Genomic DNA, 222338 nt, shown 5'->3' on the forward strand with positions numbered 1-222338 from the left:
ATAGACCGCATCGGTCACCACCGCATCGTCGCGCATGCGCTCGAACGGCATGGCCGGGATCGCTTCGCCATGCATGCCAAGCGAGGTCGTGTTGACGAACAGGCCTGCCCCTGTCGCCACCTCGTCCAAGGCGTCCAGACCATGGGCGTGGATATTCGCACCGAAGCGGTCGGCGAGTTCGCGGGCACGCGCTTGCGTCCGGTTGACGACGTGGATCTCGCCGATCCCCCGCGACTTCAGCGCCTGCAGGATGGAGCGGCAGGCGCCACCGGCACCGAGCACGACCGCGGTCGAGATCCGATCCCAGCCGGGCGCCCCTTCATCGAGACTGCCGAGAAAGCCGATGCCGTCGCTGTTTGTCGCGCACAGTCTGCCCTCCTCCATCCAGAGCGTGTTCGCCGCCCCGATTTCGCCGACCAGGTCATCGACCTGATCGGCCAGTCGGGCGGCCGCTTCCTTGTGCGGAATGGTGATATTGCCGCCGACATAACCGGCCGAGCCGTCGCGGACGCTTGCCAGAAAGGCTGGAAATTCCGCTGGCGACACCTCGGCAATGTCATAGCGGGCGGGTAATCCGTATTGGGCGATCCAGTGATTGTGGATCAGTGGCGAGCGGGAATGCCGCGCCGGAAAGCCGCAGACGAAAGCTTTCATTAACCCTGTTTCACGTGAATCACCCATCGATCTCTCCCATCTCCCGGAGCTTGGCCAGAAGCTGGATCAGCGGCAGGCCGATCACGGTGAAATAGTCGCCGGTCACCCGTTCGAACAATTGCACGCCGAGACCGTCGAGCTGGTAGCTGCCGACGCTCTTCAGCACCCCCTTGCCCGCCCGGGCAATATAGCCGTCGAGAAAGCCGTCGGAAAAATCCCGGACGCTCATCTCCGCCGGCTCGACATGGCCCCAGCATTCCACACCGTCTGCCACCAGAGACATCGCACTGTTCAGCCTGTGGGTCTTGCCACGCAGAACGGACAGATTGGCGCGCGCCTCATCGAGCGAGGCCGCCTTGTGGAAAACGGTCATGCCCAGCGCCATGGTCTGGTCGCATCCAAGCACCAGGGCTTGCGGGTTCCGCCGGCTGACGGCCATGGCCTTGGCACGGGCAAGATGAAGTGCAAGCGTCGCCGGATCCATGTCCGCGTCGAGATCGGATTCGATCGCCCGCTCGTCGACGCCGGCATCCTCCCAATCGAAGGCGAGGCCCGCCTGTTCCATCAGCCCGCGTCGAAACGGGCTGGACGATGCAAGTATCAAACGCCGTGCCACACTGCCATCCTTAACCTTTGTTTGCTGTCGCTCCCGCTTAGCGCAGCTTGGTTTTCAGGGCAACGATGGCGGCCGCCGTCTCCTCGATCGACCGACGGCTCACGTCGATGATCGGCCAGTTGTTGCGCGCGCACAGCGAGCGGGCATATTTCAGCTCCTCGGCAATCGAGGCCCGGTCGGTATAGTCCTGCCCGCGATAGCCGCCCGCCGATCCGAGCTCGCGATTTTCCCGCACCTGGCTGATGCGATCGCTGGTGGCGATCAGTCCGACGATCAGCGGCGCCGTCGCCTTGAACAGCGCCGGCGGCATCGGCACATCCGGCACGATCGGGATATTCGCCGTCTTGATCCCGCGATTGGCAAGATAGATCGAGGTCGGCGTCTTCGAGGTCCGGCTGATGCCGATCAGCACGACATCGGCATCCTCATAGTCTTCGGACATCTGCCCGTCGTCGTGATCCATGGTGTAGTTGAGCGCCTCGATGCGGGCGAAATATTCCGCCGTCAGCGCGTGTTGGGCCCCGACCCGCCGCCCCGAGGATGCACCGAGATATGCCTGGAATGTCTGCATTACCGGCTCGAGCACATTGACCGCAGGCACGCCGAGTGCCCGACACCGCGTATCCAGATGGTCGGAGAGCTCGCTGTCAACAAGCGTATAAAGCACGATGCCCGGCTCGCGGTCGATCGACACCAGAACGGCGTCCAGTTGCTGGCGTGTCCGCACCAGGGGATAGACATGCTCGATCGGCGCATAGCTGCGAAACTGCACCGATGCCGCACGCCCGGCCGAGATCAGAGTCTCTCCCGTCGAGTCCGAAATCAGATGCAAATGGAAGAAGAGTTTTCTGTTCTCCACGTTTTCCAGACCTGGCTGTTGATAATTCGGGAGAGAGATCCCTCCATCCGGGCTCGATGGCCGGGCCGTGTATAAAGGGGCCACTTATCCACAACACCCGGTCGCGCAGCATGCCGATCTCGGGCCTTGTGGATAACGCGGACAAGATTGCACTGCCCACGACCATCCACAAGCTATCCACAGGCAAGCTTTCACAGATGCCTTTCTATCGATCTGATAAACCGATGGAATTTCGTCTTTCCCCTAAATTCCCTCAAATTGGTCCGATGGGGAATTGGTCGGCTGTGGAAGGATCTGCAGCCGGGGACAGACGGTGCGACATTGATAATCATTGATATCTACAGACTCTAAGAAATAGAAACAGATTCGAATCTTCTTTGTTTTATTGAAAGCGAGCCGCCGTGCCCAATCCGAGACGCAAGCTGATAGACGTCCTCGAGGGAAAGACGATCTCTCCGCCTCCCATCTGGCTGATGCGCCAGGCCGGACGCTACCTGCCCGAATATCGCGAGACGCGCGCCAAAGCCGGAGGCTTTCTCGATCTCTGCTACACACCGGACTTCGCAGTCGAGGTGACGCTGCAACCCATTCGCCGTTACGGCTTTGATGCAGCCATCCTGTTTTCCGATATCCTGGTCATCCCTGATGCTCTGGATCGCAATGTGCGCTTCGTCGAAGGCGAAGGACCAAAGCTCGATCCGATCTCGGCCGAGCAGATCGCCGGGCTGGATGCGTCGAAGGCATCATCGCATCTCAGCCCGGTGCTGGAGACGGTCAGGCGGCTTCGCAAGGACCTGCCACCGGAAACCACGCTGCTCGGCTTCTGCGGCGCTCCCTGGACCGTTGCGACCTATATGATCGCCGGTCACGGAACGACGGATCAGGCACCGGCCCGACTTTTCGCCTATCAGCACCCCCAGGCCTTTGAACGGCTTTTGACGCTGTTGGCAGACGCATCGGTCGAATATCTGATCGGACAGATCGATGCCGGCGCCGATGCGGTGCAGATCTTCGATTCGTGGGCCGGCGTTCTGGCACCGGCCGAGTTCGAACGGTTCTGCGTCAAGCCAGTGGCGCGGATCATCGAGAAGCTGAAGGCCGCTAGGCCTGACGCCAAGGTGATCGCCTTTGCCAAGGGTGCCGGCATGTTGCTGAAGACCTACCGGCAGAAAACCGGCGCCGATGCCATCGGCCTGGACTGGACGGTGCCGCTGGAGTTTGCGGCCGAGCTGCAGAAGGACGGTCCGATCCAGGGCAATCTCGATCCGATGCGGGTTGTCGCCGGCGGCGCAGCGCTGGATGAGGGGATCGATGCGATCCTGCAGTCTTTGGGTAACGGTCCGCTGATCTTCAATCTCGGGCACGGCATTACCCCGCAGGCCAATCCCGATCACGTGACGCGTCTGGTGGAGCGGGTCAGGGGCATCCCGCATGGCTGAGGGCAAGGCACCGGGCAGCAAGGCGGGCTTGCGGGCCGCCATCGCCCTCGCAGTCTTTCTGCTGATCGTGGCGGGCCTTGTTTTCGCCGACGAGTCCAGCCGCTATCTCTGGGTCAAGTCGCTGCACCTGATTGCGGTGATCTCCTGGATGGCAGGCATGTTCTACCTGCCGCGGCTGTTCCTCTATCATCTCGACAGCAAGCCGGATTCGGATCAGGCGCGGACCTTCGCGATCATGGAGCGGCGCCTCTACCGGATCATCATGAATCCGGCGATGACGGTCGCCTGGATCTGCGGCCTCTATCTGGCCTGGGAAGGCTTCGGCTTTTCCGGCGGCTGGCTGCATCTGAAGATCTTGCTGGCGCTCGGCATGACCGCGACCCATATTTATTTCGGTCGGGCTGTTGGCGCCTTTGAAAAAGGTCTCTATATAGGGACTGGGAGATTCTGGAGGATTGCCAACGAAGTGCCGACGATCTTGATGATCGTTATCGTGGTGCTCGTTGTTGTGAAACCCTTTTAGTTTGTGTGGGTTGCCAGAGCGTTCCCCGGTTATCTTTTGTCTTGCGGGCATGGCGGCAAATCGCTATTTTCCCGCAACCTCATCTTCGCGACCTGCGTAGTCTACTTTCGGTTGTGTCTTTTCGGATCGAAACACTTCTGCGCACTGCCCGCAAATCCCTTCCTCGAAAATGAACGTGGTCTCTCTTCATGTCTGAAATGAAGCTCCAGGAACTCAAAAGCAAATCTCCGACCGAACTTCTGACCTTTGCCGAGTCACTGGAAGTCGAAAATGCCAGCACCATGCGCAAGCAGGAGCTGATGTTTGCGATCCTGAAAATGCTGGCATCGCAGGATGTCGAGATCATCGGCGAGGGCGTTGTCGAAGTGCTGCAGGACGGCTTCGGCTTCCTGCGTTCGGCCAATGCGAACTATCTTCCGGGCCCGGATGACATCTACATTTCCCCGTCGCAGTTGCGCCGCTTCTCGCTGAAGACAGGCGACACCGTCGAGGGCCCGATCCGTGGACCGAAGGAAGGCGAGCGCTATTTCGCGCTGCTGAAGGTCAACACCATCAATTTCGAGGATCCGGAAAAGATCCGCCACAAGGTCCATTTCGACAACCTGACGCCGCTTTATCCGGACGAACGGTTCAAGATGGAACTGGACGTCCCGACCTCGAAGGACAATTCGGCTCGCGTGATCGATCTCGTCGCCCCGCTCGGCAAGGGCCAGCGCGGCCTGATCGTTGCGCCGCCGAGAACCGGTAAGACGGTCCTGCTGCAGAACATCGCCCATTCGATCACGGCAAACCATCCGGAATGCTATCTGATCGTTCTCCTGATCGACGAGCGGCCGGAAGAAGTGACGGACATGCAGCGCTCGGTGCGCGGTGAAGTGATCTCGTCGACCTTCGACGAACCGGCCGTGCGCCACGTCCAGGTGGCCGAAATGGTCATCGAGAAGGCCAAGCGCCTCGTGGAACATGGTCGCGACGTCGTCATCCTGCTCGATTCGATCACCCGTCTCGGCCGCGCCTACAACACCGTCGTGCCGTCCTCCGGCAAGGTGCTGACCGGTGGTGTCGATGCCAACGCCCTGCAGCGTCCGAAGCGCTTCTTCGGTGCGGCGCGTAACATCGAGGAAGGCGGTTCGCTGACGATCATCGCGACAGCCCTGATCGATACCGGCAGCCGCATGGACGAAGTCATCTTCGAAGAGTTCAAGGGCACCGGCAACTCGGAAATCGTGCTCGATCGCAAGGTGGCCGACAAGCGCATCTTCCCGGCCATGGACATCCTGAAGTCCGGTACCCGCAAGGAGGACCTGCTGGTGCCGCGTCAGGATCTGCAAAAGATCTTCGTCCTGCGCCGCATCCTGGCGCCGATGGGTACCACCGATGCCATCGAGTTCCTGATCGACAAGCTGAAGCAGACCAAGAACAACGGCGATTTCTTCGAGTCGATGAACACTTGATCCCCCGATCCGTTCGGGATTACAAGGCGCCCTGCCCCATAAGGCCGGGCGCCTTTTTTGTTCCGGCCGGTGCTTGACGAAGGGTTTGGCTTATGCCGGCAGGCGACACGATCTATGCTTTGTCCTCCGGCGGATTGCCGTCCGGCGTGGCCGTCATCCGCGTCAGTGGGCCGGCCGCCTTCGAGGTCTGCCGCAGGCTGGCCGGCGACGTGCCGGCCCCACGCCAGGCCGCCTTGCGTTCGATTCGCGACCGAAACGGCGAATTGCTCGATCACGGGCTGGTCCTGTCCTTTGTCGGGCCGCATTCGTTTACCGGTGAGGATTGCATCGAATTGCAGATCCATGGCGGGCGCGCCGTTGTCACCGCGCTGCTGAAGACGCTTGGTGCTTTTTCTGGCTGTCGCCTCGCCGAAGCCGGCGAATTTTCCCGGCGTGCCTTCGAGAACGGCAAGCTCGACCTGGTGGAAATCGAGGGACTGGCGGACCTGCTGGCGGCCGAGACGGAGATGCAGCGCCGTCTTGCCACCGAGCAGAGCCGGGGCGCGCTGTCGGCGCTCTATATGGGATGGCGCGACCGTCTGCTGCACGCGCGCGCCATGATCGAAGCGGAATTCGATTTCTCCGAAGAGGAGGATATCCCAGACTCGGTGGCCGCCACGATCTGGACGGACATGGGCGCGCTATCGCACGAGATTAAGCGCCATCTGCAGGGTTACGCCCGCGGTGAGATCATCCGCGACGGGTTCAAGGTTGTCATCACGGGGCCGCCGAATGCCGGCAAATCGAGCCTGATGAACGCACTGGCGGGCCGCGATGTGGCGATCGTCACGGAATATGCCGGCACGACGCGCGACGTGCTCAGCGTCGATCTCGATCTTGACGGCTTTCTGGTTAAGCTCTACGACACGGCCGGAATTCGCGAGGCGTCGGATGTCGTCGAGCAGGAGGGTGTCAGACGCGCCGCCCAACAGATAGCGGACGCGGATCTGGTGTTGCATCTGAGCGCTGTCGGCGATGCGGATATCCAGCTGCCATCCGTATCGGTTCCGGTACGGAAAATCGGCACCAAGGCGGATCTCGCCCCCGGCATCGTGAAGGACTATGATGCCGTCATATCGACGCAGGCCGATCTCGGTCTGGGCGATATCAAGACATTGATATCGAATGAGATTAAGGACCGCGTCGGGGACGGCGCCGTCAGTATTCCAAGTCGGTTGCGCCAGCAGGAACATCTGAGTGCCTGTGTCGAGGCTCTGGATGAGGCCTTGCGGTCGGCGACTGCGCCGCTCGAAGTCAGGGCGGAGGCTTTGCGGCGCAGCGCAGACTGGCTGGGCCGGCTGACAGGTCGAATCGATACCGAAATGCTTCTGGGCGCGATCTTCTCGGAATTCTGCGTCGGGAAATGACTCACGTGAAACAAGGCCCGTTACGGGGGTGCCGCACGGCGCGGTGAGGATGTGAAAATGGAATTTGATGTCATTGTGATTGGCGGTGGACATGCCGGTGCCGAAGCCGCGGCGGCGTCCGCGCGGCTTGGCGCCAGGACCGCGCTGCTGACTCATAAGCGCGCCACGATCGGCACCATGTCTTGCAATCCCGCCATTGGTGGCCTTGGCAAGGGTCATCTTGTGCGCGAGATCGATGCCCTGGACGGCATCATGGGACGCTGCGCGGATGCGGGCGGCATCCAGTTTCGTCTGCTCAACCGGAAAAAGGGCCCGGCCGTGCGCGGTCCCCGCACCCAGGCCGATCGCGCGCTCTACCTGAAAGCGGTTCAGGATGCCTTGGCGGAATTCGAATCGCTGTCGATCGTCGAGGGTGAGGCATTCGATCTGACCATTACGGAGGGAGTGGTTCGCGGCGTCGTCTTGAAGGATGGCCGGGCGCTGCAGGCACGGGCCGTGGTGCTGACCACCGGCACCTTTCTCAATGGACTCATTCATATCGGGGACAAAACGATTCCGGCAGGGCGTGTCGGCGAGGATCCGTCGCTTGGTTTGAGTGGAACGCTGGAGCGGCTTGGATTGCGGCTCGGCCGTCTGAAGACCGGCACGCCGGCCCGGCTGGACGGCACGACGATCGACTGGGCCGGTCTTGACCGCCAGAGCGCGGATGAGCTGCCCGTGCCCTTCTCGTTCATGACGGATCGCATCACCAATCGACAGATCGACTGCGGCATCACCCGGACAACCCCTGAAAGCCACCGGATCATTCGTGACAATATCCTGCGGTCTGCGATGTATAGCGGCCAGATCAAGGGCGTGGGCCCGCGCTATTGCCCGTCGATCGAAGACAAGATCCAGCGGTTCGGCGACCGGGACGGTCACCAGATTTTCCTGGAGCCGGAAGGACTTGAGGACAGCACGGTCTATCCCAACGGCATTTCCACCTCGCTGCCGGAAGACGTCCAGACCCGGTTCATCCACTCTATTCCTGGGCTGGAACGGGTCGACATCAAGCAGTTCGGCTATGCTATAGAATACGACTATGTTGATCCTATGCAGCTTCACCCGACGCTGGAATGCAAGGTGCAGACGGGCCTGTTTCTGGCCGGCCAGATCAATGGGACGACCGGCTATGAAGAGGCTGCAGCGCAGGGACTGGTCGCCGGTTTCAATGCGGCCCTCTTGGTGCAGGGGCGCGAACCACAGGTCTTCAGCCGGACCGAATCCTATATCGGCGTCATGCTGGACGATCTCACGTCCCGTGGAGTGACGGAACCCTACCGGATGTTCACGTCGCGCGCGGAATATCGCCTGACATTGCGGGCGGACAATGCCGACCTACGCCTCACGCCCTTGGCGATCGCGCTTGGGGCCGCCTCCCCGGCGCGTACCGCTCGCTTCAAGGCCTATCAGCGCAGTTTTGACGACGGACGCGCGCTGTTGCAGGCGCTGGAGATCACGCCGGCACAAGCCAGACAGGTGGGCCTGACGGTCAACCAGGATGGTCGACGCCGGAGCGCATCGGAACTGCTGTCCTATCCCGATATCGATTTGAAGCGCCTGCAGGCGATATGGCCGGAACTTACAGCGATCGCGCCGGGTGTGTCGGAAGCGCTTGAGAATGATGCCAGCTATGCCGTCTATGTCGACAGGCAACGCGACGACATCGAGTCGGTACAGCGGGAAGAACAACGCACAATTCCGCCAGGCTTCGATTATCGTGCTCTGCCCGGTCTGTCGATCGAGCTCCAGCAGAAGCTTGAGCGGGCACAACCGGCGAATATGGCGCAGCTATCGCGCGTCGACGGTGTGACGCCTGCGGCGGTTTCTCTGGTGCTGGGGTTGATCAAGCGTCAGCACGCGCTTGCGAAGGCGGGATAAGCGGCATGCAGCGACTGGATGACTCTTTGGACCTTCATGTTTCACGTGAAACAAGAGGAAAACTCGAGCATTTCATTGACATCTTCCAGAAATGGTCGCGGCGGATCAATCTGATTGCGCCGTCCACCCGGGAGGATCTGTGGTCTCGCCACATCTTGGACAGCGCCCAACTGTTCAAGATGGGCAAAGGTGCGAAAAACTGGTTGGACCTGGGTAGCGGTGGCGGATTTCCCGGGGTCGTGCTAGCGATCCTGCTCTGCGATCAGGAGCAGGGCTTCATCAATCTCGTCGAAAGCAACCACAAGAAGGCGGCCTTTCTCCGCACCGCCCTGATGGAAACCGGCGCGCGCGGGAGCGTCAACGCCTGTCGCATCGAAGATGCTGCCGACAGGAACCTTCCGGCGGACATTGTCTCGGCGCGGGCGCTCGCCGCCCTGGATTCACTGTTGCAATTGAGTGCCCCTTGGCTCGAAAACAGGCCGAAGGCCCGCGCACTCTTCCATAAAGGGCGGGATTACGCCGCTGAACTGGATAAAGCGCGTGACCACTGGCAGTTTGATCTGGTAATACATAAGAGCGTCATCGAGCTCGATTCCGTCGTTCTGGAAATTGGTGGCCTGACGCGTAAGATCTGACCATCTTGGGTGCGGCATGGCTTACAATAATCGTATCATCACCATTGCAAACCAGAAGGGCGGCGTCGGCAAGACGACCACCGCAATCAATCTGGCGACCGCTCTGGCTGCCATCGGCGAAAGCGTGCTGATCATCGATCTCGATCCGCAGGGCAATGCCAGCACCGGTCTCGGGATCGGTCGCCAGGATCGCAAGCTGTCCTCCTATGACGTCCTGGTGGGTGAGAGCACGATCGGCGAGGCCGCCGTGCCGACCGCCGTGCCGAATCTCTCCATCGTACCGTCTACGCTGGATCTGCTTGGTCTCGAAATGGAGATCGCAAGTCAGGCCGATCGGGTATTTCGCCTGAAAAAGGCCCTGACGGACGCCAGCGCCGCGCCATATGCCTATGTGCTACTGGATTGCCCCCCGTCCTTCAATCTGCTGACGATGAACGCCATGGCGGCCGCGCACTCGGTGCTTGTGCCGCTCCAGTGCGAGTTTTTCGCACTCGAAGGCTTGAGTCAGCTGTTGGAGACGATCAATCAGGTTCGCCAGACCGTCAATCCGACGCTGGATATCCAGGGCATCGTCCTGACCATGTTCGACAGCCGCAACAATTTGGCCCAGCAGGTGGTCAATGACGTGCGCACCCATCTCGGCGACAAGGTTTATCACACCCTGATACCGCGCAATGTCCGCGTTTCCGAGGCGCCGTCCTATGGCAAGCCGGCCATTCTTTACGATCTGAAATGTGCGGGCAGCCAAGCCTATCTGCAGCTGGCGTCCGAAGTGATTCAGCGTGAGCGGCAGCGTCGCGTCGCTGCCTGACGTCTTTCCGACTAGAAGCGTGAGTTCTGAAAATGAGTGACGATCAATCCCGACGTAGACTTGGCCGTGGTTTGGCGGCTCTGATCGGCGAAATGGATCAGCCAGTTGCAGGCGGGGCCGCACCGGCCGCCCCTGTTACCGCCGACCGTCAGATCCCGATCGAATTCGTGTCGCGCAACCCGCGTAACCCGCGGCGCTATTTCAATGAAGACGAATTGCAGGAATTGGCCACGTCGCTGCGCCAGCACGGTATCGTGCAGCCTGTCGTCGTGCGAACAGTTGCGAACGATCGTTTCGAGATTATTGCCGGTGAACGTCGTTGGCGCGCGGCACAGCTCGCCGGTCTGACGGAAATTCCGGTGATCGTTCGTGATGTCGATGATCGCACCGCGCTTGAGCTGGCGATTGTCGAGAATGTCCAGCGTGCCGATCTCAATCCTCTGGAAGAGGCGCTGGGCTATGACCAGCTGATCGCCGAATACAGCTATACCCAGAACGATCTCGGCGAGGTCATCGGCAAGAGCCGCAGCCACGTGGCCAACAGCCTGCGGCTGTTGAAGCTGCCCGATGACGTCAAGACCATGCTTGCGGAAGGCAGCCTGTCTGCCGGCCATGCCCGCAGCCTTGTGTCGACCAGCGATCCGATCGGCCTGGCGAAAACGATTGTCTCCAAGGGCCTGTCCGTGCGCGATGCGGAGCGGCTGGCGCAAAATGATATCCGCGGCGTCAACCTGCCGACCAATGCCAGCCGGGCGGAAAAGGATTCCGATACGCTGGCGCTGGAGCGCAGCCTGTCGGATCATCTCGGCCTCGCAGTCACCGTCAACCACAAGGGCGATGGCGGCCAGCTGCGGATTACCTACAAGTCCTTGGAACAGCTGGAGGAAATTTGCCGGCTGCTCGAGGGTCGCGCCTGATTTAGCCGGCTAAAGAGCATGCAGGTTCGTCTCGCGGAACAGGTTACTGGGCGAGGCGCCGCGCCGATTGCAGGGTGGTCGCAAGCAATGTCTGCAGGGCGATATTTTCTTCCATCACCGGTCGCTGGCGGGTCTGAAAGATGGCATTGCCAATCCTTGTCGTTTCGCGGGCGAGATCCTCGGCGTTCCACGCACGCAGCGCCCTTTCGATCAGCGGCTTGCGCTTGAAGTGAATGCCGCGCCCTAGCGTCTGCATCACCTGGCCGACCTGTTGCTTCTCCGTCTCCATATGCGCCCGCATGGCATCCATCTGCTGAAACTGCCGCAGGCAGGCCTGCAGCAGCAGGAAAACCGACGTCTTCGAGGCCAGGATCTTTTGCGCCGCGTGCAGGAATTCGTCCCTGCGGCCCGACAGCACGGCATCAACAGCCTCGTCGACCGATATCGCGCTCGCATCGCCGATGATCGCCATCACATGCTCCAGGTCGATCTGCTGCTCGTTCAGGCAATAGAGCGAGAGCTTGCGCAATTCGTTGCGCGAGGCAATCCGGTCGCCGCCGAGCGACGCAAGCAGGAATTCGCGCGCATCCGGCGTCAATCGCTGGCCGGCGGCGGCAAACTCCGCATCGATCAGCCCATTCATCGCCCGCGTGTCGTCGGCATAGCAGACCACCAGCGCTATATTGCGGGAGGTTTCGGCCGGCTTTCGCGCACCGGCCGCCTTGCGCAATTCGCCGGCCTCGATGATCACATAGCAATTGTCCGAGGGATTGGCGGCAATCAGGTTGAGGCCGTCGACCAGCGCCTTTTCGCTGCCGGACCCGCGCAGCCAGACGAGCCTGTCGCCGCCGAATAGGCCCATGGACTGGGTCTCGTCCAGCAACCGGCCGGGATCGCCCTGCAGGTCGCCGGCATCGAGCCTGACGACGGCAAACGGATCATCCAGCGCTATGCCGGTGTGCTTGGCCACTTCCCCGGCCCGCTCGGAGACGAGCCCGCGGTCGGGCCCGCAAAACAGGAAGATCCTGTGGCTCTTGGCGAATTTCGCCGGCGATGCGTCGAATTCATAGCCTTTAACTTCAGTCATGCAGCGGCACTCCTGCCGTCGCGATCAGCGGCCAAGAAAGGTCGCCAGATCGGCGCGTATGAGCTCGGCCACCTGCCGGGCGGCGCGATCCTCGCCATCGCGCACCGCGCGCAGCTTGGCGAATTCCTGCTTGGAAAAGTCGGCCAGCGCCACCGACTGGCGATGTCCGACCCGCAGCACCATGCCGTCGCTCGCCCGCTTCAGGCTGTAATCGGCGTTCACCACAATGCGACCGGCCGAGGGATCGTCCGACGACTGGTCGAGCAGCACGCCGATCGACTGGGATTTCACCGACAGGTCCACGATATATTCGGGATTTGCCGGTTCGCCCTCGCCGCCGGCCGTCAGGAAGATCAGGCGGTTGCGCACTTCCTGCGACACGCGATCCTTTGCCGGCGAATAGGCGATCGCTGCCAGCTTCTGGGCGGTCCCGGACGACTGGTCGAGCAGCGGACGCACCTGGCAGCTGCCCATCAGGGCGGCCGAGGCGAAGATCAGCCCGAGAAAGGCGCGACGGGCAGGACGGTCAAGCGAACTAGATGACAATGTTGACGATCCTTTGCGGTACGACGATGATTTTCTTCGGCGATTGACCGTTGAGCGCGGTCTGGACGGCATCCAGTGCCAGCACCGCCGCTTCGACCTCATTCTTCGTGGCCTCGCGGGCGATTGTCAATTCGGCACGCTTCTTTCCGTTGATCTGGATGGGCAGTAGCATGTCGTTTTCGACCACCAGTGCCGCATCGAAGACAGGCCATTTCGCTTGCGCAATGAGTCCATCCTGCCCGATCAGCTGCCAGCACTCTTCCGCCAGATGCGGCGCCATTGGGGCGATCAGATGCAGCAGGATCTCGACCGCATCGCGTGCGGCGGGCAACAGCGTTGCATCGCCCGTGCCGGCCGCAACCTTGCCCAGCGGCTGGGCGATCAGGTTGACGAGCTCATAGAGCCGGGCGACGGCCTTGTTGTAGGCAAACTTCTCATAGTCCTCGCCGATCGCCTTCAGCGCCTTGTGGGCGGCCTGCGAGATGGCAAGGCCCTCGCCGTCCTGCGCAGGCACGGCCTTGGCGTCGCGCAGTTTCGGCGCCGCTTCCGTCACCAGCCGCCAGATGCGCTGGACGAAGCGATGCGCACCCTCGGCGCCGGCCTCCGACCAGATCACGTCGCGTTCCGGCGGCGAATCCGACAGCACGAAGAACCGGGCCGTGTCGGCACCGTAGGAGGCAATGATGTCATCGGGATCGACGACGTTCTTCTTCGATTTCGACATCTTCTCGATCGAGCCGATGCTCACCGGCTCGCCGGTCGAAATCATCCGGGCGCTGCGCACGCCGTCGACGTCCTCGATGGCAATGTCGGCCGGCGCCACCCACTGGCCATTGGCGCCGCTGCCGAGCTTGTAGGTCTCGTGCACCACCATGCCCTGGGTAAACAGGCCCTTGAACGGCTCGCTCGCGTCCAGATGGCCGGTCTCGCGCATGGCGCGGGTGAAGAAGCGCGAATAGAGCAAATGCAGGATCGCGTGCTCGATGCCGCCGATATACTGGTCCACCGGCAGCCAGCGATTGGCGACCGCCGGGTCGGTCGGACGGTTCTCGTGCGGTGTGGTGAAGCGGGTATAGTACCAGCTGGAATCGACGAAGGTGTCCATCGTATCGGTTTCACGCCGCGCATCCTTGCCGCAATGCGGGCAGGCGACATGGCGCCAGGTCGCATGCCGGTCGAGCGGATTGCCGGGCACGTCGAAGGTCACGTCTTCGGGCAGCTGCACCGGCAGGTCGGCCTTGGGCACCGGCACCACGCCGCAGTCGTCGCAATGGATCACCGGGATCGGGCAACCCCAGTAGCGCTGGCGTGAAACACCCCAGTCGCGCAGGCGGAAATTGACCTTGCGCTCGGCCTGCGGCGCATTGCCGAGCGTTGCTGCCGACAGCTTGTCGATCACCGCGTCGAAGGCCTCGGTGTTGGTCATGCCGTCGAGGAAGCGCGAATTGATCATCACGCCGTCGCCGTCAAAGGCCGTGTCGCCGATGCTGAAGGTCTCGGCATTGCCGTCGGCGGGCATCACCACCGGGACCACCGGCAGGCCATATTTGCGGGCGAAGTCGAGGTCGCGCTGGTCGCCGGCCGGGCAGCCGAAGATCGCCCCGGTACCATAGTCCATCAGCACGAAATTGGCGATATAGACAGGCAGTTCCCAGCTGGGATCGAAGGGATGTTTCACGCGCACGCCCGTGTCCATGCCCTTCTTTTCGGCCGTCTCCAGCGCTGCAAGCGAGGTGCCCGCGCGGCGGCATTCGTCGGCAAAGGCTGCGATGTCGGCGTTCGTTTCAGCCACCGCCTTGGCCAGCGGATGGTCGGCCGCGATCGCCATGAACGACGCGCCGAACAAGGTGTCGGGCCGCGTGGTGTAGACGGTGAGGTCATCGAAGCCCTCGGGCGCGCCCTGCCCGACGAGTTCGAAGCGCAGCGCCAGGCCTTCCGAGCGGCCGATCCAGTTCTTCTGCATCAGCCGGACCTTTTCCGGCCACTGGTCGAGCGTGTCCAGCGCGTCGAGCAGTTCCTGGCTGAAGGCGGTGATCTTGAAGAACCACTGGGTCAGCTCGCGCTGCTCCACCAGCGCGCCGGAGCGCCAACCGCGGCCGTCGATCACCTGCTCGTTGGCCAGCACCGTATGGTCGACCGGGTCCCAGTTCACCTTCGACTGCTTGCGGTAGACAAGCCCCTTTTCCATCATGTCGAGGAACAGCGACTGCTGCTGATGGTAGTATTCGACATCGCAGGTGGCGAATTCGCGCGACCAGTCGAGCGACAGGCCCATCGATTTCAGCTGGGTCCGCATGGTGGCGATGTTCTGGTAGGTCCATTCCTTCGGATGCACCTTGTTCTGCATCGCGGCGTTTTCCGCCGGCATGCCGAAGGCGTCCCAGCCCATCGGATGCAGCACGTTGAAGCCGCGGGCGCGCTTGTAGCGGGCGAGCACATCGCCGAGAGCATAGTTGCGAACATGGCCCATATGGATGCGTCCCGACGGATAGGGAAACATCTCAAGCACGTAGTATTTCTCGCGCGGATCGGCATTGTCGGTGGTGAAGACATTCGCCTCGGCCCATTTCGCCTGCCAGCGGGGCTCGACTTCGCGCGGATTGTAGCGTTCGCTGCTCATATCGGTACTGTTCCGGAAATCAGTGGAAATTTGGTGGTGACCTTCACCATGAAACCGCCTGAGCGTCAAGTTTTGGCGGCTTGCGGGCCGTCTGCACCAGGCTTTTGACAAGCCGCCCGCAACCGGATTTTATGCGCGCGACAGACAAGCCGGATCCTTGCCCCTTCAACCGGGCAGCTTTGCGGCGAGACAGAATGGTACAGGTGACATGACAGTCGAAGAACGGTTGGCAGACATCAGGCAGCGAATCAGCAAGGCGGAGCAGGACGCCGGCCGCGCGGCCGGGGCGGTGACGCTGGTTGCGGTGTCCAAGACCTTCGACGCGGATGCGATCCGGCCGGTGATCGCCATGGGACAGCGCATTTTTGGCGAAAACCGTGTCCAGGAAGCGCAGGGCAAATGGCCGGATCTGCGCGCCGAGACCCCCGACCTCGAATTGCATCTGATCGGCCCCCTGCAATCCAACAAGGCGTCGGACGCCGTGGCGCTGTTCGACGTCATCGAGACCGTGGACCGAGAGAAGATCGCCCGCGCCCTTGCCGCCGAAGCCGAGCGCCAGGCCCGCCGCCTGCGCTTCTATGTCCAGGTCAATATCGGGCTCGAGCCGCAAAAGGCCGGCATTTCGCCCAGCGATACCAGGGATTTCGTCGCCTTCTGCCGCCAGGACCTGAAACTCGACGTCGAGGGACTGATGTGCATTCCGCCGGCCGACGAGAACCCCGGTCCCTATTTCGCCCTGCTGGCCAAGCTTGCGGCGGCATCCGGTGTCGAGCGGCTGTCGATGGGCATGTCCGGCGATTTCGACACGGCCATTGCCTTCGGTGCGACCAGCGTGCGCGTCGGCTCGGCGATTTTCGGCGCCCGCTGACGGCAGCATCGCTGCCCACCGCTCTCTAGGTCCGGCTCGGCAGGGTTGCGCTTTCGTAGCCCTTCCCCTTCCCGGTCTTCGCCCCTATCATGGTCCCCGAAGCAGCGCTGCGTGTACTTGGGAGGGTGACATGTCGGGTGGCTATGAAAAATGCTATCGCCGGTGGGAGGACGATCCGGAGGCTTTCTGGGAGGAGGCCGCGCAACACCTGCACTGGTATCGGAAGCCGACGCGGATTTTCGATGCCGACGCCGCGGTCTATGGCCGCTGGTTTGCCGGAGGCGAAACCAATACCTGCTACAACTGCATCGACCGCCACGTGGAAGCGGGGCGCGGCGACGAACTGGCGATCGTCCATGACAGCCCTCTCGGCCATGGGAAACAGCGTTTCACCTATCGGGAGACGCTGACCGAGGTCATGGCCATGGCCGCGGTCCTGATTGACCATGGCATCGAAAAGGGCGACCGGGTGATCATCTACATGCCGATGATCCCGCAAGCGGTGTTTGCCATGCTCGCCTGTGCCCGCATCGGGGCCGTTCATTCCGTCGTCTTCGGCGGATTTGCAGCCCACGAGCTGGCGACCCGTATCGACGATTGCCAGGCCCGGGCCATCATCGGCGCCAGTTGCGGCCTGGAGCCCGGCCGGATCGTGCCCTACAAGCCGTTGATCGATCACGCAATCGATCTGGCGGATACCAAGCCGGCTTACAGCTTCATCCTGCAGCGCGAACAGATGCCGGCGACCCTCAACGCGACGTTCGGCGATGTCGATCTGGGTGCCGCCCTCGATCAGCAGCGTGCGCAGGCCACGATCGTCGACTGCGTGCCGGTTGCCGCCACCGATCCGCTCTATATCCTCTATACCTCCGGCACGACCGGGCAGCCGAAGGGCGTCGTCCGGGACAATGGCGGCCATATGGTGGCGCTGACCTGGTCAATGCAGGCGATCTACGGCATCCGGCCCGGCGAGCTCTTCTGGGCCGCCTCCGATATCGGCTGGGTGGTCGGCCATTCCTATATCGTCTATGCGCCGCTGCTGGCCGGCAGCGCGACCCTGATCTTCGAAGGCAAGCCGGTCGGCACGCCGAATGCCGGCACCTTCTGGCGGGTGATTGCCGAACACGGTGTCAAAGCCCTGTTCACCGCGCCGACCGCCTTTCGGGCGATCCGCAAGGAAGACCCGAATGGCGATCATGTCGGCGAACACGACATTTCCTCGCTGCAGGCGCTGTTTCTTGCCGGCGAGCGCGCCGATCCGGAAACGATCCGATGGGCCGAAACCCACCTGAATGTTCCGGTCATCGATCACTGGTGGCAGACCGAAACCGGCTGGGCGATCGCCGCCAATCCCCTGGGGCTCGGCCTGCTGCCGCAGAAATACGGCTCCCCGACCGTGCCGATGCCGGGCTACCGGCTGGCGATCCTGGACGATGCGGGCCATCCCGTCGCGCCCGGCACGCTCGGCAATATCGTCATCAGACTGCCCCTGCCGCCGGGTTGCCTGACCACCTTCTGGAATGCCGACCAACGGTTCCGGCAGGCCTGTCTCGACGAATTTCCCGGCTACTACAAGACCGCCGATGCGGGCATTATCGATGAGGACGGTTATGTCCACGTCATGGCGAGAACCGACGACATCATCAATTGCGCCGGCCACAGGCTGTCGACCGGGGCGATGGAGGAGGTCTGCGCCATGCATCCGGATGTGGCCGAATGCGCCGTCATCGGCATCGCCGATCCGATCAAGGGCCAGATCCCCTGCAGCTTCCTCGTGCTGAAGAACCGGGTCGATCGGGATTTCGGCGATATCCGCCGGGAGATCATGCAGCTGGTGCGCGACGAGATCGGCGCCGTTGCCGCGCTGAAGACGGTGGTCGAGGTGCAGAGACTGCCCAAGACCCGCTCGGGCAAGATCCTGCGCGGCACCATGCAGAAAATCGCCGACGGCCTGCCCTGGACCATGCCGGCGACGATCGACGACCCGGCCATCCTCACCGAGATCACCGATCTCTTGGCCGCGCACGGCATATCGCCATCGGGGAAATCGGTAGCCGGATTCTGAGACGGGGAAGCAGAGCGGATGCGAAAAAACCCGGCCTTGCGACCGGGTTTGATGCATTCGACAGAGACATGCGATGCGCTTAGAAGCGGTCGTCGTCCTCGTCGTCAGGCGTATCCGACTTCAGCGACTGGAGCTTGGCGAAAACGGCGTTGGCGTCGATTTCCTTTTCCTCCTCCTCGGCGTCCTGGCGCAGGAATTCGGTCTCGCTGGCGGCCTGCAGGGTCGCGCCGAGTTCGGCGGCGGTCGGCAGCGGACGACCCTTGGATGCCTTTTCGACTTCCATGTCGAGATCGATCTGGCTGCAGAGGCCCAGAGTCACCGGGTCCATCGGCGCCAGATTGGCCGAGTTCCAGTGGCTGCGGTCGCGGATCTGCTCGATCGTGCTCTTGGTCGTGCCGACCAGGCGGGAAATCTGCGCGTCCTTCAGTTCCGGATGATTGCGCACCAGCCAGAGAATGGCGTTGGGGCGATCCTGACGCTTCGACACCGGGGTATAGCGCGGGCCGCGGCGCTTTGATTCGGGAACGCGGACCTTCGGTTCGGACAGCTTCAGCTTGTAGTTGACATCGCCCTCGCCGCGCTTGATCTCGTCGCGCGAAATCTGCCCCGTCGAGATCGGGTCGAGACCCTTGATCCCCTGGGCCGCCTCGCCATCGGCGATCGCTTTCACTTCGAGCGGATGCAGTTTGCAGAACTGGGCAATCTGGTCGAAGGACAGCGCGGTATTGTCAACCAGCCACACGGCAGTCGCCTTGGGCATGAGCAATGTCTGAGCCATCAAAATAGTCCTTTTGTCCGTCCGCGCCGGTGGTCGCGGGCCGTGGGTTGTATCCACAATTTCCGGAAATTCGGCCCTGTATAATCGCAATGAAGCAAAATTGCAATTCTTTCACGCCTCGATAACCATCGTCTAATTGCCGAGCGCCAGCATTTTGATATGTATAGGATATCGGTGGAGATGGAGGGATCTCCGACTTAACCCGGGGGACACGCGTTTCAGGAGGAGGAGCCTATGTCAGCCAAGACCTATCCGGTTCTCAAAGCTGCAAAAACACGGGCGCTGGTCGATCACGACCGCTATCAGAAATGGTATGACGAAAGCATCGAGGATCCCGACAAGTTCTGGGACAAGCATGGCCGGCGCATCGACTGGTTCAAGCCCTATACCAAGGTCAAGAACACGTCGTTCAAGGGCAAGGTGTCGATCAAGTGGTTCGAGGATGGCCTGACCAACGTCTCCTACAACTGCATAGACCGGCACCTGAAAACCCATGGCGAGCGCACCGCGATCATCTGGGAGGGGGACAACCCCTATATCGACAAGAAGATCACCTATAACCAGCTCTATGATCAGGTCTGCCGCCTGGCCAATGTGCTGAAAAAGCAGGGCGTCAAGAAGGGCGACCGGGTCACCATCTACATGCCGATGATCCCGGAAGCGAGCTATGCCATGCTCGCCTGCGCGCGCATCGGCGCGGTGCATTCGGTGGTCTTCGGCGGGTTCTCGCCCGAGGCGCTGGCCGGTCGCATCGTCGATTGCCAGTCCACCTTCGTCATCACCTGCGACGAGGGCGTGCGCGGCGGCAAGCCGATCCCGCTGAAGGAAAACACCGACAAGGCGATCCACATCGCCGCGCGCCAGTTCGTCCATGTCGACAAGGTTCTGGTCGTGCGCCGCACCGGCGGCAAGACCAATTGGGCGCCGGGCCGCGACCTCTGGTATCACCAGGAGATCGCAACCGTTAAGCCGCATTGCGAGCCGGTGAAGATGAAGGCGGAGGATCCGCTGTTCATCCTCTATACCTCCGGTTCGACCGGCAAGCCCAAGGGCGTGCTGCACACCACCGGCGGCTATCTCGTCTATGCCTCGATGACCCATGAATATGTCTTCGACTACAAGCCGGGCGAGATCTACTGGTGCACGGCCGATGTCGGCTGGGTTACCGGCCATTCCTATATCGTCTACGGGCCGCTCGCCAATTGCGCGACGACGCTGATGTTCGAGGGCGTGCCGAATTTCCCCGACCAGGGGCGGTTCTGGGAAATCGTCGACAAGCATCAGGTCGAGATCTTCTACACGGCGCCGACGGCGCTTCGCGCCCTGATGGGCGCCGGCGACGAGTTCGTCACCCGCTCCTCGCGCTCCAGCCTGCGCCTGCTGGGTTCGGTCGGCGAGCCGATCAACCCGGAGGCCTGGGAATGGTATTACAACGTCGTCGGCGACAAGCGTTGCCCGATCGTCGATACCTGGTGGCAGACCGAAACCGGCGGCATCCTGATTTCGCCGCTGCCCGGCGCCACCGACCTGAAGCCGGGATCGGCGACCCGTCCCTTCTTCGGCGTCAAGCCGGAACTGGTCGACAGCGAGGGCCATGTGCTGGAAGGGGCGGCCGACGGCAATCTGTGCATCGCCGACAGCTGGCCGGGCCAGATGCGCACCGTCTACGGCGATCACGAGCGTTTCATCCAGACCTATTTCTCCACCTATAAGGGGAAATATTTCACCGGGGACGGCTGCCGCCGCGACGAGGACGGCTATTACTGGATCACCGGCCGCGTCGACGACGTGCTCAACGTCTCCGGCCACCGGCTCGGTACCGCCGAGGTCGAATCGGCGCTGGTGTCGCACGATCTTGTCTCGGAAGCCGCCGTCGTCGGCTATCCGCATCCGATCAAGGGGCAGGGCATCTATTGCTATGTCACGCTGATGGCCGGCAAGGAGGGCACCGAGGAGCTGCGCAAGGCGCTGGTCAGCCATGTGCGCAACGAGATCGGCCCGATCGCCTCGCCGGACAAGATCCAGTTCGCGCCGGGCCTGCCGAAGACCCGGTCCGGCAAGATCATGCGCCGCATCCTGCGCAAGATCGCCGAGGACGATTTCGGCGCACTCGGCGATACGTCGACGCTTGCCGATCCGGCCGTCGTCGACGATCTGATCGCCAACCGGCAGAACAAGGCGGAAGCCGCCTGAGCGGATCTGCCGTCGAGACGCACCTGCCATCAGCCCGGCGCTCGCGTGCCGGGCTTTTCCATGGCCCCATCCGTGTCGGTATCGGCAAATCCGTCAGAGCGTGCAGGCCAGTTTCAGCTTGCGCCCGCCGTCATAGGGCCTGACAAGACCTGCCTGCAGCAGCTTGTCCGACAGCCCCTGCCCGTCGTTCAGCACGACGTCGGCGACGATGCGGCCAAAATACTTGTCGCCGGAAATGTCGATCAACGTGATGGTCGGGGATGCGGCGGTCATCTCTGCCAGCGCGGTCTGCGCCCTCGCCCCGGCGGCGCGCATCGCCGAGCATTTCGACCGTTTTTCCGGCGCATCGATGCCGCGCAACCGCACATAGACGCGCATGATCTGCTGCGGCCAGGGCTCGGCATCCACCAGCATCGTGTCGCCGTCGACAATGCGGATGATCGTCGCCGTCACCGGTCCGGAAATATGCTGCGCCGCCACCGCCTGCCCGGCAAGGCCGGAGGCGGTGAACAGGCAGGCAAGCAGGGCGATTCGGGACAGGTTGCGCATGAACAGGAATATATTCCGAAATCCTGGCGCAATCAATGGGTTTATTTTCTGGGGCCGCAATCGCCTAGAAGTCGATGGCGCGGCCCTTGATCTCCCAATCGCCGTAGCGGGCGGGATCGGCCCCTCCCCGGCCGCCGATTTCGGTCGGCGGTTCGACCTGCGCCTGTTGCTGGCGACGCTGCTCTGCCTCGGCCAGCGCGCGCTTTGCCGCGGCCGGCAGCGGCCTTGCGGGCCGCTCGACGCCGGCTTGCGGTGCTGCATTGTCATTCTGGGCGTTGCTGCTCATGACCTTCCGATCCCGAAATATTGAATCTTGTCTTCTGATCTTTACATCTAGGGGAGAATTCGGCGCCGACCAAGCCTTCAAAACCGATCGGCCAACAGGAGACCGCAATGAACCTGATGCGTACTGCGATGCTGCTCGCCTTCATGACGGCCCTGTTCATGGGGGTCGGCTACATGATCGGCGGACAGGCCGGCATGCTGATCGCGCTGGTGGTGGCCGCCGGAATGAACTTCTTTTCCTACTGGAACTCCGACAAGATGGTGCTGTCCGCCTACCATGCGCAGGAGGTCGACGAGCGCAATGCGCCGGAATTCTTCCGCATCGTGCGCGATCTCACGCGCAATGCCGGTCTGCCGATGCCGAAGGTCTATGTCTTCCAGAGCGACCAGCCCAACGCCTTTGCCACCGGCCGCAATCCGCAAAACGCCGCCGTTGCCGCCTCAACCGGCCTGTTGCAGCGGCTGACCGCGGACGAGGTCGCCGGCGTCATGGCGCATGAACTCGCCCATGTCGAGAACCACGACACGCTGACGATGACCATCACCGCGACGCTTGCCGGCGCGATCTCGATGCTGGCCAATTTCGGCTTCCTCTTCGGCGGCAATCGCGACCGGGACAATCCGTTCGGCTTCATCGGGGTGATCGTGGCGATGATCGTCGCGCCGCTTGCGGCCATGCTGGTGCAGATGGCGATCAGCCGCACCCGCGAATATGCTGCCGACCGCCGCGGTGCCGAGATCTGCGGCAAGCCGCTGTCGCTCGCCTCGGCGCTGGCCAAGATCGCCGGCGAGGCAGCCCACCGGCCCAACGAGGACGCCGAACGTCATCCGGCCACGGCCCATATGTTCATCATCAATCCCTTGAGCGGGCAGCGGATGGACAACCTGTTCTCGACGCACCCGGATACCGGCAATCGCATCGCCGCCCTGCAGCAGATGGCGCAAAGCGGCGAATTCGGGTCGACCTACCGGCAGCCAGCTGCTAATCGGGCCGCAACCGCGCGCAGCGTCCCGATCACCAAATGGGGGCGCAGCGATCCGCCGCCACCCAAAGGTCCCTGGTCTTGAACGACGCCAAACACCAAAAATCCAAATCCGGCCGCTCGAAGCATCCCGCGGCCGGTGACATCTCGACCGCTTCGAACAGATCGCTGGCCGACAAGCCGGGCCTGGAGACGCGCGCCGCGGCCGTCAAGCTGCTTGGCGCGGTCGTCGATCGCAAGACCTCGCTCGACGGCCTGCTCGATCCCGAGGGCGGCAATCCGGCCTTCACCGCCCTTCCCGTCGCCGACCGTGCGCTTGTCCGGGCCATCCTGCAGACGGCGCTGCGTTATCTGCCGCGCATCGAGGCGATCCTCGGCTCGCTGCTGCAATCGCCGCTGCCGGAGGGTGCCCGCTCGCTGCATCATCTGCTGGTCGTCGGCGCCTGCCAGATCCTCTATCTCGACATTCCCGACCGTTCCGCCGTCGATCTCGGCGTCGAGCTTGCCAATCGCGATCCGCGCAACCGGCGCTTTTCCAAGCTTGTCAATGCCCTGCTGCGTCGGATTTCGCGCGAGAAGCCGGCGCTGCTCGAGACGGTCAACGACATCGCTTGCGTGCCCGACTGGTTCCTGCAGCGTCTGGTCGAGATCTATGGCGCCGAGCGCGCCCGCAAGATCGCCGAGGCGCAGCTTGTGCCGGCGGCGATCGATCTGACGGTGACATCCGACGCCGAAGGCTGGGCCGCCCGGCTGAACGGCCGGGTCCTGCCGACCGGCAGTGTCCGCCTGGCCGCCTTTTCCGGCGCAATCCCGGAACTCGAGGGCTTCGAGGATGGTGCCTGGTGGGTCCAGGATGCGGCGGCTTCGCTGCCGGCGCGGCTGTTCGGGGTGATCGACGGCCTGCGCGTTGCCGATCTCTGTGCCGCACCGGGCGGCAAGACCGCGCAACTGGTGCTTGCCGGTGCCGAAGTCACGGCCGTCGAACAGTCGGTCAACCGGCTGAAGCGGCTAAGCGCCAATCTGGCGCGCCTCGGCCTTGACGGCGACCGGCTGGAACTGCGCAATGCCGACCTGCTGACGCTCGACCCGTCCGAGGCCTTCGATGCCGTGCTGCTCGATGCGCCCTGCTCGTCGACCGGCACGATCAGGCGCCATCCGGACGTGCTGTGGACCAAGGGACCGGCCGATATCGCCAAGCTCGCTGGCGTGCAGGCCCGGCTGCTGCGCCATGCCGCGGCGCTGGTCAGGCCGGGTGGTCTGATCGTCTTTTCCAACTGCTCGCTGGATCCGCTGGAAGGCGAGCAACTGGTGGAAACCCTTCTGGGCGAACGGCCCGATCTGCAGCGGCGCGCCATCGACAGGGCCGCATGGCCGGGGCTCGAAGCGGCCATCACCGACAAGGGCGAGTTCCGCACCACGCCCGACATGATCGCTCCCGAGGGCGAAAGTGTCGGCGGCATGGACGGATTTTACGCCTGCGTCCTTCAAAGAAGTTTGTAAAATTTTAATCTAATTCACTAATGAATGGTGAATTGGGGGTTGTCGCGCGGGCTTTTTCCAAGACCGCCGGCGTGTAAGCGATATGCGGCATTCGCCTTCGGTTCGGGCAGACTGGACGTTCAGCCGCCATCCCGCCGCCGTCGTGACGATCGCCGTTTGAGGAGCATGGGCAGTTGATTGGGCTCTACCTGCGGGAGATCTGGCGAAGATCTTATCGTCGGCTTGCGATGAGGCCTGTGGTGGCCCGCAGGAGCAGTGCACGTCTGCTCGTCGCGCCGACCGATCTTCGGGCCATCGACGGCTTCGTCGCCGACGAAATGCTGTTCGGCCGCTATCTGCTGGCCGGGCGCGTCGTCGAGGCCGGCGATTTCTCGCCCTTCGCGCTCCCCCTGCCCTCCGAACTTTTCGCCGTCCGGCTGCATTCGTTCTCCTGGCTGCGCCATCTGCGCGGCAACAAGTCCGAGGAAAACTGCGCCAAGGCGCGCACGGTCATCGACGACTGGATCACCCGCCACGGCCGGCGCAGGAGCGGCGTCTCCTGGGATCTCGACGTCGCCGCCCAGCGGCTGATCGCCTGGCTCTGTCATTCGCCGATCGTGCTGCATTCGGCATCGGCCGGTTTCTACCGCCGCTATCTGACCAGTCTCAACCAGCAGGTGCGGTTTCTGCGCCAGGCCGCGCAGACGGCCCCTGATGGCCTGCCGCGGCTGCGGGCCCGCATCGCGATTGCCATGGCCTCCGTCTCGATGGAATGCAGCGCCGGCACCATGCGCGCCGCGGGCCGCGCGCTCGACCGGGAACTCGACCGCCAGATCCTGCCCGATGGCGGGCATGTGTCGCGCAATCCGCAGGTGCTGCTCGAACTGCTGTTCGACCTCCTGCCGCTGCGCCAGACCTATATCAATCTCGGCCATGACGTGCCGCCGAAGCTCATTCCGGCGATCGACCGCATCTATCCGGCTCTGCGCTTCTTCCGCCATGCCGATGGCGATCTGGCGCTGTTCAACGGCGCCACCTCGGTGCTTGCCAACGACCTGATGGCGGTGCTGCGCTACGACGAGACCGCCGGCCAGCCGTTCAAGGCGCTGCCGCACAGCCAGTTCCAGCGGCTCTCGGCCGGCGAGACGACCGTCATCGTCGACACCGGCTTTTTCGACAGTGCCGACCTGTCGCGCAATGGTCATGCCGGCTGTCTGTCCTTCGAGCTGTCCTCCGGGCGAAACCGTTTCATCGTCAATTCGGGCGCGCCGCGCTTTGCCGGCAATCGCTTTCGCCAGCTGGCGCGCGAGACGGCGGCGCATTCCACCGTCGGCATGGCCGACCGCGCCTCGTGCCGCATCTCGCGCTCCCCGTTTCTGGGGCCGATCTTCACCGACGGCGTGACGAAGGTGGATCTGACCCGGGACGTCGGCCCGGAGACCAGCGATCGGTTGACGGCCAGCCATAACGGCTATCTCGGCCGCTTCGGCGTGCTGCACGAGCGGCAGATCCGCCTGAGCGCCGATGGCTCCAGGCTGCTCGGCCGCGACCGTATCGTGCTGCCGGACGGCGAGCTTGCCAACGGCATCTATCCGGACCCGGCGATTGCCAGGTTCCACGTGCACCCGGCGATCACCCTCACCCAGATCGACGAGAACACGCTGAGGCTCGAGGCCGCGAACGGCGAATGCTGGATCTTCAACACCATTGCCGGCAAGGCCGGTGTCGGCGAGGACATCTTCTTTGCCGATCCCGCCGGTGTGCGCCATTCCGAGCAGATCGAACTGCATTTCGACGGCCCCGAAGTCGTCTGGTCGCTGACCCACCACCACGCCTAAGCCCTCTCATCCGGTCTTTCCGGCGAAAACAGATCGTCCTTGCCGTTTCCTCTTCTTTCCAGCTGTGCTACGCGCTCAGCCGACTGATGCATGTCCCTGGTCTGCCGAGCCGCAAACCGGTTCCGGGCGAGGGACATGCGCAAAGTGGCATTGCCCGCGCCCAGCCGAATTCAGAGCGGAGAAGCTTCCATGGCCGTCGTTTCCAAGAAAACCCCCATCCCCGATCAGGTCGCCCTCAAGACCGCGCTGCTGTCGGTGTCCGACAAGGCCGGCGTCGTCGACCTCGCCCGCGCGCTGAACGACAGGGGTGTCAGGCTGCTGTCCACCGGCGGCACCCACAAGGCGATTGCGGCCGCCGGCTTGCCGGTCACCGATGTGTCCGAGATCACCGGCTTTCCGGAGATCATGGATGGCCGGGTCAAGACGCTGCATCCCAATGTCCATGGCGGCCTGCTGTCGATCCGCGACGATGCCGAGCACCAGGCGGCGATGGCCGAACACGGCATCGAGGCGATCGATCTGGCCGTCATCAACCTCTATCCCTTCGAGGAAGTCCGCGCCGCCGGCGGCGACTATCCGACCACCGTCGAAAATATCGACATCGGCGGCCCGGCGATGATCCGCGCTTCTGCCAAGAACCACGCCTATGTCACCGTCCTCACCGATCCGTCCGACTATGACGGCCTGCTTGCGGTGCTCGGCGAAAACGACGGCGCCACGCCCTATGCCTATCGCCAGCGCATGGCGGCCAAGGCCTTTGCCCGCACCGCCGCCTATGATTCGATCATTTCCAACTGGATGGCCGAGGCCCTGTCGATCGACACGCCGGACTACCGCGCCCTCGGCGGCAAGCTGCGGGAGAAGATGCGCTATGGCGAAAACCCGCACCAGAGCGCCGGCTTCTACGTGAACGGCGATCCGCGTCCGGGTGTCGCCAATGCCGAACTGCTGCAGGGCAAGCAGCTCTCCTACAACAACATCAACGACACCGACGCCGCCTATGAGCTGGTCGCCGAGTTCCTGCCCGAAAACGGCCCGGCCTGCGCGATCATCAAGCATGCCAATCCCTGCGGCGTTGCCACCGGCGCGACGCTGGTCGAGGCCTATGGTAGGGCGCTGGCCTGCGACAGCGTCTCGGCCTTCGGCGGCATCATCGCGCTCAACCAGACGCTGGATGCGGCAACGGCCGAAGAGATCGTCAAGCTGTTTACCGAGGTGATCATCGCCCCCGACGTCACGCCGGAAGCCGCCGCGATCATCGCCACCAAGAAGAACCTGCGCCTGCTGAAGGCGCCCGGCCTGCCGGATGCGCGCGCCGCCGGGCTGACCGCCAAGACCGTGTCGGGCGGTCTGCTGGTCCAGTCGCGCGACAATGTCGTCGTCGAGGATCTCGAGCTGAAGGTCGTCACCAAGCGGGCGCCGACGGCGTCCGAGCTCGAGGACATGAAGTTCGCCTTCAAGATCGCCAAGCACGTCAAGTCGAACGCGGTGATCTACGCCAAGGACGGCCAGACCGCCGGCATCGGTGCGGGCCAGATGAGCCGTGTCGATTCGGCCCGTATCGCCGCGATGAAGGCGGAGGATGCGGCCAAGTCCATGGGGCTGAAGGATCCGCTGACGCGCGGTTCGGCGGTGGCGTCGGAAGCCTTCTATCCGTTTGCCGACGGGCTGCTGGCGGCGATCGCCGCCGGTGCCACGGCGGTCATCCAGCCGGGCGGCTCGATGCGCGACCAGGACGTGATCGACGCTGCCGACGAACATGGCGTCGCCATGGTGTTCACCGGCATTCGCCACTTCCGCCATTGATGCTCAGCAAATATCGCCTGCCCGTGGCTCAGCCATGGGCAGGCTTTTTCGGATCCGCTGCCGGATAGGGCGTCGTCACCAGGATCGCCAGACCGACGCCCAGAAACAGCAGCATGCTCGCCATGCCGAGTCGCGCCGAACCGCTCAGATAGGTGAGCGTGGAGAAGGAGAGGGTGGCCATGAAGCTCGTCGCCCGTCCCGAGAGCGCGTAGATGCCGAAATAGCGCCCTGCCTCGTCCTTGTGGATGCTGCGCGCCAGGTAGGAGCGCGACGAGGCCTGCACCGGGCCGAAGGCGAGACCGACCAGGATGCCGAAGAGGATATAGGCCTTCTCCGCCGGGGTGGAGAACAGCCCGCCGCCGGCCGTCACCATATCGAAGCTTAAGAGACCGAACAGGGTAAAGCCCGGACCGGTCGAGATGATGCCGAGCGTTGCGACAAGCAGCATGCTCAGGCTGACGAGGATCGTCCCCTTCGAGCCGATCCGCGTATCCACCCGGCCGGCGATGATGCAGCCGAGGATCGCGACGACGTTCAGGATGATGCCGTAGATCCCGATCTCCATCGTCGACCAGCCGAACATCGCAGCCGCAAAGACGCCGCCGAGGATCAGCAGGCCGTTGACCCCGTCCTGGTAGATCATCCGGCCGACCAGGAAGCGGGTAAGCCCCGGCTTGTGCTTCAACTCGCCGAGGGTGAACCGCAACTCGCGAAGCCCGCCGGAGATGGCCGCCTTCAGCGGCATGCCGCGCGGCGCATCGGGGGTGAAGACGAACATCGGCAGGATGAAGATCAGGTACCAGACGGCCGAAATCGGCCCGGTGATGCGCGCATCCTCGCCCGTCGCCGGATCGAGCCCCAACAGCGGCGTGCCGCCGAGCAGCGTCTTGCCGGTCTGCGGACTTCCGGCGATGAACAGCACGACCGCGATCAGCACGATCATGCCGCCGAGATAGCCGAGCCCCCAGGCGGTGTTGGAGACCTGCCCGACATTTTGCGGACTGACCAGCCGCGGCATCATCGAATCATTGAAGACGATGGAAAATTCGGCGGCGATCGAGGCGAGGATGAAGAAGATCACCGGATAGAGCACCGGCGAGCCCGGTGCCGCGGTCCACAGCGCACACAGGCTGACGATCTTGATCACCGCGAAGAAACCGATCCACGGCTTGCGATTGCCCGACTGGTCGGCAATCGAGCCGAGCACCGGCGAGAGGATCGCGATGATGATGCCGGCAATCGTGGCCGCATTGCTCCAGGTCGCCTGCGCCGACACCGGGTCGTCCGTCATCCGCGAAACGAAATAGGGACCGAAGATGAAGGTGGTGACCACCGTGAAAAACGGCTGGGCTGCCCAGTCGAAGAACATCCAGCCGACAATGCCACGCCGCGTCGCCGGGTCGGCAACGGGTTCTGAAATTAATGCATGGGTCATAGGTGGTCGGCCCCGAATTTCACCGGGGCCGACACTGTCAGGTCGCGCGCTCGTGCGCAAGATCGCCGAGCAGGGCCGCGGCGACCGCAATGCGCGCCAGGCTCGCTTCGCCGCCTTCGGCAATGGTGCGCAATTCGCTGGCCGCATGCGTTGTCGCGGTCCGGTCGGATTGCTGCCAGGCGGCGATCGGCTCGCGTTCGCGCTTGAAGTCCTGCAGGGCGACGATGACGATCCGCCGCCTTGCGCCGCCGATCCGGTCGATCGCCCGCATCAGCGCCTGGCTGTCATAGTGATCGGCGGTCGGGGTGCGGGCGGCAAGGTCGAGCAGCCGGTCGATCTGGAAGGCGCCGGTGACGGCGAAATAACCCTCGACCACCTTCGGCATCGTGGTCTTCGTGACCTCGGAGATCTCCATCGCCTCGGGCGCGATCACCAGCGTTTCAAGCGCGGTGATGCGTCCGGCAAGGTCCGCCGGCACGCCGGAGGCGACCAGCGCTTCGGTCTCGCCGGCAATCGCGTCGCGCACATGGTCGGGCAGCACCTTTTCCATGCCCGAGCGCAGGCCCTCGACGGTCGTCTTCAGCTTCGTCAGGACGTCCGACATGTCGCCGGCAGCGATCTTGGTCTCCAGCATCAGCCGCGTCATCGTCTCGTAGGCGCGGCCGACGGCGGCATAGAGCGTGTTCTGCACATGGCCGGGGATCTTCGCGTCCAGCGCGTCGATCTGTTCCCAGATCGCCGGCAGGTCGAGGCCGTCGCGCACCAGAAGCGCCGCCTTGACGACGGCGGCGGGCAGGGCACCCGTCGCGTCCGTCATGCCGACGACGAAGCCGGGACCGCCCCGGTTGATCACGTGGTTGGCAAGCACGGTTGCGATGATCTCGCGGTGCAGCCGGTGATGCAAGATGTCGTCGCGGTAGGCCTTGCGCATCTTGTTCGGGAAATAGTTCATCAGCGCGTTGAGGCAGTAGGGATCATCCGGCAGATCGCTGGCGACCAGCTGGTCGAACAGCGTGATCTTGGCATAGGAGAGCAGGACACCGATCTCCGGCCGCGTCAGGCTCTTGCCGGAGGCATAGCGCTCACCGAATGTTGCGTCGTCCGGCAGCATCTCGATCTTGCGGTCCAGATGGCCGGCCGCCTCCAGCGTCGTCATCAGCCTTGCCAGCGGCTCGCGATTGGCGCGGCCCTGGCCTTCCGTCAGCGAAATCGCCAGCGTCTGCAGATAGTTGTTGCGCAGCACCAGATGGCCGACTTCCTCGGTCATCTCCGCCAGCAGCTTGTCGCGCTTGGGCCGGCTGAGGCGTCCATCGGCCAAGGCAGGGGCCAACGCGATCTTGATGTTGACCTCGACGTCGGACGAATTCACCCCGGCCGAGTTGTCGATCGCGTCGGAATTGACCCGCCCGCCGGCGAGCGCATAGGCGATGCGGCCCTTCTGGGTGACGCCCAGATTGGCGCCTTCGCCGATCACCTTGGCGCCGACTTCGGCCGCGGTGATGCGGATCGGGTCATTGGTGCGGTCGCCGACCTCGGCATCGCTCTCGCCGGCCGCCTTGATATAGGTGCCGATCCCGCCGAACCACAGAAGGTCGATCTTCGCCTTCAGGATCGCGGTCATGATGTCGAACGGCGTCGCCTTGGCCTGGGGAAGACCGATCGCCGCCTGCGCCTGCGGCGTCAGGGTGACCGATTTTTCCGCGCGCGAAATAATCATCGCGCCCTCCGACAGCGCTGCCCTGTCATAGTCCTGCCAGCTGGAGCGCGGCAGGTCGAACATCCGCTTGCGCTCGGCAAAGGATTTCGCCGTATCCGGGTCCGGATCGATGAAGATGTCGCGGTGGTCGAAGGCGGCGATCAGCCGGATCTGCTGCGACAGCAGCATGCCGTTGCCGAACACATCGCCCGACATGTCACCGACGCCGGCCACGGTAAACGGCGTGGTCTGGATATCGACGTCCATCTCGCGGAAATGCCGCTTGGCCGCTTCCCAGGCGCCGCGGGCGGTGATGCCCATCTTCTTGTGGTCGTAGCCGGCCGATCCGCCCGAGGCGAAGGCGTCGTCCAGCCAGAAGCCTGCCGCCTGCGCCAGGCCGTTCGCGGTATCGGAAAAGGTTGCCGTGCCCTTGTCGGCGGCGACGACGAAATAGGGATCGTCCTCGTCCAGCCGCAGCGTGTCGGCAGGCGGCACGACCTTGCCGTCGACGATATTGTCGGTAATCGACAGCATGGTCGAGATGAAGGTCTTGTAGGCGTCCTTGCCGGCCGTCAGCCAGTCTTCGCGCGGCCCCGTCGTCGGCAGCTGCTTCGGGTAGAAGCCGCCCTTGGCACCGACCGGCACGATCACCGCATTCTTCACCTGCTGCGCCTTGACCAGGCCCAGCACCTCGGTGCGGTAGTCCTGGGCGCGGTCCGACCAGCGCAGGCCGCCACGCGCCACCTTGCCGAAGCGCAGATGCACGCCCTCGACCTCGACGCCGAAGACGAAGATCTCGCGGAACGGCCGGGGCTGCGGCAGGCCTTCCACCTGCTTCGGATCGAACTTGAAGGCGAGCATCGGCTTCGGCTGGCCGTTGGCATCGCGCTGGAAGTAGTTGGTCCTGAGCGTTGCCTCGATGGCGTTCAGGTAGCGGCGCAGGATCCGGTCCTCGTCGAGGATCGGCACATCGGCCAGCGCCGTCTCGATCGCCTCGCGCGTGTCCTTCAGCTGCTTCTTGCGCGTCCGCTCGGAGGTCTCGGGATCGAAGGCGTCGCGGAACAGCGAAAACAGCAGCGTGGCGATGCCGGGATATTTGTTCAGCGTGTCGGCGATATAGCTCTGGGTATAGACCACACCTGCCTGGCGCAGATAGGCGCCATAGGCGCGCAGCACCGTCACCTCCCGTGCCGTCAGCCCGGCCGACAGCACCAGGCGGTTGAACCGGTCATTGTCGACCGTGCCGGTAAAGGCGTCGACGATTGCAGCTTCCGCCAGCGCCGCATCCTTGTCGAAGTCGAAGCGGCGGCCGTTCTGTCCCTGCAGTTCCATGTCGTGCAGGACGACCAGCCGCGAGGTGCCGTCGGCGTCGACGACGTAAATGTCGAAGGTCCGCTCGCTGATCACCGAGAAGCCGAGATTTTCCAGCAGCGGCACGCGCCGTGACAGGGGCAGATGCGAGCCGGAATGGAAGATCTTCAGATAGACGATCGGCCCGGTGTCGCCGAGCTGTTCGTGGAAGGCGATCGAGATCGGGGTGCCGTGCAGGCAGCCTTCGATATGTTTCAGGTCCGCCACCGCTTCCTCGGCCGAGAAGGCTTCCTGATAGGCGGTTCCGGCATTGAGGCTGAGGGCATCATGGCCGGCCAGCGCTTCGAAGCGGTCGCGCCAGGGGGTGGTGATCGCCCGCACCGCCTCTTCGAGCTTGGCCTGCGAAATCACCGGCGTCTTGCGGTCCGAGCGGCCGATGATGAAATGCACGCGCGCCACACCGCCTTCCGGGAAAGCCGGATAATAGGCCGAGACGCGGCCGTCATAGACATTCTTGAAATAGGTGCCGATCTTCTCGCGGACGGCGGAATTGTATTCCTCCTTCGGCACATAGACGAGCAGCGAGACGAAGCGGTCGAACTGGTCGATGCGCGGCAGGACGCGCACGCGCGGCCGTTCGGCAAGATCCATGATCTGTTCGGAAAACCGGATCAGCATGTCGGCGTCGATCTGGAACAGGTCGTCGCGCGGATAGGATTCCAGCGTGTTCTGCAGCATGCGGCCGGAATGGCTCTGCGGATCGAAGCCGAAATGGGCGATGACGGTGTCGATCTTGGCGCGCAGCAGCGGGATCCGGTTGACCGAGCGGGTATAGGCGGTGGCGGTGAACAGGCCGACGATCCTGAGCTCGCCGGTCACGTGGCCATCGGCGTCGAAGCGCTTGATGCCGATATAATCCATATAGGCGCGACGGTGGACGACCGATTTCACATTCGCCTTGGTGACGATCAGGAATTCGGGGCCCTGCAAAAACTTGAGGATTTCCGGCGTGGTGGTGACCGCATCATGCCCCTGGCGCAGGACCAGCACCTTCGGGTCGGACAGGATGCCGAGCCCGGTGCCCTCGTCGCGCTTGACCTCTGCCGTGTCGCCGGTGCCGGAATAGAGATAGTCGCGCATGCCGAGAAAGGTGAAGTTGTCGTCGCGCAGCCATTCGAGAAAGGCGATGGCCTCGTCCCGGTCGACCTTGCCGCGGCTGGCTGCCTGGGTCTTCAGCTGCTCGACGGCACCCTCCAGGGTTCCCAGCATCTGTTCCCAGTCGTTGGCCGCAAGCGTCACCTGGTCGAGCACGGCCTTCAACCGCTCGGCCAGCGCTTCGGCCTGCGCCGGCGGCAGTTCCGCAAGATGCAGCTGGATATAGCTGATGGCGACGCCGTCGGCGCCGGCCTGCGATTTCAGCACGGTGGCGCCGGTCTTGTCGGTCGACAGGATCGGGTGGACGGCCAGGTGAATGTCGCGGTGAGTGCTGGTCACCTCGCCCATTACCGAATCGTAGAGGAAGGGCCGATTGACGGTGGTGACCGAAAGCACGGTGACCGGCTCTTCGTTGGGCGCGATGCCGTCGACCGGCGCGATCTTCACGCGGGCCGTCTTGCGATCCCAGGCCGCCAGGTCTTCCGCAGCTCTTGCGGCCGCCGCCGCCAGCATCTCCGGCGTATACTGCGCCAGGTCGTCATTGCTGGCGCGGCCGAACAGCATGGCGGGATCGAGAAAGGCCGATCGCCCCGCGGCGGCGGCGCTGCGCGCCTTGTCAAATTGCTGATCGCGCTTGGTCTTGCGAGCACTCGCCATGGGTTTTCCTCCATATTCGCCGTCTTTGGGTGCAGCCTCTTATAATTCGCATGGAATAACAACGGATATGAGGAGACTGGCCGTGTTTCAGGTCTGTAGCGGGTAAAGGATAAGTCCTAAGAGAGGGTGACGTGGCGGGCCACTGCGACCGGCGGGCGGTTGCGCCCGCAGACAAGGTGCCTGCAAGGATGGAGCCACGCTGCCTGCCGGCGCATGCGGCGCACACCGGTGCGCATACGCCATGGCATCGGCCCGCATGGCCTGATAGCCTGCAGGTGCAGACCTTTGGGCAGACATCAAATGAGCAGTTGTCCTGTCGCTTTTTAGGGAGTAATCGACCGTCATGCAGCGTTTTCCTCAACCTCTCCTCACCGGTTACCGCAACTTCATGACGGGGCGCTATACGGTCGAACGGGACCGGTATCGCCAGCTGGCCGATGCCGGCCAGACGCCCCATACCCTGATCATCGCCTGTTGTGATTCGCGTGCCGCACCGGAAACCATCTTCGATGCGGGACCGGGCGAACTCTTCGTCGTGCGCAATGTCGCCAATATGGTGCCGCCCTACGAGCCGGACGGGCAGTATCACTCGACCTCGGCAGCCCTCGAATTCGCCGTCCAGTCGCTGAAGGTCAAGGACATCATCGTCATGGGCCATGGCCGCTGCGGCGGCATCAAGGCCGTGCTCGACCCGAATGCCGCGCCGCTGTCTCCCGGCGATTTCATCGGCAAGTGGATGAACCTGGTCAAACCGGCGGCCGAGCAGATCCAGAGCAATTCGATCATGACGACCGCCGAGCGGCAGACGGCGATGGAGCGGGTGTCGATCCGCAACTCGATCACCAATCTGCGCACCTTCCCCGAAGTCAAGGCGCTCGAGGACGGCGGCAAGCTGCAGGTCCATGGCGCCTGGTTCGACATTTCCAATGGCGAACTCTGGGTGATGGACAAGGAAAGCCAGGATTTCGTCCGCCTGGACGGCTGATCCCGCCTGAAAATCCCCCTTGCCGGCCGGCGATGGCCGTAACGCAAAAGGCGTGGCCGAAGCCACGCCTTGCATCGCACCTGTGCGTGTACCGGTGACGCCCGGCGTCTGCCGGTCCTACTGACCGTCGATCTGGGCGCCGATATAGGCGATCGCCTTCTGGTAGACGGTGGCGGCATTCCAGCCGGCAATGGCGGCGAAGTTCGGCTGGCCGGGCTGATAGCCGGCGCCGGGCTGCCAGCCGTGGCCGCGCAGGAAGTTGGCGGTCGAGGCCAGCGCATCGGCGCGCGAGCCGACCAGGTCGACCCGGCCATTGCGGTCGCCATCGACGCCGAAGCGCACGACATTGCGCGGTAGGAACTGCGTCTGGCCGACTTCGCCATGGGCGGCGCCCCGGGCATTGATGCTCAGCGATCCGCTGGAGACGAGCTGCAGCGCGGCATAGAACTGGTCGGTGAAATAGTCGCTGCGGCGGCAGTCATAGGCAAGCGTCGCCACCGCCGACAGCGTCGGCTGGTTGCCCATGTAGCTGCCGAAGCCGGTTTCCATGCCCCAGATTGCGATCAGCGGGCCGGCCGGCACGCCGTAGCGGGCCTCGATGCTCTTGAACAGCGCGGCATTGCCGCGCTTCATCGACTTGCCGCGCGAAATGATCGTCGTGCCGCCGCGCTTGGCCATGAACTGATCGAAGGAGAGCTTGAAGCTGTGCTGGCCGCGGTCGGCGCTGATCGTCGGGCGATTGTAGCGCACCGAAGACATCACCTTGTTGACGACGGACTGGCTGACGCCATTGGCCACGGCCTCCTGGCTGAACTGGCCGACCCAGCGGTCGAAGCCCGATGAGTTGTTCCCGCAGGTGGCGGCATTCGCCGCGCCGATCCCGGCAAACATGGACAGGGATGCCAGGACGGTTGCCTTGAGCAGGGAAGAACGCATCGAATACCTCTTCAAAGAAGTGAATTGTTGTCAGTTGCAAGACAGCCTTTTTGCAAAAAGGCTGGAATTTCACACTACTATCTAACCGCCTCGGCGGAGAATTCAATTCCACCTGTTTTAGCGTATGTGAAACAACGGCGTGGAAAGCCTTTACAGGCGTCCGGCCGGCCTCTGGCGGCCGGACGCAGGTCTTGCGCCGTCAGGCGGCGGCCTTCTGCTTGATCAGCCCGCGGTTGATCAGCAGTTCGGCGATCTGGATGGCGTTGAGGGCGGCACCCTTGCGCAGGTTGTCGGACACGACCCAGATATTGAGGCCGTTCTCGACGGTGGCGTCCTCGCGGATGCGCGAAATATAGGTCGCATCCTCGCCGGCGCATTCGTAAGGGGTGATGTAGCCGCCGTCCTCGTGCTTGTCGATGACGAGGCAACCGGGCGCCTCGCGCAGGATGTCGCGCGCCTGGTCGGCGGTGATCTCGTCCTCGAACTCGATGTTGACCGATTCCGAATGGCCGATGAAGACGGGCACGCGCACGGCCGTGCAGGTCACCTTGATCTTCGGGTCGAGCATCTTCTTGGTCTCGGCCAGCACCTTCCACTCTTCCTTCGTATAGCCGTCTTCCATGAAGCTATCGATATGCGGAATGACGTTGAAGGCGATGCGCTTGGTGAACTTCTTGTTCTCGATCGGATCGGCGACGAAGACGGCGCGGGTCTGGGTGAACAGCTCGTCCATGCCGTCCTTGCCGGCGCCGGAGACCGACTGGTAGGTCGATACGACAATGCGCTTGATCCTGGCAAAATCGTGCAGCGGCTTCAGCGCGACGACCAGCTGGGCGGTCGAGCAATTCGGATTGGCGATGATGTTCTTCTTGGTGAAGCCCTCGATCGCGTCCGGGTTCACTTCCGGCACGATCAGCGGCACCTCGGAATCGTAGCGCCAGGCCGACGAGTTGTCGATCACGACGCAGCCCTTGGCGCCGATCTTCGGCGACCACTTCTGCGACACGCTGCCGCCGGCCGACATCAGGCAGATATCGGTGTCGGAGAAATCGTAGTTTTCGAGGTTCTGGACCTTCAGCACCTTGTCGCCGAACGACACTTCGGTGCCGTGCGAACGGGCGGAGGCGAGCGCCACCACCTCGTCGGCGGGAAAGCCGCGCTCGGCGAGAATGTTCAGCATTTCGCGACCGACATTGCCGGTGGCGCCTGCGACTGCAACTTTGAAACCCATATTCCTGCTCTCTTTCTTCTCTCCTCGGCTTTCTGAGGGGGGATGCCGCATCAGGGATCGCAGCACTCCTTGTCCCCGACCGTGCCGGGGAGAGAGCGGTGGCCAGAGACGTCAGACGGTTTTCGTCGTCGTTTTGGCCGTGGTTTTGAATGAACCGGACAAATGCGAAACGCGCCCGGCAGAGCCTGCCAGGGGAAGACCGTCAGCGATGTCGATCATCGGCACGTTCATTCGCTTCATCCTTTTCGAGCCTGCTTCTAGATCATCTGTGCTTGAAGTCAAGGTCACTCGCAGCCCGTCCGGGGGCGCAGGACCATCCGTCATGCAAGCCCATCCGTCCTGCAGGCCTGTCCGTCATATTGCCAAGCTGCCCGGCCTGTGGAACTGTGGAGGCCATTCCGCACCGACGTCCCGAGCTTCTCCTCCCATGTCCTTTGTCCTGCGTCCCGCCACCCATGCCGATATCGCGTCGATCCGCGAGATCTATGCCGATGCGGTGCTGACCGGCACGGCGAGCTATGAGATCGATCCACCGGATGCCGCCGAGATGACCGCCCGCTTCGAGGCAATCGCCGCCAGGGGCTATCCCTATCTGGCAGCCGAAGCAGCCGACGGCAGCCTTGCCGGCTATGCCTATGCCGCGGCCTTCCGCCCGAGGCCCGCCTATCGCTGGCTGGTGGAGGATTCCATCTATCTGTCGCAGAAAGCCCGCGGCCAGGGGCTTGGGCGTCAATTGCTGCAGGCGCTGATCGAACGATCGACGGCCCTCGGCTTTCGCCAGATGGCGGCGGTGATCGGAGGGGCGAGCGCCGCCTCGGTGGCGTTGCACCGCGGTTGCGGTTTCGAGATGGTCGGAACGATGACCGGCACCGGCTTCAAGCACGGTGGCTGGCTGGATACGGTCTTCATGCAGCGGAGGCTGGGCGAGGGGACGTCGACCAGTCCCGACGCCGACACCTATCCGGGCACGCTGTTCGGCGGGTGAGCGGTCAGCGCGGGCAGGGTCCCCGGCCGGTCCCGGCCGCCTATTCGACCAGCTTGATCTTGCGGTCGAACACTTTCAGCACCTGTTTCAGGTCGTGGCCGCGCTTCAGGATCTGGCCATTGGTCGCCACCACCGAAAAGGCGCCCTGCTTGTCGGCGAGCTTGGGATTTTTCTCGATCCGGTAGAGCGGCAGTTCGCCAGCGCGCTTGAACACCGAGAACACCGCCTTTTCCTTCAGGTGGTCGATCGCATAGTCCTTCCATTCTCCTTCGCCGACCATCAGGCCATAGATCCAGAGGATGGCGTCCAGTTCACGTCGGTGGAAGGTTATCGGCAGGGGATCGCGGCTTTGCCGGTATTCACGCAGGTCGACGACGCTGGCGCGGTCGTGTTCCGATCCATGTGCCGCGCGGCGCGGCACGTCGGGCAGATCAGTCATTGCTCGTCCTTCTGTCGGGTGACATGACAGTCGGGTGACAGTTTGCCCGAGCGACGGCAAAATGCAAGCCGCGTCGTTTTCCCCCTAAGTCCGGGTAGGCGAGTCGCAAAAGCGTTCTGCCCTTGCCGTAATTTGGTCAAAACTGCGCCTGATTTTGCAGGGATTGTGAGGGTCTCTGCAGTTGGCGCGGTGCGCCATCGGTCCGATCCGGCGCATTGACCCTTGCCCCCAGCCCCCCAATGGCTGGATCGGACCACAGAGGCTTCCCTTTCAGAGACCGGAAAACGGCCGCCACATCAGCTCAGCTGCTGTGCTGCGTATCGACCATGGCGGCGCCGAGAATGGCCGACGGCTGGCCGTTCGGATCGGTGGTCTGCACCAGGATCGCGCAACCGTCCTCGCCCTTGCGGTTCATGATCTTCGACGGCAGCACCACCTTCATCGGCTTGCCGTCCCACATGCCGACCGTCTGCACGTCGGTGACGCTGTTCCAGTTGGCGACCTTCAGGCCCCGATTATGGCCTTTCTGGATTTCCTCGTCCTTGCGGTGGCGGAAATAGACGACGAGCACGTCCGCCTTGCCGCTGCCGGCGCCGATGTCGACGACCAGTTCGTCGCCCTTGGTCCGGGCGGCAACCGGCACCGACAGGCCCTGGCCCGCCGTGTTCAGCCGGTCGAGCCGGTTGTTGAGCAGCACCACATCGGTGCCTTTCAGCTGGTCGCGGCCGTTCAGCACCGCCTGCGGCGTGTAGACGCCGCTGCGGCGGAAGGTCTGCGCATAGCTGTACTGGCGCGCGGTGTTTTCCCGCGAACCCATGCTGTCGGTCCAGCCGCGATAATTCCAGTAGTCGACATGATAGGCGAGCGCGATCACGTCCTTCTGGGCCGCGAGATAGCCCATGGCGCGATCGGCAGCCGGACAGGAGGCGCAGCCTTGCGAGGTGAACAGTTCGATCACGCCCTTCGGTTTCTCCACCGCGGCATCTTCGGCATAGGCGAAAGGCAAGCCCGCAATCGCGAAGGCGATCGCCCATCCAACCATTCTTGCCAACATCTCGCATGTTCCTTTTGAGGGTCCGGTCGGTCACAGCGCCTGCCGGCCGCCGACAATGACCGAAAATACTTAAACGTTCAAACCATCAGCCGAAAGTCACGATGGCTTGAAGGCGGATCACGATCACAGCCCGGCATCCGGGCCGATCACGGTGGCACCGAGGATTGCGCCCGGCGCTTGCCTTGATCTGCTGCCCGCTTTGGTCTCCTGCAGCAGCACCGCATAGGCCGTACCGTCGCCCCCGGCGGCTGCAAGATGCGCGGTCAGGGTCACCGGCTTGCCGGACCAGTGCCCGGCGCCGACCATATGCGTGACGCTGTTGACATAGGAAAGCGTGCGGCCGCGGTTTTCGCCGCGTTGCACGTCGACGGTAACCTGCGGCCTGAAAGCCACGATCATCACGTCGGCTTCCCCCTTGCCCTTCGGGATGTCGATCGTCATGTCGCCGCCCGCAAGTCTCGCGGTGATCGCAACGGGCAGACGGTCGCTGTCGCCCGAAAGACGCTGCACGGCGCCTTGCAGCGTGTCGCGGTCCTGGCCCGGCATGCCCTCCCGGCCGTTGACGACGGCCTGCGGCGTGTAGACATTGCGCGCGGCAAATGCCTCCGCATAGGCATATTGGCGCGCGGTATTTTCCTTCGACGACAGGGTGTCGGCCCAGCCGAGATAGTTCCAGTAGTCGACGTGGTAGGCGAGCGTGATGACCCCCGGCTCCGCGGAGAGGGCCGCCAGCGTCTCATCGGCCGGCGGGCAGGAAGAGCAGCCCTGCGAGGTGAAGAGCTCGATCACGGCCTTCGTCGGCGTCGCCTGATCGGCCAGCGCCATGCTGGACAGGCCGAGCGGCCACAGGGCCGCGACCGCAAGAGTTGCAAGCATTGGCCGGTAGTGCATGACCTGTCCTCCTTGATGGCGGCCGGGTCGGTGTCCGCCACCCAGCCTGCCGGTTGACGACCAATCTACCGCCGGGAGGGCATCAAGCGGAAATCAACAAGGGGTGACGCCGGCGTGAGGGGCGCGAGCATCTGCCATGAAAAAAGCCGCCGGGCGAACCCGACGGCTTCAGACTGTTTTTCAGAAACCGTTGGCCGGTCAGGCCGCCAGATCGCGCAGAACCGTCTGCAGGATGCCGCCATTGTTGACATAGGTCACTTCGTCGAGCGTATCGATGCGGCAGATCAGCGGGACGTCCTTCACGGTGCCGTCGCCATAGGTGATCTTGGCGATCTTCTGCGCACGCGGCTTGATCTCGCCGTCGAGGCCCTCGATCGTCACGGTCTCGTCGCCCTTCAGGTCGAGCGAGGCCCAGGTGGTGCCTTCCTCGAAGCAGAACGGGATGATGCCCATGCCCACCAGGTTGGACCGGTGGATACGCTCGAAGGACTGCGCCACCACGGCGCGGACGCCGAGCAGGTTGGTGCCCTTGGCCGCCCAGTCGCGCGACGAACCGTTGCCGTATTCGACACCGGCGAAGATGACCAGCGGAACGCCCTCGGCCTTGTACTGCATGGCCGCGTCGTAGATCGACATCTCTTCCTTCGACGGATAGTGGATGGTGTAGCCACCTTCCTTGCCGTTCGGGCCGAGCATGTGATTGCGGATGCGGATATTGGCGAACGTGCCGCGCATCATCACTTCATGGTTGCCGCGACGCGTACCGTACTGGTTGAAGTCGGCAATGCCGACGCCGTGGTCCAGCAGGTATTCGCCGGCCGGAGACTGCGCCTTGATCGAACCGGCCGGAGAGATGTGGTCGGTGGTGATCTTGTCGCCGAACAGGCCGAGAACGCGGGCATTCTCGATGTTGGAGACGCCGGCGCCGGTCTTGCCCATGCCGACGAAGTAGGGCGGATTCTGCACATAGGTCGAATTGTCGTCCCAGGTGTAGGTCTGGCCCGGCGGAATCTGCACGGCCTGCCAGTTTTTATCGCCCTTGAACACGTCGGCATAGCGGCTCTCGTAGAGTTCGCGGGTGACGTATTTCTGGATGAATTCCTGGATCTCGTGCGAGGTCGGCCAGATATCCTTCAGGAAGACCGGGTTGCCGTCGGTGTCTTCGCCGAGCGGCTCGTTGGTCAGGTCCTTCTGGACCGAACCGGCCAGCGCATAGGCAACAACCAGCGGCGGCGAGGCCAGGTAGTTGGCCTGGACGTCCGGCGAGATGCGGCCTTCGAAATTGCGGTTGCCCGACAGCACGCCTGCGGTGATCAGGCCCTTGTCGTTGATCGTCTTCGAGATCGGTGCCGGCAGCGGGCCGGAATTGCCGATGCAGGTGGTGCAGCCGAAGCCGACCAGGTTGAAGCCGAGCGCGTCGAGGTCCTTCTGCAGGCCGGACTTGTCGAGATATTCACCGACGACCTGGCTTCCCGGTGCCAGCGAGGTCTTGACCCAGGGCTTGCTCTTCAGGCCCTTGGCGACCGCGTTGCGGGCCAGAAGGCCGGCTGCGATCAGGACGCTCGGGTTGGAGGTGTTGGTGCAGGACGTGATCGCGGCAATCGCCACGTCGCCATGGCCGAGGTCGAAATCGGTGCCTTCGACCGCGTAGCGGTTGGTCAGCTGGCCCGGCTTCTTGTATTCGGTGTCGAGCGAGGTTGCGAAACCGGAAGCAATGTTTTCCAGCGCAATGCGGCCTTCCGGACGCTTCGGGCCGGCCATCGACGGCACGACGTCGCCAAGGTCCAGTTCCAGCGTGTCGGTGAAGACCAGGTCGGAACCGTCGCCTTCGCGCCACATGCCCTGCGCCTTGGAATAGGCTTCGACGAGCGCGATCCGCTCATGCGTGCGGCCGGACATGGTGAGGTAGTTGACGGTTTCGCCGTCGACCGGGAAGAAGCCGCAGGTCGCGCCGTATTCCGGACCCATATTGCCGATCGTCGCGCGGTCGGCGAGCGGCATGTTGTCCATGCCCGGGCCGAAGAATTCGACGAACTTGGAGACAACGCCCTTCTTGCGCAGCATCTGCACGACGGTGAGCACGAGGTCGGTCGCGGTCACGCCTTCCTTCAGCTTGCCGGTCAGCTTGAAGCCGATGACCTCGGGCAGAAGCATGGAGACCGGCTGGCCGAGCATGGCGGCTTCCGCTTCGATGCCGCCGACGCCCCAGCCGAGAACGCCCAGGCCGTTGATCATCGTGGTGTGGCTGTCGGTGCCGACGCAGGTGTCGGGATAGGCGATCGTCTCGCCGTCCTCGTCCTTGGTCCAGACGGTCTGGCCGAGATATTCGAGGTTGACCTGGTGACAGATACCGGTGCCGGGCGGAACGACGCGGAAGTTCTTGAACGCCTGCTGGCCCCATTTCAGGAAGCGGTAGCGCTCGCCGTTACGTTCGTATTCGAGCTCCACGTTCTTGGCAAAGGCCTGCGGCGTGCCGAATTCGTCGACGATGACGGAGTGGTCGATGACGAGGTCGACGGGCACCAGCGGGTTGATCTTTTCCGGATCGCCGCCGAGATTGACGATGCCGTCGCGCATGGCGGCCAGATCGACCACGGCCGGAACGCCGGTGAAGTCCTGCATCAGCACGCGGGCCGGACGATAGGCGATTTCGGCGCCGGCCATGCCCTTGTCGTTGAGCCAGGCGGCCACGGCTTCGATGTCGGCCTTGGTGACCGAACGGCCGTCCTCGTTGCGCAGCAGGTTCTCCAGCAGAACCTTCATCGAATACGGAAGCTTCGACACGCCGGCGAGGCCGTTTGCCTCAGCCTTGGGCAGGCTGTAGTAGACATAATCTTTGCCGTCCACGGTCAGCGTGGAACGACAATTAAAGCTGTCGAGCGATTTTGACACGGATAGAACCCCGCTTATTTCTGAGAGCCAACACAATCGTGCGGACGCCTATGCACTAAAATGCACATCAGGATGCGGGTGCGACCATTTCCGCTGTCCGCCCGTGAAAATTGTAGAGTACAATCATCAAGTTCGGCAGAAGGATGAACCTTCACGCCGGCCGCTGGCGTGGTTGCGGGTCTTATAGATAATTTCTATGAAGGGCACCAGACCACCTGATGGCGAAAAGAGACAATTTTTTATTGTGGCGGCTTTAATGGTTGCCAGAAAGCGAACGGAATGCGGCTTCTCGCCGACGATCTCTCCGCACGGCGCGGCGAAGAGCTGATTTTCAGGGGCATCTCCTTTGGGCTCTCTTCCGGCGACGCCATGGTGCTGACGGGGCCGAACGGATCGGGCAAGTCGACGCTGTTGCGCGTCCTTGCCGGCCTTTTGCGCGCCGAGACGGGCACGGCGCAGGTGATCGAAGCCGAAGGCGCAGAGCCGCGCCCGGTGCGCGAGGCGAGCCACTATCTCGGCCATCGCAACGCCATGAAGCTCGAGCTGACGGTCACCGAGAACCTCGCCTTCTGGCGCGATTACATCGGAAATTTCGCGGGCGGTGAGGGCATCGATATCGAACACGCCGCCGATCTCGTCGGCCTGACCGGCATTACCCATCTGCCCTACGGCTATCTCTCGGCCGGCCAGCAGCGGCGATTCGCCATGGCCAAGCTGCTGGTCGCCCACCGCCCCGTCTGGATCCTCGACGAGCCGACCGCCGCGCTCGATGCCGATGCCGACGCGATTTTCGCCCGCCTGATCGAGACCCACCGGGCGCAAGGCGGCCTCGTCATCGCCGCCACCCACCAGCCGCTCGGACTGAGGGACGCCCGGTCGCTGGTGATGACCGGTTTCGAATATGACGAGCTGGAGGCGCGGCTTTGATGCAGGTGCACCCCCCTCTGCCCTGCCGGGCATCTCCCCCTCAAGGGGGGAGATCGCTGGCGTCGGATGCAGTGCGTTTCTCATGGGCACTCAGCCTGGGACCCGGGGCCTTGGCGGCCGTAGTCCAGGCTTTGCCAACCGTAAGCTTTAGGCTCACATCTCATGCGCATAGTGCCAAGGCAGCCGCCTCGATCTCTGCCGTTGAGGCAGTGCAATCGTATATGAGAAATAACCCCCTCCGCCCTGCCGGGCATCTCCTCCTCACGCGGGGAGATCGCCATGCCGCGCGGTTCTCTCAGGCGCGGCAAACAGTTACGCTCGATCGGCGACCAGTGAGGTGGGCCAAGCGAAAGTCTCTCAGACCATCGGCCGGGTCAAGTGACGCGGCCGGGGCGTTGCTCCAACCGATCTCCCCCCTTGAGGGGGAGATGCCCGGCAGGGCAGAGGGGGGTAAGGCCCTGCGTCCGACCTCAGCTGGAGCATGCCGATGATCGCCCTTTATCTGCGCGACCTCAAGCTTGCGGTGCGCTCCGGCGGCGGGGCGCTGATCGGGGTGCTGTTCTTCATGACGGTGGTGGCCGTCATTCCCTTCGGCGTCGGGCCGGATCTCAACCTGTTGTCGCGCATCGGCCCGGCGATCGTCTGGATCGGGGCGCTGCTGGCGACCCTGCTCGGCCTCGACCGGCTGTTCCAGGCCGACCGCGACGACGGGTCGCTCGACATCCTGCTGATGCAGGAGACGCCGCTGGTGCTCACCGTTTTCGTCAAGTGCCTGGCGCACTGGACGGCGAGCGGGCTGCCGCTGGTGATCGCCTCGCCGCTGCTCGGTCTGTTCATGAACATGGAGCCGCTGGCGATCGGCGCGGTGATGCTGACGCTGCTGGTCGGCTCGCCGGCGATCACCTTCATCGGCGCGGCCGGCGCGGCCGTGGCCGTCGTCCTGCCGCGCGGCGGGTTGCTGGTCTCGATCCTCGTGCTCCCGCTCGTCGTGCCGGTGCTGATCTTCGGCGTCAGCGCCTCCTATGCCGCGGTCGAGGATCCCGCGCCCTTCCTGCCGCCCTTCCTGTTCCTCGTGGCGATCACGTTATTTTTTGCCGTTATCGGACCGCTTGCCGCCGCATTGGCATTGCGCAATTCCTCGGATTGACCAAGATCATTTGCCAAGAATGGCGACCAGGACTAGAAGCACGGCCATGAGCGATACCAGCATCCAGACCACCCGATTGAGCGCGCTGGCGAACCCGACCCGGTTTCTGGCGCTGGCGGCAAGCGTTCTGCCCTGGATGGCGGGCATCACCGCGATCCTGTTTGCGGTCGGCCTCTACTTCAGCTTCACCACCGAAGGCGACTACCAGCAGGGCATGACGGTGATGATCATGTACATCCATGTGCCGGCCGCCTGGCTGTCGATGATGTGCTATACCGTGATGGCCGTGTCGGCGATCGGCTCGCTCGTCTGGCGCCATCCGCTGGCCGATGTCAGCCACAAGGCCGCAGCCCCGATCGGCGCCGTGTTCACCCTGATCGCACTGATCACCGGTTCGCTCTGGGGCAAGCCGATGTGGGGCACATGGTGGGTCTGGGATGCGCGGCTGACCTCGGTCTTCGTGCTGTTCCTGATGTATCTCGGCCTGATCGCGCTGAACCGCGCCATGGACGACCCGTCGCGGGCCGCCCGGGTGTCCTCGGTGCTGATCCTGGTCGGCTTCGTCAATATCCCGATCATCAAGTTCTCGGTCGACTGGTGGAACACGCTGCACCAGCCGGCAAGCGTGTTCAAGATGGGCGGCTCGGCGATCGATGCGGAATTCCTGCGTCCGCTGTTGATCATGGCGATCGCCTTCACCCTGCTGTTCTTCACCCTGCACATCATGGCCATGCGCAACGAGATCTGGCGCCGGCGCATCGCCTCGCAGCGCCGGCTGGCGGCCCGCATGGCGGCGAAGGGCTGATGACCATGGACCACGCCTTCTACATCTACACCGCCTATATCGTCACCTTCGTGCTGATCGGTGCGCTGATCGGCTGGACGCTGCTCGACGGCCATTTCCGCAAGCGCGAGCTGAAGGTGCTCGAGGTCTCGGGCATTCGCCGGCGTTCGGCACGGCCTAAGCGCGAAGGGGATGCACCGTGAGCGGCCATATCGAAGAGACCGGCCGGCAGCAGCACCCCGGCCGCCGCGGCATGGGCCGCTATCTGATTGCGCTGCTGCCGCTCGCCTTTTTCGCGATCATCGTCGCGACTGCCGGCAAGATGCTCTGGGAACAGGGCGTCGACGGCGTCGATGCCTCGACCATTCCCTCGGCGCTGATCGGCACCCGGGCACCGGCGCTGGCGCTCGCCCCGCTCGACGGATCCAACCTGCCGGCGCTGACCACCGCGGCGATCGCCGGCAAGCTGACCGTCGTCAACGTCTTTGCCTCCTGGTGCATTCCCTGCCGCGAGGAGCATCCGCTGCTGAAGGAACTGGCCAAGGACCCGCGGATCAATCTGGTGGCGATCAACTACAAGGACCGCTCCGACAACGCGCTGCGCTTCCTCGGCGAACTCGGCAATCCCTACAAGGCGATCGGCATCGATCCGGATGGCAAGGCGGCGATCGACTGGGGCGTCTACGGCATCCCGGAAAGCTATCTCGTCGCCCCCGACGGCACCATCCTCTACAAGAAGGTCGGCCCCTTCGACGCCCAGTCGATCCGCAACGACCTGATGCCGCAGATCGACAAGGCGCTGAAAGCAGGCTGATTGTCTTTCAGTGGTATCATGTTATGATACCAATCTGGAGGCGTGGAGGATCCGATCCTTCAGGGGCAAGCTGACGCGTTCGGTGGATGACGGTACTGTCCGGAAGGGATTTCCGGCCGATCTGCTCCGGCGGGCGCAGCAATTGTTGGCACTGCTCGATGCCGCGAAGGAGCTGGCTGATCTTCGCTCGCCGCCTGGAGAGACTGAGCGGCAATCGGGAAGGACAGCACTCCATCCGCATTAGCGACCAGTGGCGGATCTGTTTCCATTGGACGGAGGCGGGACCCGAAGATGTCGAGATTGTCGACTATCCCTGAACGCGCCGTCGAGCCGGCAAGGAGCCCGATCATGAGAGAGAGCAAGGGACCAGCCATTCATCCGGGCGAGATCCTGCGGGAGCTTTATCTGGAGCCGCTCTCCCTGACGCCTTACGCTCTGGCGAAGACGCTGCGCATACCCCGCACGCGCCTGGAGCGCATCGTTGCCGAGAAGGTCGGCATCAGTGCCGACACCGCTTTGCGGCTGGCGAAGCATTTCAGGACAAGCCCCGAATTCTGGCTCAACCTGCAGGCCGCCTATGATCTGAAGCGGGAAGCGGAATTGCTCAAGGATGAGCTCGCGCAGATCGAGGAAGTCGCGGCCGCCTAGAGGGCTGCCTGCCACTCCTTGATGGCGTCGACCGGCCAGACCAGCATCAGCACGTTGAGGGTGAGGTTGTCGCGGATCAGCCAGCCGGTGAAGATCTCGAAGATGATGGCGACGAGGATCGTCAGCCAGACCGGGACCCGTGCGGCAAACAGGAAGCCGAGGATCATGAAGACGGTGTCCATCACCGAATTCAGGATGCTGTCGCCGGAATAGCCGACGGCGGCCGTGGCGCTGCGATAGCGGTTGATGATGATCGGTGAGTTTTCGAGCAGTTCCCATCCGGCCTCGATGACGACGGCGAGCGTGAGGCGCGGGCCGATCCCCCTGTTGCGCAGCACCAGCCAGCCGAGCCCGTAGAACAGGAAGCCGTGGATGATGTGCGAGGGCGTGTACCAGTCGGCCAGATGCTGCGAATTGCCGGGCGTGTTGACGCCGGGTTCGAACAGCTTGACATAGCCGCAGGTGCAGATCGGCACCCGCCCCATCATCCATTCGGTGAGCGCCTGGGCGAGGATCAGGACGGCCACGACCGCCAGTGAGAAGGTCAGGGATTGCGAGGGGCGCGCCGGCTCTGTCGTCGCGCTCATTCGGCCTTGTCACCTTTAGCGGCCGCGTCCGGCACCTGATGGCGCATGATCAGCGGCATCTGCGACAGGGTGAAGAGAATGGTGATCGGCATGGTGCCCCAGACCTTGAAATTGACCCAGGTGTCGTCGGAGAAATTGCGCCAGACGATCTCGTTCAGCACCGCCAGGAAGATGAAGAACAGGCCCCAGCGCAGGGTCAGCTTCTTCCAGCCTTCGTCGTCCAGCTGGAAGGCGGCGTTGAACACATAGCCCAGCAGCGACTTGCCGAAGAACAGGCCGCCGAGCAGCAGGAAGGCGAACATGCCATTGATTATCGTCGGCTTCATCTTGATGAAGGTCTCGTCCTGCAGATAGATGCCGAGGCCGCCGAAGATCAGCACCACGACGCCGGAGACGAAGGGCATGATCGGCAGATGCTTGAACACCAGCTTCGAGACGATCAGCGCGATCACCGTTGCGGCCATGAACAGCGCGGTGGCGATGAACAGCGGACCGCCGACCTCGGTCAGGATCGGGAATTTCTGCGCCAGCCACTCGCCGCGCAGATTGCCGAAGAAGAAGACCAGCAGCGGGCCGATTTCCAGCACCATTTTCAGCATCGGATGATGCTTTTCCTCGACGGTCGGATGCGTATCGCTTTCCGGGGTGGGCATGAGCTCGTGTCGTCCTTGTTGCAGCGCAGGCGGGTTTAATGCGGAATGCCGGCAATCGCCTCGGCGAAATCCTCGGCCTCGAAGGGTTCGAGGTCGTCGACGCCTTCGCCGACACCGATGAAATAGACCGGCAGCTTGTGCTTGGCCGCGATCGCGACCAGGATGCCGCCGCGGGCCGTGCCATCCAATTTTGTCATAATCAGGCCCGAGACGCCGGCGACATTGCGGAAGATCTCGACCTGGTTCATCGCGTTCTGCCCGGTGGTGGCATCCAGCGTCTGCAGCACGGTGTGCGGCGCATCGGGATCGAGCTTGCCGAGCACCCGGACGATCTTTTCGAGCTCCGCCATCAGCTCGGTCTTGTTCTGCAGCCGGCCGGCGGTGTCGATGATCAGCACGTCGGATTTCTCCGCCTGCGCCTGCTTGAAGGCCTCGAAGGCAAGGCCCGCGGCATCCGCCCCGAGCTTGGTGCCGAGAAAGCCGGAGCCGGTGCGATCGGCCCAGATCTTCAGCTGTTCGATGGCCGCGGCGCGAAACGTGTCGCCGGCCGCCAGCATGACCTTCAGCCCGGAACCCGAGAGCTTGGCCGCCAGCTTGCCGATCGTCGTCGTCTTGCCGGTGCCGTTGACGCCGACGACCAGGATCACATGCGGCTTGTGGCTGAGGTCGAGTTCGAGCGGTCTTGCGACCGGTTTCAGCACCTTGGTGATCTCGGTTGCCATGATCTTCGAGACATCCTCGCCGGTCACGTCCTTGCCGTAGCGTTCTGCCGACAGCGTATCGGAGATCCGCATCGCAGTTTCGACGCCGAGATCGGCCTGGATCAGCAGGTCTTCCAGCTCCTGCAGCGTGTCCTCGTCGAGCTTGCGCTTGGTGAAGAGGGCGGTGATCTGGCCGGACAGCTGCGAGGACGTGCGATAGAGCCCGGCCTTCAGCCGCTGGAACCAGTTCTGCTGCACGGCGGGGGCAGGCGCTTGCGGCGCGACCGGGGCCGCGGATCGGCTGGCGAAGCCCTTCGGCAGGGCGGGCGGTGCCTCCGCCGCCGTGTCGATATGCCCGTGCGAGATGTCGGCGGGTTGCTGCGGTTGCGGGTGCGGCTGATCCCCCCCTGGCCTGCCGGCCATCCCCCCCACAGGTGGGGGGAGACTCGCGGCGGCGTCCTGCCTGTCTTCGGTGGTCGGGACTGGCGTCGGCGATGTCGATGGCCCATCGGTAGCATCTGACGTTGCGGTCTGCGGCCTACCCCCCTCTGTCCTGCCGGACTGCAGGGTCGAGCCACGGGTCTCGACCCGTCCTTCGGACCCCACCTCAAGGGGGGAGATCAGCTCGGGACTGGCCTTTTCGCCAATCTCGGACGTTGAGGTGGACAGCGGTACATCTGGATGCTTCGCCTCAGCAGCCTCAGCGCTGGAGTTTGGCACGGCGGTCGCCGCGCTCTCCCGATCTCCCCCCTTGAGGGGGAGATGGCCCGAAGGGTCAGAGGGGAGTGCCGCGGCATCCGCCTCGTTCGCTGATGAGGCGACATCCGCGGCGCGCGCTGTTTCGTTCACGGCGGCCTGCGGGATGTCGGCGGGTTGTTCGGGCTGCGGATGGATTGAGTCTGACGTTGCGGTCTGCGGCCTACCCCCCTCTGTCCTGCCGGACTGCTGGGTCGAGCCACGGGTCTCGACCCGTCCTTCGGACCCCACCTCAAGGGGGGAGATCGGCTCGGGGCTGGCCTGTTCGCCAATCTCGGGCGTTGAGGTGGGCAGCGGTGTATCTGGATGCTTCGCTTCAGCAGCCTCAGCGGCGGAGTTTGGCACGGCGGTCGCCGCGCGCTCCCGATCTCCCCCCTTGAGGGGGAGATGGCCCGAAGGGTCAGAGGGGGGTGAAGCGGCACCCGCGTCGCCTGCTGGCAAGGCGGCATCCGCGTCGCCTGCTGGCAAGGCGGCACCAGCTTCGTGCGCTGATGAAGCGGCACCCATCGCGCGCGCCGTCTCGTCGTCGATATCCGGTGCGGGACCGGCCGCGGTGTCGATTTCTTCCGGCAGCACCGGCTGAATGTCCGGTGCCGCTGTCGGCTCCGGTCCGCGTTCGGCATCCGCCGTCTGCATGGGGCGGCCGAGCAGGGCGGCGACGTCACTGGGGTCGGAGCCGGGCGCCTCGACCTCGGCCGGGATCGCGACGCTGCCCGGGTCTGCCGGCTGATTGTCGCCGGACTTGCCCTCGTCGGGCTTGCCCTTGCCGAACGTGAAGACCTTCTTGATGAAACCGATTGCCATGATGTGTCCGTCAGGCGGCCTTCTGGGCCGCGGTCTGAATCTCGAGATGCCGGCCATTGTGGCCGGTGATGGTGACCTCGACAAGCAGGCCGGGCTCAAGTCCGGGTGCCGCCGCGAGGGTGAAGTCTGGCGTATGCGCCATGCCGTTGCGCTCGACCAGGATCGTTTGCCGGCTACCGACCAGCCTTTGCAGGTGGTTCGCATGGAGGCGTTCGGCCACACCGCGCAGTTCGGCGGCGCGGTCCTTGACCAGCCGACGATCGAGCTGCGGCATGCGCGCGGCGGGCGTGCCTTCCCGCGGGCTGTAGGGGAAGACATGCAGATGGGCAATGCCGATCTCTTCGGCCAGCCGCGCCGAGTTTGCCGCCATGTCGGCGGTTTCGGTCGGGAAACCGGCGATCATGTCGGCGCCGAAGGAGAATTCGGGGCGCAGCGACCTGACCTGTTCGGCAAAAACAAGCGCATCGGCGCGCGCATGGCGCCGCTTCATCCGCTTCAGGATCATGTCGTCGCCATGCTGCAGCGACAGATGCAGATGCGGCATGAAGCGCGGCTCGTCGGCGATCAGGTCCATGAGATGCCGGTCGACCTCGATGCTGTCGATCGACGACAGGCGCAGGCGCGCGATCTCGGGCACCTGTCTCAGCAGCGTCTTCGCCAGCAGGCCGAGCGTCGGCGTGCCCGGCAGATCGGCGCCGTAACTGGTGGCATCGACGCCGGTCAGCACCACTTCGCGGTAGCCGTTTTCGACGAGCCTGCGGGCCTGCTCGACCACGGCGCCCATCGGCACCGAGCGGGAATTGCCGCGGCCATAGGGAATGATGCAGAAGGTGCAGCGGTGATCGCAGCCGTTCTGCACCTGCAGGAAGCCGCGCACATGGCCGTCGATATGGCTGACCAGCTGCGGCGCTGTCTCGGTGACGCTCATGATGTCGTTGACCGCGACCTTTTCTTCCGCCGAGACGCCGAAATCCTGTGATGCGCGGTAATGCGCGGCCTTCAGCTTTTCCGCGTTGCCGAGGACGGCATCGACTTCCGGCATGGCGGCAAAGGCGCCGGCATCGGTCTGGGCGGCACAGCCGGTGACGATGATGCGGCTTTGCGGATTGTCGCGCCGGGCCCGGCGGATCGCCTGGCGGGCCTGGCGCACGGCCTCGCCGGTGACCGCGCAGGTGTTGACCAGAATCGCGTCGGTGAGGCCAGCCCTGGCGGCTTCAGCCTTCATCACCTCGGATTCATAGGTGTTCAGCCGGCAGCCGAAGGTAATGACGTCGACACCGCTTTGCCGGGGATCGGTCAATGGGCCGCCGCTCCGTCCTGCGGCGCGACCTCGTCGCGCGCGAAGGCGCCGGTCAGCGGATCGAGGCGTCCGGACCATTCCCATTCGGCGGCACCGGTCATGACGACATGGTTGTCGCGCTCGCGCCAGTCGATGGTGAGCGTCTGGCGGCCGGGGCTGGAGGCGACGGTCAGTTCGACCTTGCGCCCGGTGCGCCCGGTGCGGGCGGCCGATACGGCAGCGGCACACGCGGCCGAGCCGCAGGCCAGCGTCAGGCCGGCGCCGCGCTCCCAGGTGCGGGTGATCATCGTCGACGGCGAGGTGACCTGGGCCAAGGTGATATTGGCCTTTTCCGGGAACATCGGATGGTTTTCGAGCAGCGGGCCGAAGCGTTCGAGATCGTAGTCCATCGGATCACGGTCGACCCAGAAGATCGCATGCGGATTGCCGATCGACATCACCGCCGGGGAGTGCAGGATCGGCGCATCGATCGGACCGATCTGCAGCTCGATCTTCGAGGTGTCGTGGAATTCCTCCGACAGTGGAATGCGGTCCCAGCGGAATTCCGGCTTGCCCATGTCGACCGAAATCGAACCATCGTCATGCTCGACGGCGTTCAGGATGCCGGCGACCGTCTGGAAGGTAAAGGCCTTGCGGCCGGTCTCGGCGGCGAGCGCCTGGACGACGCAGCGCGTGCCATTGCCGCAGGCGCCGGCCTTCGATCCGTCATTGTTGAGGATGTCGATATAAGCATCCGTGCCGTGTGCCTTCGGATCGTGGATCGCCATGATCTGGTCGAACCGGGTCTCGGCGTCGCCGGCAAGCGCGATCGCCGCCTCCGGCGTGACACGGTCGGTGCGGCCGCGCATGTCGACGACCAGGATCTTGTTACCAATCCCGTTCATCTTCGCGAATTCGACCATTCCCGTCATATGCCGCCCGATCCTTTTGCCCAGTCTCTTTCCGTATATGGCGGAAATGCCCGCTAATTGCCAGTCTTGCAAGCTGTCGTCGGCATTGCGTCGCGGGCAATCGGGCGTCGGACCCGCCGGCGGGCCCCGCGCCTGCCGCGGCGTGGCGGACCCGGCGGTTCCGCACCGGGCACATTCACGGCCGCAATGCTGCTGCCGGCGGACCGGAGGCCTGGGTCCGACCAGACGCCCCGGCCGGCCCGCGAGATGGCAACCGCTGCCTGCACAAGAGCCCGATCGAACTGCGGGTCCGCGTTGTAACGGTCCAGGAGGGCGGTGGGATCCTCGGCGAGTTCGACCATCTGGTAGAGTTCGTCGAAGCATTGGCGCTGGTGCGCGTCCAGCCCGCCAAGGCAGAAGGGCACCCCGTCTGCGGCGCTCTGCCAACGGCATCTTCGCCCGCGACGGCAGCCGCGGGTGCAGAACTGGGGCATGGCCAGCATTTCCAATGTCAGGGTTGCCATTGGGCCGTCTATCGGCATTGCCGTGGTCCTTTCTCCCTTGCGCGCGCTCCTGGCGGGCACAGTTATCCCTTGGTGATCTTCGAATGCAGTCGGACGGGACGCTCAAAGCTGCCCATTGAAAAATTTAGAAAAACGGCACCCTTCAGCGTCCCGTTCGGCGGTTTTTGCGCGTGACTTCGGCCGCTCTGCAGGGGGAGGGGCAGCCGCTTGTCTCGGCGGACCGTTGCCGTTCCGCCGGACCGGGCCACCCTCGTGACGAAGGCCGGACGCCCGGTCGCCTGCTGCCAAATCCACCCCTTGCGTGCCCCACAGGCACGTCCGGCGCGCCGTTCGGGCATCAGATGCGGGCCGGCCGGTCCAACGGCGTCTGTCCGCATCCCCCGTGTCGCCGGAGGGAGGCCATTTTCCACGCACCCGGAACATGGGGCTCTGCGTCTCTTCCCCAGGTACCGCGCCGGCTCCGCCTCGCCACAACGCCTTGTGGTGTATCCGTGACGGAACGGGGGAGAGTGTGACTGCGCGCGAGGCAAGGGGGAAAATCGGGGCCGGATTTTTTTTTGAAGAAAATGCGTTTTTCCTCTTCGACGCCGAGGCATGCGGGATCTCGCCTGCTGCAAGGATTTCCGTAAGTAATTGACATGATGACTTTTCCTGGTCGTCATGCACGCGTCGGCAAGGCGTTCGGCGGCTCTGTCATGGCGGCGTGAAAGTTCTTTCCACAACGAAGGGAGGTCAAAATATTGCACCCTTGTCTGCCCCCGTTGAAGGGTTCGCGACAAGCCGCTCCGCAGCCCTCCCCAGAAGCCCTTTCCAACAAGGGGAGGGCCTACGGAAGCGGGTGCCGTGGCCTCGATCCACCTGTGCATCCGGGGCTCCGGGTCGGGGGTGCGCATGGTGAAGGGCGAGGCGGTCCTTCAGGCTGCAGGGGCCCTGTCCTTCTTGCTTCGAATAATCCTGCCGAGCGCCAGGCGCGAGATCTCCACCGCGCCGGCCTCGACCGCCATCTGCCGGCGTTCGAGGGATATGTCGAAATGCTCCCGATAGGTTCCGCCCCACTGTATCCAGCGGTGTGCCATGCCGATCCGGTCGGCCATTTCCAGCAGCTCTTCGGATGTGTCTGCCACCATATGACACATGATCATGCCACGGAACGGTGCTTGCATATCGTCGACGTAGACCAAATTCCATCTCCACGGGAGGCATGTAGCCCATCAGTTGCAGCAGCGGGATCCTTGAAGGCGGACCCTTGTTCTTCCGACCGCGCCTGCGCCATCATCGAATGATGTCATGGGAGGGGGCCATCATCGACCTCATCGCGCGGGCAGGTTCTCGCGTAGATAGATATCCATCTTCAATGGTGGAAGGTTTGCCATCTAGTCCGGAGCACAAACGCTTTTCTTGGGGCGAGCCGCGGTTTGGCGGCTCGCTTTTTGTTCCTATGCCGTATGGCCGGCCGCTCCAGGATCAGCTCTGCAACGTCCCTGGCGTGCGAGATCAGGGACAGGTGACTTGCCTTGAGCTCAATGGTCTCTGCCTCCATCGCTTGGCCAGCAAGCGTTCCAGATCCGGATTGATGCTGCGGTCTTCGGTCGAAACGGCATGGAAGCTGGGCCTGGAGCGCCAGGCGGCTTGCGTGACCTTTCCGGCAAGGAGCGCCTTGTGGAACGGATGCTGGGTGGCATAGAGGACCTCGGCGCGGGCCTTGGGGATGACGCCGATGACGGTGGACGCCCGGGCAGATGGGGAGCGCGGGCCCTGCCGCCTGCTGGAGGCGACCCTCCCCCTTGTGGGGCGGATCGGAGCGGGTGCGAGGGGACTTGGTTGCCGCGATCTGGAGGGGACAAAGGAGCCCCTTGTTTGTTGCCGACAAGACCCCTCCCCAACCCTCCCCGCAAGGGGGAGGGAGCGCGTCGGCGGGTGGGGCGAAGGGCGCGCCCGCCAGGCGGCGTCAGGCAGGTGCAGGCGGTTATGCGCCGGCTAATGTCTCCAGGGCGCGGTTGCTTCGATCCACTGGCGCACCCGGGCTTCCGGGTCGGGGTTGAGCGTGATGTCGGTAACGACGGCGGCGCTGTCGGCGCCGGCGTCGAGCACGAGGGGTGCGCGCTCTACGGTAACCCCTCCGATGGCGACAAGGGGAAGGGGCGAGACGCGGGCCTTCCAGTCGGTGACGCGTTCAATCCCCTGCGGTGCCCATGTCATGGCTTTGAGGATTGTCGGCCAGACAGGGCCGAGCGCGACATAGTCCGGCCGGGCGGCGAGCGCGGTGTCAAGCTCGGCCGGGTCATGGGTGGAGAGGCCGAGCTTCAGCCCGGCGGCGCGGATCGCGGCCACGTCGGCATCGACCAGATCCTCCTGGCCGAGATGGATGAAGTCGCAGGTTTCGTCTATCGCAAGCTGCCAGTAATCGTTGAGGACCAGCTGGCAGCCATGGGTGGCGCAGACCGTTTTCGCGCGGCGGATATGCTGTCGCAGGACGGTCTCGTCGGCGTCCTTGATCCTCAGCTGTACGAGTTTGACGCCAAGTGGCACGAGGCGTTCGATCCAGTCGGCGCTGTCGACGATCAGGTAGAAGGGGTCGGGCGTCATGCAAACACCCCCTTGCCGATCACCGGGGTGGAGGGGACCGCCATGTCGCGTGGCTCCAGAGGGCCTGCGAGAAACGCCTGATGGCCGGCCTCGATTGCCGCACCAAAGGCCTCGGCCATCCGCGCCGGATCGGCGGCCCCGGAGACGGCGGTGTTCAGGAGCACCGCGTCATAGCCGAGCTCCATCACCTGCATCGCATGCGATGGACGGCCGATGCCGGCATCGACGATCAGCGGCACGTCTTTAAACTCCGCCCGCATCGCCTTCAGCCCGGGCAGGTTCTGCGGGCCCATCGCCGAGCCGATCGGGGCGCACCAAGGCATCAGCACCTCGCAGCCGGCCGCCAGCAGCTTTTCGCCGACGACCAGGTCGTCGGTGGTATAGGGGAAGACCTTGAAACCCTCCCGGGTGAGGATGCGGGCGGCTTCGACAAGGCCGAAGACATCCGGCTGCAGCGTGTCCTGATGGCCGATCACCTCGAGCTTGATCCAGTCGGTGGCGAAGACCTCGCGGGCCATCTTGGCTGTCAGCACGGCTTCGGCCACCGTGTGGCAGCCGGCGGTATTGGGCAGCACCCGGACCCCGAGGTCACGGATCAGCTCGAAGAAGGCGCCGCCGGACCGGCCGCCCGCGGTTTCGCGGCGCAGCGAGACGGTGACGATGCCGGCGCGGGCGCGGCGGACGGCGTCTGCCAGCACGGCCGGCGAGGGGTAGCGGGCGGTGCCGAGCAGAAGGCGCGAGGTGAGGGGGGTGTCGTAGAGAGTGAACGTCATGGTCAGCCTCCCTGTTTCGGACTGAGGATCTCGATCCGGTCGCCGTCGGCAAGCTCGTGCTCGGCGCGGTCCTCGCGGTGGACCAGTTCGCCGTTGACGGCGGTCGCCAGCCAGTTGCCCTCGTAGTCGAGGGCGGCAAGCAGTTCGGCGAGCGTCGTGGCGGTGATGCTGACGGATTCTCCGTTGACGGTCAGGGTCATGCGTTCAGCCTTTCGGTTCGGGTGGTGGTCGGGGTGAGAGGGCCGGCGCCGAGGCGCTCGGCGGCTTCGCGGGCCAGCGCCGGGGCGAGGAGAAAGCCGTGGCGGTGGAGCCCGGCGATGGCGTAGCCGTCGGATGTCTCGACGAGGCGGGGAATATTGTCGTCGAAGGCCGGGCGCACGCCGGTGCCGGTCTCGACGATGCGGGCCTCGCCGAAGGCCGGATGCAGCGCATAGGCGGCGTTCAAAAGCTCCATCGTCGAGCGGGCGGTGATCGGCCCGTCGTCGTCGGCCTCGATCATCGTGGCGCCCAGCATGAAGCGGCCGGTTTCACGTGGAACGACGTAGACCGGGTGGCGCGGATGCAGGAGCCGCACCGGCCGCGACAGCGAGATTTCCGGCGTTTCGAGTATCAGCATTTCGCCGCGCACGCCGCGAAGACCGGGCAGGGTGGCGATGGCGGCCGGGCCGGTGCAGTCGAGGATGGCGTCGAAGCGGCCGGGTGGTGGAGCATTACGCCCGAGATGGAAGGGGACGCCCTGTTCGACGAGCGCGCGGTAAAGGCCGGCAAGCGCCGCCCGCGGATCGAGATGGGCCTCGGTCTCGAAGAACAGCGCGGTTGGGAAGCGGCCGGAGAGTGCGGGTTCCAGGGCGGCGATCGTGTCCGCATCGAGAAAGCGGTAGCCGCCGGTGCGGGTGGCGAAGCGCGTGAGCTCGCCGGTGTCGCGCGGCGGGGCAACGACCAGCGTGCCGGCCCGCATGACGCTGCCCGGCAGGGCCGCCTCCCACCAGTCGGCAGCCGAGAGCCCGAGCCGGAGCACGGCATCGTCGGCCGATTCGCGCTCGCACCAGGGCGCCAGCATGCCGCCGGCATAATGCGAGGCGCCGTGGCCGACCTGGGCTTGCGTGTCGGTCACGGCGACGGGCAGGCCGCGGCGGACGAGCTCGAAGGCGGCGGTGAGGCCGGCGACGCCGGCACCCTTGACGAGAATTGTCATGATCGTGTCTCCCGGGGGAACGGTCTAGAGATGACGTTAGCCGGGTAATGATGTGGGTCGAAAACTGCGATTCCTGGGCCTCTTCGCGCGACAGTCGGTGAGGGCGCGCCCAGCTGATCTCCCCCCTTGAGGCGGCGTCCGAAGGACCGGTCGAGACGCGTGGCCCGACCCCACAGCCCGGCAGGGCGGAGGGGGGAGGGGCCGGGCGATCGGGTTCGCGGGCGGTGGCCTGGGTCGGCATACCCCCCTCTGTCCCTCCGGGACATCTCCCCCTCAGGGGGGGAGATTAGGGAGCCCGCGGCTGCGGCCCGGGCATGCGGTGGGCGTGGTGGTTGCGGCCTTGTTGCAGTGTTTGAGACTGGTCGGCCTATCGGCCGGCTGCAAATGCTGCCTGAAGGCCTTGAGGCCATGCTGCTTTTGCCGCACGTGCTGATGGCGATGGGACATGGTGAAGGCGCGCCCAGCTGATCTCCCCCCCTGAGGGGGAGATGCCCGGCAGGGCAGAGGGGGGTGGGGCCGGGCGGTCGGGTCCGGAGGTGGTGTTCTGCGCGGGCGTACCCCCCTCTGTCCCTGCGGGACATCTCCCCCTCAGGGGGGGAGATCAGGGAGCGCGGGGCCGCGGCTCGGGAACGCGGGGGGCGTAGTGATGGCGGGTTTGCTCCGCGTCGCGAGCGACCATGGGTTCTCAATCGAGGAGACAGGCTGGAGCACGCCAGCCAAACAGACGAAAATGTTACTGCCGTCTTGCCGCGATAATCCTTGCTTCCGACAAAGATGGTCGATGAGTTTGCGCCCAGGTGATCTCCCCCCTTGAGGGGGAGATGCCCGGCAGGGCAGAGGGGGGTGGGGCCGGGCGGTCGGGTTTTGATGTGGTGGTCTGCGCGGACGTACCCCCCTCGTCCTTCGGACCTTCGCGACATCTCCCCCTCAAGGGGGGAGATCAGGGAGTGCGTGGCGGCGGCTTGGGACTGCGAAGACCTTGTGACTTGTGGCTCTGCTCCTCTTTGAGGGAGACCTGCTTTTGCTTTCGATCTGGTCAATGAGCATGCCACCAGCGGACATCCACCCTTGATGAGGGCTCCGAAGGACGGCTCCAGACGCGTGGCGCGACCCTGCGACCCGGCAGGGCAGAGGGGGGTGGGGAGGACTTTGACCATACTCATTCCCGGACCTCCTCGACCGGCATGTAGAGATCGCCGCCGGCGCGGTATTTTTCGGCCATGGTCGCCATGCCTTCCTTCTGGGCCTCGGCGCGGATGTCGTGGGAAATGCGCATGGAGCAGAATTTGGGGCCGCACATCGAGCAGAAATGGGCCGTCTTGTGCGCCTCCTTCGGCAGGGTCTCGTCGTGCAGGGCGCGGGCCGTTTCCGGGTCGAGGGAGAGGTTGAACTGGTCCTCCCAGCGGAACTCGAAGCGGGCGCGGCTGAGCGCATCGTCGCGCAGCTGGGCGGCCGGATGGCCCTTGGCGAGATCGGCGGCATGGGCGGCGATCTTGTAGGTGATGACGCCGACCTTCACGTCGCTGCGGTCGGGCAGGCCCAGATGCTCCTTCGGCGTGACGTAGCAGAGCATGGCGGTGCCGAACCAGCCGATCATGGCCGCGCCGATGCCGGACGTGATGTGGTCGTAGCCGGGCGCGATGTCGGTCGTCAGCGGCCCCAGCGTATAGAAGGGGGCCTCGCCGCAGACTTCGAGCTGCTTGTCCATGTTGGCCTTGATCTTGTGCATCGGCACATGGCCGGGCCCCTCGATCATCACCTGGCAGTCCCGGCCCCAGGCAATCTGCGTCAGTTCGCCCAGCGTCTCGAGTTCGGCGAACTGGGCGGCGTCGTTGGCGTCGGCGATCGAGCCCGGACGCAGGCCGTCGCCGAGCGAAAACGAGACGTCATAGGCGCGGCAGATGTCGCAGATCTCCTCGAAATGCTCGTAGAGGAAGCTCTCCTTGTGATGGTGAAGACACCACTTGGCCATGATCGAGCCGCCGCGCGAGACGATGCCGGTGACCCGGTCGATGGTCAGATGGATGTAGGAGAGCCGCACGCCGGCATGGATGGTGAAATAGTCGACGCCCTGCTCGGCCTGCTCGATCAGCGTGTCGCGGTAGACCTCCCAGGTGAGGTCCTCGGCAATGCCACCCACCTTTTCCAGCGCCTGGTAGAGTGGCACGGTGCCGATCGGCACCGGGGAATTGCGGATGATCCATTCGCGGATATTGTGGATGTTGCGGCCGGTCGACAGGTCCATGACGGTGTCGGCGCCCCAGCGGGTGGCCCAGACCATCTTCTCGACCTCCTCGGCCATCGACGATGTCACCGCGGAATTGCCGATATTGGCGTTGATCTTGACCAGGAAATTGCGGCCGATGATCATCGGCTCGGCTTCCGGGTGGTTGATGTTGGCCGGAATGATCGCCCGGCCACGGGCGATCTCGTCGCGGACGAATTCGGGCGTGACATGATCGGGAACGGCAGCGCCGAAGCTCTCGCCGCCACGGGTAAGCGCCTCTTTCGCCGCCTTGCAGCCGAGATTTTCGCGGATCGCGACGAATTCCATTTCCGGCGTGATGATGCCGGCCCGGGCATAGGCAAGCTGCGTCACCGCACGACCATCCGTGGCGCGGCGCGGCTGATGCAGATTGGGGAATTCCGGCGTGAGCCTGTCGGCAGAGACGAAGCCGTTGTCCTCGGGCCTGATCTGCCGCCCGTCATAGGCCTCGGTATCGCCCCTGGCCAGGATCCAGTCGGCGCGCGGGCGCGGCAGGCCGGTGTCGATGTCGATCGCCATGGCCGGATCGGTATAGGGACCGGAGGAATCGTAGACGGTAACCGGCGGTTCGCCGGCGGTCGGATGGACCGCGATCCGGCGCATGGGCACGCGGATACCGGCATGGATGTCGCCGGCGACGTGGATCTTCTCCGAGGCCGGCAAGGGACCCGTGGTGACGACGGGAGTGGGGTTTTTCTGGGCAATGTTCATCGTGAGGCTCCAAGTCCTGAAGGTTGGAGACCCAGTCATGTCAGCCGGAATGATGGATAGACGCTGGGACGGACCGAAACGCTCGGCATCGTCCTTTCAACCGTTTGCCCGATCCCGAATGGATCGAGGATCCATCCCTTGCAGGAAATCGCGCCGGCAGCGCTCGCACCGTCCCTACGCCAGTATGAACTGGATCAGGTTCAACGGGTCACTGCGCTGCTTCATGCCTTTTTTAAAAAAGGCGGTCGGCCCAGCAGACTCTCAGCCCCTTGCGGGACCCCCCTGGTGAATGGAGAGAAGTCTGGGCCGCGATGGCGGATTTGTCAATCTGCGGTTTGGACGCTGTTCGCAACGCGGCTTCCGGCCGCTGCTCAATCGTCCGGGATCAGGGCTTCGAGGTCGGCGGTGCGGGCTTTGGTGAGAAACGTCATCAGACCCGCGGGACCGGCGCCCGGATAGCGGCCGGCGGCGAAATCGCGCCAGGCGTCGCGATAGGCGATCCAGATCCGTTCGGTCTTGCGGATGCCCGCATGGGTGACGGTCGAATAGGGCAGGCTGTCCGCGCTGCCATAGGTGCCGCGCGCGTCGGGGGCGGTGCGCACCGCCATGATTTTCGCATAGACGGCATTGAGCTCAGAATCGGCGGTCTTCGCCTGCTGGCCGCTGGCCGTCGGGTAGTCGCCCTTCTCCATCTGCTCCAGCAGGGCGGCGAAGGCGTCGCGCAGACCCTGCTGCCGGTCGATCATGAAGGTGGCGCGCAGCGTGCCGCTCAGATCGACCTCGTTTTCGCTGCTGGCGGTAACATAGGCCTCGGCGGCATCGCGCAGCGGATCGAGCAGCCGGCGTTCGGCCTGCGTCCAGCCGGAGGTGAGGGTGGCGACCCTGGTCTGGCGTGCGGCGTCGGCCCTGGAGGCGTCGCGGGCGGCACAGATGCCGGTTGCCCAGGAGCTGGTGACGTCGTCGCAATAGTCGAAAACGCCAAGCTGCGGCGCCTGCTTCATCTGCTGCAGGTGGCGGATGCGGCCGGCATTGGCAAAGGGCGCGCCACGCACGCGGCAGGCAAGCGATGTCGCCAGGTCAAGATCGCGCGCCACGCCGGCACCATTGGCATAGAGGGTCATCAGCAGGCCGGTGCCGGAGAGCGGGTCGGCGGTATCGTCCGTCCTGTCGGTCTGGACGAAGGCGCATTTGACGGCCGCGACCGGGTCGGCCTCCCTGCCGATGCCGTAATAGAGGCCCGCCGCATCGCAACCCTCGAGCGCCTTTGCCTGCTGCGGGCTCGGCCGATCGCTTTCCGGCGGCTCGCGGTCGCGAAGGCTGTCGCAGATCGCCTGGGTTTGCGAGCCGTCGTCGAAATCGGCGTCGGGCGAATCGGCCCAATTCCAGCCGCGATCGTCTGCCTGGGACGGCAAGGGCGGCGGCCCGTCGGGATCGAAGGCAAGCCCGTCGGCGATCTGGCCAAGCACGAGCAAGGGATGGTCGGGCAGGTCCCGCCACCGGGTCTTCGTTTCGTCGGAGGCGATGTCGCCGCTGACGATCTGTTCGCGGCGGATCAGATAGTTGTAGCTGCGGGTCAAGGTCTTGCCGCTGCCGCGATTGACGGTGTCGCGGTCAAAGCCGATCAGCGCGAATGCATTGTCCTGCCAGCGAAAGGTATAGCTCGAGGTTCCGAGATCCCAGCCGCCGGCCGAGGCAAACAGGCCGAGCCGGATGCGCAGCGTGCCGCCGGTTACCGCGACGCCGCCATTGACCTCGTCGCCGAGCGGATCGGAGAGCTGCCAGTCGACGACGCGGGGAATGAGGCTGTGGTCCTGCGCGGCGCGGCGAAAACCGCCGGTCTTCAGGGCGAAATAGACGGCCAGCATGCGCGGATTGGTATCGAGCGGCGGCCGCCCCGAGGCCTTGTCCTCGACAAGCCTTGCCGGATCCGTGGCATGCAGGACCAGGACACGGTCGGCGGCGCCGTCCCGGTTGAGATCGCCGGACAGCTTCGTCTCGACCCGCCAGCCCTCGGGCAGGATCGCCGCGACATCGTCGACCGTCTCAGGCAGGGCGGGATAGCGAAGGGCGGGGGGCGGCTTGCGGTCGCCCGATACGTGGATCGCCACCTCGGCCGGGGCTGGCGTCTGACCGGCCGTCGCGGCGGATGGGTCGCCGGCTGTTTCGCCTGCTGCACCGGCGCTTGCCGCAAGCGGTGGCAGGAGAAGGGTGGCGGCCATGCCGAACAGTGCCAGTCGCTTCATCGTGCCATCCTTTCCGGTATAGCGGCGTGCCGGATATCCGGTTCGCCGATCGGCGGCAAGATGCATTTCGGGGCGCGCAAGTCAAATACGTGCGGCCCCGGCCAGTTCCGCATCCTCAACGGGTAGCGGCATGGTGCGGGCTGTGCCGTGCCGGGCTCAATCCCGCGGCGGCGGCACCGGCACGTCGAACACCTCGCCGGCCCTCAGCGGCCGGAAACGGGCGGCATCGATGCCCTTGTCGGCCAGCGCCTGTTCGAGCGCCTTTGCCGGTGCGTCGATCGCTTCGTCGGTCAGCTGCACGGTGCCGAAATGATGGCCGACGGCATAGTGCGCTTTGCAGAGTTCGAAGCCCTCGACGGCTTCCTGCGGGTTCTGGTGCTGGCCTTTCATGAACCAGCGCGGCTCATAGGCGCCGATCGGCAGGATGGCGAGGCGGAAATGCCCATGCTTTTCCGCCGCGGCCCGGTAATTGACGCCGCCGTGAAAGCCGGTGTCGCCGATGTGGTAGATCCGGCCGGCCGGCGTTTCGAGGACGAAGGCGGCCCAGAGCGCCATGCTGCGATCGCGCACGCCGCGCGCCGACCAGTGGTGGCAGGGCTCGGCATGGATGGTCAGATCGTCCCAATAGGTCAGGCTGTCGCCCCAGTCCATGTCGGAGACCTTGGCATCGGGCAGCGCCTTTTCGATGATCGTGTCATTGCCGAGCGGCGTGACGAAATGCGGGCCGTGCTCGTGGTAGAGCCGCGTCAGGGTCGCCAGATCCAGATGGTCGTAATGATTGTGGGTGACGAGAACGATGTCGATCGGCGGCAGATCCTCGAAGGCGACCCCGGGGTCGATCACCCGCTTCGGGCCGGCAAAGGAGACGGGGCTTGCCCGCTTCGACCAGACGGGATCGGTCAGGATGTTGAGCCCGGCGACCTGGATCAGCAGCGAGGCATGGCCGATCATCGTCACGCGCAGATCGGTGCCGGTGACCCGGTCGGCCGGTTTCGCCGGTCCGGCGGGCAAGTCGACGGTTTTCGGCCATGTCGCCTTCTGGCCGTTGGTGCGCCATTTCCAGAGGTCCTTCAGGCCACCGGGCGCGATGCCCTCGGGGTTGAAGAAGCGCGTGCCGTCGTAATGATCGGACGGGGCGCCGTCGTAATAGGGGTTTTTCAGCTTGGGCATGGGGGCCTTCGGAGCGGGCTTGTTCGGTTTTCGAATATGGGGATGGTCAGGGCGGCGGTCCAGCCCTAGCCTGAGAGCGAAAGCCGCAAGGAGAAGAGACATGCAGGTTCGTCGCATCGTCGCCAATATCGCCGCCGAAGACCCGTCCGCCGCCCGATCCTTCTACGGCGATGTTCTGGGGCTCGACGTGCTGATGGATCACGGATGGATCGTCAGCTATGGATCGGATGCCACCGCCGCTGCGCAGGTCTCTATTACCAGCGAAGGCGGGTCAGGTGCAGCGGTGCCGGACCTGTCGATCGAGGTGGACGATCTGGAAGAGGCGCTGGCCCGCATGACGGCGGCCGGGTTCGATCCGCAATATGGTCCGGTCGACGAGCCCTGGGGCGTGCGGCGGTTTTTCGTGCGCGATCCGTTTGGCCGGCTGGTCAATATTCTCCAGCACGCCTGAGGCGGGCGGGGGGCGGATCCGCGACAGCGCTGCCGGCGGAAGGTGGCAAGGTGGCGGCAGCGCGCTTGGTCGCAGAGGCGGAGTTTCGCAGGCGATGCGCACATCAGCCGGACCCGACCGCGCCGCACCGCTTGAGCTCTATGCCGGACTTGCCAGGATCGGCAGCCGCGACAGCGCCTTGCGCAGGTTTTCCGCATCCCAGGGCAGATGCTCGGCGATCGTCAGGGCGACGATATCGGACACCTCCCCGACCGCCGCAATCAGGCTGACCACGGTCTCGAGCGTCATCTTGCCCCTCGGCGAGGCCTGGAACTGTTCGGCCAGGCCCTCCGGATTGCTGAAGAGCTGGGCTCTGAAATGGGACGGCTCCAGCACGTCGAGATCGAAATGGACGAGCAGCCTGGATGCGCCGGTGGATCGGATCCAGTCCGTCACCTCGCAAAACCGCTCGGTCAGTTCCTCCGGCGCGAAGACCTTCGGCTTGATCGCCTCGACGGCCGCACGGCTGCGCTCCGACACCGTCGCTTTGTCTATGCCGATATAGGCCAGTCGATCGGCGGGAATGGGCGCGGTGGCGAAGGCCGCGAAGGCCGCGTCGCCCTTGCCGAGCAGGTTGAGCATCGGATAGCCGTGCGCATGGGTGGAAACCTCCGAACTCGTCAGGTCGAAATGCGCGTCGATCCACAGCACCGCGACATCGCCCGCATATCGGGCGGCGAGATAGGCGAAGGGGGCGAGGGAGACCGAGCAATCGCCGCCGAAGGTGACGATCCGGTCGGGTGCTGCAGCCTGAATGATGTCGCGGGCTGCCCGGTTCTGCGCCAGGATCGCCGACTTTCCCAGCACGCCGTCCTCGATTTCCAGCGCGGCATCCGTGGGCGTGGCGACCGGCACTTCGGCGAAATCGAAGTCGCCTTGCGGCGCGAGCCAGGCCAGTAACCGCGCGCCAAGATGGTACACGCCATTATTGCCGCCCTGCCACTGGGGCATGAGCAATCGCAATGTCTTCGAGGGTGATGCCATTGTCGCTTCTCCTTGGGATCGTGCCCGCAATCGGCAGGGGAGATCGCCGTTGCCTCGCACTGCAAGCCTGCTGTTGGAAACCGTGTGAAGGGCGTGCCTTATACCGCTCGCGCTGCGCCGTTCAAGGAACCGGCAGGGCCATGACGGCCGGCGAAAGGGCAATTGGCTTGACTTTCCCGGGTTTTTGCTGTTTACCCCGACGAAATTCTGCGACGAGAGATGACTCCGAGCCGCCGACCGGGACCCATTACGGTATAAAACGTTCCCGGAGGTCAACACCCGACAGCGCGATGCGCCCTCGGGTGATTTTCGGCTTTGCGTCTTGTTTTGATCGTCGAAAAGACCAAGGTTTCGGGCGAACCCAAAGTCCCTCCGAAACGACAAGGAAGAGCCGATGTTTGAAAACCTCCAGGACCGCCTTGGATCCATCCTGAACGGATTGACCGGTCGCGGCGCGCTGTCGGAAGCGGATGTGTCCGCGGCCCTGCGCGAGGTGCGTCGTGCGCTTCTGGAAGCGGACGTGGCGCTCGAGGTCGTGCGCTCCTTTACCGATCGCGTGCGCGAAAAGGCCGTCGGTGCCGGCGTGCTGAAATCGATCAAGCCCGGCCAGATGGTCGTCAAGATCGTCCATGACGAGCTGGTCGAGATGCTGGGCTCGGAAGGCGTCACCATCGACCTCCATGCGCCGGCGCCCGTCGTCATCATGATGGTCGGCCTGCAGGGCTCCGGCAAGACGACGACGACCGGCAAGATCGCCAAGCGGCTGACCGAGCGCGATCGCAAGAAGGTGCTGATGGCCTCGCTCGATACGCGCAGGCCCGCCGCCCAGGAACAGCTGCGCCAGATCGGCGAGCAGACCAAGATCGATACGCTGCCGATCATTCCGGGCCAGTCGCCGACCGATATCGCGGCGCGCGCCGTGCAGGCGGCCAAGCTCGGCGGTCATGACGTGGTCATTCTCGACACCGCCGGCCGCACCCATATCGACGAGCCCCTGATGGTCGAGATGGCCGATATCAGGAAGAAGGCGAACCCGCACGAAATCCTGCTGGTCGCCGACAGCCTGACCGGCCAGGACGCCGTTAACCTGGCGCGCAATTTCGACGAGCGCATCGGCGTCACCGGCCTGGTGCTGACCCGCATGGACGGCGACGGCCGCGGCGGTGCGGCGCTGTCGATGCGCGCCGTGACCGGCAAGCCGATCAAGCTGATCGGTGTCGGCGAGCGGATGAACGAGCTCGAGGAGTTCCATCCGCGCCGGATCGCCGACCGTATCCTCGGCATGGGCGACATCGTCTCGCTGGTCGAGAAGGCGGCCGAAAACATCGACGCGGAAAAGGCCGCGGCGATGGCCAAGAAGATGCAGTCGGGCAAGTTCGACCTGAACGACCTCGCCGACCAGCTGCGCCAGATGCAGAAGATGGGCGGCATGGGCGGGATCATGGGCCTGATGCCCGGCATGGCCGGAATGAAGGACAAGATGTCGGCGGCCGGCATGGACGACAAGGTGTTCGGCCGGCAGCTCGCGATCATCTCGTCGATGACGCGGGCCGAGCGCTCGAACCCCGACATGCTGAAGCATTCGCGCAAGAAGCGCATTGCCGCCGGCTCCGGCTCCAATGCCGCCGAGATCAACAAGCTGCTGAAAATGCATCGCCAGATGGCCGACATGATGAAAGCCATGGGCGGCAAGAAGGGCGGCGGCATGATGAAGCAGATGATGGGCGGCCTGGCCGGCAAGATGGGGCTCGGCGGCATGGGCGGCCTGGGGGGCGGCATGCCCGACCTGTCGAACATGGACCCCAAGCAGATGGAGCAGCTGGCCAAGCAGGCGGAAGCCGCCGGCATCAAGCCGGGCTCGATGCCGGGCATGGGCGGCACCGGTGGTCTGGGCGGGCTCGGTGGCCTGGGCGGCCTCGGCGGGCCGAAGCTTCCGGGTCTCGGCGGCGGTTTCCCCGGCCTGCCGACAAAGAAGAAGTGAGGCCATCATGACCGATCTCGAAGTTCGCGAGCAATTGCTCGGATACCGCCAGTCGATCGACAATATCGATGCCGCACTGGTCAACATTCTGGCCGAACGGTTCCGCTGCACCAAGGCAGTCGGACTGTTGAAGGCCAAATACAACCTGCCGCCGGCCGATCCGGCGCGCGAGGAACAACAGATCGCCCGTCTGCGCCAACTGGCAGACGACGCGCATCTGGATCCGGATTTCGCCGAGAAGTTCCTGAACTTCGTCATCAAGGAAGTCATCCGGCATCACGAAGCCATCGCTGCCGAGCACGGCAGCAGCGAAAACACAGCTTGAATTCAAGCCAAACCCGATTATCCAAGGAGATTACGACATGCCCCTGAAAATCCGTCTCGCCCGTGGTGGTTCCAAGAAGCGCCCTTACTACCAGATCATCGTTGCCGACGCCCGTTCGCCGCGCGACGGCCGCTTCCTGGAAAAGGTCGGTTCGTGGAACCCGATGCTGCCGAAGGATAGCGAAAAGCGCGTCGAGCTGAACGCCGACCTGATCAAGTCCTGGATCGCCAAGGGCGCCCAGCCGACCGACCGCGTCCTGCGCTTCATGGCCGAAGCCGGTCTCGCCGAGCGCGCCACCCGCAGCAACCTGGACAAGGGCAAGCCGGGCAAGAAGGCCCAGGAACGCGCCGCCGAGAAGGCCCAGAAGGCCGAAGACGCTGCTGCCGCTGCCGCCGAAGCCTCCGCTGCCGAATAATCGGCGCCGATTGACACGATCGAACGGTCGGCATGTCCAATGCCGACCGTTTTTCGTTTCCCTTCGTCCGGGCTTCGGCCTAAAAGGGCGGAAATGCTCATTTTGACGGTGTGATCGACCGATGACCAAGCTCGAAAACCCAATTCTGATGGCGACTGTCGGCGCGGTCCAGGGCCTGCGCGGCGAAGTGCGGGTGAAGGCCTTCACCGGCGACCCGACGGCGCTTGGCGACTATGGAAACCTGAAGGCGCTGGACGGGCGAATCTTCGAGATTCTCGAGATCCGCGAGGCAAAGACCGTGGCGATCGTCCGCTTTCGCGGGATCAACGACCGCAATGCGGCCGAGGCGCTGAACGGGCTGGAGCTGTATATCGAGCGCGACAGCCTGCCCGATGACGAGCTCGACGACGACGAATTCTACTATACCGATCTGGAGGGGCTCGACGTCTATGACGACGAGGGCAACCATTACGGATCGGTGACCGGGGTGTTCGATTTCGGCGCCGGCGACCTGCTGGAGCTCAAGGGGCCCGGCCGCCGCCCGGTGCTGATCCCGTTTTCCGAGGCCGCCGTGCTGGAGATCGACATCGAGGACGGCCGTCTGGTGATCGATCCGATCGCCGCCGGCCTCAAGGATGACGACGAGGGACCGGAAGGCGAAAAGCCGAGCCCGTTCCTCGGCGGCAAGTCGTAAAGACGCTTTCATGGGCTTTCGTGCGACCGTTCTGACGCTCTATCCGGAGATGTTTCCCGGTCCTCTCGGCGTGTCGCTGGCGGGCCGCGCGCTGGAGCGCGGCCAATGGGCGATGGAGGCGGTGCAGATCCGCGACTTTGCCACCGACAAGCACCGCAGCGTCGACGATACGCCGGCCGGCGGCGGCGCCGGCATGGTGCTCAAGGCCGATGTGCTGGCAGGCGCCATCGATTCGGTGGCGGCCGACAGCCGACCGAGACTGCTGATGAGTCCGCGCGGCAGACCACTGACCCAGCAACGGGTGCGCGAGATTGCCGGCGGCGAGGGCGTGGTGATCGTTTGCGGCCGCTTCGAGGGCGTCGACCAGCGGGTGATCGAGGCGCGCGGCCTCGAAGAGGTGTCGATCGGCGACTATATTTTATCCGGCGGCGAGCCGGCAGCGCTGACCCTGCTCGATGCGGTGGTGCGGATCCTGCCGGGCGTGATGGGCAATGACCTGTCCGGCGTGCATGAGAGCTTCGAGGGCGGGTTGCTCGAGCACCCCCACTATACCCGGCCGCAGCTGTTCGAGGACCGCGAGATCCCGGCCGTGCTGACATCGGGCAATCACGCCGCGATCGATAAATGGCGGCATGAGCAGGCGATGAAGCTGACCAGGGAACGCCGGCCGGACCTGCTGACGGGCAACAAACCGGACTGATCGTCGCCGGGCGGCCGTACCGGCGCGCTTGCGCTGCGGCCTCTTCAGCAGAAGAATCCGTCTGCCTGGGGGGTGACAAGCCGTGAACCTTGGTGTATTGCGCACGCGGAAATGGGTTTTGGGGCATTCGCCTCGCCCGTCTTACCAAGCAAACAAAGAGCAAGACACCGCTCCGGTCCTGCAAGGACCTAATCCGGAGGCATGACCGAAGGATGATCGTCGAGCGCAATGGCTGTTCCAGAAGAACTTTTAAAAGGTTAGACCGATGAACATCATTGAGCAGCTGGAAGCCGAACAGGCCGCCAAGATCAACGAAAAGCGCAAGCTCCCGGAATTCTCGCCGGGCGACACCGTGCGCGTCAACGTCCGCGTGACGGAAGGTACCCGTACCCGTGTGCAGGCCTATGAAGGCGTTTGCATCGCACGCAAGGGCGCCGGCCTGAACGAAAGCTTCACCGTCCGCAAGATCTCCTACGGCGAAGGCGTCGAGCGCGTATTCCCGGTCTATTCGCCGCTGGTCGAAGGCGTCGAGATCGTTCGCCGCGGTAAGGTCCGTCGCGCCAAGCTCTACTATCTGCGCGATCGTCGCGGCAAGTCGGCCCGTATCGTCGAGAACACCGGCACCCGCGCCCGCGCCCTGAACGACGCAGAGCGCGCTGCGATTGCCGAGGAAAAGGCTCGCATCGAGGCTGAAAAGGTTGCAGCAGCCCAGGCTCTGGCCGCCGAAAAGGCAGCCGCCGAAGCCGCTGAAGCCAAGGCCGCCGAAGAGGCAGCTGCCGAAGGTTCTGCAGAATAAGATTTCCCTTACGGGGATTTGAGAAAGGCGGTCCTCGGGCCGCCTTTTTTCGTTTGCACATGGACGCATGTTTTGGCCGGGCCCTGCCGTAAAGGCCCGGAATAGCAGCCTGCACGCGGTTTCGCCCGCCTTGATGCCCTTGCCGCCGCTGCCGCCAGTGCCGTGGCCTGACGGCCCGCGAAAGGGGTTTTCGCGCCAACGACCATGCGGAACCTTTCCCTGATCGAACCCGTTTCCGGTAAAAGACTAGGAGTGCGTCATGAAACGATTTTATAACATTGCTAGTGGGATGGCCTTGTCGGCCGTGCTGTCGTTCACATCGCTTGGTGCAGCTGCCGCAATGCCGCTTCCGGCCATCTCGGCGCCCCAGGCGCAGAGCCAGAATGTCGAGCAGGTCCAGTACCGGTACTATCGCAGGCATCATGGCCGCCATCACAGGCAATACAGGCATTATAGGCATTACCACCGCCACCACCATTCGAATGCCGGTGCGATCATCGGCGGGCTGGCGGCAGGTGCCATTATCGGCGGCGTGCTTGCCACCCCGCGCCGCAGCTATGGCGGCAGCCATGTCCAGTGGTGCTCCAACCGCTACCGCACCTATCGTGCCTCCGACAACACCTACGTTCCGCGCGTAGGCGTGCGGGCTTACTGCAACTCCCCCTATAACTGAGGCTTGCGGTTGCCGCAGGACAAGACACGGCCCGCCACAGGCGGGCCGTTCGGCGTTCAGCACGGCGCCGGGCGCGCTGGTTTCGCCGAAGGCAAGGACGCGCATAGAGGCTGAGAGGGTTGAAAAGCCCAGCCTCCGGCCGCCGAAAAGGCGGCTGACGCCGCTGCTGCCGGAGGCTCGGAGAACAATATTTCCCGCACGGGGATTTGATAAAGGCGGTCCCCCGGGCCGCTCTTCTTGCGTTTGCAGCACTGTGTGCGGTGTGAGGACCCAAAGACGAGGGCGGGGCGCGGCGCGGCGTCGCAGTCCCGAACGCTTGCGCTTTGGAGACCTGCGCGCTAACGCTTGTTTACTCAAAGGGGTGAACATGCGGCGCAAGCTTGCGACATGGCGGATCGGGGTGCGTGCTCTCTGCGGGCTGGCACTGCTGCTGATTGCCTTTGCCCATCAGCCGCTCACTCTTGTCGCGCCCGACAATTCGAAGATCCAGCTTTCCGATTTCGTCCTGCCGGACGGCTCGCTTCCGACCCTTTGCGTGACCGACACGTCCGGCAGCGGCCCCTCGCACAGCTATGGAAAACTCGGCTGTGACGCCTGCCGGCTGAGCGCCTCTGTCTTCCTGGCCTGTCCGCAGCCCTCCGTCGGCCTTGCCACGGCATCGATGCGGTCAGTCGTGCTGCCGCCGCGGCTCGAGGCGGTCTACCGGCAGTTCTTCCCCCCGAGCGCCCCGCCGCGCGGTCCCCCCATCTCCCTGACGATCTGAACGGCAGCCGGCCCCTCAAGGCCCGGTTGCCTCGTCCTGCCGTGCCGGCGGCAAGCATGGTGCTGATGGAGCGCCTGCGCCTTGCCGCCATACGGTTCCAACGACCGTTGCTATTCCAGGGGAGATGCGCCGATGAGCGCCGTCATCCAGACCAGAACCACCGAGACCAAACCCGAAACCGATCGCCGTTTTCACAGGACGGCATGGCGCTGGCATTTCTATGCCGGCCTTTATGTCGCGCCCTTCCTGCTGATGCTGGCCATCACCGGCCTGATCATGCTCTGGTCGTCCGTGCTTCTCGGACGCGACGGAGAGAAAGCTTTTACTGTTACCACGTCGGGACCCGAGATCGCGGTCTCGGCCCAGGCGGATGCCGCCGCCGCTGCCGTGCCGGGTGGTGCTGTCATCCAGTATATCGCACCACGGACCGCGACCCAGCCGGCCGTCTTCCAGGTGAAGGCAGGCGACCTCGCCCACATGGTCGCCGTCGATCCGCATGACGGTCAGGTGCTCGGCCAGTGGGCGCGTCGCGATGCGCTCTACGATCTCGCAGACACCATTCACGGCACGCTGCTCATCGGCGATCTCGGCGACCGGCTGATCGAGATCGCCGCCGGTTTCGGCGTCATGCTGGTCGTGACCGGCCTCTACATGTGGTGGCCGCGCAACGGCACGCGGTTTGCCGACGTGCTGGTGCCGAGGCTCGGCGCAGGCGGGCGGTCCGTGTGGAAGTCGCTGCACCTGACGATCGGCTTCTACGTCTCGATCATCCTGCTGATCTTCCTGATCTCCGGTCTCACCTGGTCGGGTGTCTGGGGCGAGAAGCTGACCCAGGCCTGGAGCACGTTTCCAGCCGAAAAATGGGACAATGTGCCCCTGTCGGACGAGACGCATGCGGCCCTCAACCATGGTGGCAGCAAGGAGGTGCCATGGACGCTGGAGCAGACACCGATGCCGGCCTCCGGATCGGATGCCGGCACGCCCGGCGTCGAGACCGGTCGCGCGCATGACATGGATGCCATGGACGCCATGGGCACCATGGCCCCCATGCCCGGCATGGACATGGGGCCAGCGCCGGTGCCATCCACGTCCGCCACCTTCGGGGTCGACCAGGTGGTCGCCTTTGCCCGCAAAGCCGGCTTTGCCGGCCGCTTCCAGCTGAACTGGCCTTCGGGGTCTACGGGCGTGTGGACGATCTCGCGCGACACGATGAGCAATGACAGCGCCAATCCGCTCGATGACCGGACCATGCATCTCGACCAGTATACCGGCAATGTGCTCGCCGATGTCGGCTTTGCCGATTACGGCGTTGCCGGCAAGGCGATGGCGGCCGGGATCGCGTTTCACGAGGGGGACATGGGGGCCTGGAACGTCGCGTTGCTGACGGTCTTCTGCCTCAGCGTGATCTTCCTGTCGGCAAGCGGTGTGGTGATGTGGTGGAAGCGGCGGCCGAAGGGGGCGGGGCTGCGCCTGATCGCGCCGCAGGTGGGCACGCCCGGCCCGCTCTGGAAGACCGGTGCCTTCCTCATGCTGGCGGTCGCGCTGATCTTTCCCTTGAGCGGTGCCGTACTCGCCGTTGTCATCGTCCTCGACCTGCTGGTCGTGCGGCAGGTCGCTTCGCTGAAGCGGATGATCGGCTGATGTTGCGCTGGCGCATGCCCGAACCGGACAAGGAAACAAACCCATGACCCAGACACTCGACCGCCGCACACTCCTTACCCTGGCCGCCATGTCGACCGCCGGCCTTGCAAGCCTGCCGGCGCAAGACGCTAAAGCCGAGACGATGCAGGACCACATGACATCCATGGGCATGGTGCCGAAGGATGCGCCACGGGTTGCCATGCTGGTCTATCCCAACATGGTTGCCATGGACCTCATCGGGCCGATGACGGTGTTCAAGATCATGCGCTTCAACATCGAACTGGTCGGCAAGGACAAGAGCCCCGCATCCACCGATGTCGGCATCCCGATGGCGGCGACCCATACCTTCGACGAATGCCCCGGTGGCATGGATGTGCTCTTCGTGCCCGGCGGCACGATCGGTACCATCGCCTGCATGCAGGACAGGGCCGTGATGGACTTCATGGCCGACCGCGGCAACAGCGCCAAATGGGTGACCAGCGTGTGCACCGGCAGCCTGGTGCTGGCGGCTGCCGGCCTGCTGAAGGGCTATGATGCGACCGCGCACTGGGCGGTGGCCGATCTGCTGCCGCTGATGGGCGCGCGGCATGTCGAGGGTCGGGTGGTACGCGACCGCAACCGGATGACCGGCGGCGGCGTGACGGCCGGCATCGATTTCGCGCTGACGCTTGCCGCCGAGATGAAGGGCGAAGAGGCTGCCAAGCGCGCGGCGCTCACCATCGAATACGCTCCGCAGCCGCCTTTCCAGTCGGGTATGCCGCAGGAGGCGGGGGAGGCGATGGTTGCCAGCATGCGAAGTGCCCGCCACACCATGGACGACGGTGCACGCCAGGCCGCCATCGCGGCCGGAAAGCGGCTTGGACTGCAACTCTGACAAAAGAAGACGCGGCCGGGCGGGATGATCGCCGCGCCCGGCGCCTCCCCGTCGAGCTGTCGGCTTGCCGCCACGGCCGCGCCCGTATCGCTCTTGCACGGACAAACCGAGGGGGCACCAATCGTATTCGACCGCCGCACCGTTCTTGCCGAAGAGCTGCCGTATCCCGGTGGTAGGTGATGGTCGTCACGGACGATCCAGGCGGTGCCGCACGGCAGTACGATATCGGCATGACCGGCATCACCATCAATGACGGGCGCAATCGCGCGCCTGCAGGCTGTGGCAGAGAAGCGTGATCGCTTCCGCCAGTCCCCACTTTCTCCAGCCCGTCAAAAGATCGTGTGCATCGGCGGAACAATGCACGCAGGCGTGGTGTTGAACGACGACTGGAGCGGAAGGCGCTATGTCGATGCCGCCGTCTCCGGAAACTCCGCAAATCTCACGAGGTATATGATGGCTATGGAAAAGGGATCCGACGATCTGAAGAAGATCGACATCGGTGATCAGAAGGTGCTTCGCGGCACCGGCGGCGAATTGCATCAGACGAGCGGCAAAGGGGTCGAGACGCTGACGACGGCGCAGGGCGCGCCTGTATCGGACGACCAGAATTCGCTGAAGGCCGGCGCGCGCGGGCCAACGCTTCTGGAAGACCAGCATTTCCGCGAGAAGATCTTCCACTTCGACCATGAACGCATTCCCGAGCGCGTGGTGCATGCCCGCGGCTTCGGCGCACACGGCTATTTCGAGGCTTACGAGCCGCTGTCGGATGTCACCCGTGCCGACCTCTTCCAGCGCAAGGGCGAAAAAACCGAGGTCTTCGTTCGGTTCTCGACCGTGGCGGGCAACAAGGGCTCGGCCGATGTGGCGCGCGATGTGCGCGGCTTTGCGGTGAAATTCTATACCAAGGAAGGCAATTGGGACATTGTCGGCAACAATATCCCGGTCTTCTTCATCCAGGACGCCATCAAGTTTCCCGACCTGATCCATGCGGCCAAGCAGGAGCCGGACCGCGGCTTTCCGCAGGCGCAGACCGCCCATGACAATTTCTGGGACTTCATCTCGCTGACACCCGAGGCGATGAACATGGCGCTCTGGATCATGTCGGACCGGACGATCCCACGGTCATTCCGCTTCATGGAAGGTTTCGGCGTTCATACGTTCCGGCTGGTCAATGCGAAGGGCAAGTCGACCTTCGTCAAGTTCCACTGGAAGCCGAAGCAGGGCCTGCAATCGGTGATGTGGAACGAAGCGCTCAAGCTCAACGGGGCCGATCCCGATTTTCACCGCCGCGACCTGTGGAATGCGATCCAGGCGGGCGATTATCCCGAATGGGAGCTGGGGATGCAGCTGTTCGACGAGGATTTCGCCGATAAATTCGATTTCGACGTGCTGGATGCCACCAAGATCATCCCCGAGGAAGAGGTGCCGGTCCGCATCGTCGGCAAGATGGTTCTGAACCGCGTGGTCGACAATTTCTTCGCCGAAACCGAGCAGGTGGCCTTCCATACCGGCAACCTCGTGCCCGGCATCGATTTTACCAATGACCCGTTGTTGCAGGGGCGCAACTTCTCGTATCTCGACACGCAGCTCAGCCGGCTGGGATCGACCAATTTCACCCATCTGCCGGTCAATGCGCCGCGCTGTCCGTTCCACCACTTCCAGCAGGACGGTCACATGGCCTTCCACAATCCGACGACCCGGGCGAACTACGAGCCGAATTCGTGGGGCCCCGACATCGGCGGGCCGCGCGAGGATCCGGACAAGGGTTTCACGTCTTATCCGGAAGAGATCGACGCCCCCAAGGGTCGCTACCGCTCGGACACCTTTTCCGACCATTACAGCCAGGCGCGCCAGTTCTATCTCTCCCAGACGGATACGGAGAAGGATCACATCGCCGACGCCTTCACCTTCGAGCTTTCGAAGGTCGAAACGCTTGCGATCCGGGAGCGCATGGTTGCCCATCTGCTCAATGTCGACGATGACCTGGCAAAGACGGTTGCCAAGGGATTGCGGCTGAAGGCGATCCCCAAGCCTGCCAATGCCGCGATGCCGACCAGGCAGGATCTCGAGACCTCCGCCAAGCTGTCGATCATCCTCAATGGTCCGGAGAGCTTCAAGGGCCGCAAGCTGGGCATCCTGGTCACCGATGGCGTCGACATCGCCCTCGTCACCGCGCTGAAGAAGGCGGCCGAGGACGAAGGTGCGATGGTCGAGTTCGTGGCCCCGATGGTCGGCGGGGTCGAAGCGAGCGACGGCACCTGGATCGAGGCGGACCAGAAGATCAATGGCGGTCCGTCGGTGCTTTACGATGCCGTAGCCGTGCTGGCCTCGGCGGATGGCATCAAGACACTGGTCAAGGAATCGACGGCCAAGGACTTCGTCAACGACGCCTTCGCCCATTGCAAGTTCATCGCCTACAACGAGGCCGCGATGCCGCTGTTTGAAAAGACCGGCCTTGCCGCCGATTTCGACGACGGCTGCATGGCGCTTGCCGAGGCCAGGGACGCCAAGGCCTTTATCGCCGCCTGCGCCAAGCTGCGCGTCTGGGATCGCGAAGAGAACGTCAAGGCGGCTTGACCCAAAAGCCGATCGCTGCCGCGCAAACGGCGGCAGCGATCAACCGCGACCAAGCCATATCGGCCGGCCCTTGCCGATATCAGCCAGGCGGGCAAGATCTATGCCTCCGGCTCGTTCCGCGTCTTCGAGACCTATTCGATCGTCGCCTATGTCTATCCGATCCTGACGATCGGCCTGTCGCCGGGGCGCGGCGGATCGAAAGGGCAATGCGGCAGCGGCGCGGCGGGACCTGAAGGCATCTCTCCGCCAGCGGGCGCATTTCGTCAGGTCCCGGCGAGCGCCTGGTAATAGTCGCGATAAAGTGTGCTGAGGTCGGGCTTCAGGCCATCGAGCACCGTCAGGCTGCGCTCGAACACCGCCTGCATGTCGTCGAAGCTCTCGGGCGCGCCGGCCAAGGCTCGGGCCTCGGCGGAAAACCGCTGCGGTTCCTGCGTCACCTGCGCCCGGAAGCTCTGCATCGTCGTCCTGCCATGCAGGGCGATCGCCTGCTGGCGCTGATCGGGCTGCAGCGGCAGGTGCCTGGAGGACAGCAGGCAATGGGTGTCGACGAAGCGCATCAGCCGGGCATAGTGCATCGCCTCCGGCGGCAGGCCGACCGCGGTGAACAGCGATTGCGTCGTGTCGCGAATGCTTTCCGGCGAAGACCAGCGGCCGAGATTGTAGCGGAACACGGTGGCCGGGTCGTGCGGGATGCGGCCGCAGGCGACGAGGGCAAAGACCAGCGACCAGTCGCAATAGCCGCCACGGGTCGGATGCAGGGTATAGAAGGGTTCGAACAGCGCCTTGTAGGTGGCGGTGCGGAAAGTGGCGTAATAGAGCGCGTTGTTGCCCGGCGCCAGACGGCGATATTCGTTGATGCGCTGATCGGCGGTGGCAGCGCGGATCTGGAACTGGTTGGTGGCGACGATGCCGTTTTCCACCGTCCAGACGACCGTCGTCGGGCGAAGGCCGACAATGTCGTCGTCGAGCATCGACAGATCGATCCTCGGCTTGTCGTCGAGCAGGAAGATCTCGTCGTCGTCGCCCATCGGCATGACGAAGGGTGTTTCCACCTTTGCGAGTGCGCGCAGAAAATTGTCGGCCGGCGAAGCGCCGGGGCTGTGCAGGTAGAGCATATGGTCGGAGGCATTGCCGAACACGGCCAGCTTTTCCGGGTCGCCGGAATTGTCCGAGACGATCAGCCGGCCGCCGGTCTTTTCCGCATAGACGATCGCGCTCTCGATCGCCACGCGGCTCGACGCGAACGGGCGATTGCTGGGCATGAAGATCGAAACGAGACTCATCGGGCTTTCCGGCTTGGTTGGCGCAGGTGCATAGGCGGCGAATCGCTACCTTCGCACGACCGCCGGCAAATTTCCTCCCATTTCAGCCCCGTCAGGGCAATGCCCCGCAAGCCCTGCGACAGCCCTAGGTGGCAGACTGGGCCGAATTGATCTTCAGTGAGGACAGCAAGGCATGGCCAGCGCGCTCCAGACCGCTCTCAAGCACTACCAGTCGGGGCAGTTCGCCAAGGCCCTCGACCTTATCCGGCCGCTCGCCCTGGAAAAGAACCGGCCAGGCATCGAGGTGCTGCTGATTGCCGGGCAGAGCTGCGCCAAGCTGCAGCTGTCTGCCGAGGCGGCCGACTATTTCACCCAGGCCGCCGACCTGAAAACCGCCAAGGAGCCGATGTTCCGGGCGCTTGCGGCCGAATTCCGGGCGCGGGCCGACGACAGCCAGACGGCATTGACGCTGGCGCGCACGGCGGCAAAGACGCTGCCCTTCGACGCCCATACCTTCCGCACCTTCCGGTCGCTGCTGCAGGAGACCTTCACCGTCGACGAGCGGCGGCTGGAGGACCAGGCGCTGCTGGACCGGCTGAAGCGCGGCGATTCGCAATATCTGGCCGGCGAGCAGCATCTCGACAATATCAGCTGGTGCGCCGACGAAAGCGTCAATAAGTCGATCACCTATGGTCTGGGCAGCTTCGGTTCGCTGGACAAAAGCCGGGCGGCACGCCGGAGCCGGCCGCATCGCTTCCAGGACAAGATCCGCGTCGGCTATCTGTCGAACGACTTCTGCGACCAGCATCCGACCATGCATCTCTTCCAGGGCGTGCTGATGAGCCACGACCCCGAGCGCTTCGACATCACCCTGTTCTGCCATACCGACAAGAGCGTGGTGGCCGAGGACCTGGGCATGCGCAAGCGCTATCCGACAATCGTGCCGATCGGCCATCTCGACGACGACAAGGCGGCGAAACTGATCCGCTCGCACCAGATCGACATTCTCGTCGATCTCAAGGGGGCGACGCGCGGCGCCCGGATGGGGCTCGTCAACAAGGGGCTGGCGCCGATCCAGGTCGCCTATCTCGGCTTTCCCGGCTCGGGCGTCGGGATCGACTGCGACTATGTCGTCGGCGACCGTTTCGTCCTGCCCGACAGCAGCAAGCCGCATTATCACGAGAAATTCTGCCGGATGCCCGACAGCTACCAGGCCAATGACAATCTCTTCAGGGCCACGCCTGCCGTCCGTTCGCGCAGCGAGATCGGCCTGCCGGAGGGACGGCTGGTGTTTTCCTCCTTCAACGCCTCGCGCAAGATCACCTGGCACACGCTGGATCTCTGGACCCAGGTGCTGAGCGCGGTCAAGGACAGCGTGCTCTGGCTGATGCTCAAGACACCGCTGGCGCGGCAGAACCTGGTTGCCTGGATGGAGCGGGAAGGCATTGCCGCCGAGCGTCTGATCTTCACCTCCTATGTGACCTCGGCCGACCATGTGGCGCGCCTGGGCGCTGCCGACATCGCGCTCGACAGCTTTCCCTATAACGGCCACACGACAACCTCCGACGCGCTCTGGGCCGGGGTGCCCGTGCCCACCTATTATGGCAGCCATTTCGCCTCGCGGGTGAGTGCCAGCCTGCTGCATGCCGTCGACCTGCCGGAGCTGGTGGCGGACGACCCGGCCGGTTATGTGGCGCTGACAGTGCGCCTGGCGCAGAACAGGCTCTGGCGCGAGGGGATCCGCCAGCACCTGCGCGACAGGCGGCAACATCTGCCGCTGTTCGACACCGCCCGCTTCACCCGGCATCTGGAGACCGGCTATGCGATGATGGTCGAGCGGGCGAGAGCAGGCCTGCCGGCCGATCACATCACGATCCCGGCCATGGACACGACCGGAGCCGATAGCGGCGCCGGAGCCGCGCCTGCACTCCCGCAAGGCTTTCTCCCGCGCCAGCGCATGGCCGGATGATCGCTGTCTCACGGCGCGCTGGCAGATTGCAGCGGCCGGGCAAAACTGCTAAAACGCCATTCATGGGATCGAAATTCGGATGTCTCGCGAACCAGTTTATCGTGCTGCAGGACCACAAGCGTCTGCCGGCACGGTTTTTCGCGCGCGTATCCGGGGCGCTCAACAGCCGCCTTACCTGACCGCGGGCCGGGCCGCCGCCTGAGCGGTCCCGACGCCCCGTCGCCGGTATCTCACAAGAATCCCTCATTTCCCAGTCTGGATGGAAGCACGCCATGAGCGCACCCCGCACCCTTTACGACAAGATTTTCGAAGATCACCTGGTCGACCGCCAGGACGACGGCACCTGTCTGCTCTATATCGACCGTCACCTCGTGCATGAGGTGACGTCGCCGCAGGCCTTCGAGGGCCTGCGCATGACCGGCCGTACCGTGCATGCGCCGACCCGCACGCTGGCCGTCGTCGACCATAACGTGCCGACCACGCCGGATCGCATCGAAGGCATCAAGAACGAAGAAAGCCGCATCCAGGTCGAGGCGCTGGCCAAGAATGCCGCCGATTTCGGTGTCGAATACTATTCCGAAAAGGACAAGCGCCAGGGCATCGTCCACATTGTCGGACCGGAACAGGGCTTTACCCTGCCGGGCATGACGATCGTCTGCGGCGACAGCCATACCTCGACGCATGGCGCCTTCGGTGCGCTGGCGCACGGCATCGGCACGTCGGAGGTCGAGCATGTGCTCGCCACCCAGACGCTGATCCAGAAGAAGGCGAAGAACATGCTGGTGCGCGTCGACGGGCAGCTGCCCGAGGGCGTGACGGCCAAGGACATCATCCTGGCGATCATCGGCGAGATCGGTACCGCCGGCGGCACCGGCCATGTGATCGAGTTCGCCGGCGAGGCGATCCGGGCGCTGTCGATGGAAGGCCGCATGACCGTCTGCAACATGACGATCGAGGGCGGCGCACGCGCCGGACTGATCGCGCCGGACGAAAAGACCTTCGACTATATCAAGGGCAAGCCGCGCGCGCCCGAGGGCGAGACCTGGGACCAGGCGGTTGCCTACTGGAAGACGCTGGTGAGCGATGAAGGCGCCCATTTCGACCGCACCGTGGTGCTCGATGCCGCCAATCTGCCGCCGATCGTCTCCTGGGGCTCGTCGCCGGAAGACGTGGTGTCGATCGAGGGCGTGGTGCCGAACCCGGACGACATCCAGGACGAGAACAAGCGGACGTCGAAATGGCGCGCGCTCGACTATATGGGCCTGAAGCCGGGCACCAGGATGACCGACATCTTCATTGACCGGGTGTTCATCGGCTCGTGCACCAATGGCCGGATCGAGGATCTGCGCGCTGCCGCCAAGATGATCGACGGCCTGCAGGTCGCCGACGGCGTGTCCGCCATGGTCGTGCCGGGCTCCGGTCTCGTCAAGGAACAGGCGGAAGCCGAGGGCCTCGACGCGATCTTCAAGGCGGCCGGCTTCGAATGGCGCGAGCCGGGCTGTTCGATGTGCCTGGCGATGAACGACGACCGGCTGAAGCCGGGCGAGCGCTGCGCCTCGACCTCGAACCGCAATTTCGAAGGCCGCCAGGGCTACAAGGGCCGCACCCATCTGGTGTCGCCGGCGATGGCCGCGGCGGCTGCCGTCGCCGGACATTTCGTCGACATCCGCGAGTGGAAATAAGCCGAAGGCGGCTTTTGCGCATGACATCAAGGCGGTCCTGAGGGGCCGCCTATTTTCATGCGTGCTTTTTGCGGGCTTTCCGGGCGAGACCGGTATTCCCAGCCGCCAGACATGCTACACAGGCAGTCTCTCCTGCAGCCGGAATCACCCCCATCGCAGACCGACACCTTGTCCTCGCCGTTGCCATCCCTTGCCGGGCCGCTGCCCGCCGTGAGGCCGCATGAGCGCGGTCGCCGTCATCCTGGCGCTCTGTGCGGCCGTGCTGCATGCCAGCTGGAACGCCTTCCTGCGCAGCGGCACCGACCGGCTGTGGTCGGTGACGGTGATGTCGCTGGCCGGTTCGGCGATCGCCCTGCCGACGCTGTTCTTCTTTCCGCTGCCGGGCTCGGGCGCCTGGCCCTATATTCTCGCCTCTTCCCTGCTGCAGGTCGGCTATAGCCTGTTTCTCGTCGCCGCCTATCGGCACGGCGAACTCGGCCAGGTCTATCCGGTGGTGCGCGGCACGGTGCCGCTGCTGGTGACGCTGGCAAGCTTCGTGCTGTTCGGCGACGTGCTGTCGGGTCTGCATCTGGCGGGCATCGGGGCGATCGCGTTCGGCATTCTCAGCCTGTCGATCGGCAAGACCCGGGCCTCGAATGCCTCGCTGCTGTTCGCGCTGGCGACGGCGGCGATCATAGCCTGCTATTCGACGGTCGACTCCCGCGGCGTGAAGACGGTGGTCACGCCGCTTTCCTATGCGCTCTGGGTGCTGTTTCTTTATGGCATCCTGCTGGCCGCGGTGGTCGCGGTCAGGCGGCGTGGCCTGACGCTTGACCTGCGGTCGTCGACCACATGGAAGGCGGCTGGCGGCGGCGTGGTGGCGCTCTCCGCCTATGGGCTTGTGGTGGTCGCCTATGCCTTTGCCCCGGCGGGGCTGGTGACCGCCGTGCGCGAGACCAGCGTCGTCTTTGCCGCGCTGATCGGCGTTGCCTTCCTGAAGGAGCGGCTGAGCGCACGCCGCCTCGCCGCCTGCCTGCTGGTCGTGGCAGGTGCGATCTGCATCAGCCTGTAGCCTGCGGGTCCGACAAGAGGCGAGTCACAGGTCCGTCTTCACGACAGACCGTCGGTTTCAGGAAAGTCGGACGCTTGCCGTCCTCAGGTCGCGGATGAGGCCGGATTGCCGATCCGTCAGGTCCGCGTTGGCCGAAGGTGGCGAAGTGAAGCCGCCTGACAGGTAATCTCGACGCGCAACACGAGACACCCTTCAGGGTTGCAGGGCGGCAGGCATGTCCACGCGCGTACGTAGGTTGCAATTCTCCAGTCTGACAGTGCAGCCACCGACTGCAGATTTTATATAATAAATTGATATTTATGATTTTTCTTTAAAAGATCTCGTTTTTCGCATGTCGGTGCTCCGGTTGGCGTGACGCATCCCCCGTTCTATCACTGCGAGCATTCATTGATTCTCAATCCTGAGACTTTTCAGCAGACGATATTCGAGAGACACGCCCTCATGCGCAAAGATTTCCTTGGAATCGATATTTCATCCAAGCTCAACTGCGAAGGCAGGTCTGCCCTTCTTCGCGGTATATCGATCGTTGCGCTGGCCTCTGCCTGCGCCGCCTCCGCCACACGCCCGAGCATAGCCGAGGAGACCAACGGGTTCTGGGAGCCGGGGACGCTTGGAGGTCTGTATTCCACCGCATACGGCGTGAACGCCGACGGAACGGTGTGGTAGGAAAAGCACAGCGGCAGGACGGCATCTTTCGTGCATTTCGCTGGACGCCTGAGGGTATGGAAGATCTGGGCTCGCTGAGCGGGGGTGATTCCTTTGCCTTCGGCACCAACATCGACGGCTCGGTGGTCGTCGGCGACGCAGGGACGGAAGACAGACACTTTCATGCATTTCGCTGGACAGAGGCGACCGGCATGGAGGATCTCGGGACTCTGGCCCAAAACGGCGGACACTCCGCTGCTCGGGCAGTCAACTCGGATGGCACCACCGTGGTGGGCTTCTCTGAGACAAGCGATGGGTTTACGCATGCTTTCCGCTGGACGGCCTCGGGCATGGAAGATCTCCAGGCCCTTGGTGGGAATTATTCATACGCTTACGGGGTGAGCGCCGATGGTTCCGTCGTGGTAGGGCAGGCCGCAACTGCTGGGGACAGCGTGAACCACGCGTTCCGCTGGACGAGCGCCACGAACATGATCGACCTCGGGACACTGGCGGGCAGTGAGGCCTATTCCTCAGCCTATGGTGTCAGCTCCGATGGCGGGACCGTTGTCGGCGAGTCCGAGACGGGCCAGGGCCATCTCCACGCTTTCCGCTGGACGGCCGCCACCGGCATGGCGGACCTCGGCACGCTCGGAGGATCTTTATCCTATGCCGAAGGCGTCAACGCAAATGGCAACGTGATCGTCGGATCGTCGTCCCAGCAAAATGGCGAAAGTCGCGCCTTTCGCTGGACCAACGCGACCGGCATGATCAGCGTCGAAGACTGGCTGCGCGCCAATGGCGTGACGGTGGACGTAGACTTCTCCCAGACGGCAAAGGGCGTCAGCGCTGACGGCAAGGTGATCGTCGGGGAGACGCAGAACCAGACAGCCTACATAGCTCGCGTCATGGACGATATCAGCGGCGTGATCGACGTCGACGAGTATACGCGCACGCTCGCCGCCAAGCCGAATGTCCAGCCCAGTCTGGATTATGCGGACATCACGATGAACGGCGCGCAAGGCGAGCCCATGCGCAACCTTCTTGCTGCGGGACAGCAGTCGTTCTCGATCACGGCGGATGGCGGTCGCACGAAGAGCGACAGCCTGGAGGGTGGCTTCGGCATCGCCGACATCAGCTACGCGATCGGTCTCGAAGGCGGAGCAACCGCCAGACTGTCGGCCGGTGGGCTCTACGCCAGACAGGATATCGCAACGGGCGGCGACATGATGCTGAAGGGCTTTCACGTGGCGCCCGAGGTCAGCCTTCCCGTCCTCGGCGATGTCTATGCAACGTTCGGCGGCTACTATTCTCGGGCCGGTCTCGACGTGAAGCGGGGTTATCTGAATGCAGGGAGCGCAGACAGCTCTCACGGTGATACCGATGTCGAGACCTGGGGCGCCAAGCTGCGGGTGGACTGGCACGACGTCTTTGCCTTGGATGACTGGTCGTTCACCCCCTATGCCAGCCTGACCTATGCGCATGCGAGCATGGATGCCTATACCGAAACGGGCGGTTCGTTCCCGGCGTCCTTCGCCGGTGTCCACGACCATGAAACGGTGGCGCGTCTCGGCCTCGATGCAGTCGGCAATGTTACGGAGCGTTTCAGGCTCACCGCGAAGCTGGAAGCGGACTATCGTTTCGAGGATCGTACAGCCTCTACAGGTGGCCAGATACTCGGTCTCTCGGCCTTTGCTCTTCCGGGGCAGGAGATCGACCAGTTCTCGCTGCGTGCCGGCATCGGCGCCGAACTCGACACGGCAGGCGGTACAGCGTTTATCAGCCTCAATGCATCGGGCCTTCGCGACGATCCGTCCGTCTGGGTCAGGTCCGGCTGGAAGATAGCGTTCTAACGCTGCGAGGGGCGTTCGCCGGAAGGCCGGCGAACGCCCCTCACTTTAGGGATGAGACCTTAGAGGCTGCAATCAAAAGCTCGCGGTCATCGGGTCGGCACCCATGCGGGCGCTGGGGCTATCGAGTCCGTCCAGTGCGGCCATGTCTTCGGTCGACAGTTCGAAGCCGAAGACATCGAAATTTTCCGCGATACGGGCAGGGTTGGAGGATTTCGGGATGACCACCAGGCCGTTTTCGATATGCCAGCGGATGATCACCTGCGCCGGCGTGCGGCCGAGGCGCCTAGCGATCGACTGGATCGCCGCGTCCTGCATCAGCTTGCCCTGGCCGAGCGGCGACCAGGATTCGGTCAGGATCTTGTGGGCCTGATGGAAATCACGCGCCTGCTTCTGCTGGAAATCCGGATGCAGTTCGATCTGATTGATCACCGGGGTGACACCGGTTTCCGCGATGATCTTTTCCAGATGCTCGGGATAGAAGTTGGAGACGCCGACCGAGCGGATACGGCCTTCCTGCTGCAGCTTGATGAAGGCGCGCCAGGTGTCGACGAAGAGCCCCTTGGACGGCGCCGGCCAGTGGATCAGATAGAGATCGACATAATCGGTGCCGAGCCGTTTCAGGCTGGCGTCAAAGGCCTTCAGGGTCTGGTCGTATCCCTGCTCGGTGTTCCAGAGCTTGGTGGTGAGGAAGATCTCGTCGCGCGGCAGGCCGGACTGGCGGATGCCTTCGCCGACGCCCTCCTCGTTGTCATAGGCGGCCGCCGTGTCGATATGGCGATAGCCGGTGTCGATGGCGGTGCGGATGACGGCGGCCGCCTCGTCATTGGCGGTTTTCCAGACGCCGAGGCCGACCTGCGGGATGGCGTGGCCGTCATGAAAGGCAAGGCGCGGCTGATCGGACATGGTGGTCTCCTTTGAAAATGCGGTCTGCAGGGGTGTCGTCCCTGACGAGCGGGTGTTCCCAAGGTAAGGCGTGGCGCAAAGATGTGAAGGGGTCAGAGCACCGTCAATCGCGTGCCGCGGCGAAGGTGCGGCAGAAGACGGGCCATGTCGCGCGCGGCGATTGCCACGCAGCCTTCCGTCGGCGGATAGCCTGCTCTGGCGATGTGAAAGAAGATCGCCGAGCCGCAACCGCGGCGGCGTTCGGAGATGTTCCAGTCGAGCACGATGCAGACGTCGTAGAGCCGGTCGGCGCGCTTCAGCTTTTCATGACCGGCAGCAAAGGGGGCGGAGACGGGACGGTTATAGGCCGGATGGCGGGGATCGTCGCACCAGAGCATGTCGGCGCGGATGCGCTTGAGCGCGAGCGGCGAGGGAAGAAAGAGCGGCCGCTCGCCGCGCCGGTAGCCCGACAGGACCGGCATGCTGGCGCGCGGCGTCGCACCGTCGCCCTCGCGCTTGGCGCTGGTGATGCCGGAGCGACCAAGAGCCGTCTGGAACCGCAGGGAGCCGAAGGCGAGGATGCCGCGGCGATGGTCGCGCGGGGCCGGCCGGACGACGAGAACGAGCGGACGGCGCTCCGGTTTTGCGCGCTTTGGCGGCATGGGTCTCACGAGATTTTGCTTTGCCTGTGAATTTGAGTGTATCCATAGCAACGGATTGAGAGCAATACGCTATTGTGTTCCCCACGCGTCGGCAGGTCCGGTCACGACCGGGCGGCGGATCTGTGAGCCGGACCATAGGAGACGAACGATGAACGCGCGCACCATTCTCCTTGTCGATGACGACGAAGATCTTCGCGAAACCCTGGTCGAGCAGCTGTCGCTGTATGACGAATTTGTCCTCAGCCAGGAGGCGACCGCGACCAAGGCGATCCAGGCGGTTCGCGGCGACCAGGTCGATCTGCTGATCATGGATGTCGGCCTGCCGGACATGGACGGCCGCGAGGCCGTGAAGCTGATCCGCAAGGGCGGCTTCAAGAGCCCGATCATCATGCTGACCGGGCACGACACCGATTCGGACACCATCCTCGGGCTGGAGGCCGGGGCCAACGACTATGTGACGAAGCCGTTCCGCTTTGCCGTACTGCTGGCGCGTATCCGTGCCCAGTTGCGCCAGCACGAGAACAGCGAGGACGCCACCTTCAGCGTCGGCCCCTATCTGTTCAAGCCGAGCCAGAAGCTGCTGACGACCGATGAGGGCAAGAAGATCCGGCTGACCGAAAAGGAAGCGGCGATCATCCGCTACCTCTACCGGGCCGAGCAGAAGGTGGTGACCCGCGACGTGCTGCTGGAAGAGGTCTGGGGCTATAATTCGGGTGTCACCACCCATACGCTGGAAACCCATGTCTACCGCCTCCGGCAGAAGATCGAGCGCGATCCGTCGCGCGCCGAGATCCTGGTGACGGAAAACGGCGGCTACAAGATCATTCCGTAAGAGGTTTGCCGCATGGCGCTGAAAGACGACATAGCCGTGCTGGCAAGGGTGCCGCTGTTCGAGGCGTTCGACGAGGAGCAGCTGCGCCTGGTGGCCTTCAGCTCCGAGCACAAGCGGCTGGCGGCGGGCGATGTCCTGTTCGAGGAACATGCGCCGGCCGAAAGCGCCTATGTGGTGCTGCGCGGCGTCGTGGAACTGTCGAATACCGGCCGCGACGGACAAAGCCGGCCGGTATCCGCCGTCGATGACGGCACGATGCTGTCGGAACTGGCGCTGGTGACCGCGGTCGAGCGCAAATATACGGCTGTTGCGCGGGGTGAGCTTGAGGTGCTGCGCATCACGCGCGCCAGCTTTCACCGCCTGATCGAGGAATATCCGTCGATGGCGCGTCAGGTGGAGGACCGCATCCGCGCCGCCCTTTCCAGCCTTGCCAAGCGCGCCGGCGCGATGGAGCACAAGTTCCGATAGCCGGCGATAGATCGCCGGCTATCTTGTTTTTCAAAGGTCGAAATGGGCGGTGACGGGCACGTGATCGGAGGGTTTCTCCCAACCGCGGGCCTCCTTCAGGATGTCGATGCGCTGAAGACGGGGCCCGAGATCCGGCGATGACCAGATATGGTCGAGGCGGCGGCCGCGGTTGGCCGCGGCCCAGTCCTTGGCCCGGTAGCTCCACCAGGTATAGATCTTCTCGGCCGGGTCGACGCCCTGGCGCATCAGGTCGAGCCAGTTGCCGGCCTCGATGATCTGCCGCATGCCCTCGGTCTCGACCGGGGTGTGGCTGACGACCTTGAGCATCTGCTTGTGCGACCAGACGTCGTTTTCCATCGGCGCGATGTTGAGATCGCCGACCAGGATCGAGGAGGTGCCGGGCTCCGCGTCCGAACGCAGCGCCTGCATTTCCGCGATGAAATCGAGCTTGTGGCCGAATTTCGGATTGATCTCGCGCTTCGGCTCGTCGCCGCCGGCCGGCACGTAGAAATTATGCAGGCGGATGCGCCGGCCGCCATGCTCGAACAGGCCCGAGACATGCCGGGCATCGCCGATGCCGCAATAGTCCTGTCGGTGATCTTCGCTGAGCGGGATCTTCGAGACGATCGCCACCCCGTGATAGCCCTTCTGGCCGTGCAGCAGGATATGGTCGTAGCCGAGCGCCCGTAGCGGCTCATAGGGAAACTGCTCGTCGAGGCACTTGATCTCCTGCAGGCAGAGAATGTCGGGACGGGCGAGATTGAGGAACTGCTCGACGATCGGCAGGCGCAGGCGCACCGAATTGATGTTCCAGGTGGAGATCGAAAGTGCCATGGGCCGGTCCTGCGCGTGCGAGGCGTGTCCCGGCGGGCCGAGCCTCGATGAAAGGCGGCAGACCACGGGACAACGCCTGTCCGTTGAAGTTCCCGCGGCTATGGCATGGGGCAGATATATGGCCGGCGCCCGGGCGGCGCGAGCTTAGACCAGGGCAGGCCCCGAAGGCCAGCGCAGCCGATGCTTTCTCCCAAGGCTTCTGCCCCGGGAGCATGGCCGGGCGCGACGCGTCAGATCTTGCGGACCTGGTCGTAGGGGACCTGGAACACCCGTTCGTCGAAATTGACGCCGGTCTTGACGTTGAGGATCATCACCGTGGTGTCCTTGTTCTGCGGATCGGTGATCGTCCACTGGCGCAGGTCGTAGGTCTTCGGGTCGAACATCATGGTGATCAGCGCATCGCCGAAGATGCTGCGGTCGCCGAGCACGATCGTCGTCAGGTCGTCCTCTTCCTTGACGCTGCGCACCTTGTCGTTGCTGAGATCGATATGATCGGCCAGCAGCAGGCTGAGCGGTGTCTTCGACAGAGGATAGATGTCCCAGGTCTTCAGCTTCATGTTGCCGATCACGACATTGCGCCCATCGGAGATGACGCGCATCGGCGACGGCTGCTCGTAGTTGAAGCGCAGCTTGCCGGGGCGCTCGATATAGAACTTGCCGCCGGTCTGTTCGCCGCGCGGGCCAAACTGGACGAAATCGCCCATCATCGTCTTGACCGAAGAGAAGTGGTTGGCGATCTCCTGGGCCGCATCGGAGGCGGCCAGCACGCTCATCGGCCGCAGAAGCATGCCGAGCCCGATCGCCGCGGCACCCGTCACCAGCGCACGGCGGGTGAGGCCGGACAGGGCGATTTCGGGCTTGAGCGGGGTGTCGTGGCGCATGGGTGTCTCCTTCAATTCGCCTTCAATGACCGACAAACGCGGCGTCTTCGTGGCCGCGATACGGTCGTCATCTCAACTCTATTTGATCGCCTGCAGCATGCTGTGGCCCGTCAGAGCGGCATGATCCTGTTTCAAGCAAAGTGGTATCTGCGGGCGACGCGTCAAGAGCAAGGCTAGGCGCAAAAGCTTGCGCGGCGCCTGTCGCGGCGGTTTCAGGCGCCGCCGCGGCTCAGTCGATGATGTCGCTCTCGGTCGGCACCAGGATTTCGCGCTTGCCGGCATGGTTGGCCGGGCTGACGATGCCTTCCTGCTCCATCCGCTCGATGATCGAGGCGGCGCGGTTGTAGCCGATGCCGAGCCGGCGCTGGATATAGGAGGTGGAGGCCTTGCCGTCGCGCAGAACCACGGCGACCGCCTGGTCGTAGGGATCCTCGGAATCGGAGAGATTGCCGGTGCCCGACGGGCCGTCGCCGTCGCCATCCTCGTCGTCGTCGACGGTGATCGCATCCAGATATTGCGGCTGCCCCTGGGTCTTCAGATAGGCGACGATTTCCTCGACCTCGGTGTCGGAGACGAAGGGGCCGTGGACGCGCTGGATGCGCCCGCCGCCGGCCATGTAGAGCATGTCGCCCATGCCGAGCAGCTGTTCGGCGCCCTGCTCGCCGAGAATGGTGCGGCTGTCGATCTTCGACGTCACCTGGAAGGAAATGCGGGTCGGGAAATTGGCCTTGATCGTGCCGGTGATGACATCGACGGAGGGGCGCTGGGTGGCCATGATGACATGGATGCCGGCGGCACGGGCCATCTGCGCCAGACGCTGGACGGCGCCTTCGATATCCTTGCCGGCGACCATCATCAGGTCGGCCATCTCGTCGATGATGACGACGATATAGGGCATCGGCTGCAGGTCGAATTCTTCCGTCTCGTACATGGCCTCGCCGGTTTCGCGGTCGAAACCGGTCTGCACGGTGCGGGTCAGCACCTCGCCCTTGGCGATCGCCTGCTCGACGCGGGAGTTGAAGCCGTCGATGTTGCGCACACCGATCTTCGACATCTTCTTGTAGCGTTCCTCCATCTCGCGCACGGTCCATTTGAGCGCGACGACGGCCTTTTTCGGGTCGGTGACCACCGGCGAGAGGAGATGCGGAATGCCGTCATAGATCGACAGTTCCAGCATTTTCGGGTCGATCATGATCAGGCGGCACTTTTCCGGCGGCAACCGGTAGACCAGCGACAGGATCATGGTGTTGATCGCCACCGACTTACCCGAGCCGGTGGTGCCGGCCACGAGAAGGTGGGGCATCTTGGCAAGGTCGGCGATCACCGGTTCGCCGCCGATGGTCTTGCCGAGCGCCATGGCGAGCTTGGCCTTGTTGCCCTCGAAATCGCCCGACGCGATCAGTTCGCGCAGATAGACGGTCTCGCGTGTCTGGTTGGGCAGTTCGATGCCGATGGCATTGCGGCCGGGCACGACCGCGACGCGGGCGGCGATGGCGCTCATCGAGCGGGCGATGTCGTCGGCAAGGCCGATGACGCGGGACGACTTGATGCCGGGCGCCGGTTCGAGTTCGTAGAGGGTGACGACGGGGCCGGGGCGGACATGGATGATCTCGCCTTTGACGCCGAAATCCTCCAGCACGCCTTCCAGCATGCGGGCATTTTCCTCCAGCGCTTCCTTCGACAGGGTCGCGTCGCGGGAAATGGCGCGCGGCTCGGCCAACAGCTGGACGGCGGGAAGCTGGAAACCGTCGGTGCCGAGGAAGGAGCCCTGCGCATCGCGCGCGGCCTTGGCTCCGGGGCGCGGACGGGCAGCCGGGGCCGAGACCCGGGCGGCCGGACGGCCGGCGGGCGTCACGTCGAGATCGTCGTCGGGCAGGATGCCGGCCGGGCGCGGCGGCAGGACATCGTCGTCGTCCAGCCGCGGATCGTCACCGGCGGTATGGCCGCGGCCGCTGATGATCGGGCGGGGCCGCACGCGGGCGGGTTCGGGCACGATGTCGAGGCTGGCATCGCCGCCGGCGGAGGTGCGGGCGCGGATCGGATCGTTCAGGCCGCCGAACTCGTCCTCGTTGAAATCATAGGGTTCGTCATAGTCGCGGCCGCGGCTCGAGCCCTTCAGGCCGAAAAGCCGGCGCAGGCGCGCCCGGCTGGTGAACCAGGCATGGGTGACGGCACCGAGCGTCAGGGCTGCGAAGCCCTCGCGCTCGTCGTCTTCGTCGTCCTCGAATTTCGGCTCCTGGCGGCGGGCATCGGGCTTTGGCGCCGCGGGCATGGCCGGCTGCTTGGGTTCGGGCACGTCGAGACCGATCAGGCCGGCGGCAAAGAGCATGGTCCAGACGGCCGGAACCGCCAGCACGGCACCCATGATGACGGCGGCGGTGCCGGTCGGATAGCTGCCGAGGAAGAGGGCGGGCAGGCGCAGGATCATGTCGCCGAGGACGCCGCCGATGCCGTTGGGAATGGGCCAGGTCGCGGGTGGCGGCACGCAGCCGAGCACCGCGCCGGCCAAAAGCGCGCCGACAAAGAAGGCGGCGAGACGGGCGGGGATGCGGGTGATGCGCCGGCCGCTGACCAGTGCCAGGGACCAGGCGAGCAGCGGCAACAGCGCGATGACGCTGGCAAGACCGAGGAATTGCAGCATCAGGTCGGCGACGACCGCGCCCGGATAGCCGAGGATATTGGTCGGCGGCTTGGCGGTCGCATAGGAGAAGCTGGGGTCGGAGATGTTCCACGTGGCAAGCGATGCGACGATCAGGGCGATCAGTATGAAGAGGGCAAAGCCCGACAGCCCCATGACCTGACGCATGAGGAACGCGCTCAATACCGAACGGCCGGAGTTTTCGTCTCCATAGGCCGTGTTGCTTCTGCTCATTCTTATCCTCTTGCCGCTTGCTCTTTAAGTTGCGGAAGCGCCGGCTGTAACGGCGGAACGGGGCCGAACCTTGTCGGGCATTATAGGATCGTTAGGGTTAAAGCCTCATTAACCAGCCGGTGTTGCAAGATTGCCGGGCGCGACGTCGGGCGGCGGCGGCCGGATAGCAAAAAAAGCCCGGGCGCGAGGGCCCGGGCTTTTCGATCGGTGGAAGAGGCGAGCGGCGCTGCCGGATGGTCCGGCAGCGCTGTTCGATCTCAGGAGTGGTAAGCGGCTTCGCCGTGCGAGGCGAGGTCGAGGCCTTCGCGCTCGGCTTCGACCGGGGCACGCAGGCCGACGATCAGGTCGGTGACCTTGTAGAGGATCAGGGAACCGATACCGCACCACAGGATGGTGACGATGACCGCTTCGAGCTGCACCAGGAACTGGCCGCCCATCGTGACGCCGTCGGCATAGCCGATGCCGCCGAGCGACGAGGAGGCGAAGATGCCGGTGGCCAGCGCGCCGAAGAAGCCGCCGACGCCGTGAACGCCGAAGACGTCCGCGGTGTCGTCATAGCCGAACTTGTTCTTCACCACGGAGACGAAGAAGTAGCAGAGCGGCGAGACGAGCAGACCCATGATGATCGCGCCCATCGGGCCGGCAATGCCGGCAGCGGGCGTGATGGCAACGAGGCCGGCGATCATGCCCGAGGCGGCGCCGAGCATCGAGGCCTTGCCGCGGGTGAAGGTTTCGACGATCGACCAGGACACGACGGCAGCGGCCGTGGCGAGGAAGGTGTTGACGGTTGCCAGCATCGCACCGCCGGAGGCTTCCAGGTTGGAACCGGCGTTGAAGCCGAACCAGCCGACCCACAGCAGGGCGGCGCCGACCAGCGTCAGGGTCATCGAGTGCGGCGCCATCATGTCCTTGCCGTAGCCGGTACGCTTGCCGACCATGATGCAGCCGATCAGACCGGCAACACCGGCGTTGATGTGAACGACCGTACCGCCGGCGAAGTCGAGCGCGCCCCAGCCGAACAGAAGGCCGGATGCGTCCCAGACCATGTGGGCGATCGGGAAGTAGACGAAGGTGACCCACAGGGCGCAGAACAGGACGACGGCGGAGAACTTGATGCGTTCCGCGAAGGCGCCGATGATCAGGGCCGGAGTGATGGCGGCAAAGGTCATCTGGAACAGGAAGAAGATGTATTCCGGAATGACGGCGTCGGAGAAGGTGGCCGCCGTGCCTTCCGGCGTCATGCCCGCCATGAACAGCTTGGCCGTGCCACCCCAGAAGGCGTTGGTGCCGCCGCCGAAGGCGAAGGAATAGCCGTAGACGGCCCAGATCAGCATGACGACGCAGGCAACCATGGTGACCTGCATCAGCACGGACAGCATGTTCTTGGCGCGAACCAGACCGCCGTAGAACAGCGCAAGGCCCGGCAGGATCATCAGCAGAACAAGCAGGGTGCAGATGAACATGAAGGCGGTGTCGCCCTTGTCTGCCACCGGAGCGGCGGCAGCAGCGGCGTCAGCGGCTGCCGGAGCAGCAGCGTCCTGGGCGAAGGCGACGGCCGGGGCCAGAAGCGCGGCGCCGGTGGCGCCGATGCGCCCGAGCGCAGATGAAAACTTGGTCAAAGACATTTAAAACAACTCCCCTTACAGCCGTTCTTACAGAGCTTCGGTATTGGTTTCGCCGGTGCGGATGCGCACGGCCTGATCGATCGCGTAGACAAAGATCTTGCCGTCACCGATCTGGCCGGTCTTGGCGGCCTCGGCGATGGCTTCGACAGCCTTGTCGACCATTTCACTGGCGACAGCGATCTCGATCTTCAGTTTCGGCAGAAAGCTGACGGCGTATTCCGTGCCGCGATAGATTTCCGTATGCCCCTTCTGACGGCCATAACCCTTGACCTCGGTCACGGTCAGGCCCTGAATGCCCACGGCGGTCAGCGCTTCGCGTACCTCGTCGAGTTTGAACGGCTTGATGATGGCCATTACAATCTTCATCTGGTTTCCCTTTGCTTCTCCTCGGCACCAGGCCGACTCTCCTGCCGCTGGATCTTTGACTTCAGCAGCGACTGAAGTTTCCTATTCAAGGGGCGTGCCAGTTTCGAAACAAACGATTAAGTTATTGAAAAGTAAAGGAACTTAAATTGCCGGGCAAGAAAGAGGCAAATGATTGGCAGTTATGCGCCGAAAATGTGTGCAGTTTTTCAAAAACGCCTAAAAACTATTCATTTGCCCGTTTGCGGATCAACCCTTCCTGCGCGACAGAGGCGATCAGCGTGCCGGAGCGGTCGTAAAGACTGCCACGCGTCATGCCCCGCGCGCCCGAGGCGCTGGGACTGTCCTGGGTATACAGCAGCCAGTCGGCAAGCCTGGTCGGGCGGTGAAACCACATGGCATGGTCGAGGCTGGCCGCCTGCACCGTCGGCTCGAAGATCGACAGGCCATGGGCATAGAGCGAGGTGTCGAGCAGGGTCATGTCCGAGAGATAGGCCAGGACCGCTGCCTGGGTGGGGCGGTCGTCGGGCACGGGCCCGGTGGTGCGCACCCAGATATTGGCCTGCGGCGCCAGCTTTTCCTTCGACACGTAATGATCCATCGACACCGGCTTGAACTCCACCGGCCGATCGCGGCCCCAGTAGCGGCGAACCGGCTCGGGGGTCTGGTCGAGCAGAAGTTCGCGGAACTGCGCCTCGCCCATCAGCGCTTCCGGCTGCGGAACGTCGGGCATGTCGAGCTGGTGGTCGAAACCCTCCTCCTCGATCTGGAACGACGCCGACAGCGAGAAGATCGCCTTGCCGTGCTGGATGGCGACGACGCGGCGGGTGGCAAAGCTCGCGCCGTCTCGGATCCGCTCGACCTGGTACACGATCGGGATCGCCGGGTCACCGGGGCGCATGAAATAGCTATGCAGGGAGTGGACGTGCCGGTCCGGCGCCACGCAGCGCTGTGCGGCGACAAGCGCCTGGGCGATCACCTGGCCGCCGAAAACCCTTTGCCAGCCGACATCGGGACTGGTGCCGCGAAACAGGTTTTCCTCCAGCTTTTCCAGATCGAGTGTGTGGAGCAATTGCTCCATGGCGGTGCGGGCGGGTGTTTCTGGCTGCGACATCTTGAACGGGGGACCCCTTGGTGGAAGTGACTTGTGGGAAGTGACGGTGGTCTGCTCTATATATCGTGCAATACGACAGATGTGACAGGGAATTAGAAAAGATGGATATGCTGGTCGTCGGAGGCGGATATGTGGGGCTGGCCATGGCCGTGGCCGTCAAGCAGGCGGCGCCGCACATGGCCGTCGAGGTGGTCGAGGCCGCGCCCGCCGATGTCTGGCAGAAGGACCCGCGCGCCTCGGCGATCATCGAGGCGGCGATCCAGATGTTCAGCGTCTTCGGTCTCTGGGACGAGATTTCGGCCGAGGCGCAGCCGATCAACAAGATGATCGTCACCGATTCGAAGACCGGCGATCCGGTTCGCCCGGTGTTCCTGACCTTCGGCAATGATGGCGGCAAGAGCGACGGCGATGCCGATGCCGATGCCGGTGAGGCCCGCCCCTTCGCTCACATGATTCCGAATTCCGTCATGGTCGGGGCGCTTCTGAAGGCCTGCGAGCGGATTGGCGTGACGATCCGCAACGGGGTGAAGGCGACCGCGTTCAAGGCGGGCCCTGTCTCGGCCGAGGTGACGCTGTCGGACGGAACGACGCTTGCGCCGCGGCTGGTGATCGCCTGCGACGGCGTCAAGTCGGCACTGCGCGACATGGCCGGCATCAAGACCGTCAACTGGAGCTATGGCCAGTCCGGCATCGTGACCACCGTCGAGCACGAGTTGCCGCATGACGGGGTGGCGGAAGAGCATTTCCTGCCGAGCGGGCCGTTTGCCATCCTGCCGCTGAAGAACAACCGCGCGTCACTGGTCTGGACCGAGCGCAGCGAAGACGCCGATCGGCTGGTGGAAGCCGACGATCTGGTGTTCGAGGACGAGCTGGAGCGCCGTTTCGGCCACAAGCTCGGCAGTCTGAAGGTGGTCGGCCCGCGCCGCGCCTTTCCGCTCGGCCTGACGCTTGCCCGCGCCTTCGTGGCCCCGCGGATAGCACTTTGCGGCGATGCCGCGCACGGCATTCACCCGATTTCCGGCCAAGGGCTCAATCTGGGCTTCAAGGACGTCGCCGCTCTGGCCGAAACGGTGGTCGAGGCCGACCGGCTGGGACTGGATATCGGCTCGGTCGAGGTTCTCGAGCGCTACCAGACCTGGCGCCGCTTCGACACTTTCCGCATGGGGGTGACGACGGACGTGCTGAACCGCCTGTTTTCCAACGACATCGCCCCGGTGCGGCTGGTGCGCGACATCGGCCTTGGACTGGTCGACCGGGTGCCGAAGCTGAAGGATTATTTCATCGCGCAGGCGGCCGGAAAGCCCAATGCCGACAGTCCCAAGCTGCTGGCCGGCCGGGCGCTCTGACAGGCAGGAGGCTCGGCCGAGGTGTCCGCCGCCAACGCCGGGACGTCAGTCGTCGATCCTGCGGGCTTCCGAAACCAGCATGATCGGGATGCCCTCGCGGATCGGATAGGCGAGCCTTGCGGTATCGGAAATCAGTTCGCGCGCCTCCCGGTCATGGCGCAGCCTGCCCTTGGTCAGCGGGCAGACCAGAAGTTCGAGAAGCTTGGGGTCGACGCCACCCTTGCCGAGTTCCTGGGTCATGCTCACGCCACCCGTCACTGCAGCAGGTTGTCGTTGTCGCCGAAATGCCGGGCGACGACGATCTCGGTGATCGCGATCAGTGTTTCGGCGCGGGTCTTGAGGTCCGGCGCTTCCAGCAGCGCCTGTTTCTCGGCCGGTTCGAAGGGCGACATCATCGACAGCGAATTGACCAGCGTCAGATTGCTGGCGCGTTCCACGCTTTCCCAGTCGGCTTCCAGCTTGTTGGCGTCCAGATAGGTGCGGAAGGCGGCAAGCAGGGCCTGGCGATCGACGGTCTCTTCTTCCTCGTGGCAGGAGAAGTCGGAGACGAAGGGTACGACCTGGAACGAGCGATAGGGTTCGTGGCCGGTCGTCTCCTCCCTCACGCGGAAGCGGCAGACGCCGGTCAAAGAGACGATATAGCGGCCGTCGCCGGATTCGGAAAAGGCGGTGATGCGGCCAATGCAGCCGACGGTGCACAGGGCCGGGCGGGCGGATGCGCCATCCGTTTCGCTGAGCGAGGGCTGGATCAGCCCGATCAGCCGGTGCGAGGCGATCGCCTTGTCGAACATCGCCAGATAGCGCGGCTCGAAGATGTTGAGCGGCAACTGGCCGCCGGGCAACAGCAGGGCTCCGCTCAGCGGGAAGACCGGCAGGGTCTTCGGCACATCATCGGCTTTCAGGTATCGCGCATTCCCCACTTGCATGCATGCCGTTCCCGCAGACGGGTGGCCCCGTCCGCTTTCCTCCACGTCTAGTCTCTTCCGGCCGAAAACGACCGGAGCGGTCCTGCCTTTACGAGAACAGGATGGACGACAAACGCCGCCGTGCAGCGATCGTTGCCGGATCTTTCGGACCCCAGGCCTCGAAGAATTCGAGCAGCTGGCGGCGCGCGCCGTCATCGTCGAAGGTACGGTCGCGCTTCATGATCGACAGGAGATGATCCGCCGCCTCGCCGCGATTGCCTTGGACATTCAGGATCTTGGCAAGCTTCATCCGCGCTTCGTGGTCGTCGGGGTTTTCCGCAAGCGTCTGCTCGAGCGCCACGGGATCGCCGAGCTTGCGGGCTTCCTCGTAGAGCTCCAGCTTCTTGGCCACCGACTGCAGCGCCGCGTCGCCCGCAAGCTCCGGCGGGGCGTTGGCAATCAGCTCGCTGGCGCGGGCATGCTGGTTGGCTGCGATCATGCATTCGGCCATGCCGGCATAGGCTGCCGCATTGGTCTGGTCGGCCTGGAGCACGGCGCCGTAGAGCTGGGCCGCTTCCTGCAGGCTGCCATGGGCGAGAAGCTCGGCTGCCTGGGCGAGCACGGCCTCGATCTCGGCGGCCTGCGCCTCGGCATCGCCGTCGGCGCCCGCCAGCTTGTCGATGAATTCGCGCACCTGGCTTTCCGGTACGGCGCCCATGAAGCCGTCGACCGGACGGCCATCGACAAAGGCGATGACGGCGGGGATCGACTGGATGCCGAGCTGGCCGGGAATGGAGGGGTGGTCATCGATATTGAGCTTGACCAGCTTGACCCGGCCGGCGGCCTCGTTGACCACCTTTTCGATCACCGGCGTCAGCTGCTTGCACGGGCCGCACCAGGGGGCCCAGAAATCGACCAGCACCGGCTGCTTGCGCGATTCGTCCAGCACGTCCTTGGAAAAGCCGGCTGTCGTCGTGTCCGAGACCAGAGACTGGGCGCCACCGCCGACCGTCCCCGACGGCGCTGCGCCATATTGCGCCGTTGCCGTCATCTGGCTGCCGAAACTGCCATAGGGATTGCTGGTATCACTCATTCTCGTCTCCCGCGCGGCTTCCGCCTCTTGTTCGAAATTTTCTCCTAAGATCGTATGTCAGGCCGAGACTTTCAAGACAAGCGGTGTGTGCCCGGTTGCCTCGATGAAGCGGATCAGATCGTCACGGGCAATCGATGTCGTGGCATCGTTGGAGAGTGGATGGCAGTTGATGATCTCCTCCTGCATCAGCGCCTCGTCGAGAATGATGGTAACCTTGTGGCCGGTGTCGTTGATCGCGGCAAGGGCCGTCACCGAACCCGGCACGACGCCCAGATATTCCATCAGCTTTTCCGGCTTGCCGAAGGAGACGCGGCTTGCAGCACCGATAATGCTATGGATGGTCTTCAGGTCGACGACCGCATGTTCCTCGACGGTCAGCAGGAAGAAATTGTCCTTCTTGTCCTTGAGGAACAGGTTCTTCGTGTGGCCGCCCGGGATCTCGTCGCGCAGCGAGACCGATTCGGCGACGGTGAAGACCGGCGGATGGGTCTTGGTCTTGTGGGCGATGCCGAGCGCGTCGAGAAAGCCGAAGAGCTCTTCGGCGGTTTTCGGCGGGGCGATTTCGCGGGTGGGGCTGTCGGTCATGAAAATCCTCTTTGGCGGCAGGCTGGCGGCGAAAACGGCGCTCCTGTCAATCCGCGCCATGTCTGGTCCTTGCCCGGATTGATAGGAGCGCCGGCCGGCCAATGCAATCGCGTGTGCGCCATTGCGCGGCGCAAAGCCCCGAAAGCCGGGCTTTCGCTCGGTCCCGAAAGGGAGGCCCGCCGGCGGCTCGAAAATTTCTCGCGCCGACGTTCATTTCCCTGTTGCATTTGAAAATCGATTGGGCCATATAGCGCCCGTCGCCGCAACACGGACGACCCACGATCCACCGACTACCCCCGGATCGCGGATATGAGCGGGTGTAGCTCAGGGGTAGAGCACAACCTTGCCAAGGTTGGGGTCGAGCGTTCGAATCGCTTCACCCGCTCCATTTTCTCTTCAAAGCATGTCTGTAGATGGCACGGTGCACGGGTTGCGCCTCGTTTGTCTATGTCTGGGTTTCACCTTGCGATGGCCGTGCAGGATCGATCTGCCGGTCGCGGAAATAGGCCGCGAGCGTTTCGCAATCCGCCTTCTCCTCGGCCAGCGCCACATAGCTGTCCGGACGGATGAGATAGAGCGCGTCGCGCGCAAGGCCCATCTTGCCGCAGGCCTCGCGCCAGTCGAAGACATGGCAGGCGACGCCGTTTTCCTCGCACCATTCCCTCAATTCGGGCGATGCCTCGCCATAGACATGCACCTGCCAGCCGCCTGAAGACAGGGAGGCGTGATTGTCGGTGTCGCCGATCGGCAGCCATGGCAGGCGGTCGCCGCCTGCGACCTTGCCTGCCTTGCCCTGGCTCAGCGCACTGTCGCGGTAATCGATGTCGATCTGCGAGACGGTGCGGAAGATGAAGTGGCGGACCGGTGCGATGCCGGTGAGCGCCGTCGCAAGCCCCGGCAGCACATGGCTGCGGAAGAAGGTGGCGATGCCGCCCTTGGACGTCGCCATGGTGAACATCCGGTCGGTGGTTTCCACCAGCTTGTGGGCGAAGGCCGCCCGCTCGGGCTCATAGCTGTCAAGCAGGCCGTCCGGCGCATGGCCGTTCAGCACGGCGGAAAGCTTCCAGGCGAGATTGGCCGCGTCGCCGATGCCGGTATTCATCCCCTGGCCGCCGGCAGGACTGTGCACATGGGCGGCGTCGCCGAGCAGGAAGGCCCGCCCGACACGGTATTTCGCCGCCACCCGGTGATGCACGTGATAGGTCGAAAACCAGTTTACCTTCTCGACCTTCAGCTTCAGCGCCTCGATCGCCCTGTCGCGAACGTCTTCGAATGTCAGCGCGTCGGTGCGGTCCTTGTGCTCGGGCTTGATCGCGCCGGCAAGCCGGGCGCGGCCGGGCGAACCGTAGGAGAGCAGCAGGACGAAATCGCCGGCCTCGATCTCCAGGTTGACGCCGCCATCCATGGCCGGCCCGCTTGCCTCGACATCGGCGACATAGAAGATCTGCTCATAGGTGCCGCCGGCAAAGGGAATTGCCAGCTGATGGCGGATGGTGGAGCCGGCGCCGTCGCATGCGGCGAGAAAGCGCGCCTCGCAGGTCGTTTCGCCCGGCCCGTCTCCGGCTCCCGCACCGGTCTTCAGGTGCGCCACGACATGGTCGCCCTTGTCCTCGTAGCGCAGGCATTCGGTTTCCCACTCGACCTGCACGCCTTCGGCCTCCAGCGCTGCGACCAGCAGCTTCTCATGGGCGTCCTGCGGGTAGACGAGAACGAAGGGATAGGGGGTGAGCGTCTCGCCCGCATTGGCAAAGGTCACCTTGCCGCGCTGCTCGCCGCGCGCCCAGACGGTGATGGCCTTGTTGACCGAGCCCTCGGCGATGACCTTGTCGGTAATGCCGAGCTGCCGGTAGAGCTCGAGCGTGCGGGCCTGGACGGCGAGCGCGCGCGAGGTGGTGCCGGGGCCGGTCGCGCGGTCGACGATGCGCACCTTCGTGCCCTGCCGGGTCAGCCAGAGCGCAAGCGTCAGTCCGGTCGGACCGGCACCGACAATCAGCACATCATCTCGCATGACAACCTCCTCGTGACTGCTCGCAGATTGACCAAAGCGCCCGGGCATCAGGTTGTTCCCTGCGTCCCGGCACTTCGGAGACTGTACAGGTCGCAGGCCCGGTTCGCCAAGCGCGCGGTCCATGCCGGATGGTGGCTTGTCGCAGCCCGCGTGCCGGCAACATCACGGCCGAAATGTGAAAGCTTCTTGACAAGGGGCGGCGCATCGGTGTGAATAGTGTGTCCGATATATTGTGATTATGTCCGTTATATTGGATTTAAGGTCAGCCAGTCCTTTCGGGGTTTGAACGGCCTTTGCCCGATCCGCCAGAACCCGGGGTAAAACCGGGCGACGAGAACGACCTTCCTGCGCCGCTAGAGGCCCAGATCCAGAGGAGTAACGGAATGAAACTCAAGTCCATTTTCGCGCTGGCATTCGCCGCGCTGACGCTCGGCACGGCGCCTCTTGCGCATGCCGACGGTGCCAAGGGGGGCGTGCTGACGATCGCCACCATCGGCGAGCCGCCGACGCTCGATCAGATGCAGACGCCGACCGATATCGTGATCATGATCACCCAGCATATCTTCGAGACGCTCTATACGTTCGACGCGCACTGGGAGCCGAAGCCCTTGCTGGCCGCCGACATGCCGAAGATTTCCGAGGACGGCCTGACCTACACGATCCCCCTGCGCAAGGGCGTCAAGTTTCAGGACGGCTCCGACATGACGCCGGCAGACGTCGTCGCCTCGCTCGACCGGTTCATGAAGATCAATTCCAAGGGCAAGCAGGTTGCCGAAGTCGTCGACAGCATCAAGGCCGATGGCGACAATGCCGTCGTCGTCACGCTGAAGTCGCGCTATGCGCCGTTCATCGCGGTCATCTCGCAGGCGGCGGTGATCATGCCCAAGGCAGATGCCACCGACACGCTGACCAAGTTCATCGGCACCGGCCCCTACATGCTGAAGGACCACAAGCCGGACCAGTATATCCAGCTCGTGCGCTATGACGGCTACACGTCGCCCGAAGGCGAGACCAGCATGTATGCCGGCAAGCGCGAGGCGCTGGCCGACGAACTGCGTTTCGTGCCCGTACCGGATGCCAATACCCGCGTCGAGGGCCTGCTCGCCGGCCAGTACGACTTTGCCGATTCGCTGCCGGTCAGCGCCTATGACCGCCTGGCCTCGAGCGACAAGGCCGAGCCGGTGATCCTGAAAAACAGCGGCTGGATGTGCTTCTTCATGAACATGAAGGAAGGCATCATGGCCAACAAGGACCTGCGCAATGCCGTGCAGGCGGCGCTCAACCCCTCCGACATGATGGCAGCCGCCTTCGGCGACGAGAAGTTCTACTCGGTCGACGGCGCCTTCTATCCGGAAGGGTCCGTCTGGCACACCGAGGACGGCGTTGCCCGCTACGGCGAAGGCGATCCGGAAACGGCCGCCGACCTGATGAAGAAGGCCGGCTATGACGGCAAGCCGATCCGCCTGATGGTCTCGCGCCAGTACGAGTTCCACTACAAGGCGGCCGAAGTCGCCAAGGCCTATCTCGAAGCCGCCGGCTTCAAGGTGGACATGCAGGTGGTCGACTGGGCGACGCTGACGACCCGCCGCGCCGATCCGACGTCCTGGGACATCTTCTTCACCCATGCCAACTTCCCCGGCGATCCGACCATGCTGAACCCGGTCAACGACAACTATCCGGGCTGGTACACCTCGGACGAGAAGAAGAAGACCATCGACGCCTATCTGGCAGCCGTCGGCCAGGACGAGAAGGTTGCCGCCTGGGCCAAGATGCAGGCCGCTTTCTACGACGACGCGCCGCTGTTCAAGGTCGGCAACTTCAACGCGCTCACCGGCGTGTCGAAGGCGGTAAAGGGCTACAACCCCTATTACTGGCCGTCCTTCTGGAACGTCGAAGCGAAGAAGTAAGGATCTAGTCCATGCCTCAGATCGTCCGGGCGCTGACCAGCCGGCTCATCGGCATCATCATCGTGCTCTTTGTGTTGGCCACGGTCGTCTTCGTGATCGTGCGTGTCACGCCCGGCGATCCCGCGGCGGTCATGGCGGGGGCTGATGCCACCGCCAAGGATATCGCGGACCTGCGCGCCAGGCTGGGCCTCGACGCCCCGCTCTGGCAGCAATATGTCGACTTCATCCTCGGCGCCATGCGCGGCGATCTGGGACAGTCGATCTTCCTGCACATGCCGGTGACGGCAGCCCTTGCCCAGCGGGCCGAGCCGACCTTTTTCCTCACCGTGTTCTCGATCCTCATCGCCACCGTGATCGCGCTGCCGGTGGGCATCATTTCCGCCTTCAAGCGCGGCACGCTGTTCGACCAGGTGGTGGTGATCTCGACCATGGTGGCAGCCAGCGTGCCGAGCTTCTGGCTCGGGCTGATCCTGATCCAGACCTTCGCGGTCAAGCTCGGCTGGTTCCCGGTCTCGGGCTATGGCGGCCCGGATACCTCGTTTCTCGATCGCATCGGCCATCTGGTGCTGCCGGCCTTTGCGCTCGGCATCGTCAATTCGGCGCTGATCACCCGCTTTACCCGCGCCGCCATGCTCGACGTGCTCGGCGACGACTATATCCGTACCGCCCGGGCCAAGGGCGCGCCGGAACGCCGCGTGATCCTCAAGCATGCCTTCCGCAACGCGCTGATCCCGATCATCACCGTGATCGGCGTCACCATCGCGCTTCTGGTCTCCGGCACCGTGGTCACCGAAACCGTGTTCGGCCTGCCCGGCATCGGCAATCTGATCGTCTCGGCCGTGCTGCGCCGCGACTATCCGGTCATCCAGGGCACGCTGCTCGTCGTCGCCGCGATCTACGTGCTGATCAATTTCATCATCGACATGCTCTACATCGTCGTTGATCCCCGCGTCCGGCTTTGAAGGGGAACCGACATGCTGAAAACCACCAGACGCTTCTTTAGCAACCGGTCCACCGCGCTCGGCGCCGTGATCCTGGCGATCTTCGTGCTGGCGGCGATCTTCGCGCCGCTGATCGCGCCCTATTCGCCCTCGAAGATGGCCATCCCGCACCGGCTGCAGGCGCCGTCGCTGGAGCATGTCTTCGGCACCGACGAATTCGGCCGCGACGTCTTCTCGCGCACCATCTTCGCCAGCCGCATCTCGCTGATGGTGAGCGGCGGCGTGGTGATCTTCTCCACCGTGCTCGGCGTCCTGCTCGGCCTGTTCGCCGGCTATTTTCGCCGGCTCGACGCACCGCTGTCCAGGCTGCTCGATGCGATGATGTCGTTTCCCGATATCCTGCTGGCGATCGCGCTGGTGGCAGCGCTTGGGCCATCGCTCACCAATGTGGTGATCGCGCTCGGGATTACCTATGCGCCGCGGCTGGCCCGCGTGGTGCGCGGCTCGACGCTGCTCTTGCGCGAACTGCCCTATATCGAGGCGGCCAAAACCATGGGCCTGCCGACCTGGCAGATCCTCGGCCGCCATGTGCTGCTCAACCTGGCCTCGCCGATCCTGGTGCAGTCGAGCTTTACCTTTGCCTCCGCCATGCTCGCCGAAGCGAGCCTCTCCTTCCTCGGCGTCGGGGTCAGCGCCGACAGCCCGACCTGGGGCACGATGCTGTCGATGGGCCGCGAATACATGAACGCCTCGCCCTGGCTGATGTATTTCCCGGGCCTTGCGATCGTCTTTGCGGTGCTGTCGCTGCAGCTGCTCGGCGATGGCCTGCGCGATCTCGTCGATCCGCGTCTGGCAAAGGAGGTCTGACCGATGACGACCGAGAACAATCCCATGCTGCAGATCGACCGCCTGAACACCTCCTTTCGCACGCCGGAAGGCTGGCGCTCGGTGCTGCGCGATATCTCGCTTTCGGTCAGCGAAGGCGAGACGGTGGCGATCGTCGGCGAATCCGGCTCCGGCAAGAGCGTGACCGCGCTTTCCGTCATGGGCCTTCTGCCGAAGGGGACCGCGCGCCAGGACGGCCGCATCCTGTTCGAGGGCCGCGACCTGCTGACCCTGTCGGACCGGGAGATGCGCGCCGTCAGAGGCGACCGGATCGGGATGATCTTCCAGGAACCGATGACCAGCCTCAACCCGGTGTTCACCGTTGCCGACCAGCTGACCGAAGCGCTGCTGCTGCACCGGGACATGAGCCGGGCAGAGGCCGACGCGGAGGCGCTCAGGCTGCTGGAGCGGGTACGCATTCCCTCCGCCAAAAGCCGGATGAAGGACTACCCGCACCGCCTGTCGGGCGGCATGCGCCAGCGGGTGATGATCGCCATGGCGCTTGCCTGCCGGCCGAAACTGCTGATCGCCGATGAGCCGACGACCGCGCTCGACGTGACCATTCAGGCGCAGATCCTGCACCTGATCCGCGAATTGCAGGCCGAAGAGAATATGGGCGTGCTGTTCATCACCCATGACATGGGCGTGGTGGCGGAAGTCGCCGACCGCACCGTGGTGCTCTATCGCGGCGATGTGCTCGAGACGGGTCAGACAACCGATATCTTCGCTCAACCGAGCCATGCCTATACCCGTTCGCTGCTGGCTTCGATCCCGCGGCTCGGCTCGATGCTGGATGCGGCGCAGCCGAAGCGCTTTCCGACGGTTGATGCGGAGACCGGCATTGCCGCCCCGGCAGACGAGGTGGCGGCGACCGTCGACAGCGACAAGACCGTGCTCAAGGTCGACCGACTGTCGGTGCGTTTCGAGGTGCCGGCCGGCATGGGGCGTTCCGGCGGGCGCGTGCACGCGGTGGAGGATGTGTCCTTCGACCTCAAATCCGGCGAGACGCTGGCAATCGTGGGCGAATCCGGTTGCGGCAAGTCGACCACCGGCCGGGCGATCATGGGGCTGACCAAGCCGAGCAGCGGCGTGATCACCATCGGCGGACGCGACATTCATGGCCTCACCGGTGCCGAGGAACGCGCCAGCCGGCGGGTGACGCAGATGATCTTCCAGGATCCCTTCGCCTCGCTCAATCCGCGCATCAAGATCGGCAAGGCGATTGCCGAACCGATCCTTGCCCACAGGCTGATGAGCCGGGGTGAGGCGCGCGAGCGGGTGGCGGACCTGCTGGACAAGGTGGGGCTGAGCGCCGACATGGCCGACCGCTTCCCGCACGAGTTTTCCGGCGGCCAGCGGCAGCGCATCTCGATTGCCCGCGCGCTGGCCCTCAATCCCTCGGTGATCGTCGCCGACGAGGCGGTGTCGGCACTCGACGTCTCGGTGAAGGCGCAGGTCGCCAACCTGATGCTCGACCTGCAGCAAAGCATGAAGCTGTCCTTCCTGTTCATCTCCCACGACATGGCGGTGGTCGAGCGGATCAGCCACCGCGTCGCGGTAATGTATCTTGGCGAGATCGTCGAGATCGGGCCGCGCTCCCAGGTGTTTTCCGATCCGCAGCACGACTATACCAAGCGCCTGCTTGCAGCCGTCCCGCAGCCCGATCCGACGCGGCGCGGCAGCCTGCCGGCCAGCCTGACCGACGAAATCAAGAGCCCGATCCGAGCCCTCGACTATGTGCCGCCGAAGCGCGAATACCGGGAGCATGCCCCCGGCCACTTCGTCCAGACGGACTGACCACCCGCAATTTACCCCACCACAGATATTTTCAGCAGAAGAAGGAATAACGGATGAGCATCAAGCGCTATGGAACCGGCTCGAAAGGCGCCGGCGGACAGCCCCTGCCGTTTGCCCGGGCAACCGAGGCCAATGGCTGGCTCTATGTCTCGGGCCAGGTGCCGATGGAGAACGGCGAAATCGTCGGCAGCGGCATTGTCGCGCAGAGCCACAAGGCCATCCAGAACATGCTCGCCATCGTTGAAGAAGCCGGTTATGAGGTGAAGGATATCGTCCGCATCGGCGTCTGGCTCGATGATCCCCGGGATTTCTGGAGTTTCAACGGTGTCTATGCCGAATATTTCGGCGAGTATCCGCCGGCCCGTGCTTGCGTCCAGTCGAGCATGATGGTCGATTGCAAGGTGGAAGTGGATTGCATCGCGTTCCGTCAGGACCGCGTCGCGCAGTAAGGTTTGGCCGGCGGCGGGCGTGCCGCGGCGATGAGAGGAGAGGCCCCTGATGGAAGAGACCGGATCGAAAAGAGCCCGTGGCCTCGACCGTGCCTTCGAAATCCTCGAATTCCTGCGCGCGCACCGCCAGCCGATCCGGCCGAACGAGATCGCCATTGCCATGGGCGCGCCGCGCTCGTCGGTCTACGAACTGGTCAACCTGTTGATGCGCCACGGCATGCTGGAATATTCCGGCGGCGACGGCCGGGTGTTTCTCGGCCGCAAGCTCTATTTCCTCGGGCGCGCCTATTCCGAACATTTCGACCTGATGCGCGAAAGCGATCTCCTCCTCGTGCAACTGGCCGAGGAGACCCGCGAGACGGCGCAGATGTGCCTGCTGGAAGGCAACAAGTATACGGTGGCAATGATGCGCGAGGGCTCGCGTCCGTTCCGCATCTCGGCCTCCGTCGGCGAGCTGGTGCCGATCCCGTGGACGGCATCGGGCCGCCTGCTGGTCTCGCATCTGAGCGACGCGGAGATCCTCGACTTCATCCCCGAGGGCGATTTCGTCCTGCCGAACGGGCGGCAGCTGGACCCGGGCGAGTTCATCGCGCAGGTGCGCAAGGCAACCGATGACGGCTATTTCACCTTCAACAGCCAAGTGGAAAACTACACACACTGCTTCGCCGTGCCCGTCTATGGCGAGGACGGGATCTGCACCGCGACGCTCTGCCTGATCGCCCCACGCGAGGACGGGCTTCGCCATCACCGCGACTATCTGGACCGGCTGATCGAGAAGGCGAGCGAGCTTTCCGAGCGGCTCGGCCATGCGCCCGTTACGCTTGGCTCGGCCATGCGTCAGTGACGCTGAAGATGAAGCAGTCCTAGGCGCGTTCCGCCGTCAGCCCCTGGTGAAGATATAGTCGGTTTCCTGGCGCAGGACGTCGCCGGGACGCAGCACGGCGCTTGGAAAGCTCGCGTGGTTGATCGCGTCCGGCCAGACCTGGGTCTCCATGCAGAAGCCGGCATTGGCGCCGTATCGCCGGCCGTCGTGACCCTCGACAGGCACGTTCACATAGCCGCCGGCATAGAACTGCACGCCGGGCTCGGTCGTGGCGATCTCCAGCGCGACATGCGAGACGGGACTGGTGATGCGGCCGACGCTGCGCTTTTCGACACGGTCCGGCGAGAGGCAGAAATTATGGTCGAAGACCACGGCCTTGCCGTCTTCACTGCGGCCCATGGGAGCGGGGCTGCGGAAGTCGAAAGCGGTTCCGGCAACGGCACGGATCTCGCCGGTCGGGATCAGCCGGTCGTCGACGGGCAGATAGTGCTCGGCCGCAAGCTGCAGGATGTGGCCGTTGATGTCGTCGGCACCGTCGAGGTTGAAATAGCTGTGCTGGCAGACATTGGCGAGTGTCGGCCGGTCGGTGACGGTCTCATAGACCACCGACAGCACGCCGCCGGGCAGCAGGGTGTAGGCGGCCGTTATCCGGGCATTGCCGGGATAGCCGGCGCGGCCGTCGGGATCGGTGATTGAAAGCGTGACGCGGTCCGGGGCGTGATCGGTGATCTGCCAGTTGCGCACGCCCGTGCCGTCGCTGCCGCCATGCAGGTGGCCGATGCCCTTTTCGTTGAGCGCCAGCTGGTAGGCCGTGCCGTCGAGGGTAAAGCGGCCGCCATCGATCCGGTTGGCGCAGCGGCCGGGCGTGGCGCCGAAATAGGGCGAATGGGCGAGATAGTCTTGCAGCCTGTCGAAGCCGAGCACGAGAGACGGCGTGTGGCCCTCCAACCGCAGATCCTGGATGACGGCGCCGTAGGTAAGGACATGGGCGGTCAGGCCGCCACCGGATATCCTTACCCGGCTCACGGTTTCGCCGGAGGGCAGGGTGCCGAAGGTTTCGATCTGGCTGGATGCCATGGGGTTACTCCTCCCGAATGGTGATTGCGGTCTCAGCGCGACAGCAGGCGCGCCGCCTCTTCCAGTCCGCCGAGCGTCAGCGGAAACATCCGCCCGCCCATCAGCTGCTGTAGCATGTGGATCGATTGCGTATAGCCCCAGTAATTCTGAGGCGCCGGATTGAGCCAGAGGGTTCTGGAAAAATGCGTGGTCAGGCGGTTGATCCACTGGGCGCCGGCTTCCGCGTTCCAGTGCTCGACGGAGCCGCCGGGATGGCTAATCTCGTAGGGGCTCATCGAGGCATCGCCGACGAGGATGACGCGGTAATCCGGTCCGAAGGTGCGGATCACGTCTTCGGTTGAAACCGTGTCGACAGGACGCCTGCGGGCATCGGTCCAGACGCGCTCGTAGACGCAGTTGTGGAAATAGAAATAGTCCATATGCCGGAATTCGGCGCGGGCGGCGGAGAACAGTTCCTCGACACCCTTCACGTGATCGTCCATCGAGCCGCCGATGTCGAAGAACATCAGGAGCTTGACCGCATTGCGCCGCTCGGGCCTGGTCTTGACGTCGAGATAGCCATGCTCGGCGGTAGCGCGCACCGTGCCATCGAGGTCGAACTCGTCGGCAGCCCCTTCGCGGACGAAGCGGCGGAGCCGCTTCAGCGCGACCTTGATGTTGCGGGTGCCGAGCTCGACGCTGTCGTCGAGATTGCGGAATTCGCGCCGATCCCAGACCTTGACCGCGCGGCGGTGGCGGCTCTCGTCCTGGCCGATGCGCACGCCTTCCGGATTATAGCCATAGGCGCCGAAGGGGGAGGTGCCGGCGGTGCCGATCCATTTCGAGCCGCCCTGATGCCGGCCCTTCTGTTCGGCAAACCGTTCTTTCAGCGTTTCCATCAGCTTCTCGAAGCCGCCGAGGCTTTCGATCAGCGTCTTGTCCTCGTCCGAGAGGTGCTTCTCGGCAAGCTTGCGCAGCCAGTCCTCGGGGATCTCCGCCGCCTGCATCCCTTCCTCGCCGGAGACCGCCTGCAGCCCGGAAAACACTTCGGCGAAGACGCGGTCGAAACGATCGATATGCCGCTCGTCCTTGACCAGCGTGGTGCGGGCGAGGAAGTAGAAGGCCTCGACGTCGAAATCCGTGAGCCCGGCCTGCATGCCCTCCAGAAGGCCGAGGAATTCGCGCAGGGTGACCGGCACGCGTGCTTCCTTCAGCTTCAGAAAAAACGGAATGAACATCGGGACGGTCGATCCTTCGGGTGGGCGGCGATCGACAGGAGATATAAGGGCTCGGGCGCCTTCCCGAAAGACCCGACGGGGCGGATGCGACAGGGGCCGGGCATGGCCGGCGGCCCTGTCGTCGTCGCCTCAGCTCTTGATGCCGATCTCTTGCGGGTCGAAGGGCGTCGTCTGGTAGATCTCGTTGATCCAGTTGTTGAGCAGCAGATGCGCGTGGCTGCGCCAGCGGTTGGGCGGGGCGATCGACGGATCGTTGTGCGGGAAATAGTCGTGCGGCATTTTGATCGGGATGCCGGCATCGACGTCGCGGAAATATTCGTCCGCCAGCGAGGTCGAATCATATTCGATATGGTTGAACATGTAGAGCCGGTTGCCGCGGGTTTCCTCGACCAGGCAGACGCCCATTTCTGGCGATTCCATCAGGACGGAGAGGTCCGGCACCTTGTCGATCTCGGCGCGGCGCACCTCGGTCCAGCGCGAGACCGGCACCTGGAAATCGTCGGAAAAGCCGTTCAGATAGACCGAGGAGGGCTTCAGGTTGCGGTGGCGGTAGATGCCGAAGGCCTTTTCCGTCAGCGTGTGCTTGGGCACGCCATGGAAGTGATAGATCGCCGCCATCGCGCCCCAGCAGATGTTCAGCGTCGAATGGGCATGGGTCTCGGTCCAGTCGAGGATCTGCTTCAATTCGTCCCAGTAGGTGACCTCCTCGAAGGGCAGGGTCTCGACCGGGGCGCCGGTGATGATGAAGCCGTCGAACTTGCGGTCCTGAACCTCTTCCCAGGTGTGGTAGAAGGATAGGAGGTGCTCTTCCGGCGTGTTCTTCGCCTTGTGGCCGCCGACGCGCACCAGGGTGAACTCCACCTGCAGCGGCGAGGCGCCGATCAGCCGGGCGAACTGCACCTCGGTCTTGATCTTGTTCGGCATCAGATTGAGGATCCCGATCTGCAACGGGCGGATATCCTGACGGATCGCCATCGTCTCGGTCATCACCCGCACGCCCTCTTTCAAAAGGGTCTCGAAGGCAGGCAGGGTATCGGGAATCTTGATCGGCATGGGTATCTCGACTTTCATCGGGCGTGCGATGCTGGACCGCACAGACAAAAATACCGGCGGCTTTTGTGTCAAAAGCGCTGCCGGTCCCGGGAAAGTCTTCGAACTTGCCTCGGCCCTTTAGCAACTTCTTTAACGTGGCTGCAAGCCGGCCGGCCAAATCACCACGAAGACTTCAATACGCCCGGGGGGATTGAGAATCAATTAAAAAGGGCAGGGCATCGCCCATGTTCATGCCGAGGCCTCACCGTTCGCGTCTGGCCATGAAGGCCAGACGTTCGAACAGGTGGACGTCCTGCTCGTTCTTCAACAGCGCGCCGTGCAGCTTCGGCAGGGCGTTTTTCGGGTCGGTCCTGAGATCGGCGGGGTCGACGTCGTCGGCGACCAGAAGGCGGATCCAGTCGAGCGCCTCGGAGGTCGAGGGACGTTTCTTGAGACCCGGCGTCTCGCGGATCTCGTAAAAGCGGGCAAGGGCGCTTGCCACCAGCTGTCGCTTAATGCCGGGATAATGGACGTCGACGATCTTCGCCAGCGTGTCGGCATCGGGAAAGCGGATATAGTGAAAGAAGCAGCGGCGCAGGAAGGCGTCCGGCAGCTCCTTCTCGTTGTTGGAGGTGATGATGACGATCGGGCGGATCTCGGCGCGGACGGTCTCGCCGGTCTCGTAGACGTGGAATTCCATCCGGTCGAGTTCCTGCAGCAGATCGTTCGGAAACTCGATATCGGCCTTGTCGATCTCGTCGATCAGCAGCACGACCTTACGGCCGGCCTCGAAGGCCTGCCAGAGCTTGCCGCGGCGGATATAATTCTTCACGTCGTTGACCCGGGGATCGCCGAGCTGACTGTCGCGCAGCCGCGACACCGCATCATATTCGTAGAGGCCCTGCTGCGCCCTCGTGGTCGACTTGATGTTCCACTCGATCATCTCGAGACCGAGGGCGCTCGCCACCTGCCGGGCAAGTTCGGTCTTGCCGGTTCCGGGCTCGCCCTTGACCAGCAGCGGCCGCTCCAGCGCGATCGCGGCATTGACCGCGATCATCAGGTCCTTGTCGGCGATATAGTCGGCTGTTCCGGCAAACTGCATGGGGCATATCTCTCTGGCGTGTGCTGCCCGAAAACCTAGTGGCGAGGGCGGGCCGGTGCAAGCGCGCGGCCGCAAGATTGGCGGGGCCGACGCCAGATAACGCTTTGTAAGCGGGGACAAATCTGGCAATATGGCTGCACTTCGGCGTCACCATGCGCGAAGCGAGCACGCGTCCTCCCCCCGAGAGCAGGAGGAGCGCTCGAGGCCACACGGTAGCGTCTTCAAATTCGACTCCACGCAAGGACTTTCGCGCCGAGGGATGCCCGCTCATAGGGCCTCTAAAGGCGACTGGTCCGCGACGATGGGCGCCTTTTGCTGCGGGTCTTCTGCTGCAGGCACGGGGCGCATGGCGGCGGATGGGACGGCACCGGCCGGCCATGGGTGACGCCTTTCAACACGCAATTCCTGTCGCTGCCGATGCGCGCAAGCCGGAAACCGTTCCGGTGCGGGCGCCACGGTGCGGCAAACCGACGACGCCTGCGGGCGCGGGAGACGACGATGAGCGGACACAAGTTCAAGACCGGCCAGATGATCACGCTGAAGAATAACGGCCTGCCCGTGGCGCGCATGTCCGGGGAGTGCAAGATCATGGCGACGCTGCCGGAGACCGGCGGCATGCGGCAATATCGCGTGCGCTTCGAGGGCGAGACCTTCGAACGCTGCGTTGGCGAAGACGACATTCAAACCAGCCCGGCCAAGGCGCCTCAGCGCAAGCCGGCGGCAGACAGCAAGGAGAAACAGCATGGCTAAGGGTCAGCAGCGTTCGAACAAGGAAGTGCGCAAGCCGAAGAAGGACAAGGAAAAGCCGTCGACGGCGCCGGTGTCCAGCTTCACCACCCAGATGAAGGGCGCGGAAGCGTCGGCGACGAAGAAGCGCTGAGCCGCAGGCACGCCCATCGGATGACAGACAGGCGCTGGGGCGGCTTCTGCTGCCACAGCGCTTTCGTCTGGCCGGCCCGCTGAGGCGCCCGCAGCTATCGTCAAAGCGGATTCGGGCGGATCGACGCTGCCTGCGCGCGCTTGGGCTTTTGCATTTGGCCGAATTTGCGCTATGGGCACATCCATGCCCGCAAACACCTTCACCATATTGCTCGGTGGTACGCTTGAGCCGACCGACCGCCTGAAAGCGCAGGTCGCCGGCACCCGTGCGATCGCGGCCGATGGCGGCATGCGCCATGCGGCGGCGCTGGGCATCCGGCCGGAACTCTGGGTCGGCGATTTCGACAGTTCCGACGACCTGCCGGTCGCGGACTATCCCGATATTCCCCGCATGCCCTATCCGGCGCGCAAGAACGCCACCGACGGCGAGATCGCCGTGGATGCGGCGCGCGAGCGCGGTGCGAGCCGGATTATTCTGGCGGGCGCGCTCGGCGGCGAGCGCTCCGACCATGCGCTGATGCACCTGATTGCGATGGTCGCCCTTTCCAAGGCCGGGCTCGACATTACATTGAGTTCCGGTGCCGAGGAGGCCTATCCGCTGTTACCGGGCATGCCGCTCGCGGTCGACCTGCCGCAGGGCGCGCTGTTTTCGGTGATCGGCCTCACTGCGCTCACCGGCCTGACGATTGCCGATGCGCGCTATCCCTTGTCGGATTTCACGCTGCCGTTCGGCTCGTCGCGCACCATATCCAACGTGGCCGAAGGGCCCGTCACCTTTTCACTCGGCAGCGGCGAGGCGATCGTCCTTGCCCGCCCCCATGACCTGACCGGAGCCTGAAGCCTTGGCGCCTCCCATTCTGAAACTCGACGACATCAAGCTTTCCTTCGGCGGCACGCCGCTGCTCGACGGCGCCAATCTGCAGATCGAAGCGGGCGACCGGATCTGCCTTGTCGGCCGCAACGGCTCGGGCAAGTCGACGCTGATGAAGATCGCCGCCGGCATGGTCGAGGCGCAGTCGGGCGAGGTGTTCCGCCATCCGTCGTCGACCATCCGCTATCTCGAACAGGCGCCGGACTTCGCCGGCTATGCGACCGTGCAGGCCTATGCCGAATCCGGTCTCGGACCCGGTGACGACGCCTATCGGGTCACCTATCTGCTGGAGCATCTGGGACTGACCGGCGAGGAAGACCCGGCGCGGCTGTCGGGCGGCGAGGCGCGGCGTGCGGCGCTGGCGCGGGTGCTGGCGCCCGAACCCGACATCCTGCTGCTCGACGAGCCGACCAACCATCTCGACCTGCCGACGATCGAATGGCTGGAAGGCGAGCTTGCCGCGTCGCGCAGCGCGCTGGTGCTGATCTCGCATGACCGGCGCTTCCTGGAAAAGGTTTCCAATGCCACCGTCTGGCTCGACCGCGGCCTGTCGCGCCGGCTCGACCGGGGCTTCGGCCAGTTCGAGGAATGGCGCGACAAGGTGCTGGAAGAGGAAGAGATCGAGCAGCACAAGCTCGGAAAGCAGATCGAGCGCGAGGAGCACTGGCTGCGCTACGGCGTGACGGCGAGACGCAAGCGCAACATGCGCCGGCTCGGCAATCTGCAGCAGTTGCGGTCCGACTATCGCGGTCACAAGGGGCCGCAGGGCACGATCCAGGCCTCGATCACCGAGGGCCGCGACAGCGGCAAGCTGGTGATCGAGGCGGAGGCGATCACCAAGGCTTACGGCGAGCGCACGATCGTCGCGCCGTTTTCGCTGCGCGTGCATCGCGGCGACTGCATCGGCTTTGTCGGCCCGAACGGCGCCGGCAAGACGACGCTCTTGAAGATGCTGACCGGCCAGCTCGAGCCGGACAGCGGCACGGTGAAGCTCGGCACCAATCTGGAAATCGCCACCCTCGACCAGAAGCGCGAGGACCTCAACCTTTCCGACACGCTTGCTCATTATCTGACCGACGGGCGCGGCGAGAACCTGCTGGTCAACGGCGAGCAGAAGCATGTGACCGGCTACATGAAGGACTTCCTGTTCCAGCCGGAGCAGGCGCGCACCCCGATCAAGAACCTCTCGGGCGGCGAGCGGGCCCGGCTGATGCTGGCGCGGATCATGGCCAAGCCGTCCAACCTTCTGATCCTCGACGAGCCGACCAACGATCTCGACATCGAAACGCTCGACCTATTGCAGGAAATCGTTGCCGGCTTTTCCGGCACCGTCATTCTCGTCTCCCATGACCGTGACTTTCTCGACCGCACGGTGTCGTCGACCATTGCGCCGGCCAATCCGGAGGCACCCGACGGGCGCTGGATCGAATATGCCGGCGGCTATTCCGACATGATGGCGCAGCGCAAGGGCGCCGAGGACGAGCGCAAGAAGGCGGAAAAGGCCGAAAAGGCGAAGGCCGGCGGTCCGTCCGGCCATGCCGGCGGCGGCCAGAAGGGCAAGGCCAAGCTTTCCTTCAAGCAGAAATTCGCGCTCGAAAACCTGCCCAAGGAGATGGAAAAGGCGCAAGGCGAGATCGCCGCCCGGGAGGCGAAGATGGCCGATCCGAAGCTTTTCACCAAGGATCCCGCGACCTTCAACAGGCTTGCCGCCGAGACGGAAAAGCTGCGTGCCGACGTGACGCGGATGGAAGAGGAATGGCTGGAGCTGGAAATGCTGCGCGAGGAACTGGAGGGCTGAGGCCCTCTCGTCCTTCTTACCTGCCGCATTGCGGCCATGCCCCCATCTTGCACGCGCATCCCGCCCGCGCTATGTCAATCCCTGCTCTAACGGGGTGCCCGACGTTTGTTGATCGAACGGCCGGCTGAGAGGCGTCTGACGCCAACCCGCGGAACCTGATCCGGTTAAGACCGGCGGAGGGATTAGACGCGTTGCGCAAACACGCCCTTTTCCCGATCAATGATCACTTCAAAGGAGGGGCGTGATGCCAATCTTGGATATGCAGTTTTCCCGCCGCGCCACACTTGCTGCGTTGGCTCTGGGCTTGTCGCTTCCGGCGCTCGGCGCAGCCGAGGCGGCCGACAAGACGCTGACCATCTATACCTATGAAAGCTTCATCTCCGAATGGGGTCCGGGACCGAAGGTCAAGACGGCCTTCGAGGAGACCTGCGGCTGCACGGTCAAGTTCGTCGGCGTCGAGGACGGCGTGGCGTTGCTGACCCGGCTGAAGCTCGAGGGCGAGAACACCAAGGCCGACCTGGTGCTCGGTCTCGACACCAATCTGGTAGCCGAGGCCAAGGCGACCGGCCTGTTCGACACGCACGGGATCGACACCTCCGCCGTCCAGGTGCCCGGCGGCTACAGCGACGATGTCTTCGTGCCCTATGACTACGGCCATTTCGCCGTCGTCTACGACACCCAGGCGATCAAGACGCCGCCGACAAGCCTGAAGGACCTGGTCGAAGGCGATCCGTCGGTGAAGATCGCGATCGAGGATCCGCGGACCTCGACGCCGGGGCTCGGCCTGCTGCTCTGGATGAAATCGGTCTATGGCGACCAGGCAGCCGAGGCCTGGGGCAGACTGAAGGACCGGGTGCTGACGGTGACGCCCGGCTGGTCGGAGGCTTACGGCCTGTTCACCAAGGGCGAAGTGCCGATGGTGTTTTCCTACACAACCTCGCCCGCCTATCACATGGTCGAGGAGAAGAGCGATCGCTACCAGGCGGCCCGCTTTTCGGAAGGCCACTACATCCAGATCGAGGTCGCCGGCCTGCTGAAGAACGCGCCGGACAAGGATCTCGCCCGCGATTTCCTGAAATTCATGGTGACCCCCGGTTTCCAGGATACCATCCCGACCAACAACTGGATGATGCCGGTGAGCAAGACCTCCGCGCCGCTGCCGGACGCGTTCTCCAAGCTGGTGCAGCCGGAAAAGACGCTGCTGATGAGCCCCGAGGAAGTCGAGAAGAACCGCAAGGCCTGGATCGACGAATGGCTGGGCGCCATGGCGGCCAAGTGAGATGATCCTGACGCGCCGGCAGAGATGGACCGGATTTGCCGGCGGGGCCTTCGCGCTCGCCGGTCTTTTCGGCTTCATCCTGGCGGCGGTGATCGCTTTGCTGTCGATCGGCCGCTCAGGCGGGCTCGACGGTTTCGTTTCCGATCCGGTGATCTGGCCGGCTTTGCGCTTCACGCTCTGGCAGGCGGGGCTTTCGACACTGCTGTCGGTCGCCTTTGCCCTTCCCGTCGCCCGGGCGCTTGCCCGCCGTCCGCGGTTTTTCGGGCGGATCTGGCTGGTGCGGCTGATGGCGGTGCCGATGGGGCTGCCGGTGCTGATCGGGGCGCTGGGGCTGCTCGGGGTCTGGGGCCGGTCGGGGCTGGTCAACACGATCTGGGTCGGGCTCGGCGGCGAGCGCCTGTCGATCTACGGTCTCTCCGGCATTCTGCTGGCGCATGTATTCTTCAACATGCCGCTGGCCGCGCGGCTGCTTCTGGCGGCCCTGGAGCGGCTGCCGGGCGAATACTGGCTGATCTCGGCCGAGCTCGGCATGGGCCCGCGATCGGTCTTCCGCTTTGTCGAATGGCCGGCCATGGCGCGGGTCATTCCCGGTGCCGCCGGTCTCGTCTTCATGCTCTGTGCGACCAGTTTTACCCTGGTGCTGATGCTCGGCGGCGGGCCGGCGGCGACCACGCTGGAGGTCGCGATCTACCAGGCGCTGCGCTTCGATTTCGATCCCGGCCGCGCCGTCACACTCGGCCTGCTGCAGATTGCGGTGACCGGCGTCATTCTGGCGGTGCTTTCCGCCCTGCCCTCGCAGACGGCGGGCGGGATCGGCGAGGGACGGGCAACCCGCCGGCTCGACGGACAGACGGCCGGCGCGCGGGTGTCGGACGGGCTGGCGATCGTCGTGGCGACGCTGTTTCTCTGCCTGCCGCTCGGGTCGGTCGTGGCGTCCGGGCTAAAATCGGATCTTGCCGCTCTCGTGCGCCAGCCGGCGGTGCTGCAGGCGGGCCTGACGAGCCTTGCGATCGGGGCGGTGGCGGCCATGCTGTCGGTGCTGCTCGGGCTTCTGCTCGTCAACGGGGTGACGGCGGCGCGGGAGCGGCGGAACGCGCGGCTTGTCGAACGCGGCTTTGCCGCCACGCTTCATGCGACGGGATCGATCGTGCTGCTGGTGCCGGCCATCGTGCTCGCGACCGGCTGGTTCCTGCTCCTCAGACCGTTTGGCGAGATCGCGCGGTTTGCGCCGGTGATCGTGATTGCCATCAATGCGCTGATGGCGCTGCCCTTCGTCATGCGGATCCTGGGGCCCGCGCTCGAGGAGCATCACCGGACCGCCGGACGGCTGGTGGCGAGCCTTGGCCTGTCCGGCTGGACACGCTGGCGGCTGGTCGACCTGCCGCGGCTCGGCAAGCCGCTCGCCATGGCGTTTTCCTTCGCCATGGCGCTGTCGCTCGGCGATCTCGGCGCCGTTGCGCTGTTCGGGGCGGAAAACCTGACGACGCTGCCCTGGCTGATCTATAGCCGCATGGGCAGCTACCGGACAAACGACGCCGACGGGCTGGCCCTGATGCTGGGCGTGATCTGCCTCGCCCTGACGGTGCTTGGAACACCCAGGGGTGTCAGGGCGGGCGGCGGCGCAAGGAGCATGGCATGACGCAAGACAGGACCGGTATCCAGCTCGAGGCGGTACGGTTGCGGCTGGGATCGACCGATTTTACCTTCGACGCGCAGCTGCCGGCGGGGCGGATCACGGCGATTGCCGGGGCGTCCGGCTCGGGCAAGTCGACCTTGCTCAACCTCGTCGCCGGTTTCGAAACGCCCGATTCGGGGCGGGTTCTGATCGATGGCCTCGACATGACGGATCGCCATCCGTCGAAACGGCCTGTCAGCTTGGTGTTTCAGGACAATAATCTTTTCGCCCATCTCGATCTGTTCACCAATGTCGGGCTCGGCCTCGATCCCACCCTGTCGCTCGACGCGGCGGCTAAGCGGGCAGTAAGCGAGGCGCTCTCCCGCGTGGGTCTTGCCGGCTTCGAGCGGCGACGGCCGCCAACGCTGTCGGGCGGCGAGCGGCAAAGAGCCGCCTTTGCCCGGGCCCTGGTGCGCCGCAAGCCGGTCCTGCTGCTGGACGAACCTTTTGCCGCGCTCGATCCGGGCCTGCGCTCCGATATGGCAAAACTGCTGGTTTCGCTGCATCGGGAGACGGAGAATACCGTGCTGATGGTCAGCCATGACGCCGGCGAGGTCATGGCGCTTGCCGGGCATATCCTGTTCGTCGATGCGGGGCGGATCGTCTTCGGCGGCACGCCGCAAGCATTTGAAAAAAGTGAAATCTCTGCGATCAATCGGTTTCTGGGTGCTTGAAGCGGAAACACTTCGCCTTATTTTCGACGTCGGTCGGTGGCATTCCCCCCGGGCTTGAGAGTAAGAACAGCTTTTCTGGTCGGGGCCAGTCAAGCGGACTCAATTGATGCGTTGCACTCTTTTTCGACTTGGTGTTTCTAATACACACTTGTGAGGCGAGAGCTGGGCTCCTTGATTGAAGAACAACATATTAGGTCGAGCACGGTGCGTGCGCCGATCCGGGAGCGGGATAATTCGGGCAAGATGAAGGCGGTCACCTATCGGAGCAGAGGCTCTGCGGCAGGAGCGCGTCATGAGGATACCGTCCGGGTGTTCGGCCGCCGCATGGTGCTGGTCGGGCTCGGCCTGTCGCTGGCCGGCTGCCAGTCGATCTTCGATCAGTCCTATCAGTCTTCCATCGGCCCCTCGTCCTCGCCGCAGATCGTCGAGGAAGTGCAGAAGGACGATCCGCGCGCGCAGATGGGGGCCCGCGAGCATCCGCGCATCGTTGCCAGCTATGGCGGCGAATATCACGACGAGAAGACCGAAAAGCTCGTCGCCCGCATCGCCGGCGCGCTGACCGCGGTGTCGGAAAATCCGGCCCAGTCCTATCGAATCACCATCCTGAATTCACCGGCGATCAATGCCTTCGCGCTGCCCGGCGGCTATCTCTACGTGACGCGTGGATTGCTGGCGCTGGCCACCGACGCCTCGGAAGTGGCCGCCGTCCTGTCGCATGAAATGGCGCATGTGACCGCCAATCACGGCATCGAGCGCCAGCGCCGCGAAGAGGCCGAGGTGCTGGCGAGCCGTGTGGTCGCCGAAGTGCTGTCGAGCGATCTGGCCGGCAAGCAGGCGCTGGCCCGCGGCAAGCTGAGGCTTGCGGCGTTCTCGCGCCAGCAGGAGCTGCAGGCCGACCTGATCGGGGTGCGTACGCTGGGCGAAGCCGGCTACGATCCCTATGCCGCCTCGCGCTTCCTGGAAACCATGGCCGCCTACAGCAAGTTCACCTCGGTCGAGCCCGATTCCGACCAGAGCCTGGACTTCCTGTCGAGCCACCCGAATGCGCCGCAACGCGTCGAGCTTGCGCGCCGGCATGCGCGGCAGTTCGGCCCCGAAGGCACCTATGGCGATACCGGCCGCGACTATTTCCTGGCGGGCATCGATGGCCTGCTCTATGGCGACAGCCCGCAGGAGGGCTATGTCCGCGGCCACACCTTCCTGCACGGGACGCTCGGCATCCGCTTCGACGTGCCGGACGGCTTCCAGATCGACAACAAGGTCGAGGCCGTGCTTGCGACCGGCCCGGGCGATGTGGCGATCCGTTTCGACGGGGTGTCCGACGCCAAGCGCGGCAGCTTGACCAATTACATCTCCAGCGGCTGGGTCACCGGCCTGATCCCGGACACCATCCGGCCGGCCAAGGTCAACGGGCTGGAGGCCGCCACCGCGCGCGCCTCGGCGGATCGCTGGGACTTCGATATCACCGTCATCCGCATGGGCTCGCAGATCTTCCGCTTCCTGACCGCCGTTCCCAAGGGAAGCCCGGCGCTGGAAAGCACGGCAGACGTGCTGCGGGCGAGTTTCCGCCGGATCACGCGCGAGGAAGCCGCATCGTTGAAGCCGCTGCGGGTTCGGGTGGTGACGGTCGGGCGCAATGACACGCTGGCCTCGCTGGCCGGACGCATGATGGGGACCGAGCGCAAGCTGGAACTGTTCCGCCTGATCAATGCCTTGAACCTCGGCCAGGTGCCGACGGTCGGAAGCCGGGTCAAGATCATCACCGAGTGAGGACGTCCGTCAGGACCCGGCGGGGGCTGCCAGGTGTTGGCCGCATTCCGTCAAACGCCAATATCCCGCGGATTGCGGGAGACCACAACACGGCGGGCGATCAGTGACGGGTCCGGCCAGAGGCCGGATCAGGACATTTCGAGTTCGCGGGTGCGTTCCGGCACCTTGGTCATCAGCGCTGCCTTCAGCTTTTCGATCGCACGGGTCTCGATCTGGCGGACGCGTTCCTTCGAGATGCCGAATTCGACGCCGAGTTGTTCGAGCGTTGCGGAATTCTCCGACAGGCGGCGGGCAGCGATGATGCGGTTTTCCCGCTCGTTGAGGCCGGTCATCGCGTCCTTCAGCCAATCGCTCCAGCGCTGGCCGTCGATCATCAGGGTGACCTGCTCGTCCGGCAGCAGGTCGTCGCTGACCAGCATGTCCAGGCGTTCGGTCTTGCTGTCGCCGTCACCAATGGTCGCCTGCAGCGAGGTGTCGTTGGCCGACAGGCGGGCATCCATCGACTGCACGTCGGCAAGCGACACGCCGAGGGCGACCGCGATCTCCTGGTGAATAGCCTGGTCGGTCAGGCGGTTGTCGCCCTGGGCGAGCTTGGCGCGCAGACGACGCAGGTTGAAGAACAGCGCCTTCTGCGTCGAGCTGGTGCCGCCGCGCACGATCGACCAGTTGCGCAGGATATAGTCCTGCATGGAAGCGCGGATCCACCAGCCGGCATAGGTCGAAAAACGCACTTCTCTTTCGGGCTCGAACCTAGCCGCGGCCTCAAGCAGCCCTATGTAACCTTCCTGAATGAGGTCACCCATCGGCAGTCCAAAGCCGCGAAACTTGGATGCCATGGCGATGACGAGGCGCATATGGGCATGGGCGATCTGGTTTCGGGCGCTGCTGTCATTGGCGTTCTTCCAGCGCAGGGCGAGATTTCGCTCTTCCTCGCGCTCGAGATACGGCGCGGATTGGGCCGCGCGGAAAAGCTGCTTTTCGGCTGATGATGATTTCATGTCGGCCTCCGGTACCGGGTTTGGCAGCGAGCTGCTGTCAGGCTAACCGGCGGGCGGCCCGGAGAGGGTCGTAGAAACCGGTTACGTGTGTAACGCACGGAGCGGCATTTAGATCATTGCGATTTTCAATTAATTCGCGGCAGCCGGCGAAAGCCGGACGCAACGCCAGGTTTTCCGGCATGTTCGGCCGCCCGATTTCACGCAGACGTGAAGTCGAAGACGGCGCCGGCCTGTCACAGCCGGTGAAAACGCGGAACCGGAGGGCCATTGCCCTCGCCGCGAAAGACCATGCGGTAGCGGGCAAACAGCACGGCCGTCGCCAGCGAGAACCAGGAGCCCCAGCCAAGCCCGACAATGACGTCGCTCGGATAATGCACGCCGATCATCACCCGGGTCATCGCCAGCCAGATGGCGGCCAGCGCAAGCGGCAGGCGAAAGCGCGGCATCAGCAGGGCGGCCGCCATCGCCATGGCGCCGATCGTCGTCGAATGCCCGGAGGGAAAGCTTTCCCAGAGAAAGTCGTTGGTGAAAGGCTGGAAGGAGAACTTACCGAAATCCTCAAAGCTCAAGGGGCGCGCCCGGCCGACGATGCGCTTGACCGCATTGACGGTGATCGTGGCACTGGCGACGCTGACGAACAGATAGGCGCCGATATGGGCGATCCGCAGGCGTTGCAGCTTCCGGCGCAGATCGTCGGTGCGACGGGAATAGAGATAGGCTGCGGCAAACAGGATGGCGCTGACGCTCAGGATCCACCAGGACCGGCCGATATCGGTGATCAGGCCGCCGAACTGCCGGACATAGGCATTGATCTGCTTCTCGCCGGCGCCGACGGGGCCGTCGAAGACGAGAAAGGCCAGAAGCCCCAGATTGATGACGATGGCGCTATACTGAAGAAGAAAGAGCGAAGGTCGCGGCCCCTTGTTGTTCAGGCGCCTTGCCCGCAGCCATTGCATCGTTGTTCGCATTCTTGTCCCGTTTCAGCCAAGAGCTTCATTTGGCGCGCAAATCCGCCGGGTCAACCGGCGGATTTGAAACGGGTCCTAGCGGCTCAGGCTGACAGGGCGCTGAATTCGGCGAGAATTGCGTCACCCATCTGCGTGGTGCCGACACGGGTCGCGCCATCGGCCATGATGTCGGCCGTGCGGATGCCTTTGTCGAGCACGTTGGCGATCGCCTTTTCCAGATTGTTGGCTTCCTCGATCATGTTGAACGAGTAGCGCAGGCACATGGCGAAGGAGGCGATCATGGCGATCGGGTTGGCGATGCCCTTGCCGGCGATGTCCGGCGCCGAGCCGTGCACCGGCTCGTACATCGCCTTGCGCTTGCCGGTCTTGGGGTCGGGGGCGCCGAGCGAGGCCGATGGCAGCATGCCGAGCGAACCGGTCAGCATGGCGGCGACGTCGGACAGCATGTCGCCGAACAGGTTGTCGGTGACGATCACGTCGAACTGCTTGGGCGCCCGCACCAGCTGCATGCCGCCGGCATCGGCCAGCATGTGCTCGAGCTTGACGTCGGAATATTGCGCCTTGTGGGTTTCGGTGACCACCTGGTTCCACAGCACGCCGGATTTCATCACGTTGCGCTTTTCCATCGAGCAGACGGTGTTGCCGCGGGTGCGGGCCAGTTCGAAGGCGACGGCGGCGATGCGCTCGATCTCGTAGGTGTCGTAGACCTGGGTGTCGATTGCCCGCTTCTGGCCGTTGCCGAGATCGGTGATCGTCTTCGGCTCGCCGAAATAGACGCCGCCGGTCAGTTCGCGCACGATCAGGATGTCGAGGCCTTCGACCAGCTCCGGCTTCAGCGAGGAGGCCTGGGCAAGCGCCGGATAGCAGATTGCCGGACGCAGATTGGCAAACAGTTCGAGATCCTTGCGCAGGCGCAGGAGGCCGGCTTCGGGGCGGACGTCATAGGGTACCGCATCCCATTGCGGGCCGCCGACCGCGCCGAACAGCACGGCGTCGGCATCCGTCGCCTTGGCCATGTCGGCATCGGAAATCGAGGCGCCATGGGCATCATAGGCCGAGCCGCCGACCAGTCCCTCATCGGTCACGAAGCCGGCATCCTGCTCGGCATTCATATAGTCAATGATCTTGCGCACCTCGCCCATGGTTTCGGGGCCGATGCCGTCGCCGGGCAGAAGGAAAAGCGTGCGCTGTGCCATGTCAGAAGCCTCCCTGACGTTTCTTTGAAGTTGCCGCGTTCTAGCGGGCCGGACGGCCCATATCAAGGACGTTGGCGGCCGGAACGGTACGGCTTGGAGGCAGGATCGAAAAGGGAGATGGGCGGCCGGAATGGGCGATCATGCGTTGCGGCACACCAGATCCTGCCGCAACGCTTCGAAAGGGTGTGGCTCAGGCCCAGGGACGGGTGGTCTCGAGCGTCTTTTCGTAAGACGTGATCGAGCTTGCCTTTTCCATGGTCAGGCCGATGTCGTCGAGGCCGTTCAGCAGGCAATGGCGCTTGAAGGCGTCGATGTCGAACTTGATCGAGCCGCCGTCGGGGCCGGTGATTTCCTGGCTTTCGAGGTCGACGGTCAGGACGGCGTTCGAGCCGCGGCTGGCATCGTCCATCAGCTTGTCCAGGTTTTCCTGGCTGACGACGATCGGCAGGATGCCGTTCTTGAAACAGTTGTTGTAGAAGATGTCGGCAAACGAGGTGGAGATGACGCAGCGGATGCCGAAATCGAGCAGGGCCCATGGCGCATGTTCGCGCGACGAGCCGCAGCCGAAATTGTCGCCGGCGACCAGGATCCTGGCGTTCTGATAGGCCGGCTTGTTGAGGACGAAATCGGGGTTGACCGAGCCGTCGTCATTGAACCGGGCTTCGGCAAACAGTCCCTTGCCGAGACCGGTGCGCTTGATCGTCTTCAGGTAGTCCTTCGGAATGATCATGTCGGTGTCGACATTGACGACGGGAAGCGGTGCGGCAACACCGGTCAGCGTGGTGAACTTGTCCATCAGACTTCGCCTTCGATCTCACGTTTCAGATTTCAGCTGCCAATAGAGCAAAATGCCGCGGATTTGAAGGTCTTTCTTGCGCGGAACGGTACGCCTGCCGGCGCTCGATGGCGAATGGTCGAGCGCCCGGACGGTCCGCTTTCAGAGGTCGATGATCGTGCCGCGGCCGTCGTTCCAGACACGCAGGGTTTCCGGCTGGCGTCTGGCGCGTACCGGGACCTGCGCGTTACGCAGCCTGCTTGCGAGCATGCGGGTGCCGAGCGTGACCGTCAGCAGGGCGCCGACAAGGAGCGTCAGCGACAGCGTGAAGGCAGCCGCCGCAGCAAGAATTACAAGGCCTCCGGCAGCCAGGACGAGAGAGCGAAGATTGGTCATAGGCGCAGTCCTTTCATACTCTTGGAAATGGGCGTTTCCCCACGCGATTACAAGGGTTTCGATGAAGGCTTTTGCCGACATCGGCGCAGCGACGTCCGGCCGGCACAATCGCTTGCGCGGCGGCTCAAAGCTTGGCAAAACATGTCCATGCCATTTCATGATCCAGTGCCCCGTCCCCTGCTGCGCCGCTCCGTGTTGAGCGTGCCGGCGATCAATCCGCGCGCGCTTGCAAAGGCGCCGGCGCTTGCCTGCGATGCGGTCATCTTCGACCTGGAAGACAGCGTCGCTCCGCAAATGAAGGAAGAGGCGCGGGCCAATCTGCGCGCCCTGTTCAAGGACCGGGGACCGGGTGACCAGGAATGGATCATCCGGGTGAATGCGGCCGACAGCGCGTTTTTCGCCGACGACATGCAGGCGGTGATCGATTGCGGACCGGACGCCGTGCTGCTGCCGAAGGTCGGGGCATCGGAGGAATTGCAGGCGGCGGCCGATGCTCTTTCCGGTGCCGGCCTTTCCGATCTTCCGCTGATGGCGATGATGGAAACCACCCATGGGGTGTTGAATGCACCGGCCATTGCCCGATGGGGCGTCGCCGGCAAGCGGTTGTCGGCCTTCGTCATCGGTCTCAACGACCTGCGCCGCGAAACCGGCGTGCTGCCGGATCCGCAGCGCACCTATCTCATTCCCTGGCTGATGCAGATCGTCCTCGTTGCCCGTGCCTACGGGATCGACGTGATCGACAGCGTCTCCAATGACTTTCGCGATCTCGATGCCTTCGGCAAAGAGTGCGGACAGGGCCGCGCCATGGGCTTCGACGGCAAGATGCTGATCCATCCGGCACAGATCGCGGCGGCGAATGCGCATTTTTCTCCCTCGGCCGCCGAGATCGCCGATGCCGAGGCGACGGTCGCGGCCTTCGCCGACCCTTCGGCGGCGGGCCTCAATGTCGTGACCGTGAACGGGCGGATGGTCGAGCGCCTGCATCTGGAGCAGGCGGAACGGCTGATCGCCCGGGCCGATCTCATTCAAGCAAGAAAGAGCAAGACAGAATGAAACTTTACCGCTTTCTCACCGGGCCTGACGATGCGTCCTTCTGCCATCGGGTGACCGATGCCCTGAACAAGGGCTGGGACCTGCACGGCTCGCCGCAGCACACCTTCAACGCCGCGGAAAACCGGCTCTATTGCGGCCAGGCGGTGGTCAAGACGGTCGAAGGCAAGGACTATGATCCGTCGATGAAGCTCGGCGAACAGTAGAGGGTTCCTCGACCGTGCCGGCGCCGGCAAGCGGGTGGCGGCACAAGTGTTTTTCCCGTTCGACCGCTTGCCTTCGCCTTGCCGGCTGAAGGATGGTCGACGGGATTTCAAAAGGGCGGCATGCCGCCTCCATCGAGAACAAGCTCAAGGAAACCACCCATGCTGACCATTCGCCGTCTCGACCAGGCCGACGCCCAGATGCTGATTGCCGGAGCCCGGGAAAAGGCAAGGGCGATCGGCGTGCCGATGTGCATTGCCATCACCGACGAATCCGGCCAGTTGATCGCCTTCGAGCGGATGGATGGCGGCAAGGTGACGAGCACGACGATTGCCATCGACAAGGCATTCACGGCGGCGGCAGCGAAGAAGGCGACGCATGAATACGGCACAGCCAGCCAGCCGGGCAATCCGACCTTCGGCATTCATTCGGCAATCGGCGGACGGCTGATGGTGGTCGGCGGCGGCCTGCCTGTGACCGTCGACGGCGAGGTGGTCGGCGGCATTGGCCTCAGTTCGGGTACGCCCGCCCAGGACATGGAATGTGCCCAGGCCGGCATCGACCATTTTCTCGGCGCGCGCTGATCCTTCAGGATTTTGCGGTGGGTTGCCGGTGCGGAGGCTCAGTGGCCGACGACCGCATCCTCGGCGCTTGCCTCGATCCGCTCCATGTCATCGTCGGACAGGCCGAAATGATGGCCGATCTCGTGGATCAGCACATGGGTGATGATGTCGCCCAGGGTTTCCTCGTTCTCGGCCCAGTAGTCGAGGATCGGACGGCGATAGAGCAGGATCCGGTTCGGCATTTCGCCGGTGTCCATGGTGAAACGCTCCGAGATGCCGCGGCCTTCGAACAGGCCGAGCAGGTCGAAGGGCGTTTCCAGCGCCATGTCCTCGAAAATGTCGTCGGAGGGGAAGTCGGCGATCTCGATGCTCAGGTCCTTGGTCAGCGCACGAAACTCTTCCGGCAGGTGGCCATAGGCCTCGACTGCCAGCGATTCAAATGTGCTGAGGGTCGGCGCGTGGCGTTCGCGCCAATCTTCGGTCTGGTCTACGCGATCCATATAATCTCCTTATGGCCTCCATATAGGCCGTTTCCGGGGCGTTTACGAGCGGAAATCCGGAACAGGAATAATTTCACACGAATCGTGGTTGACTCTTTTCGCCAGCTCTGGAATCCATAAGAACAAATAGAGAACGTAGAGACAGGAGCGAACGCCGTGGCACATCAGGCCATGACGCGAGAGGAGCTTTTTGCGCTTCGCGAGGCGGTGGCCCGGATCGAGGGCAAGCCGGTCCACGCGGCGCGCGACTGGGCACGCCAGGCCGAGCGGCAGGCGGCGGAGGCGACCTCTCCGCCAGGCCCGGTGGCGGAGAAAGAGGCGCGCGACGGGGAGTTTCTGCAGCTGCTGCAGGAGACCATCGGCAAGGCAGGCAGCTTTCTGGAAGTGCGCAATCCGAGCCTGATGCAGGCGGGCGGTGCCAGCGGCTTTGCGCTGGCGCTGGCACTGATGGCACCGGGCCTGAAGACGGGCGGGCGGATTCTGCAGATCGGCGATCGCGAGACCGTGCGCGAGGCGGGTCTGCCCTATGCGCCGGGGCTTGCCGATTTCGGCCTGCAATCGGCGCAGGTCGTCCATGCCCTGCCGCGCCGGATCGAGGATGCGCTCTGGCTTGCCGATACGGCGCTTTCAAGCCGGGCCTTTGCCGCGGTTCTGCTGGAGGTGCATGGCAATCCCCGGCATTTCGGCCTGACCGAAAGCCGGCGGCTGAGCCTGACGGCCCGCGCGCAGGGTGGCCTGCTGGTGGTGGTGCGGCATGGCGGCGAGGAGGAGGCCTCGAGTGCCGCCCTCAGACTGAAACTATCCCCGGCGCCGGCGGCGGGCCGGGTGCTTTTCGACAATGCGATGCCGGGCGGCAGCATCGGCAACAGCGTTTTTCACGTAACCGTCGAAAAGAGCCGGACGCTGGCGCTTTTCGACCTGCTTGTGGAGTGGAGCCCCCATGACCGTCGCCTTTACCCCGTCTCTGCTGACACACCCAGGCAGCAGCTCTATCCGGCGCATCCTGTCCTTGAGCTTTCCGCGCCTGTCCACGGACCGGATCGCCCGGCGGCTGTGGGGGGCGTCCTGGCGTTCGATCGGGCGTCCTGAGCATCCGCCGATCGCCTGTGCCGCCCGGACCGGGCAGGCGGTGACGCTCAGCGCGCTCGACGAGGAGGCCCAGGCGATCGGCCTTAGAAAGGCGCAGGGCGTGGCCGAGGCGAAAGCCATCTGTCCATCGCTCGATATCCGGGATGCCGATATCCAGGCAGACCAGCGGCTGCTGTCGGGCCTCGCCGACTGGTGCGACCGCTATACGCCGCTCGTCGCGCTGGATGGCGCCGACGGCCTGATGCTCGACATCACCGGCTGCACCCATCTCTTCGGCGGCGAACAGGCGATGGTCGACGAGGTGCTCGGCCGCCTGCTGCTACTGGGGTTCGAGGTGCGCGGCGCGGTGGCCTCGACGCCGGGCCTTGCCTGGGGGGCGGCCCGGTTTTCCGGCGCCACGGTCATTGCGGAGGGGCAGCCCGAATCCGTGCTGCAGCCGCTGCCCGTTGCGGCCCTGCGCCTGCCGGTCGAAACCGTTGCCGATCTCGCCAAGGTCGGGTTGAAACGCGCAGGCGAATTGCTGGCCATTCCGCGGGCGTCGCTGACCAAGCGCTTCGGCCGGCTGGTTCTGCTGCGCCTCGACCAGGCGCTGGGGGCGGTGGACGAGCCGATCACGCCGCGCCGGCCGGTGGCCCTGCTGTCGGCCGAGCGGCAATTGCCCGAACCGATCCGCGACCACGAGATGATCCTCGATCTGGCCGGGCAGCTGGCGGTGCCGATCAAGACAAAGCTGGAAGAGCGCGAAGAGGGCGGGCGGCTGTTCGAACTCCTGCTGTTTCGCGTCGACGGGCAGGTTTTCCGCATCGAGGTCGGGACATCGGCGCCCTTGCGGGCGACGGCCAGGATCGCGGCCCTGTTTGCCGAGCGGTTGCAGGCGGTGCATGACGATCTGGATGCCGGCTTCGGGTTCGAACTCGTGCGGCTGAACGTGCTGCACAGCGAGCCGTTTCGGGCGGTCGAGGCGCGCTTTGCCGATGCCGGGGAGATGGAGGATCCGCTGCCGGCCTTTATCGACCAGGTGGTGGCGCGGCTCGGGCGCGAGTGCCTGAAACTGCCGGTGATCCTTGCCCGGCACTGGCCGGAACGGGCCTGCCAGATGGTGGTGCTGGCCGACGGGGTGCCTGTCGCGGCAGAGGTGCCGCAAGCCGTGCGTGGCGAGCGGCCGATCCGGCTCCTGGTCCATCCCGAAGCGGTGGAGGTTACCGCGGAAATACCGCACGGACCGCCGGCGAGCTTTCGCTGGCGGCGGGTGCGCCACCGGGTCAGCCGGGCCGAGGGGCCCGAGCGGCTGACGCCGGAATGGTGGATCGACGGCGAAGAGGCCAAGGCGCGGGACTATTTTCGCATCGAGGACACGATCGGCCGGCGCTTCTGGCTCTACCGCCAGGGTCTCTATGAACGCGGCGACGCGCCGAGCTGGTTCATCCAGGGGATCTTCGCATGAGCACGCAACCGTTTTTCGAAATCGGGGCTGCGAGCAATTTCTCCTTCCTGCGCGGTGCCTCGCATCCGGAAGAGATGGTCGAGGCTGCCTATGCGCTCGGTCTTTCCGGGCTGGCGCTGGCCGACCGCAACACGGTTGCCGGCGTGGTGCGCATGCATGCCGCGGCCAAGGCCAGGGGGCTTGCCTATAAAGCCGGTGCACGGCTGGTGTTTGACGACGAGACGCCTGAGATGCTGGCCTATCCGCTCGACCGGCAGGGCTGGGGGCATCTCTGCCGGCTCTTGAGCGCCGGCAATCTGCGCTCGCAAAAGGGGACATGCCGGCTCCTGCTGGCCGATCTTCTCGAATGGGGGGAGGATATGCTGTTTGCCGTCATTGCGCCCTCGCTCGGCACGGAAGGCGAGGCGCAGGATTTTTGCCGGCGACTCGAACCGCTGGCCGAGGCCTTTGCCGGGCGGCTCTATCTTGCACTGGTGCCGCGCCATGACGGGCGAGACGCGCGGCATTTCGCGCAGCTCTCTGCCATCGCACGCCGGTTCGGACTGCCGGAAGTCGCGACCAATCTGCCCGCTTATCACGAGCCGCAGAGAAAGCCGCTGGCCGACATCGTCACCTCGATCCGCGAGCATGTCACCGTCGAGGAGGCCGGGTTGCGGTTGGCGGCCAATGGCGAGAGGCATCTGAAATCACCGGAGGAAATGGCGCATCTGATGCGGCGCTATCCGCAGGCGCTGAAGCAAGCCGGCCGCTTTTTCGACCGCATCTGCTTTTCGCTCGACGAGCTGTGCCACCAGTATCCGGAGGAGACGGTGGATGGCGAAACGCCGGCCAAGGCCCTGCGCCGGCTGACCTATGAAGGGGCTGCCCGGCGCTTTCCCAAGGGCTTGCCGGAAAAGGTCGCCGATCTCCTGGAATACGAGCTGACGCTGATCTCTGAAAAGCAGTACGAGCCGTATTTCCTGACGGTCTGGCGGATCGTCACCCATGCAAGGTCCATCGACATACTCTGCCAGGGGCGTGGGTCTGCCGCCAATTCCGCCGTCTGCTTCTGCCTCGGGATCACCGAGGTGAACCCGGAAAAGACGACACTGCTCTTCGATCGCTTCATCTCGACCGAGCGCGACGAGCCGCCTGATATCGATGTCGACTTCGAACATGCAAAGCGCGAGGAGGTCATCAAGTTCATCTATGACGCCTATGGCCACGAGCATGCCGCGCTGACGGCGGCCGTCATCAGCTATCGCACGCGCTCGGCCGGACGCGAGGTCGCCAAGGCCTTCGGGCTTTCGGACGACGTGCAGTCGGCCCTGTCGAGTTCGGTCTGGGGCTGGTGGACGTCGGGCGTCGGCGAGGACCAGGCGAAGGCCGCGGGCCTGGATGTCGCGGATCCGACCACCCGGCGGGTGATGCATTATGCCAGCCTGATGCAGGGATTTCCGCGCCATCTCTCCCAGCATGTCGGCGGCTTCGTGATCACCCGCGACCGGCTGGACGAGGTGGTGCCGATCATGAATACCGCCGACGGGCGCTACATGATCGAATGGGACAAGGACGACCTGGACACGTTGAAGATCCTGAAGATCGACGTGCTGGCGCTCGGCATGCTGACCTGCCTGGCCAAGGCGCTGACCCTGCTCGAGACCCGCTACGGCCGGCAGGAGACGCTGGCCAGCATTCTCGACGACCACCGGCCGGAGGTCTACGACATGATCTGCCGGGCCGATACGATCGGCGTTTTCCAGATCGAGAGCCGGGCGCAGATGAGCATGCTGCCGCGGCTGAAGCCCCGGCGTTTCTACGATCTGGTGATCGAGGTGGCGATCGTCCGTCCCGGGCCGATCCAGGGCAATATGGTGCATCCCTATCTGAAGCGGCGGCAGGATCTGGTCCGTGGCCGCGAGCCGACCTATCCGAGACCGGAGCTGAAGGTGGTGCTGGAGCGGACGCTGGGCGTGCCGCTGTTCCAGGAACAGGCGATGCAGATCGCAATCACCGGCGCCGGCTTCACGCCTTCGGAAGCCGATCTCCTGCGGCGGGCGATGGCGACCTTCCGGCGCACCGGCCAGGTCAGCCATTTCCGCCAGCGCTTCATCGACGGCATGGTGGCGAACCAGTATGAAAAAGACTTCGCCGAGCGCTGTTTCAGCCAGATCGAGGGCTTCGGCGAGTATGGCTTTCCCGAAAGCCACGCGGCCTCGTTCGCCCTGCTCGTCTATGTCTCCTGCTGGTTCAAGGCCTTCTATCCCGATGTCTTCTGTGCGGCGATGCTCAACTCCCAGCCGATGGGGTTTTATGCGCCGGCGCAGCTCGTGCGCGATGCGCGCGAGCACGGGGTGGAGATCCGTTCCGTCGACGTCAATGCATCGACATGGGACAGCAGCCTGGAGGATCTGGAAGGAGCGGAGGGGCGCGGCGGGATGAGGGCAAGGCTGGAGCCGCGTCATCGCAGCATGCGCGACGTCATTCTGACACGGTTTGCCGTGCGGCTCGGCTTGTCGATGATCAAGGGTTTGTCCGAGCAGGACGCGCGGCGCCTCGTGGCCCTCAGGGGGGAGGGATACCGGTCGGTCGAGGATCTCTGGCGCCGCGCCGGGCTCTCCCGGGCCGTGATGGAGAAGCTGGCCGATGCCGATGCCTTCGGCTCTCTCGGCATCGGCCGTCGCAAGGCGCTCTGGGCGGTCCGGGCGCTGGAAGACATGCAGCCGGGCAGCATTCCGCTGTTCGAAAGGCTCGGGGAAAAGAAGGACATCATCGTCGAGCCGGTAGTGGCCCTGCCCGAAATGGCGCCGGGCGAAGAGGTGATCGAGGACTATCGCACCCTGACGCTTTCGCTGAAGGCGCATCCGCTGTCCTTCCTGCGGGGGCAACTTACCGAATTGAAGGTCACGCCCTCACGCGATCTGGAGCCCCTGCGCGGCGGGCGCATGCTCGATGTGGCGGGGCTGGTGCTGGTGCGCCAGCGGCCGGGATCGGCCAAGGGGGTGATCTTCATGACGCTGGAGGACGAGACCGGCGTGGCCAATGTCATCGTCTGGCCGAAGGTGTTCGAGGCCTACCGGGCCATCGTCATGGGCGCCCGTCTGGTGCGGGTCCGGGGCCGGCTGCAGAACCAGGAGGGCGTCATCCATGTGGTGGCGACCCATCTGGAGGACATGACGGCATCCTTGCGCATCCTCCAGGCGGGGGCGCCGCCACCCGCTCTCGACGGCAAGGGCGGGATGGACGCAGAGGCAGGGCATTGCGTCGCCCGGCAGGGGGACAAAAGGCCTGTCGACCTGTTTTCAACCCATGTCGCGACGCAGGCCATGCCCAAGGGACGGAATTTTCACTGACCGGGTTTGCGGGGCCGATCTGTTTTTTCTTGACAAGGGCTCTCTTCTTTATCAAGAAAGGCGACAGAGAAAGTCATGTTTGAGCGTTGATGCCATGCTCGTCTGCAGCTGCAATTTCATCACGGACAAGGATATCAGGGCGGTCATTACCGAACTGCTGGACCAGGATTGCTGGCAGCTGATCGTTCCGGCCAAGGTCTATCACGCGATGAGCAAGCGCGGCCGCTGCTGCGGCTGCTTCCCGAATGTCGTCGACCTGATCGTCGAAACGACGCGGGCCTATCATGCCGAGCGGCACACCGACGACGTGACGGTCGTCAACTTCATCGACAAGCTGAAGCGGTTCCACGAGGAACAGCAGGCCGAGCTCGTTGCGCGCCGCCAGCGGATGAACGCCAAGGTTGCCTGAACTCTCGTTCAAGACCGGCCATTGCCTGCCTGAAGGGCGCCTTTTTCCCAGACCTACTTGAAAGCGTGCCGCGATGAGCGGCCATGGCCCTGCGCGCCCTTCGCTAGAAGGCGCAGGGCTTTCCGCGCTCCAGGGGTGAAGCCATGCGGACGGATGCCGGCCCGGCAAAAAATGCAGACGGGCTTGGCCAAGGCCATTTACTCGACCCCCAAGTTTCGCTACCCCGTTAGAAATATTCCAAGATTTGTCGGATGCGCGGCCGCCGGCTGTGCGTCACACACTCCAGCAGAGGACGCTACGATGAAGGGTGATGCGAAGGTAATCGAACGGTTGAACGAGGCGCTGTTCCTCGAACTGGGCGCGGTCAACCAGTATTGGCTCCATTTTCGCCTGCTGCACGACTGGGGCTACACCAAGCTCGCCAAGAAGGAGCGCGCCGAGTCGATCGAGGAAATGGGCCATGCCGACAAGCTGATCGACCGGATCATCTTCCTTGAAGGCCACCCCAACCTGCAGACCGTGGCGCCGCTGCGCATCGGCCAGAATGTCAAGGAAGTGCTCGAGGCCGATCTGGCCGGCGAATACGACGCCCGCACGGCCTACAAGAAGTCGCGCGAAATCTGTAACGAGATCGGCGACTACGTGACGATGAAGCTGTTTGAAGAACTGCTGATGGACGAGGAAGGCCATATCGACTTCCTCGAGACCCAGCTCGAACTGCTGGAAAAGATCGGCGAAGAGAAATACGGCCAGCTGAATGCGGATTCCGCAAACGAGGCGGAATAAGGCGCATCCTCCCAGACCGGTGCCGCTGTGGCGCGAACGAACAGAGGGGTTCCGGCTTGCCGGGACCACTTTTTGCTTGGAAGGTAGGCCTGCGGTCCGTGGCGTAGACCGTGCGGCGATCCGGATCGGCTGCGAACGGCAATTGACGCATGATGGTGTGTGAAGGGCACGCATCGTCGTCTTGCCTCTCCTTGACGGGCAGTCGTGACACCTGCAACCGGCAACGCCATGCCTTTGCCGCGCGTGACGGCAGGCGCGCACGAAATTGTCTTTACGTCCAGTGCCAGAGGGCGCAACCGCGTGGCCTCCCGGACTGCCGGTCCCGCGTCGAGATGGCCTGCTTGCCGGCGGTCGGATTGCGTGACCCGGTCCTCCAATGCTCAGGGCCCGGTATTCTGCCGTCACGTCGACGCCGGATTGGCGGACAACCACCGTCAGGCGGCAGCCCGTATGGGGGCGGTCTCAGCGGCATGCCGACATGCGGCCTTTGCAGACGAAGGCGATCCAGCGGTCGCTCCGGCGGCGGGGGATCTCACGGCTTCCGGCGGAAGCTGCGGGCCTCCTGCCGGTGAGTAGGGAGATCATGCCCTCTCCATGCGGAAAATGCGACTTGCTAGGTCTGTCCGGGGCTGCCGGCCCTCCGGCTGGTATTCAGCGCCCGGCCAGATGGGCGAATTCGGCGACGACGGTGTCATAGACCTGACGCTTGAACGGCACGATCAGGCCGGGCAGATCCGCCATCGGTTTCCATTCCCAAGCACTGAATTCCGCCTCGTGTCCGCCCGGTGGCGGATCGATGGCGATCTCGCTTTCATCGCCTTCGAAACGGAAGGCAAACCAGCGCTGGGTCTGGCCGCGATATTTGCCCTTCAGGCCGATGCCGATCAGGTGTTCCGGCAGGTCGTAATGGATCCACCGGCTGGCCTCGGACAGCAGGCTGACCGACCGCATGCCGGTTTCCTCGTAGAGCTCGCGATAGGCGGCTGCGAGGGGATCTTCGCCCTTGTCGATGCCGCCCTGGGGCATCTGCCAGAGTTGCGGCGATCCGTCATATTCCGAATTGCCCTCGGCAATGCGCCGGCCGGCCCAGACGAGCCCCTGCCGGTTCAGTACCATGACGCCGACGCAGGGGCGGTAAGGCAGGTCTTCGGCGCGGACGGGGGGCTTCCTGTCGGTCAAGGCTGGTTCTCCAGAGCGAGTGCGGTGGGGCCGACGATCTCGATGCCGCGTTTCTGGGCATCCCTGCACCAGCTGGCGACGGCCTCGATCGTCTCGTCGAAGGCAAAGCCAACAGCCACCGCCTGGCCGTTGCGGCGCGCGATCCGCTCGGCCTCGTCGAGGCGCTTGAGGATCGACTCGGTGTCGATCTGGTCGTCGATCTGCACGTCGGCAAAGAGCTGCGGGGTGCCGAGCCCCTTGCCGATCTGGCCGGTGAGCGAGGCTGCCGACGACCCATCGTCGAGGAACAGCATGCCGCGGTCGGTGATGTCGCGCATCACCGGTTCCAGCGCATCGGCATCGGTCAGGAACTTGCCGCCGAGATAATTCATCACGCCCGTGTAATTGGTGAACTTGCCCATGGACTGGTGCAGTTTCACCAGCGTCTGATCCGGAGTGTCGGTGGTGAGCAGCGTTGCCGGCCCCGGATTGTTAGCCGGATAATCGAAAGGCTCGAAGGGCAGTTGCAGCAGAACTTCGTGGCCGCCGCGACGGGCATCCTGGACCCATCGCTGCAGGCTGTTGCCGGTGGCGGCGAAGGCGAGGGTGACTTCCGGCGGCAGGCGCTTGACCGCATTCTGGGTGCCGGTCTGGCTGAGCCCGAGACCGCCGATGACGATCGCAAGCCGGGTTCCGCGCGCGCCGGACCAGGGTCTTGCATATTGCTCCATCGGGGTCAGGCCGTCGGAGGCGATGACCGGCAGCGGACCGTCCGGGCTCTGCTCGACCAGCGCGTCATTGGGGATGGCGGCGGTACGCGGATCCTGGCCGATACGCGGCGTGTCGATGAAGGCCGGACCGGCGCCGTCGCGGGCCCGGGGCGTGTAGGTGGTTACCACATTGCCGTCGGGTAGGGTCTGGCGCACGACATTGGCGCCCGAATTCGGACGTGCCCTTGCCAGCGATGCGGCGGGATCGCGGGTAGCGGCAGGCGCCGTCTCCGCGGCAGGCTGCGCGCTATTCGCACTTGTCTGCGTCGGGGGCGACAGGCCGTCGCCAAGCGGAAGCGGCGACAGGGCCACATAGCCGGAAAACCCGATCGCGACGACCGCGAACAGCACGAAAGGCACGCGCCGCAAAAGGCCGCCGAACGGGCGGCGGCCGCTTCTGGATTTCCGGTCCTGGCCAAGTGGCCGGTGAAGATCGGAGCCCACCCTTGCTCATGCCCCCATTATGAAAATGGCCGGCGACCTGAGGCCGCCAGCAAGCCTGTTACTTGGTGGCGACGGGCTTTTCGGGGTTCGGCGGGAAGGACGGATCCTTCTTCGCCCCGCGCAGAAGGTCGAGCGCATAGTTCAGCTGCACGTCCTTGGTCGGATCTTCCGGCACATAGGCGATCGAGCCCGAACCGGTATCCGTTTCTTCCTTGCCCTTGATATGGCCGGGAAGCGAGGATTCGCCTTCGGTCCGCATGCGGCCCTTCAGGTCCTCGGGAAGCGGCTCTTCGACCTTGATGTCCGGCTCGATGCCGGTGCCCTGGATCGATTTGCCCGACGGCGTGTAGTAGAGCGCCGTCGTCAGACGCAGCGAGCCGCGGTCGCCCATCGGGATGATGGTCTGGACCGAGCCCTTGCCGAAGGACCGCGTGCCGAGAATGGTCGCACGGCGCAGGTCCTGCAGCGCGCCGGAGACGATTTCCGAGGCCGAGGCCGAGCCGCCATTGACCAGCACGATGACCGGCTTGCCATCGGTGATGTCGCCCGGCGTCGCATTGAAGCGGCGGGTATCGTTCGGGTCGCGGCTGCGGGTGGAGACGATCTCGCCACGGTCGAGGAAGGCGTCGGCCGTATAGATCGCCTGATCGAGCAGACCGCCCGGATTGAGGCGAAGGTCGATGACGTAGCCCTTCAGCTTGTCCTTGGGGATGTCCTTCTTGATCTTTTCGATGGCCGCTTCGAGATCATCATAGGTCTTTTCGGTGAACGAGATGATGCGGACATAGCCGACATCGCCTTCTTCACGCGACTTGACCGCGCGGATCGCGATGATCTCGCGGTTGATCGTCAGATCGATCGGCTTGTCGGCGCCCTTGCGGATCAGCGTCAGCTTGATCGGGGTGCCGACGGCGCCGCGCATCTTTTCGACCGCTTCCTGCAGCGTCAGGCCCTGGACCTGTTCGCCGTTGATCTCCGAGATATAGTCGCCGGCCAGAATGCCGGCCTTCGAGCCGGGCGTGCCGTCGATCGGCGAAATGACCTTCACCAGGTCATTGTCCATCGTCACTTCGATGCCGATACCGCCGAATTCACCCTTGGTCTGGGTCTGCATGTCGGCGGCGGCTTCCGGGTTCAGATAGCTCGAATGCGGATCGAGCGAACTCAGCATGCCGTTGATCGCGGCTTCGACCAGCTTGTTCTCGTCCGGAACGGTCACATACTGTGCCCGAATGCGTTCGAACACGTCGCCGAAAATCGAAAGCTCTTTATAGGTGGAGGCGCCTGCGGCCTGGGCTGGAATGCCAGCCGAATAAACCACGCTCATCGCCGTCGCGCCCAAGAGGGCCCCGATGATGACATATGAAGCCTTACGTACCATTGCCTGCCTTTCCAGCGTCCTGACCAGCCCACCAAGGGCGTGAATCAACCGGTTGCCCGTCCTTGCGGAATTCAATGTAAAGCGTTGGCCTGTCTGTTTCCAGCGCCAAAGCCGTCGCACTCGCCACTCTTTTTTCACCCATGGTGGCAACGGGTTCGCCAGACACGACAAAACGTCCCTGGCTCGTGGTTACACGGTCAAGCCCCGATAGCACAACGTGATAGTTGCTGCCCGTATTCAGGATGACCATGTGACCATAACTTCGGAATTCACCTGCAAAGACAACCCATCCATCGGCTGGCGCCGTGACAACAGCGCCTGGTGCGGTTGCAACCGTCATGCCGTTGGCTCCGTGCCCCGTGCCGTCCGGGTCACCGAACCTGCGCAGAACCTCGCCTGCGGCAGGCAGTTCGAGTTTACCCTTCAAATCGGCAAAAAGATATGCGGGTGCAATACGGTTTTTGTCGGGCAGTTCGCCTTGTTCCAGTTCGCGGCGACGCTCGTCGGCGCTCTCGCGCTGGCGGGCCTCGTCGGCCTCTGCCTGGCGCATGGCTTCGCGCACCGATGAGATTTCCGTCTCCAGCGAGCCGATCAGGCCCTTCAGCGAGGTCGCCTTGCCGGCCAGTTCGTCGGCGCGCCGTTGCTCGGAGGCAAGGGCGGTGGTGGTCTGGTTCGCCTGGCGCGCATTCTCGGCCAGCAGCATGTCCATGCGCCGCTCTTCCTCCTGGCGGCTCGCCAGGACGGACATGGCATTGGTCTTCTCGTCGGCAATGCTCTTGCGCAGCGTGACGAGTTCCTGCAGGTCGGCGGCCAGCTTCTCGGTCTCCTTGCGAACCCCGGGCACGACCGCGCCGAGCAGGATCGCCGTTCGAACGGAGGCCAGCGCGTCTTCCGGCGTGACCAGCAGGGCGGGTGGCGGATCGCGACCCATGCGTTCCAGGGCTGCCAGCACCTCGGCCAGCAGGCCGCGGCGGTCGCGGAAGGAGTGGCGGATCTCGTCCTCCCGCACCCGGTAGGTGGCGAGTTTCTCCTCGCTGTCGGAGATCCTCGCTTCCAGCGCCTTGCGGCGGGCAGCCGAGTCGATCAGCGCCTGGCGCAGGCTCGCCGAGCTTTTCTCGATATTGGCAATCGCTTCCTGCAGTTCGCGCTGCTTCTGTTCCGACAGCGTCATCGTGCTCGACAGCGACCGCAGTTCCTCGGCCGCCTCGTCGCGTTTCTGCTTCAGGTCCTGTGCAGGGTCGTCGGGCGCCGGCTCGTCGGGCGCGGGATCGGCGGAGGTCTCGCCGGACGTCTGGGACGCGGCGGGTGCCGCATCGGGCGACACGTCCTGGGCGAGCGCCGTCGGTTGGCCGACGGGAAGGCCGCACAGCAGCACGGCAAGCATGCACAAACCCGCCGTCGACATCCGGAATGCGCGGCGGCGATCGGACCTTGCCTTGCTGTCATCACTCATGCGCGTTCGCTGCCTGATTCGCTGCGTGGCAAACTAGGCCGAGTTTCCGAGCAAACAAAGGGGGCATTTGCAAATGCTGCGCTGCCGGCATGGCGGCCTGCAAGACGATGCCGCGTGTTAGACCCGGTGATAGGGGTGGCCGGACAGGATCGTCACGGCGCGGTAGAGCTGTTCGGCAATCAGGATGCGCACCAGCTGGTGCGGCCAGGTCAGCCGGCCGAGATTGAGGGTGAGGCTTGCCCGATCCCGCAAGGCGGAATCCAGACCGTCGGCACCGCCGATGACGAAGACCACGTCGCGTATGCCCTGGTCGCGCCAGTCGCCGATGGTCGCGGCGAAATCGGCGCTGTCGAGCGCCTTGCCGCGTTCATCGAGGCAGACCAGTACCGCGCCGTCGGGCAGGGTCTTTTCGAGCAGGCCCGCTTCTTCGCGCTTGCGGGTCTCGACATTGCCGGCGCGGCTTTCGGAGAGTTCGCCGAGCCGGCCGAGTTCGAGCCCGATCGCCGGTCCGGCCTTGGCGAAGCGGTCGAGATAACGCGCAGCGAGTTCCTTCTCCGGTCCGGCCTTGAGTTTGCCGACCGCCGAAATCCCGATACGCATATGCCGCTCCCAGTTCAATCGACCGAAAAGCTACGCCCGGTCCCGAAGGGCCGGTCTTCAGCTTGCGGTCCTGCTCCAGGCCGGCCAGAGATGCGGCCGGTCAGTGCCTTGTTTCGTCCTCGATGTCGGGAGCCTGCCACATCTTCTCGATGCTGTAGAACTCACGGATCTCCGGGCGGAACACATGCACGATAATGTCACCGGTGTCGATCAGAACCCAATCGCCGGTTTCCAGACCCTCGACCCGGGATGACCCGAGGCCTTCGTCCTTCATGTCGGAAATCAGATGTTCGCAGATCGCCGTGACATGACGGCTCGATCGGCCGGAGACGACGATCATGTAGTCGCCCAGCGCGGATTTGCCATTGATGTCGATGGTGACGATATCTTCTGCCTTCGAGTCCTCGAGACTTGAGAGGACCAGTTCAAGCGCGCGGGTTGCGGCATCGGCGTCGCTGCCCGGGCTCTGGGGCAAGATCCTGGAGACCTTTCCCTTGGTGTGTACTGTTGTCAGCGGTTTCCCTTTCCTGGATGAACAGAACAACACTTCTGTGGCTGTGCGATACGCATGGCCATGCCAATAAGGTGGCATCGATCCGTTAATGTTTCAAGACAGCGCCCGCCAATCGATGCGCAGCGGCACTACGCGTTTCCAGCTTCCCGCAAGGCTGTCGAACTCAACGGCGAACGGGGCCCATGGATGAAGGTCCAGGCCGGCGCCTTCCGTTTCCAGAGCGTGCCTGCATCGCTTTCGTCGATCCGGGCATAGTCGAAGGTACGGGCCATTTTTGACGAAAGATAGGAGAGCGTGGCACCCGGGCGGTCGATCACGGCAATCGGGAAGGTGCTGGCGATGTGGTGCCAGCGCTGCCAGTGGTGAAAATTCTTCAGGTTGTCGGCGCCCATGATCCAGACGAAATGGACGTCGTGGTTGCGCGCCTTCACATAATCCAGCGTCTTGGCCGTATAGCTGGTGCCGAGCTGCTTTTCAAAGGCGGTGACCTTGATCCGCGGATCGGCCGCCATCTCTTCGCTGAGCGCCAGCCGCTTCGACAGCGGCGCAAGGCCCGACGTGCTTTTCAGCGGATTGCCGGGCGTGACCATCCACCAGAGCTGGTCGAGTTTCAGCCGCCTGAGCGCAATCTCGGCCACCAGGGCATGGCCATGATGCGGGGGATTGAACGAGCCGCCGAACAGGCCGACGACCATGCCGCGCTCGGTGTGCGGCATGGCGAGATGGCGAAACTCGATCGGATCGATGCTCACGTCAGGCGCGCACCTGGCCGCTGCCGCGGACCCGATATTTGAACGAGGTCAGCTGCTCGACGCCGACCGGGCCGCGGGCATGCATCTTGCCGGTGGCAATGCCGATCTCGCCGCCCATGCCGAACTCGCCGCCATCGGCGAACTGGGTCGAGGCATTGTGTACCAGGATCGCCGAATCGATCTCGTTGAAGAAGCGCTCGACCACCGCCGGGTCCTCGGCGATCACCGCCTCGGTGTGATTGGACGAGTATCGGGCGATATGGGCAATCGCGCCATCGATGCCGTCGACCAGTTCCACCGAGATGATCGCGTCCAGATATTCGGTCGTCCAGTCGGCCTCGGTGGCCGCGGCATAGCCCGGCACCCGCTGCAGCACGGCCGCCGAGGCGCGGATCTCGCAGCCTTTCTCGGCCAATGCATCGAGAAGCGGTTTCAGGTGGGTAACGGCCGCCTTGCGGTCGACCAGCAGGGTTTCGGCCGCCCCGCAGATGCCGGTGCGGCGCATCTTGGCATTGACGACGATATTGCGCGCCATGGCGAGATCGGCGGAGGCGTCGACATAGATATGGCAAAGGCCTTCGAGATGGGCGAACACCGGCACGCGGGCCTCCGACTGGACACGCGCGACAAGGTTCTTGCCGCCGCGCGGCACGATGACGTCGATGGCGCCGTTCAGGCCCGACAGCATGGCGCCGACGGCGGCCCTGTCGGTCACCGGCACCAGCTGGATCGCGTCGGCGGGAAGGCCGGCGGATTCCAGTCCTTCCTGCAGGCAGGCATGGATCGCCCGCGACGAGCGGGCCGAATCGCTGCCGCCGCGCAGGATTACCGCATTGCCGGCCTTCAAACAGAGCGCGCCGGCATCGGCCGTGACATTCGGGCGGCTCTCGTAGATCACGCCGATGACGCCGAGTGGCGTGCGCACGCGCTCGATATGCAGGCCGTTCGGGCGGTCCCATTCGGCCATCAGGCTGCCGACCGGATCGGCAAGATCGGCGATCTCCCGCAGCGCCGTCGCCATGCCGGCGATACGGTCCGGGGTCAGCGTGAGGCGATCGACGAAGGAGGCGGCAAGGCCGCTATCCTTGACACCGTCGAGGTCGGCGGCATTGGCGAGAAGGATCTCCGGCTGGCGTGCAAGGATCGCGTCGGCCATGGCGTTCAGCGCCCGGTTCTTCTGCTCGGCCGGGGCAATCGCCAGCGGGCGGGCGGCGGCCCGCGCCCGGACGCCGAGGTCGAGCATCAGCGCCTCGATATCGGTTGCATCGGTGTCGGCGGCGCGATCAAGCATTGGCCGTATCCTTCTTCTGTCGTGCGGCCGTCGTCTCCAGGCCGGTCTCGGTCATCACCAGATCGTCGCGATGGATCATCGCGGCACGCCCGGCATAGCCGAGAATGCCCTCGATCTCGCCGGAGCGGCGACCGGCGATCCGCCGGGCGTCCTCGGCGTCGTAGCCGGACAGGCCGCGGGCGATCTGGCGTCCTTCGGGGCCGATCACGGCAATGGTGTCGCCGCGGTGAAACCCGCCGACGACTTCGCGCACACCGGCCGGCAGCAGGCTCTTGCCGGCACTGAGCGCCTTTACCGCGCCGGGATCGACATGGATCTCGCCGCTTGGCTGCAGCTGCCCGGCGATCCAGGTCTTGCGGGCGGTCACCGGCGCAACCGAGGCAGCAAACAGCGAGCAGCGCTGGCCGTCTTCGATGGCGCGCAGCGGATGTTCGGTCTTGCCCGAGGCGATGATCATGGCGCAGCCGGCGCCGGTTGCGATCTTGCCGGCATCGATCTTGGTGCGCATGCCGCCGCGCGACAGTTCGGACGCCGCGCCGCCGGCCATGGCCTCGATCTGCGGCGTGATCGCCTCGATATCCTCGAGGAACCGGGCTTGCGGATCGAGATGCGGGGGGGCGGTGTAGAGGCCGTCGATATCCGACAGCAGCACCAGAAGATCGGCGCCGGCCATGGTCGCGACGCGCGCGGCAAGGCGATCATTGTCGCCGTAGCGGATTTCCGAGGTGGCGACCGTGTCGTTTTCGTTGATGATCGGCAGCGCCGAGATCTTCGACAGCTGGTTGAGGGTGGCCCGGGCATTCAGATACCGGCGGCGTTCCTCCGTGTCGCCAAGGGTCAGCAAGACCTGGCCGGCGATGATCCCATGGCGCGACAGGCTTTCCGACCAGTGTCGGGCCAGCGCGATCTGGCCGACGGCGGCGCAGGCCTGGCTTTCCTCGAGCTTCAGCGCGCCCGGATGCATCTTGAGCACGGTGCGGCCGAGCGCGATCGCGCCCGACGAGACGACCAGCACGTCGACCCCCTTGCGGCGGAGATCGGCAATGTCGTCGCAGATCGCATCCAGCCAGGACTTTTTCAGCCCGCTTGCCCTGTCGACGAGCAGGGCCGAGCCGATCTTGATGACGATGCGGCGATAGGCGTCAAGCGATCTGCCGGCGGCGGTCATTCGTCGCTGGCCTCGATATCGCTCTTGTCGGCGTCGCGGTGGCGCGGCTTGCGCGTGCGCTCGGGCACCTCTTCCGGCGGGGCGCCGCCGTCGGAGACGATCACCTCGCGCAGAACCCGCAGGACATCTGTCATGCCGCGGCCGGTGATGGCCGAAAACAGATAGGGCTCCCGGCCGCAGGCCTTTTTCAGCTCCTTGGCCTTCTTCTTCAGCGTTTCGTCGTCGGCAACGTCGATCTGTGACAGGGCAACGATCTCGGTCTTGTCCTCGATGCCGTGGCCATAGGCCTCCAGCTCGTGGCGCACCGTCGTGTAGGCCTTGCCGACCTCTTCCTCCTGGGCGGAGACCAGATGCAGCAGCACGCGGGTGCGCTCGACATGGCCGAGGAAGCGGTCTCCGATGCCGACACCCTCATGGGCGCCTTCGATCAGGCCCGGAATGTCGGCGAGGATGAATTCGCTGCCATCGACGGTCGCAACGCCGAGATTGGGGTGCAGCGTGGTAAAGGGATAATTGGCGATCTTCGGGCGGGCGCGGGTGACGGTCGCCAGGAAGGTCGACTTGCCGGCATTGGGAAGGCCGACAAGGCCGGCGTCGGCGATCAGCTTCAGCCGCAGCCAGACGGTCTTTTCCTCGCCCTCCAGGCCCGGATTGGCCCAGTTCGGCGCCTGGTTGGTGGCCGTCTTGAAATAGGCATTGCCGAAGCCGCCATTGCCGCCCTTGGCGATGCGAAAGCGCTGGCCTTCGGCGTTCAGGTCGACGATCAGGGTTTCGTTGTCTTCCTCGAAGATCTGGGTGCCGACCGGGACCTTCAGCGTGACTTCCTCGCCATTGGCGCCGGTGCGGTTGCGCCCCATGCCGTGGGTGCCGGTCTTGCCCTTGAAATGCTGCTGGAAGCGGAAGTCGATCAGCGTGTTGAGGCCGTTGACGGTTTCCACCCAGACATCGCCGCCGCGGCCGCCATCGCCGCCGTCGGGGCCGCCGAACTCGATGAACTTCTCGCGGCGGAACGAGACGGCGCCCGCACCTCCGTCGCCGGAGCGGATATAGACCTTGGCTTCATCGAGAAATTTCATGCGTCTGCCATCGCTTCTTGTCTGGTTCCGTGCCGCGTGTCGGGGCATCGATATCGCCGGAAGGGCGGGAGGTCAAAGAGTATCGTCCGATTCGCCGCCTGCGGGCGGCAAGTTTCACGTCGAGGCGCCGCGGATTTTCGCGCTCCGCGGCGCATGATTGTCGAAGGCTCACCCGGCCGATCGCGGGCGGAACCGCCCTTCGTCGAGCGCGGTGTCGATATGCGAGACCATCGCATTGCGCCCGACCGAGAAGACCTGGCTGGAGCCGGTGACGGCAAAGCCGAGCTTTTCCTGGACGCGCAGCGATGCCGGATTGTCGGCGAAGACACCGGAATGCAGCGTTACCCCCGGCATGCGCCGGAAGAAGCGCTCGACGGTTGCCTGCACCGCCTCGCTCATATAGCCGCGCCCCCAGAAGCTGCGGTTCAGCCAGTAGCCGAGATGCCAGAGGCCATGCCGAAGCTCGACGGAAACGACGCCCATATGGACATCGTTCTCGTCGCTGATGGCCAGCGACCAGTCGGGACTGGCCTTGCCGTTGACCCGGTTCAGCCAGTCGACCGCGTCATCGCGACCATAGGGCAGCGGCACCCGCGCCAGCATGCGGGTGATCTGGAAATCCGACAGCGACTGGGCGATCGCATCGGCATCGCGCATCCGGTGCGGGCGAAGGGTGAGCCGCGCGGTCGAGACAAAGGGGCAGGGCCCGAGGCTGGCCGGCGCGTGGACCTGTTCGAGGGTCGGGGTCATCGCATGTCCCCCCAGCTCTTCAGCGACATCCAGGTCTTGCGGTCCAGCCGGTACCATTCGACCGGCACCATGGAATGCATGGCAAGGCTGCTGGCCATGCCCGATCCCTGGAACTGGAAGCCGCATTTCTGGATCACCCGGCGCGAGCCGATATTGGTGACCCGGCAGCGCGCGTCGATCTGGGTGATCTCGCGGCTGCGGAACGCCATGTCGATCAGCGCATGGGCGGCTTCCGTGCCGTAGCCCTTGTTCCAGTGCGGCTCGCCCAGCCAGTAGCCGATCTCCAGCGTGTCGGCATCGTTGTCATGCGGTTCGAGGCCGCAGCAACCGAGAAATTCGCCGTTTTCCGCTTTGGTGATGGCATAGACGCTCTTGCCGATCCCGCCATTTTTCGTGCGTCGCACGAAGTCGGCCGCGTCGTTGACCGTATAGGGATGCGGCATGCGCGACACCATGGTGGCGATCGCGGCATTGTTGGCGAGATCGGTAAGGGCGTCGATATCTTCTTCGTGCGGGGCGCGCAGGACGAGCCTTTGCGACAACAAGACGGGGCAATCGCTCCTTAACCGGTCCGGCCTTTGCCGTTCCTCGGGGGACCTGGATGGTCCCTCCCGCAATATCTGGCTCTGCATGGTTCAGTCTCCTTGGTTGGTAAGGACAAAAGAAAAAGGGAAGCTGGGCGGTGCCCCATCTTCCCTTTTGTCTTGACTGAACTTTTCAGGATCAGCCGGGTCGATGAGACACCGGCTGATTTTTTAAGCGGTGCCGGTTATTCCGCTGCTTCTGCTTTCGGGGCCACGGACACGTAAACGCGGCCATTGGCCTTCGTACGGTAGTTCACGTTGCCTGCGGTCAGCGCAAAGAGGGTGTGGTCCTTGCCCATGCCGACATTGGCGGCCGGATGCCACTGGGTGCCGCGCTGGCGCACGATAATGTTGCCCGGAATGACGACTTCGCCACCGAACTTCTTCACGCCGAGGCGCTTGGACTGAGAATCGCGACCGTTGCGCGAGGAACCGCCAGCTTTTTTGTGTGCCATTGGAGTTCTCCTTTAAACCTTGTTCCTGTCAGGGCCGATCAAGCGGCGACGATGTCGGTGATACGCACCACGGTGTGGTGCTGGCGGTGGCCGCGCGAACGCTTGGAGTTCTGGCGACGGCGCTTCTTGAAGGCGATGACCTTCTTGCCGCGGTTGTGTTCAACGACTTCCGCCATGACCTTGGCGCCGGCGACGAAGGGGGCGCCGAACGTGGCGTCCGCGCCTTCGCCGATGACGAGGACTTCGGTGAATTCGATCTGTGCGCCAGCGTCGCCTTCCAGCTTTTCGATGGTGAGGACGTCGTTGGCATTGACGCGGTACTGTTTACCGCCGGTCTTGATGACTGCGAACATTTTTTATCCTTTCATGTTCGTTTCCGGCTCTTCCCGCCTGAAGGCAAGCGGCCGTCTTTTTATCAGTCGGATGACAGGTGCCTTGCGGATATCCGCATGGTCGGCCTGCCGGTGAATGCCGCGCCTTTCCTTCGGGACAGGGCGGGCAAAATCAGGACACGGTTCTCCCATGTCTAATTCGGGTTGTGCGATACGCGAGGGTCTTTGAACTGTCAAGATAAAAGCGCGGTGCTATCGCCAAATTGCCCTTGCCAGCCCGAGCGAACGCCGCTATGTAGCGCACCGCACCTACCAAGGTGTCGACCATATCACGCGGAGAGGTGGCTGAGAGGTCGAAAGCACCGCACTCGAAATGCGGCATACGGGCAACCGTATCGTGGGTTCGAATCCCACCCTCTCCGCCATTGATTTTCATGTCCACACCGAAGACATAGGTAACACCTTCCCTCCTTCTGCGCCTGACGGACCGCATCGGTGCGATCAGTCGAGGTCGATGATCTTTGCAGGGGTGTAGCTTTGCGGCGTCTTGATGCCGCTGACCATGCCCTTTTGCGCCCGCGGGGTGCCGGTGGTTCCCTTCAGCCAGCATTCCTTTCGCGCCCGGACATAGGTGAAGGCGAGGCAGCGCTTGTTGTCGATGCAGGCGAGACGGCATTGCAGCGGTGTCGTGGCCTGGCGCTCCGGACCGGTGGCAAGATCGCCGCCCGGCAGGTCGATGTCGTCGAACAGGGCCTCATGCGGATCGATCGTGCCGATGGTGAAGGGGAGCGGATCGGCCTGCGCGCCGCCCAGCACCATGCCCGACAGGGCCACCGCATTCCCGTCGACGCGGCCATAGCCCGACTTCAAAAAACAGTTCGGCCCGCGCTTGATGTTCGGGTTGACGTTGAAGGTGAAGGCCTTGCACTGACCGCGCATGATGGCGCATTGCTGGGCGCAGTCGCCGGCTTCGGCCACACGGCGCGCGTCGATGTCGTCGCCAAAAAGATCGAGACCCGTGTAGATCGCGATGCGATCCGGGCGTTTGGGTGCTTCGTTGGGCGGCAGCGAGGCTTCAGACAGCGCGGATGCCGGACCCTGTCGCGTCATGGCGAGATCCGCCGTCGATCTTGCCAGGGTCTCCCGCGATAGCGCCTCGGCCGTCCTGTCGAGATGATAGCGCTCGATTTCCGCGGCTGAGAAGACATGCATCTCGTTCGGCGGCGTCTTGAACATCACGCTCATCACCTCGGCCGGCGTATCGAACCGGCCGAGAACGTCGATGATATCGGATATGGTCAGCTGCGCGCCGACAAGATCCGCGGACTGGGAGGAGATCTGGTGGACTCCGAGTTCACCGTCGGCCAGCCGTGCGGTTCCCGCCAGAAACACATAGGCGCAGGCCGAATAGCAGCCGCTCTGCTTCGGGATATAGGTCGCAAGTCCTCGCTGGTGAATATCGTCGGCAATCAGCAGCCCCATCTGGACACTGCCGCCGGGGCTGTTGAGCGCCACCGCTTTCGCCTGCGGTGCGGCCTCCAGGATGCGCCGGAAATTCAGCGCGGAACCGACGTCGATTTCGCCGTTGAGCACGATCAGGTCGGGCTGGCTATCGTCGACCGAGAAAGGCCCGAACGTCTTTTCCGCAGCCACAGCGCTGCAGAATGAAGACACCGACAGCAGAATGCTTGCTAACGCGAGACCAAGCCGATTACGCATGAGGACAGACCCTTTACCCGATGCCATCAAACTATAGTGGCCGTCCGGCCGCAAGCCTGGATTCCTTTCAAATGCGATCGCCGCGGATCGGGTGGGCAACGTCGCGCATCGCTTTCGGAGACAGCCGTGACGCTCCTCTTAGGGAATTCCGGGCTTGGTCGTCGAAACCGGAGGGAATCCTGGCTGTGGTCATTCGGGGATTTTGACCGGTGCGGGCAGCGCGGGGCCTTGCAGGAGCACCGGTCCTTTGGCCTGGTGCTCCCGCCTGCCGGACGCCGAGCCAAGGAGAGCCCCTGGCCATGAATTTTAGGCAAAATCCGCGAGAGACCGGGCCGCCTTCGAATAACCAAATCGAATAATTCAATTCCAACTATAATAACAAATTATATTGCAGTGCAGCAGCGGCCGTGAAATCATCCCTCCAACGACAAGCCGGAAAACCGGCACTTCCAGTAGGAGAACATGATGACTTTTCTGAAGAAATCCGGCCTTGCCGGGTTGTCGATGCTGATTGCCCTGTCGACGGCGCATGCCGAAGGGACGATCAAGACGGCGCTTGACGGAACCTTCGCCCCGCATGCGATGCCGACCCTCGACGGCAAGGTCGAAGGCTTCAATGTCGATCTCGTCAATCTGATCGGCGCGCGGCTGGGCAAGACGGTCGACCTCACCGCCGCGCAGTTTTCCGGCCTGATCCCGGCGCTGCAGGCCGGGACCTACGACTTCCTCGCGGCACCGGTGACGGTCACCAAGGAACGCAGCGCCAACATGCTGTTTACCGAAGGCTTCATGGATACCAATTTCGGCTTTCTGGTCGCCGCGGGTGCCCCCGACTTCACCAAGCTGGAAGACTTCAAGGGCAAGACCATCGCCGTCAACAAGGGCTCCGCCTATGAGAGCTTCCTGAACGAGAAGGCCGGCGAATACGGCTGGAAGGTCGAGAGCTACGGCACCAATACCGACGCCGTGGCCGCCGTCACCTCGGGCCGCGCCGACGCCAATCTGGCTGGTGCCACCGTGGTGGCCTGGGCCGCCAAGAAGAACCCGCAGGTCAAGCTGTCCTACGAATATCCGACCGGCCTCGTCTGGGGCCTGGCCTTTCGCAAGGACGACGTCGAGGGCCGCAACTTGGTCGACAAGGCGATCGAGTGCCTGAAGATCGACGGCTCGATGGCCAAGCTTTCGGAAAAGTGGTTCGGCGTGACGCCGAAGGAGGGCACGACGATCATCACGCCGACAAAGGGCTACGGGGTGCCGGGCTTCGACGGCTATGTCGATGACGATCACAAGCCGAGCTGCGCGTTGAACTGACACATCGAACCGGTTGCCGCGGTCCTCACCGTGGCACAAGACCGCTGCAACCGGCTGGAGCCTTCATGAGCAACCGCCCCATGCTTGAGATCGTCGCGCTGGAAAAGCGCTTCGGCAGCACGCAGGTCCTGCGCGACATCCATCTGAAAGTGCCGCAAGGCGAACTGGTCTTCGTCATCGGCCCCTCCGGATCGGGCAAGAGCACCATGCTGCGCTGCTGCAACCGGCTGGAAGAGCCGAGCGGCGGCGACATCCTGATCGACGGCCGCAACATCATGGCCGGCACCACACGCGACCTCAACCGCATGCGGCTGCAGGTCGGCATGGTGTTCCAGGGCTTCCATCTCTATCCGCACATGACCGTGCTGAGGAACATCACGCTCGCCCAGCGCAAGGCGCTGAAGCGCAGCGATGAAGAGGCGAAGGCGCGGGCGATGGACATGCTCGAACAGGTGGGGCTCGCCCACAAGGCAGAGGCCTATCCGGGCGAACTCTCCGGCGGCCAGCAGCAGCGCGTGGCGATCGCCAGGGCGTTGGCGCTCGATCCCAAGGTGATGCTGTTCGACGAGCCGACCTCGGCGCTCGACCCCGAACTGGTCGGCTCCGTGCTGACGGTGATGAAGGGCCTGAAGGCCAAGGGCATGACCATGCTGGTGGTCAGCCATGAAATGGGTTTTGCCCGCGAGACGGCCGACAGGGTGATCTTCATGGATGGCGGGGTCGTCGTCGAGGAGGGCACGCCCGACGAGATCTTCGGCGCGCCGAAGGTGGAGCGCACCCGCGCCTTCCTGTCGCGCGTGGCGAGATAGGACGGCTGGAGAATGGACCGCTTTCTCGACACCTTCTTCAACCCCGCCATGCTCAGGACCTATGCGCCGGCGGTGATCGACGGCGTCTGGGTGACGCTGGCGATCGCGCTTGCCGTCATTCTCGCCGGACTGGCGCTCGGCCTGGTGCTGGCCTGCCTGCGCACCTATGGACACCGCCCGGTCAATGTCCTGATCATCTGCTTTGCCGACATCTTTCGCGCCTTGCCGCCGCTGGTGCTGATCCTGCTGATCTATTTCGGCCTGCCCTCGGCCGGCATCCGGCTGTCGGGTCCGATGGTGCTGTTCATCGTGCTGGCGCTGACGCTGGCCGCCTTCGCCGAGGAGATCTTCTGGGCCGGCTTCGCCTCGATCGAAAGGGGCCAGTGGGAGGCGGGGATCGCGACCGGTCTCGGCTTCACCCGCACCCTCATCCATGTGGCCCTGCCGCAGGCAACCCGGCTCGCCACGCCGCCGCTGATCAATCGGGTGCTGGCGATTACCAAGATGACGGCGCTCGGTTCCGTCATCGGGGTCTCGGAAATCCTCTCTGCCGCCATGTCGGCCCAGAGCTTTTCCGGCAGTGCCACGCCGCTGACGCTGGCAGCGATTGCCTATCTGGTGATCTTCCTGCCCTTCGTCTTCGCCGCCCGGTGGATGGAAGCGCGGCAGAACCGGAAGGGACGTGCGGCATGAACGGCGTCATCGACCAGTTCTTCAATCTCGAGATCATGCGCCAGTCGCTGCCGATCCTGATGAAGGGATTGTGGATGACGGCGAAGCTCTGCGCCACGGTGGTTCTGCTCGGCCTGGTGGGCGGGCTCTTCGTGGCGCTCGCGACCCTGAGCCGGCATCCGCTGCTGCGCTATCCGGCGATCGTCTTCGTCGACATCTTTCGCGCCATGCCGCCGCTGGTGCTGCTGATCTTTCTCTATTCCGGCCTGCCCTTTGCCGGCATGCGGGTCTCGCCCTTTGCCGCCGTGGCACTGGCCTTCTTTCTCAACAACTCCTCCTATTATGCCGAGGTCTACCGCGCCGGCATCCTGTCGGTGGCAAGGGGGCAATGGGAAGCGGCCTCGTCCACCGGGCTCAGCCGTACCCAGGCGCTGACCTATGTGATCCTGCCGCAGGCGGTGCGCAATGTGCTGCCGGATCTGCTGTCGAACACGGTGGAAGTGGTCAAGCTCACCTCGCTTGCCTCGGTCGTATCGCTCGGCGAACTGCTCTACAGCGCCAATATGGCGCGCTCGATCACCTACAATGCCTCGCCGCTGGTTCTGGCGGCGCTCATCTATCTCGTCCTGCTCTGGCCCCTGGTCCGGCTCGTCAGCCGCTTCCAGCGACGGCTTGCCGCATGACGATCGCGACCGGAAAGGACATTCCATGACCCGCATGATCATCGCCGGTGCCCAGCTGGGCGCCATCCAGAAGGCCGATACCCGTGAAGCCGTCGTCAAGCGGATGATCGCACTGATGAATGCGGCGCATGCCAAGGGGGCCGACATGATCGTCTATCCCGAACTGGCGCTCACCACCTTCTTTCCGCGCTGGTACATGCCCGACTGGAACGAGGTCGATACCTGGTTCGAGCGCGAGATGCCGAACGGCGCGACCATGCCGCTATTCGACCGGGCCCGGGATCTCGGCATGGCGATGACCTTCGGCTATGCCGAACTGACGCCGGACGGCCACCGCTTCAACACCTCGATCCTGACCGACCGCAAGGGTGCCATCGTCGGCAAATATCGCAAGGTGCATCTGCCGGGGCATGTCGACTACGATACCGAACGCGCCTTCCAGCACATGGAGAAGCGTTATTTCGAGCCCGGCGATCTCGGCTTCAATGTCTGGCGCAACGAAGGCGTGATCATGGGCATGGCGATCTGCAATGACCGCCGCTGGCCGGAGACCTTCCGCTGCCTCGGGCTGCAGGGGGTGGAACTGGTGACGATCGGCTACAACACACCCTCGGTCAACAGCCAGATGAGTGCGGAGGGCCTCGAAAAGCGGTTGTTCCACTCCGACCTGTCGCTGCAGTCGGGCGCCTACCAGAACGCCACCTTCGTCGCCGGCATCGCCAAGGCGGGGGTGGAGGACGGCCATCCGCTGATGGGCGGCTCGATCATCGTCGATCCCGACGGCTTCGTGCTGGCCCGCGCCGAGACGGAGGAGGACGAACTGATCGTGGCCGACTGCGATTTCGACAAATGCGCCTTCGGCAAGACGACGATTTTCGATTTCGAGCGTCACCGGCGTATAGAACATTACGGTCGCATCACGTCGCAGACGGGCGCGATCATCGAGGTTTGAGGAGAGCGGCACGATGACGCATTTCGAGACGGTCATTCACGGCGGCACGGTCGTCACCGCGGGCGAAAGTTTCAAGGGAGACATCGGCATCAGCGATGGCCGGATCGCTGCGGTGGCCGATACGCTGGCCGGTGGCGACCGGCGGATCGATGCCGGCGGGCGGCTGGTTCTTCCGGGCGGCATCGAGGCCCACTGCCATATCGCCCAGGAAAGCTCGTCCGGCGTGATGACCGCCGATGACTATTATTCCGGCTCGGTCTCGGCGGCCTTCGGCGGCAATTCGACCTTCGTTCCCTTCGCCGCCCAGCATCGCGGACAGTCGATCGCCTCGGTGATCGAAACCTATGACGGGCGCGCAGCGCCCAATTCGGTGCTCGACTATTCCTATCACCTGATCATTTCCGACCCGACCGCCGAGGTGCTGGCCGAACTGCCGGGCGTGTTCGCGCGCGGCATTACCTCGTTCAAGGTCTTCATGACCTATGACCTGATGAATATCGGTGATGCCGGCATGCTCGATATCCTGACCATCGCCAAGGCGCATGGGGCGCTCACCATGGTGCATGCGGAAAACAACGAGATGGTGAAATGGATGAACCGGCGCCTTGCAGCCGCCGGCCTCACCGCACCGAAATACCACGCGCCGAGCCGGCCCGAACTTGCGGAAGAGGAGGCGATCAACCGCGCGATCTCCCTTGCCAAGCTCGTCGATGCCGCCCTGTTCATCGTCCATGTCTCGACCAGGGGCGGGGCCGAGATCGTGCGCCGTGAGAAACTGGCCGGGGCAAAGCTGTTTGCCGAGACATGCCCGCAATATCTGGCACTGACCCGCGCCGCTCTCGACCGCCCCGGCATGGAGGGGGCGAAATATATCTGCTCGCCACCGCTTCGCGACACGGCGACCCAGGATGTCCTATGGAGCCATATCCGCGCCGGCACGTTCGAGAGCGTGTCGTCCGATCACGCGCCCTACAGGGCCGATGCGACCGGCAAGTTCCTGAACGGTGCCGACGCAGCCTATCCGAAGATCGCCAACGGCATGCCGGGCATTGCCATGCGGCTGCCCTATCTGTTTTCCGAAGGGGTTCTGAAGGGGCGGATCACGCTTGCCGACTTCGTCCGTCTGTCGAGCACGAATGCGGCACGGGTGTTCGGGCTGGACCGCAAGGGCGCAATCGCCCCCGGCTTCGACGCCGATATCGCCATCTGGAATCCGCAGGAATCCCGTCGCGTGACGCAGCCGATGCAGCACGACAACATGGATTACACGCCGTTCGAAGGAATGGAGATCACCGGCTGGCCCGAAACGGTGATGAACCACGGTCGCATCGTGGTCGACAAGGGCGAGCTGCGGGCCAAGCCCGGCAGCGGGCGCTTCATTGCCCGCAAACCGGTCGACACAGGCGCCATGCCCGGCCACAGGGCCGTCGAATTCGATGTCGTCGCCGGCTACGGTCAGGAGATCGCGCCATGACCGCGACGCCGCTCGGACCGATCCTGGTGATCAACCCGAACAGTTCGGAAATGGTCACCGAAGGCTTGCGCGCGGCGCTGGCCGGATTTGCTCTGGACAGGGGGCCGGCAATCGAATGCGTGACGATCCCCCATGGCCCGCCCGGCGTGGTGACGCAGCGCGAGGTGGACGAGGCCTCGCTGAATGTCGCTGATGTGATCGCGGCACGCCCGGATGCATCGGCCTATGTGATTGCCTGCTACTCGCAGCCCGGCCTGGATCTCGGCCGCTCGATCACGCCGAAACCGGTTTACGGCATCCAGGATGCAGGCGCGCTGTCTGCTCTGGCACTCGCCGACACCTTCGGGGTCATCGCCGTTGCCGAGACCTCCATTCCCCGCCATCTCCGGACCCTGCGCCGACTGGGTATCGACAACCGGCTGGCCGGCGAGGTGGCGCTGGAAGGCAATATCTCGGTCGCCGACAGCGGCCATGGCGAGGAAAGCTATGCCCAGCTGCTCAAGGCGGCCACGCGGCTGAAGGCGATGGGCGCCGGTGCCATCGTGCTCGGCTGCGCCGGCATGTCGGGCCATTGCCAGTCCTTGCAGCGTGAACTCGGCATCGCGGTGATCGACCCGACCCAGGCGGCCGTCGCCATGGCGCTCGGCAAGCTTCTGTCCGGTCGCGCATGAGCGAGGGCGAGGGACGGCCCGAAATATCGCTGCGCCTGCTCGAAATCTTCGACGCGATCATGCGCTGCGGGACGACGGTGGAGGCGGCCCAGCAGCTTGGCATCTCGCAGCCGGCGATCTCGAATGGTATCCGCCAGCTGGAAAGCCAGACCGGCGTCACGCTGTTCGAGCGCTTGCACCGCCGGCTGCAGCCGACGGAAGAGGCTGTCGCCCTGCACGAGGATATCAAGCCGGTGTTCGCGCTGGTGCGCGGCTTTGCTGCGCGCGCGCGGGACATGCGCCAGGGCATGTCGGGTCGTCTCAGGATCATCGCCACTCCGCCGCTCGGCCATACGGTCGCGCCGCTCGCCATGCGCCGGTTCCTGAAGAACCGCGACGGCGTCTCGGTGGCCTATGACGTGCGGCGGCTGGAACATGTGATCGAGGCCGTGCAGAGCGGCCATGCCGATCTCGGCCTAGCGCTCGGCATCGACCGGCATCCGATGGTGAATGTCGAGACGCTCGCGCGCACCCACATGGTTGCGGTGCTGCCGGATGCTGCAAGCAGCGAGGACAGCTCGGTCGATGCGCGGTTTCTCGGTTCCAGCGATTTCATCGGGCTGGAAATCGAATCCCGGCTCGGCCAGATGGTGCGGGCCGCCTTCGAGCGCGACGGCGTCCGCTACCAGCCGCGCGTCGAGGTGCGCTACTGCGCCACGGCCGCCGTGCTGGTGACGGCCGGCATCGGCACGGCGGTTATCGATCCCTTCACCGCCGCCTTCCAGGGCGCGCCGGGCATGACCGTGCGTTCCTTCCTGCCGCCGATCGAGATCGCTGCGGTGATGATCACCCGCAAGGGTGTCCCCCGCTCGCGTTTGCTGCATGCCTTCATCTCCGAGATGAAGACGGCATTGTCCGACTTCCAGGCGGGCGGCGCCAGGGTGATCGCGGCGCCGTGAGCGCGCCCGATCGCTGTGTTTTGTGCTTTCGGCGCTCGGCCCGGCCGACCGGCGGATCGCGATATGCGCGGTACAAGGCCGAAGGAATGCGGTGAACTCGTGTTTACCGGACGTGTTCTAGCTTTGCGGCGTGTCGGCAAAAAGCGCCGTGCGTTCATGCCGCCAAGGGCCGTTCAGATATTCCCAGAGATCGAGGCCGACAATCCGGATCGGATGCGGTTCGAACGTCGCCGCCAGATCGCGGTGGAGGCTGTCTGCGGCGGATCTCGATACCTTGTTCTGCACCGTGATATGCGGCTGCCAGGTCTGCATGTCCTGGGGACCCAACCAGGGCCCGAAGGCCGCGCGCAATTCGGCGCGAACCGCCTGCAGGTCGGGGCTTTCGAGGGCGAAGGCGACGCCTGCGCCAAGATGACGAAGGCCGCACACGTCGGCGGCGAATGCGCAGCGTTCCGCCACGACCTTCGTGAGGCAGGCCGACATCCGATCCAGATATTCGCCAGGCAGACGGTGAAACATCGTCAGATGCGCCCGCAGGAAATTTCGGGCCGGCGGAAAATGGGCTTGCCGCAACCGGTCGAACGGCTGCCTGTCCGCCTCCGCAATCCGGGCGGTGAGGATGAAGGGATGACGCGTCTTCAAGGTGCCGTCCTGATCCGTTGCCACTCTCGCCGGGCATCGACGAGGTCAAGCCTCTCCTATGCCCGAAGCCGACGACTTTTCTACGGGATGCACCCCTGCCTTGTCACCTCGTGCATGGGCGAGGTTCTCGTCGTCGACGGTCGAGAATCCGAGGTCTTGGCCATTTTGGCCCGCCGACAATAGGTCGGCTAGCGGTCGCTTTCCCCTTCGACCATATCCATCGGCCAGAGTACCTGGCGCTGTGCGTCGGGATAGCTTTCGGCGAAGTCCGGCATGGTCGACAGCAGCGTTTCGGCAAGCGAGACGCCGAGTTCGCGCAAGGCGGGCCTGAAGCAGGTGAGCGCGGGCGACAGATACTGGGCGCGGGGACTGTGCTGGCCGATGACGGCGATGTCGCGGCCGGGTCTGAGGCCGGCTTCTTCCAGCCCGCGATAAAAGCCGATGACGGTCGCCTCGTTGACCAGCACCATGGCGGTCGGCCGTTCCGGGGACGCGATGAATTCGCGTGCCAGCGCATAGCCGCCACTCTCGTTGGGTTGCGAGCGAAACACCCGGCTTGTCGGCAAGGCGAGGCCGCGGCTTTCCAGGATTTCCCGGCAGCGCGCCTCGAACACATAGCCGAGATTGATGTCCCCGAGCGGTCTGGATATCGCGATCCGGCTGTGGCCGGCGGCGATCAGCCGGCGGATTGCCACATCCGCCATGCCCTCGAAATCGAGGTCATACCAGGGCTGTCCGATATCGCTCTGGCTGCGCCCGAGCGTGAGAAAGGGAATGCCGGCCTTTTGCAGCATGGCAAGGCGGCCGTCCTGACGCCGGGTGGCCGACAGGATGAAGCCGTCGGCGAAACCCCGGGCGACGATCCGTTTGAGATAGGCATCCGGATCCTCTTCCGAGGAACACAAAAGCGCGACGAGATCGAGATGATGGCGGGCCAGCACGGTCTGCACCCCATCGAAGACGCTCATGAAGAAGGTTTCGCCCTGGCCGGTGATCTCGTGACCGGTCTGCATCATGAAGCCGATTATGCCGGTTGTTCCGCGCCGCAGCGAGCGACCCGCCTGATTGGCCACATATCCATAGGTCTCGGCCGCTTCGAGCACGCGCCTGCGCGTCTGCGGGTTGACGTCCGGCTTGTCGTTCAGCGCGCGCGAAACGGTGCCGATCGAAATTCCCAGATGATCTGCCAGTTGGCGAATGCCCTTCATGATATCTGCCCCTGCCCATGCATGCCCTGTGCGCCGATGATTTTCCTAGGCGCTCAGGTCTTTCGTAATCGTTTACGGAATTTCTGTTGACAGGGCAATAGCGATGCTTTTATCGTCCCGTGAACGTTTACGGAGAATGCGTTTCATGCGATCGCGTCACCTGCTGGAGGAGCAGACGCGATGCGCCGGGAGGAGGTTTCAGTGGTAATGACGGCCGTCTTGAGCGGATGCGGATCCATGGCCAGAGGGTGGCTGAGGGCGATCCTCGACAACCCCGACCTGTCGCAGCGTGTTCGTCTGCGGGGCCTGGTCGATCTCGATATCGACGCCGCCCGGCGTCTGGCCGCGGAGTTCGAGCTCGGCGATGTCGTGATCGGCACGGATCTCGCCGCGGTGCTGGAAGAGACCGGCGCCGAAATCCTGTTCGATGTGGTGGTGCCGCCGGCGCGTTCGACGGTGGTCGAGATCGGTCTCGCCCATGGCTGCCACGTCCTGTCGGAAAAGCCGCTGGCATCCTCGATGGCCGAGGCCGAGGCGCTCATCGCTCTCGCAGGCCAGGCGGAGCGCATTCATGCGGTGGTGCAGAACCGCCGGTTCATTCCGGGCGTCCGGCGGTTGCGGCGCGCCGTGGCCGAGGGCCTGATCGGTGACCTTACGGCAATCCACGGCGATTTCTTCCTCGGCCCGCATTTCGGCGGTTTCCGCGAGGCCATGGACAATGTGCTGTTGCTCGACATGGCGATCCATACCTTCGATGCCGCCCGCTTCATTTCGGCCAAGCAGCCGCAGTCCGTCTATTGCCTGGAAACCAACCCGGCCGGCTCCTGGTATCGGCATGGGGCCGCGGCCGATGCGATCTTCCAGATGTCGGACGGCTGCGTCTTTACCTATCGCGGATCCTGGTGCGCGCCCGGCCAGCCGACCAGCTGGGAAAGCCGCTGGCGGCTCGTCGGTACCAAGGGCATGATCACCTGGGACGGGGCCGAGACCTTCGAAGCGACGATCGCCGGCAAGGAACCCGGGCTGCTGCCCGGTCATGTGGCGGTCGATGTGCCCGCTGCGCCTGAGGATGCCCGCACCCTCGGCCATGCCAGCGTGATCGCCGATTTCATCGACGCGATCGGCAGGGGCGGCGCGCCCGAAACCGTGAGTTCCGACAATATCAAGAGCCTTGCCATGGTGTTCGGCGCGATCGAAAGCGCGCGCACCGGCATGCCCGTTTCCATTGCAGCATGAGGAATTGAAGATCGTGACCAATCCCGCCAAGGCCATCCGCATCGGCACCATGATATCCGCCACGAAACCGGGCGCCGAGACCCGTATCGCCAATATCGCCGATCTCGGCTTCGAAAGCTTCGAGCCGTTCTTCTGGCAGACCACCGGCGGCCAGGACCTGGCAGAACTCGGCAAGCGCTGCCGGGACGCGATCGGCGAGCGCGACATTACTATGGCGACGATCGGCATGTTCGGCAATCCGCTGGAACAGCAGGATCTGGACCGCGAGACCCTGCAGGGCTGGAAGGACTGCATCGACAATGCCCATCATTTCGGCGCGACCTGCGTTGCCGGCTTCACCGGCCGTATCCGCGGCAAGGTGCTGACCGACAGCCTGCCCCGCTACCGCGAGGTCTGGAGCGAGCTTGCAAAGCGTGCCGCCGACAAGGGTGTGCGGATCGCCTTCGAGAATTGCGCCATGGACGGCAACTGGCAGACGGGCGATTGGAACATCGCGCACAATCCGGATGCCTGGGAGCTGATGTTCAACGAGACGCCGGACGACAATATCGGGCTCGAATGGGAGCCCTGCCACCAGATGGTCTATCTGATCGACCCGATCCCGCAGATCCGCAAATGGGCGCACAAGATCTTCCACGTGCACGGCAAGGATGCCAGCATCCGCTGGGACGTGATCCGCGAGCATGGCATCTTCGGCAAGCACCCCTTCGTCTTCATGCGCACGCCGGGATTCGGCGACACCAACTGGACGGACGTGATTTCCGAGTTGCGGCTGGCCGGCTGGTCGGGGTCGATCGACATCGAGGGGTGGCACGACCCCGTCTATCGCGAGGCGCTGGAAATCACCGGCCAGGTGCATGGCCTGAATTATCTGAAGCATTGCCGGGGCGGCGATTTCGTCGACATCGCCGGCTGAGGCATGACGTGCATGCGGCGGTCACCGGGGAGGATCTGGGCCGCCGGACCTGACAACAAGGGATGACCAGGAGGAGGAGACTATGGCTATCCGCAAACTTGCAGTGCTTGCCGCGCTGACGCTCGCAGGCGTCGCGGCGCTTTCGCTTGCCGCACGGGCCGAGGACGTGAAGATCACGGTCTGGTCGCTCGACCGCGACATCCAGCCGGCACCCAATCTGATTGCCGACTTCAACAAGCTGAAAACCGGGATCACCGTGGAATACCGGCAGATCCAGTTCGACGATGTGGTCAGCGAGGCGATGCGCGCCTATTCCACCGGCCAGGCGCCCGACATCATCGCCGTCGACAACCCGGAGCACGCGCTGTTCGCCTCGCGCGGCGCCTTTCTCGACCTCACCGACATGATCGCCAAGTCCGATGTCATCAAGCCGGACAACTACTATCCCGGCCCGCTCGCCTCGACGAAGTGGGACGGCAAGAATTTCGGCGTGCCGAAGGCGACCAACACCATCGCGCTCTACTACAACAAGGACATGTTCAAGGAGAAGGGTCTCGACCCGGACAAGCCGCCGCAGACCTGGGACGAGCTGGTCGCCGATGCGCGCAAGCTCACCGACCCGTCGAAGAACGTCTACGGCATTGCCTTCTCGGCCAAGGCCAACGAGGAGGGCACGTTCCAGTTCCTGCCCTGGGCGCAAATGGCGGGTGGTTCCTATGACCACATCAACAGCGACGGTGCGGTCAAGGCGCTGGATACCTGGAAGACGATCATCGACGAGGGCCTCGCCTCGCGCGACACGCTGACCCGCAGCCAGTGGGATTCGACCGGGACCTTCAATTCCGGCAATGCCGCCATGGTGATCTCGGGGCCTTGGGAACTCGACCGGATGAGCGAGGAGGCGAAATTCGACTGGGGCGTGGCGCTGATGCCGGTTCCGGAAGACGGCGCGGAACGCTCCTCGGCGATGGGCGACTTCAACTGGGCGATCTTCTCGACCACCAAGCATCCGGAGGAGGCTTTCAAGGTGCTCGAATATTTCGCCTCGCAGGACGACCGGATGTTCAAGGATTTCGGCCAGCTGCCGGCCCGCTCCGACATCAAGATCCCGCCGACCGGCAACGCCAAGAAGGATGCCGCGCTGAAGGTGTTCGAAGAGCAGCTTCAGTATGCCAGGCCGCGCGGCCCGCATCCGCAATGGCCGAAGATCTCCAAGGCGATCCAGGATGCCATCCAGGCGGCGCTCACCGGGCAGATGTCGGCCAAGGAGGCGCTCGACCAGGCGCAGCAGAAGATCGACGCCGTCCTCGGCTAGCAACCTGGCGGACCGGGCCCGTCACCATGGCCCGGTCTCCTCTGGAATACCCAACCCTCCCGGGCGGGGTGCTTGCGCGACAGCGCGGCACTCTCGTCCGGCGGAGACCGACCAAGAGGACCGAATCTTTGCGCAAACTGGCTCAGTCGATCACCGACGGCCGTGGTTTCGACATCCTGCTCGTCGCCCTGCCGCTCGCCTTCCTGCTGCTGCTCTCCGGCCTGCCGCTGCTTTACAACGTGCTGATGAGCTTTCAGGAAGTCGACATGTTTTCGCTCGGCCAGCTCTGGCGACCCTTTGTCGGGTTGCAGAATTATGCCGATCTGTTCTCGATGCCCGAGACCTGGCCGATCCTCGGCAATACCGCGATCTTCGTCATCGCCTCGATCGCCGGCCAGTTCGTCATCGGCTTCGGGCTGGCGCTGTTCTTCTGGACCGGGTTTCCCGGTTCGTCCTGGCTGCGGGGGCTGTTTCTGGTGTCCTGGGTGATGCCGGGCCTGGTGGTCGGGGCGATCTGGAACTGGATCCTGTCGGGCGATTTCGGCGTGCTCAACTTCCTGCTCAATGCCAGCGGGCTTGTCGACGGCAACATCTTCTGGCGGTCGGACCCGACTTTCTCGCTCTGGGCGGTGATTCTCGCCAATGTCTGGCTCGGGACGTCCTTCAACATGATCCTGCTGTCGGTCGGCCTGTCCTCGATTCCCGGCGATCTCTACGAGGCCTCCGAACTGGATGGGGCCAATGCCTGGCAGCGCTTCTGGACGATCACCCTGCCGATGATGCGCTCGTCGATCGGCGCGGTGCTGTCTCTCGGGCTGATCTTCACCCTGCAGCAGTTCGACCTGTTTGCCGCGATCACCTCGGGAGGGCCGAACAATTCCTCGAATGTCGCGCAATACTGGGCCTGGGACATGTCGTTCCGCCAGTATGATTTCGCCAAGGGGGCGACGATCTCGGTGATCATGATCGTCTTCGTCATGGTCGCCTCGGTCGTCTATGTGCGCTCGACACGCCACGAGGTGCGGGGATGAGCGAGACCGCACGCAACCGTCTGATGCTGGTCGTGGCGATCCTGCTCGCCATCGTCTACCTGTTTCCGCTCTACTGGATGTATGTCACGACGCTGAAATCCGGCTCGGCGATGTTTGCCAGCCCGCCCGACTTCTGGCCGCGCGATCCGCAATGGGGCGTGTTCGGCTTCGTCTGGGAAAGCCGCAACATGGCGCGCTATATCTGGAACTCGCTGGTGATTGCGCTCGGATCGGTCGTCGTCATCGCCGTCCTCGGCGTCGGCTGCGCCTATGTGCTGGCGCGCTATCGCAACCGCTGGGTCGATGTCGGCCTGTTCCTGATCCTGATGCTGCAGGTCCTGCCGGCATCGCTGATGATCACGCCGATCTTCGTCGGCTTCTCGCAGGTCGGCCTGCTCGACTATCCGCGGCTCGCCGTGATCCTGGCAATTGCCGCCAAGAGCATGCCCTTCTTCGTGGTGCTGGTGCGTGCCACCTTCATGGCCGTCCCGCAGGAACTGGAAGAGGCAGCGCTGGTCGACGGCAATTCGCGCGTCGGCGCCTTCTTCAACATCGTCCTGCCGCTTGCCAGGAACGGCATCCTGGTCGCCGCCATCCTGATCTTCATGCAGGCCTTCGGCGAGTTCGTCTATTCCAAGTCGATGATCCAGGATGTCGAACTGCAGCCGGCAAGCGTCGGGCTCAACACCTTCATGGGCCCCAATACCAATGAATGGAACAACATCATGGCCTATGCCACGATCTACGTGACGCCGATCCTGGCCGCCTTCGTCCTTCTGCAACGCCGGATCGTGTCCGGGCTGACTTCGGGAGCGCTCAAATGACCGCACAGATCGAACTTTCCGGGGTCAACAAGTTCTACGGCGCCTATCATGCGCTGAAGAATATCGACCTCGAAATCCGCAAGGGCAGCTTCACCGCGCTTGTCGGACCTTCCGGCTGCGGCAAGTCCACGCTGTTGCGCTCGCTTGCCGGCCTCGAGGCGATCTCCACCGGGGAGATGAAGATCGCCGGCGCGGCGATGAACGGGGTGCCGCCGCGCAAGCGTGACGTCGCCATGGTGTTCCAGTCCTACGCCCTCTATCCGCACATGACGGTCGAGCAGAACCTGACCTACAGCCTGCGCATCCGGGGCGCGTCGAAGGCCGAGGCGAAGAAGGCGGCCGAAGCGGTGGCCGAGACGACGGGTCTTGCCGGGCTGATGGGCCGCTATCCGCGCGAACTCTCGGGCGGACAGCGCCAGCGCGTGGCGATGAGCCGGGCGATCATCCGCAACCCCAAGGCCTTCCTGTTCGACGAACCGCTCTCCAATCTCGATGCGGCGCTTCGGGTGCACATGCGCAAGGAGATCCGCGCATTGCACGATCGCCTCGGGGCGACCTCGGTCTATGTGACGCATGACCAGATCGAGGCAATGACCATGGCCGACCATGTGGTGGTGATGCGCGGCGGGGTGATCGAGCAGCAGGGGGATCCGCTGTCGCTCTACGATCGCCCGGTCAACCGCTTCGTCGCCGGCTTCATCGGTTCGCCGGCGATGAATTTCGTGCCGGCTGTCGTTGGCGAGGATGGCCGTTCCGCGACCTTGAAGATTGCCGACAACCCGAAGATACCGCTTGGACGCGAGGTGCAGCCCGGCCACGAGATCATCGTCGGCATCCGGCCGGAGCAGATCGACATTGCCGCGGAGGGCAAGGCGATCGTGCTCAATCTGCCGGTGGCCTCGGTCGAAAGCACGGGCTCGGCAAGCTATGTCACGACGGCGACGGATCCGGAGCTGGTGATGGTCCAGTCCGGCCGAACGGTGCCCGCGGCCTCGGGAACGGCTGCCTTTGCCTTCCTGCCGGAGAACCTCCATCTGTTCGACGCACGCAGCGAATTGCGGATCTGACAGGCCGATCTCCGCTGCGCGAGATCGGCGCAGCCGGCCGGGTGACCTGCAATTGCCTGTCCTCGTCCTCGTCCTCGTCCTGGTGTGGGGTTTCGCAGGGCTGATATCGCCTCTTCCAACGGCATGTGTCAGCCTGAAAATCCCGGTCACGTCGCAAGGCGGGCAATCTGTTTGCCCGCTCTGCAGAACGGCGACAGGGTCATGCCGGAGCCGGGTTCGGCACCGTGCGGACCCGGGTTGCATGCGGCTCTTCACGCCTAGCGCAAATTGTTGGTCACTGCGTGCAAATCGGCAGGCATGTGCTTCCCCTGGGCGGGGACGACCGGCTAGATGACCCGGCTGGACGGTGCCGGTCTATATTTCAGGCCTATGACACTTTCCGCACAGTATTGCCGGTGCGCCCGACACGGCTTGCCGGCACCTGACTATGTTTGAACTGTCGATTTTTCAGCACCAAGGAATTTTCCCGGATGTGCAGCATCTCGCCCGTGGCCTTTGGGCGCACGGTCATAGCGCCGGCATCGGGCGACATGCAGACGGGAAAGGGCCATTGCCGGTCCTTTCCCGATTCCGGCTTCACGGTGGCCCTGCTTTCACGGGGGGTGGGTGGACGGCTCCGCCATGCCTGCGCGCCGCGGCGCGATCCTTCCCAGGGGCATATGGCCGGACCCATCATCAAGAGGGCATTCCTCCCGGAAGCAGGTTTGGCGGCAGCCGGCAGGATTGCAGCGTCAGCGTCAGCGTCATGCCGGAGGCCAACGTCCGAGCCCGACCCCGGTGTTGGGGGCAATCCTGCCTTGCGCCTTGCGCGTTCTGCTTTCCCGGATATCCGGGCCCACCCGTTGCGGAGACCATGATCTTGACCCGTTCCAGCCACGTCCTGAGCCGTGTTGTTGCAGCAGCGCTCCTTGTCTTTGCAGCCGGTGCGGGTGCCCTGAGGGCCCAGGATGCCGTCTCGCTGCCGGGCGGCGCGCAATCGCTGAGCGAGACCCACAAGGATTGGACCGTCACCTGCGGCGTGATCAAGGCGGCGGCTGCGGACGGCAAGCGGAGCCGTACGGAAGACGCCGATGGCGTGCGCGCCTGCGCCTTGACGCAGCGGCAGGTCACCGAGAAGAAGCAAAATGTGCTGACGGTCGAGCTTCAGCCGGATGGCGCGGGGATGAAGGGCGCGCTGGTGCTGCCCTTCGGGCTGTCGCTGCCCAAGGGCGTCTCCCTGCAGGTGGACAGGAAGACGTTCGGTAAGCCGCTCGGATTTTTCACCTGTCTGCCGGCCGGCTGCTTCGTTCCGCTGCGGCTGGATGCGGGCATGGTCGCGATGCTTGGCAAGGGCCAGGCTCTGCTGGTCCTGGCAGCGGACCGTACCGGCAAGCCGCTGCAGCTGAGCATCTCGCTTGCCGGCTTCGACGCTGCCTTGCAGCGCGTCACGGCGCTGACAAACTGAAGCCTGGTTTGGGAGAAGGCGACCGGGGCATCGATCTCCATCGCCGATGTGCGGCGCTTTCGGTCTTTCGAAGCGCTGGCACTGCCCGGCCGGCCTCCGGCCGGCCTCCGTCAGGCCTTGGTCCTGTGGGCCTCAAGCAGGCATTCGCGGAATATCCCACCGACCTGCGAGAGCGCGCTCACCGGGAAATGGGCGACGCAAAGCGCGATGTTGTAGGTCAGCAGATCGGGTCTCAAGGGCCGCATCCGGCCGGCTTCGAGCCATTGCCGGGCATAGTGTTTCGGCAGGAAGCCGACGAAGCGGCCGCCCAGAATGAGGTGGGCGATGCCCTCCATCGAATAGGCCGTGGCCCCCGGCGTGTTGGCAAACAGCGAGTGATAGCCGGTGGCGATGGCATAGCCGCGGCGTGCATAGTTGAGTTCGGAGACCCGCTCCAGTGTCAGCCTTTTCTGCTCGACGGCAAACAGCGGATGACGATCGCCGCAATAAAGGTTCTGTTCCTCGTGAAACAGTTGTTGCAGGTGTACGGCGGCATTCATCGGCTGGTTCGGCACGATGGCGATTTCGATCTGGCGGTTGAGCACCGCATTCTCGATCTGGTTGGGCGACACGACGGCCAGCGTCACGTGCACGTCCGGAACCCGCTCGTTGAAGGCCGCGATCGCCTCGTCCAGCCGGCAATGCTCATTGCCGACGATCGCATCGACGGCGCCGATCCTGAGTTCGCCGACCAGCCGGCCGCGCATCGCGCCGACTTCGCTGCGGAAGTTTTCGAGCGATGCAAGGCATTTGATCGTTTCGGCATAGATACGCTGGCCATGTTCCGTCAGCGCGAAGCCGGAGCGTCCCCTGCGGCAGAGCGTCAGTCCCAGCCGCGTCTCGAGCGCCGCCATCTGGGCGCTGATCGTCGAACGCGATACGCCCAATTCGTCCTGCGCCTGCGTGAAGCCGCCGCGCTCAACCACCGCGCGAAAGACGCGCAGTTGCCGCAGGTCGACATCGCTGAGCGGGGGGATGTGGATAGCCATGTTAGGTTGATAGACCTGGACGTTTAGATTTGAACTTCAGTATTATTGGACGTTTCCGGCTGTGGCAACCTGCCGGCTTCCGATAGGTCCGTACGGAGTGCAGTGCATGGCAGATACCCCATCTTCCTTTTCCGAAAAATTCCAGCCGATCTCCGGCTTCGACTCCCCCCGCTATGCCGGACCGGCGACCTTCATGCGGCTGCCGCTGATCGATCTGGCCGCTGCCGACATCGGCGAAGTCGATATCGGCATCGTCGGTGTTCCCTGGGACGGGGGCACGACCAACCGGCCCGGCACCCGCCACGGTCCGCGCCAGCTGCGTGACTATTCGACGATGATCCGCGCCATCCATCCGGCGACCAACCTCAATCCGTTCAAGGCGCGCAATGTCGCCGATCTCGGCGATGCGCCGGTCAATCCGGCCGACCTTGCCGACGCACTTCAGCGCATCACCGGTTTCTATTCCAGGCTGAAGGAGAAGGGCATCACGCCGCTCAGCGCCGGCGGCGATCACCTGATCTCTTATCCGATCCTGAAGGCACTGGCCTGTGACGGTCCGGTCGGCATGATCCATTTCGACGCCCATACCGATCTCTTCGACAATTATTTCGGCGGTTTCAAATACACCCATGGCACGCCGTTCCGCCGCGCCATCGAGGATGGCTATCTCGACCCGAAGCGGGTCGTGCAGATCGGCATCCGCGGCACGATGTATGACGGCGAGGATATCGAGTGGGGCCTGGAACACGGCGTGCGGATCATCCGCATGGAAGAGTTCGAGGATCTCGGTGTCGATGCCGTCATGGAAGAGGCGCGCGCCATCGTCGGCGACCAGAAGACCTATGTCACCTTCGACATCGACAGTCTCGATCCGTCCTTTGCGCCGGGCACCGGCACGCCTGAGATCGGCGGCTTCACGACCCGCGAGGCGCAGCGCATGGTCCGCAAGCTTGCCGGTCTCAACCTGATCGGCGCCGACCTCGTCGAGGTCTCGCCGCCATTCGACCCTGCCGGCGGTACGGCTTGGGCCGGGGTGTCGCTGATGTTCGAACTTCTGTGCGTGCTTGCCACTTCTCCCTCGACCACACGGCCGGGTTTCTGATTGACTGCCTTTCTGCCACCAATCCTTCCAACACTGATCTGGAGATCACGATGATGAAGCAGACCGTACGTAAACTTCGCGCCTCGGCGCTCGCGACGCTGGCTGTTCTCGGCCTGTCCTATCCGGCGATGGCGGCCGACAAGCTGTCGATCGGCCTGTCGACCTGGGTCGGCTACGGCCCACTCTACATGGCCCAGGAGGAAGGCTTCTTCAAGGACGAGGGGCTCGATGTCGACCTGGTCAAGATGGAGGACGTGAAGACCCGCATGCCGGCGCTGGCTGCCGGTCGTCTCGACGCTGCCGTCACCACCATCGACACCGTTCTCGGCTTCAGCTCCAAGGACCATCCGCTGACCTATCTCTTCGCCATCGACGACAGCCGCGGTGGCGACGGCATCGTTGCCAATGACGACATCACGTCGGTCGAAGGCCTGAAGGGCAAGAAGGTTGCCTATACCGAAGGCTCCGTCTCGCAGTTCTTCCTGAGTGTTCTCCTGAAGAATGCCGGCATGACGCTGAAGGATATCGACAGCCTCAACATGACGGCGGGCGACGCCGGTGCCGCCTTCGTCTCCGGCAATGTCGACGCGGCCGTGACCTGGGAGCCCTGGCTCAGCCGCGGCAAGGCCAAGAAGGGCGGCCATGTGCTGATCGACAGCACCAAGACGCCAGGCCTGATCACCGACATCCTGGTCACCACAAAGGACAATCTCGACAAGCGCAAGGCCGATTTCGAAGGTCTCTACCGCGCCTGGGTCAAGGCCGTCGAGTTCCAGAAGTCGAACCCGGAAGAGGCCGACAAGATCATGGCCAAGGGCGTCGGCGGCTGGCTGGAAGATCCGGCAGTGTTTGCCGAAACCCGTGCAGGCATCGCCTTCTATGACGGCGAGACGAACAAGACCTTCATGGATCCGGCCAACACCGACGGTATCGTCAAGACCATCACCAACGCCAAGTCGCTGGGTGAGGAAGCCGGCTTGTTCAAGATCGACACCGATCCCGCGTCGATGATCGCAACCGGCATCGTCAAGTAAGACCCAAGCGGAGCAGACACCTCATGTGGACCAAATCAATCCTCTCTCCGAAGGTCGAGATACCGCGGTTTGCCGCCCTGGGTCTCAGCTTGGCCTCGGTCCTGATGGCGCTTGGCCTCTGGTGTCTGCTCAGCTATGGCGGGTTCACCTCGCCGGACTTCCTGGCAACGCCCGGGCAGGTGGTTGTCGCCGGCATCAAGCGGGTGTCCAACCTGTCGCTGTTCGGCAATATCTATTCCAGCCTGGTCGTCATCCTGTCCGGCTTCATCCTGGCCTCCATCTTTGCCGTGCCGATCGGCATCATGATGGGCAGTTTCCGGGCGGTGCAGGCATTCTTCGAGCCGATCACCGGCTTCATGCGCTACATTCCGGTCTCGGCGCTCATCCCGCTGCTGATCCTGTGGATCGGCATCGGTATCGAGCAGAAGATCATGGTGATCTTCCTCGGCACCTTCTTCCAGCAGCTGATCCTGATCTCCGACGTCTCGGCCCGCGTCAGCAAGGACCTGATCGATTGCGCCTATACGCTGGGTGCCAAGCGCAACCAGGTGGTGCTGCGCGTGCTGCTGCCGGCCTGCATGCCGGGGGTGATGGACAATCTGCGCGTCACCATGGGCTGGGCCTGGACCTATCTGGTGGTGGCCGAACTGGTGGCCGCCGACAGCGGCCTCGGCTACATGATCCTCAACGCCATGCGCGGCCTCTTTACCGATGTCATCCTGCTTGGCGTGTTCACCATCGGCATTCTCGGCCTGATCACCGATTTCATCTTCAAATGGCTGCGCCAGCGTCTGCTGCCGTGGTCCACCAATATGTGAGTGCCGCGTCCATGAGCCTGCTTGCCCTCAACGATATCTCGGTGCGCTTCGAACCGAAGGGAAAACCGGCCGTCACCGCTCTCGATGACGTCTCGCTTTCGGTCGCGCACGACACCTTCTCCGTCATCGTCGGACCGTCCGGCTGCGGAAAATCGACGCTTCTGCGGCTTGTCGCCGGCCTCGAGGAGCCGACCTCCGGCACGCTGACACTCGACGGCAAGGCCATCAACGGCCCGTCGTCGGAACGCGGCATGGTGTTCCAGAGCTACACGCTGTTTCCCTGGCTGACGGTGCGCGAGAACGTGATGTTCGGACCGAGCCTGAAGAAGCTGGCAAAATCGGAATGCGAGGCAATCGCCGACGAGCTGATCTCGGCCGTGCAGCTGCAGGGGTTCGAGAAGTCCTATCCGAGCGAACTGTCCGGCGGCATGCGCCAGCGCGTGGCCCTTGCCCGGGCGCTGGCCAACGACCCGCGCATCCTGCTGATGGACGAGCCCTTCGGTGCGCTCGACAGCCAGACGCGCGGCGTCATGCAGGAACTGCTGCTGGAGATATGGCAGACCAAGCGCAAGACGGTGCTGTTCATCACCCATGATATCGACGAGGCGATCCTGCTTGGCGACGAGGTTCACGTGATGAGCGCGCGCCCCGGCCGGATCAAGACCTCACTGCCGATCGAGATCGAGCGTCCGCGCGGCATCGATACGCTGACGAGCCAGGCCTTCATGGACTACAAGCGCACCATCCTGTCACTGATGCATGACGAAGCGATCCGCGCCGCGCGCGCGTGAAGCCACGCGGCCGAAGCGGGCGCCGACGGCTGTCGGCGCCCTTCGTCGCTTTGTAAGGCGTCAGCGCTCCGCATGCGTTTTAGCTAATAAATTCAGCGGAATACGAGAGGCAGGCATTTGCAGGCCTTGTTGCGACAGGCCTGTTGACGGCGCCCTCCGCGTTTTATAATTATGAGCAAAATACTCATGATTATCGCCGACATTGAGGGCGACCCAGTCTTCTGGATCAGGAAGGTCGCTAAACGCATACGATGCCGAAAAAGACGATTTTCACTGCTGCCGATGCCGCCAATCCTGGCAAAATTGGCCCCGCGCTGTCGCGCCGGTCGATGCTGGTCGGCACGGGCCTGGCTTTGGCCGCGCCTGCGCTGCTGGCCGGGCGGGTCAGAGCCGCAGGCGATGTCATGCGGTTTGCGCATGTCTACGGTGAGACCGTGCTCGATGCGCCGGCCAGTCGCGTCGTCTCGCTCGGCTATACCAGCCAGGATCCGCTGCTGGCGCTCGGGCTCCGGCCGCTTGCCGTGCGGCAATGGTTCGGCGACCAGCCCTATGGGATCTGGCCATGGGCGCAGCCTCTGCTGGGCGATGCGCAGCCCCGGCTGATTGCAGGCGAAGTGTCGATGGAGATCGTCGCCTCGCTTTCCCCGGACCTGATCGTCGGCGTCGGTTCGGGCATTACCAGGGCCGAATACGACATCCTCTCGCAGATTGCTCCGGTGCTGATGCAGCCGCCGGAAAGATCGACCTATGGCATGCGATGGGACGAGCTGACGCTGATGCTCGGACAGGCGGTCGGCAAGCCCAACGAGGCCTCGGCCCTCGTGGCAAGGACGCGCGGGGCATTTGCCGCTGCGAAAGACCGGCATCCGGACTGGGCCGGCAAGACCGGTGTCTGCGCCTATCATTTCGGCGGCGACACCGGCGCCTTTGTCGGCCCCGATACCCGCGCAAGCTTCCTGAGCGAACTCGGCTTCCGCCGGCCCGCCGCGATCGATGCGATGCCTGCACCGAACAGTTTCTATCTCAATCTGTCGCCGGAGGATCTGAGCCCGCTGGATGCCGACATCCTGGTCTGGGTGTCGGCCTCGAACGATGCCGGCGCCATCGCCGGCATTCCGTTGCGCAAGACGCTGAAGGCCCATCGCCAGGGGCGGGAGGTCTTCGCCGGCGCCCTTGTCGCCGGTGCCCTGTCCTTCGGCAGCGTGCTTTCGCTGCCCTATGCGCTCGACAGCCTGGAAGCGGACATGGTCGCCGCCCTCGATGGCCGCCCGGAAACAAGGGTCGCCTCCAGCGAGGCTGCGGGACTGGCGCCGTGAAGGCCTTTTGCTGTCTCTGCATCCTGCTAGTCATTGCCGCGCTGCTGACGCTCGTGCTTGGCGTTCGCGATGCAGCGGTTGCCGACATCTTCCGGGCGTTCCTCGCCTTCGATCCGCAGAACCCCGTGCATATCGTCATCCGGTCGATCCGTGTGCCGCGGCTGGTGGCCGGGATCATCGCCGGCGCCAGTCTCGGCATGGCCGGAACCGTCATGCAGGCCCTGACCCGCAATCCGCTGGCAGAGCCGGGTCTGCTGGGGGTCAATTCCGGCGCGGCCTTTGCCGTTGTCTTCGGCGCGCTGCTGTTTGGCCAATCCGATGCAAGCTTCGTGTCGCTGCTTGCCTTTCCCGGTGCCGGCCTTGCCGCCCTTTCCGTCTTCGTACTCGGTGGCGGGCTTCGGGGCGATGCCGGACCGGTGCGCCTGACGCTGGCCGGCATCGCGCTCAACGCGCTTTTGCTGTCGCTTGTCTCGGCCCTGGTGCTGTGGCGCAGCGACAGCCTCGACGTCTACCGTTTTTGGGTTGTCGGCTCGCTTGCCGAGGCGGCCGGCCGGCCGCTCGCCGGCATGGCGGCCCTGGCCTGTGCCGGTGCGGCGGTGGCGATCCTTGCGGCCCCGCGGATCGAGGCGCTCACGCTTGGCGGGGCGCTGGCCCGCGGGCTCGGCACGCAGCCCGGAAGGGTGCAGCTTGCCGCGCTTGCGGCGGTGACGCTGCTGACGGGATCTGCCGTCTCCGTGGCCGGTCCGGTTGCGTTTGTCGGCCTGATGGTGCCGTCGATCATCCGCCGCTTTCGCGGTCATCATCTGCGCGCCGACCTTTTCGCCTCGGGCCTGCTCGGCGCGGTCATCGTGCTTCTGGCCGATACGGCGGGACGACTGGTCCTGGCACCGCAGGAGATCCGCATCGGGGTGATGACCGGCCTGGTCGGCGCGCCGGTCTTCATCCTGATCGCCAGGCGTTTGCGCCCCGGAGCGACCGCATGAGGGGCATCTTCATCCTGCTGGCGCTGCTGCTTGGCGCAGCGCTGCTCTCGCTGATGGTCGGGCAGATCATGCTCGGTCCCGCCGATCTCTGGACCGGGTTGCTGACCGGCATGGGGCCGGCGGCCCTCACCTTGCGGGTCCTGCGGGGGCCGGGGCTGGCAACGGCGATCGGCGCCGGCGCCGTGCTCGGCACATCCGGGGCGATCTTCCAGTTGCTGCTGCGCAATCCGCTGGCGGCCCCCGACGTGATGGGCTTTACCTCCGGGGCGGGACTTGCCGTTCTCGTCGGAACGGCCCTCGGATTGACCGTCCCCATGCCGCTGCTGGCGGCGGCGGGCGGGTTGGCGGCCGCCGGCCTGGTCGCCCTCCTTTCCTATCAGCGCGATGGCCGGCAGGTGACGATGACCTTCGTGCTTGTCGGCATCGGTGTCGCCTTTTTCACATCGGCTGCGAGCGGCTTCCTGATGACCCGCCTGTCGTCGCAACAGGCGATGGAAGCCCAGCGCTGGCTGACGGGTTCGCTGTCGGCCCGCGACTGGGGACATGTCGCCCAGGTGTTTTCGATGGGGGCGGTTCTGGCGCTGTTGCTCGCGCCGCAGGTGCGGGGCCTGGCACTGCTCGAACTGGGAGACGACCTCGCCGCGGGGCTCGGGCTGAGAGTGCGGCGGGCAAGGCGCATGCTCGCCCTGACGGCAGTGCTGTTTGCCGCAGCCGGCGTCGCGGTTGCGGGGCCCGTGCCCTTCGTCGCCCTGATGGCCGGGCCGCTGGGGGGCCGGCTGATCAATGCCCGCCAGGCCGGCCTGCGGCTAGCAGCCGCTTCTGTCACAGGGGCAATCCTGACGGTGCTGGCGGACCTGGCCGGGCGAACAATCGTACCGGGGCTGCAGCTGCCGGTCGGCGTGATGACCGGGATTTTCGGCGCGCCCTACCTGCTCTGGCTGCTGTCGCGTGAAATGGAGACCGGAGACCTTTGAGCGGACATATGTTGAAGACCGAAGGACTGACGCTCGGCTTTGGAACAAAGGTCGTGATCGACGACCTGTCGCTTGAACTGCCCGAGGGGCGGATGACGGCAATCCTTGGCCCCAATGGCTGCGGCAAGTCGACATTGCTGCGCGCGCTTGCCCGGTTGATGCCGCCGATGCGCGGAACGGTGCGGCTCGGGGACGACGACATCCACGCGATGGATACCCGGAGGCTTGCGCGGCAGCTGGCGATCCTGCCGCAATCGCCCCGCGCGCCCGAGGGCATCACCGTGCGCGATCTCGTGCGCCGCGGGCGCACCCCGTGGCGCGGGCTTCTCGCCGCCTGGAGCCAGGCGGATGCGGAGGCCTGCGCGCGTGCGCTTGATGCCGTCGGCCTTCAGGCGCTGTCCGACCGACCGATCGACGCGCTGTCCGGCGGCCAGCGGCAGCGGGCCTGGATCGCCCTGGTCCTGGCGCAGAACACGCCGCTTCTGTTGCTCGACGAACCGACGACCTGGCTCGACCTCAAGCATCAGCTGGAGGTCCTGTCGCTGCTGCAGGCGCGCAACCGCGACACCGGTGCCACCGTCGTCACCGTTCTGCACGACCTCAACCTTGCCGCCCGCTTCTTCGATCACCTGGTGCTGATGGGACCGCAGGGGCTCGTGGCCGTCGGGAGCCCGGACACCGTGCTGACCGAGGCCAATCTGCTTGTCGCATTCGGGCTTGCGGTGATGATCGTTGCCGATCCGGTGACCGGAACGCCGATGATCGTGCCGCGCTGATCGCGTCGGCGTCCCGGTTCAGTGCTGCCCGCTACGCGGCCGATGTTCCGATATAGGCGCCGGGAAAGGTGGTGATGAACCGCGCGCCGGCGCCCGGCCTGGATTCGCAGCGAATGGTGCCGCCATGCAATTCCGCGATCTTGCGGCAGATCGCAAGTCCGAGCCCCGCGCCCTCTCTTTCCCGTCTGCCGAGCCGGATGAAAGGATCGAAGATCGTCTCCAGGAAGCGGGTCGCGATGCCGGGTCCGTTGTCGGTCACCAGCAACTGGCAAGCGCCCGAGGTGTAGGTCGTGCGCACCCTGATGACCGGACTGTCGTCGCAGTGGCGGATGGCATTGGAGAGCAGGTTCTGCAGCAACTGGGTCAGCAGAACGTCGTCGCACTCGATCGTGCCGAGGCCTTCGTCGATGATTTCCGCCTGGCGGCTTTCGATCTGCTGGCGCAGATTGGTCTTGGCAACCTGCAGGATGGCAGGTGCCGATACGCTTCTGACGCTGATCTGGGCAGTTTCCAGCCGGGTATAGCGCGAAATGCTGTCGATCAGGGTTTCCATGCTGTGCGCTGCCCGGACGACGAACTGGATCAGTTCCTGATTTTCCGCCGAGAGATCCTCCGAGGCCTGTACCAGACCTGCAAACGACTTGATCGTGCGGACCGGTTCCTTCAGGTCATGGGCCATGGCCCGGGTGAAGATTTCGAGCGACTGCCGTTGCTGTTCGAGCTTTTCGGTCAGCCGCCGCTGCGCGACGGCGGAGGTGATCGAGCGGGTGAAGACGTCGGGTGTGATGGCGTCTCTGAGAAGATGATCCTGGGCGCCGGCCTTCATCACATCCACGGCAAAGGTCGGCGAGCTCTGCCGTGTCAGGGCGATGATCGCAACGGACGAGTGGATCGCGCGCAATTGCGAGACGACATCGATATTGGCAAAATGCGGGACAGAGAGGTCGACCAGGATGCAGTCGGGAACGAAATCCCGGCAGTAATGCAGTCCTTCCTCCACGCTGTTGGCGTGGGCGATCGGGCCGCGAAACGCGGGGCTATCCTCGACGAGCTCCTCCAGATAGAGACCGAAATGGGGATCGGGATGCAGGATCAGCAGGCTTATCGGCTCGTCCAACGGGTCCTCCTCGGGCTGAATGGGAGAACGGTGCCGCGTTCCGCCGCGCGGGGAAAGGCGCATTCGATTGTCTCGAGGTCGGCGCAAGCGTCCTTGACGAGCGGGGGCAACGCGGCAGGGCTGGTCATGCGTCATTCTCCGTTTCGATCTTGGCGCTTGCAGTCCGTCTCCTCGAGCCGGTCCTGGTGACCGTCATGCCGGTTCTTGATACTGGCCCGATCTCGCTGCTGGCCGGTTTTCCATGCCGACGATGTGCGTATGTATCGCCGGCAAATGGGATTGCAACGCTTTGAAGTCTGGCGTGACAGTATCTCGGATTGTAGAAACATTATAAGGAGAAAATTCTAAAACAGCAAAGTCGATATACTTTGTGCATTTTCGGCGTTGCAGCGGCGGGTCCACGGGTTTGAAACATCGACTGCAGGTGCCTATCCTGCCCGACAATGCCGCATCGTTTGCCACAGGGAGAGCTAGCGCGGATGGAAGTTTTCTACATAGATGACAGTGGCGACGATGTGTTCTTTCTGAGCTATCAGGCCAGAAAGCAGAGCAGGTTCGATCCCGTCGTGACCTTCGTCGACGGTGAGGATGCGCTGGAGGTCCTGCGCAATCGCATTGCAACCGGTCAGCCCTTGCCGGGCATCATCGTCGTCGATCTCTATTTGCCGGGGCTGGATGGCAGCGATTTGCTGCGTGCGATCAGTGCGCTCGATACCGACGAAAAGATCTTCTTCGCCGTTTGCAGCGGCTCTTCCTTTTCGGAGGACGAGGCGCGTTGCCGGGACGCAGGCGCTGCCGCGTTTTTTGAAAAGCCGCTTGATCTCGCCCAGCTTGCCAAAGCCTACGAGCAATGGACCTGATTCGCGAATCGCCCCAGTCTGTCGGGTACGGCAAAAGATAATGTCGTGTACATTCCTTCGTAAGCGAAATTGAAAATCGGCATTTTGAAGTTCCAGACTACAGGAAGTCACGGGTTATTTATATTAGATTTGCCTGAATTCAAATATTGACAAAAATGATGGTGTGACGAGAATGTAAATCATCAAGTATTTGTTGTGGCGCGGGGGAGAAAAAGCGCTGACACAGCAATATACCATCTCTCGGCCGGGAAGCAGGGGGCGGTTTGTGGACAGAATAGCCGGACCAATCTTTCACGCTCCCATCGACCGAACATTCGTGCTGAAGGCGGTCGCGAAAGACGGAGTGAGCTCCGAAAGACAATCCGGGCCGCTGAAACGGCCCCGGAACATGTCGAACGGTGGACGTAATAGACAGTCGAAATTCGAGATCAAAGCCGCCGCCCTGGCTTTGAATGAGAGAGCTGGTTCAATAGGTCCGCCAACCTGTCGCGCCGTGTACCCCGAACCGGCGCAGAGCCAGCTCTCTCATCAATGCATCTCTCGAACCGGGTGGGGCCACGCAACTCGCCTGAAACGGGACCATGCCACTCTGCCGAGAATGTGGGAGTGGGGTGTGCCAACCGCCGCCTCCAGCAAGGGAGTTGTCGCCTTCCGCCGCCTGATGTCCTCGACCTCCAAAGGGTCAAGGAGAGGCTGCAACTCTCTTGGGTCGGGTTGTAGCGGTTCGCAAGGCGGCGGAGAATCCCAAGAATTGGGGATATCGAATTTCGTGCGTGCAGAGTTTTGATTGAGCATGCGTCGCCGACCTCAAGAGCCTTTGCAGGCTAGCCGATGAAATGACAGGACAAGATGTCTGTATGGATAAGGTCAGCGAGGGGCATGTTTCAGTGACACCATCAGAAAATGCCCGCTTGAACATGATGGTGGGTACATCGCTTCATATGGGTCCAGAAATGGACAGGGCGATCAACCGGACTGACTTCTTCCGCCTTTTCAAGGCGGTTACCCGTGCCTACGGGTTTGATGTCTTCCTGCTGTTTCGCCATCCCGATCGGTTGCTGGGCCTGCGGCCTCATCACGACTTTCTCCTGACCGATCTGCCGGAAGAACTGTTTGCCACCACGGCCCTGGCCCTGGCCGGCGGGGCCAAGGAGGTCCTGGGGTCCCTTTCCAGCACGACCATGCCCTTCATACACGACCTGCCGTCCGACCTGATCGCGCCCGGGGCCACGCGGGGATGGCAAAAGGCTGGATCGCAAATCGTGGTCCTGCCGATGCATGCGCCGGACTCCAAGCGCTACTGCCTGCTGTTCGGCGGCCTGCGCGACATGCCGGATCGCCGCGAGATCGCCGACCTGCTTCTCGACGGCTTGCGGATCTTCAACAAATATTATGCCAGGCTCCTGTCTCAGGAGACATCCCCCTCGCTGACCGCCCGGGAAACCGAAGTGGTCCGGTGGACGAGCGAGGGCAAGACATCGGCGGAAATTGCCATTATACTGGGCCTCTCCGAGCATACCGTGATCTCCCATGTAACTGCTGCCGCGCGCAAGTTGAATGCGGTCAACAGGGCGCATCTGATCGCCATTGCGGTCAAGCGGGGACTGGTTGGCTGACGAACGGCTCTGAGCGACGCGAATTGCAGGAAGGGGGAAAATCTTGCAGAGGGGTTTGAGTATTTCGATGGAGAATGAATTCGAGACGATCAGTATCCTGCTTGTGGATGACGAATTTCTCGAACTGAAGGTACTCGAACTGAAGCTTGCCTCCTCACCGGAGTTCAAGGTCATGATCGACTATGCTTCGAACATTGCCGACGCGGTGGAAAAGACGCGTCAGTACAATTTCGATCTCATCCTCATGGACAATCGTCTGCTGCCCAATAATGATTTCCGCGAAACCGTACCGCAATTGCGGCAGGTGGGATTCACTGGTCCGATCGGCGTCGTATCTGCCGATATTTCCGGCCCCTATTTCCAGCAGTTCGAGGAATACGGCGTCGATTTCCGGATCGGCAAGGACGAGATCGACTATCACGCGATCCGCCACATCATCAGCGAATATGTCAAATCCAGCCTGCCAGACGACTGGGATGACGGCGGAATGCCGGTCAGCGGCTGATGCACCTGGCCGGTGCCGGTGACATCATCGGCACGGCGGCCTGTTTCAGGACCCGGGGCTCTCGTCGCCGGAGGCAGATGCGGCCGGCAGATCCAGCACGAATGTGCTGCCGTCCGCGCCGCTCGCATGGAGGCGGATATCGCCGTTCAGCGGCAACAGGATGGCCTTGGCCAGAGCAAGCCCCATGCCCGGCCGGCGAGGATTGCCCCCGACGGGATTGCTCCAGAAGGGGTCGAAGATGCGGCTGCTGATCTCCTTGGGAATGCCGGGGCCGTCGTCTGCGATGAAAAGCTGCACCCGCCCGCCGCTGCGGCTGATCGAGACCAACACTTTTGCAGCTCCGCCGTGGCGATGGTGAAGCGTGTTTGACAGCACTGCGGCGATCGCCGTCGACAATGTCGCACCATCGGCCAGGACATGGGCATGCGACGGGGGTGGCAGCGAGATGTCGGCCCCGCAATCCTCGGCCTCCTCCCAAAGACCGACATGCGCCCGGCGAAGGGCGGCATCGACATCCACGGGCCCGATATCGGGCACATGGCTCTCGCGAGCGAGCCCCATCACGGTCTTGACATAGCTCTGCAGGCCGCGGGCCTTGTCCTCGACGATCTGCAGCATGGCGAGCTGCGGCTGCGGGATCTGTTCCTTCAGCTCGGTGCGCAGCATGTCGATATAGATGGCGATGTGGCGCAATGGCGCCTGCAGGTCATGGGCGACGGTCGAGGCGAACTGATTGACCCGGGTGGCCGCCTCCCTTGCGCGGGTTTCCCTCTCGCGCATCGCCGTGATGTCGCCGATGATGCCGCCGACCCCTGTAGCACCTGTACCGCCGGAGGCGGCGCCGGTCATGCGAAGCCAGCGCCAGGCGCCTTCGGTTTCTCCAGCGAGGCGAAACTCGACCGAAACGGGATGTCCGGGGAGCAAGGCGCGTGGAAGGCTCGCCAATCCCGCCCGGTCGTCGGGATGGGCACGAGCGACCAGATCGGCCCAGTCCAGCGTCAGTGCATCCGTCTCGCTGCCGCCGACCGGAATGAAGGTGAAGGTACCGCCATCGCCGTCCGCGCGCCAAACTCCGTCCGTGATCAATGCGTTCTGCATTATTCCTCGCCCGCGAATCTGTTGCGGGCAAACTTAAGCCTTCTCAAGCAGGTTGCAAGAAAATGCCCCTGTCCCGGCAAACTGTTTGCCGATTGCCCCTCAAGGCAGCGCCTGGTGACATCGGCCGGCGCGCCTCGCAATCCCGGGGGGGAGGGTATGCCTTGCGCTCCAACGGCCCGATCCTGAACCGGACTTTCTTGCGAAACCGGCTCCCCCTTTCGCGAGACATGCTTTAAGCCGGCAGCATGGCAAAGCGAACCATCCTGATCGTCGGCGGCGGACCCGCCGGACTTGCGGCCGCAGAACGTCTGTCCGGCGCCGGCCATCTCGTCACGCTCTGCGAGGCCATGCCGACCGTCGGGCGCAAATTGCTGATGGCCGGCAAGTCCGGGCTCAACCTGACGCATTCGGATCCGTTCGACATCTTCCTCGCCCGCTACGGCGAGGCGGCTCCGCGGCTGGCCGGCTTGCTTGAAACCTATCCGGCAGAGCGCCTGCGGGCCTGGGCGGATGCCCTCGGGGCCGACACCTTCGTCGGGACATCCGGCCGGGTCTTTCCGCGGGTGATGAAAGCCTCGCCGCTGCTGCGCGCCTGGCTGGCAAGGCTGGAGGCGCAGGGCGTGACGATCCTGACCCGTTACAGGCTCACCGGCTTCTCGCAGAATGCGGCGCACTTCGACACAGCCGGTGGAGAGACATCCCTACCGTTCGACGCGCTGTTGCTGGCGCTCGGCGGCGCGAGCTGGCCGCGTCTCGGTTCCGACGGGCAGTGGGCCCAGATGCTGCGCCACAAGGGGGTGGCAATCTCGCCGCTGCAGCCCGCCAATTGCGGTTTCGACGCAGCACTCGACGCCGGCTTTCTCGAACGTTTTGCCGGCACGCCGGTCAAATCGGTCACCGTCACCTCCGCCGCCGGCAGTCTGCAGGGCGAGTTCGTGATCACCAGACACGGTGTCGAAGGCAGCCTGATCTATGCCCATTCGGCGGTCTTGCGGGAGGCCATTCGACAGACGGCGACCGCGGCGCTGGAGGTTGATCTGGCGCCCGGCCGCGCGGTGGAGAAGCTGGAGCGCGACCTGGCGCGGGTCGATCGCAAGGCGAGCTTTTCCAATCGGCTGCGCAAGGGGGCCGGGCTGGACGGCGTGAAGGCGGCTCTGCTGCGGGCGCTGACCAGCGAAGACGATCGCCGCGACGCCGCACGGCTTGCCCGACGGATCAAGGCGCTTGCCGTGCCTCTTCTGCGGCCGCGACCGATCGAGGAGGCGATCTCCACCGCCGGCGGTATCGCCTGGGGCGAGTTCGACACCAATCTGATGCTGAAAGCCATGCCCGGCACCTTTGCGGCGGGCGAAATGCTCGACTGGGAGGCGCCGACCGGCGGCTATCTGCTGACGGCCTGCTTTGCGTCGGGCTGGGCCGCTGCCGACGGCATCGATCGCTGGCTGTCCGGCGTTTAGTTCACGCGCGCATCGCCGGCATCTTGCCCGCCAGGTCCGGCCGCCCGGCCTTCGTCTTGGCAATCTCCCGCACGAGCCAGGCCTGGAAGGCCGCCAGCGGCGGATAGTCCGCGCGCTCTTTCGGATATGCGAGATAATAGCAGGATGTGCTTTCGATCTCGCGGTCGATGGCCGGCACCAGATCGCCACGGCTGAGCTCGTCCTGAATCAGGAAGACCGGCAGAAGCGCCACCCCGATCCCGGCCATGGCTGCCTGGGCCGCGGTGGCGAACTGGTCGAACAGCATGCCGTTGACGCTGTCATAGGTCACCCCGCAATGGGTCAGCCAGTGTTCCCAGGCATCCGGTCGGGTCATCAGATGCAGCAGCGGCACGTTCAGGATGTCTGCCGGCTCATTCAGCGTGTTTGCCGCCTTGAAGGCCGGGCTGCAGGCCGGCAGCGTCGTTTCCTTCATCAGGAAGGTCAGTTCGCCGCCGGGCCAGGTCGGCTGACCGAAATGGATCGCCGCATCCATCGTCTCCAGCCTGAAGTCGAAGGGCCGGAGCCGCGTGACCAGATTGATGGTGATGCCCGGATGTTCGGAGAGAAACTGGCCGAGCCGCGGTGCGAGCCAGCGGGTGCCGAAGGTCGGCAGTATCGCAAGATTGAGCGTCCCCCCGCGCGGATTGGCCCGAAGGCTGAGCGAGGCCGTCGAGATCCGCCGCAATGCCTCGCGGATCTCGCGGGAATAGGTTTCGCCGGCGGCCGTCAACCGGATCGTCTGGCGCTCGCGCACGAAGAGTTCGATGCCGAGCTGTGCTTCCAGCGCCTTGATCTGGCGGGAAACGGCGCTCTGCGTGAGGTCGAGTTCGCGGGCGGCGGCCGTGATCGAATTGGTGCGCGCCGCGGTCTCGAAAGCGGCGAGCAATGACAGGGATGGCAGGAAGCGCCGGGCCGGAAGCATATGATACCTCGGAGGAATGAACTGATGACAAAATATCGCTGGAGGCTTGCAAAATCCTCTCCTAAATTCAATCGGGTGCCCGTTTCTTCTGGACGTGCGAAAAACATCGCCATTTCCGATCCGGAATAGCCATCGAGAGGATGGACCGGAACAGCCGGACGAATGGTTTTGTGCGACCGGGTGGGATTGAAGGGCACGCTGTCATCGAGATGGACATGGCGTCATGCTGAACGATCCGCTTTCTCACGGCCTTTGGGAGAAGACTGCGCCGCCGGCGCCGATGACGGCGCCGCTGAACGGCGATCATCGTACCGATATCGTGGTGATCGGCGGCGGCTATACCGGCTGCTCGGCCGCCCTGCATCTGGCTCAGGCAGGGGCCAAGGTCACCGTGCTGGAGGGTGCCGAGATCGGCTTTGGCGGGGCGGGGCGCAATGTGGGCCTGATCAATGCCGGCATGTGGGTTCTGCCCGCCGATATTCCCGGTGTGCTCGGGAACCTCTACGGCGAGCGCCTGCTCGACCTGCTCGGCAATGCGCCGCTCCTGGTGCGGAACCTGGTCCAGACCCATGGGATCGCCTGCGAGCTCGAAACCAACGGAACGCTGCATTGCGCAGTCGGGCCGGAGGGGCTTGCCGAAATCCGCGACCGTTGCGACCAGTGGCGCGCGCGCGGCGCCGATGTCGAGGTGCTCTCGGCCGAGGAGACGGCGCGCCGCATCGGCACGTCCGCCTATGCGGGCGCCCTGCTGGACCGGCGCGCGGGTACGCTGCAACCGCTCGCCTATGCGCGGGGACTGGCGTCTGCGGCAATCACCGCAGGGGCGACCATCCATTCGCGCAGTGCTGCCGTTTCGACCGAGCGGGTCGATCAGCGCTGGACCGTGCGCACCGAGCATGGTTCGGTGACCGCCGACTGGATCGTCGTCGCATCCGAATTCTATTCCAGCGGACCGTTCGAGGCGGTGCGCAACGAGCAGGTGCTGCTCCCCTATTTCAATCTGGCGACCGTGCCGCTGACGGACGCGCAATTGAGCCGGATCCTGCCGGGGCGCGAGGGATGCTGGGACACGAAGGAGATCCTCTCCTCGTTCCGGCTCGATCATGCAGGCCGGCTTGTGTTCGGCAGCGTCGGGGCGCTGCGCAATGGCGGCCGGGGCGTGCATGTCGGCTGGGCCCGACGGGCGCTGAAAAAACTGTTTCCGGAGCTGGGCACCGTGACCTTCGAGAGCGAATGGTATGGCCGCATCGGCATGACCACCGATGCGCTGCCGCGGTTCCATCGTTTCGGACCCAAGGTCGTCGGCTTTTCCGGCTATAACGGACGCGGGATCGCACCCGGCACCGTGTTCGGCCAGGTGCTGGCGCGGCATATTCTCGGAGAGCTTTCCGAGGCGGACTTGCCCTTGCCGGTCAGCGAGGTCAGTGCGACGCCGCTCCGCCAGCTGAAGGGTGCCTATTACGAAGCCGGCGCCCAACTCGCCCATTTCTCCGGCGCGCGCTTTTGACAAGCCCGGCGCCGATCGCCTAACAGACAGACAAAGAGACAACCCGGAAGGAAGACCATGTCGCTTGCCAATCTCAAACTCGCTGCCGAAGTGCGTGCCATCCTGACCGACCTCGGGGTCAAGGCGGAGACGCTGACCGGCGGTTCGCTGGCCGTCCGTTCCCCGATCACCGGCGAGACCATCGCCAACCTGCACGAGATCAGTGCCGCCGCCACCGACGAGGCGATCGCCAAGGCGCATGCCGCCTTCCTGGAATGGCGCATGATCCCGGCACCCAAGCGCGGTGAACTGATCCGCCTGCTCGGCGAGGAGCTGCGCACCCATAAGGATGCACTCGGCAAGCTCGTCTCGATCGAGGTCGGCAAGGTGACGTCGGAAGGTCTTGGCGAAGTCCAGGAGATGATCGACATCTGCGATTTCGCCGTCGGCCTGTCGCGCCAGCTCTATGGCCTGACGATCGCCACGGAACGTGCCGATCACCGGATGATGGAAACCTGGCATCCGCTCGGCGTCACCGGCATCATCTCCGCCTTCAACTTCCCGGTGGCCGTCTGGTCGTGGAATGCCTCGCTGGCGCTGGTCTGCGGCAATTCCATCGTCTGGAAGCCGTCGGAAAAGACGCCGCTGACGGCGATCGCCACGCAGGCGATCCTGGAAAAGGCGATTGCCCGCTATGTCGCGGATGGCGGCGTCGTTCCGCCCAGTCTCGCAACGCTGCTGATCGGCGGCCGCGATGTCGGGGAAGCTCTTGTCGACAATGCCAAGGTGGCGCTCGTGTCTGCAACCGGTTCGACGGCCATGGGCCGCAAGGTCGGCCCGAAGGTCGCTGCCCGGTTCGGCCGTTCGATCCTCGAACTCGGGGGCAACAATGCCGCGATCGTCGGCCCGACAGCCGATCTCGACATCACCCTGCGCGGCGTTGCCTTCTCGGCGATGGGCACTGCCGGCCAGCGCTGCACCACGCTTCGCCGCCTGTTCGTCCATGACAGCGTCTACGACCAGCTGGTGCCGGGCCTGATCAAGGCCTATGGCTCGGTCAGCATCGGCAGCCCGCTTCAGTCCGGCACGCTGGTCGGTCCGCTGATCGATAAGGGCGCGTTCGATCGCATGCAGCAGGCGCTCGAGGCGGCAAAGGCGGCCGGCGGCAAGGTGCATGGCGGCGAGCGTCAGCTCGCCGATGAGGCAGGGGACGCCTATTATGTGCGCCCGGCCCTGGTGGAAATGCCGGAACAGTCCGGCCCGATGGTCGATGAAACCTTTGCGCCCATCCTCTATGTGGTGAAATATTCTAACTTCGATACGGCCCTGGCGCTGAACAACGATGTGCCGCAGGGTCTGTCGTCCTCGATCTTCACCAACGACATGCGCGAAATGGAGGCCTTCGTCTCCGACCGCGGATCGGATTGCGGCATTGCCAATGTCAATCTCGGCCCGTCCGGTGCCGAGATCGGGGGTGCATTCGGCGGCGAAAAGGAAACCGGTGGCGGTCGCGAATCCGGCTCCGATGCCTGGAAGGCCTATATGCGCCGCGCGACCAACACGATCAATTACGGTCGCACGCTGCCGCTTGCCCAGGGCGTGAAGTTCGATCTCGATTGATCCGCAGCGTCCATGTTGAAACAGGAGCGGCCGCCTTTCCGGGCGGCCGTTTTGCGTGAGGGCTGCGACATCACGCGGCTTTCATGTCCCCCCGCTATCGTTCATGCTCTCTGCGTGACAGACCAAGGCCGGGTGTAGTGGACATGATCGATCAGAGGCACGCCATCGCCTTTCTTTCCGATGCCGCAAGCTACGGTGCCGCCGGTGCCGTCGAGATCATCGAGACGCATATCTCGATGATCTTCCTGGTTGGGGATCGCGCCTTCAAGCTGAAGCGGGCGGTCAGCCTTCCCTATCTGGATTTCTCCACCTTCGACCTGCGGCGGCAGACCTGCGAAAAGGAGGTGGCGCTCAATGGACGCGTGGCACCGGATCTCTATCTCGGTACGCGGTTGATCACGCGCGCGGCAGACGGTCGGCTGGCATTCGACGGCGAGGGGGAGGCTGTCGAGATCGTCGTGGAGATGCTTCGCTTCGACCAGCAGGATCTGTTTGACCGCATGGCCGAGGACGGGCGCCTGACGACCGGGCTGATGAGCGAGACGGCGGCGATGATCGCCGGCTTTCACGAGACGGCGCAGATCGACACAAGCGGGCGCGGCGTGGACAATATCGCCGCCGTGCTCGACATCAACGAAGCCGGATTTGCCACCTCGGGCGTGTTTTCGGCAGACGCGGTGTCGAGGCTGATGAGCCGGGCGCGCCGTGTGATTGCAGATCAGGCAGCGTGTTTCGACCGGCGTGCCGCCGAAGGCCGTATCCGGCGCTGCCACGGCGATCTGCATCTGCGCAACATCGTGCGCCATCACGGCCGGCCGCAACTATTCGACTGTATCGAGTTCAGCGATGCGATCGCGACCTGCGACGTGCTCTATGATCTGGCCTATCTGCTGATGGATCTGTGGCATCGGGATCTGCCGCATTTCGCTAGCCTCGTGGTCAACCGCTATCTGGATGAGACCGAGGACGAGGACGGGTTCCATTTGCTGGCGTTCTTCATGGCGGTGCGGGCGCAGGTGCGGGCCCATGTGATCGCGACGCAGGCGCAGGAAGGCGGCGATGCGGACGAAACACTGGCGCGGACGGCGAGACGCTATTTCGGCCTCGCTGAAGCGCTGCTCGCGCCTGCTCCCGAACGGCTGGTCGTGCTCGGCGGCTTCAGCGGATCCGGAAAATCGACGGTGGCGGAGCGGCTCGCGCCGCAGCTGAAGCCCGCCCCCGGAGCCCGGCTGCTGGAGACGGACCGGCTGCGCAAGGCGATGTTCGGCATGGCAATGGCCGAGCGCCTGCCGCTTGAGGCCTATCGGCCGGAGGTCTCGGACCGCATCTACGAGCAGTTGCGGGAGCGATCGGTCGCGATCGTCAAGGCCGGTGGCTGCGTCATTGCCAGTGCGGTGTTCGACCGGCCGGAGCAGCGGCAGGCGATAGAAGATGCCGCCCGGATGGCCGGCCTGTCGATGCAGGGGTTCTGGCTGGAGGTTGATCCGGAGGTGCTTCGCCAAAGAGTGGCGGGGCGTGATCCGGGGCCGTCGGACGCCACCGTCGCGGTTCTGCAGGACCAGATGCAGCACGATATAGGCATGATCGACTGGCACCGGATCGATGCCGGCCAGCCGGTCGAGGCGGTCGCCGCCGACATCCATGCCGCTCTTTCGACGACCGATGCCGAACAGCTCAGCGCAGATTGAAGCGCACCGGTGCGACGATGGTCCTGTTGGCGCCGGGTGGCGGCGCCGGCACGGGGGAGGCGCGGTTGACCATGTCGATCACGGCCTGGTCGAGGGCCGACGAGCCTGAGGAGCGGGAGACCGAAACGGTCCGCACATTGCCGGAGGCGTCGATCGAGAAACGGACATAGGCGGTGCCCTCTTCCCTGTTGCGCCGCGCAGCCGAGGGATAGCGCTTGCGGCGCTGCAGATGCGACATCAGCCGGCTCTGCCAGTTGGCGATCGTCTTCGCATTGCTGCCCGATGTCGCGGCGGTCTGTTGGGCGGCGTTGCGATCGGATTGCTTGACCTGCGCCTTGGCCTTGGTTGCGGCCTTCGAGGCCGCCGGCGCCTGCTTGCGCGCGACCGGTTGGGGCGCTGCCTTCGGCGGCGGGGCCGGGCGGGCAGCCGGGAGCGGCACCTCGACGTTTTCGAGCTGCTGCAGCGCCATTTCCTCGAGCGGATCGATCTCCGCCGGCGGCTCCTCCACCTGCTCGACCGGTTCCGGCGGCGGTTCGACAGCCGGTGGTTCCGGCTCGGGCTCGAACTGCGGCGGCTGGTCCACCGGCGGTGGCGGCTCGACGGGCGGCGGTTCGACCGGAGGTGGCTCCGGCGGGGGGGTGGGCTGCACCTCAGGTGCGGGTTCCGGCGGCGGTTCGGCCAGCGGCTCCTTCGGCGGTTCTACAGTGTCGCTCTTGATCTCTTCGGAGTCGGTCTCGTCGGGCGTGAGCTGCTCGTCATCGGTCTCGACCGCCTCCGGTTCGGGGGCAAGGTCGATCATGATCGCGGCCGGGGGGCCGGCATCGGCAGCGGTGTCTTGCGGAACCTGCATCAGCAGGGCCACAGCGCCAGCATGGGCCGCCAGCACCAGAATGGCGGCGCAGGTCCAGAGCGCAAGTTCGCCAAACGCAAAGCCGCGTCTTTGCCCGGGTGGCAGGGTCATGGGGCCGGTGCCTGCGCAGGTGGCGCATCACCCTCCGGCGGCGCAGCGGCGTCGGAGACCGGTTGCGGCAGGCTTTCGAGGCCGACCAGCGCGATCTTCAGGTAGCCGGCGTCGCGCAGGAGGTTCATCACCTCCATGAAATCGCCATAGCCGACGGTCTTGTCGGCACGCAGGAAGACGCGGGTATCCTTCTTCGCGCCGGTCAGTCGATCGAGGTCGCTGGCCAGCGCTTCGCGCGCGACCGTGTCGTCGTTCAGGCTGAGCGTCTTGTCCTGCTGGAGCGTGACATAGACCGGCTCGGGCGGTCGCTCGGCCGGGGTGGCAGTGGAGGCCGGCAGGTCGACATTGACGTCGACGGTGGCAAGCGGCGCCGCCACCATGAAGATGATCAGCAGCACCAGCATGACGTCGATGAAGGGCGTGACGTTGATTTCGTGGTTCTCGGCGAGATCGTCGCCGCTGTCGCCGTGTCGGATGCCGCCTGCCATGTGCCTACTCCGTCACCAGCTTGATGTTGGCGGCGGCGGGCGCCTTGCGGAAATCGAGATCGCGGCTCACCAGCCGTTCGACTTGCGCTGCCGCATCGCCCAGCAATTGGCGGTAGGCGGTGATCGAGCGGGCAAAGACATTGTAGATGACGACAGCCGGAATGGCGGCCACCAGGCCGATGGCGGTTGCCAGCAGCGCTTCGGCGATGCCCGGCGCGACCACCGCGAGATTGGTGGTATTGGCCTCCGATATGCCGATAAAGGCATTCATGATGCCCCAGACCGTGCCGAACAGGCCGACAAAGGGCGCGACCGAGCCGATGGTGGCGAGAACGCCGGTGCCCTTGGACATGCCGCGCCCGGCGCGCGCCTCGATCCGGCCAAGCACCGAGCCGACACGCTCCTTCAGGCCGGATCCCCCTGCCAGATCGATGGCGGGCTCGGAAAATCGGACTTCCTCGGCCGCAGACTCCAGCATGTGGGCGACGACGCCGCGGCGGCGCTGCATGGCCTCGATGGCTTCGTGCAGGGTGCGCGCCGTGCCGATCAGGCGAAGGCCGCGCCTGGCCCGCCCCCGCGCACCGGCCAACTGCATGGATTTGGCGATCCACACCGTCCAGGTGGTCAGCGAAGCGAGCGCCAGAAGCGACATGACCCCCTTCACCACCCAATCGGCTGCCATGAACATGCCGACCGGGGAAAGGTCATGGGGCAAATCTTCGCGCGGCAGGTCTTCGCGCGGAATGTCGAGGGGCTGGGGGCCGTCGCTGACGCTTTCGGGCCGGCTATCGGGCGAAGAGGGGGCCGCGCCGGTGCCCTGCGTTGCCGCAACTGGCGGCGATTCGGGTGTCGAAGCCTGGGAGGCGGACGACGGCTCATCGGCCGGCTGTGCCGTGGCCGCGGGTGCCTCCTGGGCCAGCGACGGCAAGGCAGTCAAGGTCGTTGAGGCGGTCAGGGCAAGGGTCAGAGGCAGGGCGGTGAAAATGGTCTGGTGGCGGATCTGAAACATGGGAGCTGCCCCTTCATGCAAAAGGCGAATATCTTTTTGCTCGCTTGATGGTGCGCGGGGCGAGGGCGAGCCTGTCCGCGTTGGATATTAAACTTGAGTTATTTTGACAAGTAATAAATCTTGCGTTGCATGGCAAGCGGGCAAGCAGCCGCGAAGGCATCGGCAGCAGCCCTCGCCTTGGCAAAAGGGATTTTCCGGGCGGGCGTAACGTCAGGCAGCCTGGCTTGCCGCCGACTCCAGCATGTCGATGAAGAAGTCGGCGCTCTCGCGTGTCAGACAGAGCGGCGGTGTAATCCTCAGGATATTCAGGTGGTCCCCGGTCGGCCGGATGATCACGCCAAGCGCCAGAAGCCGCCGGCAGAGCATGGCCGCGGCCTCGCCAGCCGGCTCCAGTGTGTCTTCGTCGCGCGTCAATTCGAGGCCGAGATGAAGGCCCATGCCGTGCACCGTGCTGCCGGGGCCGAAGCGGTGCAACAGCGCTTCGAGCCGGGATCGCAGATGATCGCCGACGTCTCGCGCATTCTCCTGCAGCCCGTCTTGCGCCAGTCCGTCGAGCACGGCCATCGCCACGGCGCAACTGACGGGCAGACCGGAGGGCGACGACACGGTTTCCTCGTGCTTGGCCAGGCTTTCGGCAATCGCGTGGGTGGTGACGACGGCGCCGAGCGGTTGGCCGCCGGCGAGGTTTTCGCCGATCACGATGATATCCGGCGTCACGCCCTGTTGCTCGAAACCCCAGGCATGATGGCCGAGCCGGCCGAGCCCGGTCATGGCCTCGTCGGCGATGCAGACGCCACCCTGGCTGCGGATCATGTCATAGACCTCGGCGAGATAGCCGGGGGGCAGCGCAAGGCCGGCGGCATTGCTGCAGGTGGCCTCGCAGTGGAAGGCGGCGACCGGCTCGTCGTCGGCCTGCAGCCGCATCAGCTCTGTCTGCACGGCATCTACATAGTCGGCCGTGGACGGCTCACCGCGATAAGGGCCGCGATAGCTGTTGGGTATCGCGACCGTGGTCACCCGGGAGTCGGAGGTGGCGGATGCGCTGATGACGGCCTCGGCACCGGTATGGGCCCTAGCAAGGCGCAGTGCCAGATCCGTGGCCTCGGACGAGCTGCCGACGAGAAAGACATGGTCCAGCCCCCGCGGCGCCCTGGCTTCCAGGGAGGCTTTATAGTCGGCTATGATCTGCGGCTGGATGGCGGGCCCGGTGTTGATCATGGCCCATTGCCGATAGGCGGCCTCCGCCATCCGCAGATCGCCGTGACCGACAAGGTTGGCATCGCCTGCCATGTCGAGATAGGCCCGGCCGTCGAGGTCGAACAGATATTCGCCGAAGCCGCGTTCGAACTGCGGCGTGCCACCGGCCGGCAGCGGTGCGGCATCGAGCGGGCAGTCGAGCAATGCGGCCGGTGACGGACACAGGACCTGCCAGGCAGCGGCCTGGCTTCGGCGCGCGAACAGTGGCGGGACGAGATCGTGGTCGCGGCACAATTGCAGCCTGAGACCGCCGACGGTGCCCTCCTCGCCGGCAACCTGGCCAAGATCATCCCCCTGTTCGAGGACGGTTCCGTCCTCCAGCGGGCAATCGAGCCCGAAGACATGCAGACTGAGAGTGTCGCTTGCGAGGATGAAGCGATCCTCGTTGTGCCGGATGGTGCCGGCAAATGGCGCCACTGCACGGGTCGCCGCCGGCAGGCAGACATCGACATGCAGCGCGCAATTGGTCGGCTCCCGGGCAGAATGAAGCCGGGTATAGGACAGCCGATATTCGCCGTACCGGGTGGTGGCGACGCCGGTGCGGGCAGCCTCGCGGGCAAGCAGCTTCCAGTCGATCTCCGGGTCGGCAAAACCGTCGCCCACGAGCGCAGGGCTCGAGACCGAAAGGTCCGTCAGTCCATAGGCTCCGGCCTCGATATCAGGCAGGAGCCGGCCTGCCGCCAGATCGCGGATGGCCGGAACGCGGCCCATCCGGCCGAGAATGGCATGCTCCATCAGCGAGAATGGCACCGATGTCGCGGCGTCGAAGATCTGCCAGTGACGGCCGACCTGTGCCCGCAGGGGCGCATTGCCGGGTTCGAGTGCGAGCTGTTTTTCGCCGCTTGCGACCAGCACGCCGGCGCGCGCCACGATCAGCGGCCAGAGGGCCTTCAGTTCGCCATCGGTCAACGGCAATTGCGCGTGGAAGGCCTCGATCGCCGGCAGGATCGCGAAGGCATCGCCGCCGCCATGGGCGAGCAGGGAGGCGGCGAGGATCGCGAGGTCGCCGACCAGCCAGCCATAGGCGACGTCGTCGAAGTCGAGGATCCCGTCCGGCCGCCACAGGCCCTTGTCGTCGCGGCTGGCGGTGATCGCCTCATCGCTCAGGTGCTGGTGGATCGCCTGGGTGCGCAGATCGGTCGCCAGGGGCCGCAGATGCCGCACGGCAGTTATCATGGCCTTGGCAATCTTGTCGCGCTTGGTATTGTCCGGCACGGCCGCCAGCAATTCCAGGGCGACCGGCCCGGCGCGGCGCAGGTCCCATTGCAGCTCGCGCTCGAGGCCCGGATGGGTGAAATCCCGCAGCGCCAGAGAGATCCTTGCCGCAAAGGCGCCGGCGGCCCGCAGGTCTTCCGCGTTCAAGGCGCCCGAGCCGGCCAGCGTGTCGGCATCGGCAATCCGCAGCAGGCGGATGCGGTATTGCCCGTCCTCGCTCTCATGGAGAGCCAGTGCGGAGCCGTCGGTCGCCGGGACCGGTTGCGGCAGCGTGAGGTCGGGAAGGCTCTCTGACAGATGGCGAAGGGTCGCCAGCTGCGCCATCGCCTCCTGCTCCGACGCATCGGCCGCGCTGATCTTGAGGAGGAAGCGGTCCTGATCCGTCTCGACCAGAAAGTCGCGATCCTGCGCACCGGGAAGTTCGATCAGTTGCCCTGTCCGGCCGAAACGGTCCGACAGCAGGGCTGCCGCCGTCTCCAGCGAGATCTCGGGTCTTGGAAGCGCGATGCGCCTGTACTGTGCCTGGTCGGCCATCGTCTGCCTCTCCGGAAACGATTTTCCGAGAGATTAGCAGAGGATAGCCTTTCGTCCATCCGGGCTTTGGTCTCGTATGCGCATTATTCCGCACGGGACCCGGAATGGACCTTTGTCAGCCCATCCGCTCGGAGGCGTAGGAGCCGGGACTGGCCGGGAAAACCACCGTGCGATTGCCGTTGATGAAGGTGCGGTGGTGAATATGGGCATGGATGGCGCTTGCCAGCACATGGCTTTCGACATCACGACCGATCGAGACGTAATCGTCGGCCGACTGCGCATGGGTGATCCGCGCGACATCCTGCTCGATGATCGGGCCTTCATCGAGATCGGCGGTGACGTAATGGGCCGTGGCGCCGATCAGCTTCACGCCGCGCTCGAACGCCTGCTTGTAGGGATTGGCGCCCTTGAAGGACGGCAGGAAGGAATGGTGGATATTGATGATCTTGCCGGACATCTTCTTGCAGAGATTGTCGGAAAGAACCTGCATGTAGCGGGCAAGCACGATCAGTTCGGTACCGGTCTGCTCGACGAGTTCCAGCAATTGGGCTTCCGCCTGCGGCTTATTGGCCTTGGTGACCTTGATGTGATGGAAGGGAATGTCGTGATTGACGACAACCTTCTGGTAATCGAAATGGTTGGAAACCACGCCGACGATGTCGATCGGCAGGGCGCCGATCTTCCAGCGGTAGAGCAGATCGTTCAGGCAATGGCCGAAACGCGACACCATCAGCAGCACCTTCACGCGATGGGCGCCGTCGTGCAAGTCCCATTGCATGCCGAATTTCTCGCCGATCGGCGCGAAGTCCGTCTCGATCTCCTCGCGGGTCTTGCCCTCTTCCGAGATGAAGCTGACGCGCATGAAGAAGCGGCCGGTGTCGAGGTCATCGAATTGCGAGCTGTCGACGATATTGCAGCATTTGTCGGCAAGATAGCCGGAAATGGCGGCGACAATTCCTCGTGCCGAAGGGCATGAAACGGTCAAAACATGGCTCGTCATCGATCAGCGTCTCCTCGCATGCATCCGTCTTTGATCGGTTCTCATATCCCATGGTCGCTTGTGGGAAAAGGACCTGATGTCGAAGCCGCTTGGGGGCCGCGATTATCGATCGAACTTAGGGCAAGCGTTTCGAAATTCCGTTCCCTTTGCGTCTTCGAAAGGCTGAATGCCGCCGTGCGGCCTGCGGTTTTCCGGGCGTGGGTAACCAAGCTTGGAAGTCGTGGCGCGGCGCGATTGACCGGGATCGGGGCACTGCCTAGTCTCACCGACGGCAAGACAGGGGGAGGCGACACGATGCACAGGAACGGCCGGTTTGCAGGACTGATGATAGGCGCCCTGCTGTTGCAGCCGGTGCTGGCCTGCGCCCAGGTCGCAGACGGGTGCTATCGCGGCATAAACCTGTCGGGTGCCGAGTTCGGCAAGCCACCGGGGCAGATCAACAAGACCTATGTCTATCCCTCCGAGCGCACCGTCACCTATTTTGCCGCGCAGGGTTTCGACACGGTGCGCCTGCCGTTCAAGTGGGAGCGATTGCAGCCGGACCTCTTCGGGCCCCTCAATGCGGACGAACTGGCCCGGATCGACAAGACGCTTGCGCTGCTGCGGGGCTATGCCATCCGGCTGATCCTCGATCCGCACAATTACGCGCATTATGCGGGCGATGTGATCGGCAGCGAAAAAGTGCCGGTTGCCGCCTTTGCCGACTTCTGGGGACGGCTGGCGAAGCATTATGCCGGCCAGCCGGACGTTGTCTTCGGCCTGATGAACGAGCCGTCGAATATCGGCACGCCGGTGTGGGTGGAAGCGGCCAATGCCGCGATCAAATCCATCCGCGATACGGGTGCCGACAACATCATTCTCGTGCCCGGCACCCACTGGACCGGCGCGCATTCCTGGTTTCGCGAGGAAGACGGCAAGAGCCATGCCGCCGCCATGCTCGAGATCACGGACCCCGGCGCGAATTTCGCCTATGAGGTGCACCAGTATTTCGATGCGGATTTTTCCGGCACCAAGGGCACCTGCGATCGCGCAGCCGATGCCGTCAAGGCGGTATCGAAATTCACCGGCTGGCTGAAGGACAACGGCAAGCGCGGCTTTCTCGGCGAATTCGGCGTGCCCGGCGCTGCCCCTTGCGTATCCGCACTGGGCGACATGGTGGGCGAAGTGGCCGACAATCCCGATGTCTGGACCGGCTGGACCTACTGGGTGGCCGGCGACTGGTGGAGCCGCAACGAACCGCTCAACATCCAGCCGACCAAGGATGGCGACCGGCCGCAACTTGCCGGATTGAAACCCTTTCTCGACGCGCCTTCGGCCGCCTGTGCGGCGCTCAAGCGCTAGATTTCCGGCGGCTTGCCGTCGGTGCCGAAAAGACGGATGCGTGATCGGCTATGCCCAGAAGGCACCACATCAGCCCGGCGGTCTTGATCGAGTAGAGCGAGTTGCTGATCAGCAGCAGCAAGATCATGTAGACCAGGATGCCGGCATGGAACTGCCAGGCGCGCGTCGTGCGCGCCGGCGCATAGACCGCGGCCCACCAGATGAAGATGAAGCCGAAAAGCCCGAATTGCGTCAGCGTATAGGCAAGGCCCGAATCGGCGGTGAAGCTGTCGGTCGTCTGCATGCCGAAGACGATTTCGGGCGTCAGTCTGGCAAGCAGACTTGCCGTGACCTTGAAGCGCCCGGCGATGTCGTTCGGGCCGCCCTCCGTGCCGCTATGCAGGCCATAGGCGGAAATCACGGCGAGCAGGAGCAGTGGCGCCGCCAGCCACATCACCCGGGGTATGAACCGGAAGAACGGTGCCAGCACGACGATGGCGACGCAGGTGAGGAAGCCGAAGCGGGCATCGGCAAGCACGATGGAGGTCATGGCTGCCGCGATCACCAGCCAGCGGCCGCCCATCTCCTTGCGGAAATAGGCCCAGCAGAAAATGATGACGCCGAAATTGCCGGCCGAGACCGGCTCCAGGAAGACCGAAGACACCCGGTGCTGGCCGAGAAACGGCAGCAATGTGCGCGGCTCCGGCCGCAAGCCGCTGGCAAAGAGGCCGGTCGTGGCACCATACGTGTCCTGCAGCGTCACGGTGCCACGAGCGATATAATAGCCGAGAATGTTGAAGATCTGCAGATAGAGATCGGTCGCCAGATATTCGAACAGGCCGAAAAAGGTGACGATGACGGCCGATACCACGACCATGCGATCGCCAAGGACGGGGTCGCGCAGTCGCGATCCGGTGAAGTAGAACAGGATCGGGATCAGCACGTCGCGCACCGGTTTCGGATCGATGGCGTGGCGCATGGCAAACAGGAAGATCATGTAGCTGACGAAGACCCCGACCATGAGGTAAAGGCCGAGGCGGCGGTCCAGGGCCGCAAGGCCGGCGGCCGCGATCATCAGCGCTTCGCCCGCCATCACCCAGGAGGGGTGAATGCCGGTGATCCGCGTGTTGACGAAGCAGAGAAAGAGATTGACCGTCAGGCCGCCCATGACGGCGAAGACCGCAAGCCAGCGCACCAGCAGCGGCGCGTCGGATGCATCAGGGGCGGCGGGCAGCTGCGTGCCGTAGCGGCTGGCGGAGTGCAGGCCGGCAACAGACATCACGCCTGTCCTCGTGGCTGGGCTTTCGAGCGCAATGCAGGTGCATGGCCCATGTCAGTCGGTCTCGCCGAGGATCACGCGGCCTAGCATCCGGTCGCCGAACAGATATTCGGCATCGGCCCAGTCGGTGCTTCCCGCCTGTTCCACCACAATCACCATGTCGCTTTCGGGGATCAGGTCGCCGAGGATCTTGGTGGCGGGCGTTCCGCATGCATTGATCAGCGTCAGCGCCTTTTCCGCAATCTGGGTACCCAGGAAGCGGTTGAAGCTCGGGCGATTGGTCGCCTGCGGCCGGGGCGGCGCTGCGGCCGCGTCATGTTCGAAGCGAAGCCGGTCGAGAATACCGGTATCCTCATCCTCGACATCGAGGGCGGCCAGCATGCTGGGCTGCCCCCGACGGATCGGCGCACGGGCAGCGCGGGAGCGCTGTTCGACGAGTTCGCCGGGCGCATGGCGCACATCCTGCCCCTCGGCGATCAGCCGTCGCACGACGTCGCAGACGAGGCCATCCGCCGAGACCGGCAGGGCATCGACGGAGACGAACAGCACGGTTGCGGGCATCCGGCCGCCGAGGTCCCTCTCGATCTTCGCGGCAATCGCTTCGATCCCTGTAGCCCATCGTTGCTTTGCGTCTGTCTGGCGTTTGCGGGCGCCGAGCAAGGCGCGCTTGCGCTTTGCGCTCTCACCAGGGACCGGCAGGACGGCAATGACGTCGATCTCGGCATCCTTCTCGACACGCCTCTCGACAGCGGCCGCTACTACCGGCCGTGCCGGTGGCAGGATTGCGGTGCCGAGCTCGCGAAGCACCGCAAGGCCGGCTCCGAGGATCAGGCCGAACAGGCCGCCAGCCGCGACGATCAGCAGCTTGACCAGTTTCGACCCGCCGCCGGGGACCGTGGCCGCGGTGATGACGCGGGAATTGTTGGTTTTCAGCGTTTCCTGCTGGCCGAGTTCCTCGGCACGGTTGAGGAAGGACTTGTAGAGCGCCTGGACCGCATCGGCCTCGCTTTGCAGCTGGCGAAGCTTGATCTGCGCCTCGCCGCTGTCGAAGCTCTGGCGCGTCAGGGTGTCGAGGCGGCGCTGGAGGGCTTTGGTATTGGCGGCCGCGCGCTGGTATTCGCTCTGCATCGACTGGCGTATCCGGCCAAGCTCCTGCTCGATGGCCGCCTTCATGCTGTCGACCTGCGAGCGGATGGCGCGCAACTGCGGATGGCCAGCCCCCAGCGTGGTCTCCAGCTGGACCTGGCGGTCGAGCAATTCAACATAGCGCTGGCGCAGCGAATCAATGGCCGGCGACTGCAATGCTTCGGGGATGCCCCCTGCCTGCACCGAATTGGCCGTAAGGCGCCGCGCCTGCTCGTAGACCGTCTGCTTCTGTTCCTCCTCGCCGCGGGCGGCGATCAGTTGCTGGTTCAGGCCGGCCAGTTGCTGGTCGATGACAAGGCCGGTGGTGCCGGTGGTGGCAAGGCCGTTTTCGGAGCGGAATTTCTCGACTGCGGCTTCCGCCTTGGCCACCCGCCCGCGCAGCTCGCTGGCCTGCCCCTGAAAGGCGTTGCTCGCGCGGCGGGCGGCATCGGCACGGGCCTGATCGATCTGCTTCAGATAGGTATTGGCGACCGCATTGGCGATGCTGGCGGCCGTCTCGGCGACCTTGTGCTCGGCGGAAATGACCAGGACCAGGGACTGTCCGGCGCGCTGGACGACCAGATGTTCCTTGAGCGCCGCGGACGTTGCCGCGACGGCCTCGTCGGTGGACAATTTCGCCAGCGTGTCCGGATCCAGCAGGTAGGCGTCATGGGTCAGATCGAGATCGCGCACGACCTGGTCGAGCACATTGCGCGACTGGACCACATAGACCTGGCTGTCCAGTCCGGCCTGATCCTGCTGGGGCAGTGCCGCTGCCGCGGAGCCGGCATTGCTGTCGGCCAGCAGACCCAGAGGATCGAGCAGAAGTTCGGTAGACGCGGTGTAGACCGGCGTCATCCGCAGGGCAACGAGGGCTGCAAGGATCGTGACGACAAGCGCGGTCACCACCACATAGCGGATGCGGCGGCGCAAAATGCCTGGAAGCTCGAAAATGTCGATGTTCATCTTTGTGTCCACGCCGCTTGCCGGCCGATGCCAGGTCGTCTCGCCCGTTGCCCGTCCTGATCCAACCGCGAACGCGCCATGTTCCTTCAGGGTCTGCAGGAGACACGATCCTTCTCGGCCAATCTGGCAGGCTATAGTTAACGACTGCTAAAGGACGCGGCAGATGCTAGCGACGGCATCGCTATCTGCACCGGATATTAACCCTCGGATGCTAGCCGGGGAGAGCAACGTAAAGCGGGATGGCCAGCATGTGCCCGACGCGGGATGAAACGGGCGGGACCCGTCAGGACAGACCTCTGGTGGTTCAGGTGGTTCGCCAGTATGCGCCGGCCCGTGGCGGGCTGGAGGATGTGGTCGCCAACCTGGCGAAAGCGCTTCCGGCGCATGGCTGCCGCGTGAGAGTGGTCACCTGCGACCGGCTGTTTACGGCCCTGGACGTCAAACTGCCGGCGCATGAGATGATCGATGGGGTCGAGGTCTGCCGGATCCCCTGGGCCGGCACCAAGCGCTACCCCCTCGCTCCGGCCGTCTTTGCCCAGCTTGCCGACGCCGACCTGATCCATGTTCACGCCGTGGATTTCTTCTTCGATGCCCTGGCTCTGGGGCGGATGGTGCACCGCAAGCCGATGATCGCAACGACCCATGGTGGGTTCTTTCACACCCGCCGTTTTGCGGCGATCAAAAAGCTCTGGTTCAACACATTGACGCGCGCATCGGCCAGCCAGTACCGGGCGCTTGCCTGTTGCAGCCAGTCCGATCTGGCACTTTTCGGCGGGATCGCCGGCGACAGGGCGGTGCTGGTCGAAAACGGCGTCGATGCGCTGAAGTTTTCCGGGCCGCGTCGGGCAGAGCCCTCCAAGCGCCTTGCGACGATCGGCCGGTTCTCGCTGAACAAGCGGCTGGATCGCCTGCTCGACACCATGGCGGTGCTGGTGGCGGACGATGACGAATGGCATCTCGACATCATCGGGATCGGGTCGGATCTTTCGGCCGCGGACCTGCAGTCGATGATTGGAGCGCGCGGGCTGGGCAGGCATGTGCACGTCCATCTCGGACCGGAAGACGTCGTCATTCGCGAACGGCTGGCCGAAGCGTCGCTGTTCGTTTCGGCTTCGGATTATGAAGGTTTCGGTCTGGTTGCCGTCGAGGCGATGGGGGCGGGGCTTGTGCCGGTGCTGCATATCAACGACGCCTACCGGTCGCTAGCCGGTGCCCATGCGGGCATCGCCCTGGCCGACTTCGCCGACCCGAAAGGCAGCGCGGACGTGATCGTCGACACCTTCCGGACCGTGGTCGACAATCCCGGCCGGATGGTGGACGCCATGCAGACCGCGGCCGCCGGGTATTCCTGGGACAAGGTCTCCGCCCGCTATGCCGGACTTTATGCGCGGGCCCTGGCCACCGGCTAGAACACGGCCGGTAAGCACGCGTGCATCGAAGGTGTTATAGCTCTTTGCTTTACGCATTTCCGAACGGAAAACCGCGGCAACCCTTTTCCGGGACATGTGCTAGAAACGGCTTGTTTTTCTGGCACCGATCGAAACGATCTCGCCGCTTGGCCTCGTGCCTGGCGCCGTCTCTGCGCGCGGGTGAAGCGCGATGCGGCGCGGCTTGCCGGGTGCCAGGTGAAACCAGTCATCCGTTGCGCGAAAGCCCTCGCAATCGATATGCACCGATTGGGCGAAGACCTCCGTTTCCAACAGCAGGAACCAGAAGCCGGCCTTTTCCTCTAGGCTGGCCTTGATCTCGGCGTCGAACAGCGCCGATGCCCGGCCGCGGGGGAAATGCACGGCCTCGGCGCATTGCTCGCCGGTTGCCACGTCAAAAATTCGCGCCACGCTGACCTCGTGCGAAGGCGGGCCGAAGCGGAAGGCATACGTGGTGTCGAAAAAGGCACCGAAAAGATCGGTGGCCGGAATGGTCAGGGCGGAGCGCGGTGCAAGATCGATCCGCCTGTGGCCGGAGACCACCGGTTGGCGGCCGTCCCTGAGACAGGTCAGGGAGAGTTCCGTCTCCAACGCAGTGTCCTTCTCGTTGATCACGTGGATGTCGAGGCCATTGGTGCCTTCGTCGGTCAGCAGTACCTGGACCGGCCGGAAGGCGCGCTTCATCGCATACCAGACAGGCTTCGGCTCACCGCTCGAATCGACCAGGCCCCAGCCGGCGCCGGGCATCAGATCCTGAAAGGTCCAGACGAGGGCGCCATTGCAGGTGGAGCGAGGACGGCGCCATTCGGCAAAGGTCTCGGTGCTCACCTCACCGGTCACCGCACGGGAAAGATCGAGGTAACGGTCGGGATCCTCCCGCCGGAGGCGGGCCGGGTCGACGTCGTAGAGCAAAGCGAGATAGTGATCGCGGATATCCTCGAAGTCCCAGGACGCGCCGCGGTCGCGGGGAACACGGGCCTTCCAGCGGGGATCGTGCACGGGCTGCACCGGCAGGTGCCGATCGAGCGTAGACTGCTGCGGCACCTGGGCGAAGGCCAGTGATTCCGCGGCAAACCGCACCTCGGCCCGCCGGGCATCCTCCAGCGGCCGGCAATAGGCGCCGACACCATAATAATGCGTCACGCCGGCATTCGGGGCGAAGGGCATGGCGCCGCCGACCGGGGAATTATCGACATAGGGCACATCAGGACGCCATGTTTTCGAGGCATCCCGCAGCCACGCCTCGAACAGTTCGCCCTTCCAGACACTCTCGGGCAGGCCGAGCATGGCGCCCTGCTGGTAAATCTCGCTGCCGCCGCAAAGCACGGCCAGCGAGGGCGATCCCTGGATAGCGCCAAGCAGGTCGGCGACCTCCTGCTCCGCGGTTGCACGAAACGCCTCGTCCTTAGCCGGGTAATCGAAATTGGCAAACATGAAGTCCTGCCAGACCATGATCCCCAGTCGGTCGCAGAGTTTGAAGAATTCCGGGCTCTCGTAGGTCATGGTGCCGCCGAGGCGGATCATGTTGAAGCCGGCATCGGCCGCAAGCGTCAGCCAGGGCGCATAGGCTTCGGCTGTACCGGGAAGGGACAGAATGTCGGCACTGCTCCAGACGGCGCCACGGCAAAAGACCGACGCGCCGTTGACGCGCAGTGAAAAATCACGGCCATCCATGCCGCGATCGATGGTGATAGAGCGGAAGCCGACAAGGCCGAGAGCGTGCGACACCCCATCGATGCGCAGTTCGGCCAGGTGGAGCTTCGGCTTGCCGTGGGTTCTAGGCCACCATGGCTCGATGGCGGGCAACTGCAATTCGCCCGACCAGATGCCCGGTTCTAAAGACGTCAATGTGCTGGATCGACCGTCGCAGAGCAGTTCGACCGTACTTGCCTGCCCCTGCAGCGCGAAGCAGGTGGACAGGCTGCCGATCCCGGCGGCAGACAGGGTTGCCGTCAGCGTCAGGTCGGCAAGGGCGATGCCAGCGGGGCGGATCAGGCTGATCGGGCGATAGGGACCCATGGCATGGATCGGCGGGCACCAACCCGGCATGTGGCCGAGCAGCGTGTTGCGCACCAGGCGCAGGCCCTGGTTGTCCATCATCTGCGGCCGCCAGCGCGCCCTTGGCCCCTTGCGCTGCAGTTCGGGGCCGAGAGCCCGGAAGCAGATCGCAAGCTCGTCCTCGCCGGTCAGATCGACTGCCAGATCATGGCAAGCGAACATGCTGGTCGAGCGGAGCTTCAGGATGCCGTTCAGATAGATTTCGGCGATTGTCGCAAGGCCCTCGAAGCGCAGGATCGCCGGACCGGGCGCCTCGCCTTTCAGGTCACGGAAATACCAGGCATCCCTGTCGAGCAGGGAATGCGGCTGTTCGGGGTCGTAGAGCCCGGCGCTCTGAAGGGCGGACGCGACGGTGCCAGGCACCTGGGCGGAGAGGCGGACAGCGGGCCTGTGGATGTCGCCCGGCGTGCCATGGCGGCCCGTTTCGGTCACCAGAAGCGTCCAGCCGCCTTCAAGCGGCCGTTCGTCGGCTTCCGGATAGACCGTATTTGCCATGCCGTCTCCCTCAGGCGAGCTTGCCGCCGAGCCCCGTCATCAATGTGTCCCATGCCGCATGGGCCGGATCCAGTGCCGTCCGCAGCGGCTCGAACTTGCGCCGGCTGACCGCCCGCGCGACGAGAAACTGCACCGACTTGGCCGTCTCTGCAATCGTCATCGCCTGCGCGCTTTCCTCGGCATAGGCGCCGTCTGGCGAGAGCCAGTCGAGATGGGTCGCCAGAAGTTCGAAATTCGCCCCGAACTGGCGCAGTGTATTGAAGGCATATTTATGGAAGAAGCCGAAAGGTCGATCGGCGAGCTTTTCCACCTGCTGCGGAAAGACTTCTGCGAAGGCTGCGATCGGATTTCCTTCGGGGCGACGGGCGAAATGTCGCGACAAAATTTCGCCGGCTAAGGTTTTTTGATGACTTGCCGTCGCAGCCTTCGCCGGAAACTTGGCGAATTCGGTATATGGCAGGAAGGGCAGGCCGCCCTCCGGCGCGTCCAGCTGGAAGAGGCCGGCAAAATCCGCACCCGCGATCCGGAAGAAGCCGCGATTGTGGAAATAGTCCATCACCCGGCCGTCCGGATCGAGCCGGTTGATGGCAACGGTCGTCTTGCCGTGGTCCTGCCGATAGCCGACGCCCTGGGTGTCGGGCATGAAGAAGCTGTCCATCTCGACCAGGCAGAGCCGTCCGCGCTTGATCTGTTCGCCGACATGGCCCTCTACCGCGTCGAAAATCGCGAGTTCGGTGACGCGTATGCCGTAAAGCGCCTCGAGATCCTCAGGCGGCACCTTGAAGAACGTGAACTGGTCGCCTTCGAAATCCTGGGTGAGGGTAAAGCCGAGCATAGCTTCGGGCGCGACCCCGTGGGTTGCCAGAACCTCGATCCAGAGGTCGATATAGCAATTCGTCTCCGGCCAGACACGCTCGCTCGCATGCAGCGCATGCGAGCGATAGCCGGCCGGATCAATGTCCGGGAAGACCGATGTCATGCGCTCAGCCCCAAAGTGCTTCGCGAACTTTGGCAGGCCACTCGTTCACGTCGAGACCGTGGTGATGAAAGAGCGCCAGGGCGATGCGCTCGAGACCGAAGCCGACGCAGGCGGTGTGGGCGACGGCACCGTCGGCCAGCGCCAGGCCCCATTTCGTGCCGAAGGCGTCCTGATGATAATTGAAGCTCATGCAGGCCGTCGGGTTGGCGGTCGAGGTGATCGGGATCAGAAGCTCGAATTTGAGGTTCTGGTCGCGCTGGTTGTTGGCGAGCATCTTGCCGGCGCGGCCGAAGAAGGGATCATTGGCGACGTCGATCTCCACGTCCAGACCGACCTCGGCCATCATCTTCACGCCGCGGTCCATCCAGGTCTGGCGGAAGTCCGTGACATCGGCAGCCGTGCCCATGCGGACATATTCGCGCATGCGAAACAGCTGCTGGCGCGCCGGATCGTTGGACGGTTCGTGGCGGAAGCAGTAGGACTGCAGGTCGTAGAGGCCGCCCTGATCGCCGAGCCGACCGCGCTTGGCGATCGTCGGGTAGAGCGGATAGCAGGCAGCCGGCGTCAGGACGATGTTCGTCGCCTTCTGCTCACCGGTCCAGTCGCCACCTTCCTCCATACATTTCAGCAGGCTCATGTGATCGAGCTCGCAGCCGCAGAAGCTGTGCACGGTGCCGGCCAGCTGCGGGAAGCTCTTCATGTAGCCGCTCGCTTCGAAGAAGGCGCGGTTCATACCCGGTGGGAAACGGATGGCTTCGGCGCCGTCGGCCTTGCCGTAGCGATCGATCAGCCGCTCGAAGGCGGCGATCACATCCTCGAAGGCGCCGCTGCGGCCATAAAGGCCTTCGACGCCGGTGTCGATCAGAAGTCCGGATTCAAACAGCCGATCGAGAAATGATCTTTGCATATCCATGTTCAGTCACCCCAGGAGACTTGTTTCGGCCTTGTGGACCAAAAGCATGTTGGACGTGTTGGCGAGAATGCGATCATTGGAGATCATCAGCTCGGCGGAATGGGCATCGCGCAGATGCCGGCCGAGGCTGAAGGGCGTGCCGTTCTTGTAGCCCATGATGCCGCAGATCCTGAGCGCCTGGTTGATCACCGGCAGGATCATCTCGGATGCAGCGATCTTGACGTTGTTCATCGCCACCGCAAAGCCCATTGAGGACAGCCGGTCTTCGTCGTGACGGGCCGCTTCGAAGTGATCGAGGCCGGCCAGGATGGTCGAGCGGATCGCCTGCAGCTCGGCCGACATGTGGGCGAGCTGGACAAGGCCGGGCGGCTGGCTGCCAGGCTGCTTGCGGACGGCGGCCCGGATGAAGGCCTGGGCCTTGGCATAGGCGTCCTGAGCGATGCCGTACCAGACGGCGCTCCAGAGCAGGTGGGAATAGGCGAGCATGGACTGGGCGGCGATTTCGGCGAATGCCATCGGCAGGATCTGCGCAGCCGGTGCCTCGCCGCGGAACAGGAACCCTTCCGAGCAGGTGCCGCGCATGCCCAACGTATCCCAGTCATAGGTCTTGGTCAGAGCGTACTGGTCCTTCAGAAAGACCGTCATCACCTGATCGGACGGTGCGGCGTCCTTATGGGCCCGTGAAGTCACGAGGATGGCGTCGGCGGCGCGGGCATAGGAGATCACGCTCGCCTCCTTCTCCAGCCGGCAGAGTTCGCCGTCGATCTCGATGGCGCAGATCGAATTCCTGAGATTGCCGCCGATCCCGGCTTCGGTCGTGGCGGACCCCAGCAGCAATTGCTCCCTGGCGATGCGCCGCATGAAGTCCAGATGCCAGGGCGCGTCGGCGTGATGCTGCACCTGGCTGGATACCTTGATCTGGTGCATGGCGAAGATCATCGCGGTCGAGGCGCAGGCCTGACCCAGAATGGTGCAGATATCCGCGATCTCGCTGATCGAGGCGCCTTCGCCACCAAAATCCATCGGGATCTGAATGCCGAGCAGTTTCTCGGCCTTCAATGCCTGAAGGGCTTCCTGCGGGAAGCGGGCCTGCCGATCGACGTCATCGGCATGGGCCAGGGCGACCTCCGCCACACGCCTGGCGCGCGCTTTCAGCGAGCGGTCGATCGAGCCGGAGAGGTCCATCACGCGACTTTCTGGTCGGTCGTGATCGCCTGCACGGTGCGTTCGATGGCGCCGATGCTGGCAAACGACTTGCGGTTCAGCAGGTGGTCGGGAAACTCGATGTCGAAGGCTTCCTCGATGCCCAGCATCAGCTGGACCGACGCGAAGGACGAAAGGCCCGCGGCATAAAGATCGCTGTCGTCATTCAGCGTGTCCACGGACACCGGCAAACCGCCCAGTTTGGCAAGCAGGGCACGAATTGTATCGTTCATGGTTTTCCTTCCCCAAGTCTGATTCTCGGATCATGAGACCGGATCTTTCACGGGAGGGCATAAGATTCCGCAAAAAGACTTAGTTAAATTAGCGTGACGTACCAATAAGGGTCAGGTTTTCGCCAAAATTAACGGCTGCGCAGGGAGCGTCGGCCTAAGGGTAGAGCCTTGGGTCGCCGGCGCGATCGCGGATTTCGTAGCGGCCGTCTGCGAGTGCGCGCACATTGTCTTCGCCCAGGGCCACTTTGCCGTGACCGCCTGGCAGATCGAGGATGTAGGCGGGCAGGCAGAGCCCGGAAACGGTGGCGCGAAGCGTGCGCATGATTGCCTGACCCTCGGCGATTGTCAGGCGGAAATGGCTGGTGCCGGGCGCCATGTCGGGGTGGTGCAGGTAATAGGGTTTGACCCGCGCCTCAACAAAGGCGCGCATCAGCGCGCCGAGCACGGCGGCGTCGTCGTTAACACCCTTGAGGAGAACGGACTGGCTGACCAGCGTCACGCCGGCATCGGCAAGCCGCGCGCAGGCGGCCCGAACGGCCGGGGTGATCTCCAGCGGATGATTGGCGTGAAGGGCCAGATAGATCGTCTTGCCGGATGCCTTCAGCGCCTCGATCATCGCCTGGTCGATCTTTTCCGGATCGACGGCGGGGACGCGGCTGTGCAGGCGCAGGATCTTCACATGGTCGATGCCGGCCAGAAGATCCGCCACCTCCCTCAGCCGCCGCGGCGACATCACCAGCGGATCGCCGCCGGTGAGGATCACTTCCCAGATGCCGGGTGTATGGCGGATATAATCCATGGCGTTTTCGATCTGGGCGCGCGTCAGATTGCCGTCGCCATCGGGACCGACCATTTCGCGGCGGAAGCAGAAGCGGCAGTAAACGGGGCAGACGCCGATCACCTTGAGCAGGACACGGTCGGGATAGCGATGCACGATGCCGGGAACCGGCGTGTGGGCACCGTCGCCGATCGGATCGCCGAGTTCGTCCGGCGTCAGCTGCAATTCCTCCGGCGAGGGCAGAAACTGCCTTGCGATCGGGTCGGCGGGGTCGTTGCGATCGATAAGGTCGGCAACGGTCGGCGTCAGCGCCACCGCATAGCGCCGACCGACGGCGGATAAGCGCTCCCTGGCATTTTCCGGCAGCAGTTCGGCCGCGATCAGGTCGTCGACAGATTTGAGGTTGCGGCCGGTCAAACCGTGACCTCCGCCACCGGTGCCCAGATCACCTGATCAATCCGTTGGGCGCCGGTTGCCAGCATCACCAGCCGGTCGAAGCCGAGCGCGATGCCGCAGGCCTCCGGCATGATATCGAGTGCTGCGAGGAAATCCTCATCCAGCGGATAGGTCTCGCCGTAGACGCGCTGCTTCTCCACCATCTCGGCCTGGAAGCGGCGGCGCTGTTCGCTGGCATCGGTCAGCTCGCCGAAGGCATTGGCAAGCTCTACGCCGCAGGCATAAAGCTCGAAGCGCTCCGCGGTCCGCGGATCTTCGGCGGACGGCCGGGCAAGGGCCGCTTCGCAGACCGGATACCGGTCGAGAATCGTCGCGCGCCCCTCTCCCAGCCGAGGTTCAACCTTCTCGACCAGGATGCGGCTGAAGATGTCGGCCCAGCTGTCGTCACCGGCGATCCGGATGCCGGAGGCGGTGGCCGCGACCGCCAGATGGTCGCGGTCGGTGGTGCCGTCGGCCGAGACGGAGGCGAGCAGGTCGATGGCGGCGAAGCGCTCGAAGGCTTCCGCAACGCTCAGGCGCTCCGGCGCTGCGAAGGGATCGATCGCCTTGCCGTGAAACGATAAGCGCCTTGTCCCGGTCGTCTCTGCGGCAAGAGCGAGGATCTCGGCGCAGTCGTCCATCAGCGTCTCGTAGCTTTCACCGGCCCGGTACCACTCGACCATGGTGAATTCCGGATGATGCAGCGGCCCGCGCTCGCGATTGCGGTAGACATGGGCAAAGCAGGAGATGCGGGTCTCGCCAGCGGCCAGCAGCTTCTTGCAGGCAAATTCAGGCGAGGTGTGGAGATAGAGATCGGCGGGCAGGCCATCATTGCCGATCGCAACGGTGTGAAAGGCATGCAGGTGCGCCTCGTTGCCGGGGGATACCTGCAGCGTGGCGGTATCGACCTCGATAAAGTCACGGTCGGCGAAAAAGCCCCGCAGCCGCGCCTGGATCCGGTTGCGCCCGACAAGCAATGGCCGCCGATCGCGATGAACGGAGGGCGACCACCAGGACGGGGCGGGAGAGCGAGGTTTCATGAGGCTGCTGCTCTTGGGTGCGTATCAGCTTCGGGGCTGGCTATTTCGGCAAATTTGGGTTAGTTGCGCCCAGGAAAATTCGAAAGACGTCTGGGACGGAGGGTCGTCCTTTACGACGTGTCGATCAGAGTTACAAGGAAATCCAATGGTCAAGGTCATCGCGTCTTCGGTCCGAAAGGGTAACGTTCTCGAAGTGGACAACAAGCTCTACGTCGTGCTTACGGCCCAGAACTTCCACCCGGGCAAGGGTACGCCGGTAACCCAGGTCGACATGCGCCGTATCGTGGACGGGGTGAAGGTTTCGGAGCGCTGGCGCACGACCGAGCAGGTCGAGCGTGCTTTCGTCGAGGACCTGAACTTCCAGTTCCTCTACGAGGACGGCGAGGGCTTCCACTTCATGAACCCGGAAAACTACGACCAGGTGGTCGTGGATGCGGAAACCATGGGCGACCAGAAGGCCTATCTGCAGGAAGCGATGACCTGCGTGCTGTCGATCTACGAGGGCATTCCGCTGGCGATCGAATTGCCGCGCCATGTGACGCTCGAGATCACCGAGACAGAGCCGGTCGTCAAGGGCCAGACGGCGTCGTCGTCCTACAAGCCGGCCATGCTGTCGAACGGCATCCGCACCATGGTGCCGCCGCATATCGACGCCGGCACGCGCGTCGTCATCGCCACCGAAGACAATTCCTATGTCGAGCGCGCCAAGAGCTGATCGACATCGAACATGTATTGGAAAAGGCCCGGTTTCGTCCGGGCCTTTTTTGTGTTGCGCGCATCAGCGATCGACGCTGACCCCCAATACTATTCGATGCCGCCGAGGCAGAGATATTTCAGCTCGACATAGTCGTCTATGCCGTATTTCGAGCCTTCGCGGCCCTGGCCGGACTGCTTGATGCCGCCGAAGGGTGCGACCTCGGTGGAGATCAGTCCCGTATTGACGCCGACCATGCCGTATTCGAGCGCTTCCGCCACCCGGAAGATCTTGGCGATGTCCTTGGCATAGAAATAGGAGGCGAGGCCGAATTCGGTGTTGTTCGCCATCTCGATCACATCGTCCTCGCTGTCGAACTTGAACAGGGGCGCGACGGGGCCGAAGGTTTCCTCGACGGCGACCTTCATGTCGGTGGTGACGCCGGTCAGCACCGTGGGCTGGTAGAACAGCTCTCCCTTGTCGGAAGCCTCGCCACCCAGTTCGACCTTCGCACCCTTGGAGACCGCGTCGGCGACGTGGTCCTTGACCTTTTTCAGCGCGTTCCCGTCGATCAGCGGGCCGGTGGTGACGCCCTCGTCGAGCCCGTTGCCGACCTTGAGCTGCTTGACCTTCTCGGACAGCTTGGCGGCAAAGGCGTCATAGACGCCGGATTGAATGTAGAGACGGTTGGCGCAGACGCAGGTCTGCCCGGCATTGCGGTATTTCGAGATCATCGCGCCCTCGACGGCCGCGTCGAGATCGGCGTCGTCGAAGACGATGAACGGCGCGTTGCCGCCGAGTTCCAGTCCGAGCTTCATGATCTGGTCGGCGCCCTGGCGCATCAGGATGCGGCCGACATTGGTCGAGCCGGTGAAGGTCAGCTTGCGCACCTTGTCGTTGTCGCAGAAGGCCTTGCCGACCATGGCGGCGTCTGTTGCGGTGATCACCGACAACAGACCCGAAGGCAGACCGGCGCGTTCGGCAAGGAGCGCGATCGCCAGGGCGGAGAGGGGGGTCTGGGCGGCGGGCTTGGAGACCATGGCGCAACCGGCGGCCAGCGCCGGCGCCATCTTGCGGGCCAGCATGGCGTTCGGGAAATTCCACGGCGTGATCGCGCCGACGACGCCGACCGGCTGCTTGATCACCAGGATACGCTTGTCGGCCTGATGGCCGGGGATCACGTCGCCATAGACGCGCTTGGCTTCCTCGCCGAACCATTCGACGAAGGAGGCGCCGTAGAGGATTTCACCGCGCGCTTCCGGCCAGGGCTTGCCCATTTCCATCGTCAGGATCGTCGCCAGGTCGTCGGCGTTCTCGACCATCAGGTCGAAGAGCTTGCGCAGGATGGCGGCACGCTCCTTGCCGGTCTTCCGGGCCCAGGCCTTCTGTGCCCGATAGGCAACGTCGATTGCACGGGAAACCTCCGCCAGTCCGAGGTCGGGCAATACCGCAATCACCTCGCCGGTCGCGGGGTTGGTGACCTCAAAGGTCTTGGTATCGGAGCCGGACGCAACCCAGTCCTCGCCAACGAGGCTCTTGTCGGTCGCAAGGCTCTTGTCCTTCAGCCTGGATGTCAGCGCATCGGAAATGGTCATCTTGGGCTCTCCCGGGAATGATTTTCTGGACAGCGCCTCTTACGGCGCCTGATCCCCACCGCGACGTGCGGCGGGCGAACTCTATGGTACTGCTGGCAGTTAAGGAAGCGCGGCGGGGTTTCAAGATTGCCGCAGTACCGCAAACGCCTTCAGCCGTCCTGGACAAACGAAAAAGCCCTCCCCGGCGGACCGGGAAGGGCTTGGAAGATCAGGACTTGTCTTAGTCTTACTGACCGAAGGCGTAGCCGCCGCCGATTGCAATATTCAGGGTCACGAAGTCGTTTGCCATCTGCTGCACGGCCTGCACGAGACTTGCCTGCGCGGTCGAGACAGAACGCTGGGCGTCGAGCACGTCGAGCAGCGAGGACGCACCGTCCTTGTAGCTCGCGGTCGAGAGGTTCAGCGCCTCGTTGTAGGAGTTGACCGTGGCCGACAGGGCGTTGACCGTCTGACGGTCGCGGCTGACGGCAGCCAGTGCGCTTTCGACTTCCTCGACGGCGTTCAGCACGGTCTGCTTCCAGGCCAGATACGATTCCCGCGCGACCGATTCCTTGTTCTTGACGTTTGCGCGAAGCGCGCCGCCGTCGAAGATCGGAAGGTTGAGGCTCGGGCCGAAGGACCAGGAATTGGACGTGCCGCTGCCGCCGCCCGCGATATGGGAATAGGACGGGCTGATCGAACCGCTGAGCGTGATCGACGGATAGAGCTGCGCTTCGGCCACCCCGACATCGGCGGTGGCGGCCGCCAGATCGCGTTCGGCCCTGCGGATGTCCGGACGGTTGCGAATGAGGTCGGCGGGGACGCCGGCATTCACGCTGCCATGCGGACGGGGCTGGGCCGCGCCCTTCTGCAATTCGCGCATCAAGGTCGATGCCGGCAGGCCGAGCAGGGTCGAGATATGGTTTGCCGCAGCGCGGAACTGGGCTTCGAAGCTCGGGATATCGGCGATCGTCGAGTTGACGAGACCCTCGGCCTGGACAACGTCGAGACGCGAGGCCGCACCGGCATCGAGCTGGAGCTTGGTGAGGTTCAGCGTTTCACGCCGCGAGCTGAGGTTCTGCTTCGCGACCGCGATGCGCGCCTGATAGTAGCGGGCGTTGATGTAATAGGTCGTCAGTTCCGACAGATAGGTCAGGCGGGTCGTGTCGACGCTTGCATAGGCAGCATCGAGCGAAGCCCGGGCGCTTTCCTTCGACCGGCGATATTCGCCGAACAGGTCGAGCAGCCACGAGACGTTGAGGCTGCCGGCCGACGAGGAGCGATGATCGACGCTGTTGGTGGCGGCGCTGCCACCGCTGCCGCTTTCGGTCTGGCTGGCGGACAGGTCGAGGCTCGGCAGGGCGCCGGCGCCGGCCGACACGACGTTTGCCTGTGCCTGATTGATTCGTTCCATCGCCTGCAGGATGTCGAGGTTCTGGTCCAGACCCTGGTTCACCAGCTTGTCGAGGCGGCTGTCACGGAAAGCGGTCCACCAGGCCTTCATGCTCACATCGCCATTGCTGCGCGCCGAGCCCTCGGCAAATTTGGTGGGCAGAGTGGTCTGCGGCGGCACGTGATCGGGGCCGACGACACAGCCGGACAACATCAGGAAAGCAAAGGGCGCGGCAACTCGGATGGATACCATGATTTTTTCCCGTTTCTTATATTCAAGACGCGGGAGACCAGCGCGCTTAGCTTCCGGTCTTCCCTTTCGCCCCGCATTCGCTGCCAGCTGACATGGTAGCGAACTATGGATAACAATTCGTTTATTCGGCGACGACTGTCTTTTCGGTTTTTCCACGCTTTGCCAACCGCAGAATGACAACAAAGAAGGATGGCACGAAGAAAATTCCGATGACTGTTGCAGAAAGCATCCCGCCCAGAACACCGATGCCGATGGAGTTCTGCGCCGCAGAGCCTGCACCGCGCGCAATGGCAAGAGGCAGAACACCGAGGATAAAGGCAAGCGAGGTCATCACGATGGGACGCAGACGCAGCCTTGCCGCCTCTTTCGCCGCCTCGACCAGGCCGCTTCCCTGTTCCATCCGGTCCTTGGCGAATTCCACGATCAGGATCGCATTCTTCGCCGCCAGACCGATCGTCGTCAGCAGCCCGACCTTGAAGTAGACGTCGTTCGACTGACCCAGGAAGTAGGCAGCCGACAGTGCGCCGAGCACGCCGACCGGCACCGCCATGATGACGGAGAACGGTATCGACCAGCTTTCATAGAGCGCAGCAAGGCACAGGAACACGATCAGAACGGAGAGCGCATAGAGCATCGGCGCCTGCGATCCGGACAGGCGTTCCTGGTATGAAATGCCCGTCCAGGCAGCGGTATAGCCACCACCGAGACCGGCGGTGAGCTTTTCCATCTCGTCCATGGCATCGCCGGAGCTGATACCCGGTCCGGCGGCACCATCCAGCGAGATGGCGCTGACGGCGTTATACCGTGCCAGCGTCGGCGGGCCTGCCTCCCACTTGCTGGAGGTAAAGGACGAGAAGGGCACCATCTCGCCGCTGCCATTGCGGGCATACCAGTGATTGATGTCGTCAGGCTGCATGCGATACGGCGCGTCGCCCTGCACATAGACCGGCTTCAGCTTGTTGTTCAGCGTGAAATCGTTGACGTCGCGGCCGGCAAATATGGTCGAGAGCATGGAGTTGACGGTGGATATGTCGAGCCCCATCGCGCCCATCTTCTCCTGATCGAGCAGGATCTTCAGCTGGCTTTCGGCCGCCGGGCTGTTGGAGCGCAGCGAGGCCACCATCGGGTCGTCCGAGCCGAGCTTGATCAGCTTGTTGGATGCCGCAGTCAGCGCATCGATGCCGGTATTGCCGGTATCGACCAGATACATCGAAAAGCCGCTCGAGGTGCCGAGGCCCGGAATGGCCGGCGGCTGCAGCGGGAAGACCTGCGCGTCGCGAAGCGTGAAGAAATAGCTACCAGCCCGTTGCACGAGGGCGGATGCCGACTGGTTCGCCTCGGTGCGATCGTCGAAGTCCTTCAGCTTGGCAAAGACCATGGCATAGTTTTGCCCCTGGCCGGTGAAGCTGAAGCCCATGACGGCAAAGACGTCCTGGACCGTGTCCTTTTCCTTGTCGATGTAATAGTTCTCGATCTTCTTGACGACTTCGGTCGTGCGCGCCTGGCTTGCGCCATTGGGCAACTGGACGATGGTCATCAGAACGCCCTGGTCTTCCTGGGGCAGGAATGACGACGGCAGGCGCATGAAGATGAAGGCGCAGCCGCCGACAACCAGCAGGAACATCAGCATCACGCGGATCGGACGCCGCAGGAGATAGCCGACAGTCGAGGTATAGCCGCCAGTCGCCCGGTCGAAACCACGGTTGAACCAGCCGGCCGGCCCCTTGCGGTCGTGGCCATGCGCAATCGGCTTCAGCATGCTGGCGCAAAGAGCCGGTGTCAGCACGATCGCCACCAGCGCCGACAGCAGCATGGCGGAAACGATGGTGACGGAGAACTGGCGATAGATGATACCCGTCGATCCGCCGAAAAACGCCATCGGAATGAACACGGCGGTCAACACAAGTGCAATGCCGACGATCGCGCCGGTGATTTCCCCCATCGACTTCTCGGTTGCCTCCATCGGAGACAGGCCTTCTTCGGCCATGATTCGCTCGACGTTTTCCACCACCACGATCGCATCGTCGACGAGAAGGCCGATGGCGAGCACCATGGCGAACATGGTGAGCGTGTTGATCGAATATCCCGTCACGGCCAGGATGCCGAAGGTGCCGAGCAGCACGACCGGCACGGCGATCATCGGAATGAAGGTGGCGCGCAGGTTCTGCAGGAAGATCAGCAGAACGAAGAAGACCAGAACGATCGCTTCGATCAGGGTATGGACAACCTTCTCGATCGACAGCTGCACGAAGGGCGAGGTGTCGTAAGGATAGGCGATCTCGACATTCTTCGGAAGCGAGGGGCCGATCGACGACAGCGTCGCCTTGACGCGCGCGGCAGTGTCGAGCGCGTTGGCGCCGGTTGCCAGATTGACCGCAAAGCCGGTTGCCGGATTGCGGTTCGCGCGGGTTTCCGTCGCATAGCTTTCCTGGCCGATCTCGATGCGGGCGACATCGCTCAGGCGCACCGTCGCCCCATCTTCCTCGACCTTCAGGATGATCCGCTCGAAGTCGGAGACCTTCTGCAGCTGGCTCTGGGCCGTAACCGTGACGTTGATTTCCTGGCCCTTGACGACCGGCAGGGCGCCGATCGAGCCGACGGAGACCTGGGTATTCTGCGCCGAGATCGCGCTGGTCACATCGGTCGGAGTCAGCTGGAATTTATGCAGTTTGTACGGATCGAGCCATATCCGCATGGCATAGCCCGAGCCGAAGACCTGGACGCTGCCCACACCTTCGAGCCGCTGGATCTGGTCCTCGATCTGCGTGCTGAAGATATCGCCGAGATCGACCGAGTTGCGCTTGCCGTCGGAGGAGACCAGCGCGCCGACCAGAAGAATGCTGTCATTCGACTTGGTAACGGTGATGCCCTGGTTGATCACCACGTCCGGCAATTGCGACTGCACGAGCTGCAGCTTGTTCTGCACCTGGACCTGGGCGATATCGGGATCGATGCTGTTGCCGAAGGTCAGCTGGACGCTCGACCGGCCGGTGGCCGAGGTCGACGTCATATAGGTAAGGTCGTCGAGGCCGGTCAGGCCGTCCTCGATCACCGAGGTCACCGATTTTTCGACCGTGTCGGCACTGGCGCCGCTATAGGTGGCCGAGATGCGCACCGTGGTGGGCGCGATTTCCGGATATTGCGATATCGACAATGTGCTGATGGCAAGGGCGCCGCCCAGCATGATGACGATGGCAATCACCCAGGCGAAGATCGGGCGATGGATGAAGAAGTTGGCCATTTATTGAACCCTTTGCCTCGATTGATCCCAGGACGGCCCGCTCAGGGCTTTGCCTCGGACTTGGCTTCGGGAGCCTCGGATTTCTTGTCTTCGACAACCAGACCATTTTCATCCACGGTCGCTTCCACCGGTTTGACGGCGGCACCGTCGGCGATCCACTGGAAGCCATCGACGATCAGCTTGTCGCCATCCTTGACGCCGTCGGTGACGATCCAGGAATTGCCGGAGGTCTTGCCGTTTTCGAACAGGCGGGTCTCGACCTTGTTGTCGGCAGTCACGAACTTCGCCTGCAATTCGCCGCGCGCATTGCGCGTCGCGGCCAGCTGCGGGATCAGGTAACCCTGCTCGTGGCCGAGAGAGACCTGGGCGCGGACATACATGCCCGGCAGGATCAGTTCGTTCGGATTCTTGAAAAGGGCGCGGATCGAATAGGTGCCCGTCGTCTCGCTGACCGCCATTTCCGACATGTCCAGCTCGCCCTTCTGCGGATAGTTGATGCCGTCTTCCAGCATCAGGGAGATGCTGGTCGAGCCGCTCTGGTTCAACTGGCCGTCCGCGATCGCCTTCTTCAGCTTCAACAGGTTGGTGCTCGATTCGGTCAGCTCGATATAGATCGGGTCGAGCTGGCGAAGCGTCATCAGCGCATCGGTCTGGTTGGCGGTCACCACATTGCCGACAGAGAAGGCGGACGCACTTGTCACACCGTCAAACGGGGCGCGCACATCCGTCAGGTCGAGATTGATCTGCGCGGATTGCAGCGCTGCCTTGGCCTCGGCGACATCGGCCTGCGCCTGCAGCAGCGTCACCTTGGCATTGTCATATTCGATCTGGGTGGCGCCGCTGTTGACCAGTCGCTCGTAGCGCGCCAGGTTCTGCTTTGCGGTCGGCACACTGGCTTCCGCGCGGGCCAGCGTGGCCTCGGCTTCGGCGACGGACGCCTGATAGGTGTCGTCCTCGATCTTGTAGAGCAGATCGCCGGCCTTGACGGTGCTGCCTTCGCGGAAGGCGGTCTTTTTGATCACGCCACTGACACGCGGGCGGATGTCGGCGACCTGATACGCCGTAGCACGGCCCGGCAGGACGGAGGTCAGCTCATGGTCGCCCTTCTTCATGATCAGGACGCTGACCGGGGTCGGCGGCCTTTCGGCCCCCTGGCCGGGCGCGCCGCCACTGCTCTTTTCGTCATTGCAGCCGACAAGTATGGCGGACAGAAGCGCGAGGGTGGAGGCGAGCCTGATCGATCTTTTCATTATTCAGTCCGGATCCTGGAAAATGCGTTGGACGGGTCTAGCATGCGAAGCTCACGGGGCGCCGACGCGCAAGCACGCCGAGCCACGCCCCTGAATCTGTCGTTGCGCTGCAAGTGACGTAATCGACAAACCGTCACCTATCAAGACGGTTGCAGTGCAGCAATCACCAGCCAGAGAACTTCGTCCAGACGTGTTGCCAATTTGTCAGTGCTGGTGTGGCGCAGCAGCAGCGGATGCAAGAGGGCGTTGCAACTGTAAAAGGTCGCGCGCGCCGCCCTCTCGGGATCGTCGACCTTGAAGCTGCCCTCCCGGCAGCCGTCCTCGATGATCTGTCGGATCGCCGTCGTCATCATTTCGCAGTAGCGTTCGCTGCAGACCTGCTCTTCATGGGTCGCCATCATCACCATCTCGAAAAGATGCGGACGATCCTCGAGGTCGCCCAGATGGGCTTCCATCAGGTCGCCGATCAGACGGCGCATGCGGGTCGGCGCCGGCCCCGTGCTTTCCAGGCGTGCCAGCCGGTCAATGGCCGTCTCGAGATGTCTGAGCGTGATCGCCGTGACCAGGTCGCTCTTGGTGCGGAAATGCTTGAAGACATTTGCCGGGGACATGTCGAGCGCTGCGGCAACGTCGGCCATGGCGACGGACGCGTAGCCACGCGCGCGAAAAAGGGTTTCGGCCGTGTCGAGAATGTCCTGGCGCGTTTCCGATGCGCGCCGGCGCGGCCGACGGACGGACTTGTCTGCCATGAACGAGGGCTGGACAGATGCAGCCGCGTGCTTCGAAGCGAGAGGCAAGGCCAGAGGTCCTTCCTAGAAGTAAGCCGCGAGATGACCGCGGACACGATCGAGCGGCGTCGCGCCGCTTTCGTCCGGTATGAAGCGCTGACCGGTGATGCGCTCATAGGCTTCTATATAGACGCGCGACGTTTCCGCGATCAGTGCCTGCGGGATCTCCGGGATCGGATCATTATACGGATCGCAACGTTCGGCCACCCAGGCACGCACGAAATCCTTGTCGAAGCTTGCCGGGCGCTCGCCCTTGTCGAAGCTTTGCTGATAGCTGTCGGCAATCCAGTAGCGGCTGCTGTCGGGCGTGTGGATCTCGTCGGCGAGGATGATCCGGCCGGTTTCGTCGGTGCCGAATTCATATTTGGTGTCGACCAGGATCAGGCCGTTCTGCGCTGCGAGTTCCTGTCCGCGGGCAAAGAGCGCGAGCGCATAGCGCGAAAGGGTTTCCCACTGCGCTTCGCTCAGCAGGCCCTTCGAGACGATCTCGTCCGGCGTCAGCGGCGCATCGTGGCCCCCGTCGAATTCCTTGCTGGTCGGGGTAATGACCGGCGCCGGCAGTTTCTGGTTGTCGCGCATGCCGTCCGGCAAGGTCATGCCGTACATCCGGCGCTCACCCTTCTTGTACATCGTCAGGATCGAGGTGCCGGTGGTGCCGGCCAGATAGCCGCGCACGACGACCTCGACCGGCAGGATGTCGAGCCGCTTGCCGACCACGACATTGCGATCGGGATAATCGAGGACATGGTTGGGGCAGATGTCACGCGTCGCGTCGAACCAGTAGCGCGCCGTCTGGGTCAGCACTTCCCCCTTATAGGGTATGCAGGCGAGGATCCGGTCGAAGGCGCTCAGCCGATCGGTCGAGATGATGATGCGGCGGCCGTCGGGAAGGTCGTAGTTTTCCCGCACCTTGCCGCGATAATAGCCTGGGAGTTCCGGGAAATGGGCGTCCGACAAAATGCGCAAGGTGTCGCCTCCTGAATGGCCTTTGCTTCTCGACGAGGGCATTGCGAGAATTCATGGCCGTGGCGGTAGCGCAATTTCTGCAGCCATTCAAAGGAAAAGCGCGCGACGGACCGGTCGCGCGCTTCGGTTTGCTCGGCAGTGTGTAGCTTAGGTCGCGGCGTGCAGCCTTGTGTTGAACAGCGCCGACTTGGTTGCCTTGCCCAGCGACTTGGCGCCTGCCAGGACCGCCAGATCGATCAGCGGCTCCACCAGGATGACGCTCATATAGGCGACACCGAAGCTTGCGATATGCTGGACATTGGCAAGCGCAAAGCCCTGGCCATAGAGCGCCCAGAAGGCGACCCAGGCGACGATGCCGCCCTGATAGGCGGTCGAAAGGGCAAGCGTCTGGCGATAGGAGACATCGACATAGGCCGTGCTTGCCGGAATGATCCGGGCGGCAACCTTTGAAATCAGGAACAGCGGCACCAGCAGCGTGGTGACATTCATTCCGTATTGCGGAAGGTCGAACGGTGCAAAGAACAGGCCCTGGAGAAGAAGCCCCATGGCAAGCCCGACGGCCGCCGGTCCCGCGCCGAACATCAGATAGAGTGTCGAGCCGAGGATGAGGTGCACTTCCGACACGCCGACCGGATGGTGCGGCAGGACCTGGAAGAAGCAGAACACCAGGGCGGTGGTGATCACGCTGCGGCTGGCAAGGGCTGCGACGCCCCGATCCTTGCGGATCGTGTCGAGGGCCATCTTGCCGAGCAAGCCGAAGGAGGCCGCCGCCGTTGCATAGCTGAGGACGATCTTGGCGCCGTCGACGACACCGGGTTCGATATGCATAATATATCCTTTCTGCCGCGCCCACCGCGCGGGGACAAGTTGAAGCCACGACATCGTGGCAGATCGGATGGCAGGTCTCCTGGCTTGCGGGTCTAGGCTCGGTCCGCCTTATCGGCCTGCTCTGGCCAATGGCATGTTGGACGTCGCTCTCCGCTCACAGTTGCGGGGGCAGCCACGGTTTCGGCCCCTGATGGGTAGTCCTCACCGTATTCCCTTTTCATCCACCCTCGCTCCCGCGCGGGTGAAACCATCACTTTCGAACGCATGACCCCGCTCCTTCGATAGCCGGGTCGGGGGCATGCGGACGCGGACGAGCCGCGACCCTTCAATCTGTAATGAAGGTGGTGGGGCGGTGCAAGAGAGGGTAACCACGAAGCAGAGCGCGGCCTCGCCGCTGCCCTCTGCTGAGATGCCGCAGCTGGCGCGGCCCCTCTTGAACCGGGCCGCGCAATCTCCATATGTAAGCCTGCGAGTAACGCTTATCCTGGGTTGCCGGATTCTTGACCTTAGCTCGCAATTTTCAATTTTACCGTTGAAAATCATATACTTGCAGAAAACGACAGTTTTTTGACAAAAGTCG

The 222338-nt window shown here is 64.1% G+C and carries 194 protein-coding genes, 2 tRNA genes, 2 pseudogenes and 4 riboswitches (1 of these 202 running past the window's edge); of the genes and pseudogenes, 101 read left to right on the forward strand and 97 right to left on the reverse strand.

Translation table 11 applies throughout. The features are described from left to right. The 3 genes in view from J2Z17_RS16335 to J2Z17_RS16345 are tightly spaced (at most 37 nt apart) and all read right to left on the reverse strand, a layout consistent with a single transcriptional unit that may run on beyond the window. On the reverse strand, nucleotides 1–681 hold the 5' portion of the coding sequence (locus J2Z17_RS16335; protein ID WP_209946700.1) for a shikimate dehydrogenase. Its footprint begins 180 nt before the window's first position; only the first 681 of its 861 coding nucleotides appear in the window; it begins with the start codon at nucleotides 679–681; its stop codon lies beyond the left edge, outside the window. Next, entirely contained in the window at nucleotides 674–1270 is a 597-nt protein-coding gene (locus J2Z17_RS16340; protein WP_209946701.1) for a Maf family protein, read from the reverse strand. The genes J2Z17_RS16335 and J2Z17_RS16340 overlap by 8 nt, the downstream gene beginning before the upstream one ends. Before the next feature lie 37 nt (nucleotides 1271–1307). Next, nucleotides 1308–2129 carry a pyruvate, water dikinase regulatory protein gene (locus tag J2Z17_RS16345; RefSeq protein WP_209946702.1) on the reverse strand — a complete coding sequence of 274 codons (822 nt, stop codon included), beginning with the start codon at nucleotides 2127–2129 and terminating at the stop codon, nucleotides 1308–1310. 401 nt (nucleotides 2130–2530) lie between these two features. On the opposite strand from J2Z17_RS16345, the gene hemE reads away from it, so the two are divergent. The 8 genes from hemE (at nucleotide 2531) to J2Z17_RS16385 (ending at nucleotide 11234) form a co-directional block, all read left to right on the forward strand. Next, complete coding sequence (gene hemE, locus J2Z17_RS16350; protein WP_209946703.1) at nucleotides 2531–3568, forward strand: uroporphyrinogen decarboxylase; 1038 nt, start codon at nucleotides 2531–2533, stop codon at nucleotides 3566–3568. Beyond that, nucleotides 3561–4091: a protoporphyrinogen oxidase HemJ gene (gene hemJ, locus J2Z17_RS16355; RefSeq protein WP_209946704.1), complete on the forward strand. Its 531-nt coding sequence runs from the start codon at nucleotides 3561–3563 to the stop codon at nucleotides 4089–4091. Before hemE ends, hemJ begins: the two co-directional genes overlap by 8 nt. A gap of 188 nt (nucleotides 4092–4279) precedes the next feature. Further along, entirely contained in the window at nucleotides 4280–5545 is a 1266-nt protein-coding gene (rho, locus tag J2Z17_RS16360) for a transcription termination factor Rho (RefSeq protein ID WP_209946705.1), read from the forward strand. 92 nt (nucleotides 5546–5637) lie between these two features. Next, nucleotides 5638–6951, forward strand: a complete 1314-nt coding sequence (gene mnmE / locus J2Z17_RS16365) for a tRNA uridine-5-carboxymethylaminomethyl(34) synthesis GTPase MnmE (RefSeq protein ID WP_209946706.1) — start codon at nucleotides 5638–5640, stop codon at nucleotides 6949–6951. A 57-nt stretch (nucleotides 6952–7008) separates the two neighbouring features. Continuing rightward, nucleotides 7009–8871, forward strand: a complete 1863-nt coding sequence (mnmG, locus tag J2Z17_RS16370) for a tRNA uridine-5-carboxymethylaminomethyl(34) synthesis enzyme MnmG (protein WP_209946707.1) — start codon at nucleotides 7009–7011, stop codon at nucleotides 8869–8871. Between the two features lie 5 nt (nucleotides 8872–8876). Continuing rightward, entirely contained in the window at nucleotides 8877–9506 is a 630-nt protein-coding gene (gene rsmG, locus J2Z17_RS16375) for a 16S rRNA (guanine(527)-N(7))-methyltransferase RsmG (RefSeq protein ID WP_209946708.1), read from the forward strand. A 16-nt stretch (nucleotides 9507–9522) separates the two neighbouring features. Next, on the forward strand, nucleotides 9523–10317 hold the full coding sequence (locus J2Z17_RS16380) for a ParA family protein (protein WP_209946709.1): 795 nt from the start codon (nucleotides 9523–9525) through the stop codon (nucleotides 10315–10317). Between the two features lie 32 nt (nucleotides 10318–10349). Next, on the forward strand, nucleotides 10350–11234 hold the full coding sequence (locus J2Z17_RS16385) for a ParB/RepB/Spo0J family partition protein (protein ID WP_209946710.1): 885 nt from the start codon (nucleotides 10350–10352) through the stop codon (nucleotides 11232–11234). Between the two features lie 43 nt (nucleotides 11235–11277). On the opposite strand, the gene holA is transcribed toward J2Z17_RS16385, so the two are convergent. The 3 genes from holA to leuS are packed head-to-tail and all read right to left on the reverse strand — an operon-like array spanning nucleotide 11278 to nucleotide 15487. Further along, nucleotides 11278–12321 carry a DNA polymerase III subunit delta gene (gene holA / locus J2Z17_RS16390; protein ID WP_209946711.1) on the reverse strand — a complete coding sequence of 348 codons (1044 nt, stop codon included), beginning with the start codon at nucleotides 12319–12321 and terminating at the stop codon, nucleotides 11278–11280. Nucleotides 12322–12345: 24 nt separating this feature from the next. Next, on the reverse strand, nucleotides 12346–12867 hold the full coding sequence (locus J2Z17_RS16395) for an LPS assembly lipoprotein LptE (protein WP_245224166.1): 522 nt from the start codon (nucleotides 12865–12867) through the stop codon (nucleotides 12346–12348). After that, nucleotides 12857–15487: a leucine--tRNA ligase gene (gene leuS / locus J2Z17_RS16400; RefSeq protein WP_209946713.1), complete on the reverse strand. Its 2631-nt coding sequence runs from the start codon at nucleotides 15485–15487 to the stop codon at nucleotides 12857–12859. The genes J2Z17_RS16395 and leuS overlap by 11 nt, the downstream gene beginning before the upstream one ends. Nucleotides 15488–15695: 208 nt before the next feature. Here leuS and J2Z17_RS16405 point away from each other — a divergent pair, with 208 nt between their 5' ends. Both J2Z17_RS16405 and J2Z17_RS16410 read left to right on the forward strand, forming a co-directional pair. After that, nucleotides 15696–16355: a YggS family pyridoxal phosphate-dependent enzyme gene (locus J2Z17_RS16405; protein ID WP_209946714.1), complete on the forward strand. Its 660-nt coding sequence runs from the start codon at nucleotides 15696–15698 to the stop codon at nucleotides 16353–16355. Between the two features lie 130 nt (nucleotides 16356–16485). Continuing rightward, nucleotides 16486–18420: a propionyl-CoA synthetase gene (locus J2Z17_RS16410; protein ID WP_209946715.1), complete on the forward strand. Its 1935-nt coding sequence runs from the start codon at nucleotides 16486–16488 to the stop codon at nucleotides 18418–18420. Nucleotides 18421–18499: 79 nt separating this feature from the next. Here the strand turns inward: J2Z17_RS16410 and J2Z17_RS16415 are convergent, their stop codons facing one another. Next, the gene (locus J2Z17_RS16415) at nucleotides 18500–19198 is read right to left on the reverse strand and encodes a DUF1013 domain-containing protein (RefSeq protein ID WP_209946716.1); all 699 of its coding nucleotides are present in this window, start codon (nucleotides 19196–19198) and stop codon (nucleotides 18500–18502) included. Nucleotides 19199–19432: 234 nt separating this feature from the next. Between J2Z17_RS16415 and acs the strand changes: the two genes are divergently transcribed. Then, entirely contained in the window at nucleotides 19433–21391 is a 1959-nt protein-coding gene (gene acs, locus J2Z17_RS16420) for an acetate--CoA ligase (protein ID WP_209946717.1), read from the forward strand. A gap of 93 nt (nucleotides 21392–21484) precedes the next feature. On the opposite strand, the gene J2Z17_RS16425 is transcribed toward acs, so the two are convergent. Both J2Z17_RS16425 and J2Z17_RS16430 read right to left on the reverse strand, forming a co-directional pair. Beyond that, entirely contained in the window at nucleotides 21485–21940 is a 456-nt protein-coding gene (locus J2Z17_RS16425) for a thermonuclease family protein (protein WP_209946718.1), read from the reverse strand. 64 nt (nucleotides 21941–22004) lie between these two features. Continuing rightward, nucleotides 22005–22226 (reverse strand): DUF1674 domain-containing protein, encoded by a 222-nt coding sequence (locus tag J2Z17_RS16430; protein ID WP_209946719.1) that lies wholly within the window; start codon nucleotides 22224–22226, stop codon nucleotides 22005–22007. A 107-nt stretch (nucleotides 22227–22333) separates the two neighbouring features. On the opposite strand from J2Z17_RS16430, the gene htpX reads away from it, so the two are divergent. The 4 genes from htpX (at nucleotide 22334) to purH (ending at nucleotide 28331) form a co-directional block, all read left to right on the forward strand. After that, complete coding sequence (htpX, locus tag J2Z17_RS16435) at nucleotides 22334–23293, forward strand: zinc metalloprotease HtpX (RefSeq protein WP_209946720.1); 960 nt, start codon at nucleotides 22334–22336, stop codon at nucleotides 23291–23293. After that, nucleotides 23248–24708: an RsmB/NOP family class I SAM-dependent RNA methyltransferase gene (locus tag J2Z17_RS16440; RefSeq protein WP_209946721.1), complete on the forward strand. Its 1461-nt coding sequence runs from the start codon at nucleotides 23248–23250 to the stop codon at nucleotides 24706–24708. Before htpX ends, J2Z17_RS16440 begins: the two co-directional genes overlap by 46 nt. A 227-nt stretch (nucleotides 24709–24935) precedes the next feature. After that, nucleotides 24936–26525, forward strand: coding sequence for a heparinase II/III family protein (locus J2Z17_RS16445; RefSeq protein WP_209946722.1), 1590 nt, complete (start codon nucleotides 24936–24938; stop codon nucleotides 26523–26525). A 189-nt stretch (nucleotides 26526–26714) separates the two neighbouring features. Then, entirely contained in the window at nucleotides 26715–28331 is a 1617-nt protein-coding gene (gene purH, locus J2Z17_RS16450) for a bifunctional phosphoribosylaminoimidazolecarboxamide formyltransferase/IMP cyclohydrolase (protein ID WP_209946723.1), read from the forward strand. Between the two features lie 28 nt (nucleotides 28332–28359). Here the strand turns inward: purH and J2Z17_RS16455 are convergent, their stop codons facing one another. Both J2Z17_RS16455 and J2Z17_RS16460 read right to left on the reverse strand, forming a co-directional pair. Continuing rightward, nucleotides 28360–29766: an MFS transporter gene (locus tag J2Z17_RS16455; protein ID WP_245224168.1), complete on the reverse strand. Its 1407-nt coding sequence runs from the start codon at nucleotides 29764–29766 to the stop codon at nucleotides 28360–28362. A gap of 37 nt (nucleotides 29767–29803) precedes the next feature. Continuing rightward, nucleotides 29804–34585, reverse strand: a complete 4782-nt coding sequence (locus J2Z17_RS16460; protein ID WP_209946724.1) for an NAD-glutamate dehydrogenase — start codon at nucleotides 34583–34585, stop codon at nucleotides 29804–29806. A 343-nt stretch (nucleotides 34586–34928) separates the two neighbouring features. Between J2Z17_RS16460 and J2Z17_RS16465 the strand changes: the two genes are divergently transcribed. Next, nucleotides 34929–35570 (forward strand): carbonic anhydrase, encoded by a 642-nt coding sequence (locus J2Z17_RS16465; protein WP_209946725.1) that lies wholly within the window; start codon nucleotides 34929–34931, stop codon nucleotides 35568–35570. A 117-nt stretch (nucleotides 35571–35687) separates the two neighbouring features. Here the strand turns inward: J2Z17_RS16465 and J2Z17_RS16470 are convergent, their stop codons facing one another. Together J2Z17_RS16470 and J2Z17_RS16475 are read right to left on the reverse strand one after the other, a co-directional pair. Then, entirely contained in the window at nucleotides 35688–36461 is a 774-nt protein-coding gene (locus tag J2Z17_RS16470; RefSeq protein ID WP_245224182.1) for a lytic murein transglycosylase, read from the reverse strand. Nucleotides 36462–36705: 244 nt separating this feature from the next. Further along, nucleotides 36706–37737 carry an aspartate-semialdehyde dehydrogenase gene (locus J2Z17_RS16475; RefSeq protein WP_209946727.1) on the reverse strand — a complete coding sequence of 344 codons (1032 nt, stop codon included), beginning with the start codon at nucleotides 37735–37737 and terminating at the stop codon, nucleotides 36706–36708. A 427-nt stretch (nucleotides 37738–38164) separates the two neighbouring features. On the opposite strand from J2Z17_RS16475, the gene J2Z17_RS16480 reads away from it, so the two are divergent. Continuing rightward, nucleotides 38165–38722, forward strand: a complete 558-nt coding sequence (locus J2Z17_RS16480) for a GNAT family N-acetyltransferase (RefSeq protein WP_209946728.1) — start codon at nucleotides 38165–38167, stop codon at nucleotides 38720–38722. Between the two features lie 40 nt (nucleotides 38723–38762). Here the strand turns inward: J2Z17_RS16480 and J2Z17_RS16485 are convergent, their stop codons facing one another. The 4 genes from J2Z17_RS16485 to acnA all read right to left on the reverse strand — a co-directional run bounded on the left by J2Z17_RS16485 (nucleotide 38763) and on the right by acnA (nucleotide 43998). Further along, entirely contained in the window at nucleotides 38763–39161 is a 399-nt protein-coding gene (locus J2Z17_RS16485; protein WP_209946729.1) for a DUF2794 domain-containing protein, read from the reverse strand. A gap of 301 nt (nucleotides 39162–39462) precedes the next feature. Further along, a complete protein-coding gene (locus tag J2Z17_RS16490) occupies nucleotides 39463–40215 on the reverse strand; it encodes a DUF1223 domain-containing protein (RefSeq protein ID WP_209946730.1) in 753 nt (250 codons plus the stop codon). Between the two features lie 123 nt (nucleotides 40216–40338). Further along, complete coding sequence (locus J2Z17_RS16495) at nucleotides 40339–41106, reverse strand: DUF1223 domain-containing protein (protein ID WP_209946731.1); 768 nt, start codon at nucleotides 41104–41106, stop codon at nucleotides 40339–40341. A gap of 198 nt (nucleotides 41107–41304) precedes the next feature. Next, nucleotides 41305–43998 carry an aconitate hydratase AcnA gene (gene acnA, locus J2Z17_RS16500; protein ID WP_209946732.1) on the reverse strand — a complete coding sequence of 898 codons (2694 nt, stop codon included), beginning with the start codon at nucleotides 43996–43998 and terminating at the stop codon, nucleotides 41305–41307. 279 nt (nucleotides 43999–44277) lie between these two features. On the opposite strand from acnA, the gene ccmA reads away from it, so the two are divergent. From ccmA to J2Z17_RS16535, 7 genes and pseudogenes are all read left to right on the forward strand, one after another. Next, nucleotides 44278–44925 (forward strand): heme ABC exporter ATP-binding protein CcmA, encoded by a 648-nt coding sequence (gene ccmA, locus J2Z17_RS16505; protein WP_209946733.1) that lies wholly within the window; start codon nucleotides 44278–44280, stop codon nucleotides 44923–44925. A gap of 487 nt (nucleotides 44926–45412) precedes the next feature. Further along, complete coding sequence (gene ccmB, locus J2Z17_RS16510; RefSeq protein ID WP_209946734.1) at nucleotides 45413–46072, forward strand: heme exporter protein CcmB; 660 nt, start codon at nucleotides 45413–45415, stop codon at nucleotides 46070–46072. A gap of 46 nt (nucleotides 46073–46118) precedes the next feature. Further along, on the forward strand, nucleotides 46119–46877 hold the full coding sequence (locus J2Z17_RS16515) for a heme ABC transporter permease (protein WP_209946735.1): 759 nt from the start codon (nucleotides 46119–46121) through the stop codon (nucleotides 46875–46877). After that, entirely contained in the window at nucleotides 46877–47059 is a 183-nt protein-coding gene (gene ccmD / locus J2Z17_RS16520; protein ID WP_377300125.1) for a heme exporter protein CcmD, read from the forward strand. The genes J2Z17_RS16515 and ccmD overlap by 1 nt, the downstream gene beginning before the upstream one ends. Nucleotides 47060–47109: 50 nt before the next feature. Continuing rightward, nucleotides 47110–47670: a DsbE family thiol:disulfide interchange protein gene (locus J2Z17_RS16525; protein ID WP_209946883.1), complete on the forward strand. Its 561-nt coding sequence runs from the start codon at nucleotides 47110–47112 to the stop codon at nucleotides 47668–47670. 49 nt (nucleotides 47671–47719) lie between these two features. Then, nucleotides 47720–47987: pseudogene (locus tag J2Z17_RS16530) on the forward strand (type II toxin-antitoxin system RelE/ParE family toxin). Nucleotides 47988–48018: 31 nt separating this feature from the next. Then, complete coding sequence (locus J2Z17_RS16535) at nucleotides 48019–48318, forward strand: HigA family addiction module antitoxin (RefSeq protein WP_209946736.1); 300 nt, start codon at nucleotides 48019–48021, stop codon at nucleotides 48316–48318. Here J2Z17_RS16535 and J2Z17_RS16540 read toward each other — a convergent pair. The 13 genes from J2Z17_RS16540 to J2Z17_RS16600 form a co-directional block, all read right to left on the reverse strand. After that, on the reverse strand, nucleotides 48315–48905 hold the full coding sequence (locus J2Z17_RS16540; protein ID WP_209946737.1) for a DUF2585 domain-containing protein: 591 nt from the start codon (nucleotides 48903–48905) through the stop codon (nucleotides 48315–48317). The genes J2Z17_RS16535 and J2Z17_RS16540 overlap by 4 nt on opposite strands. Beyond that, on the reverse strand, nucleotides 48902–49558 hold the full coding sequence (locus J2Z17_RS16545) for a septation protein A (RefSeq protein ID WP_209946738.1): 657 nt from the start codon (nucleotides 49556–49558) through the stop codon (nucleotides 48902–48904). The genes J2Z17_RS16540 and J2Z17_RS16545 overlap by 4 nt, the downstream gene beginning before the upstream one ends. A 35-nt stretch (nucleotides 49559–49593) precedes the next feature. Beyond that, nucleotides 49594–51108 (reverse strand): signal recognition particle-docking protein FtsY, encoded by a 1515-nt coding sequence (gene ftsY, locus J2Z17_RS25245; RefSeq protein WP_342454425.1) that lies wholly within the window; start codon nucleotides 51106–51108, stop codon nucleotides 49594–49596. Between the two features lie 721 nt (nucleotides 51109–51829). After that, the gene (mtaB, locus tag J2Z17_RS16555; RefSeq protein WP_280923375.1) at nucleotides 51830–53119 is read right to left on the reverse strand and encodes a tRNA (N(6)-L-threonylcarbamoyladenosine(37)-C(2))-methylthiotransferase MtaB; all 1290 of its coding nucleotides are present in this window, start codon (nucleotides 53117–53119) and stop codon (nucleotides 51830–51832) included. Then, entirely contained in the window at nucleotides 53116–54030 is a 915-nt protein-coding gene (gene dapF / locus J2Z17_RS16560; protein WP_209946740.1) for a diaminopimelate epimerase, read from the reverse strand. Before dapF ends, mtaB begins: the two co-directional genes overlap by 4 nt. Nucleotides 54031–55447: 1417 nt before the next feature. Further along, entirely contained in the window at nucleotides 55448–55714 is a 267-nt protein-coding gene (locus J2Z17_RS16565; protein ID WP_209946741.1) for a DUF4031 domain-containing protein, read from the reverse strand. A 796-nt stretch (nucleotides 55715–56510) separates the two neighbouring features. After that, nucleotides 56511–57119 (reverse strand): thiamine phosphate synthase, encoded by a 609-nt coding sequence (locus J2Z17_RS16570; RefSeq protein ID WP_209946742.1) that lies wholly within the window; start codon nucleotides 57117–57119, stop codon nucleotides 56511–56513. Continuing rightward, nucleotides 57116–57892 (reverse strand): thiazole synthase, encoded by a 777-nt coding sequence (locus J2Z17_RS16575; RefSeq protein WP_209946743.1) that lies wholly within the window; start codon nucleotides 57890–57892, stop codon nucleotides 57116–57118. The genes J2Z17_RS16570 and J2Z17_RS16575 overlap by 4 nt, the downstream gene beginning before the upstream one ends. Nucleotides 57893–57894: 2 nt before the next feature. Further along, nucleotides 57895–58092 (reverse strand): sulfur carrier protein ThiS, encoded by a 198-nt coding sequence (gene thiS, locus J2Z17_RS16580; protein ID WP_209946744.1) that lies wholly within the window; start codon nucleotides 58090–58092, stop codon nucleotides 57895–57897. Beyond that, nucleotides 58089–59087, reverse strand: a complete 999-nt coding sequence (thiO, locus tag J2Z17_RS16585; RefSeq protein ID WP_209946745.1) for a glycine oxidase ThiO — start codon at nucleotides 59085–59087, stop codon at nucleotides 58089–58091. Before thiO ends, thiS begins: the two co-directional genes overlap by 4 nt. A gap of 1159 nt (nucleotides 59088–60246) precedes the next feature. Continuing rightward, complete coding sequence (thiC, locus tag J2Z17_RS16590; protein WP_209946746.1) at nucleotides 60247–62064, reverse strand: phosphomethylpyrimidine synthase ThiC; 1818 nt, start codon at nucleotides 62062–62064, stop codon at nucleotides 60247–60249. A 153-nt stretch (nucleotides 62065–62217) separates the two neighbouring features. Beyond that, a riboswitch (TPP riboswitch) is annotated at nucleotides 62218–62358 on the reverse strand. A 77-nt stretch (nucleotides 62359–62435) separates the two neighbouring features. After that, nucleotides 62436–64307, reverse strand: a complete 1872-nt coding sequence (locus J2Z17_RS16595; RefSeq protein WP_209946747.1) for a lysozyme inhibitor LprI family protein — start codon at nucleotides 64305–64307, stop codon at nucleotides 62436–62438. Between the two features lie 156 nt (nucleotides 64308–64463). Beyond that, on the reverse strand, nucleotides 64464–65477 hold the full coding sequence (locus J2Z17_RS16600; RefSeq protein ID WP_209946748.1) for an MBL fold metallo-hydrolase: 1014 nt from the start codon (nucleotides 65475–65477) through the stop codon (nucleotides 64464–64466). Between the two features lie 100 nt (nucleotides 65478–65577). On the opposite strand from J2Z17_RS16600, the gene J2Z17_RS16605 reads away from it, so the two are divergent. Beyond that, entirely contained in the window at nucleotides 65578–65928 is a 351-nt protein-coding gene (locus J2Z17_RS16605; protein WP_209946749.1) for a VOC family protein, read from the forward strand. Between the two features lie 138 nt (nucleotides 65929–66066). On the opposite strand, the gene J2Z17_RS16610 is transcribed toward J2Z17_RS16605, so the two are convergent. Continuing rightward, nucleotides 66067–66951 (reverse strand): arginase family protein, encoded by an 885-nt coding sequence (locus J2Z17_RS16610; protein WP_209946750.1) that lies wholly within the window; start codon nucleotides 66949–66951, stop codon nucleotides 66067–66069. 394 nt (nucleotides 66952–67345) lie between these two features. Between J2Z17_RS16610 and ffh the strand changes: the two genes are divergently transcribed. From ffh to J2Z17_RS25605, 12 genes and pseudogenes are all read left to right on the forward strand, one after another. Next, entirely contained in the window at nucleotides 67346–68932 is a 1587-nt protein-coding gene (gene ffh / locus J2Z17_RS16615; protein WP_209946751.1) for a signal recognition particle protein, read from the forward strand. A gap of 7 nt (nucleotides 68933–68939) precedes the next feature. Then, a complete protein-coding gene (locus tag J2Z17_RS16620; RefSeq protein ID WP_209946752.1) occupies nucleotides 68940–69257 on the forward strand; it encodes a chorismate mutase in 318 nt (105 codons plus the stop codon). Nucleotides 69258–69294: 37 nt separating this feature from the next. Further along, entirely contained in the window at nucleotides 69295–69672 is a 378-nt protein-coding gene (gene rpsP / locus J2Z17_RS16625; RefSeq protein WP_209946753.1) for a 30S ribosomal protein S16, read from the forward strand. Nucleotides 69673–69793: 121 nt separating this feature from the next. Continuing rightward, on the forward strand, nucleotides 69794–70366 hold the full coding sequence (gene rimM / locus J2Z17_RS16630) for a ribosome maturation factor RimM (protein WP_209946754.1): 573 nt from the start codon (nucleotides 69794–69796) through the stop codon (nucleotides 70364–70366). A gap of 10 nt (nucleotides 70367–70376) precedes the next feature. Continuing rightward, nucleotides 70377–71066, forward strand: coding sequence for a tRNA (guanosine(37)-N1)-methyltransferase TrmD (gene trmD / locus J2Z17_RS16635; RefSeq protein WP_209946755.1), 690 nt, complete (start codon nucleotides 70377–70379; stop codon nucleotides 71064–71066). 265 nt (nucleotides 71067–71331) lie between these two features. Beyond that, nucleotides 71332–71862 (forward strand): 50S ribosomal protein L19, encoded by a 531-nt coding sequence (rplS, locus tag J2Z17_RS16640; RefSeq protein WP_209946756.1) that lies wholly within the window; start codon nucleotides 71332–71334, stop codon nucleotides 71860–71862. Nucleotides 71863–72121: 259 nt separating this feature from the next. Further along, nucleotides 72122–72535 carry a BA14K family protein gene (locus J2Z17_RS16645; RefSeq protein ID WP_209946757.1) on the forward strand — a complete coding sequence of 138 codons (414 nt, stop codon included), beginning with the start codon at nucleotides 72122–72124 and terminating at the stop codon, nucleotides 72533–72535. Nucleotides 72536–72902: 367 nt separating this feature from the next. Next, nucleotides 72903–73298 (forward strand): hypothetical protein, encoded by a 396-nt coding sequence (locus J2Z17_RS16650; RefSeq protein ID WP_209946758.1) that lies wholly within the window; start codon nucleotides 72903–72905, stop codon nucleotides 73296–73298. 132 nt (nucleotides 73299–73430) lie between these two features. Further along, entirely contained in the window at nucleotides 73431–74939 is a 1509-nt protein-coding gene (locus J2Z17_RS16655) for a PepSY-associated TM helix domain-containing protein (protein WP_209946759.1), read from the forward strand. 43 nt (nucleotides 74940–74982) lie between these two features. After that, on the forward strand, nucleotides 74983–75813 hold the full coding sequence (locus J2Z17_RS16660) for a DJ-1/PfpI family protein (RefSeq protein WP_209946760.1): 831 nt from the start codon (nucleotides 74983–74985) through the stop codon (nucleotides 75811–75813). A 453-nt stretch (nucleotides 75814–76266) separates the two neighbouring features. Further along, nucleotides 76267–78390, forward strand: coding sequence for a catalase (gene katE, locus J2Z17_RS16665; RefSeq protein WP_377300121.1), 2124 nt, complete (start codon nucleotides 76267–76269; stop codon nucleotides 78388–78390). Nucleotides 78391–78459: 69 nt separating this feature from the next. After that, nucleotides 78460–78623, forward strand: a pseudogene (locus J2Z17_RS25605) (amino acid ABC transporter permease); the annotation flags it as partial. Between the two features lie 30 nt (nucleotides 78624–78653). On the opposite strand, the gene J2Z17_RS16670 reads toward J2Z17_RS25605, so the two are convergent. Beyond that, on the reverse strand, nucleotides 78654–79673 hold the full coding sequence (locus J2Z17_RS16670) for a glycosyltransferase family protein (RefSeq protein WP_209946762.1): 1020 nt from the start codon (nucleotides 79671–79673) through the stop codon (nucleotides 78654–78656). A 172-nt stretch (nucleotides 79674–79845) separates the two neighbouring features. Between J2Z17_RS16670 and J2Z17_RS16675 the strand changes: the two genes are divergently transcribed. The 4 genes from J2Z17_RS16675 to J2Z17_RS16690 all read left to right on the forward strand — a co-directional run bounded on the left by J2Z17_RS16675 (nucleotide 79846) and on the right by J2Z17_RS16690 (nucleotide 86849). After that, nucleotides 79846–81621 carry an O-linked N-acetylglucosamine transferase, SPINDLY family protein gene (locus J2Z17_RS16675; protein ID WP_209946763.1) on the forward strand — a complete coding sequence of 592 codons (1776 nt, stop codon included), beginning with the start codon at nucleotides 79846–79848 and terminating at the stop codon, nucleotides 81619–81621. A gap of 272 nt (nucleotides 81622–81893) precedes the next feature. After that, nucleotides 81894–83303: a 3-isopropylmalate dehydratase large subunit gene (gene leuC / locus J2Z17_RS16680; protein WP_209946764.1), complete on the forward strand. Its 1410-nt coding sequence runs from the start codon at nucleotides 81894–81896 to the stop codon at nucleotides 83301–83303. Between the two features lie 220 nt (nucleotides 83304–83523). After that, a complete protein-coding gene (locus J2Z17_RS16685) occupies nucleotides 83524–84354 on the forward strand; it encodes a DMT family transporter (RefSeq protein ID WP_209946765.1) in 831 nt (276 codons plus the stop codon). A 722-nt stretch (nucleotides 84355–85076) separates the two neighbouring features. Further along, nucleotides 85077–86849, forward strand: a complete 1773-nt coding sequence (locus tag J2Z17_RS16690) for an autotransporter domain-containing protein (protein WP_209946766.1) — start codon at nucleotides 85077–85079, stop codon at nucleotides 86847–86849. Between the two features lie 72 nt (nucleotides 86850–86921). Here J2Z17_RS16690 and J2Z17_RS16695 read toward each other — a convergent pair whose 3' ends face one another. Together J2Z17_RS16695 and J2Z17_RS16700 are read right to left on the reverse strand one after the other, a co-directional pair. After that, complete coding sequence (locus J2Z17_RS16695) at nucleotides 86922–87752, reverse strand: aldo/keto reductase (protein WP_209946767.1); 831 nt, start codon at nucleotides 87750–87752, stop codon at nucleotides 86922–86924. 92 nt (nucleotides 87753–87844) lie between these two features. Further along, nucleotides 87845–88393: a L,D-transpeptidase family protein gene (locus J2Z17_RS16700; RefSeq protein ID WP_209946768.1), complete on the reverse strand. Its 549-nt coding sequence runs from the start codon at nucleotides 88391–88393 to the stop codon at nucleotides 87845–87847. 148 nt (nucleotides 88394–88541) lie between these two features. On the opposite strand from J2Z17_RS16700, the gene J2Z17_RS16705 reads away from it, so the two are divergent. Both J2Z17_RS16705 and J2Z17_RS16710 read left to right on the forward strand, forming a co-directional pair. Beyond that, nucleotides 88542–89225 carry a response regulator transcription factor gene (locus J2Z17_RS16705; RefSeq protein ID WP_209946769.1) on the forward strand — a complete coding sequence of 228 codons (684 nt, stop codon included), beginning with the start codon at nucleotides 88542–88544 and terminating at the stop codon, nucleotides 89223–89225. 12 nt (nucleotides 89226–89237) lie between these two features. Beyond that, a complete protein-coding gene (locus tag J2Z17_RS16710; RefSeq protein ID WP_209946770.1) occupies nucleotides 89238–89693 on the forward strand; it encodes a cyclic nucleotide-binding domain-containing protein in 456 nt (151 codons plus the stop codon). Between the two features lie 30 nt (nucleotides 89694–89723). Here the strand turns inward: J2Z17_RS16710 and xth are convergent, their stop codons facing one another. From xth to tesB, 6 genes are all read right to left on the reverse strand, one after another. Beyond that, nucleotides 89724–90527, reverse strand: a complete 804-nt coding sequence (xth, locus tag J2Z17_RS16715; protein ID WP_209946771.1) for an exodeoxyribonuclease III — start codon at nucleotides 90525–90527, stop codon at nucleotides 89724–89726. Nucleotides 90528–90757: 230 nt separating this feature from the next. Then, nucleotides 90758–91408, reverse strand: coding sequence for an outer membrane lipoprotein carrier protein LolA (locus J2Z17_RS16720; RefSeq protein ID WP_209946772.1), 651 nt, complete (start codon nucleotides 91406–91408; stop codon nucleotides 90758–90760). A gap of 229 nt (nucleotides 91409–91637) precedes the next feature. Further along, on the reverse strand, nucleotides 91638–94280 hold the full coding sequence (locus J2Z17_RS16725) for a DNA translocase FtsK (RefSeq protein ID WP_209946773.1): 2643 nt from the start codon (nucleotides 94278–94280) through the stop codon (nucleotides 91638–91640). A gap of 257 nt (nucleotides 94281–94537) precedes the next feature. Then, nucleotides 94538–95905: an ammonium transporter gene (locus J2Z17_RS16730; protein ID WP_209946774.1), complete on the reverse strand. Its 1368-nt coding sequence runs from the start codon at nucleotides 95903–95905 to the stop codon at nucleotides 94538–94540. Nucleotides 95906–95932: 27 nt separating this feature from the next. Then, nucleotides 95933–96271: a P-II family nitrogen regulator gene (locus J2Z17_RS16735; RefSeq protein ID WP_209946775.1), complete on the reverse strand. Its 339-nt coding sequence runs from the start codon at nucleotides 96269–96271 to the stop codon at nucleotides 95933–95935. 223 nt (nucleotides 96272–96494) lie between these two features. Then, nucleotides 96495–97382 (reverse strand): acyl-CoA thioesterase II, encoded by an 888-nt coding sequence (tesB, locus tag J2Z17_RS16740; RefSeq protein WP_209946776.1) that lies wholly within the window; start codon nucleotides 97380–97382, stop codon nucleotides 96495–96497. Between the two features lie 65 nt (nucleotides 97383–97447). Here tesB and J2Z17_RS16745 point away from each other — a divergent pair, with 65 nt between their 5' ends. Next, on the forward strand, nucleotides 97448–98728 hold the full coding sequence (locus J2Z17_RS16745; RefSeq protein WP_342454419.1) for a ubiquinone biosynthesis hydroxylase: 1281 nt from the start codon (nucleotides 97448–97450) through the stop codon (nucleotides 98726–98728). Between the two features lie 45 nt (nucleotides 98729–98773). Here the strand turns inward: J2Z17_RS16745 and J2Z17_RS16750 are convergent, their stop codons facing one another. The 4 genes from J2Z17_RS16750 to J2Z17_RS16765 all read right to left on the reverse strand — a co-directional run bounded on the left by J2Z17_RS16750 (nucleotide 98774) and on the right by J2Z17_RS16765 (nucleotide 101311). Beyond that, nucleotides 98774–98968 carry a Trm112 family protein gene (locus tag J2Z17_RS16750; RefSeq protein ID WP_209946885.1) on the reverse strand — a complete coding sequence of 65 codons (195 nt, stop codon included), beginning with the start codon at nucleotides 98966–98968 and terminating at the stop codon, nucleotides 98774–98776. A gap of 14 nt (nucleotides 98969–98982) precedes the next feature. Further along, nucleotides 98983–99654 carry an LON peptidase substrate-binding domain-containing protein gene (locus J2Z17_RS16755; RefSeq protein ID WP_209946778.1) on the reverse strand — a complete coding sequence of 224 codons (672 nt, stop codon included), beginning with the start codon at nucleotides 99652–99654 and terminating at the stop codon, nucleotides 98983–98985. Between the two features lie 88 nt (nucleotides 99655–99742). After that, nucleotides 99743–100726 carry a thioredoxin gene (trxA, locus tag J2Z17_RS16760; RefSeq protein ID WP_209946779.1) on the reverse strand — a complete coding sequence of 328 codons (984 nt, stop codon included), beginning with the start codon at nucleotides 100724–100726 and terminating at the stop codon, nucleotides 99743–99745. Nucleotides 100727–100783: 57 nt separating this feature from the next. Next, entirely contained in the window at nucleotides 100784–101311 is a 528-nt protein-coding gene (locus J2Z17_RS16765) for a prolyl-tRNA synthetase associated domain-containing protein (protein WP_209946780.1), read from the reverse strand. Between the two features lie 313 nt (nucleotides 101312–101624). Between J2Z17_RS16765 and J2Z17_RS16770 the strand changes: the two genes are divergently transcribed. Next, nucleotides 101625–101699: transfer RNA gene (locus J2Z17_RS16770), tRNA-Gly, on the forward strand. 57 nt (nucleotides 101700–101756) lie between these two features. Here the strand turns inward: J2Z17_RS16770 and J2Z17_RS16775 are convergent. After that, nucleotides 101757–103319: an FAD-dependent oxidoreductase gene (locus tag J2Z17_RS16775; protein ID WP_209946781.1), complete on the reverse strand. Its 1563-nt coding sequence runs from the start codon at nucleotides 103317–103319 to the stop codon at nucleotides 101757–101759. A gap of 383 nt (nucleotides 103320–103702) precedes the next feature. Here J2Z17_RS16775 and J2Z17_RS16780 point away from each other — a divergent pair, with 383 nt between their 5' ends. From J2Z17_RS16780 to J2Z17_RS16805, 6 genes are read left to right on the forward strand one after another with little or no spacing between them, the layout of a single operon-like run. Next, nucleotides 103703–105226: an ABC transporter substrate-binding protein gene (locus J2Z17_RS16780; protein WP_209946782.1), complete on the forward strand. Its 1524-nt coding sequence runs from the start codon at nucleotides 103703–103705 to the stop codon at nucleotides 105224–105226. A gap of 20 nt (nucleotides 105227–105246) precedes the next feature. Next, nucleotides 105247–106188, forward strand: a complete 942-nt coding sequence (locus J2Z17_RS16785; RefSeq protein ID WP_209946886.1) for an ABC transporter permease — start codon at nucleotides 105247–105249, stop codon at nucleotides 106186–106188. A gap of 12 nt (nucleotides 106189–106200) precedes the next feature. Beyond that, the gene (locus J2Z17_RS16790; protein WP_209946783.1) at nucleotides 106201–107034 is read left to right on the forward strand and encodes an ABC transporter permease; all 834 of its coding nucleotides are present in this window, start codon (nucleotides 106201–106203) and stop codon (nucleotides 107032–107034) included. Nucleotides 107035–107037: 3 nt separating this feature from the next. Next, a complete protein-coding gene (locus J2Z17_RS16795) occupies nucleotides 107038–108849 on the forward strand; it encodes an ABC transporter ATP-binding protein (protein WP_245224171.1) in 1812 nt (603 codons plus the stop codon). A 53-nt stretch (nucleotides 108850–108902) separates the two neighbouring features. Beyond that, on the forward strand, nucleotides 108903–109298 hold the full coding sequence (locus J2Z17_RS16800; protein ID WP_209946784.1) for a RidA family protein: 396 nt from the start codon (nucleotides 108903–108905) through the stop codon (nucleotides 109296–109298). 49 nt (nucleotides 109299–109347) lie between these two features. Next, complete coding sequence (locus J2Z17_RS16805; RefSeq protein ID WP_209946785.1) at nucleotides 109348–110142, forward strand: IclR family transcriptional regulator; 795 nt, start codon at nucleotides 109348–109350, stop codon at nucleotides 110140–110142. A gap of 36 nt (nucleotides 110143–110178) precedes the next feature. On the opposite strand, the gene J2Z17_RS16810 is transcribed toward J2Z17_RS16805, so the two are convergent. The 4 genes from J2Z17_RS16810 to J2Z17_RS16825 all read right to left on the reverse strand — a co-directional run bounded on the left by J2Z17_RS16810 (nucleotide 110179) and on the right by J2Z17_RS16825 (nucleotide 114549). Continuing rightward, complete coding sequence (locus J2Z17_RS16810) at nucleotides 110179–111198, reverse strand: aldose epimerase family protein (RefSeq protein ID WP_209946786.1); 1020 nt, start codon at nucleotides 111196–111198, stop codon at nucleotides 110179–110181. Between the two features lie 32 nt (nucleotides 111199–111230). Beyond that, nucleotides 111231–112415 (reverse strand): vWA domain-containing protein, encoded by a 1185-nt coding sequence (locus J2Z17_RS16815; RefSeq protein ID WP_209946787.1) that lies wholly within the window; start codon nucleotides 112413–112415, stop codon nucleotides 111231–111233. Between the two features lie 129 nt (nucleotides 112416–112544). Next, nucleotides 112545–113468, reverse strand: coding sequence for a homoserine O-acetyltransferase MetA (gene metA / locus J2Z17_RS16820; RefSeq protein WP_209946788.1), 924 nt, complete (start codon nucleotides 113466–113468; stop codon nucleotides 112545–112547). A gap of 97 nt (nucleotides 113469–113565) precedes the next feature. Continuing rightward, nucleotides 113566–113643: riboswitch (SAM riboswitch) on the reverse strand. A gap of 66 nt (nucleotides 113644–113709) precedes the next feature. Beyond that, a complete protein-coding gene (locus tag J2Z17_RS16825; RefSeq protein WP_209946789.1) occupies nucleotides 113710–114549 on the reverse strand; it encodes an AAA family ATPase in 840 nt (279 codons plus the stop codon). 498 nt (nucleotides 114550–115047) lie between these two features. On the opposite strand from J2Z17_RS16825, the gene J2Z17_RS16830 reads away from it, so the two are divergent. The 8 genes from J2Z17_RS16830 to J2Z17_RS16865 all read left to right on the forward strand — a co-directional run bounded on the left by J2Z17_RS16830 (nucleotide 115048) and on the right by J2Z17_RS16865 (nucleotide 123495). Beyond that, nucleotides 115048–115299: a cold-shock protein gene (locus J2Z17_RS16830; protein WP_209946790.1), complete on the forward strand. Its 252-nt coding sequence runs from the start codon at nucleotides 115048–115050 to the stop codon at nucleotides 115297–115299. Continuing rightward, nucleotides 115292–115429, forward strand: a complete 138-nt coding sequence (locus J2Z17_RS16835) for a hypothetical protein (RefSeq protein ID WP_209946791.1) — start codon at nucleotides 115292–115294, stop codon at nucleotides 115427–115429. Before J2Z17_RS16830 ends, J2Z17_RS16835 begins: the two co-directional genes overlap by 8 nt. A gap of 183 nt (nucleotides 115430–115612) precedes the next feature. Beyond that, complete coding sequence (locus J2Z17_RS16840; protein ID WP_209946792.1) at nucleotides 115613–116266, forward strand: thiamine diphosphokinase; 654 nt, start codon at nucleotides 115613–115615, stop codon at nucleotides 116264–116266. Between the two features lie 4 nt (nucleotides 116267–116270). Next, nucleotides 116271–118097 carry an ABC-F family ATP-binding cassette domain-containing protein gene (locus J2Z17_RS16845; RefSeq protein WP_209946793.1) on the forward strand — a complete coding sequence of 609 codons (1827 nt, stop codon included), beginning with the start codon at nucleotides 116271–116273 and terminating at the stop codon, nucleotides 118095–118097. A gap of 80 nt (nucleotides 118098–118177) precedes the next feature. Next, a riboswitch (TPP riboswitch) is annotated at nucleotides 118178–118296 on the forward strand. A gap of 45 nt (nucleotides 118297–118341) precedes the next feature. Beyond that, nucleotides 118342–119376 (forward strand): thiamine ABC transporter substrate binding subunit, encoded by a 1035-nt coding sequence (gene thiB / locus J2Z17_RS16850; RefSeq protein WP_245224172.1) that lies wholly within the window; start codon nucleotides 118342–118344, stop codon nucleotides 119374–119376. A 1-nt stretch (nucleotide 119377) separates the two neighbouring features. Continuing rightward, entirely contained in the window at nucleotides 119378–121015 is a 1638-nt protein-coding gene (gene thiP / locus J2Z17_RS16855) for a thiamine/thiamine pyrophosphate ABC transporter permease (protein ID WP_209946794.1), read from the forward strand. After that, on the forward strand, nucleotides 121012–121725 hold the full coding sequence (locus J2Z17_RS16860) for a thiamine ABC transporter ATP-binding protein (protein WP_209946795.1): 714 nt from the start codon (nucleotides 121012–121014) through the stop codon (nucleotides 121723–121725). The genes thiP and J2Z17_RS16860 overlap by 4 nt, the downstream gene beginning before the upstream one ends. A gap of 324 nt (nucleotides 121726–122049) precedes the next feature. Further along, on the forward strand, nucleotides 122050–123495 hold the full coding sequence (locus J2Z17_RS16865) for a M48 family metalloprotease (protein ID WP_245224184.1): 1446 nt from the start codon (nucleotides 122050–122052) through the stop codon (nucleotides 123493–123495). A gap of 128 nt (nucleotides 123496–123623) precedes the next feature. On the opposite strand, the gene J2Z17_RS16870 is transcribed toward J2Z17_RS16865, so the two are convergent. The 5 genes from J2Z17_RS16870 to J2Z17_RS16890 all read right to left on the reverse strand — a co-directional run bounded on the left by J2Z17_RS16870 (nucleotide 123624) and on the right by J2Z17_RS16890 (nucleotide 127828). Then, nucleotides 123624–124493, reverse strand: a complete 870-nt coding sequence (locus tag J2Z17_RS16870; protein WP_209946796.1) for an RNA polymerase factor sigma-32 — start codon at nucleotides 124491–124493, stop codon at nucleotides 123624–123626. A 233-nt stretch (nucleotides 124494–124726) separates the two neighbouring features. After that, complete coding sequence (locus J2Z17_RS16875; protein WP_209946797.1) at nucleotides 124727–125461, reverse strand: phosphatase PAP2 family protein; 735 nt, start codon at nucleotides 125459–125461, stop codon at nucleotides 124727–124729. A gap of 83 nt (nucleotides 125462–125544) precedes the next feature. Further along, on the reverse strand, nucleotides 125545–126657 hold the full coding sequence (leuB, locus tag J2Z17_RS16880) for a 3-isopropylmalate dehydrogenase (protein ID WP_209946798.1): 1113 nt from the start codon (nucleotides 126655–126657) through the stop codon (nucleotides 125545–125547). A gap of 190 nt (nucleotides 126658–126847) precedes the next feature. Beyond that, nucleotides 126848–127453 (reverse strand): 3-isopropylmalate dehydratase small subunit, encoded by a 606-nt coding sequence (leuD, locus tag J2Z17_RS16885; protein ID WP_209946799.1) that lies wholly within the window; start codon nucleotides 127451–127453, stop codon nucleotides 126848–126850. Nucleotides 127454–127594: 141 nt separating this feature from the next. Next, nucleotides 127595–127828, reverse strand: a complete 234-nt coding sequence (locus J2Z17_RS16890; RefSeq protein ID WP_209946800.1) for a hypothetical protein — start codon at nucleotides 127826–127828, stop codon at nucleotides 127595–127597. 147 nt (nucleotides 127829–127975) lie between these two features. Here J2Z17_RS16890 and J2Z17_RS16895 point away from each other — a divergent pair, with 147 nt between their 5' ends. From J2Z17_RS16895 to J2Z17_RS16905, 3 genes are all read left to right on the forward strand, one after another. Further along, entirely contained in the window at nucleotides 127976–128881 is a 906-nt protein-coding gene (locus J2Z17_RS16895; protein ID WP_209946890.1) for an HpcH/HpaI aldolase/citrate lyase family protein, read from the forward strand. After that, nucleotides 128878–129084, forward strand: coding sequence for a DUF1737 domain-containing protein (locus tag J2Z17_RS16900; RefSeq protein WP_209946801.1), 207 nt, complete (start codon nucleotides 128878–128880; stop codon nucleotides 129082–129084). The genes J2Z17_RS16895 and J2Z17_RS16900 overlap by 4 nt, the downstream gene beginning before the upstream one ends. Nucleotides 129085–129243: 159 nt before the next feature. Further along, on the forward strand, nucleotides 129244–129666 hold the full coding sequence (locus J2Z17_RS16905) for a GlcG/HbpS family heme-binding protein (RefSeq protein WP_209946802.1): 423 nt from the start codon (nucleotides 129244–129246) through the stop codon (nucleotides 129664–129666). 38 nt (nucleotides 129667–129704) lie between these two features. Here the strand turns inward: J2Z17_RS16905 and J2Z17_RS16910 are convergent, their stop codons facing one another. Further along, nucleotides 129705–130145 carry a metallopeptidase family protein gene (locus J2Z17_RS16910; RefSeq protein ID WP_209946803.1) on the reverse strand — a complete coding sequence of 147 codons (441 nt, stop codon included), beginning with the start codon at nucleotides 130143–130145 and terminating at the stop codon, nucleotides 129705–129707. A gap of 156 nt (nucleotides 130146–130301) precedes the next feature. Here J2Z17_RS16910 and J2Z17_RS25255 point away from each other — a divergent pair, with 156 nt between their 5' ends. The 5 genes from J2Z17_RS25255 to bfr all read left to right on the forward strand — a co-directional run bounded on the left by J2Z17_RS25255 (nucleotide 130302) and on the right by bfr (nucleotide 137205). Further along, a complete protein-coding gene (locus J2Z17_RS25255; RefSeq protein ID WP_342454421.1) occupies nucleotides 130302–131234 on the forward strand; it encodes an ImuA family protein in 933 nt (310 codons plus the stop codon). After that, the gene (locus J2Z17_RS16915; RefSeq protein ID WP_245224173.1) at nucleotides 131155–132678 is read left to right on the forward strand and encodes a Y-family DNA polymerase; all 1524 of its coding nucleotides are present in this window, start codon (nucleotides 131155–131157) and stop codon (nucleotides 132676–132678) included. Before J2Z17_RS25255 ends, J2Z17_RS16915 begins: the two co-directional genes overlap by 80 nt. Further along, nucleotides 132675–136010: an error-prone DNA polymerase gene (locus J2Z17_RS16920; RefSeq protein WP_209946805.1), complete on the forward strand. Its 3336-nt coding sequence runs from the start codon at nucleotides 132675–132677 to the stop codon at nucleotides 136008–136010. Before J2Z17_RS16915 ends, J2Z17_RS16920 begins: the two co-directional genes overlap by 4 nt. A gap of 79 nt (nucleotides 136011–136089) precedes the next feature. Next, a complete protein-coding gene (locus J2Z17_RS16925) occupies nucleotides 136090–136419 on the forward strand; it encodes a (2Fe-2S)-binding protein (RefSeq protein WP_342454422.1) in 330 nt (109 codons plus the stop codon). 300 nt (nucleotides 136420–136719) lie between these two features. Continuing rightward, a complete protein-coding gene (gene bfr, locus J2Z17_RS16930; RefSeq protein WP_209946806.1) occupies nucleotides 136720–137205 on the forward strand; it encodes a bacterioferritin in 486 nt (161 codons plus the stop codon). 651 nt (nucleotides 137206–137856) lie between these two features. Here bfr and J2Z17_RS16935 read toward each other — a convergent pair. The 14 genes from J2Z17_RS16935 to rplU form a co-directional block, all read right to left on the reverse strand. Beyond that, nucleotides 137857–138384, reverse strand: coding sequence for an RNA pyrophosphohydrolase (locus tag J2Z17_RS16935; RefSeq protein WP_280923376.1), 528 nt, complete (start codon nucleotides 138382–138384; stop codon nucleotides 137857–137859). Next, on the reverse strand, nucleotides 138381–139577 hold the full coding sequence (locus J2Z17_RS16940) for a divergent polysaccharide deacetylase family protein (protein ID WP_209946807.1): 1197 nt from the start codon (nucleotides 139575–139577) through the stop codon (nucleotides 138381–138383). Before J2Z17_RS16940 ends, J2Z17_RS16935 begins: the two co-directional genes overlap by 4 nt. A gap of 58 nt (nucleotides 139578–139635) precedes the next feature. Next, nucleotides 139636–140958: a S41 family peptidase gene (locus J2Z17_RS16945; protein WP_209946808.1), complete on the reverse strand. Its 1323-nt coding sequence runs from the start codon at nucleotides 140956–140958 to the stop codon at nucleotides 139636–139638. Beyond that, nucleotides 140948–142342 carry a murein hydrolase activator EnvC family protein gene (locus J2Z17_RS16950; protein WP_209946893.1) on the reverse strand — a complete coding sequence of 465 codons (1395 nt, stop codon included), beginning with the start codon at nucleotides 142340–142342 and terminating at the stop codon, nucleotides 140948–140950. The genes J2Z17_RS16945 and J2Z17_RS16950 overlap by 11 nt, the downstream gene beginning before the upstream one ends. 186 nt (nucleotides 142343–142528) lie before the next feature. After that, a complete protein-coding gene (gene rlmH / locus J2Z17_RS16955) occupies nucleotides 142529–143011 on the reverse strand; it encodes a 23S rRNA (pseudouridine(1915)-N(3))-methyltransferase RlmH (RefSeq protein ID WP_209946809.1) in 483 nt (160 codons plus the stop codon). 100 nt (nucleotides 143012–143111) lie between these two features. Then, nucleotides 143112–143603, reverse strand: coding sequence for a ribosome silencing factor (gene rsfS / locus J2Z17_RS16960; RefSeq protein ID WP_209946810.1), 492 nt, complete (start codon nucleotides 143601–143603; stop codon nucleotides 143112–143114). A 50-nt stretch (nucleotides 143604–143653) separates the two neighbouring features. Beyond that, nucleotides 143654–144241: a nicotinate-nucleotide adenylyltransferase gene (locus J2Z17_RS16965; RefSeq protein WP_209946894.1), complete on the reverse strand. Its 588-nt coding sequence runs from the start codon at nucleotides 144239–144241 to the stop codon at nucleotides 143654–143656. Between the two features lie 37 nt (nucleotides 144242–144278). Continuing rightward, nucleotides 144279–145568, reverse strand: a complete 1290-nt coding sequence (locus tag J2Z17_RS16970) for a glutamate-5-semialdehyde dehydrogenase (protein ID WP_209946811.1) — start codon at nucleotides 145566–145568, stop codon at nucleotides 144279–144281. Continuing rightward, the gene (gene proB / locus J2Z17_RS16975; RefSeq protein ID WP_209946812.1) at nucleotides 145561–146736 is read right to left on the reverse strand and encodes a glutamate 5-kinase; all 1176 of its coding nucleotides are present in this window, start codon (nucleotides 146734–146736) and stop codon (nucleotides 145561–145563) included. The genes J2Z17_RS16970 and proB overlap by 8 nt, the downstream gene beginning before the upstream one ends. After that, on the reverse strand, nucleotides 146733–147812 hold the full coding sequence (gene obgE, locus J2Z17_RS16980) for a GTPase ObgE (protein WP_209946813.1): 1080 nt from the start codon (nucleotides 147810–147812) through the stop codon (nucleotides 146733–146735). The genes proB and obgE overlap by 4 nt, the downstream gene beginning before the upstream one ends. A 168-nt stretch (nucleotides 147813–147980) precedes the next feature. Continuing rightward, entirely contained in the window at nucleotides 147981–148562 is a 582-nt protein-coding gene (locus J2Z17_RS16985; protein WP_245224175.1) for a GNAT family N-acetyltransferase, read from the reverse strand. Further along, nucleotides 148559–149194: a GNAT family N-acetyltransferase gene (locus J2Z17_RS16990; protein WP_209946815.1), complete on the reverse strand. Its 636-nt coding sequence runs from the start codon at nucleotides 149192–149194 to the stop codon at nucleotides 148559–148561. Before J2Z17_RS16990 ends, J2Z17_RS16985 begins: the two co-directional genes overlap by 4 nt. A gap of 137 nt (nucleotides 149195–149331) precedes the next feature. Further along, nucleotides 149332–149601 carry a 50S ribosomal protein L27 gene (rpmA, locus tag J2Z17_RS16995; protein WP_209946816.1) on the reverse strand — a complete coding sequence of 90 codons (270 nt, stop codon included), beginning with the start codon at nucleotides 149599–149601 and terminating at the stop codon, nucleotides 149332–149334. 38 nt (nucleotides 149602–149639) lie between these two features. Then, nucleotides 149640–149954 carry a 50S ribosomal protein L21 gene (gene rplU / locus J2Z17_RS17000; protein WP_209946817.1) on the reverse strand — a complete coding sequence of 105 codons (315 nt, stop codon included), beginning with the start codon at nucleotides 149952–149954 and terminating at the stop codon, nucleotides 149640–149642. Nucleotides 149955–150268: 314 nt separating this feature from the next. On the opposite strand from rplU, the gene J2Z17_RS17005 reads away from it, so the two are divergent. Next, nucleotides 150269–150358, forward strand: a tRNA-Ser gene (locus J2Z17_RS17005). Nucleotides 150359–150434: 76 nt separating this feature from the next. Here J2Z17_RS17005 and J2Z17_RS17010 read toward each other — a convergent pair. After that, nucleotides 150435–151607 carry a PAN domain-containing protein gene (locus J2Z17_RS17010; RefSeq protein ID WP_342454423.1) on the reverse strand — a complete coding sequence of 391 codons (1173 nt, stop codon included), beginning with the start codon at nucleotides 151605–151607 and terminating at the stop codon, nucleotides 150435–150437. Between the two features lie 507 nt (nucleotides 151608–152114). Here J2Z17_RS17010 and J2Z17_RS17015 point away from each other — a divergent pair. The 8 genes from J2Z17_RS17015 to J2Z17_RS17050 all read left to right on the forward strand — a co-directional run bounded on the left by J2Z17_RS17015 (nucleotide 152115) and on the right by J2Z17_RS17050 (nucleotide 159162). After that, nucleotides 152115–152963 carry a transporter substrate-binding domain-containing protein gene (locus J2Z17_RS17015; protein ID WP_209946818.1) on the forward strand — a complete coding sequence of 283 codons (849 nt, stop codon included), beginning with the start codon at nucleotides 152115–152117 and terminating at the stop codon, nucleotides 152961–152963. A gap of 65 nt (nucleotides 152964–153028) precedes the next feature. Beyond that, nucleotides 153029–153772 carry an amino acid ABC transporter ATP-binding protein gene (locus J2Z17_RS17020; protein WP_342454424.1) on the forward strand — a complete coding sequence of 248 codons (744 nt, stop codon included), beginning with the start codon at nucleotides 153029–153031 and terminating at the stop codon, nucleotides 153770–153772. 12 nt (nucleotides 153773–153784) lie between these two features. Then, the gene (locus J2Z17_RS17025) at nucleotides 153785–154465 is read left to right on the forward strand and encodes an amino acid ABC transporter permease (protein WP_209946819.1); all 681 of its coding nucleotides are present in this window, start codon (nucleotides 153785–153787) and stop codon (nucleotides 154463–154465) included. Further along, on the forward strand, nucleotides 154462–155127 hold the full coding sequence (locus J2Z17_RS17030; protein WP_209946820.1) for an amino acid ABC transporter permease: 666 nt from the start codon (nucleotides 154462–154464) through the stop codon (nucleotides 155125–155127). The genes J2Z17_RS17025 and J2Z17_RS17030 overlap by 4 nt, the downstream gene beginning before the upstream one ends. Nucleotides 155128–155152: 25 nt before the next feature. Continuing rightward, nucleotides 155153–156079, forward strand: a complete 927-nt coding sequence (locus J2Z17_RS17035; protein ID WP_209946821.1) for an N-carbamoyl-D-amino-acid hydrolase — start codon at nucleotides 155153–155155, stop codon at nucleotides 156077–156079. Nucleotides 156080–156092: 13 nt separating this feature from the next. After that, the gene (gene hydA / locus J2Z17_RS17040; RefSeq protein ID WP_209946822.1) at nucleotides 156093–157553 is read left to right on the forward strand and encodes a dihydropyrimidinase; all 1461 of its coding nucleotides are present in this window, start codon (nucleotides 156093–156095) and stop codon (nucleotides 157551–157553) included. Next, nucleotides 157550–158224 (forward strand): aspartate/glutamate racemase family protein, encoded by a 675-nt coding sequence (locus tag J2Z17_RS17045; RefSeq protein ID WP_209946823.1) that lies wholly within the window; start codon nucleotides 157550–157552, stop codon nucleotides 158222–158224. Before hydA ends, J2Z17_RS17045 begins: the two co-directional genes overlap by 4 nt. Continuing rightward, nucleotides 158221–159162 (forward strand): LysR family transcriptional regulator, encoded by a 942-nt coding sequence (locus J2Z17_RS17050; protein WP_209946824.1) that lies wholly within the window; start codon nucleotides 158221–158223, stop codon nucleotides 159160–159162. Before J2Z17_RS17045 ends, J2Z17_RS17050 begins: the two co-directional genes overlap by 4 nt. A 117-nt stretch (nucleotides 159163–159279) precedes the next feature. On the opposite strand, the gene J2Z17_RS17055 is transcribed toward J2Z17_RS17050, so the two are convergent. Further along, nucleotides 159280–159804: a 2'-5' RNA ligase family protein gene (locus J2Z17_RS17055; protein ID WP_209946825.1), complete on the reverse strand. Its 525-nt coding sequence runs from the start codon at nucleotides 159802–159804 to the stop codon at nucleotides 159280–159282. 188 nt (nucleotides 159805–159992) lie between these two features. Then, nucleotides 159993–161012 carry a LacI family DNA-binding transcriptional regulator gene (locus J2Z17_RS17060; protein WP_209946826.1) on the reverse strand — a complete coding sequence of 340 codons (1020 nt, stop codon included), beginning with the start codon at nucleotides 161010–161012 and terminating at the stop codon, nucleotides 159993–159995. A gap of 201 nt (nucleotides 161013–161213) precedes the next feature. On the opposite strand from J2Z17_RS17060, the gene J2Z17_RS17065 reads away from it, so the two are divergent. From J2Z17_RS17065 to J2Z17_RS17095, 7 genes are all read left to right on the forward strand, one after another. After that, on the forward strand, nucleotides 161214–162248 hold the full coding sequence (locus J2Z17_RS17065) for a Gfo/Idh/MocA family protein (protein WP_209946827.1): 1035 nt from the start codon (nucleotides 161214–161216) through the stop codon (nucleotides 162246–162248). A 13-nt stretch (nucleotides 162249–162261) separates the two neighbouring features. Beyond that, a complete protein-coding gene (locus J2Z17_RS17070; protein WP_209946828.1) occupies nucleotides 162262–163164 on the forward strand; it encodes a sugar phosphate isomerase/epimerase family protein in 903 nt (300 codons plus the stop codon). A gap of 82 nt (nucleotides 163165–163246) precedes the next feature. Continuing rightward, a complete protein-coding gene (locus J2Z17_RS17075; RefSeq protein ID WP_209946829.1) occupies nucleotides 163247–164479 on the forward strand; it encodes an ABC transporter substrate-binding protein in 1233 nt (410 codons plus the stop codon). Nucleotides 164480–164607: 128 nt separating this feature from the next. Then, nucleotides 164608–165510, forward strand: a complete 903-nt coding sequence (locus J2Z17_RS17080; protein ID WP_209946830.1) for a carbohydrate ABC transporter permease — start codon at nucleotides 164608–164610, stop codon at nucleotides 165508–165510. Beyond that, nucleotides 165507–166334, forward strand: coding sequence for a carbohydrate ABC transporter permease (locus J2Z17_RS17085; protein WP_209946831.1), 828 nt, complete (start codon nucleotides 165507–165509; stop codon nucleotides 166332–166334). The genes J2Z17_RS17080 and J2Z17_RS17085 overlap by 4 nt, the downstream gene beginning before the upstream one ends. After that, on the forward strand, nucleotides 166331–167401 hold the full coding sequence (locus J2Z17_RS17090) for an ABC transporter ATP-binding protein (RefSeq protein WP_209946832.1): 1071 nt from the start codon (nucleotides 166331–166333) through the stop codon (nucleotides 167399–167401). Before J2Z17_RS17085 ends, J2Z17_RS17090 begins: the two co-directional genes overlap by 4 nt. A gap of 859 nt (nucleotides 167402–168260) precedes the next feature. Continuing rightward, nucleotides 168261–168845, forward strand: a complete 585-nt coding sequence (locus tag J2Z17_RS17095; protein ID WP_245224177.1) for an invasion associated locus B family protein — start codon at nucleotides 168261–168263, stop codon at nucleotides 168843–168845. A 110-nt stretch (nucleotides 168846–168955) separates the two neighbouring features. Here the strand turns inward: J2Z17_RS17095 and J2Z17_RS17100 are convergent, their stop codons facing one another. Further along, nucleotides 168956–169873 carry a LysR family transcriptional regulator gene (locus J2Z17_RS17100; RefSeq protein WP_209946834.1) on the reverse strand — a complete coding sequence of 306 codons (918 nt, stop codon included), beginning with the start codon at nucleotides 169871–169873 and terminating at the stop codon, nucleotides 168956–168958. Between the two features lie 106 nt (nucleotides 169874–169979). Here J2Z17_RS17100 and speB point away from each other — a divergent pair, with 106 nt between their 5' ends. From speB to J2Z17_RS17140, 8 genes are all read left to right on the forward strand, one after another. Further along, nucleotides 169980–170975: an agmatinase gene (speB, locus tag J2Z17_RS17105; RefSeq protein WP_209946835.1), complete on the forward strand. Its 996-nt coding sequence runs from the start codon at nucleotides 169980–169982 to the stop codon at nucleotides 170973–170975. Nucleotides 170976–171025: 50 nt separating this feature from the next. Beyond that, the gene (locus J2Z17_RS17110; RefSeq protein WP_209946836.1) at nucleotides 171026–172009 is read left to right on the forward strand and encodes an ABC transporter substrate-binding protein; all 984 of its coding nucleotides are present in this window, start codon (nucleotides 171026–171028) and stop codon (nucleotides 172007–172009) included. Nucleotides 172010–172032: 23 nt separating this feature from the next. Continuing rightward, nucleotides 172033–172827: an ABC transporter permease gene (locus J2Z17_RS17115; protein ID WP_209946837.1), complete on the forward strand. Its 795-nt coding sequence runs from the start codon at nucleotides 172033–172035 to the stop codon at nucleotides 172825–172827. 11 nt (nucleotides 172828–172838) lie between these two features. Then, nucleotides 172839–173618 carry an ABC transporter ATP-binding protein gene (locus J2Z17_RS17120; protein ID WP_209946838.1) on the forward strand — a complete coding sequence of 260 codons (780 nt, stop codon included), beginning with the start codon at nucleotides 172839–172841 and terminating at the stop codon, nucleotides 173616–173618. Between the two features lie 251 nt (nucleotides 173619–173869). Continuing rightward, nucleotides 173870–174934 carry an ABC transporter substrate-binding protein gene (locus tag J2Z17_RS17125; protein WP_209946839.1) on the forward strand — a complete coding sequence of 355 codons (1065 nt, stop codon included), beginning with the start codon at nucleotides 173870–173872 and terminating at the stop codon, nucleotides 174932–174934. Further along, nucleotides 174931–175917 (forward strand): FecCD family ABC transporter permease, encoded by a 987-nt coding sequence (locus J2Z17_RS17130; RefSeq protein ID WP_209946840.1) that lies wholly within the window; start codon nucleotides 174931–174933, stop codon nucleotides 175915–175917. Before J2Z17_RS17125 ends, J2Z17_RS17130 begins: the two co-directional genes overlap by 4 nt. Continuing rightward, complete coding sequence (locus J2Z17_RS17135) at nucleotides 175914–176891, forward strand: FecCD family ABC transporter permease (protein WP_209946841.1); 978 nt, start codon at nucleotides 175914–175916, stop codon at nucleotides 176889–176891. The genes J2Z17_RS17130 and J2Z17_RS17135 overlap by 4 nt, the downstream gene beginning before the upstream one ends. Nucleotides 176892–176899: 8 nt before the next feature. Next, nucleotides 176900–177667, forward strand: a complete 768-nt coding sequence (locus tag J2Z17_RS17140) for an ABC transporter ATP-binding protein (RefSeq protein WP_209946842.1) — start codon at nucleotides 176900–176902, stop codon at nucleotides 177665–177667. Between the two features lie 31 nt (nucleotides 177668–177698). Here the strand turns inward: J2Z17_RS17140 and J2Z17_RS17145 are convergent, their stop codons facing one another. After that, nucleotides 177699–178784, reverse strand: coding sequence for a sensor histidine kinase (locus J2Z17_RS17145; RefSeq protein WP_209946843.1), 1086 nt, complete (start codon nucleotides 178782–178784; stop codon nucleotides 177699–177701). Between the two features lie 443 nt (nucleotides 178785–179227). Between J2Z17_RS17145 and J2Z17_RS17150 the strand changes: the two genes are divergently transcribed. The 3 genes from J2Z17_RS17150 (at nucleotide 179228) to J2Z17_RS17160 (ending at nucleotide 181765) form a co-directional block, all read left to right on the forward strand. Next, nucleotides 179228–179644: a response regulator gene (locus J2Z17_RS17150; protein WP_209946844.1), complete on the forward strand. Its 417-nt coding sequence runs from the start codon at nucleotides 179228–179230 to the stop codon at nucleotides 179642–179644. A gap of 911 nt (nucleotides 179645–180555) precedes the next feature. Further along, complete coding sequence (locus J2Z17_RS17155; protein WP_377300130.1) at nucleotides 180556–181260, forward strand: helix-turn-helix domain-containing protein; 705 nt, start codon at nucleotides 180556–180558, stop codon at nucleotides 181258–181260. Between the two features lie 67 nt (nucleotides 181261–181327). Further along, nucleotides 181328–181765, forward strand: coding sequence for a response regulator (locus J2Z17_RS17160; RefSeq protein WP_209946845.1), 438 nt, complete (start codon nucleotides 181328–181330; stop codon nucleotides 181763–181765). Nucleotides 181766–181810: 45 nt separating this feature from the next. Here the strand turns inward: J2Z17_RS17160 and J2Z17_RS17165 are convergent, their stop codons facing one another. Further along, entirely contained in the window at nucleotides 181811–182863 is a 1053-nt protein-coding gene (locus tag J2Z17_RS17165; protein WP_209946846.1) for a PAS domain-containing sensor histidine kinase, read from the reverse strand. Between the two features lie 245 nt (nucleotides 182864–183108). On the opposite strand from J2Z17_RS17165, the gene J2Z17_RS17170 reads away from it, so the two are divergent. Next, on the forward strand, nucleotides 183109–184320 hold the full coding sequence (locus J2Z17_RS17170) for a TIGR03862 family flavoprotein (protein ID WP_209946847.1): 1212 nt from the start codon (nucleotides 183109–183111) through the stop codon (nucleotides 184318–184320). Between the two features lies 1 nt (nucleotide 184321). Here the strand turns inward: J2Z17_RS17170 and J2Z17_RS17175 are convergent, their stop codons facing one another. Beyond that, the gene (locus tag J2Z17_RS17175; RefSeq protein ID WP_209946848.1) at nucleotides 184322–185263 is read right to left on the reverse strand and encodes a LysR family transcriptional regulator; all 942 of its coding nucleotides are present in this window, start codon (nucleotides 185261–185263) and stop codon (nucleotides 184322–184324) included. A 223-nt stretch (nucleotides 185264–185486) separates the two neighbouring features. Here J2Z17_RS17175 and J2Z17_RS17180 point away from each other — a divergent pair, with 223 nt between their 5' ends. The 3 genes from J2Z17_RS17180 to J2Z17_RS17190 all read left to right on the forward strand — a co-directional run bounded on the left by J2Z17_RS17180 (nucleotide 185487) and on the right by J2Z17_RS17190 (nucleotide 190057). Then, nucleotides 185487–186770, forward strand: coding sequence for an NAD(P)/FAD-dependent oxidoreductase (locus tag J2Z17_RS17180; RefSeq protein WP_209946849.1), 1284 nt, complete (start codon nucleotides 185487–185489; stop codon nucleotides 186768–186770). 57 nt (nucleotides 186771–186827) lie between these two features. Then, nucleotides 186828–188369: an L-piperidine-6-carboxylate dehydrogenase gene (gene amaB, locus J2Z17_RS17185; RefSeq protein WP_209946850.1), complete on the forward strand. Its 1542-nt coding sequence runs from the start codon at nucleotides 186828–186830 to the stop codon at nucleotides 188367–188369. A gap of 143 nt (nucleotides 188370–188512) precedes the next feature. Further along, the gene (locus J2Z17_RS17190) at nucleotides 188513–190057 is read left to right on the forward strand and encodes a bifunctional aminoglycoside phosphotransferase/ATP-binding protein (RefSeq protein ID WP_209946851.1); all 1545 of its coding nucleotides are present in this window, start codon (nucleotides 188513–188515) and stop codon (nucleotides 190055–190057) included. Here the strand turns inward: J2Z17_RS17190 and J2Z17_RS17195 are convergent. The 5 genes from J2Z17_RS17195 to purU form a co-directional block, all read right to left on the reverse strand. Continuing rightward, nucleotides 190044–191018 (reverse strand): energy transducer TonB, encoded by a 975-nt coding sequence (locus J2Z17_RS17195; RefSeq protein ID WP_209946852.1) that lies wholly within the window; start codon nucleotides 191016–191018, stop codon nucleotides 190044–190046. The genes J2Z17_RS17190 and J2Z17_RS17195 overlap by 14 nt on opposite strands. Further along, nucleotides 191015–191506 carry a TonB system transport protein ExbD gene (gene exbD, locus J2Z17_RS17200; protein WP_209946853.1) on the reverse strand — a complete coding sequence of 164 codons (492 nt, stop codon included), beginning with the start codon at nucleotides 191504–191506 and terminating at the stop codon, nucleotides 191015–191017. Before exbD ends, J2Z17_RS17195 begins: the two co-directional genes overlap by 4 nt. Before the next feature lie 4 nt (nucleotides 191507–191510). Then, nucleotides 191511–192515: a tonB-system energizer ExbB gene (gene exbB, locus J2Z17_RS17205; protein ID WP_209946854.1), complete on the reverse strand. Its 1005-nt coding sequence runs from the start codon at nucleotides 192513–192515 to the stop codon at nucleotides 191511–191513. Between the two features lie 210 nt (nucleotides 192516–192725). Then, nucleotides 192726–195521: an aminotransferase class III-fold pyridoxal phosphate-dependent enzyme gene (locus J2Z17_RS17210; protein ID WP_209946855.1), complete on the reverse strand. Its 2796-nt coding sequence runs from the start codon at nucleotides 195519–195521 to the stop codon at nucleotides 192726–192728. 115 nt (nucleotides 195522–195636) lie between these two features. Beyond that, the gene (gene purU / locus J2Z17_RS17215) at nucleotides 195637–196521 is read right to left on the reverse strand and encodes a formyltetrahydrofolate deformylase (RefSeq protein WP_209946856.1); all 885 of its coding nucleotides are present in this window, start codon (nucleotides 196519–196521) and stop codon (nucleotides 195637–195639) included. Nucleotides 196522–196815: 294 nt separating this feature from the next. Between purU and J2Z17_RS17220 the strand changes: the two genes are divergently transcribed. Beyond that, on the forward strand, nucleotides 196816–197862 hold the full coding sequence (locus J2Z17_RS17220; RefSeq protein ID WP_209946857.1) for a glycoside hydrolase family 5 protein: 1047 nt from the start codon (nucleotides 196816–196818) through the stop codon (nucleotides 197860–197862). Here J2Z17_RS17220 and J2Z17_RS17225 read toward each other — a convergent pair. After that, a complete protein-coding gene (locus J2Z17_RS17225; RefSeq protein WP_209946858.1) occupies nucleotides 197852–199120 on the reverse strand; it encodes a hypothetical protein in 1269 nt (422 codons plus the stop codon). The two genes, J2Z17_RS17220 and J2Z17_RS17225, sit on opposite strands and share 11 nt — an antisense overlap. 54 nt (nucleotides 199121–199174) lie before the next feature. Beyond that, the gene (locus J2Z17_RS17230; RefSeq protein WP_209946859.1) at nucleotides 199175–201211 is read right to left on the reverse strand and encodes a GumC family protein; all 2037 of its coding nucleotides are present in this window, start codon (nucleotides 201209–201211) and stop codon (nucleotides 199175–199177) included. 248 nt (nucleotides 201212–201459) lie between these two features. Between J2Z17_RS17230 and J2Z17_RS17235 the strand changes: the two genes are divergently transcribed. Beyond that, nucleotides 201460–202620, forward strand: a complete 1161-nt coding sequence (locus J2Z17_RS17235; protein ID WP_209946860.1) for a glycosyltransferase family 4 protein — start codon at nucleotides 201460–201462, stop codon at nucleotides 202618–202620. Nucleotides 202621–202719: 99 nt separating this feature from the next. On the opposite strand, the gene J2Z17_RS17240 is transcribed toward J2Z17_RS17235, so the two are convergent. The 7 genes from J2Z17_RS17240 to epmA all read right to left on the reverse strand — a co-directional run bounded on the left by J2Z17_RS17240 (nucleotide 202720) and on the right by epmA (nucleotide 210772). Then, nucleotides 202720–205191 (reverse strand): glycosyl hydrolase 2 galactose-binding domain-containing protein, encoded by a 2472-nt coding sequence (locus J2Z17_RS17240; RefSeq protein WP_209946861.1) that lies wholly within the window; start codon nucleotides 205189–205191, stop codon nucleotides 202720–202722. A gap of 10 nt (nucleotides 205192–205201) precedes the next feature. After that, entirely contained in the window at nucleotides 205202–206170 is a 969-nt protein-coding gene (locus J2Z17_RS17245) for a DUF1839 family protein (RefSeq protein WP_209946862.1), read from the reverse strand. A 4-nt stretch (nucleotides 206171–206174) separates the two neighbouring features. Beyond that, nucleotides 206175–207083, reverse strand: coding sequence for an amino acid--[acyl-carrier-protein] ligase (locus J2Z17_RS17250; protein ID WP_209946863.1), 909 nt, complete (start codon nucleotides 207081–207083; stop codon nucleotides 206175–206177). A 6-nt stretch (nucleotides 207084–207089) separates the two neighbouring features. Further along, complete coding sequence (locus J2Z17_RS17255; RefSeq protein WP_209946898.1) at nucleotides 207090–208268, reverse strand: acyl-CoA dehydrogenase family protein; 1179 nt, start codon at nucleotides 208266–208268, stop codon at nucleotides 207090–207092. Next, entirely contained in the window at nucleotides 208268–208519 is a 252-nt protein-coding gene (locus J2Z17_RS17260) for an acyl carrier protein (protein WP_209946864.1), read from the reverse strand. The genes J2Z17_RS17255 and J2Z17_RS17260 overlap by 1 nt, the downstream gene beginning before the upstream one ends. Before the next feature lie 154 nt (nucleotides 208520–208673). Further along, complete coding sequence (locus tag J2Z17_RS17265; RefSeq protein WP_209946865.1) at nucleotides 208674–209714, reverse strand: lysine-2,3-aminomutase-like protein; 1041 nt, start codon at nucleotides 209712–209714, stop codon at nucleotides 208674–208676. After that, nucleotides 209711–210772 carry an EF-P lysine aminoacylase EpmA gene (gene epmA, locus J2Z17_RS17270; RefSeq protein WP_209946866.1) on the reverse strand — a complete coding sequence of 354 codons (1062 nt, stop codon included), beginning with the start codon at nucleotides 210770–210772 and terminating at the stop codon, nucleotides 209711–209713. The genes J2Z17_RS17265 and epmA overlap by 4 nt, the downstream gene beginning before the upstream one ends. A gap of 145 nt (nucleotides 210773–210917) precedes the next feature. On the opposite strand from epmA, the gene efp reads away from it, so the two are divergent. Beyond that, a complete protein-coding gene (efp, locus tag J2Z17_RS17275) occupies nucleotides 210918–211487 on the forward strand; it encodes an elongation factor P (RefSeq protein WP_209946867.1) in 570 nt (189 codons plus the stop codon). Nucleotides 211488–211576: 89 nt separating this feature from the next. Here efp and J2Z17_RS17280 read toward each other — a convergent pair whose 3' ends face one another. The 7 genes from J2Z17_RS17280 to J2Z17_RS17310 all read right to left on the reverse strand — a co-directional run bounded on the left by J2Z17_RS17280 (nucleotide 211577) and on the right by J2Z17_RS17310 (nucleotide 221758). Then, nucleotides 211577–213061 (reverse strand): NAD-dependent succinate-semialdehyde dehydrogenase, encoded by a 1485-nt coding sequence (locus tag J2Z17_RS17280; protein ID WP_209946868.1) that lies wholly within the window; start codon nucleotides 213059–213061, stop codon nucleotides 211577–211579. Between the two features lie 226 nt (nucleotides 213062–213287). Then, nucleotides 213288–214685 carry an efflux transporter outer membrane subunit gene (locus J2Z17_RS17285; RefSeq protein ID WP_209946869.1) on the reverse strand — a complete coding sequence of 466 codons (1398 nt, stop codon included), beginning with the start codon at nucleotides 214683–214685 and terminating at the stop codon, nucleotides 213288–213290. 121 nt (nucleotides 214686–214806) lie between these two features. Next, nucleotides 214807–217926 carry an efflux RND transporter permease subunit gene (locus tag J2Z17_RS17290; protein WP_209946870.1) on the reverse strand — a complete coding sequence of 1040 codons (3120 nt, stop codon included), beginning with the start codon at nucleotides 217924–217926 and terminating at the stop codon, nucleotides 214807–214809. Nucleotides 217927–217967: 41 nt separating this feature from the next. Then, nucleotides 217968–219176, reverse strand: coding sequence for an efflux RND transporter periplasmic adaptor subunit (locus J2Z17_RS17295; RefSeq protein WP_209946871.1), 1209 nt, complete (start codon nucleotides 219174–219176; stop codon nucleotides 217968–217970). A gap of 140 nt (nucleotides 219177–219316) precedes the next feature. Further along, on the reverse strand, nucleotides 219317–219925 hold the full coding sequence (locus tag J2Z17_RS17300) for a TetR/AcrR family transcriptional regulator (RefSeq protein ID WP_209946872.1): 609 nt from the start codon (nucleotides 219923–219925) through the stop codon (nucleotides 219317–219319). Between the two features lie 63 nt (nucleotides 219926–219988). Then, entirely contained in the window at nucleotides 219989–220930 is a 942-nt protein-coding gene (locus J2Z17_RS17305; protein ID WP_209946873.1) for a phosphoribosylaminoimidazolesuccinocarboxamide synthase, read from the reverse strand. A gap of 147 nt (nucleotides 220931–221077) precedes the next feature. Then, a complete protein-coding gene (locus tag J2Z17_RS17310; protein WP_209946874.1) occupies nucleotides 221078–221758 on the reverse strand; it encodes an energy-coupling factor ABC transporter permease in 681 nt (226 codons plus the stop codon). Nucleotides 221759–221810: 52 nt separating this feature from the next. Beyond that, nucleotides 221811–222025: riboswitch (cobalamin riboswitch) on the reverse strand. Nucleotides 222026–222338: the final 313 nt, after the last annotated feature.

It is taken from the genome of Heterorhizobium halophytocola (assembly GCF_017873095.1).
Taxonomy (GTDB): Bacteria; Pseudomonadota; Alphaproteobacteria; order Rhizobiales; family Rhizobiaceae; genus Allorhizobium; species Allorhizobium halophytocola.

Coding starts and splice junctions, on each gene's coding strand:
- ccmB (WP_209946734.1), top strand. CDS start 45,413: ATGATCGCCCTTTATCTGCGCGACCTCAAGCTTGCGGTGCGCTCCGGC.
- thiP (WP_209946794.1), top strand. CDS start 119,378: ATGATCCTGACGCGCCGGCAGAGATGGACCGGATTTGCCGGCGGGGCC.
- J2Z17_RS17250 (WP_209946863.1), bottom strand. CDS start 207,083: ATGGATATGCAAAGATCATTTCTCGATCGGCTGTTTGAATCCGGACTT.
- J2Z17_RS17280 (WP_209946868.1), bottom strand. CDS start 213,061: ATGACCATTTCCGATGCGCTGACATCCAGGCTGAAGGACAAGAGCCTT.
- J2Z17_RS17195 (WP_209946852.1), bottom strand. CDS start 191,018: ATGACCCTGCCACCCGGGCAAAGACGCGGCTTTGCGTTTGGCGAACTT.
- J2Z17_RS16660 (WP_209946760.1), top strand. CDS start 74,983: ATGACCCAGACACTCGACCGCCGCACACTCCTTACCCTGGCCGCCATG.
- J2Z17_RS16970 (WP_209946811.1), bottom strand. CDS start 145,568: ATGCTTGATCGCGCCGCCGACACCGATGCAACCGATATCGAGGCGCTG.
- hemJ (WP_209946704.1), top strand. CDS start 3,561: ATGGCTGAGGGCAAGGCACCGGGCAGCAAGGCGGGCTTGCGGGCCGCC.
- ccmD (WP_377300125.1), top strand. CDS start 46,877: ATGACCATGGACCACGCCTTCTACATCTACACCGCCTATATCGTCACC.
- J2Z17_RS16825 (WP_209946789.1), bottom strand. CDS start 114,549: ATGCAGTTTGCCGGAACAGCCGACTATATCGCCGACAAGGACCTGATG.
- J2Z17_RS16495 (WP_209946731.1), bottom strand. CDS start 41,106: ATGCACTACCGGCCAATGCTTGCAACTCTTGCGGTCGCGGCCCTGTGG.
- J2Z17_RS16380 (WP_209946709.1), top strand. CDS start 9,523: ATGGCTTACAATAATCGTATCATCACCATTGCAAACCAGAAGGGCGGC.
- J2Z17_RS16460 (WP_209946724.1), bottom strand. CDS start 34,585: ATGGCGAGTGCTCGCAAGACCAAGCGCGATCAGCAATTTGACAAGGCG.
- J2Z17_RS17050 (WP_209946824.1), top strand. CDS start 158,221: ATGAGCGAGGGCGAGGGACGGCCCGAAATATCGCTGCGCCTGCTCGAA.
- J2Z17_RS16805 (WP_209946785.1), top strand. CDS start 109,348: ATGGAAGAGACCGGATCGAAAAGAGCCCGTGGCCTCGACCGTGCCTTC.
- katE (WP_377300121.1), top strand. CDS start 76,267: ATGGCTATGGAAAAGGGATCCGACGATCTGAAGAAGATCGACATCGGT.
- efp (WP_209946867.1), top strand. CDS start 210,918: ATGGTCAAGGTCATCGCGTCTTCGGTCCGAAAGGGTAACGTTCTCGAA.
- epmA (WP_209946866.1), bottom strand. CDS start 210,772: ATGAAACCTCGCTCTCCCGCCCCGTCCTGGTGGTCGCCCTCCGTTCAT.
- rlmH (WP_209946809.1), bottom strand. CDS start 143,011: ATGCGTATCGGGATTTCGGCGGTCGGCAAACTCAAGGCCGGACCGGAG.
- J2Z17_RS16875 (WP_209946797.1), bottom strand. CDS start 125,461: ATGCGAACAACGATGCAATGGCTGCGGGCAAGGCGCCTGAACAACAAG.
- J2Z17_RS16535 (WP_209946736.1), top strand. CDS start 48,019: ATGAGAGAGAGCAAGGGACCAGCCATTCATCCGGGCGAGATCCTGCGG.
- J2Z17_RS17290 (WP_209946870.1), bottom strand. CDS start 217,926: ATGGCCAACTTCTTCATCCATCGCCCGATCTTCGCCTGGGTGATTGCC.
- J2Z17_RS16490 (WP_209946730.1), bottom strand. CDS start 40,215: ATGTTGGCAAGAATGGTTGGATGGGCGATCGCCTTCGCGATTGCGGGC.
- J2Z17_RS16985 (WP_245224175.1), bottom strand. CDS start 148,562: ATGACCCCGACCCTCGAACAGGTCCACGCGCCGGCCAGCCTCGGGCCC.
- J2Z17_RS16595 (WP_209946747.1), bottom strand. CDS start 64,307: ATGAAGCGACTGGCACTGTTCGGCATGGCCGCCACCCTTCTCCTGCCA.
- exbB (WP_209946854.1), bottom strand. CDS start 192,515: ATGTTTCAGATCCGCCACCAGACCATTTTCACCGCCCTGCCTCTGACC.
- J2Z17_RS17025 (WP_209946819.1), top strand. CDS start 153,785: ATGGACCGCTTTCTCGACACCTTCTTCAACCCCGCCATGCTCAGGACC.
- J2Z17_RS16750 (WP_209946885.1), bottom strand. CDS start 98,968: ATGACCCAGGAACTCGGCAAGGGTGGCGTCGACCCCAAGCTTCTCGAA.
- J2Z17_RS16465 (WP_209946725.1), top strand. CDS start 34,929: ATGCAGCGTTTTCCTCAACCTCTCCTCACCGGTTACCGCAACTTCATG.
- J2Z17_RS16440 (WP_209946721.1), top strand. CDS start 23,248: ATGGGGGCGCAGCGATCCGCCGCCACCCAAAGGTCCCTGGTCTTGAAC.
- J2Z17_RS16675 (WP_209946763.1), top strand. CDS start 79,846: ATGGCCAGCGCGCTCCAGACCGCTCTCAAGCACTACCAGTCGGGGCAG.
- J2Z17_RS16870 (WP_209946796.1), bottom strand. CDS start 124,493: ATGAAATCATCATCAGCCGAAAAGCAGCTTTTCCGCGCGGCCCAATCC.
- J2Z17_RS17085 (WP_209946831.1), top strand. CDS start 165,507: ATGAGCGAGACCGCACGCAACCGTCTGATGCTGGTCGTGGCGATCCTG.
- J2Z17_RS17045 (WP_209946823.1), top strand. CDS start 157,550: ATGACCGCGACGCCGCTCGGACCGATCCTGGTGATCAACCCGAACAGT.
- holA (WP_209946711.1), bottom strand. CDS start 12,321: ATGACTGAAGTTAAAGGCTATGAATTCGACGCATCGCCGGCGAAATTC.
- J2Z17_RS16385 (WP_209946710.1), top strand. CDS start 10,350: ATGAGTGACGATCAATCCCGACGTAGACTTGGCCGTGGTTTGGCGGCT.
- J2Z17_RS16730 (WP_209946774.1), bottom strand. CDS start 95,905: ATGTCTTTGACCAAGTTTTCATCTGCGCTCGGGCGCATCGGCGCCACC.
- J2Z17_RS16570 (WP_209946742.1), bottom strand. CDS start 57,119: ATGACGCCCGACCCCTTCTACCTGATCGTCGACAGCGCCGACTGGATC.
- ffh (WP_209946751.1), top strand. CDS start 67,346: ATGTTTGAAAACCTCCAGGACCGCCTTGGATCCATCCTGAACGGATTG.
- rsmG (WP_209946708.1), top strand. CDS start 8,877: ATGCAGCGACTGGATGACTCTTTGGACCTTCATGTTTCACGTGAAACA.
- J2Z17_RS16620 (WP_209946752.1), top strand. CDS start 68,940: ATGACCGATCTCGAAGTTCGCGAGCAATTGCTCGGATACCGCCAGTCG.
- J2Z17_RS16405 (WP_209946714.1), top strand. CDS start 15,696: ATGACAGTCGAAGAACGGTTGGCAGACATCAGGCAGCGAATCAGCAAG.
- xth (WP_209946771.1), bottom strand. CDS start 90,527: ATGGCACTTTCGATCTCCACCTGGAACATCAATTCGGTGCGCCTGCGC.
- metA (WP_209946788.1), bottom strand. CDS start 113,468: ATGCCGATCAAGATTCCCGATACCCTGCCTGCCTTCGAGACCCTTTTG.
- J2Z17_RS16895 (WP_209946890.1), top strand. CDS start 127,976: ATGCCATTTCATGATCCAGTGCCCCGTCCCCTGCTGCGCCGCTCCGTG.
- trxA (WP_209946779.1), bottom strand. CDS start 100,726: ATGAGTGATACCAGCAATCCCTATGGCAGTTTCGGCAGCCAGATGACG.
- J2Z17_RS17175 (WP_209946848.1), bottom strand. CDS start 185,263: ATGCTTCCGGCCCGGCGCTTCCTGCCATCCCTGTCATTGCTCGCCGCT.
- J2Z17_RS16685 (WP_209946765.1), top strand. CDS start 83,524: ATGAGCGCGGTCGCCGTCATCCTGGCGCTCTGTGCGGCCGTGCTGCAT.
- ccmA (WP_209946733.1), top strand. CDS start 44,278: ATGCGGCTTCTCGCCGACGATCTCTCCGCACGGCGCGGCGAAGAGCTG.
- htpX (WP_209946720.1), top strand. CDS start 22,334: ATGAACCTGATGCGTACTGCGATGCTGCTCGCCTTCATGACGGCCCTG.
- J2Z17_RS17260 (WP_209946864.1), bottom strand. CDS start 208,519: ATGAACGATACAATTCGTGCCCTGCTTGCCAAACTGGGCGGTTTGCCG.
- thiB (WP_245224172.1), top strand. CDS start 118,342: ATGCCAATCTTGGATATGCAGTTTTCCCGCCGCGCCACACTTGCTGCG.
- J2Z17_RS16705 (WP_209946769.1), top strand. CDS start 88,542: ATGAACGCGCGCACCATTCTCCTTGTCGATGACGACGAAGATCTTCGC.
- bfr (WP_209946806.1), top strand. CDS start 136,720: ATGAAGGGTGATGCGAAGGTAATCGAACGGTTGAACGAGGCGCTGTTC.
- J2Z17_RS17160 (WP_209946845.1), top strand. CDS start 181,328: ATGGAGAATGAATTCGAGACGATCAGTATCCTGCTTGTGGATGACGAA.
- purH (WP_209946723.1), top strand. CDS start 26,715: ATGGCCGTCGTTTCCAAGAAAACCCCCATCCCCGATCAGGTCGCCCTC.
- J2Z17_RS16710 (WP_209946770.1), top strand. CDS start 89,238: ATGGCGCTGAAAGACGACATAGCCGTGCTGGCAAGGGTGCCGCTGTTC.
- rpmA (WP_209946816.1), bottom strand. CDS start 149,601: ATGGCACACAAAAAAGCTGGCGGTTCCTCGCGCAACGGTCGCGATTCT.
- J2Z17_RS16840 (WP_209946792.1), top strand. CDS start 115,613: ATGCCCGCAAACACCTTCACCATATTGCTCGGTGGTACGCTTGAGCCG.
- J2Z17_RS17075 (WP_209946829.1), top strand. CDS start 163,247: ATGGCTATCCGCAAACTTGCAGTGCTTGCCGCGCTGACGCTCGCAGGC.
- obgE (WP_209946813.1), bottom strand. CDS start 147,812: ATGAAATTTCTCGATGAAGCCAAGGTCTATATCCGCTCCGGCGACGGA.
- J2Z17_RS16860 (WP_209946795.1), top strand. CDS start 121,012: ATGACGCAAGACAGGACCGGTATCCAGCTCGAGGCGGTACGGTTGCGG.
- J2Z17_RS16485 (WP_209946729.1), bottom strand. CDS start 39,161: ATGACTGATCTGCCCGACGTGCCGCGCCGCGCGGCACATGGATCGGAA.
- J2Z17_RS16720 (WP_209946772.1), bottom strand. CDS start 91,408: ATGCGCCACGACACCCCGCTCAAGCCCGAAATCGCCCTGTCCGGCCTC.
- J2Z17_RS16800 (WP_209946784.1), top strand. CDS start 108,903: ATGAGCATCAAGCGCTATGGAACCGGCTCGAAAGGCGCCGGCGGACAG.
- J2Z17_RS17165 (WP_209946846.1), bottom strand. CDS start 182,863: ATGCAGAACGCATTGATCACGGACGGAGTTTGGCGCGCGGACGGCGAT.
- J2Z17_RS16540 (WP_209946737.1), bottom strand. CDS start 48,905: ATGAGCGCGACGACAGAGCCGGCGCGCCCCTCGCAATCCCTGACCTTC.
- J2Z17_RS16900 (WP_209946801.1), top strand. CDS start 128,878: ATGAAACTTTACCGCTTTCTCACCGGGCCTGACGATGCGTCCTTCTGC.
- J2Z17_RS17310 (WP_209946874.1), bottom strand. CDS start 221,758: ATGCATATCGAACCCGGTGTCGTCGACGGCGCCAAGATCGTCCTCAGC.
- rimM (WP_209946754.1), top strand. CDS start 69,794: ATGACCAAGCTCGAAAACCCAATTCTGATGGCGACTGTCGGCGCGGTC.
- J2Z17_RS17135 (WP_209946841.1), top strand. CDS start 175,914: ATGAGGGGCATCTTCATCCTGCTGGCGCTGCTGCTTGGCGCAGCGCTG.
- J2Z17_RS16830 (WP_209946790.1), top strand. CDS start 115,048: ATGAGCGGACACAAGTTCAAGACCGGCCAGATGATCACGCTGAAGAAT.
- J2Z17_RS16735 (WP_209946775.1), bottom strand. CDS start 96,271: ATGAAGATTGTAATGGCCATCATCAAGCCGTTCAAACTCGACGAGGTA.
- J2Z17_RS16480 (WP_209946728.1), top strand. CDS start 38,165: ATGTCCTTTGTCCTGCGTCCCGCCACCCATGCCGATATCGCGTCGATC.
- J2Z17_RS16945 (WP_209946808.1), bottom strand. CDS start 140,958: ATGGTACGTAAGGCTTCATATGTCATCATCGGGGCCCTCTTGGGCGCG.
- J2Z17_RS17245 (WP_209946862.1), bottom strand. CDS start 206,170: ATGACATCGGTCTTCCCGGACATTGATCCGGCCGGCTATCGCTCGCAT.
- J2Z17_RS17100 (WP_209946834.1), bottom strand. CDS start 169,873: ATGGCTATCCACATCCCCCCGCTCAGCGATGTCGACCTGCGGCAACTG.
- J2Z17_RS16700 (WP_209946768.1), bottom strand. CDS start 88,393: ATGCCGCCAAAGCGCGCAAAACCGGAGCGCCGTCCGCTCGTTCTCGTC.
- J2Z17_RS17020 (WP_342454424.1), top strand. CDS start 153,029: ATGAGCAACCGCCCCATGCTTGAGATCGTCGCGCTGGAAAAGCGCTTC.
- J2Z17_RS17225 (WP_209946858.1), bottom strand. CDS start 199,120: ATGTCTGTTGCCGGCCTGCACTCCGCCAGCCGCTACGGCACGCAGCTG.
- J2Z17_RS16795 (WP_245224171.1), top strand. CDS start 107,038: ATGACGACCGAGAACAATCCCATGCTGCAGATCGACCGCCTGAACACC.
- J2Z17_RS17255 (WP_209946898.1), bottom strand. CDS start 208,268: ATGGACCTCTCCGGCTCGATCGACCGCTCGCTGAAAGCGCGCGCCAGG.
- J2Z17_RS16475 (WP_209946727.1), bottom strand. CDS start 37,737: ATGGGTTTCAAAGTTGCAGTCGCAGGCGCCACCGGCAATGTCGGTCGC.
- purU (WP_209946856.1), bottom strand. CDS start 196,521: ATGACGAGCCATGTTTTGACCGTTTCATGCCCTTCGGCACGAGGAATT.
- J2Z17_RS16415 (WP_209946716.1), bottom strand. CDS start 19,198: ATGGCTCAGACATTGCTCATGCCCAAGGCGACTGCCGTGTGGCTGGTT.
- J2Z17_RS17295 (WP_209946871.1), bottom strand. CDS start 219,176: ATGAAAAGATCGATCAGGCTCGCCTCCACCCTCGCGCTTCTGTCCGCC.
- J2Z17_RS16755 (WP_209946778.1), bottom strand. CDS start 99,654: ATGCAAGTGGGGAATGCGCGATACCTGAAAGCCGATGATGTGCCGAAG.
- trmD (WP_209946755.1), top strand. CDS start 70,377: ATGGGCTTTCGTGCGACCGTTCTGACGCTCTATCCGGAGATGTTTCCC.
- J2Z17_RS16725 (WP_209946773.1), bottom strand. CDS start 94,280: ATGAGCAGAAGCAACACGGCCTATGGAGACGAAAACTCCGGCCGTTCG.
- J2Z17_RS16650 (WP_209946758.1), top strand. CDS start 72,903: ATGCGGCGCAAGCTTGCGACATGGCGGATCGGGGTGCGTGCTCTCTGC.
- J2Z17_RS16575 (WP_209946743.1), bottom strand. CDS start 57,892: ATGACGTTCACTCTCTACGACACCCCCCTCACCTCGCGCCTTCTGCTC.
- J2Z17_RS16610 (WP_209946750.1), bottom strand. CDS start 66,951: ATGGCATCACCCTCGAAGACATTGCGATTGCTCATGCCCCAGTGGCAG.
- J2Z17_RS17150 (WP_209946844.1), top strand. CDS start 179,228: ATGCCGCATCGTTTGCCACAGGGAGAGCTAGCGCGGATGGAAGTTTTC.
- mnmE (WP_209946706.1), top strand. CDS start 5,638: ATGCCGGCAGGCGACACGATCTATGCTTTGTCCTCCGGCGGATTGCCG.
- J2Z17_RS16690 (WP_209946766.1), top strand. CDS start 85,077: ATGGAAGATCTGGGCTCGCTGAGCGGGGGTGATTCCTTTGCCTTCGGC.
- J2Z17_RS17090 (WP_209946832.1), top strand. CDS start 166,331: ATGACCGCACAGATCGAACTTTCCGGGGTCAACAAGTTCTACGGCGCC.
- J2Z17_RS17240 (WP_209946861.1), bottom strand. CDS start 205,191: ATGGCAAATACGGTCTATCCGGAAGCCGACGAACGGCCGCTTGAAGGC.
- rho (WP_209946705.1), top strand. CDS start 4,280: ATGTCTGAAATGAAGCTCCAGGAACTCAAAAGCAAATCTCCGACCGAA.
- J2Z17_RS16410 (WP_209946715.1), top strand. CDS start 16,486: ATGTCGGGTGGCTATGAAAAATGCTATCGCCGGTGGGAGGACGATCCG.
- J2Z17_RS17285 (WP_209946869.1), bottom strand. CDS start 214,685: ATGGTATCCATCCGAGTTGCCGCGCCCTTTGCTTTCCTGATGTTGTCC.
- thiO (WP_209946745.1), bottom strand. CDS start 59,087: ATGACAATTCTCGTCAAGGGTGCCGGCGTCGCCGGCCTCACCGCCGCC.
- J2Z17_RS16815 (WP_209946787.1), bottom strand. CDS start 112,415: ATGTTCATTCCGTTTTTTCTGAAGCTGAAGGAAGCACGCGTGCCGGTC.
- J2Z17_RS16990 (WP_209946815.1), bottom strand. CDS start 149,194: ATGCAGAGCCAGATATTGCGGGAGGGACCATCCAGGTCCCCCGAGGAA.
- J2Z17_RS17015 (WP_209946818.1), top strand. CDS start 152,115: ATGATGACTTTTCTGAAGAAATCCGGCCTTGCCGGGTTGTCGATGCTG.
- J2Z17_RS17140 (WP_209946842.1), top strand. CDS start 176,900: ATGTTGAAGACCGAAGGACTGACGCTCGGCTTTGGAACAAAGGTCGTG.
- J2Z17_RS17210 (WP_209946855.1), bottom strand. CDS start 195,521: ATGGCCGACCAGGCACAGTACAGGCGCATCGCGCTTCCAAGACCCGAG.
- J2Z17_RS17170 (WP_209946847.1), top strand. CDS start 183,109: ATGGCAAAGCGAACCATCCTGATCGTCGGCGGCGGACCCGCCGGACTT.
- tesB (WP_209946776.1), bottom strand. CDS start 97,382: ATGTCGCAGCCAGAAACACCCGCCCGCACCGCCATGGAGCAATTGCTC.
- proB (WP_209946812.1), bottom strand. CDS start 146,736: ATGACCGCCGCCGGCAGATCGCTTGACGCCTATCGCCGCATCGTCATC.
- J2Z17_RS17190 (WP_209946851.1), top strand. CDS start 188,513: ATGATCGATCAGAGGCACGCCATCGCCTTTCTTTCCGATGCCGCAAGC.
- J2Z17_RS16780 (WP_209946782.1), top strand. CDS start 103,703: ATGAAACTCAAGTCCATTTTCGCGCTGGCATTCGCCGCGCTGACGCTC.
- rplS (WP_209946756.1), top strand. CDS start 71,332: ATGAACATCATTGAGCAGCTGGAAGCCGAACAGGCCGCCAAGATCAAC.
- J2Z17_RS17110 (WP_209946836.1), top strand. CDS start 171,026: ATGATGAAGCAGACCGTACGTAAACTTCGCGCCTCGGCGCTCGCGACG.
- J2Z17_RS17220 (WP_209946857.1), top strand. CDS start 196,816: ATGCACAGGAACGGCCGGTTTGCAGGACTGATGATAGGCGCCCTGCTG.
- exbD (WP_209946853.1), bottom strand. CDS start 191,506: ATGGCAGGCGGCATCCGACACGGCGACAGCGGCGACGATCTCGCCGAG.
- J2Z17_RS17230 (WP_209946859.1), bottom strand. CDS start 201,211: ATGAACATCGACATTTTCGAGCTTCCAGGCATTTTGCGCCGCCGCATC.
- hydA (WP_209946822.1), top strand. CDS start 156,093: ATGACGCATTTCGAGACGGTCATTCACGGCGGCACGGTCGTCACCGCG.
- J2Z17_RS17120 (WP_209946838.1), top strand. CDS start 172,839: ATGAGCCTGCTTGCCCTCAACGATATCTCGGTGCGCTTCGAACCGAAG.
- J2Z17_RS17035 (WP_209946821.1), top strand. CDS start 155,153: ATGACCCGCATGATCATCGCCGGTGCCCAGCTGGGCGCCATCCAGAAG.
- amaB (WP_209946850.1), top strand. CDS start 186,828: ATGTCGCTTGCCAATCTCAAACTCGCTGCCGAAGTGCGTGCCATCCTG.
- J2Z17_RS16775 (WP_209946781.1), bottom strand. CDS start 103,319: ATGCGAGATGATGTGCTGATTGTCGGTGCCGGTCCGACCGGACTGACG.
- rplU (WP_209946817.1), bottom strand. CDS start 149,954: ATGTTCGCAGTCATCAAGACCGGCGGTAAACAGTACCGCGTCAATGCC.
- J2Z17_RS16765 (WP_209946780.1), bottom strand. CDS start 101,311: ATGACCGACAGCCCCACCCGCGAAATCGCCCCGCCGAAAACCGCCGAA.
- J2Z17_RS16525 (WP_209946883.1), top strand. CDS start 47,110: ATGGGCCGCTATCTGATTGCGCTGCTGCCGCTCGCCTTTTTCGCGATC.
- J2Z17_RS16920 (WP_209946805.1), top strand. CDS start 132,675: ATGAGCACGCAACCGTTTTTCGAAATCGGGGCTGCGAGCAATTTCTCC.
- J2Z17_RS16605 (WP_209946749.1), top strand. CDS start 65,578: ATGCAGGTTCGTCGCATCGTCGCCAATATCGCCGCCGAAGACCCGTCC.
- J2Z17_RS17235 (WP_209946860.1), top strand. CDS start 201,460: ATGTGCCCGACGCGGGATGAAACGGGCGGGACCCGTCAGGACAGACCT.
- J2Z17_RS16670 (WP_209946762.1), bottom strand. CDS start 79,673: ATGAGTCTCGTTTCGATCTTCATGCCCAGCAATCGCCCGTTCGCGTCG.
- J2Z17_RS16695 (WP_209946767.1), bottom strand. CDS start 87,752: ATGTCCGATCAGCCGCGCCTTGCCTTTCATGACGGCCACGCCATCCCG.
- J2Z17_RS16430 (WP_209946719.1), bottom strand. CDS start 22,226: ATGAGCAGCAACGCCCAGAATGACAATGCAGCACCGCAAGCCGGCGTC.
- J2Z17_RS16890 (WP_209946800.1), bottom strand. CDS start 127,828: ATGACCAATCTTCGCTCTCTCGTCCTGGCTGCCGGAGGCCTTGTAATT.
- J2Z17_RS16455 (WP_245224168.1), bottom strand. CDS start 29,766: ATGACCCATGCATTAATTTCAGAACCCGTTGCCGACCCGGCGACGCGG.
- J2Z17_RS16515 (WP_209946735.1), top strand. CDS start 46,119: ATGAGCGATACCAGCATCCAGACCACCCGATTGAGCGCGCTGGCGAAC.
- thiC (WP_209946746.1), bottom strand. CDS start 62,064: ATGAACATTGCCCAGAAAAACCCCACTCCCGTCGTCACCACGGGTCCC.
- J2Z17_RS17115 (WP_209946837.1), top strand. CDS start 172,033: ATGTGGACCAAATCAATCCTCTCTCCGAAGGTCGAGATACCGCGGTTT.
- J2Z17_RS16790 (WP_209946783.1), top strand. CDS start 106,201: ATGCTGAAAACCACCAGACGCTTCTTTAGCAACCGGTCCACCGCGCTC.
- J2Z17_RS16905 (WP_209946802.1), top strand. CDS start 129,244: ATGCTGACCATTCGCCGTCTCGACCAGGCCGACGCCCAGATGCTGATT.
- J2Z17_RS16865 (WP_245224184.1), top strand. CDS start 122,050: ATGGTGCTGGTCGGGCTCGGCCTGTCGCTGGCCGGCTGCCAGTCGATC.
- J2Z17_RS16445 (WP_209946722.1), top strand. CDS start 24,936: ATGAGGCCTGTGGTGGCCCGCAGGAGCAGTGCACGTCTGCTCGTCGCG.
- J2Z17_RS17180 (WP_209946849.1), top strand. CDS start 185,487: ATGCTGAACGATCCGCTTTCTCACGGCCTTTGGGAGAAGACTGCGCCG.
- J2Z17_RS16600 (WP_209946748.1), bottom strand. CDS start 65,477: ATGCCCAAGCTGAAAAACCCCTATTACGACGGCGCCCCGTCCGATCAT.
- J2Z17_RS16810 (WP_209946786.1), bottom strand. CDS start 111,198: ATGGCATCCAGCCAGATCGAAACCTTCGGCACCCTGCCCTCCGGCGAA.
- leuB (WP_209946798.1), bottom strand. CDS start 126,657: ATGGCACAGCGCACGCTTTTCCTTCTGCCCGGCGACGGCATCGGCCCC.
- J2Z17_RS17300 (WP_209946872.1), bottom strand. CDS start 219,925: ATGGCAGACAAGTCCGTCCGTCGGCCGCGCCGGCGCGCATCGGAAACG.
- J2Z17_RS16655 (WP_209946759.1), top strand. CDS start 73,431: ATGAGCGCCGTCATCCAGACCAGAACCACCGAGACCAAACCCGAAACC.
- J2Z17_RS16645 (WP_209946757.1), top strand. CDS start 72,122: ATGAAACGATTTTATAACATTGCTAGTGGGATGGCCTTGTCGGCCGTG.
- rsfS (WP_209946810.1), bottom strand. CDS start 143,603: ATGCCACCTTATTGGCATGGCCATGCGTATCGCACAGCCACAGAAGTG.
- J2Z17_RS16965 (WP_209946894.1), bottom strand. CDS start 144,241: ATGCCGCACACCGAGCGCGGCATGGTCGTCGGCCTGTTCGGCGGCTCG.
- J2Z17_RS17030 (WP_209946820.1), top strand. CDS start 154,462: ATGAACGGCGTCATCGACCAGTTCTTCAATCTCGAGATCATGCGCCAG.
- mnmG (WP_209946707.1), top strand. CDS start 7,009: ATGGAATTTGATGTCATTGTGATTGGCGGTGGACATGCCGGTGCCGAA.
- acs (WP_209946717.1), top strand. CDS start 19,433: ATGTCAGCCAAGACCTATCCGGTTCTCAAAGCTGCAAAAACACGGGCG.
- J2Z17_RS17060 (WP_209946826.1), bottom strand. CDS start 161,012: ATGAAGGGCATTCGCCAACTGGCAGATCATCTGGGAATTTCGATCGGC.
- J2Z17_RS16425 (WP_209946718.1), bottom strand. CDS start 21,940: ATGCGCAACCTGTCCCGAATCGCCCTGCTTGCCTGCCTGTTCACCGCC.
- J2Z17_RS16950 (WP_209946893.1), bottom strand. CDS start 142,342: ATGCTTGCCGTGCTGCTGTGCGGCCTTCCCGTCGGCCAACCGACGGCG.
- dapF (WP_209946740.1), bottom strand. CDS start 54,030: ATGACGGGAATGGTCGAATTCGCGAAGATGAACGGGATTGGTAACAAG.
- J2Z17_RS16545 (WP_209946738.1), bottom strand. CDS start 49,558: ATGCCCACCCCGGAAAGCGATACGCATCCGACCGTCGAGGAAAAGCAT.
- J2Z17_RS16835 (WP_209946791.1), top strand. CDS start 115,292: ATGGCTAAGGGTCAGCAGCGTTCGAACAAGGAAGTGCGCAAGCCGAAG.
- J2Z17_RS16470 (WP_245224182.1), bottom strand. CDS start 36,461: ATGTTTGCCGGGATCGGCGCGGCGAATGCCGCCACCTGCGGGAACAAC.
- speB (WP_209946835.1), top strand. CDS start 169,980: ATGGCAGATACCCCATCTTCCTTTTCCGAAAAATTCCAGCCGATCTCC.
- leuD (WP_209946799.1), bottom strand. CDS start 127,453: ATGGACAAGTTCACCACGCTGACCGGTGTTGCCGCACCGCTTCCCGTC.
- J2Z17_RS17125 (WP_209946839.1), top strand. CDS start 173,870: ATGCCGAAAAAGACGATTTTCACTGCTGCCGATGCCGCCAATCCTGGC.
- leuS (WP_209946713.1), bottom strand. CDS start 15,487: ATGAGCAGCGAACGCTACAATCCGCGCGAAGTCGAGCCCCGCTGGCAG.
- leuC (WP_209946764.1), top strand. CDS start 81,894: ATGAGCGCACCCCGCACCCTTTACGACAAGATTTTCGAAGATCACCTG.
- rpsP (WP_209946753.1), top strand. CDS start 69,295: ATGCCCCTGAAAATCCGTCTCGCCCGTGGTGGTTCCAAGAAGCGCCCT.
- J2Z17_RS16910 (WP_209946803.1), bottom strand. CDS start 130,145: ATGGATCGCGTAGACCAGACCGAAGATTGGCGCGAACGCCACGCGCCG.
- thiS (WP_209946744.1), bottom strand. CDS start 58,092: ATGACCCTGACCGTCAACGGAGAATCCGTCAGCATCACCGCCACGACG.